The organism is Paenibacillus sp. JNU01, assembly GCF_059130585.1.
In genome coordinates, this window is record NZ_CP169723.1 from 4,498,373 (window position 1) to 4,729,058 (window position 230,686).

The 230,686-nt window shown below is 47.9% G+C and carries 202 protein-coding genes, 3 rRNA genes, 1 pseudogene and 5 riboswitches (1 of these 211 only partly in view); of the genes and pseudogenes, 158 read left to right on the plus strand and 48 right to left on the minus strand.

Annotation, left to right across the window (positions count from 1 at the left end; genetic code table 11):
- The 3 genes from NLBNIHML_RS19675 to nfsA all read left to right on the plus strand — a co-directional run.
- On the plus strand, positions 1-30 hold the final stretch of the coding sequence (locus NLBNIHML_RS19675) for a YhgE/Pip domain-containing protein (RefSeq protein WP_494352570.1). It extends 1,131 nt beyond the left edge of the window; the window shows 30 of its 1,161 coding nt (coding positions 1,132-1,161); its start codon lies beyond the left edge, outside the window; its stop codon occupies positions 28-30.
- A 168-nt stretch (positions 31-198) separates the two neighbouring features.
- Positions 199-798 carry a TetR family transcriptional regulator gene (locus NLBNIHML_RS19680; RefSeq protein WP_091018425.1) on the plus strand — a complete coding sequence of 200 codons (600 nt, stop codon included), beginning with the start codon at positions 199-201 and terminating at the stop codon, positions 796-798.
- The gene (gene nfsA, locus NLBNIHML_RS19685; protein ID WP_339258513.1) at positions 791-1,534 is read left to right on the plus strand and encodes an oxygen-insensitive NADPH nitroreductase; all 744 of its coding nucleotides are present in this window, start codon (positions 791-793) and stop codon (positions 1,532-1,534) included. Before NLBNIHML_RS19680 ends, nfsA begins: the two co-directional genes overlap by 8 nt.
- Positions 1,535-1,666: 132 nt before the next feature.
- Here nfsA and NLBNIHML_RS19690 read toward each other — a convergent pair whose 3' ends face one another.
- The 5 genes from NLBNIHML_RS19690 to NLBNIHML_RS19710 form a co-directional block, all read right to left on the minus strand.
- Positions 1,667-2,473 (minus strand): TatD family hydrolase, encoded by an 807-nt coding sequence (locus NLBNIHML_RS19690; protein WP_494352571.1) that lies wholly within the window; start codon positions 2,471-2,473, stop codon positions 1,667-1,669.
- A 105-nt stretch (positions 2,474-2,578) separates the two neighbouring features.
- Positions 2,579-3,487: an ABC transporter ATP-binding protein gene (locus tag NLBNIHML_RS19695; protein ID WP_494352572.1), complete on the minus strand. Its 909-nt coding sequence runs from the start codon at positions 3,485-3,487 to the stop codon at positions 2,579-2,581.
- Positions 3,488-3,526: 39 nt separating this feature from the next.
- Positions 3,527-4,285, minus strand: a complete 759-nt coding sequence (locus NLBNIHML_RS19700) for an ABC transporter permease (protein WP_472474944.1) — start codon at positions 4,283-4,285, stop codon at positions 3,527-3,529.
- Positions 4,285-4,575, minus strand: a complete 291-nt coding sequence (locus NLBNIHML_RS19705) for a thiamine-binding protein (protein ID WP_017690996.1) — start codon at positions 4,573-4,575, stop codon at positions 4,285-4,287. The genes NLBNIHML_RS19700 and NLBNIHML_RS19705 overlap by 1 nt, the downstream gene beginning before the upstream one ends.
- A 224-nt stretch (positions 4,576-4,799) precedes the next feature.
- Positions 4,800-5,840, minus strand: a complete 1,041-nt coding sequence (locus NLBNIHML_RS19710; RefSeq protein ID WP_494352573.1) for an ABC transporter substrate-binding protein — start codon at positions 5,838-5,840, stop codon at positions 4,800-4,802.
- A 219-nt stretch (positions 5,841-6,059) separates the two neighbouring features.
- A riboswitch (TPP riboswitch) is annotated at positions 6,060-6,172 on the minus strand.
- A gap of 244 nt (positions 6,173-6,416) precedes the next feature.
- Between NLBNIHML_RS19710 and NLBNIHML_RS19715 the strand changes: the two genes are divergently transcribed.
- Positions 6,417-7,817, plus strand: coding sequence for a phospholipase D-like domain-containing protein (locus NLBNIHML_RS19715; RefSeq protein ID WP_494352574.1), 1,401 nt, complete (start codon positions 6,417-6,419; stop codon positions 7,815-7,817).
- 140 nt (positions 7,818-7,957) lie between these two features.
- Complete coding sequence (locus NLBNIHML_RS19720) at positions 7,958-8,458, plus strand: DUF2798 domain-containing protein (protein WP_494352575.1); 501 nt, start codon at positions 7,958-7,960, stop codon at positions 8,456-8,458.
- Between the two features lie 360 nt (positions 8,459-8,818).
- On the opposite strand, the gene NLBNIHML_RS19725 is transcribed toward NLBNIHML_RS19720, so the two are convergent.
- Entirely contained in the window at positions 8,819-10,054 is a 1,236-nt protein-coding gene (locus NLBNIHML_RS19725) for an MFS transporter (RefSeq protein ID WP_494352576.1), read from the minus strand.
- Between the two features lie 388 nt (positions 10,055-10,442).
- Between NLBNIHML_RS19725 and serS the strand changes: the two genes are divergently transcribed.
- Entirely contained in the window at positions 10,443-11,741 is a 1,299-nt protein-coding gene (serS, locus tag NLBNIHML_RS19730; protein ID WP_494352577.1) for a serine--tRNA ligase, read from the plus strand.
- Between the two features lie 230 nt (positions 11,742-11,971).
- Here serS and NLBNIHML_RS19735 read toward each other — a convergent pair whose 3' ends face one another.
- Positions 11,972-12,175: a hypothetical protein gene (locus NLBNIHML_RS19735; protein ID WP_494352578.1), complete on the minus strand. Its 204-nt coding sequence runs from the start codon at positions 12,173-12,175 to the stop codon at positions 11,972-11,974.
- 180 nt (positions 12,176-12,355) lie between these two features.
- Between NLBNIHML_RS19735 and NLBNIHML_RS19740 the strand changes: the two genes are divergently transcribed.
- The 24 genes from NLBNIHML_RS19740 (at position 12,356) to sdaAA (ending at position 37,961) form a co-directional block, all read left to right on the plus strand.
- On the plus strand, positions 12,356-13,462 hold the full coding sequence (locus tag NLBNIHML_RS19740) for an Ig-like domain-containing protein (RefSeq protein WP_494352579.1): 1,107 nt from the start codon (positions 12,356-12,358) through the stop codon (positions 13,460-13,462).
- A gap of 386 nt (positions 13,463-13,848) precedes the next feature.
- Positions 13,849-14,400, plus strand: coding sequence for a GrpB family protein (locus NLBNIHML_RS19745; protein ID WP_494352580.1), 552 nt, complete (start codon positions 13,849-13,851; stop codon positions 14,398-14,400).
- Between the two features lie 4 nt (positions 14,401-14,404).
- Positions 14,405-14,812, plus strand: a complete 408-nt coding sequence (locus NLBNIHML_RS19750) for a ribosomal maturation YjgA family protein (protein ID WP_494352581.1) — start codon at positions 14,405-14,407, stop codon at positions 14,810-14,812.
- 28 nt (positions 14,813-14,840) lie between these two features.
- Complete coding sequence (locus NLBNIHML_RS19755; RefSeq protein ID WP_339258532.1) at positions 14,841-15,398, plus strand: GNAT family N-acetyltransferase; 558 nt, start codon at positions 14,841-14,843, stop codon at positions 15,396-15,398.
- A 51-nt stretch (positions 15,399-15,449) separates the two neighbouring features.
- On the plus strand, positions 15,450-15,779 hold the full coding sequence (locus tag NLBNIHML_RS19760; protein WP_339258533.1) for a DUF952 domain-containing protein: 330 nt from the start codon (positions 15,450-15,452) through the stop codon (positions 15,777-15,779).
- Positions 15,780-15,846: 67 nt separating this feature from the next.
- The gene (locus NLBNIHML_RS19765; protein ID WP_339258535.1) at positions 15,847-16,437 is read left to right on the plus strand and encodes a DUF1572 family protein; all 591 of its coding nucleotides are present in this window, start codon (positions 15,847-15,849) and stop codon (positions 16,435-16,437) included.
- Positions 16,434-17,027 carry a histidine phosphatase family protein gene (locus tag NLBNIHML_RS19770; RefSeq protein WP_339239256.1) on the plus strand — a complete coding sequence of 198 codons (594 nt, stop codon included), beginning with the start codon at positions 16,434-16,436 and terminating at the stop codon, positions 17,025-17,027. Before NLBNIHML_RS19765 ends, NLBNIHML_RS19770 begins: the two co-directional genes overlap by 4 nt.
- On the plus strand, positions 17,028-17,861 hold the full coding sequence (locus NLBNIHML_RS19775) for a DUF2785 domain-containing protein (RefSeq protein ID WP_494352582.1): 834 nt from the start codon (positions 17,028-17,030) through the stop codon (positions 17,859-17,861).
- Positions 17,862-17,898: 37 nt separating this feature from the next.
- Entirely contained in the window at positions 17,899-18,615 is a 717-nt protein-coding gene (gene pxpB / locus NLBNIHML_RS19780; RefSeq protein WP_339258538.1) for a 5-oxoprolinase subunit PxpB, read from the plus strand.
- Entirely contained in the window at positions 18,612-19,646 is a 1,035-nt protein-coding gene (locus NLBNIHML_RS19785; protein ID WP_342571689.1) for a 5-oxoprolinase subunit C family protein, read from the plus strand. The genes pxpB and NLBNIHML_RS19785 overlap by 4 nt, the downstream gene beginning before the upstream one ends.
- Positions 19,643-20,440, plus strand: coding sequence for a LamB/YcsF family protein (locus NLBNIHML_RS19790; RefSeq protein WP_494352583.1), 798 nt, complete (start codon positions 19,643-19,645; stop codon positions 20,438-20,440). Before NLBNIHML_RS19785 ends, NLBNIHML_RS19790 begins: the two co-directional genes overlap by 4 nt.
- Positions 20,437-20,895 (plus strand): NUDIX domain-containing protein, encoded by a 459-nt coding sequence (locus NLBNIHML_RS19795; RefSeq protein WP_494352584.1) that lies wholly within the window; start codon positions 20,437-20,439, stop codon positions 20,893-20,895. The genes NLBNIHML_RS19790 and NLBNIHML_RS19795 overlap by 4 nt, the downstream gene beginning before the upstream one ends.
- 642 nt (positions 20,896-21,537) lie before the next feature.
- Positions 21,538-21,954, plus strand: coding sequence for a pyridoxamine 5'-phosphate oxidase family protein (locus NLBNIHML_RS19800; RefSeq protein WP_494352585.1), 417 nt, complete (start codon positions 21,538-21,540; stop codon positions 21,952-21,954).
- A gap of 475 nt (positions 21,955-22,429) precedes the next feature.
- Positions 22,430-24,679, plus strand: coding sequence for a bifunctional 2',3'-cyclic-nucleotide 2'-phosphodiesterase/3'-nucleotidase (locus NLBNIHML_RS19805; protein ID WP_494352586.1), 2,250 nt, complete (start codon positions 22,430-22,432; stop codon positions 24,677-24,679).
- A 216-nt stretch (positions 24,680-24,895) separates the two neighbouring features.
- Positions 24,896-25,954: an EAL domain-containing protein gene (locus NLBNIHML_RS19810; protein ID WP_472474915.1), complete on the plus strand. Its 1,059-nt coding sequence runs from the start codon at positions 24,896-24,898 to the stop codon at positions 25,952-25,954.
- Between the two features lie 173 nt (positions 25,955-26,127).
- Entirely contained in the window at positions 26,128-28,224 is a 2,097-nt protein-coding gene (locus NLBNIHML_RS19815) for a methyl-accepting chemotaxis protein (RefSeq protein WP_494352587.1), read from the plus strand.
- Between the two features lie 181 nt (positions 28,225-28,405).
- Positions 28,406-29,698: an arsenic transporter gene (locus NLBNIHML_RS19820; RefSeq protein ID WP_494352588.1), complete on the plus strand. Its 1,293-nt coding sequence runs from the start codon at positions 28,406-28,408 to the stop codon at positions 29,696-29,698.
- A gap of 1,026 nt (positions 29,699-30,724) precedes the next feature.
- Positions 30,725-31,651, plus strand: coding sequence for a phosphate ABC transporter substrate-binding protein PstS family protein (locus NLBNIHML_RS19825; RefSeq protein WP_339258548.1), 927 nt, complete (start codon positions 30,725-30,727; stop codon positions 31,649-31,651).
- Positions 31,652-31,766: 115 nt separating this feature from the next.
- On the plus strand, positions 31,767-32,702 hold the full coding sequence (gene pstC, locus NLBNIHML_RS19830) for a phosphate ABC transporter permease subunit PstC (protein ID WP_017690972.1): 936 nt from the start codon (positions 31,767-31,769) through the stop codon (positions 32,700-32,702).
- A 2-nt stretch (positions 32,703-32,704) separates the two neighbouring features.
- On the plus strand, positions 32,705-33,592 hold the full coding sequence (gene pstA, locus NLBNIHML_RS19835) for a phosphate ABC transporter permease PstA (RefSeq protein ID WP_339242887.1): 888 nt from the start codon (positions 32,705-32,707) through the stop codon (positions 33,590-33,592).
- A 12-nt stretch (positions 33,593-33,604) separates the two neighbouring features.
- A complete protein-coding gene (gene pstB, locus NLBNIHML_RS19840; protein ID WP_339239266.1) occupies positions 33,605-34,360 on the plus strand; it encodes a phosphate ABC transporter ATP-binding protein PstB in 756 nt (251 codons plus the stop codon).
- Positions 34,361-34,599: 239 nt separating this feature from the next.
- Positions 34,600-35,577: a phosphotransferase enzyme family protein gene (locus NLBNIHML_RS19845; RefSeq protein WP_494352589.1), complete on the plus strand. Its 978-nt coding sequence runs from the start codon at positions 34,600-34,602 to the stop codon at positions 35,575-35,577.
- A 353-nt stretch (positions 35,578-35,930) separates the two neighbouring features.
- Positions 35,931-36,053, plus strand: a riboswitch (glycine riboswitch).
- A 4-nt stretch (positions 36,054-36,057) separates the two neighbouring features.
- Positions 36,058-36,192: riboswitch (glycine riboswitch) on the plus strand.
- 112 nt (positions 36,193-36,304) lie between these two features.
- Complete coding sequence (gene sdaAB, locus NLBNIHML_RS19850) at positions 36,305-36,994, plus strand: L-serine ammonia-lyase, iron-sulfur-dependent subunit beta (RefSeq protein ID WP_253429474.1); 690 nt, start codon at positions 36,305-36,307, stop codon at positions 36,992-36,994.
- Positions 36,984-37,961, plus strand: a complete 978-nt coding sequence (gene sdaAA / locus NLBNIHML_RS19855) for an L-serine ammonia-lyase, iron-sulfur-dependent, subunit alpha (RefSeq protein ID WP_494352590.1) — start codon at positions 36,984-36,986, stop codon at positions 37,959-37,961. The genes sdaAB and sdaAA overlap by 11 nt, the downstream gene beginning before the upstream one ends.
- A gap of 173 nt (positions 37,962-38,134) precedes the next feature.
- Here sdaAA and NLBNIHML_RS19860 read toward each other — a convergent pair whose 3' ends face one another.
- A complete protein-coding gene (locus NLBNIHML_RS19860) occupies positions 38,135-39,895 on the minus strand; it encodes an alpha-glycosidase (RefSeq protein WP_494352591.1) in 1,761 nt (586 codons plus the stop codon).
- Between the two features lie 235 nt (positions 39,896-40,130).
- Between NLBNIHML_RS19860 and NLBNIHML_RS19865 the strand changes: the two genes are divergently transcribed.
- The 5 genes from NLBNIHML_RS19865 to NLBNIHML_RS19885 all read left to right on the plus strand — a co-directional run bounded on the left by NLBNIHML_RS19865 (position 40,131) and on the right by NLBNIHML_RS19885 (position 44,831).
- Positions 40,131-40,814 carry a response regulator transcription factor gene (locus tag NLBNIHML_RS19865; RefSeq protein WP_494352592.1) on the plus strand — a complete coding sequence of 228 codons (684 nt, stop codon included), beginning with the start codon at positions 40,131-40,133 and terminating at the stop codon, positions 40,812-40,814.
- A 56-nt stretch (positions 40,815-40,870) separates the two neighbouring features.
- A complete protein-coding gene (locus tag NLBNIHML_RS19870) occupies positions 40,871-42,382 on the plus strand; it encodes a HAMP domain-containing sensor histidine kinase (RefSeq protein WP_494352593.1) in 1,512 nt (503 codons plus the stop codon).
- A gap of 85 nt (positions 42,383-42,467) precedes the next feature.
- A complete protein-coding gene (locus tag NLBNIHML_RS19875; protein WP_339239272.1) occupies positions 42,468-43,382 on the plus strand; it encodes an ABC transporter ATP-binding protein in 915 nt (304 codons plus the stop codon).
- Positions 43,379-44,095, plus strand: a complete 717-nt coding sequence (locus tag NLBNIHML_RS19880; protein WP_339239273.1) for an ABC transporter permease — start codon at positions 43,379-43,381, stop codon at positions 44,093-44,095. The genes NLBNIHML_RS19875 and NLBNIHML_RS19880 overlap by 4 nt, the downstream gene beginning before the upstream one ends.
- A gap of 1 nt (position 44,096) precedes the next feature.
- Entirely contained in the window at positions 44,097-44,831 is a 735-nt protein-coding gene (locus NLBNIHML_RS19885; protein ID WP_494352594.1) for an ABC transporter permease, read from the plus strand.
- A 95-nt stretch (positions 44,832-44,926) separates the two neighbouring features.
- Here the strand turns inward: NLBNIHML_RS19885 and NLBNIHML_RS19890 are convergent, their stop codons facing one another.
- Complete coding sequence (locus tag NLBNIHML_RS19890) at positions 44,927-45,487, minus strand: acyltransferase (protein ID WP_339239275.1); 561 nt, start codon at positions 45,485-45,487, stop codon at positions 44,927-44,929.
- A gap of 339 nt (positions 45,488-45,826) precedes the next feature.
- Here NLBNIHML_RS19890 and NLBNIHML_RS19895 point away from each other — a divergent pair, with 339 nt between their 5' ends.
- Positions 45,827-48,535, plus strand: coding sequence for a PAS domain-containing hybrid sensor histidine kinase/response regulator (locus NLBNIHML_RS19895; protein ID WP_339239276.1), 2,709 nt, complete (start codon positions 45,827-45,829; stop codon positions 48,533-48,535).
- A 155-nt stretch (positions 48,536-48,690) separates the two neighbouring features.
- Here NLBNIHML_RS19895 and NLBNIHML_RS19900 read toward each other — a convergent pair whose 3' ends face one another.
- Entirely contained in the window at positions 48,691-49,644 is a 954-nt protein-coding gene (locus NLBNIHML_RS19900; protein WP_339239277.1) for an L-lactate dehydrogenase, read from the minus strand.
- A gap of 542 nt (positions 49,645-50,186) precedes the next feature.
- Between NLBNIHML_RS19900 and NLBNIHML_RS19905 the strand changes: the two genes are divergently transcribed.
- The 3 genes from NLBNIHML_RS19905 to NLBNIHML_RS19915 all read left to right on the plus strand — a co-directional run bounded on the left by NLBNIHML_RS19905 (position 50,187) and on the right by NLBNIHML_RS19915 (position 52,242).
- Positions 50,187-50,873: a hypothetical protein gene (locus tag NLBNIHML_RS19905; RefSeq protein ID WP_339258568.1), complete on the plus strand. Its 687-nt coding sequence runs from the start codon at positions 50,187-50,189 to the stop codon at positions 50,871-50,873.
- 137 nt (positions 50,874-51,010) lie between these two features.
- Positions 51,011-51,832, plus strand: a complete 822-nt coding sequence (locus NLBNIHML_RS19910) for a serine/threonine protein kinase (RefSeq protein WP_339258570.1) — start codon at positions 51,011-51,013, stop codon at positions 51,830-51,832.
- Between the two features lie 161 nt (positions 51,833-51,993).
- The gene (locus NLBNIHML_RS19915; protein ID WP_339258572.1) at positions 51,994-52,242 is read left to right on the plus strand and encodes a hypothetical protein; all 249 of its coding nucleotides are present in this window, start codon (positions 51,994-51,996) and stop codon (positions 52,240-52,242) included.
- A 317-nt stretch (positions 52,243-52,559) separates the two neighbouring features.
- Here the strand turns inward: NLBNIHML_RS19915 and NLBNIHML_RS19920 are convergent, their stop codons facing one another.
- Complete coding sequence (locus NLBNIHML_RS19920; protein WP_017690946.1) at positions 52,560-52,769, minus strand: hypothetical protein; 210 nt, start codon at positions 52,767-52,769, stop codon at positions 52,560-52,562.
- 206 nt (positions 52,770-52,975) lie between these two features.
- Between NLBNIHML_RS19920 and map (NLBNIHML_RS19925) the strand changes: the two genes are divergently transcribed.
- Together map (NLBNIHML_RS19925) and NLBNIHML_RS19930 are read left to right on the plus strand one after the other, a co-directional pair.
- A complete protein-coding gene (gene map / locus NLBNIHML_RS19925; protein ID WP_339239281.1) occupies positions 52,976-53,722 on the plus strand; it encodes a type I methionyl aminopeptidase in 747 nt (248 codons plus the stop codon).
- 174 nt (positions 53,723-53,896) lie between these two features.
- Complete coding sequence (locus tag NLBNIHML_RS19930) at positions 53,897-54,910, plus strand: NADP-dependent oxidoreductase (RefSeq protein WP_339239282.1); 1,014 nt, start codon at positions 53,897-53,899, stop codon at positions 54,908-54,910.
- 120 nt (positions 54,911-55,030) lie between these two features.
- On the opposite strand, the gene NLBNIHML_RS19935 is transcribed toward NLBNIHML_RS19930, so the two are convergent.
- A complete protein-coding gene (locus NLBNIHML_RS19935; RefSeq protein WP_338590424.1) occupies positions 55,031-55,516 on the minus strand; it encodes a CcdC family protein in 486 nt (161 codons plus the stop codon).
- Between the two features lie 217 nt (positions 55,517-55,733).
- On the opposite strand from NLBNIHML_RS19935, the gene NLBNIHML_RS19940 reads away from it, so the two are divergent.
- The 3 genes from NLBNIHML_RS19940 to NLBNIHML_RS19950 are packed head-to-tail and all read left to right on the plus strand — an operon-like array spanning position 55,734 to position 59,495.
- Entirely contained in the window at positions 55,734-56,888 is a 1,155-nt protein-coding gene (locus NLBNIHML_RS19940) for a HEAT repeat domain-containing protein (RefSeq protein WP_339258574.1), read from the plus strand.
- Positions 56,869-58,311, plus strand: a complete 1,443-nt coding sequence (locus NLBNIHML_RS19945; RefSeq protein ID WP_339258576.1) for a glycosyltransferase family 2 protein — start codon at positions 56,869-56,871, stop codon at positions 58,309-58,311. The genes NLBNIHML_RS19940 and NLBNIHML_RS19945 overlap by 20 nt, the downstream gene beginning before the upstream one ends.
- 53 nt (positions 58,312-58,364) lie before the next feature.
- Entirely contained in the window at positions 58,365-59,495 is a 1,131-nt protein-coding gene (locus NLBNIHML_RS19950) for a hypothetical protein (RefSeq protein ID WP_339258578.1), read from the plus strand.
- An 816-nt stretch (positions 59,496-60,311) separates the two neighbouring features.
- Here NLBNIHML_RS19950 and NLBNIHML_RS19955 read toward each other — a convergent pair.
- The 3 genes and pseudogenes from NLBNIHML_RS19955 to NLBNIHML_RS19965 form a co-directional block, all read right to left on the minus strand.
- Positions 60,312-60,704, minus strand: a complete 393-nt coding sequence (locus tag NLBNIHML_RS19955; protein ID WP_339242889.1) for a TetR-like C-terminal domain-containing protein — start codon at positions 60,702-60,704, stop codon at positions 60,312-60,314.
- Positions 60,705-60,794: 90 nt separating this feature from the next.
- Positions 60,795-60,884: pseudogene (locus NLBNIHML_RS19960) on the minus strand (TetR family transcriptional regulator); the annotation flags it as partial.
- The gene (locus NLBNIHML_RS19965) at positions 60,881-61,612 is read right to left on the minus strand and encodes an MBL fold metallo-hydrolase (protein WP_339239287.1); all 732 of its coding nucleotides are present in this window, start codon (positions 61,610-61,612) and stop codon (positions 60,881-60,883) included. The gene NLBNIHML_RS19965 and the pseudogene NLBNIHML_RS19960, both read right to left, overlap by 4 nt.
- Before the next feature lie 431 nt (positions 61,613-62,043).
- On the opposite strand from NLBNIHML_RS19965, the gene NLBNIHML_RS19970 reads away from it, so the two are divergent.
- Both NLBNIHML_RS19970 and NLBNIHML_RS19975 read left to right on the plus strand, forming a co-directional pair.
- Positions 62,044-62,508 carry an Rrf2 family transcriptional regulator gene (locus NLBNIHML_RS19970; protein ID WP_339258579.1) on the plus strand — a complete coding sequence of 155 codons (465 nt, stop codon included), beginning with the start codon at positions 62,044-62,046 and terminating at the stop codon, positions 62,506-62,508.
- Positions 62,509-62,786: 278 nt separating this feature from the next.
- On the plus strand, positions 62,787-63,413 hold the full coding sequence (locus NLBNIHML_RS19975; RefSeq protein WP_339258580.1) for a nitroreductase family protein: 627 nt from the start codon (positions 62,787-62,789) through the stop codon (positions 63,411-63,413).
- 200 nt (positions 63,414-63,613) lie between these two features.
- Here the strand turns inward: NLBNIHML_RS19975 and NLBNIHML_RS19980 are convergent, their stop codons facing one another.
- Positions 63,614-64,297, minus strand: a complete 684-nt coding sequence (locus tag NLBNIHML_RS19980; protein WP_339258582.1) for an S-layer homology domain-containing protein — start codon at positions 64,295-64,297, stop codon at positions 63,614-63,616.
- Between the two features lie 158 nt (positions 64,298-64,455).
- The gene (locus tag NLBNIHML_RS19985) at positions 64,456-65,316 is read right to left on the minus strand and encodes an AraC family transcriptional regulator (RefSeq protein WP_339239291.1); all 861 of its coding nucleotides are present in this window, start codon (positions 65,314-65,316) and stop codon (positions 64,456-64,458) included.
- Between the two features lie 235 nt (positions 65,317-65,551).
- Between NLBNIHML_RS19985 and NLBNIHML_RS19990 the strand changes: the two genes are divergently transcribed.
- The 6 genes from NLBNIHML_RS19990 to NLBNIHML_RS20015 all read left to right on the plus strand — a co-directional run bounded on the left by NLBNIHML_RS19990 (position 65,552) and on the right by NLBNIHML_RS20015 (position 72,469).
- On the plus strand, positions 65,552-66,607 hold the full coding sequence (locus NLBNIHML_RS19990; protein ID WP_339239293.1) for a lactonase family protein: 1,056 nt from the start codon (positions 65,552-65,554) through the stop codon (positions 66,605-66,607).
- 186 nt (positions 66,608-66,793) lie between these two features.
- Positions 66,794-68,671 (plus strand): rhamnogalacturonan lyase, encoded by a 1,878-nt coding sequence (locus NLBNIHML_RS19995; protein ID WP_339258584.1) that lies wholly within the window; start codon positions 66,794-66,796, stop codon positions 68,669-68,671.
- Between the two features lie 433 nt (positions 68,672-69,104).
- The gene (locus NLBNIHML_RS20000) at positions 69,105-70,184 is read left to right on the plus strand and encodes a sulfate ABC transporter substrate-binding protein (RefSeq protein ID WP_339258586.1); all 1,080 of its coding nucleotides are present in this window, start codon (positions 69,105-69,107) and stop codon (positions 70,182-70,184) included.
- An 87-nt stretch (positions 70,185-70,271) separates the two neighbouring features.
- Entirely contained in the window at positions 70,272-71,108 is an 837-nt protein-coding gene (gene cysT / locus NLBNIHML_RS20005) for a sulfate ABC transporter permease subunit CysT (RefSeq protein WP_339258588.1), read from the plus strand.
- A 67-nt stretch (positions 71,109-71,175) separates the two neighbouring features.
- The gene (gene cysW / locus NLBNIHML_RS20010) at positions 71,176-72,051 is read left to right on the plus strand and encodes a sulfate ABC transporter permease subunit CysW (RefSeq protein WP_339239297.1); all 876 of its coding nucleotides are present in this window, start codon (positions 71,176-71,178) and stop codon (positions 72,049-72,051) included.
- A gap of 178 nt (positions 72,052-72,229) precedes the next feature.
- A complete protein-coding gene (locus NLBNIHML_RS20015) occupies positions 72,230-72,469 on the plus strand; it encodes a YezD family protein (RefSeq protein WP_339258590.1) in 240 nt (79 codons plus the stop codon).
- Between the two features lie 75 nt (positions 72,470-72,544).
- On the opposite strand, the gene NLBNIHML_RS20020 is transcribed toward NLBNIHML_RS20015, so the two are convergent.
- The gene (locus tag NLBNIHML_RS20020; protein WP_339258591.1) at positions 72,545-74,080 is read right to left on the minus strand and encodes an extracellular solute-binding protein; all 1,536 of its coding nucleotides are present in this window, start codon (positions 74,078-74,080) and stop codon (positions 72,545-72,547) included.
- A 325-nt stretch (positions 74,081-74,405) separates the two neighbouring features.
- A complete protein-coding gene (locus NLBNIHML_RS20025) occupies positions 74,406-76,718 on the minus strand; it encodes a helix-turn-helix domain-containing protein (RefSeq protein WP_339258593.1) in 2,313 nt (770 codons plus the stop codon).
- A 363-nt stretch (positions 76,719-77,081) separates the two neighbouring features.
- Here NLBNIHML_RS20025 and NLBNIHML_RS20030 point away from each other — a divergent pair, with 363 nt between their 5' ends.
- Complete coding sequence (locus tag NLBNIHML_RS20030) at positions 77,082-79,793, plus strand: S-layer homology domain-containing protein (RefSeq protein ID WP_494352595.1); 2,712 nt, start codon at positions 77,082-77,084, stop codon at positions 79,791-79,793.
- A gap of 289 nt (positions 79,794-80,082) precedes the next feature.
- Here NLBNIHML_RS20030 and NLBNIHML_RS20035 read toward each other — a convergent pair whose 3' ends face one another.
- Positions 80,083-80,970 carry a hypothetical protein gene (locus NLBNIHML_RS20035; protein WP_494352596.1) on the minus strand — a complete coding sequence of 296 codons (888 nt, stop codon included), beginning with the start codon at positions 80,968-80,970 and terminating at the stop codon, positions 80,083-80,085.
- 111 nt (positions 80,971-81,081) lie between these two features.
- On the opposite strand from NLBNIHML_RS20035, the gene NLBNIHML_RS20040 reads away from it, so the two are divergent.
- The 10 genes from NLBNIHML_RS20040 (at position 81,082) to NLBNIHML_RS20085 (ending at position 93,226) form a co-directional block, all read left to right on the plus strand.
- Positions 81,082-81,495, plus strand: a complete 414-nt coding sequence (locus NLBNIHML_RS20040; protein WP_339239304.1) for a GNAT family N-acetyltransferase — start codon at positions 81,082-81,084, stop codon at positions 81,493-81,495.
- Between the two features lie 155 nt (positions 81,496-81,650).
- Entirely contained in the window at positions 81,651-82,028 is a 378-nt protein-coding gene (locus NLBNIHML_RS20045) for a ribbon-helix-helix domain-containing protein (RefSeq protein WP_339239305.1), read from the plus strand.
- Positions 82,018-83,289: an MFS transporter gene (locus tag NLBNIHML_RS20050; RefSeq protein WP_339261290.1), complete on the plus strand. Its 1,272-nt coding sequence runs from the start codon at positions 82,018-82,020 to the stop codon at positions 83,287-83,289. Before NLBNIHML_RS20045 ends, NLBNIHML_RS20050 begins: the two co-directional genes overlap by 11 nt.
- A gap of 185 nt (positions 83,290-83,474) precedes the next feature.
- Positions 83,475-83,612, plus strand: coding sequence for a hypothetical protein (locus NLBNIHML_RS20055; RefSeq protein WP_161799395.1), 138 nt, complete (start codon positions 83,475-83,477; stop codon positions 83,610-83,612).
- 118 nt (positions 83,613-83,730) lie between these two features.
- Entirely contained in the window at positions 83,731-86,475 is a 2,745-nt protein-coding gene (locus NLBNIHML_RS20060; protein ID WP_339258597.1) for a lanthionine synthetase LanC family protein, read from the plus strand.
- Complete coding sequence (locus NLBNIHML_RS20065) at positions 86,453-87,253, plus strand: hypothetical protein (protein WP_339258599.1); 801 nt, start codon at positions 86,453-86,455, stop codon at positions 87,251-87,253. The genes NLBNIHML_RS20060 and NLBNIHML_RS20065 overlap by 23 nt, the downstream gene beginning before the upstream one ends.
- A complete protein-coding gene (locus NLBNIHML_RS20070) occupies positions 87,250-88,716 on the plus strand; it encodes a tetratricopeptide repeat protein (protein WP_339258601.1) in 1,467 nt (488 codons plus the stop codon). Before NLBNIHML_RS20065 ends, NLBNIHML_RS20070 begins: the two co-directional genes overlap by 4 nt.
- The gene (locus NLBNIHML_RS20075) at positions 88,698-90,455 is read left to right on the plus strand and encodes an alpha/beta hydrolase family protein (protein ID WP_339258603.1); all 1,758 of its coding nucleotides are present in this window, start codon (positions 88,698-88,700) and stop codon (positions 90,453-90,455) included. The genes NLBNIHML_RS20070 and NLBNIHML_RS20075 overlap by 19 nt, the downstream gene beginning before the upstream one ends.
- Positions 90,456-90,717: 262 nt before the next feature.
- Entirely contained in the window at positions 90,718-91,350 is a 633-nt protein-coding gene (locus tag NLBNIHML_RS20080; RefSeq protein WP_339258604.1) for an NAD(P)-dependent oxidoreductase, read from the plus strand.
- Positions 91,351-91,546: 196 nt separating this feature from the next.
- Complete coding sequence (locus NLBNIHML_RS20085) at positions 91,547-93,226, plus strand: NAD(P)H-hydrate dehydratase (protein WP_494352597.1); 1,680 nt, start codon at positions 91,547-91,549, stop codon at positions 93,224-93,226.
- Between the two features lie 1,261 nt (positions 93,227-94,487).
- Here the strand turns inward: NLBNIHML_RS20085 and NLBNIHML_RS20090 are convergent.
- Genes NLBNIHML_RS20090 through NLBNIHML_RS20100 form a run of 3 tightly spaced genes read right to left on the minus strand, consistent with a single transcriptional unit; the run spans position 94,488 to position 97,229 of the window.
- Positions 94,488-96,098, minus strand: a complete 1,611-nt coding sequence (locus NLBNIHML_RS20090) for a gamma-glutamyltransferase family protein (RefSeq protein WP_494352598.1) — start codon at positions 96,096-96,098, stop codon at positions 94,488-94,490.
- A 43-nt stretch (positions 96,099-96,141) separates the two neighbouring features.
- Entirely contained in the window at positions 96,142-96,318 is a 177-nt protein-coding gene (locus NLBNIHML_RS20095) for a hypothetical protein (RefSeq protein ID WP_339258615.1), read from the minus strand.
- A gap of 11 nt (positions 96,319-96,329) precedes the next feature.
- On the minus strand, positions 96,330-97,229 hold the full coding sequence (locus NLBNIHML_RS20100; RefSeq protein WP_339239316.1) for an SDR family oxidoreductase: 900 nt from the start codon (positions 97,227-97,229) through the stop codon (positions 96,330-96,332).
- 155 nt (positions 97,230-97,384) lie between these two features.
- On the opposite strand from NLBNIHML_RS20100, the gene fosB reads away from it, so the two are divergent.
- Together fosB and NLBNIHML_RS20110 are read left to right on the plus strand one after the other, a co-directional pair.
- Entirely contained in the window at positions 97,385-97,804 is a 420-nt protein-coding gene (gene fosB / locus NLBNIHML_RS20105) for a metallothiol transferase FosB (protein ID WP_124117873.1), read from the plus strand.
- A gap of 141 nt (positions 97,805-97,945) precedes the next feature.
- Positions 97,946-99,757 (plus strand): S9 family peptidase, encoded by a 1,812-nt coding sequence (locus tag NLBNIHML_RS20110; protein WP_339258617.1) that lies wholly within the window; start codon positions 97,946-97,948, stop codon positions 99,755-99,757.
- Between the two features lie 162 nt (positions 99,758-99,919).
- On the opposite strand, the gene NLBNIHML_RS20115 is transcribed toward NLBNIHML_RS20110, so the two are convergent.
- The 4 genes from NLBNIHML_RS20115 to NLBNIHML_RS20130 all read right to left on the minus strand — a co-directional run bounded on the left by NLBNIHML_RS20115 (position 99,920) and on the right by NLBNIHML_RS20130 (position 105,818).
- The gene (locus NLBNIHML_RS20115) at positions 99,920-100,954 is read right to left on the minus strand and encodes a phosphotransferase family protein (protein WP_339258619.1); all 1,035 of its coding nucleotides are present in this window, start codon (positions 100,952-100,954) and stop codon (positions 99,920-99,922) included.
- A 21-nt stretch (positions 100,955-100,975) separates the two neighbouring features.
- A complete protein-coding gene (locus tag NLBNIHML_RS20120) occupies positions 100,976-101,950 on the minus strand; it encodes an SMI1/KNR4 family protein (RefSeq protein ID WP_339258621.1) in 975 nt (324 codons plus the stop codon).
- Positions 101,951-102,115: 165 nt separating this feature from the next.
- Positions 102,116-103,147: a ribonucleotide-diphosphate reductase subunit beta gene (locus tag NLBNIHML_RS20125; RefSeq protein WP_105601435.1), complete on the minus strand. Its 1,032-nt coding sequence runs from the start codon at positions 103,145-103,147 to the stop codon at positions 102,116-102,118.
- Positions 103,148-103,484: 337 nt separating this feature from the next.
- A complete protein-coding gene (locus NLBNIHML_RS20130; protein WP_339258623.1) occupies positions 103,485-105,818 on the minus strand; it encodes a ribonucleoside-diphosphate reductase subunit alpha in 2,334 nt (777 codons plus the stop codon).
- A 773-nt stretch (positions 105,819-106,591) separates the two neighbouring features.
- Here NLBNIHML_RS20130 and NLBNIHML_RS20135 point away from each other — a divergent pair.
- The 7 genes from NLBNIHML_RS20135 to NLBNIHML_RS20165 all read left to right on the plus strand — a co-directional run bounded on the left by NLBNIHML_RS20135 (position 106,592) and on the right by NLBNIHML_RS20165 (position 112,492).
- A complete protein-coding gene (locus tag NLBNIHML_RS20135) occupies positions 106,592-106,918 on the plus strand; it encodes an MTH1187 family thiamine-binding protein (protein WP_017690882.1) in 327 nt (108 codons plus the stop codon).
- 430 nt (positions 106,919-107,348) lie between these two features.
- Entirely contained in the window at positions 107,349-107,453 is a 105-nt protein-coding gene (locus NLBNIHML_RS20140; RefSeq protein ID WP_017690880.1) for a hypothetical protein, read from the plus strand.
- A gap of 43 nt (positions 107,454-107,496) precedes the next feature.
- Complete coding sequence (locus NLBNIHML_RS20145) at positions 107,497-107,604, plus strand: hypothetical protein (protein ID WP_017690879.1); 108 nt, start codon at positions 107,497-107,499, stop codon at positions 107,602-107,604.
- Between the two features lie 264 nt (positions 107,605-107,868).
- Positions 107,869-108,180: a hypothetical protein gene (locus NLBNIHML_RS20150; RefSeq protein WP_017690878.1), complete on the plus strand. Its 312-nt coding sequence runs from the start codon at positions 107,869-107,871 to the stop codon at positions 108,178-108,180.
- A gap of 974 nt (positions 108,181-109,154) precedes the next feature.
- A complete protein-coding gene (locus tag NLBNIHML_RS20155) occupies positions 109,155-109,751 on the plus strand; it encodes an RNA polymerase sigma factor (RefSeq protein WP_339239322.1) in 597 nt (198 codons plus the stop codon).
- 449 nt (positions 109,752-110,200) lie between these two features.
- A complete protein-coding gene (locus tag NLBNIHML_RS20160) occupies positions 110,201-110,731 on the plus strand; it encodes an anti-sigma factor (RefSeq protein WP_445252805.1) in 531 nt (176 codons plus the stop codon).
- A gap of 249 nt (positions 110,732-110,980) precedes the next feature.
- A complete protein-coding gene (locus tag NLBNIHML_RS20165; protein ID WP_339239323.1) occupies positions 110,981-112,492 on the plus strand; it encodes an HD domain-containing phosphohydrolase in 1,512 nt (503 codons plus the stop codon).
- 4 nt (positions 112,493-112,496) lie between these two features.
- Here the strand turns inward: NLBNIHML_RS20165 and NLBNIHML_RS20170 are convergent, their stop codons facing one another.
- Positions 112,497-113,150 (minus strand): phosphatase PAP2 family protein, encoded by a 654-nt coding sequence (locus tag NLBNIHML_RS20170; protein WP_339258625.1) that lies wholly within the window; start codon positions 113,148-113,150, stop codon positions 112,497-112,499.
- A 264-nt stretch (positions 113,151-113,414) separates the two neighbouring features.
- Between NLBNIHML_RS20170 and NLBNIHML_RS20175 the strand changes: the two genes are divergently transcribed.
- The 4 genes from NLBNIHML_RS20175 to NLBNIHML_RS20190 all read left to right on the plus strand — a co-directional run bounded on the left by NLBNIHML_RS20175 (position 113,415) and on the right by NLBNIHML_RS20190 (position 117,457).
- Positions 113,415-114,830, plus strand: coding sequence for an ATP-binding protein (locus NLBNIHML_RS20175; protein ID WP_339258626.1), 1,416 nt, complete (start codon positions 113,415-113,417; stop codon positions 114,828-114,830).
- A 208-nt stretch (positions 114,831-115,038) separates the two neighbouring features.
- The gene (locus NLBNIHML_RS20180) at positions 115,039-116,196 is read left to right on the plus strand and encodes an MFS transporter (protein WP_339239326.1); all 1,158 of its coding nucleotides are present in this window, start codon (positions 115,039-115,041) and stop codon (positions 116,194-116,196) included.
- A gap of 82 nt (positions 116,197-116,278) precedes the next feature.
- Positions 116,279-116,944: an oxidoreductase gene (locus NLBNIHML_RS20185; protein WP_339242893.1), complete on the plus strand. Its 666-nt coding sequence runs from the start codon at positions 116,279-116,281 to the stop codon at positions 116,942-116,944.
- 138 nt (positions 116,945-117,082) lie between these two features.
- Entirely contained in the window at positions 117,083-117,457 is a 375-nt protein-coding gene (locus NLBNIHML_RS20190) for a RidA family protein (protein ID WP_017690870.1), read from the plus strand.
- Between the two features lie 107 nt (positions 117,458-117,564).
- Here the strand turns inward: NLBNIHML_RS20190 and NLBNIHML_RS20195 are convergent, their stop codons facing one another.
- Entirely contained in the window at positions 117,565-118,323 is a 759-nt protein-coding gene (locus NLBNIHML_RS20195) for a TspO-related membrane protein (protein ID WP_339239327.1), read from the minus strand.
- 226 nt (positions 118,324-118,549) lie between these two features.
- Between NLBNIHML_RS20195 and NLBNIHML_RS20200 the strand changes: the two genes are divergently transcribed.
- Positions 118,550-119,515 carry an arsenic resistance protein gene (locus NLBNIHML_RS20200; protein ID WP_494352599.1) on the plus strand — a complete coding sequence of 322 codons (966 nt, stop codon included), beginning with the start codon at positions 118,550-118,552 and terminating at the stop codon, positions 119,513-119,515.
- A gap of 128 nt (positions 119,516-119,643) precedes the next feature.
- Here the strand turns inward: NLBNIHML_RS20200 and NLBNIHML_RS20205 are convergent, their stop codons facing one another.
- Positions 119,644-121,272 (minus strand): response regulator, encoded by a 1,629-nt coding sequence (locus tag NLBNIHML_RS20205; RefSeq protein WP_472474828.1) that lies wholly within the window; start codon positions 121,270-121,272, stop codon positions 119,644-119,646.
- A 5-nt stretch (positions 121,273-121,277) separates the two neighbouring features.
- Complete coding sequence (locus tag NLBNIHML_RS20210; RefSeq protein WP_472474826.1) at positions 121,278-123,107, minus strand: cache domain-containing sensor histidine kinase; 1,830 nt, start codon at positions 123,105-123,107, stop codon at positions 121,278-121,280.
- 144 nt (positions 123,108-123,251) lie between these two features.
- On the opposite strand from NLBNIHML_RS20210, the gene NLBNIHML_RS20215 reads away from it, so the two are divergent.
- From NLBNIHML_RS20215 to NLBNIHML_RS20285, 15 genes are all read left to right on the plus strand, one after another.
- On the plus strand, positions 123,252-124,133 hold the full coding sequence (locus NLBNIHML_RS20215; protein WP_036607341.1) for a carbohydrate ABC transporter permease: 882 nt from the start codon (positions 123,252-123,254) through the stop codon (positions 124,131-124,133).
- Positions 124,133-124,969, plus strand: coding sequence for a carbohydrate ABC transporter permease (locus NLBNIHML_RS20220; protein ID WP_253429649.1), 837 nt, complete (start codon positions 124,133-124,135; stop codon positions 124,967-124,969). The genes NLBNIHML_RS20215 and NLBNIHML_RS20220 overlap by 1 nt, the downstream gene beginning before the upstream one ends.
- 894 nt (positions 124,970-125,863) lie before the next feature.
- A complete protein-coding gene (locus tag NLBNIHML_RS20225; RefSeq protein WP_339239333.1) occupies positions 125,864-127,162 on the plus strand; it encodes an ABC transporter substrate-binding protein in 1,299 nt (432 codons plus the stop codon).
- A 316-nt stretch (positions 127,163-127,478) separates the two neighbouring features.
- Positions 127,479-128,702, plus strand: coding sequence for an ATP-grasp domain-containing protein (locus NLBNIHML_RS20230; RefSeq protein WP_494352600.1), 1,224 nt, complete (start codon positions 127,479-127,481; stop codon positions 128,700-128,702).
- 23 nt (positions 128,703-128,725) lie between these two features.
- Complete coding sequence (locus NLBNIHML_RS20235; protein WP_339239337.1) at positions 128,726-129,778, plus strand: YqcI/YcgG family protein; 1,053 nt, start codon at positions 128,726-128,728, stop codon at positions 129,776-129,778.
- Positions 129,775-131,043, plus strand: a complete 1,269-nt coding sequence (locus NLBNIHML_RS20240; RefSeq protein ID WP_339258634.1) for an ATP-grasp domain-containing protein — start codon at positions 129,775-129,777, stop codon at positions 131,041-131,043. The genes NLBNIHML_RS20235 and NLBNIHML_RS20240 overlap by 4 nt, the downstream gene beginning before the upstream one ends.
- Entirely contained in the window at positions 131,040-132,272 is a 1,233-nt protein-coding gene (locus NLBNIHML_RS20245) for an MFS transporter (protein WP_479491788.1), read from the plus strand. Before NLBNIHML_RS20240 ends, NLBNIHML_RS20245 begins: the two co-directional genes overlap by 4 nt.
- Before the next feature lie 336 nt (positions 132,273-132,608).
- Positions 132,609-133,175, plus strand: coding sequence for a TetR/AcrR family transcriptional regulator (locus NLBNIHML_RS20250; RefSeq protein ID WP_062837307.1), 567 nt, complete (start codon positions 132,609-132,611; stop codon positions 133,173-133,175).
- A gap of 59 nt (positions 133,176-133,234) precedes the next feature.
- Positions 133,235-135,226, plus strand: coding sequence for an alpha/beta fold hydrolase (locus NLBNIHML_RS20255; RefSeq protein WP_494352601.1), 1,992 nt, complete (start codon positions 133,235-133,237; stop codon positions 135,224-135,226).
- A gap of 95 nt (positions 135,227-135,321) precedes the next feature.
- Positions 135,322-136,269, plus strand: coding sequence for an aminopeptidase (locus NLBNIHML_RS20260; protein WP_342571738.1), 948 nt, complete (start codon positions 135,322-135,324; stop codon positions 136,267-136,269).
- A gap of 613 nt (positions 136,270-136,882) precedes the next feature.
- Positions 136,883-137,305 carry a chemotaxis protein CheW gene (locus NLBNIHML_RS20265; RefSeq protein ID WP_339239346.1) on the plus strand — a complete coding sequence of 141 codons (423 nt, stop codon included), beginning with the start codon at positions 136,883-136,885 and terminating at the stop codon, positions 137,303-137,305.
- 202 nt (positions 137,306-137,507) lie between these two features.
- Positions 137,508-140,711 carry a DEAD/DEAH box helicase gene (locus tag NLBNIHML_RS20270; protein ID WP_494352602.1) on the plus strand — a complete coding sequence of 1,068 codons (3,204 nt, stop codon included), beginning with the start codon at positions 137,508-137,510 and terminating at the stop codon, positions 140,709-140,711.
- Between the two features lie 46 nt (positions 140,712-140,757).
- Positions 140,758-141,570: a hypothetical protein gene (locus NLBNIHML_RS20275; RefSeq protein ID WP_494352603.1), complete on the plus strand. Its 813-nt coding sequence runs from the start codon at positions 140,758-140,760 to the stop codon at positions 141,568-141,570.
- Positions 141,571-141,853: 283 nt separating this feature from the next.
- Positions 141,854-142,828: a M15 family metallopeptidase gene (locus tag NLBNIHML_RS20280; protein WP_339258647.1), complete on the plus strand. Its 975-nt coding sequence runs from the start codon at positions 141,854-141,856 to the stop codon at positions 142,826-142,828.
- Between the two features lie 265 nt (positions 142,829-143,093).
- Positions 143,094-143,495, plus strand: coding sequence for a RidA family protein (locus tag NLBNIHML_RS20285; protein WP_339239350.1), 402 nt, complete (start codon positions 143,094-143,096; stop codon positions 143,493-143,495).
- Positions 143,496-144,066: 571 nt separating this feature from the next.
- Here NLBNIHML_RS20285 and NLBNIHML_RS20290 read toward each other — a convergent pair.
- On the minus strand, positions 144,067-145,137 hold the full coding sequence (locus NLBNIHML_RS20290; RefSeq protein ID WP_494352604.1) for a copper amine oxidase N-terminal domain-containing protein: 1,071 nt from the start codon (positions 145,135-145,137) through the stop codon (positions 144,067-144,069).
- Between the two features lie 249 nt (positions 145,138-145,386).
- On the opposite strand from NLBNIHML_RS20290, the gene NLBNIHML_RS20295 reads away from it, so the two are divergent.
- Positions 145,387-145,863 carry a GNAT family N-acetyltransferase gene (locus NLBNIHML_RS20295; RefSeq protein ID WP_339258650.1) on the plus strand — a complete coding sequence of 159 codons (477 nt, stop codon included), beginning with the start codon at positions 145,387-145,389 and terminating at the stop codon, positions 145,861-145,863.
- Positions 145,864-145,910: 47 nt separating this feature from the next.
- Complete coding sequence (locus NLBNIHML_RS20300) at positions 145,911-146,981, plus strand: Gfo/Idh/MocA family protein (protein WP_339261295.1); 1,071 nt, start codon at positions 145,911-145,913, stop codon at positions 146,979-146,981.
- A 90-nt stretch (positions 146,982-147,071) separates the two neighbouring features.
- Here NLBNIHML_RS20300 and NLBNIHML_RS20305 read toward each other — a convergent pair whose 3' ends face one another.
- Positions 147,072-147,440 carry a hypothetical protein gene (locus tag NLBNIHML_RS20305; RefSeq protein ID WP_124117824.1) on the minus strand — a complete coding sequence of 123 codons (369 nt, stop codon included), beginning with the start codon at positions 147,438-147,440 and terminating at the stop codon, positions 147,072-147,074.
- A 97-nt stretch (positions 147,441-147,537) separates the two neighbouring features.
- Positions 147,538-150,126, minus strand: a complete 2,589-nt coding sequence (locus tag NLBNIHML_RS20310; RefSeq protein WP_339239353.1) for a UvrD-helicase domain-containing protein — start codon at positions 150,124-150,126, stop codon at positions 147,538-147,540.
- 568 nt (positions 150,127-150,694) lie between these two features.
- Here NLBNIHML_RS20310 and NLBNIHML_RS20315 point away from each other — a divergent pair.
- Together NLBNIHML_RS20315 and NLBNIHML_RS20320 are read left to right on the plus strand one after the other, a co-directional pair.
- Complete coding sequence (locus tag NLBNIHML_RS20315) at positions 150,695-151,510, plus strand: zinc ribbon domain-containing protein (RefSeq protein ID WP_494352605.1); 816 nt, start codon at positions 150,695-150,697, stop codon at positions 151,508-151,510.
- Between the two features lie 68 nt (positions 151,511-151,578).
- A complete protein-coding gene (locus tag NLBNIHML_RS20320; RefSeq protein ID WP_339258654.1) occupies positions 151,579-152,385 on the plus strand; it encodes a TrmB family transcriptional regulator in 807 nt (268 codons plus the stop codon).
- 274 nt (positions 152,386-152,659) lie between these two features.
- On the opposite strand, the gene NLBNIHML_RS20325 is transcribed toward NLBNIHML_RS20320, so the two are convergent.
- Positions 152,660-153,313, minus strand: a complete 654-nt coding sequence (locus NLBNIHML_RS20325) for an NUDIX hydrolase (RefSeq protein ID WP_339239357.1) — start codon at positions 153,311-153,313, stop codon at positions 152,660-152,662.
- Positions 153,314-153,392: 79 nt separating this feature from the next.
- Between NLBNIHML_RS20325 and NLBNIHML_RS20330 the strand changes: the two genes are divergently transcribed.
- Positions 153,393-153,695 carry a hypothetical protein gene (locus tag NLBNIHML_RS20330; RefSeq protein ID WP_017690846.1) on the plus strand — a complete coding sequence of 101 codons (303 nt, stop codon included), beginning with the start codon at positions 153,393-153,395 and terminating at the stop codon, positions 153,693-153,695.
- 234 nt (positions 153,696-153,929) lie between these two features.
- Here the strand turns inward: NLBNIHML_RS20330 and mscL are convergent, their stop codons facing one another.
- Complete coding sequence (gene mscL / locus NLBNIHML_RS20335) at positions 153,930-154,424, minus strand: large conductance mechanosensitive channel protein MscL (protein ID WP_339239358.1); 495 nt, start codon at positions 154,422-154,424, stop codon at positions 153,930-153,932.
- A gap of 272 nt (positions 154,425-154,696) precedes the next feature.
- Positions 154,697-154,796: riboswitch (purine riboswitch) on the plus strand.
- Positions 154,797-155,096: 300 nt separating this feature from the next.
- Between mscL and NLBNIHML_RS20340 the strand changes: the two genes are divergently transcribed.
- Positions 155,097-155,684 carry a xanthine phosphoribosyltransferase gene (locus tag NLBNIHML_RS20340; protein WP_036613196.1) on the plus strand — a complete coding sequence of 196 codons (588 nt, stop codon included), beginning with the start codon at positions 155,097-155,099 and terminating at the stop codon, positions 155,682-155,684.
- Position 155,685: 1 nt separating this feature from the next.
- Complete coding sequence (locus NLBNIHML_RS20345) at positions 155,686-157,047, plus strand: nucleobase:cation symporter-2 family protein (RefSeq protein ID WP_494352606.1); 1,362 nt, start codon at positions 155,686-155,688, stop codon at positions 157,045-157,047.
- Positions 157,048-157,328: 281 nt separating this feature from the next.
- Here NLBNIHML_RS20345 and NLBNIHML_RS20350 read toward each other — a convergent pair whose 3' ends face one another.
- A complete protein-coding gene (locus tag NLBNIHML_RS20350) occupies positions 157,329-157,667 on the minus strand; it encodes a DUF4870 domain-containing protein (protein WP_076332729.1) in 339 nt (112 codons plus the stop codon).
- Positions 157,668-157,762: 95 nt separating this feature from the next.
- Positions 157,763-158,041 carry a transposase gene (locus NLBNIHML_RS20355; protein ID WP_091018633.1) on the minus strand — a complete coding sequence of 93 codons (279 nt, stop codon included), beginning with the start codon at positions 158,039-158,041 and terminating at the stop codon, positions 157,763-157,765.
- A 400-nt stretch (positions 158,042-158,441) separates the two neighbouring features.
- Here NLBNIHML_RS20355 and NLBNIHML_RS20360 point away from each other — a divergent pair, with 400 nt between their 5' ends.
- The 9 genes from NLBNIHML_RS20360 (at position 158,442) to NLBNIHML_RS20400 (ending at position 166,066) form a co-directional block, all read left to right on the plus strand.
- On the plus strand, positions 158,442-158,630 hold the full coding sequence (locus tag NLBNIHML_RS20360) for a hypothetical protein (protein ID WP_017690840.1): 189 nt from the start codon (positions 158,442-158,444) through the stop codon (positions 158,628-158,630).
- 133 nt (positions 158,631-158,763) lie between these two features.
- Positions 158,764-159,525: a type I methionyl aminopeptidase gene (map, locus tag NLBNIHML_RS20365; RefSeq protein ID WP_339239360.1), complete on the plus strand. Its 762-nt coding sequence runs from the start codon at positions 158,764-158,766 to the stop codon at positions 159,523-159,525.
- A gap of 573 nt (positions 159,526-160,098) precedes the next feature.
- Entirely contained in the window at positions 160,099-161,151 is a 1,053-nt protein-coding gene (gene coxB, locus NLBNIHML_RS20370; RefSeq protein WP_494352607.1) for a cytochrome c oxidase subunit II, read from the plus strand.
- 71 nt (positions 161,152-161,222) lie between these two features.
- Positions 161,223-163,073: a cytochrome c oxidase subunit I gene (ctaD, locus tag NLBNIHML_RS20375; RefSeq protein ID WP_442033705.1), complete on the plus strand. Its 1,851-nt coding sequence runs from the start codon at positions 161,223-161,225 to the stop codon at positions 163,071-163,073.
- Positions 163,070-163,696 (plus strand): cytochrome c oxidase subunit 3, encoded by a 627-nt coding sequence (locus tag NLBNIHML_RS20380; protein WP_047840264.1) that lies wholly within the window; start codon positions 163,070-163,072, stop codon positions 163,694-163,696. The genes ctaD and NLBNIHML_RS20380 overlap by 4 nt, the downstream gene beginning before the upstream one ends.
- Before the next feature lie 3 nt (positions 163,697-163,699).
- Positions 163,700-164,020, plus strand: coding sequence for a cytochrome C oxidase subunit IV family protein (locus tag NLBNIHML_RS20385; protein ID WP_278297054.1), 321 nt, complete (start codon positions 163,700-163,702; stop codon positions 164,018-164,020).
- A gap of 108 nt (positions 164,021-164,128) precedes the next feature.
- Complete coding sequence (gene ctaG, locus NLBNIHML_RS20390; RefSeq protein ID WP_339258660.1) at positions 164,129-165,052, plus strand: cytochrome c oxidase assembly factor CtaG; 924 nt, start codon at positions 164,129-164,131, stop codon at positions 165,050-165,052.
- A gap of 35 nt (positions 165,053-165,087) precedes the next feature.
- Positions 165,088-165,552 (plus strand): DUF420 domain-containing protein, encoded by a 465-nt coding sequence (locus tag NLBNIHML_RS20395; RefSeq protein WP_339258662.1) that lies wholly within the window; start codon positions 165,088-165,090, stop codon positions 165,550-165,552.
- Positions 165,553-165,694: 142 nt separating this feature from the next.
- Positions 165,695-166,066, plus strand: a complete 372-nt coding sequence (locus tag NLBNIHML_RS20400; RefSeq protein ID WP_105601396.1) for a hypothetical protein — start codon at positions 165,695-165,697, stop codon at positions 166,064-166,066.
- A gap of 113 nt (positions 166,067-166,179) precedes the next feature.
- On the opposite strand, the gene NLBNIHML_RS20405 is transcribed toward NLBNIHML_RS20400, so the two are convergent.
- Positions 166,180-166,506, minus strand: a complete 327-nt coding sequence (locus tag NLBNIHML_RS20405) for a hypothetical protein (protein ID WP_494352608.1) — start codon at positions 166,504-166,506, stop codon at positions 166,180-166,182.
- Between the two features lie 209 nt (positions 166,507-166,715).
- Between NLBNIHML_RS20405 and NLBNIHML_RS20410 the strand changes: the two genes are divergently transcribed.
- From NLBNIHML_RS20410 to NLBNIHML_RS20455, 10 genes are all read left to right on the plus strand, one after another.
- Positions 166,716-167,429, plus strand: a complete 714-nt coding sequence (locus tag NLBNIHML_RS20410) for a hypothetical protein (RefSeq protein WP_339258665.1) — start codon at positions 166,716-166,718, stop codon at positions 167,427-167,429.
- A gap of 81 nt (positions 167,430-167,510) precedes the next feature.
- A complete protein-coding gene (locus NLBNIHML_RS20415; protein ID WP_494354731.1) occupies positions 167,511-167,900 on the plus strand; it encodes a GntR family transcriptional regulator in 390 nt (129 codons plus the stop codon).
- Positions 167,901-167,915: 15 nt separating this feature from the next.
- A complete protein-coding gene (locus tag NLBNIHML_RS20420; protein ID WP_494352609.1) occupies positions 167,916-168,812 on the plus strand; it encodes an ATP-binding cassette domain-containing protein in 897 nt (298 codons plus the stop codon).
- A 20-nt stretch (positions 168,813-168,832) separates the two neighbouring features.
- A complete protein-coding gene (locus NLBNIHML_RS20425) occupies positions 168,833-169,735 on the plus strand; it encodes an ABC transporter ATP-binding protein (protein ID WP_339308766.1) in 903 nt (300 codons plus the stop codon).
- Positions 169,728-171,023: an ABC transporter permease gene (locus NLBNIHML_RS20430; protein ID WP_494352610.1), complete on the plus strand. Its 1,296-nt coding sequence runs from the start codon at positions 169,728-169,730 to the stop codon at positions 171,021-171,023. Before NLBNIHML_RS20425 ends, NLBNIHML_RS20430 begins: the two co-directional genes overlap by 8 nt.
- Before the next feature lie 492 nt (positions 171,024-171,515).
- Positions 171,516-172,736, plus strand: coding sequence for a TraB/GumN family protein (locus tag NLBNIHML_RS20435; protein ID WP_494352611.1), 1,221 nt, complete (start codon positions 171,516-171,518; stop codon positions 172,734-172,736).
- Between the two features lie 539 nt (positions 172,737-173,275).
- A 16S ribosomal RNA gene (locus tag NLBNIHML_RS20440) occupies positions 173,276-174,827 on the plus strand.
- A gap of 342 nt (positions 174,828-175,169) precedes the next feature.
- Positions 175,170-178,095 (plus strand): 23S ribosomal RNA (locus tag NLBNIHML_RS20445).
- A 76-nt stretch (positions 178,096-178,171) separates the two neighbouring features.
- Positions 178,172-178,288: ribosomal RNA gene (rrf, locus tag NLBNIHML_RS20450) — 5S ribosomal RNA — on the plus strand.
- The 16S, 23S and 5S rRNA genes sit together here, the layout of an rRNA operon.
- Positions 178,289-178,548: 260 nt before the next feature.
- Entirely contained in the window at positions 178,549-178,902 is a 354-nt protein-coding gene (locus NLBNIHML_RS20455; protein ID WP_339239370.1) for a FlxA-like family protein, read from the plus strand.
- A 164-nt stretch (positions 178,903-179,066) separates the two neighbouring features.
- On the opposite strand, the gene NLBNIHML_RS20460 is transcribed toward NLBNIHML_RS20455, so the two are convergent.
- Entirely contained in the window at positions 179,067-180,422 is a 1,356-nt protein-coding gene (locus NLBNIHML_RS20460) for an MATE family efflux transporter (protein ID WP_494352612.1), read from the minus strand.
- A 163-nt stretch (positions 180,423-180,585) separates the two neighbouring features.
- On the opposite strand from NLBNIHML_RS20460, the gene NLBNIHML_RS20465 reads away from it, so the two are divergent.
- The 10 genes from NLBNIHML_RS20465 (at position 180,586) to NLBNIHML_RS20510 (ending at position 189,280) form a co-directional block, all read left to right on the plus strand.
- Positions 180,586-181,320, plus strand: a complete 735-nt coding sequence (locus NLBNIHML_RS20465; RefSeq protein ID WP_494352613.1) for a class I SAM-dependent methyltransferase — start codon at positions 180,586-180,588, stop codon at positions 181,318-181,320.
- A 201-nt stretch (positions 181,321-181,521) separates the two neighbouring features.
- Complete coding sequence (locus tag NLBNIHML_RS20470; RefSeq protein WP_339304316.1) at positions 181,522-182,100, plus strand: RNA polymerase sigma factor; 579 nt, start codon at positions 181,522-181,524, stop codon at positions 182,098-182,100.
- Positions 182,097-183,377, plus strand: coding sequence for a hypothetical protein (locus NLBNIHML_RS20475; RefSeq protein WP_494352614.1), 1,281 nt, complete (start codon positions 182,097-182,099; stop codon positions 183,375-183,377). Before NLBNIHML_RS20470 ends, NLBNIHML_RS20475 begins: the two co-directional genes overlap by 4 nt.
- A 70-nt stretch (positions 183,378-183,447) precedes the next feature.
- Positions 183,448-183,906: a 2-thiouracil desulfurase family protein gene (locus NLBNIHML_RS20480; protein ID WP_494354732.1), complete on the plus strand. Its 459-nt coding sequence runs from the start codon at positions 183,448-183,450 to the stop codon at positions 183,904-183,906.
- 217 nt (positions 183,907-184,123) lie between these two features.
- Positions 184,124-184,801 (plus strand): NAD(P)H-dependent oxidoreductase, encoded by a 678-nt coding sequence (locus NLBNIHML_RS20485; protein WP_494352615.1) that lies wholly within the window; start codon positions 184,124-184,126, stop codon positions 184,799-184,801.
- Between the two features lie 213 nt (positions 184,802-185,014).
- The gene (locus NLBNIHML_RS20490; RefSeq protein ID WP_494352616.1) at positions 185,015-185,437 is read left to right on the plus strand and encodes a MarR family winged helix-turn-helix transcriptional regulator; all 423 of its coding nucleotides are present in this window, start codon (positions 185,015-185,017) and stop codon (positions 185,435-185,437) included.
- 165 nt (positions 185,438-185,602) lie between these two features.
- Positions 185,603-186,184 carry an NAD(P)H-dependent oxidoreductase gene (locus tag NLBNIHML_RS20495; RefSeq protein WP_494352617.1) on the plus strand — a complete coding sequence of 194 codons (582 nt, stop codon included), beginning with the start codon at positions 185,603-185,605 and terminating at the stop codon, positions 186,182-186,184.
- A gap of 115 nt (positions 186,185-186,299) precedes the next feature.
- Positions 186,300-186,611, plus strand: a complete 312-nt coding sequence (locus NLBNIHML_RS20500; RefSeq protein ID WP_339239380.1) for an ArsR/SmtB family transcription factor — start codon at positions 186,300-186,302, stop codon at positions 186,609-186,611.
- Between the two features lie 159 nt (positions 186,612-186,770).
- Positions 186,771-187,805, plus strand: a complete 1,035-nt coding sequence (locus NLBNIHML_RS20505; RefSeq protein ID WP_339239381.1) for an LLM class flavin-dependent oxidoreductase — start codon at positions 186,771-186,773, stop codon at positions 187,803-187,805.
- Positions 187,806-188,119: 314 nt separating this feature from the next.
- Complete coding sequence (locus NLBNIHML_RS20510) at positions 188,120-189,280, plus strand: AI-2E family transporter (RefSeq protein ID WP_494352618.1); 1,161 nt, start codon at positions 188,120-188,122, stop codon at positions 189,278-189,280.
- A gap of 153 nt (positions 189,281-189,433) precedes the next feature.
- Here NLBNIHML_RS20510 and NLBNIHML_RS20515 read toward each other — a convergent pair whose 3' ends face one another.
- Positions 189,434-189,805, minus strand: coding sequence for an ArsR/SmtB family transcription factor (locus tag NLBNIHML_RS20515; RefSeq protein ID WP_339239382.1), 372 nt, complete (start codon positions 189,803-189,805; stop codon positions 189,434-189,436).
- Between the two features lie 227 nt (positions 189,806-190,032).
- Here NLBNIHML_RS20515 and NLBNIHML_RS20520 point away from each other — a divergent pair, with 227 nt between their 5' ends.
- The 7 genes from NLBNIHML_RS20520 (at position 190,033) to NLBNIHML_RS20550 (ending at position 198,119) form a co-directional block, all read left to right on the plus strand.
- Positions 190,033-192,378, plus strand: coding sequence for a heavy metal translocating P-type ATPase (locus tag NLBNIHML_RS20520; protein WP_494352619.1), 2,346 nt, complete (start codon positions 190,033-190,035; stop codon positions 192,376-192,378).
- Between the two features lie 188 nt (positions 192,379-192,566).
- Positions 192,567-192,929, plus strand: coding sequence for an SdpI family protein (locus NLBNIHML_RS20525; protein WP_494352620.1), 363 nt, complete (start codon positions 192,567-192,569; stop codon positions 192,927-192,929).
- Positions 192,930-193,121: 192 nt separating this feature from the next.
- Complete coding sequence (locus tag NLBNIHML_RS20530; protein ID WP_342571759.1) at positions 193,122-193,574, plus strand: MerR family transcriptional regulator; 453 nt, start codon at positions 193,122-193,124, stop codon at positions 193,572-193,574.
- Between the two features lie 228 nt (positions 193,575-193,802).
- Positions 193,803-195,023 (plus strand): MFS transporter, encoded by a 1,221-nt coding sequence (locus NLBNIHML_RS20535; RefSeq protein ID WP_339239386.1) that lies wholly within the window; start codon positions 193,803-193,805, stop codon positions 195,021-195,023.
- Between the two features lie 18 nt (positions 195,024-195,041).
- Positions 195,042-195,464: a universal stress protein gene (locus tag NLBNIHML_RS20540; RefSeq protein WP_494352621.1), complete on the plus strand. Its 423-nt coding sequence runs from the start codon at positions 195,042-195,044 to the stop codon at positions 195,462-195,464.
- A gap of 86 nt (positions 195,465-195,550) precedes the next feature.
- A complete protein-coding gene (locus NLBNIHML_RS20545) occupies positions 195,551-196,975 on the plus strand; it encodes an aldehyde dehydrogenase family protein (RefSeq protein ID WP_342571760.1) in 1,425 nt (474 codons plus the stop codon).
- A 370-nt stretch (positions 196,976-197,345) separates the two neighbouring features.
- Positions 197,346-198,119 (plus strand): MerR family transcriptional regulator, encoded by a 774-nt coding sequence (locus NLBNIHML_RS20550; protein ID WP_494352622.1) that lies wholly within the window; start codon positions 197,346-197,348, stop codon positions 198,117-198,119.
- A 152-nt stretch (positions 198,120-198,271) separates the two neighbouring features.
- On the opposite strand, the gene NLBNIHML_RS20555 is transcribed toward NLBNIHML_RS20550, so the two are convergent.
- Positions 198,272-198,769 carry a GAF domain-containing protein gene (locus NLBNIHML_RS20555; protein WP_339239392.1) on the minus strand — a complete coding sequence of 166 codons (498 nt, stop codon included), beginning with the start codon at positions 198,767-198,769 and terminating at the stop codon, positions 198,272-198,274.
- Between the two features lie 184 nt (positions 198,770-198,953).
- On the opposite strand from NLBNIHML_RS20555, the gene NLBNIHML_RS20560 reads away from it, so the two are divergent.
- The 3 genes from NLBNIHML_RS20560 to NLBNIHML_RS20570 all read left to right on the plus strand — a co-directional run bounded on the left by NLBNIHML_RS20560 (position 198,954) and on the right by NLBNIHML_RS20570 (position 201,645).
- The gene (locus tag NLBNIHML_RS20560) at positions 198,954-199,250 is read left to right on the plus strand and encodes a hypothetical protein (protein WP_339239393.1); all 297 of its coding nucleotides are present in this window, start codon (positions 198,954-198,956) and stop codon (positions 199,248-199,250) included.
- 197 nt (positions 199,251-199,447) lie between these two features.
- The gene (locus tag NLBNIHML_RS20565; RefSeq protein WP_339239394.1) at positions 199,448-200,020 is read left to right on the plus strand and encodes a GNAT family N-acetyltransferase; all 573 of its coding nucleotides are present in this window, start codon (positions 199,448-199,450) and stop codon (positions 200,018-200,020) included.
- A gap of 119 nt (positions 200,021-200,139) precedes the next feature.
- Positions 200,140-201,645, plus strand: coding sequence for an MDR family MFS transporter (locus tag NLBNIHML_RS20570; protein WP_494354733.1), 1,506 nt, complete (start codon positions 200,140-200,142; stop codon positions 201,643-201,645).
- A gap of 449 nt (positions 201,646-202,094) precedes the next feature.
- On the opposite strand, the gene NLBNIHML_RS20575 is transcribed toward NLBNIHML_RS20570, so the two are convergent.
- Positions 202,095-202,556: a MarR family winged helix-turn-helix transcriptional regulator gene (locus NLBNIHML_RS20575; protein WP_339258681.1), complete on the minus strand. Its 462-nt coding sequence runs from the start codon at positions 202,554-202,556 to the stop codon at positions 202,095-202,097.
- Between the two features lie 399 nt (positions 202,557-202,955).
- On the opposite strand from NLBNIHML_RS20575, the gene NLBNIHML_RS20580 reads away from it, so the two are divergent.
- From NLBNIHML_RS20580 to NLBNIHML_RS20605, 6 genes are all read left to right on the plus strand, one after another.
- Positions 202,956-204,287: an MFS transporter gene (locus NLBNIHML_RS20580; RefSeq protein WP_339239397.1), complete on the plus strand. Its 1,332-nt coding sequence runs from the start codon at positions 202,956-202,958 to the stop codon at positions 204,285-204,287.
- Between the two features lie 211 nt (positions 204,288-204,498).
- Positions 204,499-205,848: a hypothetical protein gene (locus NLBNIHML_RS20585; protein WP_494352623.1), complete on the plus strand. Its 1,350-nt coding sequence runs from the start codon at positions 204,499-204,501 to the stop codon at positions 205,846-205,848.
- A gap of 49 nt (positions 205,849-205,897) precedes the next feature.
- Entirely contained in the window at positions 205,898-207,586 is a 1,689-nt protein-coding gene (locus NLBNIHML_RS20590; protein ID WP_494352624.1) for a hypothetical protein, read from the plus strand.
- A 164-nt stretch (positions 207,587-207,750) separates the two neighbouring features.
- A complete protein-coding gene (locus tag NLBNIHML_RS20595) occupies positions 207,751-208,482 on the plus strand; it encodes an ABC transporter ATP-binding protein (RefSeq protein WP_494352625.1) in 732 nt (243 codons plus the stop codon).
- Between the two features lie 20 nt (positions 208,483-208,502).
- The gene (locus NLBNIHML_RS20600) at positions 208,503-209,750 is read left to right on the plus strand and encodes an ABC transporter permease (RefSeq protein ID WP_494352626.1); all 1,248 of its coding nucleotides are present in this window, start codon (positions 208,503-208,505) and stop codon (positions 209,748-209,750) included.
- 112 nt (positions 209,751-209,862) lie between these two features.
- The gene (locus tag NLBNIHML_RS20605) at positions 209,863-210,249 is read left to right on the plus strand and encodes a hypothetical protein (RefSeq protein WP_339258688.1); all 387 of its coding nucleotides are present in this window, start codon (positions 209,863-209,865) and stop codon (positions 210,247-210,249) included.
- Positions 210,250-210,431: 182 nt separating this feature from the next.
- Here the strand turns inward: NLBNIHML_RS20605 and NLBNIHML_RS20610 are convergent, their stop codons facing one another.
- Positions 210,432-211,700 carry a BaiN/RdsA family NAD(P)/FAD-dependent oxidoreductase gene (locus tag NLBNIHML_RS20610; protein ID WP_472474743.1) on the minus strand — a complete coding sequence of 423 codons (1,269 nt, stop codon included), beginning with the start codon at positions 211,698-211,700 and terminating at the stop codon, positions 210,432-210,434.
- 194 nt (positions 211,701-211,894) lie between these two features.
- Between NLBNIHML_RS20610 and NLBNIHML_RS20615 the strand changes: the two genes are divergently transcribed.
- The 3 genes from NLBNIHML_RS20615 to nadE all read left to right on the plus strand — a co-directional run bounded on the left by NLBNIHML_RS20615 (position 211,895) and on the right by nadE (position 215,193).
- Positions 211,895-213,589 (plus strand): two-component system sensor histidine kinase NtrB, encoded by a 1,695-nt coding sequence (locus tag NLBNIHML_RS20615; protein ID WP_494352627.1) that lies wholly within the window; start codon positions 211,895-211,897, stop codon positions 213,587-213,589.
- A 221-nt stretch (positions 213,590-213,810) separates the two neighbouring features.
- Positions 213,811-214,245, plus strand: coding sequence for a BrxA/BrxB family bacilliredoxin (locus NLBNIHML_RS20620; RefSeq protein WP_278297014.1), 435 nt, complete (start codon positions 213,811-213,813; stop codon positions 214,243-214,245).
- A gap of 138 nt (positions 214,246-214,383) precedes the next feature.
- The gene (nadE, locus tag NLBNIHML_RS20625) at positions 214,384-215,193 is read left to right on the plus strand and encodes an NAD(+) synthase (RefSeq protein WP_494352628.1); all 810 of its coding nucleotides are present in this window, start codon (positions 214,384-214,386) and stop codon (positions 215,191-215,193) included.
- A gap of 159 nt (positions 215,194-215,352) precedes the next feature.
- Here nadE and NLBNIHML_RS20630 read toward each other — a convergent pair whose 3' ends face one another.
- Positions 215,353-216,168 (minus strand): alpha/beta fold hydrolase, encoded by an 816-nt coding sequence (locus NLBNIHML_RS20630; protein ID WP_494352629.1) that lies wholly within the window; start codon positions 216,166-216,168, stop codon positions 215,353-215,355.
- 249 nt (positions 216,169-216,417) lie between these two features.
- Here NLBNIHML_RS20630 and acpS point away from each other — a divergent pair, with 249 nt between their 5' ends.
- Entirely contained in the window at positions 216,418-216,816 is a 399-nt protein-coding gene (acpS, locus tag NLBNIHML_RS20635) for a holo-ACP synthase (RefSeq protein WP_339258692.1), read from the plus strand.
- A 29-nt stretch (positions 216,817-216,845) separates the two neighbouring features.
- The gene (mutY, locus tag NLBNIHML_RS20640; protein ID WP_494352630.1) at positions 216,846-218,216 is read left to right on the plus strand and encodes an A/G-specific adenine glycosylase; all 1,371 of its coding nucleotides are present in this window, start codon (positions 216,846-216,848) and stop codon (positions 218,214-218,216) included.
- Positions 218,217-218,486: 270 nt separating this feature from the next.
- On the opposite strand, the gene NLBNIHML_RS20645 is transcribed toward mutY, so the two are convergent.
- Positions 218,487-219,098 (minus strand): superoxide dismutase, encoded by a 612-nt coding sequence (locus NLBNIHML_RS20645; protein ID WP_150364015.1) that lies wholly within the window; start codon positions 219,096-219,098, stop codon positions 218,487-218,489.
- Between the two features lie 419 nt (positions 219,099-219,517).
- On the opposite strand from NLBNIHML_RS20645, the gene NLBNIHML_RS20650 reads away from it, so the two are divergent.
- From NLBNIHML_RS20650 to NLBNIHML_RS20685, 8 genes are all read left to right on the plus strand, one after another.
- Complete coding sequence (locus NLBNIHML_RS20650) at positions 219,518-219,943, plus strand: GNAT family N-acetyltransferase (protein WP_278297013.1); 426 nt, start codon at positions 219,518-219,520, stop codon at positions 219,941-219,943.
- A gap of 343 nt (positions 219,944-220,286) precedes the next feature.
- Complete coding sequence (lepB, locus tag NLBNIHML_RS20655; protein ID WP_445252807.1) at positions 220,287-220,871, plus strand: signal peptidase I; 585 nt, start codon at positions 220,287-220,289, stop codon at positions 220,869-220,871.
- 172 nt (positions 220,872-221,043) lie between these two features.
- Positions 221,044-222,921, plus strand: coding sequence for a tRNA epoxyqueuosine(34) reductase QueG (queG, locus tag NLBNIHML_RS20660; RefSeq protein WP_494352631.1), 1,878 nt, complete (start codon positions 221,044-221,046; stop codon positions 222,919-222,921).
- Between the two features lie 15 nt (positions 222,922-222,936).
- Entirely contained in the window at positions 222,937-223,968 is a 1,032-nt protein-coding gene (locus tag NLBNIHML_RS20665) for an HD-GYP domain-containing protein (RefSeq protein WP_339239414.1), read from the plus strand.
- 165 nt (positions 223,969-224,133) lie between these two features.
- On the plus strand, positions 224,134-224,397 hold the full coding sequence (locus NLBNIHML_RS20670; RefSeq protein ID WP_017690778.1) for a YneF family protein: 264 nt from the start codon (positions 224,134-224,136) through the stop codon (positions 224,395-224,397).
- 113 nt (positions 224,398-224,510) lie between these two features.
- Complete coding sequence (folE, locus tag NLBNIHML_RS20675; protein WP_339239415.1) at positions 224,511-225,104, plus strand: GTP cyclohydrolase I FolE; 594 nt, start codon at positions 224,511-224,513, stop codon at positions 225,102-225,104.
- A 194-nt stretch (positions 225,105-225,298) separates the two neighbouring features.
- Positions 225,299-226,153 (plus strand): lipoate--protein ligase family protein, encoded by an 855-nt coding sequence (locus NLBNIHML_RS20680; RefSeq protein WP_494352632.1) that lies wholly within the window; start codon positions 225,299-225,301, stop codon positions 226,151-226,153.
- Between the two features lie 71 nt (positions 226,154-226,224).
- Complete coding sequence (locus tag NLBNIHML_RS20685; RefSeq protein WP_091039003.1) at positions 226,225-226,449, plus strand: hypothetical protein; 225 nt, start codon at positions 226,225-226,227, stop codon at positions 226,447-226,449.
- A 152-nt stretch (positions 226,450-226,601) separates the two neighbouring features.
- Here NLBNIHML_RS20685 and NLBNIHML_RS20690 read toward each other — a convergent pair whose 3' ends face one another.
- Positions 226,602-227,882: a Fe-Mn family superoxide dismutase gene (locus tag NLBNIHML_RS20690; protein WP_494352633.1), complete on the minus strand. Its 1,281-nt coding sequence runs from the start codon at positions 227,880-227,882 to the stop codon at positions 226,602-226,604.
- Between the two features lie 154 nt (positions 227,883-228,036).
- Positions 228,037-229,062 (minus strand): alpha/beta hydrolase, encoded by a 1,026-nt coding sequence (locus NLBNIHML_RS20695; RefSeq protein ID WP_339258701.1) that lies wholly within the window; start codon positions 229,060-229,062, stop codon positions 228,037-228,039.
- 359 nt (positions 229,063-229,421) lie between these two features.
- Here NLBNIHML_RS20695 and NLBNIHML_RS20700 point away from each other — a divergent pair, with 359 nt between their 5' ends.
- The gene (locus tag NLBNIHML_RS20700; RefSeq protein ID WP_076216717.1) at positions 229,422-230,165 is read left to right on the plus strand and encodes an IclR family transcriptional regulator; all 744 of its coding nucleotides are present in this window, start codon (positions 229,422-229,424) and stop codon (positions 230,163-230,165) included.
- Positions 230,166-230,312: 147 nt separating this feature from the next.
- Positions 230,313-230,426, plus strand: a riboswitch (TPP riboswitch).
- Positions 230,427-230,686: the final 260 nt, after the last annotated feature.

Here is a 230,686-nt window from a genome sequence, read left to right on the forward strand (position 1 = left end):
GCACCACGCCCGGTTCAAGCACACAACTAATACAACAGATACATGTAACGGCTTCATAAGATAGGACAATAGGATAGGACAAGCACCCCGATGATTTTCATCGGGGTGCTTGGTGTAATATAATAGACAGATGATTCGCTGGCTGCTGTCCTTGAGCTAGAGCGAATGAGATGAACGGACAAGAGGGAGCGGGACGGAATGACGGAACCGGAGTTGGATATCAAAACGAGGATACTGCTTGCAGCCAAGAAGCTTTTTGCACAGCAGGGGTATGACGGGACGAGTGTTCGTCAAATCTGTGATGAGGCGGGTGCGAATGTGTCGCTGGTGTCATACCATTTTGGCGGCAAAGAAAAGGTGTTCGAGGCATTATTTGAACATTTCTTCCCCGATCATATGATGAACTCGTTGGCGGAAGAGTCCATGTCCTCGCCTGTGGAAGGTATCCGACGAATTATTGGTGAAGTTGTGAAGTTCACGATGACAGATCGAGAGATGAGCGATATTGTGCAGCTTGAAATTACACTGCGTACACATCGCACAGCTACCGTATTTCGTTTTCTGGACCCCGTCTGGACACGCGTGAGGGAACTGCTGCAAGAAGGAAAGGACCAGGGATTGTTCCAAATCGAGTCCGTATCTTATGCAATGCTTCAGGTTATGGGTGTGGCTTTGGCACACAAACGGGCCAAGAATTCACGATTTGGCTTTGATTATCAACATATGAATACAGACGAGCTCGCGGAGCAGACCATTGAGTTCGTACTTCGAGGATTGGGAGTGAATCGCCATGAATGAAACCATTGAGTTGATGATGAAACACCGCTCTGTACGAAAATTTAAGCCAGACCCGGTAAGTGATGAGCAGCTTGCAGCCATTGTATCGGCAGGGCAGATGGCTTCTTCTTCAAGCAGTGTACAAGCTTACACCGTGATTGCCGTGACTGAATCGGAGCAAAAAGCCAAGCTGGCTGAATTGGCAGGCAATCAGGCCTACGTCAATGAATGTCCCGTGTTTCTCGTGTGGTGTGCTGACCTATATCGGCTGAGTGATGCTGCGAAACGTCATCTTCCTGAGAAGGAATCGTATGCCGATTCGACCGAGAATTTCATGGTAGCCACGATTGATGCTGCTCTGGCTTCCCAGAATGCCGCTCTTGCAGCCGAATCTCTTGGCTTCGGAATTGTATATATCGGCGGGCTTCGTACTCGGATTGAAGAAGTCGCTGAGCTGTTGGGATTGCCGGAAGGGGTATATCCGGTGTACGGCATGTGTATTGGTGTTGCAGATCAGGAAACAGGAATTCGGCCACGCCTGCCATTGGAAGCCGTTCTGCATCATAATCGCTATAATGCCGAGCAGAGCCTCAAAGGTGTTGAGCAGTATGATGAGACTACAACTGCGTACATGAAAGAACGGACCAATGGAGAACGAACGACCCCATGGTCCGAACTGATGGCGAAGCGCCTGACTGAGCCGGCACGGTTGCAGGTGAGACCGTTCCTGGAAGGCAAAGGATTCCTGAAGCGTTAAGTTGAACGGAAGGTAAAAATTTTGTTCCACTTATATATATGTAAATTAGAAGTCAGTCGGGGAAAAGTCGACTGGCTTCTTTGTGTTGTGCTGGCAGGGCAAGCGAGTGCGCTTGCTTCTACCAGATTGTAATCAAGTTAAGCCATAGAAACGCTTTGTATTCTGATAAAAGAGACGGGCGGCCCGGTCGGTTCCCATGCCGGTGATCTCACTCCATGCTTGAATGACTTGTCTGGTCATTGCAGGGTGTGTCATTCGTCCCTGAAACGGCCCTTCGAAGGGCCAAGGGCCGTCGGTCTCGGCCATGACTTGTTCTGCTGGATATTGCCGGGCGAGTTCACGAATCTCATCTTCATAACGAATATCCGGCGTGAAAGAGATGAAATAACCGTTGTCTGCCATGCGTTTTACCGTTTCGCGGGACCCTTTGAACCAGTGGAAATGAGCACGTCGGAAATGATTTTGCTCCAGCAGATCACAGACGATATCCGCATCTTCGTATACAGCATGAAGGACAAGCGGTTTGTTGTGCTTTTTCGCGAGTTGGATGAAACGTTCAAGCAGCTCGATATACCCGCTCTGATCGAAGCGCTTTCCTGCTTGCTCAGCCTCCAGTCGATTGTAATAGGGAAGGCCGACTTCTCCGATAGCTGTGGCTTGTCCCATATGCTGCTCAATCCATTGGAAGAACAGGTCCATCTCTGCGGTGGATGGCAGTTCCTGTTCCGGATGGAAACCGAAGGCCGGATATATAGTGCGTGGATATTGATTAGCAAGCTCCAGATTGGCCTGGGCAGAAGCCAGATTCATGGATACCGCAATGACCGCTTCGACCTGCTGAGACGAAAATGATAGCAACATCTCACGTTGTTCGTCAGGGGTATACTGATCCAAATGAATATGAGCATCAATCAATGGTGCAAAAGCTTGAGAATGCACGAGGGAATTCCTCCTTGTGTTCCTATATATTTTATCTATGGTACGCAGAATTTCTTGTGTTGGATCACCCATTAAAGGAAAATAATAACTTTAAAACCCGCGCTATCAAGATAGGCGGGCTTTCTGCTGTTCTTCTCTCATCCACTGTGCAATTTGCCGTTTACGTTCAAGAAATGCCGATTCTTCCGTAATTTCTTCTCGTCTAGGGCGATCAAAAGGAACATGTACCTCATGCAACACCGTTGCAGGCCGGTTGGATAATACATAGACCCGATCCGCAAGCAGCAATGCCTCTTCGATATTATGAGTGATGAACAGCACCGAACGACGGTTCTGTTCCCAGATATCGAGCAGCCAGCGCTGCATGTCGCTACGTGTCAGTGCATCCAGTGCGCTGAAGGGTTCGTCCAGCAGCATCAACTCCTGCGGACTAAGCAGGGCGCGCAGGAATGCAGCGCGTTGCTGCATACCGCCCGACAGCATATGCGGGTATGCTTGCTCGAATCCGGCAAGACCCACGCTGCTTAACCATTTTCGAGCCTCTGCAAGTGCTTCGGCCCGGGGAGGAGTATCCATAGCTACTTCACCAGCAAGCAGTACATTTTCTTCAATGGTACGCCAAGGGAAAAGGGCAGGCTGTTGTGGCATATAACTGATTTTGCCACGTTGGCCCGTAACATTATGACCGTTCATGAGCACTTGCCCTTCCTGTGGCTTCAGCAGACCACCGATGATATGGAATAGGGTGCTTTTGCCACAGCCGGATGGCCCAACGATAGCGACAAACTCACCTTGCTTCACAGTCAGGGACAGGCCGTTCAACACCGGTAGCCTGCTCCGTCGTTCACGAAATGATGCATGAACATCCACGACGTCCAGTGCAGGTGGAACCGAAGCAGCAGTCGTATATGTCGGTAGCCCGGAATTAGTCGAGTAAATTTTTTCACCGTGCTTTGGTTCCAATGTGCGTGCTCCCCGTTCAGGCTGGACGTGTTCGTCCTGTTGCTGATTCATATGCTGATCACTTCCTAATATATAGACTTACATGCTTTGTTATCGCTTCTGTGGCCGCCAGCGCACGAGCAGCTTCTCCAGCAACGCGATGAGCAGGAAGAGCAGTAAGCTGAGCGCGACAATAATCATGATTGCCACGAATAAGCGATCTGTGCGATAAGCTGATTTTTGCAGCATCATATAATAACCAATGCCCTTGTCTGCACCAATCCATTCGGCAATGATGGCGCCCATCACGCTATAGGTAGCGGCGATTTTGATACCGGAGAATACTGATGGTAGTGCATGGGGAAGCTCCAGCTTCCAGAAGATATGACGACGTTTGGCACCAGCCATGCGCATATAGTTCATCATCGCTGCATCTGTACGGGTCAAGCCGTCCATGGCCGCCACCGCAACGGGGAAAAAGCAGACTAATATGATGGTAATTAGCTTGGGCAACAGCCCGAATCCGAACCAGATTAACAGGAGCGGTGCGAGCGCGATGGTCGGGATATTTTGACTAAGAATAAGTAAAGGATACAGGGCTGACTTGAGAAAAGGCACCAAATGCAGCACCATTGCAATCAGTAATCCAACCGCTGTGCCGGCCGCGAATCCGATCAGGGTTAACTGAATGGTTGCGGAGGCATGCATGCCCAGTCGCTCCGCTTGGGATGCCGCTTCGCGGGCGATATCGGACGGTGCGGGAAGCATCCATTTCTCGATGTGGAACAGGGATACAGCTCCCTGCCATAACGCTATAAAGAGAATAACCGCCACGAAGGGCGGCCATACACTTTTGAAATAGGCATTCATTAGCGGTACTTCTCCGTCAGGGTATCCATGCTGAAGCCAGTAGGGCTATGGGCGATTTTGATCTGGGAGATGATGCTTGGGCTGCCAGCCTCGACGAGTACTTCGTGCATTTTGCGGACAACCTCCAGCAGTTCCTCCAGTTCCCCTTCCATCGTGGTGTCGAGCGCGTTCACCTGATATTTCAGGCCAGATTGCTGAATAACTTCAATGGCGCGATCTACATAAGGATAAGAGTTCTCGCCATTTGGCGTTTTTGGAATAACCTGAATGCTAAGTAATGTGCTTGCCATGAGAGATCACGGCTCCTTTCGTGATATATAAAATGAACTAATGACGGTTACACTTGCCACTTCGATGACAGAATAACCTTCCAATCGCTGTTATCCCCAGATTTTTTTGATTTCCTTTCTCTAAAGGGAAAATCCGGTGATAAAGGCGACCGCTTCGCTTTTTCACGTTATTTCTGTCCTCTCCGTCCTCGTGTAAATATTAAGTTCGTTTTATATGAGATATTTTATTGGGGTAAAAACTCGTTTGTGTATGCCTTGCTCACGTCGACCTGTTCATCCAGCAGTTTTTTGCTAAACATCCAGTCGGTGTAGTTCTGCCACACTTCCTGTTTCTGTTCTCCCCAGCGCGGGGCGTCATCCGTGTACTTCGGACTCAGCCATTTCTGGCTTGCCAGTACTAATTCCTTGTCCAGATCCGGGACGGCCTTGATCAGAATATTCGCTGCGTCTTCGGGATGATCAATTGCGTATTGATATCCTTCTGAAGTGGCTTTCAGGAATGCTTTCACCAACTCAGGGTCGTTCTGAATGGTCTGCTCGTTCGTTACGAGAACAGGCGTGTAGTAATCCAGTGCATCTGAATAATCCTTCACATATAACATGTCGATCGGTTCTCCGCGTAGTTCAGCTTCAATCCCCGTCCAGGCGTAGAAGATCCATGCAAAATCAATATCCCGTTTCACTGCGGTGAAAAAGTCGGCGTCACCCATGTTAATGTTTTTCACTTTGGATACATCGGCGCCTTCGCCCTCCATAATGGATTGCATCACGGCTTCTTCCACTGGGGAACCCCAGCCGCCATAGGTTTTGCCTTCAAAATCTTTCGGTGACTTGATATTCCGATCCGCCGGAGCAGCGAACCCGGATGTATTATGCTGAATAACTGCTGCAATGGAGACAAGTGGAACACCCTGTGTGCGGGCTTGAGTTACACTCTCCTGATAACTTACGCCAAAAGGCACTTCATTCGATGCAACCATCGTATCTGCGCCACCGGCACCTGGTTGTACAATCTCCACGTTCAAGCCTTCGGCCTTGTAAAAACCTTGATCTACGGCCGCATACAGGCCGGTATGATTCGTATTCGGTGTCCAGTCGAGCACCACTTTAATATCCTTCAGGGCGGCAGTGTCACCTTCATTGCTGCTCTCCGTATTCGTGCTGCTGTTCTGTTCAGCCGGGGCAGCTTCTTTACCGCCACATGCGGCCACAGTCACCAGTAGTACACATAAGAGCAACAGTCCCATTGTTTTACGCCATTTCATCTGTGATTCTCTCCTTCGGTATGTCCGGCCAGTGGCACGGGTACTCCTTGGCTTCATATCCAAGCTTCTTGCATAAATCGACAGATTTATACCAGCTATGATCCGGATAACGTCACTTTTTTTAGCTCTCTGGCTATATAAAAGAACATTAAAAAAGCGCCCCGTAATCCGGGACGCGTGCAGGCGTTAGAGAGGTGGCGTTCAGCCATAGGGCTGTGCCATTTCGATATACTCCGATTCCTACGCTGGCATGATCCAGATCAGGTCTAAGGGTTAGTATCTTGGTGGGATACACTCTCAGCCGGCCAATTCCGACTCCCCTGGGAAACTATGAAGTTACGGGCATTACTAGGTGTAATTATAGGCCAGAGGCCCAGTCGTGTCCAGTCAGGAACTGGATGGGAACGGATTTAGGGTCATCGTCTACTTGCTTCTAAGCCGCTTCGGTGATTAGTTTTTGATCGTTTGGCCTTGAGCCGAGCAGCTTGATTCATTTAAACAACATAATTTAGAGACAAAAGGAGATAGTACTGCTATACCATTAAATACTTTTACATAAAAATGGGGGAGTACTGAATGATCCTTAAAACCATAATCGCAATGATTCTGTGTTATAGTGCCTACGTTTTTTTCACAGCCTACCTTTTATTTTTGGTTCCGTCTCCATCTGCTATCGAAAATACGGATATGCAAAAATCGTTAACAGAAGGAAGTACAACAGATCGCGTAATGCTCCTGGAGGACGGCTTTCAATCGGGACAGGTGAGAATCCAGACCATTCGAGAGGCAAAAACAAGCATCGACCTAGCCTATTACTCCATTCAAAAAGGAAAAACATCTCAGCTTTTTTTTGCTGCTTTATTCGATGCGGCTGATCGGGGGGTTCAAGTTCGAATCATTTTAGACGGGATTTTTCACAGCATGCGCGGAGAATTGCGTGATATTCCAGATGCCATTGCAGCTCATCCCAATGTCGAATTAAGATATTATGAACCACTCCACCTATTTATGCCATGGACATGGCATAATCGTCTGCATGACAAGATCCTTCTTGTCGACAACACATATGGAATCATTGGCGGCCAAAATATTGGTGATAAATATATGGCATTGCACCCCCCAAAAGACTATGTTTTTGATCGGGATGTCCTTGTTTACAATGCAAACGATAATACGAACAGCACGGTTGTTGAAATGAAACAATATCTAGATCAGTTATGGAACCATCCATTCACCAAACCAGAAAAACATGCAAAACGTCAGCATCATGCAAAAGGGTTAAAAGAGCTGGCTCAGCTGGCTGAGTTATATCAAAAAGCCCAGGCTCAGAGTGATCCTTTTGTGAAAGTGTTGCCAAAGGAATGGGTTCGAGGAGCTCTTCATTCCGACCACGTTGCTTTCATTCACAATCCAATTAAAAGGCTGTATAAAGACCCCATCATGTGGAGGACATTTGTTCATTTCGCCAATCAAGCAAAGTCGAAAGTGTACCTTCAGACGCCATATGCCATTCCTACCAAGAAAATGGAGAAAGCCGTACATCTGTCGATGAATCCAAAAGCAGAATGGGTCATGCTAACCAATTCAATCCAGCAGACCCCTAACCCTTTGGCTTTCGCGGGATACTTAAGCTCTAAGGAACGGTTGCTTGATACCAGTCTGGCCATATATGAATACGAAGGCCCTTATTCCATACACGGCAAATCATTTGTCATGGATGATTACCTCAGCATGGTTGGTTCGTATAATCTTGATCCCAGATCTGCCTTCCTCAATACCGAATCCGCTGTGGTCATTTCCGGTTCTGCATTCGCCGACCAACTAACAGAGGCTATGGATATCAAACGTGCACATAGTACACTTGCGGTTAAAGGTGAACATCCAGCAGAATCTACGAATCAGAAAGGCTCTGTGTTCAAACGAATAGCAATCACAGCGTTATCCAAATTGTCTTTTCTCTGGAAATTTATGTTGTAGAAAAAAACGTATTCTCTTGAGCTTAACTTTTTCTCCGGTTTATCAAAACTTGAAAATCAGATTTGTTCACGGAATGTTCACTTATGTGGTGGGGGTCATCATCTCTATAATTACGAAGGTAAACAGAGAGGATGAGAGAATTGCCAACGAGCAAGAAGGAACAAATTATTTTCGGCTTAATGATGTGTACAGGAATGGTCCTGGTGATGATGACTTTCAATCTGTGGCACACTGGGATACTGGGCAAGTTGTCCCCGCTTGAGATTCTGTTTCAATTCATATTGTGTTTTGTCATCGCTTTTCTGGTGGAGTCCTTCATTGTTGGCCCTGTAGCGAGAAAAATTGCATTTTCCTTACCTTTTGACAAGTCCAACAAGATCCTTGGCGTGCTGGTCATGTCATTTTTCATGGTGATTGGTATGGTTCTGATCATGTCCTTGTACGGAATGATTTCAGCGTATCTTGCGGACCAATTAAATGGGGTATCCGTACTTGGTACGTACCTGCATACAATCGCTCGTAATTTCAGTCTGGCACTTCCATATCAGTTGATCATACTAGGGCCGCTCGTACGATATGTATTCGGTAAATTCATCAAGAGCAACGGGCATATAATGCCTACTGTTAGCAAAAGTGTGTAATTCCGATGGCCTTAAAGTATTTCCTGGGCAATCTTGTGCAAATGAATAGATCGTAACGAATCGAGAACACTTTATTAAGTCGGTTCTTGGGGAATGAAAAATCTAACGAATCTTAGCGGCGTTAATATGCCAAAAAAATGCAACAAGACCTTGATTTGAAGCTAATTATCTACAATAACTTCTCTAAGGTTCGTTAGATTTCGAACATACAGAAATGGAGCGGAATAGCGTGTGCTGGGTTCGTAAAAAACAGAGTAACGCTACCAAAAATGTCTACCATCAAGTCATGACAGTAGACATTTCGATTTCTTTAATAGGTAATTCTGATTCTATCGCTCTGGACTGTATCACCCATAGCTGTTAAGTTGCTGGATCGACCACATGTTTGTTCTGCCACTGATACGTGATCACACTAATGACAAGCAGGCCAACTGCAAAGATGGCAAGCATCCATGCAGACTGATTAACCGCCAGATGATCAAGACTCCATCCCGTGGTCAAAGGCAAAATGGCACCGCCAACCCCACCTGAGGCAATCAAAATGCTGGGTGTGGATTCTTCGGTTCCAGGCAGCAGTTTACTGGCGAAGACTAGGGCAATCGAGAAAATGCCCGACATCGCAAGTCCGAGTAGTAAGATGATGAGAAACGCAGACCAGATTTGGTCTGTAAATGGAAACACCATTAACAAAAGAACAGATGCGAGACAACTGTACAGCACATAGACGCGGTATTGGAATTTCTCTGCGATATATCCCGCGAAGAGTCGTCCTACAGACATGGCAATCCAGAAGCAGGTGACACTAAGCGCTGCTCCGGCTTCCTTCATATTCATTTTCTCAATCAGGATCGCTGGCATGAAGTTTGCAAGGCTCATCTCGGTGCCAACATAAAGGAAGAAGAACAGGACGAACAGAACCAGAAGAGTCAGGTTGCGTCCACGATAGGTTGGGCCGGGTATACGGGTATCTGCGGAATGCGGTTCACCTGATGCACCGGCAGTGTGAGTGTGTCTCGAAGCATCGGCTGGCTTTCGTCGCTCCAGAACCTTGTCCAGCTCACCGAATGATCCTTTCGCCCAGAAAGCAAAGGTCAGCGCTGCGCAGATCGCAACAACGAGAAAGGATAAACGCCAGTATCCGGCAGCAATCAGACCGCTGGCCATGAGCGGCATGATCATCGCTCCGATCCCGAATAACACTTCCAGTCGGCTCATGGCAACAGCAGTATTGTCTTTGATTGCAGCGATGATAATGGTGCCAATGACAGCTTCAACCATTCCGAATCCGAAACCGGCAGCGGGTGCGATGACGTACATCCAGCCCCATGGCGGCAACAGCATGTAGGATAATTCTGCGATACAGAGCAATGCTGTCGCGATTAACAGGCCTCCCCTTTTACCAAAGCGTCGGTTCAGCCACGGAGATAACAATACACCGCCCAGGAATCCGGCAAATTGAGCGAAGATCAATGTCCCGCCCTGGCTATAATCTTTGCCGTAATGTTCCAGTGCAACGGGCAGAATGGAACCAAGCACAACGTGGGCAAGTCCAATGAGGAAATAGGAGAGACACCCGATCCAAAGTAATTTTTTCATAAAGAACTCCTTCTACATATATACATAAGTTGAGGATCACAATAAAGCGCAACCATGAAGACAAAGTCTATCATAACAGGACAGGTTACGTTGTGCCATGAATTCCTGATCTATACAAAAGGTTGCAATCTGGTCTATCGTTCGTATATACTGAGACACAACAATTACAGATCGGACCATGCCGTTGATGAGCATCCAACTCGGAGGCGTTTTCGCCAGGGGAGCGATATTTCCCCAAGTTAACCGGAACCGCCCGTTATCGCGGACCAAGAGGCTGGAAGCAGGATATCCTGATTCAGCAAGTTGGGTGGCACCGCGAGCAGAGCGCTCCTCGTCCCAAGGGATGAGGGCGCTCTTTGTATTTTTACAGCCAAAGGAGACGGTGACCATGTTGGAAATGAAGTGGATTCGGGCACACGCAGAAGAGGTTCAGGCGGCAGCAGACGGGAAAAAAATCAAGATTAACATTCGCACATTGCTGGAGCGGGATGAGGAACGCAGAGCACTTTTGCAGGAATCGGAAGAAGGGCGCAGATTACGCAATACGTTATCCGCAGACATCGGCAGACTCATGCAAGCCGGGAATCGGGAAGAGGCCGATGGTTTGCGGGCGCAGGTGAAACAGATCAATGAACAGTTGGAACAGGTGGAAGCGAAGCTCGCCCCTGTGCAGGAGGAAGTAACCAGGCTGCAATGGCTGGTACCTAATATCGTATCCCCGGATACCCCGAAAGGCACGTCGGATGAGGATAATGTGGAATTGCGACGTGTGGGAGAGGTTCCAACGTTCGAGTATACCACCAAAGATCACGTGGAACTTGGGGAGTTGCATGATCTGATCGATATTCCCCGTGGCGTTAAGATTGGTGGTACAAGAAGCTATGTATTGAAAGGCGCTGGCCTGTTATTACATCGGGCAGTACAACAACTGGCGCTGGATCTGTTGCTGAAGCACGGCTTTACACCAATGGAGGTTCCGCTGATGGTCCGGGAGGATGCACTGGTGAACACCGGATTCTTCCCAACGGGTCGAGATCAGGTCTACGAACTCGAAGGGGAGAACAAGTGGCTGGTGGGGACTTCTGAAGTGCCGCTTGTCTCGTATTATGCGGATGAGATTGTCGATGTGAAGGAGCCGGTGAAGCTGGCCGCGGTATCGACGTGTTTCCGTAGTGAGGTTGGCTCCGGCGGACGTGATGTACGCGGATTGTACCGTGTGCATCAGTTTGCCAAAGTCGAGCAGGTCATTCTCTGTGCCCCTGATGCGGAAGAATCGGAGCGCATGCTGCAAGAGATTACGGGACACGCTGAGGAATTGCTGCAATTACTTGAACTGCCGTATCGTGTTGTCGCCGTGTGCACCGGAGATATGTCGCAGAAAACGTACAAACAGTATGACATCGAGACCTGGATGCCGAGCCGTGGTGCATATGGGGAAACCCATTCGTCGTCGAATCTGCATGATTTTCAGGCTCGCCGTTCGAATATTCGTTGCCTGGATGCCGAGGGTAAGTTGGCCTATTGTCACACGCTGAATAATACGGCGGTGGCATCGCCGCGTATCCTGATTCCGTTGCTTGAGAATCATCAGCAAGAGGATGGAAGTATTCGCATTCCGGTAGCCCTGCGGCCCTATATGGGAGGCGTGGAGAGCTTGATTTTGCCAGAGCAGGATGAAGTGAAGTAGAGAGGTTATGTGACGCTTTAGGCAGTAGAAAAGGGGATGTTCCACACGTCAAGTTACATGTGACGAGGGACATCCCCTTTTAAACGGTAACGCTATTGAATCAACCAATCCCCTAAATATTTGTGCCAAATTTAACAGATTTGGTTAGTGCTCGGACCTAAGGTATAGCTTACTTTCTTGATCACAAATTTCTTCGTTATATGTAAGTAAATAAAATTATTTCTTAAATGTTAACGCAGCTTCCATTCACGCTCGTTAATGATTTCAATTTGTCCAGATTCAAGGGCCTTTTTGAAACGATTGCGGGCTGTTTTCATCAATAGAACCATTTCGTCTTCAGGACGAATCATGGTGGATGTCGAAGTGACGATAGATTTCATACGTTTACGATTATTTTTAGGTGAAACCATATCAAGCAAATTCTTTTCGATCATACATATCCCACCCCCATCTTTTAGGTTTATTGAAACAGTATTACGCGACCTTCCCATATTATACAATGAAAATCATGAATTGTTCCATGACTCCCACTTACGTTATTCAACTTTATGCTAATCGTATCCGATATAATATAATAGAAGTAAAATATTGGATTATGGGAGATGGAGATAGAAATGAGTAGAATCAAACTGGCGCTTCGAGGCACGCTTGCTCTAATTATGACATTAACAATACTTGTCCCTTCGTTGGCCTTGGCGGCTACAGGTGATGTGACATCGATTGAAATAACCAATAACAGTCCGCAGAAGATGAGTGTATCCGAAACAGCTACACTTCAGGTGATGGCCACGGTAGAAGGTTTTGATAATAAGCAGGATGTTACCGAAGGCGTGACTTGGTCCACCAGTAATGCAGCAGTTGCAACGATGGTGAAAGGCAAAGTCAAGGCTGTGGCCGCAGGCGAAGCAACCATTTTTGCAGAAGTAGACGGGGTTAAGGCCCAGTTGGTTGTGCAAGTTCAGGAGAAGATTAAAAGCATCAAAGCTTCACCAAACTCCTATAATTTTGTTAAAGGCAGTGAAAACACCCTCCCGAAAGTAAGCATTACACGTGCGAACGGAAAGGTAGAGGATGTGACGTCTGAGATTGTATGGTCGGTATCAAGTAGCACGGCTGTGCTGGAAAACGGTAAAATCAAAGGCGTTACGCCAGGCAGAGTATTGCTTCAAGGCAAATACGGAACGACGATTGTGAAAGTGCCCGTTGCTGTGACGGACGTAATTACCAAAGTTGAGGTTACACCTGCATCCATGCAGCTGAACATCAAGAAGTCAAAAGCATTGAAGGTGATTGGCACCTATGCAAACGGCAAAACGATCAACCTTTCGAAACAAGTGATATGGACCTCTTCCAATACAAATGTGGCTATCGTGAAAAATGGAGCAGTCAAAACGCTGACAGAAGGAAAAGCCACCTTGACAGGAACTTATCAAAATCAGACAATAAAGGCAGAGGTTACCGTTGTACCTTTGCTCAAAAAGCTAATTACAGGTCAGAAAAAACTGGTTTTATCCCCACAGGGAAGTACAACGCTAAGTGTGATGGCCCAGTATGATACGGGTAAAACCACTGTTGTGACTGACAGTGCGGTGTGGAGTAGCACAAAGCCGAGCGTAGCGACAGTAACGAATGGCAAGATTGTAGCTGTAGGCAAAGGTAAAACATCCATAACGGCCAAGTGGGGCAACAAAAAAGTGACCATCCCTGTTACGGTAAAATAAATATATATATATAATGAAGCACTTTGCATAAATCCAAACATAAATTCAGTACATCATCACATTAACAGCATTATATGATCAAGGGTATCAGACAATTAGGGGCGTAGACATACGCTCCTTTTTGGATATATAGAAATAGGGATCTGGAATGCCTTCTGTTTTAACAACAATATAACGGGAATGGGTGGGATGAATATGAAAGCTTCGATTATCAGCTCGGACCCTAACTCTAGTGATCTGGCTTACCTGAAATATCTTCTTCTATCCCTAAGTTCCATACTTACAGCTCAACGGAGTACTACGATTGAATGCATGAAGCAACGCACCTATGAAAAATACAGAGAAGGTTACCATTTAAGATGTCATGTGGAAGAGGAGATACCTGAATGACAGATCCAATGCAACCGGAAAACTGGCCGGCCTGGGCGACAGAGTCGGTAGAGATCGCTCCGCCCAATACGAATTGGGACTTGCAGGCTCAGGAAGAAATTCGGCAACTTCAACACCTTTTAGAGCAATTTAATATCCATCAATTCGAACATATTGGAAGTACATCCATACCAGGGTTACCCGCCAAACCCATTATTGATCTGATGGCAGAGGTTCAGTCATGGGATGACATGGATCGGATTGCCGATCAGTTGAATCCGTTGGGCTGGAACTACGTTCCACCTGAACTGGATGGACGGGAGTACAGACGATTCTGGGTCAGGGTTAAGGATGGAAAGAGAGCTGTACACCTTCATCTGATGCGCCCGGGAGAAGAACGCTGGGATCGTCAAATTCGTTTTCGGGATGTGCTGAGAAAACGCCCAGATCTGGTGGAAGCTTACGCCGTCCTGAAGACGAAGCTTGCTGATGAGAACAAGGAAGATAGGGAATCGTATACCGCGGCCAAAACGCAATTTATTTTACAAGTGCTTGATGAAGGCGTGTGATTGATTGAAAATCGTACTTATCAGAGACAGGCTGATCTATTTCTTCGCAGTCATGATGACCATGGCGGCAGGACTCGCATCCAGACACTATGGTGAACGATTGCCGGGTTGGGTGTACGAACATTTCGGGGATGCATGTTGGGCGGGTATGATTTATTTCGGAGTACGCATGGTGTGGCCTCGTCGCAGTTTGGTATGGGCGATGTGTTTGAGCTGTGCATTCAGCTGGATGATTGAGTTCGCACAGTTGATTCAGACGCCTTGGCTGATTGAAATACGTTCAACCGTATGGGGTGCACTTATTTTGGGACATGGTTTTCTGGTGATCGATCTGATTCGATATATGGTCGGTATTCTATGCATGGTTATGATCGATCGTTATTTCCTGAGAAATAAGATGGGTGGAACCTGAACTCAAGTGAATCATGGAGGTATGCTGAATGAATGTAGAAAAACTTTTTGCCGAATCACCCGAATTCGAAACACAGCGCTTAAGACTGAGACGTCTTACGATGGATGATCTCGACGAATATTATGCGTTTGCCTCTGATCCAAGGGTGAGTCAGCAAAGCTTGTGGAATTGCCATGAGACGGTTGAAGATTCAATGCAATATATTCAGCGGGTACTGGATAATTATGAACGGAAAACGGTCCATATCTGGGCTTTTGTCCTGAAGGAAACAGGGACGTTAATCGGGAGAGGTGGCATTTTTCATCTCAACGAAGACATGCAAAGTGCTGAATTGGGATACGCGATAGCCAGCAGTCAATGGGGCAAGGGGCTCGCTGTAGAAGCGATGCAACCCATCGTGGATTATTGTTTTCAGGAACTGGACTGCAACCGGCTGGAAGGGAAATGTAATGCAGGCAACATAGGCTCAGCACGTGTCATGGAGAAACTGGGCATGTCGTATGAAGGTTTGCTGCGTAAACAGTTGAAGATCAAAGGTATCTTTACAGATCAAAAAATGTACTCCCGTATCCGGGATGATCTATAATATTTCCAACGACACATAGGGTACATCGCAGAAAATGAAGGAGGCGGAACCATGATCTACAGTATTATTTCCCGTTCATTGTGGGAGGAAGTGTCCAAGGGCAGTGAGTATGCACCAGACAGCCTGGAGACAGACGGATTCATTCATTGTTCCACCAAGGAACAGATTCCATGGGTAGCCGGGCAATATTATGCAGGTCGCACGGATCTGTTATTGCTTAGTATTGATGAGAAGGCGTTAAAGCCGGAACTGGTGTATGAAGATCTATACGAATTGAATGAACTATTTCCACATATTTATGGAGAACTTAATTTGGATGCAGTACGTAAAGTCATTCCATTTGAACCGAATGCTGATGGTACATTCTCATTTCCTGAATAAAGGCAAGTGACGTATCGGGATGAACGTGATCAGGGCGATATTACTTTTTTCGAAGGGTGGTTAACGGGTGGATATGAATCAGGTTTTTCTGGAAACGGCGGAGAAGCAATTTCTGTATTACAAGCAGCTCGGGGAAAAAGCTATGGCGCAACTGGAGTCCGAGCAGTTGTTTCAATCCTGGAATGAAGACGCGAACAGCATCGCGGTGATTGTAAAACATCTCTGGGGCAATATGCTGTCCCGTTGGACAGAGGTACTGACAACAGATGGAGAGAAACCTTGGCGTGAACGGGATGCCGAATTCGTGAATGATATTGCTTCCCGGGAAGAGTTGATCGCCAAATGGGAGGAAGGCTGGACATGCCTGCTCGAAGCCATTCGTTCATTTACCCCGGAACAATTGTCTCATATCATATATATTCGCAATGAAGGACATACCGTCATGGAGGCCATTATTCGGCAATTGGCGCACTATCCATATCATGTCGGACAGATTGTATTTGCCGCGAAAATGCTTAAAGAAACAGCGTGGGACAGTCTCTCGATCCCGAGAAACGGATCTGCTCAATATAATGGCGGCAAATTTGCCAAGCCAAAGGCACGCAAACATTTTACAGAAGATGAACTTCATATCGAAAAAGGTGAGGAACAACAATGACTGAAATTGCACTGATTCGCCATGGAAGCACAGCGTGGAATAAGGAAAAACGTTCTCAGGGCCAGACGGACAATCCGCTGGATCAGGAGGGAAGGGAACAAGCGGTTTTACTTGCAACGAGACTGGCAGAGGAATCATGGGATGCCATCTATGCAAGTGACTTGGAACGTGCAAGTGAGACGGCTCGCATCATTGGTGATCGCTTGGGCATTCAGGAGATCCATCTGGACTCCAGACTTCGCGAGATGGGCGGAGGACAGGTCGAAGGAACGACGGAAGAGGAACGGTTAGCCAAGTGGGGAGCGGACTGGAGTACCCTGGATCTGGGACGGGAGCTTGCAGATGCAGGGACTGTTCGAGGCAGTGCAGTGCTTGAAGAGATTGTACAGCAGCATCCTGATGGCAAAGTAATCGTGGTCAGTCACGGAGCCGTCCTGCGGAATACATTACGAGGTCTGGTGCCTGAGCTTGATATTAGTGTGAAGCTGTCCAATACATCCATTACGCGGATTGCCAAGAAAGATGATACATGGCAATGCGAACTGTACAATTGCAGCGTGCATTTGAATTCGTCCAAGGATGCACAATAGATGGATGCTCTGACGTTAAAGCAAAAATTGCAGCATATCCAGTCAGCTAATCGGTCCATAGACCATGTGGAACAACCTTACGAATTGGCGCTGCATATGATGAAACATATTGGCAGTCCTGACCCTGTCCTGCGGGATGAATTGATCTATATTACGTTTGCAACCTGGATTGGAAAGGGTGTATTTACGGAAGACGAGCTGAGGCATCTGTTGCAGTTGGCTCTGGATGATCAGCACCTCTTCCATGGCATCGGAGAGCAGGGAACGGACAGTGTGTTTACACGGACGTTCTCCATATTGTTACTGCCTCCAATCCTGAATCTGGATCGTGAGAAACCTTTCCTGAACAAGGTGGATATCGCAGGGATTCATCATCGGTTGATTACATATCTGGCATGTGAAAAAGATCTTCGCGGCTATGTCGATGATAAGGGCTGGGCGCATGCCCCCGCACATGCGGCGGATGCGGTTGAAGACCTGGCTCAGTCACCATATCTGGAGCGAATGGAACTGCTGGAACTTCTGCATACAATCAGTCGGAAAATAACCGAATCAAGTGACGTTTACATCCATGATGAAGATCAGCGAATAGCGCATGCTGTAGTGACCATTCTTCGTCGCAATCTGCTGGAGCAAAAAGATATTACGTTGTGGATCGATTCCCTTCATCAAGAAACTAAGGCAGTAAACAGATCATTTCTGGATACCAGTCATAGGGACCTGAATGTGCGTCTGTTTTTGCAGACACTGTATCTTGCGATACGTACAGAAGAAGACGAGCCGTTTCCGGCGGTTCGTTCACTAGTATTGCTGACATTGGAGAGAGATAAATAACGATACGCTAAACGTGTGGACAGAGGGGAGATCGCGCATGAGCGAATTACCGTATGCTTGGACAAAGGAGATTTTGTTTCCGCTGGGTGAGACAGCCGTTATCATCGATTGCGGGGATCACTTGTCTGTCGCGGTACAGCGCAGAGTGGCGTCTGTATGTGCTTTGCTGGAAAAAAGAACTCTGCCTGCCATGATCGAATGGGTGCCTTCATACACATCCGTTACACTATTTTATAATCCGTTCATCTCCCCGTACCCCGAGTTGTGCCGCGCTCTGCTTCAACAGTTGAACCAAATGAAGGAATCCGTACAAGACAAGCCCAGAACGGTCACGATTCCCGTATGTTACGGTGGCGAATGGGGGCCTGATCTGGACTATGTTGCCAGTGAGCATGGACTGACCTCAGAGGACGTTATTGCAATTCATACATCCGGGGATTATCTGGTCCATATGATTGGATTTGCCCCAGGTTTTCCGTATCTCGGTGGGTTATCTGAACGGATTGCTACGCCCAGACGGGCAACGCCAAGGCTTCGGGTAGAGGCCGGTACAGTAGGGATTGGGGGCAAACAGACGGGAATCTATCCGGTAGATACACCCGGAGGATGGCAATGTATTGGACGAACGCCCCTCCGGTTGTTTCGGCCGGATGAGAAGGTACCAAGTTTGCTGGCAGCAGGTGATCGGGTTCGATTTGAACAGATTACGAAGCAGGACTATCTGGCGTTGAAGCGGATGGAGGATGAACGATGAGTGTTGAAGTGATTCGTCCTGGGCTGTTATCTACCATTCAGGATGAAGGCAGAACCGGCTATCGCCGGTATGGTATTCATCCTGGCGGGGTCATGGACACCTTTGCAGCCAGAGCCGCCAATATGCTTGTGGGCAATCCCCGAAATGCAGCACTGCTGGAGATGACGATGACGGGGCCGGAGCTTCGATTTCAGGAGAGCCAGCTAGTCTCATTATGTGGGGGGGATCTGACAGCAACGGTCGATCATCTGCCTGTACCTTTGTGGCGTCCTGTGCTGGTGCGGGCTGGAAGTGTAATGAAATTTGGCCCGTGTCGTCATGGCTTGCGTTGTTATCTGGCGTTAGCGGGTGGAATAGCTGCACCGGAAGTGATGGGCAGTCGAAGTACAGATCTTAAGACAGGTATTGGCGGTGTGGAAGGAAGAGCCCTGCGTGCGGCAGACCTGTTATCTACAGGTGAACCTTCTGGTGAAGCACAAGTATGGATGAAACGTATGGAGCAGCAGGTAGAAGAAAGTGAGCGGGGCCGCCGAATATTGGCACCTGCGTGGTTCTTATCTGAACGTGAAAGACCTGACTATTATGGGAGAGCTGTTATTCGTGTGATGGAGAGCAAGGACAGCTCGCTGTTCAGCGAGGCAAGTCTGGGACATTTCTATGCCGAAAAATACGTAATCTCTCCGCAATCCGATCGGATGGGCTATCGCCTGCAAGGCTCCAGACTGGAGCTGAATCAGCCGCTGGATCGGCTGTCAGAAGCCGTTACCTATGGCACGGTGCAGGTGCCACCCGATGGTCAGCCGATCATCTTGATGGCAGACCATCAGACGATTGGAGGTTATCCTGTCATAGCACAGGTAGCTCAGGTGGATATGCCAATCCTGGCTCAGGCTAGGCCGGGAACCCGAATTTCTTTTGCACAGATTACGCATGATCAAGCCCGGCAGTTGTACATGGAACAGGAGATCAATATGCAGCTCATGGATAAGCTGATACGCAGAAGAATGGCAAGAATGGAGGGCGCTCAATGAATACCTCAAAAACCTTGGATATCAATTGTGATCTGGGCGAAAGTTATGGTATATATCGCACGTTATCGGACGAAGCCATTCTGCCCTTAATTACGTCAGCCAATATAGCCTGCGGGTTTCATGCAGGGGACCCGGCTACGATGCGGATCACGGTGGAGAAGGCATTGGAGCATCAGGTGGCAATTGGCGCTCACCCCGGATTGCCGGATCTGCAAGGGTTTGGCAGAAGACGTATGGACATTACGCCACGGGAAGCATATGACATGGTGGTGTATCAGATCGGTGCGCTGGATGCCTTTGTCCGTGCAAGTGGGGGGCGAATGCATCACGTGAAACCGCACGGCGCCTTATACAATATGGCTGCAGAAGATACGAAGCTTGCTGAAGCCATCGTGGAGGCGATCTATCAAGTACAACCCGAGCTGTATTTGTATGGTCTGGCGGGCAGTAAGCTGATTCACGCTGCGGATCGCATCGGTCTGCGCAGTGTGAGCGAGGTGTTTGCGGATCGAACCTATGGGGCGGATGGTAAGCTAACCCCTCGAAGCCAAGCGGGGGCTGTCATTGAAGAGTCGGGACAAGCGATTGCTCAAGTGCTCCAGATGGTGAAAGACGGCGTGGTTGTATCCACGGATGGCACGCGGGTTTCCATGAAGGCAGAGACGGTATGTATCCACGGTGACGGAGCGAATGCTCTAGCATTTGCTCAAGAGATTCGTCGTGTGCTGGAATCGGAAGGCATTCAGTTATCCGCGCACAATTCTGGAATGACAAGGAGTGAAAGAACAGAATGAAACCCATACGTAACTCGGCGAAGGCCGTTATTGTGCAGGATGGACGACTGCTGGTCATTCGGCTGGAAGACCAATATGGTACCGCTTATGTGTTCCCGGGTGGAGGACAGGAGAAAGGTGAAGAACTCAAGGATGCAGTCGCACGTGAATGTCTGGAGGAGATTGGCCAGGTTGTGAACGTGGGAGAGTTGTTGCATATTCGAGAGTATATCGGAAAAAATCATGAATTCGCCGAGTGGGATGCAGATATCCACCAGGTTGAATTTTATTTTGCGTGCAGCCTGATCGATCCGGAGGCAACTATTTTTGAAGGCTCCAATCCTGACGACCATCAAGTCGCCGTGGAATGGATTGCTCTGGAAGAGCTGTCTCAGGTTCGTTTATATCCAAAAACCATTGGTGAGTTACTGCTTCAATCGGGTTCTTCATCAATCTATCTTGGAGATTTGAATTAAATCAGATATGAAGAAAATGACGCGCTAATCCCTGTATGTAAACATTTTCATAAAGGACTTTTCCAATTTTGTCACGTTTGCAAACAGGTTCATGGGATTCACCATAGGTGAGGTGGGTACACTATAAGTACAGGCTTATTACAGAGCAGCATTAAGCTGGCGCTAGTGATAAGCGATTAATGAACTGTCATTAAACAAAAGAGAGAGTAATAACTACAATTCTCTTTGTACTTTTATTATTCACCCTTAATTGGGAGAACAGTAGACGTAGTGGAGGGGACGGAATCGATTCTGAGGAAGCGAAGCGTTCGCATGTATCTTGAATTTTTATTCATATATCCTTTGGAATTAAGCATTCACACGATAACGGAGAGGACAGAAGAAACCTGAAAAAGCGAAGCGCTCGCCTTTATCACCGGATTTTTCCCTTTGAGAGAAGGAAATCAGAAAATCTGGGGGTAACAGCGATTGGAAGGTTGTTCTGTCATCGTAGTACCAGTGTGAATCGGTTTTAATCCAATGTATATGAGGAAGAGATCAGGATCATCGTGAGATAACAGCGATCCAAAGAACGATCCGTACCCGGAACGGCCGCCTACATAGTCCTCCCAATATTCCCCCAAACCGAAAGGAGCACTTCCCATGAACCAGACTGAATTGGAACAAAACATTGTAAAAGCATTGGAAAACAACCCTTTTTGCAGCTTCTCGACTGTAGAGAATAGTAAACCGAAATCCCGCTATATGGCGCTTTTCAACGATGGACTGAACATTCATCTGGCAACGAACCGCCGTACACACAAAGTAGAGGAACTGGAGAATAATCCGAATGTTAGCCTGCTGCTTGGTTATGAGGCTGGTGGTTCCAAGGAAGTCGTTGAGATTGAAGGAACCTGTGAAGTGACCAAGAACGAAGGTTTGCGTGAGCAAGTATGGAATGACGAACTGAAGGCGTGGTTCGATGGACCTAATGATCCGAACTATGTCATTCTGGACATCACTCCGACTCGTATTGAATATACAGGGAAAGATCATGAACATCATGTGTGGGAACAATAATCCAACGATGAAAATAACCTCTGCAAATTAGCGTCCTTATGCGGAATGCGCGCAGAATTCACTCCAACCGTGAAAGCCTTTAAGGTTTCACGGTTTTTGATATGAGTGAATAATGATGAATGGATATACATGTAAGAAACATGTAATATACGTATTTTAAAGCTAGTGAGCACTAAATACCTACTAAAATGTTGAAAAAAATGTCGAAATCACGCATGATAATGTAAACCGGCCTAGATATGTGCGGGTAATGTAAAAAATAATGCTTTTCAATGGCTGAACATTGCGTTATGATTTGGAATGTAAACGACAAGCACAGACATAAATAGATGTTCATGTGAGATAAACTTACCTGAAATTCGGATGCATGTCATCAGAGCGTCAGTACGCACAACCCATGAAATCTATCTTTTTTCTGCGCTCTTCGTTTGCCCAATAATGCATGATTCAATGTACATAACCGGGAGGGGTTATTTTGAAAACGAGTAAAAAAGTATTATCAAGCCTGACTGCCGCTTTGGTTGCATTAAACGTGCTTGCGGTGTTTCCGGTACCTGTATCGGCTGCGGATGCTGCCAAAGTTAAACTGCGGATCATGGAGACAACAGACATTCATGACAATCTGATTAACTACGACTATTATTCCGACAAAGAGACAGATCAGTATGGACTTGCCAAAACAGCTACACTCATCAAGAAAGCGCGTGATGAAGCCAAGAACAGCTTGCTGTTCGACAATGGTGATCTGATTCAGGGTAACCCGCTGGGAGACTATGTGGCGAAGATTGATCCACTGAAAAAGGGTGAAACTCACCCTGTATATAAAGCGATGAATCTGCTCGATTATGATGCAGGTAACATCGGTAACCATGAGTTCAACTATGGTCTGGACTTCCTGGACATGACGCTGGAGGGAGCGAACTTCCCTTACATTAATGCCAATGTCTATGTAGACGATGGTGATGATGATGAGACGAATGACAAAAATTACTTCACACCGTATGAGATTTTGGATAAAAAAGTAACGGACGAGACTGGCAAGGAACATACGATCAAAGTGGGTGTGATCGGATTTGTACCGCCACAAGTCATGCAGTGGGACAGCGCTAACCTTGAAGGCAAGGTCATCGCCAAGGATATTATTGCTACCGCTAAAAAATTCATTCCAAAAATGAAAGCCGAAGGTGCGGATATTATTGTAGCCATTCCTCACTCCGGATTTGAGGATATCCCTCAAACGGACCTGATGGAGAACTCCGTACTGTACCTGAGTCAGGTAGAAGGCATTAATGCCATTCTGTTTGGACATGCTCACAAAGTATTCCCAAGTGCTGATTTTGCCGGCAAAAAAGGGGTAGACCTTGAGAAAGGCACAATCAATGGCGTTCCTGCTGTTGAGCCAGGTTTCTGGGGTGATCATCTGGGTATTATCGATCTGGACCTGGAGCTGGTAGATGGCAAATGGAAAGTGGTGGATTCCAAAACGGAAGCACGTCCGATCTATGACACTGAGAACAAAAAGCCACTGGTAGATGCGGATAAAGACATCATTGATGCGGTTCATGAAGAGCATGAAGGTACATTGGAGTATGTTCGTGGTCCAGTAGGCGAAACGACAGCACCGATCAACAGCTTCTTCGCTCTGGTTCAGGATGATCCATCCATTCAGATCGTAACGAATGCACAGAAATGGTATGTCGAAAAACATATGCAAGGTACGGAATATGAGAAAATCCCTGTATTGTCGGCAGGTGCACCATTCAAAGCGGGTGGACGTTCAGGCGCTTCGTATTACACGAATATTCCTAAAGGCACCATTGCGATCAAAAACGTTGCTGACCTGTACGTGTATCCAAATACGGTACATGCTGTAATGGTTAACGGCGCAGAACTGAAAGAATGGCTGGAATGGTCTGCAGGCCAGTTCAACCAGATCGACCCGGCTAAAGGTGGACAACAGCAACTGATCAATAATGACTTCCCAACGTACAACTTCGATGTTATCGATGGGGTAACGTATCAGATTGATGTGACCCAACCAGCCAAATACGATGGCAAAGCTGCGATCGTTAATGCATCTGCAAGCCGGATTAAGGACCTGAGCTTTAACGGCAAACCGGTTGACCCAGCGCAAAAATTCATTGTAGCGACAAATAACTACCGTGCTTCTTCATCCAAACTGGCTAACCCGGACGGCAAACGGATCGTTCTGGCTGCACCGGATGAGAACCGTCAAGTGATCATCGACTACATCCGTGAAAATAAAACGATTAATCCGGCAGCGGACGGTAACTGGTCCCTGGCACCAATCAAACCATCTGCGGGTGTAACTGCAGCGGCGTTGAACGATCTTGAAGTTGTGTTTGCTTCTTCCCCGGATGCGAAAGGTCTGGTTGAAGCGAATCCGGCGATGTCGTTCATCGGTACGAACAAAGAAGGTTTTGCAGAGTATGGCTTGAAACTGACAGGTGAAGCACCGACAACACCTGAAACAGGTACGGAGCCAGCACCGACGCCTAAACCAACTCCAACACCAACGCCTAAGCCACAACCTGAGAAACCGGCAACTAGCAACAAGGTTGTATACGTGGTGAAAAAAGGGGATAACCTGTACCGCATCGGTTTGAAATATGGTGTGGACTGGCGCAAGCTGGCAACAGCTAACAAAATCTCAAATGTGCATAACCTGAAAGTTGGACAGAAAATCGTGATTCCCGCTTCATAACGTTTAATAAGCGGAGAGGAGGAGACCGACAGTCATCAGACTGTCGGTCTTTTTTCTGCAATTTTTGAATATATTTGTTTCAACAACCGTCATATACGAAGTCATCAAAACAGTAGAGATTAATTTTAAGACCCATGATATAATATTTACAAACTTTGGGTATATACCAGTAATCATTAATGGACATGGAATCATAAATTGGCAAGGGGGTCCTACATGAATTGCAGTGGCTGCAGTCCAATCTATCCTATAGAGGGCCAAGGTACCTTGTACCTGCGTCCCATTTCCCCCGCTTTGCTGGAAGCGCTGCAAACGCCGGGAAGACTTATCGAGACGTCGGATGATATGATGTGGATGCATTTTTCGAATCTTGAGGCGGTTCAGAGCTTAATAGAAAAGATCGGCGAAATGGATTCGACATTACGTGATTCCCTAACCGTTCAGATTATGCCTTTATACGAACAGGCGAATGAAGAAAGCTGGATTAGTCTAAGCATGCAGGAGTCACGTTTCAGGCATGCGGAGCTTGTTTCCATTATTCTGGAGCATGAATTCAGCAGTCATATGCAGCCCATCGTTGATGCATCGGAGCAGATTATCGGATACGAGTTTTTGCTTCGTCCTGCTGAGAATGGCAAATCCTTCAGTTCCTATGAATTATTTGAAGTCGCACGCGAGACTGGACTACATTCTTTTCTGGATCGAATGGCGCGAATTACTGCCATTGAGACCAGTGCTGTTTTTTTGCCGCATGGTGTGAAACGCTTCGTAAATTTCCTGCCTTCCTCCATATATAATCCCGAATATTGTCTGACACATACGTTTGAAGCGATTGAACGTCTTTCGCTGGACCCTAAAGATTTTGTGTTTGAAGTCGTGGAAACAGAGCAGATCCAACATATGCCCATCTTGCAGCAGATATTTGAGGTGTATCGTTCCCGTGGAATGTCGGTTGCACTGGATGATGTGGGTGCTGGATATTCAACAATAGAGTTGATGAATCGGTTAGAACCGGATTTTGTCAAAATAGATCGAAGTCTTATTGATCGTTGTGATCAGGATTCGACCAAACAACAGCAAATTCTTCATATTGTTGAGATGTCGAGTCGATTTGGAGGTCAAGTCCTTGCCGAGGGGATCGAACGGATGGAAGAGTTTGAATTCTGTCGCTCCATAGGTATTGAACTTGCACAGGGCTACTATTTTGGTAAACCCTCGGCACAACCTCCAGGCGATCCGTACTCTAATACTTCATCTAATACATGGAATAATTAGTAATCCGTACCTTGTACAAGTCACTTCTGATCAGAGGTGGCTTGTTTGGCGTGCCTGCACATTTTTCTCTCAAATAAATCCCCTCATTTAGCCGATATATAAGATAAGCCTTTTAGATTGATTCATACATACAAAGAAAGAGGGCATTTTTACATTTAGAGGGGGATAAAGACATGAGTGAAACTCAGGATAATACACCAATGAAAGCAGCGAAACCTGCTAAACCAAAACATAATCAAAATAAAAAGAAGAAGAAAAAGAAAGGTTTCGTCTGGAATATAAGGAACAAACTATTGGTCTCCTTCCTGGCCGTTCTGCTCCTGCCAAGCTTGGCGATCGGCTTGATCACACTAACGATGGCTGAAGATGGCGTACAAGGACAATTAGTGGATAGTGCCAAGCAAAGTGTGAGTACGGCCAATACCATTGTAGAAAGCCAAGTGAACTACAAGATCCATGACATTAACTATTTTGCGGATGCCCTTGATCCGAGCTTGGTCAAAGGGGAGAACGATAGTCCAGAGCTTCAGTTGAAGCTGGAGCAATATCTGGGCTTGCATCCCGATGCCATGAACATTTTTGTGGGAACAACGGAAGGAGTCATGGTTCGGGGTAAAGCAACAGCAAGCAGTACGCGGGGAGATGCATATGATCCTAGGGAGCGGGAGTGGTACAAACTAGCGATGGAAAAGCCGGGTACAGCCGTTGTATCCGCTGTGTCTGTTAATACCGATGGCGTTGCCGTTGTATTTATCTCCAAAACATTAAAGGACCAATCCGGTGTTGTCGGTTTGTCTCTGGATCTAACAGACCTGCAAGAGCAAGCATCCATTAAGGTGGGTAAAGAGGGCTACGTCATTATTTTGGATGCAAACAAAAATTATGTCGTATCGCCTGTAGCAGATGCAGGTACACAGGAAGCTAGTGGTTTGCTGGATGAAATGTATGAGGGTAAAGAAGGTCAATTCGATTATGTATTCAATGAGCAACCGAAAACGATGATCTTTGCTACCAATGAAGCAACGGGCTGGAAAATTGCCGGAACGATGTCTAAAAGTGAAATAACCAATGCGAGCAAGGACATTCGCATGATTACATTTATAGTGATCCTGGCGGCCACGTTCCTTACGCTCATCTTCATTATCTGGTTTACACGCTCCATGCTGCGTCCAATCAAACGACTTCAGGAATCGGCCAGAGCGGTAAGTAAAGGTGACTTGACCGTGAAAATGGAAACTGGACGTAAAGATGAAGTCGGGGAACTGGCAAAATATTTTGAACGTATGGTCGATAACCTGCGAATGATGATTCTTGGTGTACAGGAAACGACAGAGCAAGTATCTGCTTCTTCTCAAGAATTGTCTGCCAGTGCTGAACAAACCACCAAAGCGATTGAACATTCAACACAGGCCATTCAGGAACTGGCCGAAGGTGCTGAGCAGCAGGTAAACAGTGTGAAAGATGGATCGGGACAGATGAGCCGAATGGCAGAAGATGTTCGGATGATGTCGGAGCGTGTGCAATCCATTACGGCGAATATGCGGAATACGTCCGGAGCGGCTTCTTCTGGTAATGAGGCAGCAGGACAAGCTGTAGAGCAGATGAACAGCATTCAGGAAACCGTAGAGCAGCTAGGGACTGTGGTTCAATCTCTGAATGCCCGTTCCGTTGAGATTGGTAGCATGGTGGATGTCATTGCATCCATCTCCAAACAAACGAACTTGCTCGCATTGAATGCTTCCATTGAAGCGGCCAGAGCGGGTGATTCGGGGCGTGGGTTTGCTGTTGTAGCCGGAGAAGTTCGCAAATTGGCAGAAGAATCCGGAAGTTCGGCAGCGCAGATCGGTGAGGTCGTTCATAATATCCGTCAGGACATGGATGCCGCTCTAATCGCCATGAATGCGGCTCAGACGCGTGTGGGAGAAGGGATTCAGGCCGTGAATACGTCTGGACAATCCTTTGCCCAGATTCGGGAGGCGGTGGAAGAGGCGGTTCATACCTTGGATGACTTGTCTGAAACAACGAAACAACTGGAGAGTGGGGCATCCCACGTTGCCAAGGCGATGAGCGATATCTCGAATGTGACCCAGGAATCGGCTGCGAATACAGAATCCGTATCTGCATCTTCGCAAGAACAACTGGCATCGGTAGAAGAGATTGCATCCTCATCGGCACATCTGAACAGTATGGCGGAACAACTGCAGGGATTGCTTGGCATGTTCAAGATGGTAGAGGATACGCCGAAGGATAAGGGTAGCGACAAATCCTAGGAAGTAGACCACCATTACTTACCATACTTTTTGAATAGAAGAAAATAAAGATAGACATTACTTCTGCGGCCCTGTATAAATATATCGTCTGGTTCTTCCGCGCATCATGCGGTGTAATCTTACAATATAATGATTAAATGAACGATAGAATATATCGAGACAGGGTACAGCAGGAGGCACTATGATATACGTAGCAATATTAATTTTTGTAGTAACGATCACCTTGGTGATCTGGCAACCTCGTGGGTTGGGCATCGGTTGGACTGCCTCGGGTGGTGCATTGCTCGCCCTATTGTGTGGAGTCGTAAGCTTGAACGATGCCTCGGATGTAGCGTCCATTGTATGGAATGCAACGTTGGCCTTTGTCGGTATTATTATGATTTCTCTCATTCTCGACGAGACGGGTTTCTTCGAATGGGCCGCTCTTCACATGGCTAGACTCGCTGGAGGGAACGGTCGCAGATTGTTCTTCTACTCCATTTTACTCGGTGCCGCAGTGTCGGCCCTGTTCGCAAATGATGGTGCAGCGCTCATCCTGACACCAATTGTGCTGGCGATGGTGCGTGCATTAAAGTTTGATGAGCGGATGGTACTGGCTTTTGTAATGGCGAGTGGATTTATCGCAGATACCACATCGTTGCCGCTGGTCGTCAGCAATTTGGTTAACATTGTGTCTGCCGATTTCTTCGGTATTACCTTTGTGGAGTATGCGGTACGCATGGCCGTGCCGAATCTGATCTCGATCGTAGCGAGTACGGGAATGTTATTTTTGTTCTATCGCAAAAGCATCCCCCTTCGCTATGACATCTCTGCGGCTCGCGACCCGAAAGAGGCAATACGTGATCCACGGATGTTTCGCATTGCCTGGTTCATGCTAGGGCTGCTATTGGTGGCTTACGCATCCAGTGAGTTCCTGCCGATTCCCGTGTCGGTGATTGTGGGCTCGGTTGCACTGCTGTTCGCTTTACTGGCACGCAAGAGCGAGGCAGTTGATCTGAAACGGGTCATCAAGGAAGCACCGTGGTCGATTGTGGTGTTCTCCGTGGGTATGTACATCGTCGTATATGGACTGCGTAATGCAGGATTAACGGCTCATCTGAGCCGCTGGCTAGATGTCATAGCAGAGCATGGCCTGCTGGCCGCTTCGCTCGGAATGGGCATTATAGCGGCCGTATTGTCATCGCTGATGAACAACTTGCCTACCGTATTGATTAACCTGCTAGCCATCCAGGGTGCGCACACCGAAGGGATCATCCAAGAGGCATTCATCTATGCCAATGTCATTGGTTCCGATCTAGGTCCCAAAATGACGCCGATTGGTTCACTTGCCACATTGCTATGGCTGCATGTGTTATCCCGTAAAGGTGTGAAGATCACATGGGGGTATTATTTCAAAGCAGGCATCATCCTGACCATTCCAACCTTGTTCATTACCCTAGCAGGTCTGGCATTGTGGTTATGGATTCTGGGTTAGTAAAATTAGTTTTTACAATAGGAACATCTAATAATCATTCAATGTATTGTAAAAGGCTGCTCTCCAGCTGGTGCTACGCACTGGCAGCGAGGCAGTTTTTTTTGTTCCTCTTCTGTTTCTTCTATAGAAGGAATGAAAATTCTCTATTTCTATTATGCACCTAACCAATTACATAAAGGGCTGTCTCAAAAGGAATTCTGCTTCGCTCCAAGCGCTAATGAACCTACCGCACCTTAAAAGGCGGATCATCAACGGTTGCGAGATTTTACGAACTTCAGTAACGCTATTTCGTCATAAAAGGACTTCAAATCCTAAAAAATCAACTAAATCGACGAAATAACGTGTCTGAGATTCGTTAGTTTTTAGATCTGGGCAAATGGGAGCGAATAGCGTGTGTCAGGTTCATTACAATAACACGAAATGAGGATGTCCCCCCGTCATATTCATGACGTATGGGACATCCTCTTTTTTGCATACTAGCCAGGCAGATCATTGATATGCCTGAGATACAACGAGCGCTGACACAGCGCAGGGAACGGAACGATTGTATTGCGTTTTTGCCTGTAAGAAAAGAATGATATGTTCCTTGAATCTTAATGTGCAGATAAAACCACGAGCGTAGTGGAGGGGACGGAATCGATTCTGAAGAAGCGAAGCGTTCGCCTTTGTCTCCAAATTTCAACAATCAAATTGTTGATCAGAGAAATTTGGAGACAACAGCGATCAGAAGAACGATCCGTAACCGGAACGGCCACTCATGGTATCAGCTACTTTATATATCTATAAGTAAATTTCTTTCTTGTGAATCTGGACACAATACGGATTGAAACAACGTCCGTTACCGTAGCGCTCACTTCAGCGCAATTTGTCTCAGATAAATTTCAATATGCAGCCGATATTTTTAACATTGCGTTTACAAAACACTGATTTTAAGATGACATACCGAAACTACAATGATTAAAGAGTTGATGGTGAACAAACAAATTCACAAAACGCCATCACTACATTGGGGGAGGAAAACAAAACATGTTTAAAAAGTTGCCGTTTATTTTGATGACCTTAACGTTCGTACTGGTGCTCGCTGCATGCGGATCGAAAAATGACGCGGGTACAGAGGGTGCTGCAAGCAATGGTTCAGGGGAAGCTACTGCTGAGCTTAGCGGTAACATTCTGGCAGTCGGATCGACAGCATTGTTACCTCTGGTAGAACAAGCTGGACAGAAATTTATGGCAGTTGATGAATATAAGAACGTAACGGTTCAAGTTCAAGGTGGCGGTAGTGGTACTGGTTTGACACAAGTATCTGACGGACAAGCTACAATCGGTAACTCTGATGTATTCGCAGAAGAGAAGCTGGAGGACGAAGCCAAAGTAAAAGAACTGGTTGACCATCAAGTAGCCGTAGTAGCTATGGCTCCAGTTAGCAACAAAGATGCAGGTGTAGAAGATTTGACGAAGCAGCAACTGGTCGACATTTTCTCCGGTAAAGTGACGAACTGGAAAGACGTTGGTGGCGCGGATAAAGCAATTGTTATTGTAAATCGTCCAAGTAGTTCCGGTACGCGTGCAACGTTCGAGAAGTATGCATTGGGTGCAAAAATGGATGATATCCAAGGTTCGATTCAAGAAGATTCTTCTGGTAACGTAAAAAAATTGGTAGCTGAAACACCAGGTGCTATTGGTTACCTTGCCCTGTCTTACTTGGATGACAGCTTGCAAGTGTTGAAATACGAAGGTGTAGAAGCAACAGTTGAGAACGTGGAAGCAGGAACTTATCCAGTGTGGGCTTACGAGCACATGTACACCAAAGGTGAGCCGGATGCGGCAACAAAAGCGTTCCTGGACTATATCCTGAGTGACGAAATTCAACAAAACGACGTGACAGAACTTGGATACATTCCAATGTCAGGCATGAAAGTAAAACGCGATGCAGCAGGTAATGTGGTTCAATAATCTTTGAACTTGCGCATACAGCGAAAGAGGCGGACTTAGGTCCCGCCTCTTTACGCGGTTTGCTCTGAAATAATCCCATATTTTGCATTAATTCTACTATAGAAGGATGGTTGTTATGGAACAGACCGAAGGGGGAACGGTAATGAATAACAAGTTGAAACCGCGCCGGCCCTTAAAAGAAAAACATTATTGGGAAGAGTGGACGGGACGGATCTATACGTCGATTTGTGTCGTTTTCCTGATCGTTGTCATGTTTTCCATTGTTTATTTTGTAGCGTCCAAGGGACTGTCCACATTTTTCCAAAATGGAATAAGCATAAGCGAATTCCTTGGTGGAAAGACGTGGAATCCAACTGGAGAACCTGCGTTCTACGGGGCATTGCCGTTCATTACAGGTTCTTTCATTACAACCTTGCTTGCAGCATTGATCGCTAGTCCACTTGGTCTGTGTGCAGCACTCTTCATGACAGAGATTGTACCAGGTAAAGGGAAAAAGATATTGCAACCTGCGATTGAGCTCTTGTCCGGAATTCCGTCCGTTGTGTATGGATTTATTGGTCTGAGTGTCATCGTACCTTTGCTGCGCAGTATCTTTGGTGGAACAGGCGTCGGGATTGCAGCCGGATGTCTTGTTCTCGCGGTAATGATTCTTCCTACGGTAACAAGTATTATGGCAGACGCTTTGTCCGCATTGCCAAAAGGATTGCGTGAATCCTCGTACGCACTGGGTGCCACTCGCTGGCAAACCATCTACCGTGTCATCATTCCAACGACATTGCCAGCTTTGTTGACAGGTGTCGTATTGGGTATGGCCCGTGCTTTTGGTGAGGCTCTTGCTGTGCAGATGGTTATCGGTAATGCACCGCATGTTCCAACATCCTTGCTCGAATCGGCTTCAACATTAACAAGTGTAATTACACTCAGCATGGGTAACACCACGATGGGTTCTGTTCATAACAATGCACTGTGGAGTATGGCGCTTGTCCTGCTGGTGATGACATTTGTCTTCGTCATTCTGGTTCGCCTGCTTGAAAGGAGGAACCGGGTATGAAAATGAAGGCAAAGACGGTAGATAAAATTGCAACATCCGTTATCGTTGTATTGGCCCTGTTCATTGTTATTATATTGCTCGGTCTGCTTGGCTTCATCATGTATAGAGGCATTGGACATATTAGCTGGAACTTCCTGACGAGCGCACCCCAGTTGCTTAAAGGTGGCGGGGGGATTGGTCCACAGCTCTTTAACTCCGTATTCCTGTTGATTCTGACGTTGATTGTGACCATTCCACTCGGATGGGGTGGTGGGATTTACATGGCGGAATACGCCAAGCCAGGCAAGATCACCAGCTTCATTCGTCTGGTCGTTGAAGTGTTGTCATCATTCCCTTCCATCGTTATCGGTTTGTTTGGTCTCTTGTTGCTAGTCAATCAATTTGGTCTTGGTTTCTCCCTGATCTCGGGTGCCCTGGCTCTGGCGATCTTTAACTTGCCACTGATGGTGCGGACAACGGAGCAGGCCTTCCGGGCCGTTCCGAAGGAACAGAAGGAAGCAGGTCTGGCACTTGGACTGTCCAAGTGGAAGATTATCACTTCCATTCTGCTGCCTGTGGCATTGCCGAGCTTGATTACGGGTACGATTCTGGCATCGGGCCGGATCTTCGGTGAGGCGGCAGCATTGATGTTTACCGCAGGTATGAGTAGTCCGCCATTGGACTTTACAGATTGGAATCCGACGAGTCCGAGATCACCGCTTAATCCGTTCCGTCCGGCAGAGACACTTGCTGTCCATATCTGGAAAGTGAACAGTGAAGGCATTGGACCAGATTCCAAAGAGGTGGCAGCAGGGGCATCCGCCGTGCTTGTCATTCTCGTGCTGGCGTTCAATCTAAGTGCGCGCTGGATCGGTCGGGTTGTATTCCGCCGCATGACAGCTTCGAAATAAGGAGGAACCAACATGGCCATACCTTTTGGTACGGAACAGTTAAGCATATATTATGGACATTTTCAGGCGGTCAAGCAGATCAGCCTGACGTTTCCCGAATCGAGTGTAACGGCACTTATCGGGCCGTCTGGGTGTGGTAAATCTACGTTCCTACGGTCGCTTAACCGAATGAACGACGAGATCGCCGGTTCCCGCACAGAGGGACATATCTGGATGGATGGTAACGATCTGAATGAGCCTGGAACCGATGTAATCAAGCTTCGCCAGAAGATTGGCATGGTGTGGCAGAAGCCGAATCCTTTTCATAAGTCCATCTACAACAATATCGCGTTTGGCCCCCGCTACCGTGGTACGAAGAGTAAGAAGGCACTGGATGAGATTGTGGAAAAAAGCTTGCGTCGTGCTGCGCTTTGGGACGAAGTGAAAGACAGACTGAATGAATCAGCCTTGTCTCTCTCAGGTGGACAACAGCAGCGGTTATGTATCGCCCGCGCCTTGTCTGTTGATCCGCAGATTCTGCTGCTCGATGAGCCTGCATCTGCACTAGACCCGGTATCCACGGGTAAAGTTGAAGAATTGATTACCGAGCTCAAGAAGGAGCTGCGGATTGTTATTGTTACCCATAACATGCAGCAGGCAGCACGTATTTCGGATTATACAGCTTACTTCTATCTGGGCAGCATGATTGAGCACGGGGATACAGAGCATATTTTCACGAACCCGGACAATCGTCTGACGCAAGAATACATTATGGGGCGTTTCGGATAATTGGATCATGGAGTGGAGTGTCACATAGAGCAACAGACAGAGAGATGAAGAAATAAATAGAGACAGAAGCACAATGCCTGGACGTTTGTTCGGGGGTTGTGCTTTTTATTTTATAATTACAGTGGGATTTTCTGTATGCAGGATCAACATTATGCTACGATATTTAGTACGAAGATAGCGTTTACATAAATTTAAAGGAGATGTTGATAATCACTACGGATCAGAGGTCTTACGACCATGTGGCAGCACAGGTCATACAGAATTATGCGATTGAAAAACCTGTCGTTTCCTATATTCGTCATAACGAGAATCTGACGTATCATGTCGTTGATGAAGCAAGCGGGCAGAAGTATCTGCTCCGTATCCATCAAGCAGCATATGCAAGTATGTCAGGCATTCAGCACACGCCTTCTGCATTGGAGGCAGAGATGGACCTGCTTCATGAGTTAAATGCAACAACAGCATTACGCGTCCAACATCCGGTACGCAATGTATCGGGAGATTGGGTCACGTTATGGACAATTGAAGAAGGTAAAGAAATCTGCTGTACAGTACTGGAGTGGATTGAGGGCAGGGACATCCAACAGGGAGAACGCCTGACAACAGAGCAGATATATGATCTTGGTGCTCAGCTGCAGATGCTTCATCAATATGGACGTGTGGAGAATCAGACAGATCGAACTAAGGTACGCCCGGCATATGGTAATGTCCATGAGAATTTGGTCATGCTAGGGCAGCTGGAAGAGGGGGTCCGATTGGGAATTTTTACAACGGAAGACTTCGATCTGCTTCGGGAGACGTTTGAGAACATTAACGAGCAGTTAGGAGCGTACCCTCTCGATGAAAAGACCTGGGGCGTTATTCATGGAGATATTACTCGCAATAATCTGCTGATCACGAATCAGGGGATGTCCATGATTGATTTTTGTCTACACGGTTATGGTTATTATCTTTTTGATGCCGGAGGGGCAGCGCTTATGTTCAATCGGGAGGAACGTGACGTATTCTTATCTGGATACACAAAACAGATCGCACCACTGACGGATCGAGATATCCGTTTAATGGAAGGGTTCATGCTGATCTTTACACTTGGTTATTATGCTTTTCAGATGGCGAACGAGTCTAGGCACGAATGGATGAAAGATCGCATGCCGAAGTTATGCAGCAAGTATTGCAGACCTTATGTACAGAACGAGAGTATCTTCTACGAACTGTGAATTATAATTCAGATGTGCAGATCCGGAAGGGCTATGAACAGGTAGTTCAAAAATTATGGTTGCCTGAATACCCGAACAGTTTCGTGGATAATATCATAAATAGTAGTAAGCGCTTTATGAATTGAAGGGAAATGAAATAATCTGTTTAAAAAGTTTATTTTACCGAATTAATGTGATGAAAGCTGACAAAATATTCTGGTTTTCATCGAATCAATCGAAAATGAAGGAAATACATCCAAAGAAATCGTTAAGTTTGTTGACACTGATCTTCCGGTCGATTAATCTTAATGAAGAAGAATGAACGATTTCCATTACTGTTCTGACATACGCTCAGAATGGTTCCATACAGCGGATGATAACGAGCGGGAGAGACCTGAGTTAGCCGAGCAATGGCTAGTGTTCAGGCACCGAAGGAGCAAGCTGCTGCGCACCCGGCCCAGTGGTTAATCTCTCAGGTAAATGTACCATCGTTGGACGCAACTCTGGAGAGTGCGCGAACTGCGCCACCCAAGGGGTATATGATCAGTCAGTCTGGTGACTTGTCTGCAATTGCAGGGCATGCACCCTGTCGTGAGACACTGCTGATCGTGAAACTCTCAGGTATCGAGGACAGAGAGAGGGCCTGTGGCCTTCTTCTGTCCTTTTTTGATGTCATCATTCAGTAATAAAGGAACATTATGGCATGGGATCTGGATGGAAATGACGAATACAATTGGAGGGTTATAAGGTGCGATTTAAAGATGTTTTCTCAATTATTGGTCCGTCGATGACGGGGCCTTCAAGTTCACATACAGCTGGAGCAGCAAGACTGGGAAGAATTGCGCGTCAGTGGCTAGGTTGTACGCCTGAACGTGCCCGGCTGACGCTCTACGGTTCATTCGCTGATACGTATCAGGGCCACGGAACTGATCTGGCGCTGATCGGCGGTCTGCTGGATTATGTTACAGACGATCCGCGTATCCCGGATGCGGAGCAATACGCAGAGGAAGCGGGTATGGAGGTTGAGTTTTATACAAGCGGTCTGCCTGCTCCTCATCCCAATACGGTCAAAATTGAGTTGTGGCATGAAGGGCGTACATGTTCCTTAATCGGTGCTTCTATTGGTGGTGGTAGTGTGTCGGTGCATGCGATGAATGATTTTCGTGTCCAGATTAGTGGTGAGTTTCCGACACTCGTGCTGCGACATGCAGACAAGGCAGGGGTGCTTGCCTCGGTAACGTCCACGATCAGTTCATCTGGGGTTAACATCGGGTATATGCAGGTGGATCGGAAAGCCCGTGATGGCGAAGCACTTACTGCGATGGAGATGGACGGCGTGCCGAATCCTGATATGCTCAAGCGTCTAAAAGAGCTGGATCATGTACTGGACATTCGTGTCATCGATTTGAAGAGAGGAGTTGATTCGGATGCGATTTAAACATTTACATGAACTGAATACGATCTGTACAGCGGAATCCAAAACGATTGCTCAATTGATGATCGAGGAGCAGGTTCAGGAGACCAATACACCGGAAGCGGATGTTGTGAAACAGATGTCTGAATATTATCAGGTGATGAAGGAAGCAGTGCGTAAAGGGTTAACGGAAGATACCACATCACGTAGTGGATTAACGGGTGGAGACGGTAAAAAAATGGCCGAGTACATTCGCAAAGGTGAGACTTGCTCAGGAGATGCTTCCGCACTTGCCATGGCGTATGCCCTGTGTGTATCTGAAGTGAATGCCTCTATGGGCCGGATTGTGGCAACACCTACAGCCGGTTCCTGCGGCATCATCCCTGGTGTTTTTATCAGCTCACAGGAGCGATTTGGCTGGACGGACGAACATTTGGTGAATGGGTTGTTCTGCGCGGGAGCGATTGGTTATGTTATTGCCAACAATTCATTTATCTCTGGTGCAGAAGGTGGCTGTCAGGCAGAAGTGGGTTCCGCGATCGGCATGGCTGCGGGTGCCATGGTTGAACTGCGTGGAGGTACACCGGAACAGGTCGTTCATGCCGTTGGTCTAGCGTTAAAAAATACACTGGGCCTGATCTGCGATCCGGTCGCAGGTCTCGTTGAAATTCCATGCATCGTACGTAACGGACTGGGTGCCGTTACGGCGCTGGCTGCGGCCGACATGGCATTGGCCGGAGTGCGTAGTGCTATTCCGTCAGATGAAGTCATCGACGTGATGCTGGAAGTAGGCAGTGCGATGCCGAGCCGCCACCGGGAGACAGCCCAAGGCGGGTTGGCTCAGACACCAACGGGTCGCAAAATGATGCAGAAGCTGGCTAAACCGAAGGCCAAGCGTGCAGAGCCTGAGACGGAGTCGAAGCCAGCGGATGCTGACACAACTACAAGTGGGGCGGATACTGTTCAAGCGGAAACGGACCCTCAGGTTTAATCTGAACGGGGGTCACCGAGGAATAACCAGTGACATGATGATGTATAACGGCGATATAAAAACAAGCGTCCGCGAACCCGAATTCGGGTTCTGCAGGACGCTTGTTTAATGCCGCCAAATGATGTGAAGCTAGGCTACTTATAAGTGACTTCAGATATATTTGTATTATGAATCTAGTCCTGGCTTACAGCCGTACTCAGTACGGCATATCCATACGCGGGCAATTCAATGGCAAACACGCCATCATCCTTGGCGGTACGATGGTTTCCACCGAATAGCTCGGTCCATTCCTCGTCACCCGCCTCCAGCTCGACAATAGCCGTCTCTTCCGAGCGATTGAACAGAACCAGAATGCGTTCCTCTTCATTCTGCCGTTCGAATACCAATTGGCTGCCATCCGAGCGAGCCTGCAGGAAACGAACGGTGCCTTCTGCACGCAGGGCAGGATGAGCATGACGCAGGGAGATCAGTTTCTGATAAAAGTCTAGCAGCTCACGGTCCTGCTTCGCTTCATCCCATTCCATGCATTTACGGCAGCCCGGATCATGGTCACCGTCCATGCCAATCTCGTCTCCGTAATAGATGCACGGCGCGCCCATGTAACTGAACTGGAATAACGCAGCTAGCTTCATCTTGCGCTGGTCGCCTTCACATAGCGTGAGCAGCCGCGGGGTATCGTGACTGTCCAGCAGGTTGAATGCAACTTCGCTGGCTTGAAGCGGATAACGGGATAATTGCCGACCGATGGAGTTCGCGAACTGTTCGGCATGCATTGTATTTTTTACAAAGAAAGCATTCACGGCATCGGTAAACGGATAGTTCATGGACGCATCGAACTGGTCGCCTTGCAGCCAGGAAGAAGACTCGTTCCATACTTCGCCCAGAATGTAGGCATCTGGATTAGCGGCTTTGACCACACGGCGGAAATCACGCCAGAAGGCATCATCCACTTCGTCGGCAACATCCAGTCGCCATCCGTCTGCACCCACTTCCTTAATCCAGTACTCGGCAACCTCCAGCAGATAGGCCTTAACCTCGGGATTCTCCGTATTCAACTTAGGCATGTGCGCTTCGAATCCGAAAGTCTCATACGTAGGAATGCCGTCTTTCACGTCCAGCGGGAATTCATGTACATGGAACCAGTCCTTGTATTTGGATTGTTCTCCGTTCTTCTGCACATCCACAAACGGGGCAAACGTCTTCCCGGAATGGTTGAACACAGCATCCAGCAAGACGCGAATTCCACGTGCGTGGCACAGCTCGACCAGTCGCTTCACGGTATCTGCGTCACCAAAATGCCGGTCTACCCGCAGGTAGTCCTCGGTATCGTATTTGTGATTGGTGGTAGCTTCAAAGATGGGTGTGAAGTAGATCGCATTAATGCCCAGATCACTGATGTAATCCAGATGGTCGATCACACCCTGAAGGTCACCGCCGAAGAAATTGAAGGGTGTCGGCTCGCCACCCCACGGTTCCACCTTTTCCGGACTAATATCCGGGTTGCCGTTCGCGAATCGTTCAGGGAAAATCTGATAGAACACGGCATCCTTAACCCATGCAGGGGGTGTGAATACAGCTCCTGTATGAATATAAGGGAACTGGAACATACGACCCGGATCGTCCGGTTCTTCTTCCTGGAAGTCCGTCTCGGTCATCCAGATCTGTTCATCTCCACTTTTGAGAAGAAAAGAGTATTTTAGTCGGTGGTAGGGAGGTTTCACCTCGCCCTCGAAGTAATCGAACATCGAGTCAGAGGTGAACTTTGTTAAAGGAACCAGCGCTTTGGTTGCATCCCATGCATATTTGTCTCCAGTCAGGGCATGTACCTCAGTCAGATCATTCTTTTTGGCGCGCAGGCGCAGATGAATTGTGTCTTGGTCATAGGCATAGGCCCAATTGCGTTTCGGTTGATGATAGATGGCTTCCAACAGCATAATGAAATTCCTCCCGTCAGGTGTAGGTATAATATGTACTTGGTCGATTTAATTGATATAACATTCCCCACGTTAATGGATAAGCTATAATTAGAATGTGTGGTAACGTAAAGGAATTCAACTTGGCTTCAACAAGATAACAAGATTTGAATCCATCTGTTATAGATAGCTTTTTTATGATGATGCTCAGATATATCATTAACCCAATGGGGGCGGAAAGGAAACGAATATTCGAATGAAAACCAAACTGTTATACATTGAAGATGATACGGAAATTGCAACTTGGGTCAGAGCCGATCTGGAGGAGCGCGGTTATGAGGTGGTATGGCTCGGCAGTGGTGAAGGTGCAGCGGAGGCTGCTGTGGGTTGCTCACTCATTATTCTGGATGTCATGCTGCCCGGGCTGGATGGATTTACGGTGGGCCAGCGACTGAAAAAAGAACATCCAGCCGTGCCCATTGTCATGCTCTCGGCCAGAACGTCCATTGACGACAAGTTGCACGGTCTCGATTTTGCCGATGACTATGTAACGAAACCATTTCACCCCGATGAACTGGCTGCCCGGATTGAGGTCCAACTGCGTAAGGCGGGAACTGCGGTCTCATCGGATACAGCTCTGAAGCTGGATCATCTCTCCATCTATGAGAAGGACAACCGCATCGTCAATGAGGAGACGGGGGATGAGATTGTTTTATCGGGGAAACAGTTCCACATCTTCGCTTACCTGCTACGACATATGGGCATGATTCGAACCAAAGAGCAGATCTATGAAGCCGTCTGGAACGAGCCTTATCTGGATGGGGACAAGACTTTAATGGTACATATTCGACATCTTCGCGAGAAGCTGGAGCTTGACCCGGCCAATCCAGCCGTTATTCAGACGGTCCGCGGTGTGGGATATCGTGTGAAGAAGCCATGATCCGACGGTTCAGAGCACGGAAGACGATGAATGGAGAATGGAAAGGAGAACCGCGCATGGTTCCTAAGCATAAGCAAACCAGGCAGGGCAAGCTACGCTTTGGGCGGTCCTTGATGTCCAGATATATCATCCTGATTCTGGCGGCCGTATTATTCGTGCCCGTCGTTCTGCCGATCATATCCATCATATATGTTGTCGTAGTGAACAACACAAATACGAATCAAGCGGCACCGTACGGTGATGTTACCCGGATCAGTAACCTATGGTCGCGTGAAGCGGTGAACCTGAATGGTGCTTCAGATGAGGAGATTAAGGCCCGTTTGGAGCAATTACATGCATCGTACCCCAAGTCTTCCATGTATCGTGTGAATGCGAGCGGTGAGACCCTCTTTATTCTCGGTGGTGAAGATGTAACGCTTCTGAATTCCACATCGCCGGATGGCGGGACAGACACGACATTGAGATGGTCACTGGATTCCGGGAAAACGGCAGAGACTCGAATTCCGGCCATATGGAATGTGAGCAACACGGTGCAATTCATGAAAGAAGCTTCCTATCGAGATCCGCTAACCGTAGTTACATACATCGGTGGAGGTGAAAAGGACAAGGGACAGGGCTTCATGATCATAGAAGTGCCGCGATCACTTCTGCAAACGACACAGAGTAACTGGCCGATGGAGCTCCTGTATCTTGGCATTGTGATGACGATCATCTTCATGATTTTCATCATCATGTCGATTCTCTTCTTCGCGCGCATTCGCAAACGACTTATTCGCTTACAGACGGCGATGATGACCCCGGGCAAGGAGGGCATTCCGCTTCCGGTTGATATCCGCCGGTCAGATGAGATCGGTCAACTGGAGGAATCATTTAACCAGATGGTGCATCAACTGTCCGACAGCCGCCAGCGTGAGCGTGAGGAAGAACAATTGCGCAAACGTCTGATTGCGGGGCTTTCCCACGATCTACGCACCCCGCTAACGGTGATTCGTGGACATATGCATGCTTTGCATAAGGAAGCGCTAAGCGAGCAAGGTGACCGTTCATTACATCGCATGGAAGCGAAGATGGAGGATCTCGGCGGGCTCATTGACAACATGTTATCCTATAATTTGCTCACGAGCGGTAAATATACGCTGAAGCTGGAAGAGAAAGATATGCTGCGGATTGTCAGAGAAACGGCAGCGGCCTGGTATCCGGTCTGGGAGAAAGAGCGATTCGAAATTGATATTGATCTGCCGGATGAACCGTTGATCTGGCATATGGATGAACAAGGCATGCGCCGTATTCTGGATAATCTGTTCCAAAATGTGATCCGCCATGCCGCCAGCGGGAAATATATTGGCATCTCAACCCGGGAGATTCAGGGGGAGACGGCTATCGTTATTCAGGATCTCGGTCCGGGAATGCAGCAGGATTCCGACACCAAAGGCACAGGTCTGGGTTTATCCATTGTAGACCTGTTGATTCGTGAAATGGGTCTGCGCAAGCGGGTGGACAGTTCCGATACAGGTGTCCGGACATACATCTACAGTGGTAAGGGAAGTAAGGAAACAACCAACCGCTAAGATCTCTTTTTTAAACTAAACTTAAACTGGAGACCACCTTGGCTTTAACCTTGAAAGGTTACGATAGTTCCGAGGTGATCACACAGTGAGTGAAAATATTATTCAAACAGCGAATCTATGGAAAACATACCGGGACCGTGCAGCGGTCCGTGAACTTGATCTGCATATTAAAAAGGGAGATATCTACGGCTTCCTCGGTCCCAACGGTGCCGGCAAAACAACAACGATTCGCATGCTTCTCGGCTTGATTAAACCAACCAAAGGCGTGATCCGTGTCTTTGACAAGGATATCCGCAAGGAGCGCATGGACATTCTGCGCCGTGTGGGTTCCCTAGTGGAATACCCTTCTTATTACGGACATCTGAATGCGGTAGAGAATCTGGAAACTTTGCGCCGCATCCTCAATGTCCCGAAATCAAGAATTGCTGAAGTGCTGTCCATTGTAGATCTGACCAAGGATGCCAAACGTTCAGTGAAAGGGTATTCCCTTGGCATGAAGCAGCGTCTGGGTATTGCCAGCGCTTTGCTGGGTGAACCGGAGCTGCTGATTCTGGACGAACCAACGAATGGGCTTGATCCGGCCGGTATTCAGGAGATTCGTGAACTGATCAAACGCATGCCTCTGGAACATGGCATTACCGTTCTCGTTTCCAGCCACTTGTTGAGTGAAGTCGAACAGATGGCAAGTCGTGTCGGCATTATCCGTGAAGGCAAGATGGTGCTCCAGGATACCATTGCGAGTCTGCATAGTCAGACGGGTAGTTCTATCCGCTTAACGGTTTCCGAGCCGGAAGAGGCCATGAAACTGGCGAGAGAGCAGGGGCAATTTGGTCAGCGACAAGGTTCTGCGTTAACGTTCCCTTATATGGATAACCCTTCGGTTGCACTGCTTGTGCGCCGATTAATTGAACAGGATCATGATGTGTATCGTGTTGAGGAACAGCGTCAGTCGCTGGAAGATCTGTTTATGCGGGTCATTGGCGAGGGGGCTTCCATATGACCGGACGTGCATTATCCTCGGACTGGCTCAAGATTCGGGGCAAGGGAATTTGGTTTCTCGTTTTTCTGGCCCCGTTTGGATTGACAGCGATGCAGGCGCTTAATTTTGGCTTACGGTTGGACTATCTGAAAGAACAGTATGCGGATAACCTGTGGGGCGGATTGCTCGGCAATGTAGTTGTCTTTGTACCGTTGTCCCTGATGCTGGGAGCAACCATTCTCAGCTCCATGATCGCGAGTGTCGAGCATGAACAAGGATCGTGGAAACAGTTGCTAGCGATGCCAATTTCAAGACCGGCCGTGTATCTGGCCAAGTTCTTGCTGGCTTGTCTGCTGCTGGTAATCTCCTGCCTGCTACTAACCGCAGGAATTATAGGTCTGGGTCTGATCCTCGGATTCCATGCCAGTGAGATCCCTTGGACGCATGCCATCAAGCTGGGGCTGTTGCCATTAGCTGGTGCGCTTCCCGTGTTGTCGTTGGAGTTATGGCTCACAATGGTCAATAAAAATCAGGCGCTTCCCGTCACTCTGGGAATTGTTCTCGCGATAACAGGCATGTTCGCGCTCAGTATCTCACCGTATTTTCCACTTGCTTGGGCACAGATGGCTTGGAATGGACCTAATCCATATCTGTATGCAGGCATGGGGGCAGGTCTGGGTCTCTTGATCCTGTTGTTGGGTATGGTGCATTTTAGCCGGAAGGATGTGGCCTGATATGAGCTTTGCGACAACGTATTTTCGCATTCTATCGGCTGAGCGCTTGAAGATGGGCAAGTCACCCATATGGCTCCTGATTCTGTTAAGTCCACTTATTGCACTGCTCATCGGACTGTTGTCCACTCCATCAGGGAGTTGGCAGGTTTTGATGGGCACCATGGTCTTCTTGCACGGATTACTCCTGTTGCCGATGCTGACTGGCGTGTTTACGTCCTTTGTATGTCGTTTCGAACATGCAGGAGGAGGGTGGAAGCAGATGCTGGTTCTGCCGCTCACACGTTCAGGTGTATACGCAGGCAAACTGACGATTGTACTTATGCTTCTGGCGGGTACACAAGTGTTGTTGCTGCTATCCATTCTGCTGGCAGGCACGATTCATGGCATTACGATGCCAATACCTTGGGGATTCCTGGTAGGCAAAATGCTGCTTGGGTTATTGGCTTGTGTACCTCTTGCCGCCTTGCAGATGTTCGTTTCTCTCGTGTGGAGCAGCTTTGCTGCACCGCTCGCATTGAATTTTGCACTGACTGTGCCCAATATCCTTATCGTCAACTCAGCGGCATATGGACCGTATTATCCTTGGGCGCAACCGATGATTCTGATGACACCCGTAGACGGCGGAGGTTTCGGAGCCTATAACGTGCCGCTGCTGACGCTGCTGTCAGTCGTTGGGGGCAGTGCTGTCATTTTCATAGGAATTGGCATGCTGTATTTTGCGAAGAAAGAAATCTGAATAATTGAATATATCCCTAGTTATCCTATGACCAAGATCCTCTTTTAAGCAAAACATGCAATGTTCTATTGTATGTGAGCTTGAGGGGATTTTTTCTAATGTCTGACCCAACCGTCATGAATGGTCAGTTCCCGAATGATTTTGGCCGGCGCTCCGGCTACAAGTGTATTATCGGGTACATCTTTGGTCACCGTGCTTCCAGCTGCCACGACGGCATTCCTGCCAATTGTCACGCCGGGCAGAATGAGCGCGCCTGTACCAATCCAGGCATTATCCTGAATGACAATTCGCTTGGCAGTCTGGCTCCCATCATCCAGTGAATCAATTCGGTGATAAGCACTGTCAAATATGCTTGTTCGAGGCCCGATCATGACGTTATTACCGATGGTCACCTCTACGTTGGCGGCGATCCCCACACCGGCATTAATCATGACGTCATCGCCAATCGTTAATCGCGCCCCTTTGACCACAGTTAGTTGGGTTCCCCAAGGTTTACCTATGATGTTAAGCCGCTTTCCCACCTGCAAATCACCATGTTTATTGAGATATACTTTTCCCCTGATCCGTGGCAGTAGGCCCATTGAGGGCTGAATTTTACCAAAAATGGTCAAGCCTCTTAATTTGCCATAGGCAATTTTAACTCTGTTGGGCAGCATGATTCATTCATCCTCACCTTCGTCAAAAACGTTTTTTAACGATTATAGCCTGTTTGATACAAAATGTATCGTTAATTTTATGTCGTCGCTTTCTACCTTGTATAACTTACATGCGTTTGGAAACGCCTTCTAAGAAAAATTAAAATTCCAAGTATTACATCACACAACATGTGAATTAAATCATAGATTGTAAGCAAAATGAGACGAGAATCTGGTAAAATAAAAAAAGCTGTTTCTAGGCAGGCTTACATGGTTATTCGAGGGTAGGCCCATTTCGGCAAGGGATAATATATCCCTGTTGTTAGATGAAGATATTGGCTGAGAAAAGAGGGGTAAGCCTTGGATATTAATAAAACGGAAACCCTGAAGCGCATTATTTCTGAGGGAAGTTCTTACCAATCACTGTTTTTTAACCACCCGGATGCCATTTATGTGATGGACATCCATGGAAATTATATTGATGCTAATCCCTCGGTAGAGCGGATGTCGGGGTATACACTGGATGGCTTGATTCGTATGAATCAGAATCAGCTCTGTCCTCCGGACAGTGCAAATTTACGCAATGAATATATTAAAGAGGTACTGGCTGGACGTTCAGTCAGTAATTCCATTACCTTTTATCATAAAGATGGTTCCCTGAAACAAGCAGAGATCACGTATGTGCCTATAACGGATGGAAATGAAGTTGTAGGAATCTATGGTATTGCCAAAGATGTTACCGATATCCTGAGAGTGCAACGTGAGCTTAAGGAGGCACAGGAGAAATATCAGGTGCTGGCTGACCATGCACAAGATCTGATTACGACTTGTGCTGCAGATGGTGAGTTGTTATATGTCTCACCTTCTGTGCATACCTTGCTGGGTTATAAGCCGGAGGAAGTCACAGGAAAGTCCTTCAAGGATTATTGTTACCCGGGAGATTACCCGGACCCTATGGATCTTTCCAAGATCAGCAATGGCTGCAAGATGCGTGTGTTGCACAAGAAGGGACACTATATCTGGATGGAGACCTTGGCGAAGCCTGTGGCCGAAGAGCGTGGCAAGAGTGTCCAGATTGTAAGCATCAGCAGGGATATTACCCAGCACAAGGATGCGGACAGACGTCTTCGGGAAAGTCGTCAGCGATACAGATCGCTGTTCGAACATAATCCGGCAGCTGTGTATTCATTGAATCTGGAAGGCAAGTATAGTGCTGTGAACAGCAAACTTGTGCAAATGCTGGATATTCCGCGTAGTAAGCTGATTGGCAAATCTTTTCTATCCAATCTGGATAAATGTGAAGTGCAGTACGGCGAACACTATTTTGAAATGGTGAAGCAAGGCGAACCACAGTATTATGAGACCCGAATTGTCAATTCCAGAGGTCGGAAGATCGAAGTATCCGTTACGAATGTGCCCATTATTGTGGATAAAGAAATGGTAGGCGTCTATGGAATCGTGTCCGATATTACCGAGCGTAAGGAATACACGGAACGGATTCAGGAGCTAAGCAAGCAACATGAGCTGATCCTCAACACGGTGACAGAAGGAATATATGGTTTGGATGCGGATGGAATTACCATGTTTATGAACCCTGCAGCAGCCTCCATGTTCGGTTATGAGGCGCAAGAGTTCATTGGCAAGAACCCACATCCGATTATCCATCACACCCGTGCGGACGGTAGTCACTTCCCAATAGAAGAGTGCCCGATCCACATGACCGTGTTGGATGGTCAGAGCCGTTCTGTCAAGGAAGATGTATTCTGGCGTAAAGATGGCAGCAGCTTTCTGGTGCAGTACCAGGTGACGCCGATTATTGAACAGGGACAGATTCAGGGCGCGGTGGTTGTGTTCAATGATGTGACCGGGGAACGTGAAATTGTGCGGGCCAAAGAGACAGCCGAGCTGGCAGCTCAGGCCAAGTCAGAATTTCTGTCAATGGTTAGCCATGAGATCCGCACACCGATGAACGGGATCGTGGGGATGACCGAATTATTGATTGGTACCGATCTGTCGGAAGAACAGCGTGAATATGCCGAGATTATTCAGGATAGTGGTGATGCACTGCTGAACATCCTTAATGATATTTTGGACTTTAGTAAGCTGGAATCCGGGAAAATGGCCTTGGCTTATGAGCCGTTTGCATTACGTAAGATGCTGGAACAGGTTGCCGAACTGTTTAAACCCCGCGCAGATGAGAAACATCTGGAAATCAGATATCGTCTCAATCCAAGCATCCCTGAATTCATGGTTGGTGACGCCATACGTATCCGGCAGATTCTGGTGAACTTGGTTGGCAATGCGCTTAAGTTCACGGACCAGGGAAGCATTGATGTTACCGTGGATATTATCAAAGGCAGAAAGCCTGAAGATAGCGTGCTTGATTTCGCTGTGCAAGATACGGGAATTGGCATCCCGGCTGACAAGCTAGATCAGTTGTTCCAGTCCTTCTCTCAACTGCATCCGGTGATTAACCGTAAATATGGTGGTACGGGGCTGGGACTGGTCATCTCCAAGCGACTCGTGGAGATCATGGGAGGTAGTATCAGTGTCGAGAGTACAGAAGGAGAAGGCTCAACCTTCCGATTTGCTGTTCCTGCGGCAAGTGTAGATGCTTCAGCCGAACAGACAGCAAGTCAGTTCCATCATGATCGTACACGTCAGAGTGACAAGGTCGCCATGCGTATTCTGGTGGCAGAGGATCATCCAGTGAACCGCAAGATTTTGCGAGAATATCTGGAGAAGCTGGGGTACCAGGCAGATGTGTGTACCAACGGCGTAGAAGCAATTGATGCCATCTCTCAGAATGCTTATGATATTGTTCTGATGGATATTCATATGCCGGTGATGGATGGACTTAAGGCGACAGACCTGTTACACCGCCTGATTCCAAGGGATCGTATACCTCCAATCATTGCAGTTACAGGCAATGCCAAACGTGAGGATAAGGAAGCTTGTCTGGAGATTGGTATGCGTGATTTTATTAGCAAACCGGTCATGCTAAGTGAGTTGAAACGGGTGTTACAGCAATGGGGGCCAAGGGACGAACCCCAGCTTGCACCGAACTGAATAACGATCTGTTAACGATAACGATGTAGCTGTGAAAATAACAAACGCAAACACGCCAATCATACTCCTCAGATGGAGTGTGATTGGCGTGTTTGCGTTGACAGGCTACTGAAGATGAGCCGAAGCATATCGAAGTAGAGCGGTACACGAATGAGTTATGCTAATGTGAGACGATTGATATTGCCGGATAGTATCTCACAGGAATTATTGAATTTTTGGCGTTCCGCCGCATCCAGATTCAATTCAATCACCTCTTGAATGCCATCTCCTCCGATGATTGCAGGAACACCGACGCAGACATTATGTTGATTGTACTCACCATCCAGAATAGCGGATACGGCGATGATCTTGTGTTCATCATTGAGGATTGAACGGGTAATGTGCGCGAGGGCATTGCCGATTCCGAATTGAGTAGAGCCTTTACGGGTAAAGATCTCCCAACCGGCATCCTTTGTTTTGCGGGCAATATCGTCCAGATCCAGATTTTTGAAGCGCTCCTTGTGCTGATCCAAAATGTGCATAATCGGTTTGCCACCAATGGTCACATGTGACCAGGCCACGAACTGGGATTCTCCATGCTCCCCGAGCGCATAACCATGCACACTGCGTGGATCGATGGAGAAGACTTCAGACAGCAGCGTTTTGAGTCGTGAAGAGTCAATGGACGTCCCTGTGCCGATAACATGCTCACGGGGAAGACCTGATAACTTCCATACCATATAAGTTACTATGTCAACCGGATTAGCAGCGACGACAAAAATCCCGTTAAATCCACTGTTCATGATGGGAACCACGATATCTTTGGCGATGGACTCTGCTTCCTCCAAAATATCCAGCCGTGTCTGTCCTGGCTTCGGATTCGCCCCTGCGGTTAAGATAATCACATCCATATTGCCACAATCCGCGTACGTGCCCGCATATACTTTGGTTCGGTTATGTGTAAAGTCCATACAATGGGAGAAATCCAGTGCCTGTGCTACGGCACGGTCATACGTCCGGTCAACCATCATAATTTCTCTGCATATGGATTGATTGATCATGGAATACGCACAACTTGAACCGACAAGGCCCGCCCCGATCACCGCTACTTTACCTGATTTGCCTAACACTTCCGTTCAGCCCCCAATTAGATTGATATTTTCCGTTACTAACGCGTTCTATGTTAAGTATAGTCCTTTATTTTATGCCGGAATGCACTTCTACGTTACATAAGATAACACACGAAAAAGCAGTACAGCAATGATATCCGCTATCGCGGGAGCGTATTGGAGTAAGTGAGTTAACAAAATTGACATGAATAATTCATAATCATATGATTTGACGGCATTTGCACCTGTGTCATTCGACATGACAGCATTCATGCTCCTTGTCGGATTCGGGGTTATTTGTGCGGAATATATACCTGACAAAACTTCTTAGGAATCCGCAGAAACAGAACAAAACCGTCAAAGGGATCTGCCGAGAAGCCGACGAATACATACGGACAAGCAAAAGATTAACATACTTGATCCATGAGACAGGTTGCCCCGATCCGATGACGGTTCCAAAAAGGAACGCTGAAGCCGTAATGTTTTATCCAAGAGTCCATTCATAACTCACTAAAGGTATTATGAAATGGATTCCCAAAAGACTTCATTCCGGGAGGGAATTAATGATGATTGAAGAAGCAGGAGCAACGACGGAAACGGCCAAGAGCCTGGGCATAGGTGCCAGTACTCTTCGTAAATATGCGGCGGCACTGGAAGAGCAGGGATACCGGTTCGAACGTTCCGCCAACAAATCCAGACTATTCAAGTCCGACGACATCGAGTGCATTGAACGCCTGATGACCGAACTCAGAGAGCATAATCTGCCCTTGGCTGATGCTGTGGTGACTGTATTGGCCCCAGAGGCACCTGTAGCTGTAGCGGAAATAGATGTACCTGTGGTGGGGATTGAAGGTCTTTCAGAGTCCGAATGTGCAGCGACAGTCATGCCATCAATATCTCCTGAGGGCCCGGAATCCATCGGCAATCTGAGATCCTATGAGGGTCTGGGACAACTGGTAAGTGAGGTAACATACGGTGCTGTAGAACAGCAGCAGGACGATCGGGTACAGCTGCTGCAACAGCGGGTTGATGAATTGGAGTTGACCCTTCAGCATCTGGCTGATACACATATGGCTCTTCAGGAACAGATGGAGAAACAACGCCTATGGATGAACGAAAAGCTGGAGGAAGAGCGAGATCGCGAACTCGTGACCAATCTGCGCAGTTTCCAGGGAAGAAAACGCAAACCCAAAGGAGTATCCCTGCGTATGTTGTTTGGATTCCTGCCCAAGAAGCATAAGGAAGCTTAAGCAACGGACTATGGCTCATCGTGATTTTGCATGATCGGCCTGATATAATAAGCTCCATACAACATGAAGACTGGCCATGGATCGCTCGGTATAGAAACAGACCGGGATGAGTTCGGATAGCTGGTGTGGGAGGATCTGTGGAGCTGCGACGAATTTGGCAAAGATTGCTCGGACTGTGGACAGACCGTCCTCGTCGGAAAGGGACGGCCCTTGCTGAGCGATATACAATACAGGAATTGCTGGGTATGGGGAGCTATGGGCTGACATACCTGTGTACAGATGAGCAGAACGGCAGGGAAGTGGCGTTGAAGGAGTCCAAGCCCAGCAAGGGAAGACTCGCTGCACATCTGCTGGAGCGGGAGGCGGACGTGATGAAACTTCTGCATCATCCGGCGATTCCCGATCTATTGGATGTGTTCACATTCGGGAGACGAAGTTATATCGTTACCGAGTATATTCGTGGCCAGACGCTGGAAGATTGCATATTTGAGCAAGGTCTTCGATATACGGAGCGGGAATGTCTGGAATTAGCTGGTCAACTACTGGCGCCAGTGGCTCATGTGCATGAGCAGGGATATATTCATGGAGATGTGCGGATTCCCAATGTTATTTTACGTGAAGGGAAGGTGCATCTAATTGACTTTGGCCTGGCGAGACGCTTGGGGGAGCCGTTGTTGCCTGAGCTAAAGCGACGTATGCGTGAAGTCCCTGAGCCTGAAGATGAACTCGCTACACCGGATCATGACTTGCAGGATATCGGCCACTTTCTTCTCTTTATGCTGTATTCGGCTTACGAGCCAGAGAAGGGTCGTGAACCTGCCAGCTGGCAGGAGGAACTTAAGCTTACGCCGGAATTGCACCAGATGCTGGAGCGGCTCCTGGGACTTCGCCCGGGTTATGAAGGCGGAGCAATGGAGTTACGGGCAGAGATGGAACGTGTGTTGATGAAGGTAAGATGAATAAGTTCTATAGGCGGACCTATATTGGTTATTCGTGACCTCTTCGTATGATATCTGTAGGGGTCTTTTTCCTTTTTACTGATACATGCATAACGTATCAAAACAGTGGGTTGAATGATATAATGAATAACAATTATACGTTGAAGGAGGCGATTCATCATATGCTTAAAAAACTGGAAGGCGATCATGCCGAATTATTTAAAACGTGGTTTCATAGCAAAAAAGACACCATAGTGGATATCGAAGGGAAGCATTATTTAATCAAGCCGCTGGAAAACGTCGTTCAGGAAGAAATAGAAAGTGATCACGAACTCAAAACTTTAATTTTACATGCCAAGAAGGATATCTCTTCGGGTAGGGTCTACTCCACAGATGATATAATTGACGCAATTGAAAAAGGGAATTTATAGATGTTGATCCAGTGGACACCTTCAGCAAGACAGGCTCTCGCTCAAATCGGCAGTGTTCGTTTCACTCAGGAAGAAACAAAGCTCTATTTAAAGTGTATTACTCGTTCTCGGTGGATAAGCGAATTTGCTTCATTGAGGCATTAAGACATCAAAATCAGCAAAATTGATACATACATATAAAGAAACAATAAAGGGGTGTTCTGTTAGCCGTGTGTATGGCTAGCGAACACCCCTTTATTTTTGTTACATCATTGATATATGGACCTGTCCACTGAGCAGGCTGATGATTACTTTTTAGTAGCAGGAGTAAAGGCCGCTTAGCTGGAGCTGTATTTTCTGCTTTTGTAATACCCGGAGCCACTGCGGCTGTCCCTATATTTCACATCCGAAGAAGAATAGCGCTTGTAGGAACGCTTGCCGGAGGAACTGCTGTGACGTTTATATGAGCGTCTGTCCGAAGAACTGTAACGTTTGCGGTGAGATGAAGATTTGGAATCGATAAGTTTACCGATGATTTTTTTGAACATGAGCTTTCACCCTTTCGACTTCAACTGTTTTAACCATATACGTGGCCAGATCCGAAGGGGTTTCGAGTTTTTCATGGATAATTGTATTCATTGGACAGGAGCTTGGCGTATAATAGGATGTTGCTGTTGCACGACATTTTTTATTTTGCGCGTTTAGCGTTACAATAGAGGACAGGATAAGATTTTAACGGACAGGAGTAGTTGTTATGATTACGTTGAAGACCAAAGAGCAGATTGAATATATGAAAAAAGCCGGAGAAATTCTCGCCGCGTGCCATAGAGAAATTGCAAAGATGATTCGTCCGGGCATTACGACACAGGAGATCGACCAGTTTGCAGAGGCTTTTATGAAGAAAAATGGCGCTACGCCGGAACAAAAGGGATATAACGGATACCAATATGCGACATGTGCGTCGGTTAATGATGTGATCTGTCACGGGTTTCCGGGAAAATATGCACTGAAAGACGGCGATATCGTTACAATCGACATGGTGGTTAATCTGAATGGCTGGCTCGCCGATTCGGCTTGGTCATATGCTGTAGGTGAAGTAACCCCAGAAGCGCAACATCTGCTGGATGTAACCAAAAAGTCACTGTACAAAGGTATTGAATTGGCCGTGGTGGGTAACCGGATCGGCGATATCTCCCATGCCATTCAAGTCTATGCAGAGGGTGAAGGTCTGTCGGTTGTACGCGAGTTTATTGGACACGGCATTGGTGAGAAGATGCATGAGGAACCACAAGTCCCTCACTATGGTCCGCCACATCGGGGTCCGCGCCTGAAGGAAGGTATGGTTATTACGATTGAACCGATGTTGAACATTGGTACGTATCGCAGCAAGCTGGATTCGGATGGATGGACTGCACGTACTATGGATGGAAGTCTGTCTGCCCAGTATGAACATACGATTGCAATCACAGCAGACGGTCCTGTGATTTTGACAGCACAATAATAGCTAAAAGCAGCTACAATGTGACGATATTTGCATATTTCAAGGCGGCCCACGTTTGTGATCCGCCTGTTTCGGTTTAAACTAATAAGAAGTGATAACACAGAGCCAGTGGTGAGGGATCTCAGCTGACAAGGGTTAACCTTGCGTCCACTTGGCAACAAGGAGGTAATTTTGGTGTCTGTAAATAAACAGATCGTACTTGCGTCTCGTCCCGAAGGTGCCCCATCCAGAGAAAATTTCAAATTTATTGATGCACCTCTTCCTGAACCGGAAGCTGGGCAAGTCCTGGTACGTACATTATATTTGTCGGTCGATCCGTACATGCGGGGCCGCATGAAAGATACAAAATCCTATGCTGCACCGTACGCGTTGAATGAAGTGATTAAGGGTGGAGCCATTGGGCAGGTTGTGGAATCTTCGGAACCTAATCTGCGCAAAGGAGATCTCGTATCCGGCATGTGGGGCTGGCAACAATACGCCGCAGTGAATACAACGGATCTGTCGCTGATTGATACCGAAGAGGCACCAATCACGGCATACCTGGGCGCACTGGGCCTGACGGGTCTGACAGCTTATTTTGGCATGGAAGACATCGGCAAGCCGAAGGACGGCGAAACGGTTGTTGTATCGGGAGCAGCCGGAGCGGTAGGCATGATCGCAGGTCAGATTGGTAAAATCGTAGGAGCACGCGTAGTCGGTATTGCAGGCTCTGATGAGAAATGCGTCTATTTGAAAGAAAAACTGGGCTTCGACGTGGTATTGAACTACAAGAAAGAGCCGGATATGTCAGCGGCCATTGAACGGGCTTGCCCGGATGGCGTGGACGTCTACTTCGACAATGTGGGCGGCGACATCTCGGATGCAGTCTTGCGCCACATTAATCGGAATGCACGTATTCCGTTATGCGGTCAGATCTCGTCTTATAATCTGGAGAAACCGGATATCGGGATGCGTCCACAGACGTTGCTCTTAACCAATACAGCATTAATGAAAGGGTTCCTGTTGGGTGACTACACCAAATCCTTCAAGGAAGGCCGCGCCAAGTTGGCGAAATGGATCAAGGAAGGTCATCTCCAGTATGAAGAAAACATTGTGGACGGGTTTGAACAGACGCCGGAAGCATTCATGGGCCTATTCTCTGGAGATAATCTGGGCAAGCAGCTGGTTAAGGTTGCAGATCCAGAATAGATATCGCATGGTTTTACAATTTAATAAGTAGATGAAAACGAAAAGACACGTTCTGCACACCGATGGTGTATCAGAACGTGTCTTTTTTCTGTAGATCTGTGTGTGGGCTGCTTATGATGACTAGTGTTCGGCAACCAGCACTTCTTTGTAGTGTTTGTACATATATACACGCCAGCGTACAATCATGCCGAAGGCCAATAGGAAGAATAGTCCGCCTGTTTGCGGAATGCTTACATATCGCTGAATGACTTCATGCAGAATTAAGCGTACGGCCAGCAATCCAAGCAGAATGAAAGCAAAGCTGCGGGAGCGCGTGGCGAAAATCTCTTCACCTACTCGTTCAAACCGTGTACTGCGAATGAGGGGATAGGAGAAAAGGAACCAGCCCACCAGAAATGCAATGAATGCCCAGAGTAAAGGAATATGTGTCTCCGGTACAACAAACATAAGAAATCCTGTGCTCATGCCGAGCGGGGGAATAAGGATTTTGCGAATGGTCACCGGTCTGTGACTGGCTTTCATGCGGATGAAGATGGCAAGCAGTGCCATGACGAGCATGCCCACGGTTGCTCCAATTTGCAGGTAGTACGGACTGATTTGAGCCACGTAGAACTCCCTCTTTCTGGAATGATATATTATCCGTAGATCCGGAACCCAGTACGAATTGCCGGAATTTTCAGTTCCTATTATATCACAAACGCATATAGCCGATAGAAAGCTTAGTGTATCATATACCCGATATGTATTCACAGGGTTTATTTGAAAATTTTGTATTATTGTGCCCGTTGTAAGGCCGTTTATTCGATTAAGGGGAAATCATACAATGATTGGACAACAATGGATGTATACTAAGCTCATCGGTTCACATCATACGGGATGGCTTGCAGGTAATACAGATTGGCTGGTACATGTGGTTAGCCTCATATGTGCAAGTGTACTGATTCTTTTGCTGGTTATCTATAGTTATATTTTATGGTTGAAGTATAACAGCAAACGCAGGGAAAAAGTTAAGACAACACTGAGGCAGGAATTACTTGCAGAAGGTTCATATCTACAGCAATATCTGAACAACGGAGAAATCGGTGTAGATGTATTGAATATGACTGGAGATCAACAGATCGTTTTGCAGCAGTTGTTATTGGAAAGGCTCGCTCAAGGTCCGGTAGAGCAGGAGATTCTGCGAATTCGTCTATTATCCTGGCACGTCTTCGGAAGTTCATACCGGTCCGTTCTGAAGACGGGAAAGTGGAGTGAACGGGTCAACACGTTGTTATATATTGAACAGTTTCATATGGTGGAGCTTCTGCCGAGGTTAGAGGATATGCTCCGTGTTACCTCCTGCACACCGCTTGAACGCTTCATCATTTTGCGCATATATGCCAGAACCGGTTATTTCCGAATTGTGAAGGAATTGATGCGTGAGCAATGTGTATGGTCCAATTCGCAGGTTCTGCAGATTCTGCTGCTGCTTACCGATTCGTCCTGGACTCGTCTGAAGGATCATTTCAAGAATGTACCTTATCAGGTCCAGTCCAATATCGTCCATGCCATTCGTATTCGGGATGACCAGACGGAGAGTGCTTTTATTTTGCTGGAGAAGCTCATTCTTGAAGAGGATGCACTGCTGCGTACCCTTGCTTATCAGGCATTGGCTCAAGTGGGCAGATGCCGTGAAGATATGCTGAAGGGTCTATTGCTGGTATGGAACGAAGCTGGCGAGGAAAGACAACGTTCTGAAAGACTAACAGTGACCCGGCTTATGGGCGATATTCATGCGGATGCTTTTATTCCTCGCCTGAAGGTGATGATGGGTGATCCTTCTTTTCAGATCAGACAGGAGGCGGCGAATTCCCTCGCCCGTTACGACCAGGGACTTGAAGAACTCCGGGATACAGCTGTAAACCATCCGGATAGGTATGCAAGGCAGATAGCGGAAGAAACGCTGGAAAGGATGCAGTATGGACGAAAGATGGATTGAGATGCTGCGGAGTTTTGTTTTGGCATGTTACGAGGGGATATTTGTCTATCTGGTGCTAGCGATTGTGATGTGCGGTGTTCTGGTAGTTGCTGCCGCTCGCACAATGATCCTGAGAAGGGATCTGGACCCGCTGCAATATCATGAGATGTTGGACGAAGAATTGGCTCCGGCGGTATCTCTGCTTGTTCCGACGCGGAATAGCGAGGATACGATCGTGCAGCGAATTAACGGTCTATTGGAGATTCAATATGCACGCTATGAAGTTATTATCATTAATGACGGATCAGAGGATGGAATAATGCCGCGGTTAATGGAAACCTATGATCTGATGCCCATTCGGAGTAAAGTTCATTACTCGGGACTCGGTCAGGAGACGGCTCAGATTAAAGGTGTCTACCAATCCAGGCTGCATCATCGTTTGATTGTGATCGACAAGGCGTATGGAGGACGAATGGACTCCTTGAATGCAGGTCTGAATATCTCGCAATATCCTTATATCGCCTCTGTTGGACCCCGGACATTTCTGGAACGGGATGCACTGGTGAAGATTATGAAACCCGTTATGGATGCTCTACCAGGAGAAGAGGTCGTTGCTTGTAGTGGACGAGTAGATCTTATGGTTCCTAGAAATACGGCTCATGCGGAATTGACGGATAATAGCACAACACCGACGGGCAGTACGTTGTATGTGATGCAAAGCATTGAATACGTGCGTGCTTTTTTAATTGGCGGTGTGGGACTCGTTCGTTACAATATTAATGTGCTTTTATTTACGGCTCAAGTATTCGGTGTATTCAAAAAGAACCGGGTGATGGAAGTCGGTGGTTATAGGCGCGGTGATCAGGCCGGTCACATGGAACTTGTGATGCGGTTGCAAAAACATATGAAGCGAATTCGGGAACGGGGTCGTATTATATACATTCCCGATCCGATCTGCAGGGTAGAAGTACCGGGTACATGGCGTCAGCTGCGCAGACAGCGAACCCGCTGGTATATGCAGCTTGCGAGCAGTCTATGGGCCCAGCGGAGCATGATTTTTAATCCAGCCTTCGGCTGGATGGGGATGGTATCCATCCCGTATTTTATTCTGATCGAATTGCTGGGACCTGTGATGGAACTGGGAGCGTTATTGCTGTTCATCTCAGGCATAGGACTTCAGTTGGTAGATATCAACCTGTGCATCATTATTGCTCTACTGCTGATGCTCTACGGTTCACTGTTTTCCGCAGGTATGGTCATGTTCGAAATATGGTGTTCACGCAAAGCGTACACGTCCAGAGAGGTGACGCGTCTGCTAGTATACGCTTGTTCGGAGACGTTCTGGTTCAGACCGCTGAACAATATATTTCGTATGATTGGCATCTTGCATGCTATGGGATTGAGGAAGGCAGAGGAGAAGGAGATCAGGAATGGATTGGGGTAATCTAACGGTAACTTGGGCCATACCTTGGAACAAAGCAAGGAGGAAGATGCTTCATGAAAAAAAGTTACAGGCCAGCCACGATGTGGACGCTGGCTTGTTTTACAGTGGTATCGGTGGTGCTGGTTGTCCCCTGGATTATGTGGCAATCTCAGGCCCCTGTCCCGCTGAACATCATGATTATTGACAAAAGCAGACCAGACTCGTCCTATCAGGGGCATAAGGGATTAGTCTGGCTTCTGAATCAGCAGAAGATTGTACAGCACACAGGGGAATACTACTCATACGAAGAGGATTATTACGGCTATGATATTCAGAACGGGCTTCCCCGGATGAAGCAACTGCTGCCAGATGAGGTCACTGATACGGATCTGATCTATCTGACGGCGAACCGGAGTAGTCTGTCTGCACAGAAGAAGGGACGAAAACAAGACGGAATCTATGAAGGACTAACGATATATGATACGCAGAAGATTCGCGAGGCTGCGTATAAAGGGGTAACGATTGTTGCCGAATACAGTGCAATGGCGAATACGGCTTCGAAGATGACGAGAGAGCAGCTGTATCCCATCTTGGGGGTGAACAGCAGTGGATGGCAAGGGAAATCGGTATCTAATCTGCAAAGCATGGAAGAAGTCCCTCAGTGGGTTCAGGCGAGTTATGAGCAGCGAGAGAAGAAAAAATGGCCTTATTCCGGAGCCGGTATTCTGCTAGTTGGTGCAGATGGGCAGGTCATCGTGCTGGAGAAAGGCACGGACGTAAAGACAGGAGATGTACAGGTTGCATTTACACAGGAAGGCAGAGATTGGAGTGGCATAAGCCAGGACATTCAATACAGTGGCTGGTTTGATATCATTTTGCCGCAACAACAGGATTCCATATTGGCTTGGTATAAGACTGATCTGACGGAGACAGGCGAGCAGAAGCTGGCGAGTGCAGGAATACCTGCGGAATTTGCTGCACTTGTGCGCTACGACGACTATAATCGATCGTATTACATGGCAGGGTCATTCGGAGAGATGAAGCATTATTCCTTCTGGCGCCGAATACGGGGATGGGAGGTCGTCCGGTCCAAGCTTACGCCAGATCAGAAAGATATTCCTGACATGTTCTACTGGAAGGTGTATGTGCCCGTGATGAAGCATATTTTAGAGGAAGTGCAGGATGGACGGCAGCAATGGCCATAGGATGGTTGTAAAGAAAAACGTTCGGATGGGGAACAGACGGCGAAAGGCCGTTCTACCCGACTGAGGAACGGGAGATGTACATATTAGAGAAGGTGCGTAGATGTAAGGCGTAAAAGTGTAGTTGAGTGCCAAGGCGGATTAAGCAAGGGTCAGTTTGCGAAGTGAAATGGGACTGGGAAACTTACATTTATTTCAGCCGCTCATTGCCATGACTCAGTAATGAAACTTGTTGCGGGCTTGGTAAAAAGAATCATCCCACTGCGAGCGGCGTGAGCTATAGCAGGAATGGTATTAAAACAGTGGTACTACTGTGTGCATTATGATCAGAAGTACCCGTACGTAGCACGACCTAACGAACTCAGCACATCTTACTTCGGCCCAATGGGGTACATTGGCAGATGTAACGAATTACAGACACGTTAAATGACTGGATATGCTCATTTTTTACTGTTCAACTGCCCGTTTCCTGCGAAATAAGACGTGTGGAGTTCGTTAGTTTTTGTTAATTACTCTAATCGTCGTTATAGAGTGTGCTCGGTTCGTTAGATTTCAGTTACAGGGCTAGTCAGAGGAACCAATCAAGGTATCTCGCAACCAAAACGCTCTTTTTCTTTGGTATCAACAGAAATGGTAAATAACGCAATGCGATGAAAGTCGAGTTCAAAGTGGGTGTTCCTGTGTTGAAAGTACTTAGCGTAATTGGCGTAACTATAACATTATGATTGTCGAATTCATGGGGGTACCCGTAGTACACAGCAATGCAAAAAGGACTGCAGCGGATCTGCAGTCCTTTTTCATGATGATATGCTTGCCTTGTTAGTCCTGATGAAGATGCCGGAGTCCATGTAGGAAGGCAGATACGGTCAGACGCAGACTTTCGTCTGGATCAAAATTCATGCCGAAGCCGCCTTGTGCCTCAATGGAGGCAAATCCATGGCAGAGGCTCCGCAAACCACGAACAGCGTGCAAGGCTTCTGCTTCGGTTAGCGGGTAGGGCTGCAAGCTGTGCAGCAGCAGCTCCAGTGTGGCTGTGCTGGCCGCGGCGAGCTGTGGCTCCTCGCGGTCCGGAGCATGAAATGAGGCTTCGTAGAGCCCAGGGTGCTCGCGAACGAAGCCAATGTATGCCGCAGCGATGGCCTGGATGGCATCGTCGCCTGTGCGGTCAGCCGTAGCCGTGGTTAATGCTCGGCTGAGCTGTTGTACGGACATCAGCGCCATTTCCTGGCGAAGCCCGGGAAGTCCGCTGATGTGGTTGTAGAGCGATGGCGAGCGCACATCCAGACGCTGGGCGAGTGCGGCCAGTGTCAGCGCCTGAAAGCCGTCGCTGTCAGCAAGCTGGGCGGCGGCGCTGAGCAGAGCGCCGCGATCCAGCCCTTGCCGGGGGCTCATAATTGCCCCCCGGCAAGACCGAACCGCTGCTGAGCATCAGCGGTTGCCGCGCGCATGGCGGCCGCGGGCTGGCGCAGCATCCGTCCGTGGCCTACAGCCAGTACGGACGGTTCCAGCTCCGCCAGGCGCTTCGCGCTGGCCAGAGCCGCTTCGCGGTTCCACGTCGCCAGCGCGGGGAACGGGAAGAGCGGGCGCATGCGGCCGGATACAGCAAGGCCGCCTTGCAGCTGGTACGCGTCGCCAGCAATAAGCACACGGCTGCGCGTATCCATGAAGGACATATGCCCTGGCGTATGTCCTGGTGAGGCAATGGCCGCCAGCGAACCAATCTGGTCACCATCATCCAGCAAGTGGTCTGGCTGGGTGCGTACTGCTTTGGGCTTGGGCACGCCGCCGCGTACCGGGGTTTGAGACTCACCGGGAAGAAGGGAAGTATCTCCCTCCAATAGCCGAACATCCCGTCTGGAGATGTAGACCTCGGCTTGGGGTAGTGCTTCTTTGAGAAGATCCAATGCACCAATATGATCGCTATGAGCATGGGTCAGAATGATCCTGGTAATGGGCTTACCAAGGGACTGGGCAGTTGCCAAAATGCCCTTAAGACTGAATGGTATTCCGGCATCAATCAGGGTTAATCCATCTTCTTCTTCAACCAGGTATACGTTCACAGGGAAGAGTCTTGGAAAAAACGTAATTTGAACGACATCAAATTCTCGGGTAATGCGCATCGAGGAATCCTCCTTAAAACTAATGATATTAGTATAATAACTAATGACATTAGTTTTGGCAATAGCCGGAGTTTACTTTGTTCCATAAAATATTTTTTTAAATAATGAGCCACTTTACAAAAAAAGCGTTTTCAAAATGAAGATTACCGATTATAATAATCACGTAAGCCCTTTCATATGTCTATCTTATTGGAGCCCTTCGCCTAGCGAAAGGCTCACTTTTTTTGTTCTTTTTGGATTAAAACGCAGATGAGAACTTGATCCTAGCTTAATGGTGTGGATGAGCTGTAAGTATTGGTATAACAGGAAAAATCATATGTGATCCCCATCCTGGGTGAAAGTTGACAAACATAACTGTTATTCATATAATGACAGTTATACTTACCTTGGGTGAAGTTCATCGGTGTTGTAAGCCGGGAAGGGAGTAAGTAATGAACAGCGAATTTACCATAGCGGTGCATTGTCTTGTTTTTCTGTCGATGAGAGATGAGTGTATGGCCAATAGTGAAGATTTGTCCCAAAGTGTGGGTACACACCCGGCCAGAGTCCGCAAGGTACTTAGTGTTCTGCGTAAGCATGGTTACCTGACGACTAAGGAAGGTGCTCATGGTGGGTACTTGCTAAGCCGTGCAAGTGAAGAGATCAAGCTTGGCGAATTGTACAGACTGGTAGCTGGCGGTTCACTCGGTCCAAGCTGGTGTTCAGGGGAGTCCGGTTCATCGTGCGTCGTATCTTCCAATATGCAGGATGTGATGGGGAACATTTATAACGGAGGCGAAGAGGCGCTCTGCGCTTATTTTGACCGTATTTCCATCCAGGATGTGAAAGAACGTATAGGTCGTGGCGATGCATGCGAGTTAACGCTAGATGGATTGTCTGCAAAAGAGAAGTCCTGACAGATTCCATAATCAAAGGTCTTTCGAGATATGGCTTTGGTTTAGTCAGGCATGGTGGTAAGGTTCATATGGTCGACTGGTTATGGTATGGGCTTATGCTCCGGTGAAAGATCCATCGATGGTTTTAAAGCGATTCCGGGCATAACGTGAACACAGATGAGGAGAGAGCGTCTGCGCTGATGTTATTTTCGGAAGGCAATACTCGGTAGAGTAGACTTCAAGATCCTTTGCGAAAGTAGAAGAAAAACACAAAAAATAGATTCTGGGGAGTGGAACACATGTCAGGCATTGAAAAAAATGAAACACTTCGCGTCATTAGCGAACGCCATGCTGTCAAAAAGTACGAAAAAGGGTTTGTATTGCCTGAAGCTGATCTCAATGCGATTTTGACAGCAGCTGCGGAAGCACCATCTTCATGGAACCTGCAACACTGGAGATTCCTCGTCATTGAATCCGAAGCAGACAAAGCGAAATTGCTGCCAGTTGCTTACGGTCAAAGTCAGATCGTGGAAAGCTCAGTTACCATTGCTGTTCTCGGAGATTTGGAAGCGAACCGTAACACTGTAATCTACGATCATGCTGTTGAAGCAGGCGCACTGACTGCTGAGGTTCGTGACGCATTGGTTGGACAGATCAACGGTGCTTACCAAAGCCCGCAAATCGCTCGCGATGAAGCGATCCGTAATGCATCCTTTGCTTCCCAAAATATCATGCTTGCTGCACGCTCCCTGGGTTACGATACTTGTCCAATCGGTGGATATAATCCACAAAAACTGATTGAAACCTTCAACATTCCTGCACGGTTTGTGCCAACGTTGCTGATCACTGTAGGTAAAGCAGCGCAGCCAGCTCGCCCGTCAGGACGTTTACCGTTGTCTGAGGTTGTTGTTAAAGGTTCTTTCTAGGTTAGAACTTTCTAAGTTATAAAGCTACAATCTGATGATTGCATCAGTGATATACGTATAATACAAACAGCCGCGCTTTCCTGCTGAGGGAAGGTGCGGCTGTTTGGCATATGGGGGCTGTATGGAAAAGTCCACTCACGGTGACTCCACTTGAGCGGATTCACCACTCAAGTGAATTCGTGGTTTCCACCATGAAATGATTACTTTTCAGGTATTTCCGGGATTTGCGGTGCATGGAACGATTCCATGTATTCAATTGCGTTATACATCATCACTGCTGCTTCGGCACGAGTAATCGTTTGTTTCGGTTTGAAGTTGCCGTCGGCATCCAGTTCATTAATTTTGAGAACGATTGAACGCTGAATGGCGCCTTGATACGCAGGGGTAAGTTCCTTTTCATCGGTAATGTCCACAGGTTTGATATTAATCATCGGCAGACCGCCTTTGGCCTCGATGCCTTGCATCAGGAACAGGGTGAATTGTTCACGAGTGAGTGGTTTGGACGGATCGATATCCTGTGACATCTGAATGCCATTATATTGGGCGCGGATAAATGCATCACTATACCACACGCCATCTTTTACAGCAGAGAAGTAGTCACTGGGTACCGGCATTTTGATAAACCGAATCGTATCCAGATTCAGATTCAGTCCGTCCGCAATCAGTTGAATGCCCTGGGCGTTATTTAACTCCAGTTCAGGTTTGAACAAGCTGTCGCTCACACCTTTGATGAATCCATCCTGATGGAGAGATTCGATTTTGTCTGCTCCTGTGATACCTTGAATATCCGTGAATTGGGCCTGCGCAGCGTTGATCGGGCCTGCACTTAGAGACAGCGTGAGCAGAGCTCCCGCAGTTAATGTAGCTAGTATATTTTTTTTCATAATAGGTTCGCCTCACTTTTCCAGGGATGATCCCTTTATATAAAAGTTATTTGCCCCTATAGACGACCCTACTGTTCAAAAGGTTGCTGAAATTTTCCAATGGAGTAGATAACCATTCCAAAAGATTTTAGTTGAAGAACTTGTGAAGCATACGGCATCTATCCTTTGGATTTATTTCGATAATCCGTGGGTGAACGTCCCATCATTTTGCTGAACAGACGGGAGAAGTAGTAAGGGTCCTTGAATCCAAGCTCGGAACTGATCTGCTTCACAGTCCAATCGGTAAAATCCAGATAGCGGCAGGAATGCTGGATCTTGAGCCGCAGGAAATAATCGATGGGTGAATGCCCGGTCGCTTGCTTGAACAACTGTGAGTAATGAGGGACAGACAGCCGGGCATGTGCCGCCAGTTCCTTGAGGGTGATTCCGTTCTCCAGGTGCTCCAGCATGTATTGAACGGATTGTTCTGCCGCACGTTTGCTGCTCACAATCCCACCATCTGTTCCTGTCGTCTCCGGTCCATAAGCGAGCATACCAAGCATATAACCGATAATCTGGGAGGCATATGTCATCGTCTGCATGGAGTAACCCGTCTCTAGCGCGCCGTAACATTCATGGAACAGCTCGAGCCATTTTTGGGCCTTGGTCGGTGGCATCGTAGTAATATGATGGGTTAGCAATGGTTCTATGTAGGTTAAAGCGTGTTCCCCGCGCAGATGAATCCAGAAGATACTCCATGGTTCAGCTACGTTGGCACCATACACATGAGGAATATGTGCAGGCAATACGACAAGGTTTCCCGGGCGGACATCATATGTCTTGCTGCCCTCCATCGTATACCAACCTGTGCCTTGGGCACAGTACATCAGAATGTGTGATTCACAACCATCGGGACGGTCACGGTAATGATGTTCCGCTTCGTGAAAGTAACCGATATCGGTAACGTATAATCCGGACGTGGCCGGATAAGCTGCGGTTTCTTGCAGCAGTGAGTCTGGAAGCACCATGAGTTTTTGCATACGAAATCCGTCAGATTTACGCTGTAGGGGTGGTCTGTTGTTAGGTCTCATACTTTGTATTATGGTGAGCGGGGGTAAGGGAGTCAATGACAGATATGAGAGCGCTGAGCGGAGTTATTCTGAATATAGAAAGCCACGTTACAGGAAGTGAAGCAGTTGCCCGTGAATTGGGTAAGTACATCATAGTGGGAAGAATAAGACCAGAGAATATATAGGATAAGGGAGAGATTGAGATATGGAACCAGTCACAACTCAGGAAACACTTTTCTATACAGGTACGTATGCGTCAGCGGAAGAACCAGGAATATTTCTATGTGCGTTGAATGCGGATACAGGAGAGATGCGAATCGTCAATCACATGGATGGTGTGAATAATCCGTCTTATCTGGCGCTATGCCCGGATGGCAACTGTCTGTATGTGGCGAGTGAGACGGACGAGGGAGAGGTGTTGGTGTATCGCAGAGATGCGGCAACGAGTGAACTGCACCTGATGGATCGAAAGCAGACCCGTGGAGCTTCTCCATGTTATGTGTCTGTCTCGAAGGATGGTCAGTGGGTGTTCTCATCCAACTATAGCAGCGGCAGTGTCAATGTATTTCCGGTAGGCGATCAGGGGACGCTTGGTGAGATGAGTGCATGGGTGGAGCACACGGGAAGTGGAATCAACGAAGATCGCCAGGAAGGGCCGCATGCACACTCCATTCAGCCAGATCCGTCCGGACAGTATGCTGTCGTATGTGACCTCGGTCTGGATCAGATCATTGTGTATCGGTTGGAAGAAGGACGTCTGGTAACCCATCGTGAGATGGATCAGCCACCAGGCGCAGGGCCAAGGCATCTTGTGTTCCATCCCAACTCGAAGTGGGCATATGTCATCAATGAATTAAACAACACGGTTACGGCATTCCTATACGATGAGCGCAGAGGGGAATTCACTACGGTGCAGCACATATCCACACTTCCAGAAGGGCATAAAGGCGAGGGTACCGCTGCGGACATCCGTGTATCTCCATGTGGACGTTTCCTGTATGCATCCAATCGGGGAGATGACAGCATCGTACTCTACCATATTGACCAAGAGAGCGGTGAGCTGGAAGCCGTAGAGTGGACGTCCACGATTGGGCAGACACCGCGTAACTTCAATATTTTGCCGGGTGGGATTCTGGTCGTGGCGAATCAGGATAGCAATAATCTCGTAGGTTTCCAGATCAGCGAAGAAGACGGACGTTTGACACATAACGGGTTCAAGCTGGAACTGCCTCGTCCGGTATGTGTTGCGCCTGTGGTATAAGTTGTAATTATATAAGTCGAAGGAGAAATCCTTCGGCTTTTTTATATGCCATCCATTGAATTACTAAATTAGACCTATAGATGGAATTATATGTTTAATTTAAAATAAATATATTAAAGCGCTTACACAGAAAATGGCGCTACAAGGGCAGCGGGCTTACCACTACAATTGGGGAGGCAATTGTTTATGGGAAAAGGATCATCGTTGTGGAAGCGCACATTACGTACAGCCGGAGTATCCCTGCTGAGTTCCGCGTTACTGGTCACTTCGCTAGGCCTTGGCAACACGCCAGTAACACATGCAGCGGGTGCAAGACAGATGGAATATCTCGATCGCGGTGTGGTGGCTGTGAAGACGGGGACAGGTGTTTTTGTCAGTTGGCGGCTTCTGGGTACGGAAGGTTCGAATGTATCGTTTAACGTCTATCGGGACGGAACCAAGGTGAACGCTACACCCATAACGAACAGCACGAACCTTCAGGATGCAAGCGGGACAAGCAGTTCCAAATACACAGTTCGCGCAGTAGTCAGTGGAACGGAGCAGGCTACTTCAGCGGCAGCAAGCGTATGGGGCAACAACTATCTATCTGTACCGCTGAGTGTACCCGCTGGTGGGACAACACCTGATGGAGTAGCCTACACTTACAGTGCTAACGATGCTAGTGCAGGTGACCTGGATGGTGATGGTGAGTATGAATTGATCGTGAAGTGGGACCCCTCCAACTCCAAGGATAACTCTCAGAGCGGTTATACCGGAGAAGTGTTTATCGATGCCTACAAATTAAACGGAACACGCCTCTGGCGAATTGGTTTGGGCAAAAATATCCGTGCCGGCGCTCATTACACCCAGTTCATGGTGTACGATCTCGACGGTGATGGCAAAGCCGAAGTTGCGATGAAAACAGCCGATGGCACCAGGGATGGCACTGGCGTGGTCATCGGGGATGCCAGCAAGGATTACCGCAATTCCAGCGGTTATGTATTATCTGGCCCCGAATTCCTGACGGTTTTCAATGGGCAGACTGGCAAAGCGCTCTCCACGGTGAATTACGAACCGGCGCGTGGCAATGTATCCGACTGGGGAGACAACTATGGCAACCGGGTGGACCGGTTCCTTGCTGCCATTGCTTATCTGGATGGGGAGCGCCCAAGCCTGGTCATGGCCCGTGGATACTACACCCGCACAGTACTGGTCGCGTATAACTGGCGGAATGGACAGCTGACCAAACAGTGGACATTTGATTCCAATACCTCGGGCAATTCGGGTTATGCCGGACAGGGCAATCACAATCTGAGTGTGGCGGACGTAGATGGAGATGGGAAAGACGAGATTGTCTATGGCGCCATGGCGGTGGATGATAACGGCAAAGGCTTATATACGACAGGGCTTCATCATGGCGATGCCATGCATCTGAGTGACTTGGACCCTGACCGCCCTGGACTTGAGGTGTTTCAGGTCCATGAGACACCGTCCAATGCCGGAGTGGAATTCCGTGATGCGGGTACAGGCCAATTAATCTGGGGAGTCAAAACAACGAAGGATATTGGACGCGGCATGGCAGCAGATATTGATCCAAGATATAAAGGTGCCGAAGTGTGGGCAGACGGCAGCCTGTACACAGCCAAAGGGCAGAAACTCGGGACAACCCTGCCTTCCTCCACGAATTTTGGGATCTGGTGGGATGGCGACCTGCTCCGTGAACTGTTGGACAGCAACCGAATCGACAAGTGGAATTATACCAACAGCACAACGATGAACCTGCTCACCGCATCCGGCGTTTCTTCCAACAACGGAACCAAGTCTACACCGAATCTGCAGGCCGATCTCTTCGGGGACTGGAGAGAGGAAGTCGTGTGGCGGACCAATGACAGCTCAGCACTGCGGATCTATACCACAACAGCAGTTACCGACAAACGCATCTACACGCTGATGCATGATCCGGTGTACCGTCTTGGCGTCGCTTGGCAAAATGTAGCCTATAATCAGCCGCCGCACACCGGCTTTTATCTGGGCGAAGGCATGAACCCACCACCGGTACCGAATATCCGGTATGCGGGCAGATGAGGAATGGACAAGGTGTGGCTGACCAACTCCGCACATGTTTATCGTAAACAGCGAAGCATGGGATTCGCTGAAGGGAACAACGGCCGATGGTTCGTTGTTCCTCTTTTTTTTGCCAATGGTGCAGAAATCCGGTAAAAATCGGAAAAAACGTTTGACAGGTATATAGACTGCCTTTATTATACGTATATAACTTACTAAACAGGTAGGAATAATAAAACATGCAACCTGAACAGAATAACGTTCTCACCGTATAGACGGAGGAACACCGCAGCGCATCCTTTCCGGATGAAAGCATACACGGCCCAGGGCCGGCATGACTTTATGGGGAGAAGTGCGCGGGGGTTCCTCCGTCTTCTTGTTTTTTACGGGGCGTTCGATCCTGTTCAGCCGGCCTGAGGTAGTCATGCAGATTGATATCGGGGGAGTGTTTTTGATGAAAAAGAGAATTCACAAGGGTATTCTGGTTGGTCTGGCACTGGTGTTAACAGGGGTACTGGCAGCATGTGGGTCGGATAGCGGCGGGTCCAGTGCAGCAGGAACATCGGGGGGAGCGGAAGGTGGCAAGGAAGGGACTAAGCCTATCGAACTGCTGAATGTTTCCTACGATCCAACACGGGAACTCTATGAGCAATATAACAAAGCGTTTGCGGCGCATTGGTTGAAAGAGAAGGGCCAGGAAGTGACGATCAAGCAATCCCACGGGGGATCGGGCAAACAGAGTCGTTCGGTTATCGACGGACTGGATGCAGACGTGGTGACACTGGCATTGGGATACGATATTGATGCGATTGAAGATAAAGGTCTGATTAACGAAGGCTGGCAGGACAAATACGAGCATAACAGCTCTCCGTATACCTCTACGATTGTATTCCTTGTACGTAAAGGCAATCCCAAAGGCATCAAGGACTGGGATGATCTGATCAAAGGGGATACCCAAGTCATCACCCCGAATCCCAAAACGTCCGGCGGGGCACGCTGGAATTATCTGGCGGCATGGGGGTATGCCCTTAAGCACAATAACAATGATGAAGAGAAAGCGAAGGAATTCGTTGGTGAATTGTTCAAACATGCGCCTGTGCTGGATTCGGGTGCTCGCGGATCTACGACAACGTTTGTTGAACGTGGCATTGGGGATGTGCTACTTGCCTGGGAGAATGAAGCTTTCCTATCGGTAAAAGAGCTGGGTCCGGACAAATTCGATATTGTCGTGCCTTCGGTTAGTATCTTAGCAGAACCCCCGGTTGCGATTGTGGACAAAAATGCAGACAAAAAAGGAAGCCGCGACGTGGCGGATGCCTACCTGAAATATTTGTACAGTGAAGAAGGACAGACGATTGCCGCTGAAAATTATTACCGCCCAACGCTGGACAGCGTGGAGGAAAAATTCAAAGATCAGTTCCCGGCGCTTGAACTGTTCACATTGAAAGATGTATTCGGTACATGGCGGGATACTCAGGCCAAACATTTCAATGATGGTGGTATCTTCGACCAGATCTATGTTCCAGGCAGCTAAGATTGCTCTGTTCATAGAAGACCCGATCAATCGCGCTGTAAGCGGCCAACCAGCCTTACCGGCTGAAGGCAGAGAGGATGAACGTACATGAGCAAGGTGATGTTGGCGAGGAGACGCACATTGCCGGGATTCGGATTAACGATGGGTTACAGTGTGCTCTACCTGAGCCTGGTTGTACTTATTCCATTGGCGGCGCTGTTGTTTAACTCAACAGGGCTGACATGGGCAACCATGATTGAGGTTGCGACCAATCCCAGGGTGCTGGCTTCCTTCCAGGTCAGCTTCCTAACCGCAGGTACAGCGGCCCTGATCGATCTCGTGCTGGGGCTGCTCCTGGCATGGGTGCTTGTTCGGTATGAATTCCCGGGCAAAAGGCTATTCGATGCGGTTATTGATCTGCCTTTTGCCTTGCCAACGGCGGTAGCGGGGGTAGCCCTCACGGCGATCTATGCCGGCAATGGCTGGATTGGACAATTTGTAGAGCCTTTGGGTATTAAGCTCGCATACTCCCAGGCTGGGATTACGCTGGCGCTGATGTTTATCGGCATTCCGTTCGTGGTTCGTACGGTGCAACCGGTATTGGAGGAGCTGGAGGCGGAGGTGGAAGAAGCGGCTGCCACACTGGGCGCAGGAAGATGGCGGATATTCCGTACGATTCTGCTGCCGGATCTGATTCCGCCACTATTGACCGGGTTCGCTCTGGCATTTGCCCGGGGCATTGGTGAATACGGCTCCGTTGTATTTATCTCAGGTAATATGCCGATGAAAACAGAGATTGCGCCCTTGCTGATCATGGCCAAGCTGGAGCAGTTCGATTATGCAGGCGCTACAGCGGTAGCTTTGCTGCTGCTTCTGGTTTCTTTCATCCTGCTGCTGATCATTAATTCTTTGCAACGTTGGAGTCGGAAGGCGGGCAAGGCATGACGATGGAGCATGATGGAATAAGGATATTTAAAGACGTCACTTACCCATACCAAAGGAGGTGCAGCATATGGCGGGTTCCGTTCCACTGAGTCCTGTTCCACCCGTTAAGACTGGCCGTGGAACGAACCGTGCAACAACGGAAGCTCCATGGGTCAAATGGTTATTGATCGGACTTGCAAGTCTGGTGTTATTGTGGCTGCTTATTCTGCCGCTGGTGATCGTGCTCATGGAGGCCCTGAAACAGGGTTGGGGTGTATACATTGCCGCTCTTACCGAGCCGGATGCCATGTCTGCACTGAAACTCACGTTACTGGTTGCGGCGATTACGGTGCCGCTGAATACGATATTTGGTGTGGCTGCTGCCTGGGTCATTACCAAGTTCCAGTTCAAAGGCAAGGGACTCATGATCACCCTGATTGATCTTCCCTTTTCGATCTCACCTGTGGTGGGCGGCTTGATCTTTGTATTGGTCTTTGGTTCGAATGGGTGGTTTGGGCCATGGCTGTCCGAACATGATATCAAAATCATTTTTGCGCTGCCAGGCATTGTCATTGCAACACTGTTTATTACCTTCCCCTTTGTAGCCAGGGAGTTAATTCCACTAATGGAGGACCAAGGAACCCGGGAAGAGGAAGCAGCGGTTACGCTGGGTGCTTCCGGGTGGCGAATCTTCTGGAGTGTAACCTTGCCCAACATCAAATGGGGGCTGCTGTACGGTATTATTCTGTGTAATGCCCGTGCCATGGGTGAGTTCGGAGCGGTATCTGTGGTGTCCGGACATATCCGCGGAGAGACCAATACGCTGCCGCTACATGTGGAGATTTTGTATAACGAATATCAATTCTCAGCTTCGTTTGCCGTAGCGTCACTGCTCCTGATTCTGGCTCTCGCCACGTTGTTGCTCAAGAGCTGGCTTGGTCACAAAGCGGTTTCGGAAAAGTGATACAAAGCGGATCAATTTCATATTATGGGAAGAAGAAAATACAGATTGACAGCTACTGGAAGCCCTGCTAATGTATAAACCAAGTATATAGGTTGGATAAGAATGATTTATAAATCAGTTGCATGACAACGGACTAAGGAATATGGCGGGCAGTAGCCCGAGAAGAGGAGGCGGCTCTATGGCTAAGCCGTTAAAAGTGGATGAGGTATGGTTGGACCGAATTGCCGGACAGCTGAATGACATGGAGTTTGGTTCTTTACACATCGTGGTGCACGAAGGTCAGATTGTGCAGATGGAGCGAACCGAACGCAAGCGTTTTGAGAACACATCCTCAGGCAGCACCTCCAAATCCGGAAGCACGGCACGAAGCAGTTCAGCCCGTTCACTGCGCGGATCGAATGCGAGTGCGAAGGGATAGAGAGTGACGTTGCGTCAGGGAAGCAAGGATGGTAGTGTAGTGGATTTTTGATGTGACGCTTCCAATACGTCCTACCTATTGCGTGCGACTTGTTCCCTTATGCTCCTTATACCAATGATTCGCTTCAAGCAGTACCTGTTGCCCACCTGCATCCTTAAATTCTTCCACAAAAGTATCGAAATACCCCACAGGCTGATCGCCGGTGATGATAGAGATATACGCTCTGTCTCTCATGCGAATCAACTCCGATGAATATTGAATCAGGGCAGGGGTTGCAACCTCCAGGCGATTATAGATACCATTCTCTGTCAACCCTGCAGATGCAGCCCACTGTTCACGTTTGTCCGAGGGGGCACCTGGAACCATCATGCCAATACTTGAGCCGATCATATTCGTATAATTCTCCATTCGGTTGTATGGGCGAAGCAAATGGAACGATTTTGAATCTTCAGCGCTCCAATCCCAGTGCTTTCCTGGAAGGCCATACTCCATTTTGATCTGCTCGACCGGATCGGGGTTGGCACTTACATAATCGAGTATCTCCAAGATTTTCTCCAGTTTTCCCGGCTCGTTTGCAGCCTCAGCGCCTATAGCAATAAAATTCATCAGCAGATTATTCCCTTTGGAACCGCTATGTCCATCAGGACCTATAACCGGAGAACCGAATACAATCTTGGCGGCTGCATTCTTCTGTAGTAGTTCACTGACATTGAAGGAGGGTTTCACCGGAGTTTCCTCGCCATTTTCATTGAGGACACTGTAATCTCCCTCTTGATTCCAATGATAGTAATTTCCCATCGAGGTCATCCCGATTTTACCATTAATAAAAGCATGGGACAGATGTTTATAGCCGCCTTTATTCTCTCCCGTGATAAACTCAGGATCAATAATTCCATCCCGATACCATTTCTGTATATACTCCAAGGCTTGTTTCATCTCAGGCTCCAAAGCGCCGATCACGAGTTGGTTGTTTTTTTCATTAAAATAAAGCTGCTCGGTAAAAACAGATTGTCCAAAGGCGCCAAACACGACATTTAAGCCCTCTCTGGATAGCCCATACGTATCCTGTTTGCCATTACCGTCCGGATCATCTTTAGCAAAAGCATACATGACCGCTTCGAATTCATCTAATGTTTTCGGAACGTCCAGACCCAGCCTTTTAAGCCAGTCCTCCCGGTATACGACAGGAGTCCGATAGATGTTGGTCTGATTGATGACCGGAATTCCATAGATGCTGCCATTTATTTTTCCGTACTCCAAATAACGTGAGTCATAATCACGAATTCGCTGTACAATATTTGGCGCATATTGTTCAAGTGCTTCAGGAGGAATCTCCGCTAACACGCCTTGCATTTGATACTTAAGCAGATCATGTGGTTGCCTGATTCGGAACAGATCCGGTATTTTTCCCTGAGCCAGCTCCAGGTCCAGCAGTTCCTCGTACCGCTTGTTCTCAAGGTTCCACACCTCCAGATCGATATCAAACCGATCCTCAATATAGGCAATCATCTCCGCGTCCTCAGGAACAGGGATATTCTGATGCATGGTCCAGGATATCGTATACTGTGGTACTGTATTCTTCTCAGCGCTTGCTAGATTTTCCTGCTGCACTTGTGCTGTTTCTCTCCCTAGAAAGGTACACCCACTCATCAATCCTATAAGAATAGATGTAGCAATCAATAGACATAACTTTCTTAAAAGGTTTATGTTCATAGCAGCTCCTTTCCTAATTTTAAATTCTATATAGGTTCAATCAAATAATATTTACACGGACACTCCGATGACAGAACAACCTTCCGATCGCTGTTATTCCCAGATTTCTTTTGATCCCTCTTCTAAAGGGGTGAAATCCGGGAATAAAGGCGAACGCTTCGCTTCTTCAGGTTCTTTCTGTCCTCTCCGTTTTTGTGTAAATGTTAAATTCAACCTATATAGATTACTGCTCCATTAGACTGCGCATGAAGTTTTTTGGCGTACAGCCGTGAATTTCTTTGAACTTCTTAATGAAATAGGCAGGAGTGCGGTAACCGACCGTACTTGCGACCTGCTCAACCGTAATTTCACGCTGTGTCATGAGTTCCCGGGCGCGTTCCATTCGCTGATTCGTAACATATTCGGAATAGACAATCCCGGTTTCTTCTTTGAAGAGTTTACTGAGATATTTAGGGCTGATGAATACTTGCTCTGAGACATGATCCAGCGTGAGATCGCCCGACAAGTGCTCGTGAATATAGGCTTTGACCGCCGATATGGTATCCACACTCCGTACCTCGCTTCGTTTCTCCATGTGCATCACAAATTCAGTCACGAGATGGATCATCCATTCCGAATAGCGATTGATATTGTAGAACAATGAAAATTGCTTGTACAAATTCAATGAACTCGCCTCGGCAGGTTGCAGGCGCATCTGTTGAATACATTCAGCGTATATAGATACCGTTTTTAATAAGATGATACGACTGTATTCGGCTGAATAGGAGCCTTCCTTTATTGCCACTACCAATTCCTGAATGGCCTGGACCGAACCTTGCATATCCCGAGTCTGCAATTTTTTCTCGAAATTAATGAGATATGATTCCGGAATCTCCAGACCGCTGGCTTCCCTGTTCAGCAGATCAAGATCCTGAATGGCAGACTGATCGGGAAAGAAGTAGGCGTATCGAATCAAGGCATTCGCCTGATGATAGCTTGTGTGAATCTTCGTGAAGTGCTCTACCCAGCCGCCTAACGAAAGTACAAATTCAAGACCAAATCTGCTTCTTGCCTCCGTGTGAATAAAGTTAATAATGTGATCAGAGAGAGGTTCCTCGGATTGATTGGTACAGATGATTACACCGATTTTGTGATCCTGCAATTCCTCTGCGAGCAGCTTTGTTTCTTCCATGTCTGCCATCTCAAGTTGCTGAATCATCGTGTACAACGTATGCTGCAACTGTCGTGGCTGTAGATCTTTCCACTTCTCATTGACGGGGTCAATGACGATGCAGCGGAAGCGGGAGTAATCCATTGAAATATGCACAGATTGCAGTTGCTCTGTCAGCTCTTCCGGTGTAAATCGGTTATTCAACATGTTCAGCATGATACTATGCTTAATCATCTTATGATTGGCCTGCAAGGTTTCTTCAAGACTATCAACTTTATTGGACAGACTGTTAAACGTTGTATCGATGAACCGGTATTCGTCCTGCTTGAGGCTGGTTGGGCTATCCATCCGGCTCCTGATGTTATTCAGGATTTGTTTTAGTGGACTATAGTTGGCCCTGGTGAAAATGGACGACATCGCGATCCCAACCGCTACAGCCAATAAGCCTAGAAGAACTGAAATTTCCTTCAAGCTATCCAGCTTATAGTAGAAGCTCTCATTAGGCGTGGTCGTATAGATTCGCCATGCATTTCCTTTAAATTGATCTTGCGTAACGACAGAAGAGTCATGGTTAAATACAGGCGCGAAGTTCTCATCTGAAGAATGAAGAGAGAGCAGTGACTGAGTCAGATTCTCTTCCGTAGCACTGCCTATTAACGTTTTGTCTGCGGCAGAGATGACAGTTCCATCCTGATCGATGATTAATGTATTCGCATAATCAGCAGGGAGCATATTTTTAATGATCTGACTGATTGCTGACTCTTTGATATCAATCGCAATCATGACCTTGCTGTCTTTTCCAGAAGATTGAAACGGGTAACTGTGGACATAGGAAATGATAGGGCTCATGTTGCTCTGTCCCCGCGATTCGATATATGCATCCTGAGGAACCATGCGAGTCTGCATCCATAAGGAGCTTTCTTCGGTTTCTTTCATCGCAGCAATCCATTCCGTCGTATGATCCGCACTTGAAGGCGTGTCCTCATAGAGCATCAGCCCATATATAGATGAGACAACGAAGTGGTTCTTAGCATCGTACACATGAATAGCTTCAATGAGATCGGAATAATTTTGCACCATATTTATGAGGGACTGTTCGATGTCCAAAATTTTGCTGTGGTTTCCTTTTAAGCTATCCAAATTAATATTTGCAGCGTTACCGAGTACCAGGGACAGGTAGACCTGATTCACCTTCTGGATTACTGAGCTCTCAATAGTATTAACCGTGCTTTTCAGCGACAATTGATTATTGATTCGGATCTCTTTGCTGTATTGATGGGAGAAGAAGAGATAGAAAATGGAGCCGAAAAGAAGCGCAATGACAAGAACGACAGTGAGGTAGGAAAGAACCATCTTGGATCTCACAGACTGAAATGGCTTACGCACCCTTTTTCCCCCTTCAATTCCTCATATCTGAACAACTTCATCATTATATAGCAGGCCGAGGACAAGAAATCATGTTGACCGAAATTTAACAAACGTCTTGCTCATATTTTACACCAATTTAATAAAGCGTTTACATAAAAAGATATCTTAATTAACGAAACTAGTATTTCCTCTGTTTTTTGGGGGTGGAAATCATCGGAACGTACGATTTTGATATAAAACGGAATATGTTCTATAGATGCGAAATGCTCCCTAATGCTACATTAACGGCAGATCAGACATCTGGATAGAGACTTTCGTCCTCATATGCTGACGCAGAAGTGAAAATGAATTTACGATTAGGGGAGCGTGTATTAGTAAGCCATGAGAAAACCACTTAAAAAGTCACTGGCACTACTTCTAATGTTGTCTATGGTAGGTCCGACGTTTGCAGAGAAGAGTTTTGCAGCCGATCAGAAGATTCAGTTCTCCGATATTAAGGGACACTGGGCGGAAGCAAATATTCAAGCATGGGGCGATGAAGGATTAATTCGGGGCTACCTGGATCGTTCATTCAAACCGAACACGTATATTACCAGAGCAGAATTTATGAATTTGGTAAATGGAGCGTTTGGATATTCCGGACAAGCTGAAGTTACCTTTAACGATGTGTCGGAGAGTGCGTGGTATTACGAAGCAGTTTCGATCGCAAATGCGAATGGATATATAGATGGATATGCGGATGGCACCATGAAGCCGCAAGATCCGATTACACGTCAGGAAGCAGCTAAAGTCATTGCTGGTATTCTAAATTTGGAGTCGAATGAAACAGCAGCAAATGTATTTAGCGATTCATCTTCTATTGCGGCGTGGAGTAAGGGGGCTGTAGGTGGAACTGCTGCAGCGAAAATTATTGCCGGATATGCAGATGGAAGCTTCAAGCCGCTTGATTCCATTACTCGTGCCGAAGCCGTGTCAGCACTCGTTAAGGCGGTAGAAGCAGATGCGACTACGGCTGCCAAACCAGCTAAGCCAAAAGGAACGGCAGCCGTACTGAATGTTAATCCTCCAGCAGATGAAGCCCGGTTGTCCGCCGTGAAGGACGGAGCCAATGCTGGAGACGACACCTTGAAAAATATTGCGGAAACCAATCCGTTTATTGATATTTTGGACGGTTTTGATCAAGTATGGTCCATGAATCAAGCAGATTGGAGAGACGGAACAGCGGCAACCAAAATTGGGGCTGACGGGAAGAATGCAAAGTATGGAGATGGACCGTCCCCCTATTATGACGGCTTTAAGAATGATCCAACCGTACCCGTCGCTGATCAGAAAACATATGCAAATGAAGAGATCCGAAACAAAGCGACTTGGGAAGCCAATATCAGATATGTAGAGAAGGTCACACAAAACCGCACGGATGAGGAGGCTTTGGCAGCCTATTATGATGATCAAAGGGATAAGATCTATAGTGTGATGGAGGGCTTTGGTCCGTTGGCTAACACGTATGTAGATATCATCAAGCCAAAGACAAACGTTGAACGAACGGTGGACGATATGAATAAGGTGTTGACCGAAGAAACGGTGGAAGATGAAAGCCAAGGTATTGGAGATTGGGATGCAAAAACGGAGCTTTCAGACCTGGTTAATTTGGTTGATCTGGTTCGATTCAAAATTCCTGCCTCATCTAATCCCTCTAAATATTTCTACTCTTCCCCAAGACCGTGGAGAATGAATTCCAATGGAGAAGTGAAAGAAGTTGTCGATAGCAAAGGGCTGCCTGTATGGGAAACCATGGGCGAAGGTGAGAAAAAAGAAGTACCTCTGGCTTCAGGCGGCACCAAATCAACCGGAGAAAAACATTACCAGCAATACGAAACTAACGTTAAGCTTATTCCTGCCTTAACTTATGTCAAACGAATTGCTGAGGATGGAAGAGGAAAAGATGGCGGATTCCCGAGCGGACATACCAGTGCAGCTTACTTATCCGTATTTCCTTTGGCATACGCTACGCCAGAACGATTCGCTGAATTGTTAACGAGAGCAGCTCAGTTGGGCGAGAATCGAGTCATAACGGGCATGCACTCACCGCTTGATGTTATAGGCGGAAGAATACAATCCACAGCCATGGCGGCATATGCACTTAATAAGGCTGAGAACAAAGATGTGTTAGCGAAAGGCTATGAGAATGCAGGAGAAGTATTTGGAGCTGCAGCCAAGGAAAAAAATATGAGTCTGTATGAGTATGCACACACCGTAACCGAAGATTACACGTTCAAGAGTGCTTACGATGAACACAAATGGGAAGATCATGATGCCAATAAAGCCTTCTATAGAGAGAAGATGACATATGGTCTACCACAAACAGGAACCAAAGGTTTGGCTCCCGTTGTACCGCAAGGAGCAGAAGCGCTGTTGGAAACACGTCAACCGTATTTAACAGATGAGCAGCGCAGACAAGTATTGTATACAACATCCATTGACTCTGGATATCCTGTACTGGATGAATCCAAGGGCTGGGGTAGAATTGATCTGGTCACGGCTGCGGATGGATACGGTGCATTCTTAAACAATGTAACTGTGGATATGGATGCTTCCAAAGGACGGTTTAATGCAGAAGACTGGTGGAGAAATGATATCACCGGCAGTGGAATGCTCACGAAAAAGGGAACAGGAACACTTACACTAACAGGAAAAAACAGCTACACAGGCGGAACCTTACTGCAAGCAGGAACACTGGTAGCTGAATCTGCAACGGCTTTTGGTACAGGTGATCTGTATGTAGAGAATGGAACAGTTGTTGTGAATGTGGATGGAGCATTAAACTTGAATAGAAACTTCACCATGGATAAGGGCACGCTGGAATTGGTTGTCGCTGATGGCAACAGTCAGCTGAATGTCGGCAGAAAACTCTATATTGATGGAGGAAGCCTGAATCTGGACTTGTCCAACTATAAGATTGAAGGCTCCAAAGATATTACGTTAATCACCGCGAATGGAATTACAGGTGAATTCGACAGTGTAACGGCAGATGGTTATAACGTTACGGTCACCTATGAAAAAGGTCGTATCATTGCACATGTTGCAGCCAAATAAGCAAAGTAATTAGTGCTAGCGTTCAATTCTTCGCAAGACAAAATTAGTAATATAGAAAAGGGCTGAAACTACAATGTAGTTTCGGCCCTTTTTGCGTACAGACTTGCAGAATGAAGATCGTGTCTTCAAACCTACTGAAAGCCAAGGCGGACATGATCGGCTTGTTATATCGTTTTTGTCGATCGATTTTGGGAAATAACGTGTCTGATGTTCCTTACAATGTTGAAAGAGGACGCAGAGGTCAACTAAGACTTCCTGAGTTCCTTAGAAAATCGGCTGAATGCGTTAGTTATTCGTCGGTATTGGGAACTGATTTACGACGTGTATTCACTTCCATCTCCGTAGAGGTTTGCTTCGTTGGTTCCATCTCCGTATGCCCTGCATAAGGGCGATCACTGCGAGAGCGTGTCCCATTCAACGCGAAACCCGATGTGAATATAATCAACTGTAATCCCAGGGCATAGGGCGCAGCAACAATTCCAATCAGGTGGAGTAAGGAGCATAGCGCGATCACCAAGGAGAGTAATTTGAATACTGTACGTGGCTTATCCCGACGTGGGCTGGCCCAGAGCAGGTAACCATATATGATGGTGATCATTAGGGAAACTGCGCGAATCCATGGCAATATGCTCTCCCATGAGTCTACAGGCACATCCAACATCCGTTGACCTAATACCAGATCTGTAACCAGAAACCCTGTAGCCGCTAATGCGGCTGGTTCGGCTACCGGCCGAAGGATGGTCCAGACCGCTGTGCCCCAATGATCTGCATGTGTATCCCGGCTGAGTTCATCTGATAATACGGTGCATTCTCGTTCCAGTGCTCTGTGCATAAGGCCGAGTTTGGCAGGGTCATGTTCCTTGATACAGTCACGAATCTGATCCTGTAGTTGAGGGGATAGGTAAGATGCGGCTTTGCAGGCTAACATTGCTGTGATCAGATCGTTATGTTCGGGTTCCGATGGTTCATAATTCCGATTTTCCTGGATGGTAAGTTGTCCCAAGAGGGCTGTACTTATGTATAATGTATCTCGTATCCTTCGCATTCGCCTTTCGTGGCTGCGGCGAACTTCAGTGGCAGACCATATGTATATCCCCAGAAGCACAGCCATGACGCCAAGCAGCACAGCCACAGTGCCTGGGCGCGATGTTAGATCTTCAATCCAACGTTGAAACACACTTGTTCCTCCTTTGCAGCAACTTCACGTATCATGAAACACGCTTCACGTAAGCTTTCTCTCACTATTACACAGGAAGTAGATGAATTCAAGCAGAAAGGGGCACAATTCATGGATCATGTGAATATTGAACACACACCACCCGCAGCTGGGGAGTATCTTTCCCTGCGACAGATTGCCGGCCTTAGTCCGATGAGCAGGGAAGGGGCGGAGATTGGACTACCGAATAGCCTGTTTGCCGTATGTCTGCGTGAAGAGGATATGCTGGTAGGTATGGGGCGAGTGATTGGAGATGGAGGTTGCTTTTTTCAGGTCGTCGATATTGCTGTACACCCGGATCTTCAGGGAATGGGTTATGGAAAACTGATCATGAGCGAGATCATGAATTATCTGCGTGACGTTGTGCCTGCTCGAGGTTTGGTCAGTTTGCTGGCGGATGTTCCTGCGGATCGCCTGTATGCTCAGTTTGGATTTGAGTATACTAGTCCGAAATCGGAGGGTATGTGGTGGAGACAGGGAGAGTAGCGAACTAATTAAATAACCTATTCAGCGAACCTTTGGATATCCAAAGGTTTTTTGCTTTACAACCATTTATTTACAAGTATAATGTAAATTATAACCAATTTACGATTTACAAATTACAATATACAGATTCCTTATTAAGAATGGAGGAAATGAATATGTACAATGATCAGAAAGCTCAGTTTAACCAGATGGTGGAACGATCTGTGGAGCAGGCGAACAAAAACCTTTCGGGAACCAAGGGGGTAGTTTCCGTTCGATTAAGTCAGGAAGAGATTGATATTATTGATCAGCTTGTATTTCTTGAGTTAGCCAAAAACCGTTCTGACGCAACTGCGATGCTGATTAGGGAAGGCATACGAACACATCAGACCTTATTAAACGAGATACGCGAGTATACGGCCGAACTGGAACGGGTAAAAGCCAAGATACAACAAACCATTCGAGATTCCGGTTTAGTAGCGCGTCTGCATCGTAATAGTGATGATGAATCTGTTACGTACGATGGAGAGGTGCGTGAAAAAGATGAAAAGTGAGATTCGCGGCGACAGCTATCGAGCGGTTTTACGCCTTCCTTCTTTTGTAGTGCTTCTTGTCGGCAGATTGATTTCCGGGGCAGGACAGATTTTATTTTCTATGGCGACGATGTGGTATATCCTGCAATTAACGGAGTCGGCACTCGCTGCTGCACTGATTCCGATGCTGCCTTATCTGATCTATGCATTTCTAGGCATCCCCCTGGCTACGATCAGCGATCGCCTGCCGAAGAAACAACTTTTGATCTGGACAGATATACTGCGCGCAGGTATAGCCTGTCTTTTGGCTCTTTTGTTCATGACAGGTTCCATGCTTCCTTGGCATATTTACGCAGCCAATCTGCTCATTGCCATCCTTGGATTTTTGTTTAATCCCGCTACCCAGACAGTCATCCCCGCAATTTTGCCAGAACCTACAAAACAATTAGCTCCAGCCAATGCATTACTGAACTCTTCCTCCAAAACGATTGAATTGCTTGGATACGCCATGGGGGGGATATTGATTGCGCTCATCTCCGTTCAGTCCATCTTGTTTATCTATGCAGTTACGTTTCTGTTATCCGCCATATCCATTTTCTTTATCCGCATCCCTGTAACCAAAGTCGTGAAACAAAAAGGAGTCTCAGGTTTTGTCAAAGATAGCATGCAGGGAATTACCTTCCTGTTTTCCCGTAAAATTTTGGCCTGCTGCATTATCTTTGGAGCCATTATCAATTTTGCGGGTGCACCACTGCACATTTTCACGCCGATTTTTGCCAATATGGTGCTGCAAGCCGGACCACAAGGCTACGGTCTTCTTCAGTCAGCCTTTGCCGCTGGAAGTATTGCAGGCTCTCTGCTCAGTGGCAAATATGCCAAAAGACTCTCGCTCGCTCACTGGTTTTTGATTAGTTATCTTATCTCAGGTACAAGTTTGCTGCTCATGCCGATGTTTCCTAACCTGTATATCGCTATTGCGTGTTCATTTTTGTTGATGCTGGGACTTGCTCTTGTGAACGTACCTTTGGTTACATCGATTCTTTTATCCACACCGGAAGAAAAAAGAGGACGTGTCATGAACAGCATGGGTGTTTTGATGAGTGGTGTTAGTAATCCGCTTGGTTTGTTACTGGGAGGATGGTTCATTGAAACGTACAACCCTTCATGGGTGTATATGGGGATTGGTACATTTGTTATTTGTATGGGCATGGCGAGCCTGTTTGTTCGACCATTCCGTGAAGAACGGAGCAAGCGTACGAGGCAACAAACGACCTCTATGTAGTACGGAATCTGATGTCATACTGCACCTCTTTTTAGTCCGAGGAAACAAGTAATTTGACATAGTCAGGCGAATAAATGGATTCAATGAATAATTTATGTAAAATAATTCAATTAAAAAGAAGGAAATTCAAAATTTATGTAGAATTTGGTTTATAAGAGGGGGAGACAAATGGGAGGTAATTTATCATGGAAAACAAGGAAATTTTATCTGTACAGGATTTGATGGCACTAGAGGTTGAAGAGGATAACAACATGTTTGAGGAAACAAGCTTGTGTACAGTGTGCAGCTGGACTAGCTCACAAACAATCGTTGTCGAGAGCTAGGAACTTCTTTACACGCTCTATTCACTGAATCATTTGAAAGATAAGTCTTTGGTTTTCGCGCATTACTAAAATAATTGTACCTCCCCCTCTTACTTTATCCAAAAAGGAGTGATTCTCATTGAAATTCGCAAGCGTAACCCCCAAGAAGGACGCCTTTGAGAACGCTTTGGAACATATAATCCGGGAACTTCCCCAATCCATCCAATGGTCGAATGACGGCCATTGGATTTGTTTTAGACCGAAGGAATTAAGGCTTCCCGCGCAGGGATGGAAAATCCATATATCGGTTATTCCTGTGGAAGGAGCTGAATTGCTGCGCCGTATTGCACCTGTTCTCACAGAAAATGAAGTGCAATGGAAAGTAGTGAGCAGTGGGCTAAAACTGATTGAAACATCTAACGGTTCCATACCTCTCCCTCAGACTGGGAAATGTGTCACCATCTACGCACGAGACGAAGAACAGTTCTTGAAGTTACTTGAATTAATGCATTCATGTACAGGTGATCTGGAAGGACCAGCTATTCCGACAGATCGGGCATACCTTGGTAGCCAGTGTGTATTTTACCGTTATGGTGCATTCACGGATCGTTTCTACTATGACCGTTACTCGGGTGCAAAAGTATATGCTATCCAGAATCCAGAAGGTGAGCTGGAGGAGGATCGAAGAACGCCTGGCAGATATAAGCCGGATTGGGTGAATGAACCCGAGGAATTGCTGCGGATTCAGGACATGGAGACAAATCAGGTGACTTCTCGTCATGCCGATTCCAATAACAATGAGTTTGGTATACGAAACATTCGTGTAAGGCGTGTACTCAAGAAATCCGGCAAGGGCGGAGTATTTCTTATCTCTGGCACATCGTATGAACAGGCTGTCATGAAAGAAGCAGTCTACCGTATGCGTGTAGACGGTGGTGGGCGGTCTGCGCATGACTATCTGGATAATGAATATCGGGTGCTTGATCTGATGAAGGATACGGGGGTTACCCCACGACCGTTTGATCTGTTTAGTACTGAAAATAACCGCTTCCTGATCCTGGAGTATTTTGAAAGTATCAGCTTGCGTGAATATATCCATCGCAGACATGTAGCTGTAGATTACAACCGGGCGGATATGCATCGGATGGGTATACATATTCTGGATATGGTACAGCAATGTCACGATAAAGGGATTGTGATCAATGATCTGACGCCCAACAATATTGTTGTGCTGACGGACGGAAGTGTACGCCTGATTGATCTTGAACTGGCTTATGTTAGAAGTGATGAGACCCATGCCGATCCATTGACTGGTCATACTCCGGGTTATGTGCCACGTGGGCGTGAGCACAGCAGGCGCTCCAGTTATGCGGATGATCTGTATGCACTGGGAGCCGTCTTTTATTACATGGCTTCATCCATCGACCCCTATCTGAAATATCGGCAATCTCATCTGGAAGCTGCACAAGCTTATCTGGATCATCAAAGTAATACACAACTTCGTGGCTTGGGAAGTCTGGGTATTGAGATCATGTCTGGCGGATATGTGAAGTTATCAGACATTCGTGAAACGTTGGTTGCATTACTGGAGCAGCAAGAGGTCCGTTCAGGAGGAAGCAGGGATGTAATAGAGAAGGATGAATGCAATATGGAGCCAGAAGAAGTGCTCCGTCAGGCGGAGCGTATGGTAAACACATTGTATACTTCTCTTGATTTCAATAGTCCCCATCAACTGTTCCCGGAAAACAGCATGAGCAAGATGTTTCACCCGGCGAATTTTAACTTTGGCTGGACAGGGATGATTTTTGGTTTTAATCAGCTTGGTCAGATTACAGAGAACAGACAATACCATCAATATGCGTATGAAGTGTTGGAATGGATTTTGACGAATCACCCTTACGTTCCAGATGAGACACCTGTAGCATTATACTTTGGATATGGCGCCGTACCCTGGGCAATGGCAGAGACGGCTGAACGAATAAATGATCCATCGCTGCTTCAACGTGCAGAGGATTTGGCATTGGAAATCACCCTACATGATCCGGTGCAGACCAATATTAGTCATGGAGCTGCGGGTTTGGGACTGATGCTGCTTGAAATATACCGTATTGGAGGCCGCCCTGAACTTCTGACAAGAGCAGAGGAACTGGGTGTCTATATTTTGGAACAAGAAGAGCAGACAGACGAATCATTGAGTTTGTGGAAAGTAAAAGATAAATCGGACAAAAAAGGTCATCATTCCCTTGGATTCTCTCATGGCATTGCAGGCATCGGGTATTATCTACTCGCCTTGGCAGAGCGTACAGGGAAGGAAGCGTACTATTCTGCTGTGAAGCGAATTGTACATACACTTGATCGTACAAGTCATGGAGGGCAGAATGGCGTGAGTCTGTGGCCCGCATCGCCGGAAAAACCGGATACACTCTGGGTGCACTGGTGTAATGGATCGGCGGGCATTGGTCGATTCCTAATGGCAGCGGCTGATATTTTGCAAGATCCCCTCTGTACCAGACTGGGACTTCAAGCAGCAGATGCAGTGGCACAGTCAACGGTATTTGCTTCTTTTGGGCAGTGTCACGGAATTGCAGGTAACGGAGATTTTCTGCTCTTGGCCAATCGCAGGTTCCCAGGCAGGTATGAAACCAAACTAGCGGAATACACACAGAGCTTACATGTATTGCGCAGTGAGCAACGGGAGGACATATGGATGTGGCCTTTGGAGGACATGGAGTCCTTCTCCCCGGATTATATGACAGGTTATATGGGGATCTATACATTCCTGCTACGCCGGTTTTATCCGTCTGTTGCATCCGAACCACTGGTTTATTCAGGTTTTGATTATGACAGGGAGGGAAAAGTGTATGATGCTAACATCCATGTCTGAACTTCTGCCGCAATGTCAGCATGAATCGCGAAAGACGGGTGATCGCTATTATGCCGTTGAACCTGATAATGAGGATATCCTGTCTTCGCTCATGGTAATTGATCAGGGAGAAGGGCAGTATACACTGGATTTATGGAGTGAAACGCATTCCAATTCTTATTGGGAAGTTCGAATGTCATCCGTTTTGGAAAAAATGACATGGTCCTCTCTCTATGCAACCACGCCTGCTTCATTTCCGTGGGAGAAGCTTGGATACCGGGCAGATGTTCTGGCCCATCGATACCGGTTTTTCGGCAAGCTGAAGGACGTTCCTGTGCCGGCTATGCCTAATGAAGACGCGGTTTGGATGTCTGCGGAGGGGCAGGCGGAATCTCTGGCACACTTGCTCCAGGACAGTGATCCTACCTGTCCAAGTTGGGAAGCTGCTCACCAAGCTATCCGAGATATTGATGAGGGGGTGTACGGCAAGTTGCTGAAGGGTTCCGGCCTTGTGGAACTGGAGGGAAGGAAGATCGGGGGCTGCCTGTTAAGCGATGAGTTCGGCAGTATACTCCTTGCTCATATCTTCACGATACCTGAAGCGAAACGTCAAGGTTGGGCCCGTTGGCTTGCTGCCTATGGCTTCCATCGGTGCAGTTCAGATCCGGATCAGCGGATTAAAGCCTCACTGGATGCAAACAACCGGGGCAGTTATCAATTGATGAAGGCACTGAATTTACAACATGTGCCTGGACTTATACATGTATGCCGGATCACGAAAGTGAGTGAGCTTTCATGATGCCTGTCCCCCTGGAAAGTACGGATTATCACGATCTGAGAAGTAAATGGTTTCGTGTGAGTCATGAACTCGGGTTGTTTGTCGTTGAGGGAACAGCGGATGCAGTGAAGCAGGAAATTCACAAATTGACAACGCATTGGCAAGATGAAGCTATCCGAATCGCGGTTGATGATCCGTATGCTACTCTCCCGCTGATCTATCAATTAAATCCGGTTAAACCCATAGATGACCTTGTAGCATGTAAAAATGCGTTATTGAGATTCCAAAGATCAGGGTGGACACCTGGCAATAGGAAATGGGTTCTGGTTGAAGTATCTTCCTACCTCCACCCTGCGGATCTGGGAGCCATCCACTATATCCTGTATCGACAGAAATTAAGGGGAGTAAGTGTCGTACTTTTTTTTCATCGATATCCAACCATAGCGAGCAATCCTGAGGACATAGCCAAACTTCCGGTATCCCTTGTCAGGGATACACCTGATCAGACCCGACGTTTGTTAGAGGAACATTTACAGACGGTAAGCAAAGATAAAGGGAAGAAGAAAGAGGCCGCATTGGCGCTCTATAACAGGCTGGCCTGGATTTTGTTGTCCAAATCGGATAATCCGGCCCGTTACATGTCCTGTTTTCAATTCTTTGAACATAATTCGTTATTTCAACGGTTATCAGTGACACAGCAGGCAGTGCTCTGGTTTGAGCTGGGGCAGCTGTTGACCAAAAACGGGAAGCATTATGCCGAAGCACGACACTGTTATTCGAAAGCTCGGGAGATCCTTGCCCATGAAGAACTAACGGAAACGTATCGTACCGGGAAATGGGCTGCGCTTGATAATGGTGAAGCATTAATTGAGATGCAGGAGGGCAATGTAGAACTTGCAATTATGTTGGAGCGTCAGGCGGGACAGCGTATACGACAGCTTCCTGAGGGACCTGATCAGCGAGTTTTTCAGATTCAGACACTACTCAATATTGCGGGGTTGCAGCTCCGGGCGGGGCACTATGCAGAGGCAGGTAAGACGTTGCTGGCTGCGGAGAAGCGATGTGTTGATACGTACGCAGATTGGCTGGGGCATGTGCTGCAATTAAAAATGGTATTACATCAACAGCTTGGTGAGCAGGAGCAGGAATATGAACTGTTGATTCAAGTGTTACGTATGAAGACAAACACGGTTCATTCCAAACTGCTTGGTCGTGCGGTGGAAATCGCCGGGGCGCTCATTACTCAAGGGTTAGAGGAACAGGCATCCCGGGTGTACCGTCTGTTGATGAAGGGGCTACCGGTTGCCAGTCTGCCACAGATCAGGTTGATTCGGGAAACGTTAGGCAGATTGGGGACAGTTACACCTATAGATGCATACACGCAAGATCAGTATATCAATCAACTGGAATTACAGTTGGAGGGATGGGGGCAGTTAAAGCACTGGAATGAGAGGAGGAAATCGGGTTGGGCGATCCATTCCTGACACGGATGAGTGTGAATAAGGAACGCACTAGTATGCTTTTGGGCTATGATGACAATACATGCGAATGGTGCAGTATTGATGATACAGGCCGCATTGATGGCAGGCAGAGCCTTTCTGAACACGGGACAGCATCAGAGCAGCACACGCAGCATATGCAGTTCATTGGCAAGAATCAGGTTCTGGTGATTACACAGGACAAGGCGGGGAAATGGCTACATATATACGAGAATGAGGAGCATGCAATTCTGGTTCAGAGCCGATATGTGAAGTTTCCATTTCCTGTGATGCAAGCTGCTCGGCAAGAGGACCAATTACTGCTGCTGTTTTCCATTAGACATCGGTCAGGCTCTGTTCGTATAGGTCTTTATGATCCGGACAAGGATGAAGCGAGATGGGTTACTCCTGATCTGCATCAGCCGCAATTTGTATTCTGGTCGGCAACCACACGAGAGGTTGGCGTAAACGTTGGTGGATTCGGAAGAGTGTATTCGTATTCCGAAGACATCCTTCCATCATCCGAAATACCCTATACGGAGTATGCCTACCCTGTGATGGATAAGCAGGGTGACCTCGTAGCAGTATCCATTCCTGTGGAACATGGTTTTCAGCCCGGGTGGATCAGGCAAGGAGAGGGTACGGTACACGTATGTTCTAGGGATAACGAACCCTTCTCTGAACTGATCAGAATGCAACTCGATCCAGATCAACCGCTCGTGCTCTGTGAAGGGATAACCTCTGGCAGATGGCAATATGTTCAATATACATTGGACAGAGAGAAGAGATTTGAGCTACATGATTATCCGGGAATCCTGACACAGGCTGTGCTCAGCAGGGACAGGCAGGGATTGATCGGAAAATATGAATCTATCGTCCGCCCTCCAGCGCCGGGATTATACCGATTTTCAGAGCAAATCAGTACGATTACCCCTTTTCCGGTTGAGAGAGATGAGAGAATTGACAGCCATCCTGATGAGGAAGCAGATGTAATCTATGGAAGGATTCGTTATGGACAGGACGTGATTCCGTATATGGACATGCACCCGGAGGGTGCTGAACAGGTGGTTATCTATCTTCATGGGGGGCCTCATAATTGCCTGTTTGACAGTTTTAGTCCGGTCATCAGAGGATTATATCAGGCAGGAGTGAGGGTCATCGGGTTGAACTATCCCGGCAGCTCAGGGTTTGGCACGGATTACAAGATGCTCATTCAGAACGACTGGGGCGGCGTGGATGCAGATGTCATCCAGTTCATGCGGGAGCAGATGTTATCTTCCTATTCAAACGTCTCTCTCTATGGCGTGAGCTATGGGGCTTATCTGGCATTGCTGGTAGCAGGTAAAAGTCCGGCGCTATGGAGTAATGTGGTTGCCTGTGCACCTTTCACGGATCTGGAAGGACTATACAACGGTGGCGGAGCGAAGCTGAGATCATTCTTGCAAACGGAAATTGGTGAGCTGTTGCATGATCCATCTGCTCTGCGGGATCGAAGTCCAATAGCTTATATATCCGGGCTCAGTAAGGTGGATATTCAATTTATTCATGGGCAGGAGGATCAATTGTGCCCTGTAGAGCAGACGGAAAGATTGTATCGGGACATTATGGAAAACAAGCGGTTGTCTGGAGCTGAAGGCAGGATTGAGCTTCATATTGTACAGGATATGGCACATGAGGCTTATTCGGAGCGAATCTGGGCGCAGAAGGCTGTTGATTTTCTAACCTACAGTAGAGTCTCTACGTAAGATAAATACGTGATGTTGAAGCCGCAAATGCGGCTTTTTTGGCGATGGTTAAGGTAATGATAGGGAACGGAAAAGTGGTGGGTGAAGTGTTATCCGTGGCCTGGTGCATAGTATCAGAGGTTAAATGAATAACATTAACGTTTACAAGATGTCACATCCGGTTTAAGATGGCGTGAGCCGTTTAAGGTATATAACAATGGGATTAAGTATTAAAATAACGGTAAGTTGTTGAGATAATATCTATAGAAAAGAGGGAATTGATATGAAAGTAGCCATTTTTGGAGCAACCGGCGCGATTGGCAAGACGATACTGTGGGAGCTAATGGATCGTGGACATGAAGTGACAGCAGTGGTGCGTGATCCATCCAAAATTGAGATGAAGCATGAGCGTTTGCGTGTAGAACAGGGAGATCTGCTTAACCCGGATCAGGTGGCTGATTTTGCAGCGGGTCAGGAAGCGGTTGTGAGTGCATATGGGCCGAAATTCGGTGGAGAAGAAGAGATGCTGGAAGTGACACGTTCGTTGATCGAGGGTGTGCGCCGGGCAAAAGCAGGACGTTTGGTAGTGGTTGGTGGAGCGGGAAGTTTGCTCACGGATTCCGGTGATATGCTGATGGATACGCCGGGATTCCCGGAAGAAGTCAAACCGCTTGCGAAAGCACATGCAGATGCATATGAACTGATTGAAGCATCGGGTATTCATTGGACCTACATGAGCCCTGCTGCGACAATCACAACAGGACGTCGGACAGGTCAGTTCCGAGTAGGGATGAACCGTGTGATCACGGATGATATCGGGGAAAGCTCGATTTCCGTTGGTGATTTTGCAGCAGCTTTGGTAGACGAACTGGACGATCCGCAGTTTATTCAGGCGCGGTTTACGGTGGGGTATTAAGCGTAGACAAATAGTCTGGGGCTGAATCTTAAGATTTCGTAAACGGGATCGTTAAAGCTTCCGATGAGGCGTGGAGTGCATCACGGTAACTGGATGAGGGAAAGGGCAAGATATCCGGACACATACAGGATGCAGGTTTCAGGTGCGATATTGTTGCTTTTAGGTATGAGATAAGCTTGCACGGGAGGGATGAGCGTTGTTTATCGTGACTGCTGAACAGATGAGAGCTGTGGACGAGCATACGATTCATCAGCTTGGTATTCCAGCAGCCAGTCTGATGGAGAATGCGGGCCGCGCTATAGCCGAGGAAGTAATCAAGCTGTGCCGGGAAGGGCAGGAAGCAGGCTGGCTTGCGAATTCAGGGCAGCTTGGTTATAGCAGTAAAGGTGATGCGAGGCGGGCACACACAGGGCCCGGCGATCGGCAAGGTTATGGTGGCGACATCATCGCCGATCCGGCGCTGGTGATGGAGCGCCCGGGAGATCAGCAGTGGTACATGCTGATCGGCAAGGGCAATAATGGCGGCGATGGCCTGGTGGCCGCGCGCCATTTGGTTGAAGCAGGGCTTGGCGTGACATTGGTCTACGCCGATGCCCCTGAGGCACTGCGGGGCGAAGCCGCAGTGCAACGGGATGCCGCCGCGAAGCTTGGCATCCCTGCTCTTGTCCACGGGCGCGAAGCCGTGGACTTCAGCCGGTGCACAGGCATCGTGGATGCGCTGCTGGGCACCGGCTCGCGGGGAGCGCCGCGGGGAGCTTACGCGGCGCTGGTTAAGGCGGCGAACGACAGCGGCAAGCCGATCGTGTCCGCCGATGTGCCAAGCGGGCTGGACGCCGATACCGGAGAGGTGTACGAGCCCTGCATTCAAGCCCGGGTGACCGTATGCCTCGCGCTGCTCAAGCGCGGGCTGGTGCAGTACCCGGGCGCTTCTGCCGCGGGGCGCATTGTGGTGCGCGCCATCGGCATTCCCGCGCGGCTTGCGCCAGAGCATGGCCCCTCGGTCCGTCTGCTGACGGACGAGGTGCTGCGCGGTGCGCTGCGCGTGGACACAGGCCGCCTCCGGGCACCGGACGGCCATAAGGGCACCTACGGCCACGTATTGCTGGCCGCAGGAAGTCTGCCGATGAGTGGCGCAGGCCTGCTCTCGGCCAAGGCCGCGCTGCGCGCAGGCTGCGGGCTCGCCACATGGGCGCTGCCCGCGGCACTGCTGCCGCATGTCATCGGCACCGTGCCCGAGCTTATGCTTGCTGCCGCCGCCGATGGCGACAGCGGCGAATGGAACGCGTCTTCTGCCTCCGCTGTGCTGCGTCTCGCGGAGAGCCGCGACGTGCTTGCGACCGGCCCGGGCCTTGGCCGCTTCAAGGGCGACACAGACTGGCTTCGCCGTCTGTGGCAACATACGGACCGTCCGCTGGTCATTGACGCGGACGCCCTCAACATGCTGGCAGACGCGGGCCCACATGGGCCTCGCGACTGGGGCAAGCGAAGTGCGGCGACAATCCTGACGCCGCACCCTGGCGAGATGGGTCGACTGTTGGGTATGTCGACCCAAGAGGTGCAGCGTGACCGCATTGGACACGCTGCCCAGTACGCCCGCGAGCAGGGCGTGACCCTTGTGCTCAAGGGAGCACGAACGGTCATCGCAACGCCATCTGGCGAGGCGTACATCAACACCACCGGACACGCCGGCATGGCGACTGGCGGTGCCGGGGACGTATTGACCGGCATCATCGCCGGTCTGCTTGCCCAAGGGCTCGGCGCGGAGCAAGCTGCCGCGTTCGGCGTATATCTCCACGGACAGGCCGCCGAACGAGCAGCACTGCTGCGCGGTGATCCATCGTCCCTGCTGGCGGGAGACATCATCGACGCACTCTGAGGATGGGGCAGGTGCGGGGCAAGATCGCGATTGGATAACTAACTGTCTATGACGCGTCATTTCCAAACCACAAGTGACCCGACGAGCCAGTGTTCCAGCATACTAAAAGTAGACGAGTGCATATTGCTCACTGTCCATTGTTGAGTACCAAGTACTCAGTATTCAATGCTCACTCTTGATGGTCACTTCTCAATGCCCAATGCTCATGCATCAATTCTCAAATGCTCAACGCGCAATGCTCAACACCCTACACCCAACATAAATGATCAATGCCCAGGGTCATAACGAACCTGAGACACCTTATACCACGGTTTACATGGAGGAGCAAAAGCTAACGAACCCTATCCACGTTATTTCTGTGTATTTCAGAGAAAACACTCGAAAAACCGGGCTAAATCAGGAAATAGAGTGCCTGAGATTCGTTAGATTTTATAATCCCCAATTAATCGCTCAATAAGGCTTGCTCGGTTCGTTACACTTTTGGATCTGAAACGTTGATGTCTTGTTATCTATATAAGTTGTTGAACTAACAGATCATGTACACTGGACATTCCGAGGACAGAACAACTTTCCGATCGCTGTTAACCCCATTAACCCCAGAATTTTAGGATTCCTTTTATAAAGGGGGAAATCCGGGATAGCATATGCATCTGAAGTTGCTTTCTTTCAGAGGTTCTAGGCGTAGCATACGTTTCCGAGCTAGTTTTCTTACAGAAAACTTGTAGTTACGCTTATTATCTTTCTGTCCTCTCGGTTTCGTGGAAATGTTTAGTACAATTCATATATTTTCCTATCGCTAGAACGAAAAAATCTCAGATGAAACAACGATTAGCTACTGAAAAGGGGAGCCCTGTCATAATTCATGACGGAGGCTCCTCTTTATTGGAATGTAAGAACTAGACCTGCGCGTTTGTTCTTGTTTGTTTTCATGTGTGGTACCCTCATTTCTATAGTCACTTTTTGCTGATTTCCCTCTATCTATATCGGACAGAGAGGCATTGTGATTTATGGTATGTAGTGAAAATTTACGTAAATATAAAAATATTTCATGAATTATACATTAGTTTTACATTTCTTTGGTTAAAAGGGGGCTTGAATAACTACAGCCTGTTGTTTACTGATGTTAAAAACTCTAAAAAGACAAAAAAGACACAACAGAGATCACATGAATCATCTCTATTGTGTCTTTGAAATGAACTAGCGGATATGAGAAGCGGGTCGTGATATCCACATTTGTCTTTATAAATGAAATGACATGAGCTTACCAAGCCGCAATGGAGCCATCCGCTCGCGTTTCCGTACCGCCGCATAATACGCCATTGTCCGGGTTGCGCCAGATAATCTGACCGCGTCCAAATTGGGATGGATCAAGTGCCACTTGGATATCATGTCCCTTGCGGACGAGTGCCTGTGCAATGTGCTGCGGGAAACCTGGTTCCACGAGAATCGTTTTGCCCTTCGTCCACTGCCAGCGTGGAGAATCCAGGGCAGCTTGTGGGTTCAGATGATAATCGATTGTATTCATGACCACCTGTACATGACCCTGTGGCTGCATGAAACCACCCATGACACCGAATGGCCCGACCGCTTCGTTGCCACGGGTGAGGAACCCCGGAATGATTGTATGATATGTGCGTTTGCCAGGCTCCAGAGCGTTTGCATGATTCGGGTCCAGTGAGAAGTTGTGTCCACGATTTTGCAGGGCAATGCCTGTCCCCGGCACAACAAGTCCAGACCCGAAGCCCATATAGTTACTCTGGATAAAGGAAACCATGTTGCCTTCACCGTCCGCTGTAGCCAGATAGACCGTTCCACTTGCTCGTGGATCACCTGCCTCGGGTGCACGTGCAGTATCACCAATGAGTTTGCGCCGTTCTTCCGCATATGCCTCAGATAGCAGTTCCTCGACCGATACGCCCATTTTGCGTTCTTCCGTAATGTATTTCTCCCCATCGGCAAATGCCAGTTTCATGGCTTCGAGCTGCTGATGATATGCCAGAACAGATTCTTTCTCGTCGAATTCGTAACCTTTCAGCAGATTAAGTGCCGCCAGAGCGATCAAGCCTTGTCCATTCGGCGGAATCTCCCATACATCATATCCACGATAGGAGACGGAGATCGGATCAACCCACTCCGGCTGAAAAGCTTTCAGATCCTCACGAGTCAGATAACCCCCGTGCTCCGCCATAAAGGAATGAATGCGTTCGGCCAGTTCTCCTTCGTAAAAGTCTCGCGCTTCGCTCTCGCCAATCTGGCGCAAAGTCGCCGCATGATCCGGCGAGCGCCACATCTCTCCAGCTGCGGGAACACGCCCGCCTGGAGCAAATGTCTCAAACCACGCCCGCCCTGCCTTCGCATCACCCTGGCGTGCATAGATCTCGGCTGCCCTTGCCCAGTGGCGGGCCAGCCCAGGCGCAAGCGGATAACCTTCCTCCGCGTAGCGGATGGCTGGTTCCAGCGCTTCCGCCAGCGTGAGCCGCCCGAAACGGCGGCTCAGCTCAGCCCAACCCGCCGGTGCGCCAGGCACCGTCACCGGCACAACCCCAAGCTTCGGCATCTCCGTATGGCCTGCCGCTTGAAGCGCCTCAATGGATATGCCCTGAGGCGCAGGGCCGCTGGCATTCAGGCCATGCAGTTTGCCCTCGGTCCAGACGAGGGCAAAAGCGTCGCCTCCAATGCCATTGGAGGTGGGCTCCAGCACGGTGAGTGCTGCCGCAGTTGCAATGGCGGCATCGATGGCGTTGCCGCCTTTTTTCAATACATCCAGACCGGCTTGTGCAGCCAGTGGCTGTGACGTAGCGACCATGCCTTGCTTCGCATACACGGGCACGCGGTACGAGGGGTACGGTTGGTAGAGTGGATCAAAGTTCATCAGGTTGTTCAGCTCCTTGTCACAAGATGTCAGGTTCCGGTCTTCACCGGATCATACTCCTAACCCTCTTCGCAACCGGACAACCGATATCCTGCCACACCTGCCAAATCCAACCTGACATCAGCAGCACATGTTCAAAAATACGGTCCATCCCGATCTGGCTAATCATCTGTACGTTTCTACCAAGTGGAGTGACATCGGTTAACGATATCACCCACATTCCACACTAGCCTATGTCGTCACCATATCGCCGCCATTGACATGAATGCATTCACCTGTGACGTAGGATGAATCACGGGAGGCGAGATAGACGTAAGCTGCCGCCAGTTCATATGGCTGACCAGCCCGACCCATAGGTGTCTCCGTTCCAAATACCTGCACATCCTCCGCGGAGAAGCTGGCAGGAATAAGAGGTGTCCAGATGGGACCAGGTGCAACAGAATTTACGCGGATTCCCTGTGCTGCAAGGGATTGGGAAAGTACACGAGTGAGCGACACAACAGCTCCTTTGGTGGATGAATAATCGATCAACTGGACGTTACCTTTGTATGCTGTAATGGAAGCCGTATTAATGATGGAGGCACCTCTGCACAGATGGGGTAGAGCGGCCTGGATCAGAAAGAAATAAGCGAACACGTTCGTCTGAAAGGTATGGTATAGCTGCTCTTCCGTAATATCGACAATGCTTGGTTGCACATATTGCACGCCATGGTTGTTGACCAGAATATCGATCTTTCCATAGGTCTCCATCGTTGTGCGAATGACAGCCTCACAGTTTTTCTTTAGGCGGAGATCGATCTCGATTAATAGGCAGCGCTGTCCCAGCTCTTCGATCCGTTCACGCGTCCTTTCCGCATCTGTCCGTTCATATAGATAAGCGATGACGATATCCGCACCTTCCTTGGCAAAAGCGATGGCTGCTGCCCGGCCAATTCCGCTATCACCACCCGTAATAATGGCAACCTTGCCTTCGAGTTTGCAGCTGCCGATATAAGCGGGATCTTCACTAATCGGTTCAGGTACCATCAGGGTTTCCAGACCGGGTTGCTGGTCCTGATGCTGGGGTGGAAATGCCAGCTTTTGCTCCTTGCAAACCGTTTTCTCACCATAAAAAGGATAGACAGGATTCATTCGCTTTACATCCTCCTCGAACGTTCATTGATACGGATAACCTATGCATTCGCCCAGAAGGATGTGCGAGAGGAGCAGGCACAGCGGTTGTTTTTTGCGCAAAATATACCATAATAAGGATAGATCCTTAAATCGATGGAGGTGTCAGGAGCCACATGAATATTCAAGGAATTAATCATTTGTGCTTTTCCGTATCCAATCTGGAACGGTCCATTACCTTTTATGAGCAGGCTCTCGGTGCCCGAATTCAAGTGAAAGGACGCAAACTGGCTTATTTCGAGTTGGCCGGTCTGTGGATCGCCCTGAATCAGGAGGATGTTATTCGCAATTATACGGAACGAACCTATACTCATATTGCTTTTACTGTCAAAGAAGAAGAGTTCGACGAATCTGTGCAGCAACTTCGAGCAGCCGGGGCGGACATTCTACCTGGAAGGCCAAGAGATCCGCGGGATGCTGCTTCTGTATATTTTACCGATCCGGATGGACATCTGTTCGAATTGCATACAGGCACGATGAAGCAAAGGTTGGATTATTACCGTGAAGATAAGGCTCATATGACCTTTTATCCATGATTTTCATGTGAAAATAAAGAAAATTCGAGATTTTAACTCACATATCTATTGTCTAAACATTGGCATTACCTATAATATGGACAAATGGTACCTTAATTTACCAATGTTAAATTCATTGGTTCAATTCCAAGGAGGTTTGTCATGATTCAGTTCCCTAAACCGGATGTTGAGCAATATTTTCAGACGTACCGCATTTCGCATTTTGCCGTATCGGCAGACGAGAAACGTTTGTTCATGGACAGCAATCTGAACGGTCAGCCGAATATTTGGGCAATGGATTTGCCTGGAGGGTATCCGTATCCTTTAACGTACTTGAATCAGAGCAGTCAATTTATCAAAGCAGACCCGCAAGGACGGCATCTTCTTACCGCGTTTGATCGGGATGGAGATGAGAACTATCATCTGTATGCACTTCCACCCGAGGGTGGGGTTCCATTGCCTGTGGTTCCGGCGGAACCGAATGATCGCTGTTATTTCTCAGAGTTGTCCGAGGATGGACAACGTCTCTATTATGTCACCAGCGCGGGTAATCCGAACTATCTGAATTCACGGCGCATCGATCTGGAGACAGGTGAAGACGAACTGTTATACAGTGGAGAAGAGGTTACGAGCAGCCTGGTTGCCGTAAGTCCTGACGAGAAGAGTTATGTCATTCTTAAAATGTACTCAAATACGTATCAGACGGCGCATCTGTATCGTAACGATGAAGAAATGGTAATTTTGCCATCCTCAGAACGTCATAGTCAGGTATCCGATCTGATTTTTGCAGATGACAGTCGCCTTCTGTTCATTACCAATGATGACTCGGCATATTCCTATGTGGCTGAATATCGCATCGATACCCGTGAATTCCGTCTAGTGTGCAAAATCGAAGGGGAAGATGTGGAGTTTATCCGCTGGCATCAGGCTTCCGAGACCTTATATTTCTGGACACTTACAGGGCCGGAGAATCGTATGTACGTATTAGGCAAAAATGCCGATGAGCCTCGGCGCGTAGATATGCCGCTGGATACGATAGAGCAGGTGAACGTGACGAAGGCTGGCAATGTGTATATCCTCGGACGTGGAGCAATCCAGCCGCATAATATTTATCGCAAAATGGCAGGTGCTGATTCATGGGAGTCGCTGACGGCCAATCGGGTAACGGGACTTGACCCAAGTGATCTCGTGTACCCTGACGTTATTCGTTATAACTCCTATGACGGACTGGAGATTGAAGCTCTCTTGTTCAAAGCAAAGCCAGAGCAGGCCAATGGATACACTGTATTTTGGCCTCATGGTGGGCCGCAAGCCTCCGAAGCGAAGTTTTTTCGGCCGATGTTCCAGATGATGCTCGCGCAGGGCTATCATATCTTTGCACCGAATTTCCGGGGCAGTACCGGATATGGTGCGGAGTTCGTCAAATTGGTTGAACGAGATTGGGGCGAAGGGCCAAGACTGGACTGTGTTGCCGGGATCAACTGGCTGTTTGATCAGGGAATTACCTCGCCAGAGCGGTTGTTTGTGGTAGGTGGAAGTTATGGGGGATACATGACCCTGTTATTGGCAGGACGCCATCCGGAGCTGTTCCGGGCTGCGGTTGATATTTTTGGGCCAAGTAACCTGTTCACATTCCTGGAATCCGTACCGGAAGACTGGAAGCCGATGATGGATAACTGGCTGGGTGATCCTGTCCGTGACCGCGAACGTTTAACGAAGGATTCACCGATTACGTATCTCGATCAGATGGTTAACCCAATGCTGGTCATTCAGGGGGCCAATGATCCAAGGGTCGTGAAGGCCGAGTCCGATCAGATCGTGGCTGCGCTCCAGTCGAAGGGACTTGATGTGGAATACATCGTTCTGGACGATGAGGGCCATGGTTTCTCCAGAAAGGCAAACGAGATTCTCGTGTATCGCCGGATGCTGGAGTTTTTGCAGAAACATCAGGAGTCACCCGTCGCACAGGCTTAAGTTGAAGATTCCATCATTGACTGAGATATAGTGAGATGACCAAAACCGCCAGAGATCATTCTTGATCTTTGGCGGTTCTATCCGTGCGTCCAGATGTTGGTCGACATATATGATACATACGTTAGTTTGGAAGGCCGCTATCCTTGAGCGACCTGTCCAAATCTACTCATCCAGCAATGCAAGAATTGAATCGATGGACTGCTCCGCCCACTTTGCAAAAGGCAGGTCGGCTGCCCACGTCACTTGTCCTGTCGCTTTGGCTTCCCCCCACCACAAGATACGTTGATAGAGCAGATGCATGCTGAGACGTGTGCGGAAGTGTTCGCATTTCTCCTCATCTGCTGCACAGACCAGGTCCCGGTAGCAGCGAAGGAATTGTGCGGCCAGCTCTGGTTGCCCCTCACGAACATACCTGGTGGATATTTTGGTTAGGTCAGCTGTGCCGTCTCCGAAATAGGCCGTTGTAAAATCAAACAGACCACTAATCTGCCAACCTGAACGGTCGTCCACATGCTGAATCAGAATATTCTCGACCTTGAAGTCTCCCATGACAAAACTCGGAACAGCTTTGGAACGAAATGCCGGTTCAGCATTCTTGAATTGCTCGTCCACCCACTGAACATCGTCATCCGTAATCACCGAGTATTGCTCCGCATCATGTAACCAGTGGCGAATGGTTCCGTACAACCAGTCCAGATAATCGCCTGCAAAGGAAACAATCTGCTGCGCTACAGGATCATATTCCCCGGCGTCAGGCACCTTCCAGCGGTGCAGCTCAGCCAAAGTATGGGCAAGCATACAGGCGATCTCTTCCTGATCCTGCTGTGACAGTGAAGCCTGGAATGCTGGATCATACAGGTGATTTCCGGGCAGGCGCGGCATGATGGCATAACTCCAGCCTAGAAGTTCGGTATCTTCCTGTAATAAATAGGGGTCAGGGACAGGAATGGACGTATGTTTCGCCAGTTGTTCTACAAAGAACTTTTCTTCCTGTAACTGTCCTGCATATAGAGGATTGCCTTTCAGAATATACTCTCCACGGGAAGTTCGAATGAGCAAGGTCTGCCCCATAACCCCTTTATCCGTTCGTTGATAGTCTTCAAGGGTTCCCAGTTCAAGTTCATTCAGCGCGTCCTGCAATGAAATGGCAGCCACTTCGCTAAGTTGATTGGAACCAAAATAGATACGGGTTGTCATATGGCCGGACCCTCCTGAAGTTTAGTCCTCATTCTCTTCGTCAGACAGGTCATACCAATCCTCATCGACCAATCCACGGATGAAAGCTTCAAAATTCGGCGCAAGATATGTAATCTCATAATCATGTTCCTGATCCACATGAACGACACAGGGTTCGCCCTCAGGACCACAGAAGCGATAATCCAACATAACGACATCATGGCCAGCGGATGGACAATCACAGATCACAATCCCCAGGTCAGGGTATCCCCAATCCTCGATCATGAACCGACTCCCAAACTCTCCTCCAAGGGAATACATCTTGTCCCGGCCGATCCCCAAAATACTTGAAATCTCAATATGATCCACAGCCCAGGAGGTTGCTTCTTCGGTTGGGAACACCGTTCGTGTAGGGATTCCACCATTTTGGGTATGCATAAGCTGAATATAGGAGGCAGGGAGCTTGTAACCAAATTCGTGTTCAAGCGATACAATCATGTCTTCGTCAAAGGGGGCCGACACATGGTTATCCCGTGCATAATCACTCTGCTTCCAGAATGTCACTGGGTCGTACGTTCCTGAAGCAGCACGAAGATGGTTCAACGTGCCACGCTGCTCCCATGCTGTCACTTGCTCTTCATGGCGTTGTCGATCCCGTCGCATCTTCTCGGTAAAAGGTCGAATCTGACTTAGAAATTCAAGGGTTGATTCATCATGTGGCTGAAGTTCGTTAGCTCTCTCAAACGCCAATAGTGCTTGTTCATAGTCGGCGATATAACAGTACGCGTACCCTAAGCGATATTGCCAGAGCGGATCGTTTACCCCTTGTTCCTCGACAGACATTAGTTGTTGAATGGCTTCGCAGTAACGTGCGTCATTGTTATAGGCTCTGGCGAGTTGACCAATCAGATCATAATCCCGTTCTGAGACGGGGATACGCTCGATACGTTCAATAATGAGACTGAATTGGTCCTGCTCATGCCACAAGTTGATTTGTTCCAGCAGTTCTCTTTCCATGAATAGGCCTCATTTCGTTGGGAGGGATGTGAGTCTTTTACAAACTATCTTACAGGGTTAAGAGGCAAAAAAACACTCCCGCATGCAGATAGCCATGAAGGCATTCTATCAAAGGGAGTGCTTTAATGTGTGCTTATTTATATCGGGATACTTGATCAGAAGATTTTACAAATCGTCAAATCCGTTATCGTCACCAACTTTACCGTAGTTACGGGATTTGGCTTCGAAGAAGTCGGTTTTGGTTGCATTCAGTGCTTCATCGGAGAATGGTTTGATCCAAGGCATGCAGTTTACATCCACACCTTCATATGCTTTTTCCATACCCATCAGACGCAGACGTTTGTTGGCGATGTACTTGATGTAATCTTCCAGCTCGTTCAGGTCAATGCCGCGTACGTTGCTGAGCGTGTAATGTGCCCAGTTGGTTTCGAGCTCAACCGCACGATTAATGGTTGTGTATACATATTCCATGTTTTCAGGTGTGTTCAGTTCAGGGAAGTCCACCAGCAACTGTTTGTACACTTCAGCAAAGAAGTAACAGTGTTGATTTTCATCTCGCTGGATATAGGAAATCATCTGGCTGGTTGCCATCATTTTCTGGTCACGGGCCAGGTTGTAGAAGAAGGCAAATGTACTATAGAAGAAGATTCCTTCGAGTACCAGATCGGCCACCATGGCTTGGAAGAACGTCTGTGGAGACGGCTCGTCCCGGAAGTTCTGATAGATATCAGCGATGAAACGGTTGCGGTCGAGCAGCACCGGATCATGTTTCCAGTATTCAAAAATTTCCTTTTGCTCCCGATCAGATACGATGGAAGAGAGGACGTAGGAATACGATTGGTTATGAACAACTTCCTGCTGTCCAATAATGGCCGAGATCGCTTCGAGTGAAGAATCGGTAAAGTAACGTTTTACGTCACCCACAAACATCGTCTGCATGGAATCAAGTACCGCGAGCAGGGAGATGTTGATTTTGAATGTACGTTGTTCTTCCTCATCCAGTTGAGCAAACTGGGAAGCATCTTTGGACATGGGAATCTCGTCTGCAATCCAGTGGTTGAGCAGCAGTACTTTGTACAATTTGTACATATGTGGCATGCGAATGTCGTTCCAGTTCAGGATACCGGAGCATTCACCTTCAATAATACGGGTGGATTGGTTAGGGGCTTCGGTGTTAAAAATTTTCTGTACTTGCATCGTCCGTTCACTCCTTGAATGAATTTACACTGCATAACTACGATGACAGAACAACCTTCCGATCACTGTTATCCCCTGATTTTATTGATTCCCTCTTTTAAAGGGAAAATCCGGTGATAAAGGCGAACGCTCCGCTTCTTCAGCTTTGTTCTGTCCTCTTCGTTATCGTGTAATCATTAATTCTTTTATATATAATGTGGCATCTATATCAACATCTTGCGATGCTGTGATCGTGTTTTAGGCAAAAAAGAACCAGGGCAACGCCATTTTGCAATCAAAACAGGATGCCCTGGTGGTCATCGTGAATCTAGTCAATCTGCTCTATCAAGGATAAAACTTAGCTTGCGCAAGAATCGCATTCTTCAATGGTTAATGCCCGGCTACGAACGTAATACGTCGATTTCATGCCGGCTCTCCAGGCGTGCAAGTGCAGTTCCAGGAATTCCGTTGCTTTGATATCCGGACGAACATACAGGTTGAAGCTCTGTCCCTGATCGACGTGGCGTTGACGAGCAGCAGCCATATTAATGGAAGCATGTTGATCGACCATGAATGCTGTTTTGTAGTACCAGATCGTTTTTTCGGACAGATCAGGTGCCGGATTGGCAATCTTGTATGTCGTTTTCTCTTCATAGGACAACAGTTCGTAAAGTGGATCAATGCTGGCTGTTGAACCTGCAATGATGGACGTTGAACCATTTGGTGCAATGGCGAACATCCAAGCGTTACGGACACCGTTTTGCTGAACCTCTGCTTGCAGTTCTTTCCATTGTTCTGTTGTAACGAATTCGCCCACGCGCTCACCAGTTGTGTATTCCCGTTGGTCGAAGTATTTGCCTGTTTGCCAATCGGAACCTTGGAATTTCGGATAATGTCCTTTTTCCTTTGAAAGTTCCATGCTGGCTTTCACAAGCAGATAGTTAATTTTTTCATAGAGATTATCGTTATATGTGACGGCTTCTTCCGATTCCCAACGAATGCCTTCAAGAGCAAGCAGATGATGAAGTCCGAAGGTTCCCAGACCAACCGCACGGTATTGACTGTTGGTGTATTGGGCTTGCAGCACTTCAATGTTGTTGATATCGATAACGTTGTCCAGCATACGAACCTGAATCGGTACCAGACGTTCCAATACATCATGAGGTACAGCACGTGCCAAGTGAATCGAGTTCAGGTTGCAGACTACGAAATCGCCAGGTACTTTGGAAATCACGATGCGGGTTTGTCCATCCTTGGTTACGAGCTCTTCCTTTTCAACTACAGTCGCAGATTGGTTCTGCATGATTTCGGTACAAAGGTTGGAAGAGTATACCATGCCGTGTGCACTGTTCGGGTTCGAACGGTTAACGGTATCCCGGTAGAACATGTACGGCGTACCTGTTTCCAGTTGGGATTTCATCACACGTTTCATGATATCAATCGCCTGAACCGTGATACGGGACAACAGCGGGTGGTTGACCGCTTCCTCATATTTCTCGCGGAACGCGCCTGCGCCTACAGTTTCATCATAGAAATCTTCCAGTCCGAGTGCACGACCGTTCTCATCTTTCCAGCCCATCACTTTTTTCGTTTCGTGCGGGCAGAACAGACTCCACTCACCGCGGCTGGCTACTCGCTCCATGAACAGGTCAGGCAGACAGATGCCGTGGAATACGTCATGTGCACGCATCCGTTCGTCACCGTTGTTCAGCTTCAGATCAAGGAAGGCCAGAATGTCTTTGTGGAAGACGTCCAGATATACGGCAATGGCACCTTTACGTGTACCAAGCTGGTCTACGCTGACCGCTGTATTATTCAGTTGGCGAATCCAAGGGATTACACCGGAACTTGTGTTTTTGTGTCCACGGATATCCGATCCACGAGCTCTGACTTTACCAAGGTAAACGCCGATGCCGCCACCCATTTTGCTCAGACGGGCTACATCTGTATTGGAATCGAAGATACCTTCAAGTGAGTCGTCCACAGTATCAATGAAGCAGCTAGAGAGCTGTCCAGCCACTTTTTTGCCCGCATTGGACATCGTAGGTGTAGCTGCTGTCATATACATGTTGCTCATCGCCCAGTAAGCTTCCTTGACGAGTTCCATACGTTTCTCAGCAGGCTCCTGATGCATCAGGTACATCGCAATAACCATATAACGCTCTTGAGGCAACTCCATTACTTTTCCGTCAAAATCGTGAGCAAGGTAACGTTCTGCCAGTGTGAGCAAGCCGATATAATCGAAGAGCAGATCGTTGCGATAGTCAATGCACTCCGCAAGTTCATCAATCTGTTCTTTGGTGTAACATTCCAGCAATTCTTCACGGTAGATGCCTTTTTTCACGAGATCTACAAGAAGAGGATGGAATGCCCCATAAGGCTCGTCCGGGTAAGACTTGTATCTGCGGTTGGTAGCCGCTTTTTTGTACAGGGAAGTGAGCAGGGAGCGTGCCGCTGCAAATTTCCAGTTAGGCTCCTCTTTGGTTACCAGTTCCAGTGCGCTCATCATAAAAGCGTTGCTGATCTCGTCTCCGGTAACTTCATCACGGCGGAGTTTGCTGTTTACCCCGCGTACCAGACGTTCCTTGTCGAGCATGTCCAGTCCTTCCAGGATACGGTCGGCATACACCGAGATACGCATATCATCAAAGGCAAGCTGGCGGTTGTTCGGCTTGGTCACAACTTGTGGCATGAATATTCCTCGCTTTCGCATGTTTAAGAGATAAATTGGAGAAATTCTTTATATAAAGAATTGAGTGTCTTTCTTACGGTGAGAAAAAGAAATAGGGTTACGTTTTGCGGACTGAAACGGCGGCGACAAATCATCTCTTAGATCGCTCAACTTGAGCGCACAAAGCAGCACAATGCAGAACATGCTCATATAAAAAGCATTCTCCCGCCTCGCGGCTGAAAATGCCCATGGATGCTCTGGCTTCCTTGCTGTCTTGAAGGTTCAAGTATCGACAGAGAAGGGTGCTTATGTAAGCTTTTGTCTATATGCAGATGTGCCTGTAGTTTGAGGATACCGGATGCAGTCCAAACAGCCCCGTTAACCTCCATGTCAACTCTGTTTCGAGAAAGCGATTTACACCTACAGGGACGTGCCTTTGGAGGTGATTTCATCCTGTTTTTCGCGAGAATGCAGAAGGTGACTATTAGAAGCGGAGAAATCTAGCGTTACTACATTTTGTAGCTGTCAACATACTGTAACCCAACATATTGTGTTTGTAAAGTGGGCAGAACCAGTAAAACGTAATTCCGAGTATACCATTTAAGCGAGGAATCCGCAAAGGAAAAGGACTGGAAGATTTGAAGATTTATCAAAAAAAATTTTTGAACATTTTGAATGACGTGTTCACGTCAGTTTGAATTGTAACGCATTCAACTGGTAGAATAAAAGGAGTCAAATTTCGACTGAAATAAGCGGCAGCGGTTGTTCACGGGGCCCAGAGGAGGCGGAGCAAAATGGCAATAGCAGAAGTGACTGTCATTCCAATCGGAACGGGTACAACGAGTCTAAGCAGTTATGTGGCGGACATGCAAAAGGTATTGGAACATCAGCGGGGCATTACATATCAGTTGACTTCCATGAGCACCATTATCGAGGGACCGCTTAATGAGATCTTTACAGCAATTGCGGCTCTGCATGAAGCACCGTTTCTGTCAGGTGCCCAGCGTGTGTCCACATCCGTCAAAATTGACGACCGTCGTGACAAACCGGATGCCTCAAGTATACAGAAGTTACAATCGGTACAGGATAAACTGACGTCACTTCAGGCAAGACCCAATTAATTCCTAATATATATGGTTGGTTGTTAGTTATGTAAATACGCCACATCCTTTAATCGAATGTCCAAAAGACCAGTCTCTTCAAGAGCTGGCCTTTTTGTATGCTCATTTAACAGTTTAATCGGCAACTACCAATGAAGCTCCAATCAAAGTGGCGTTGGTGTATCCACCGCTAATTCGTATGAAATCTTCATCGTAATTCGTAACATTTTTATTCAAATGTTTGGTGTACATACATACGGTTGATATACCCGTGAGATTTATTTATGACTTAAACGTGTTTGAACATAACTGACAGACCTTGAGAACTAATCCTGTATGTATGTTCAGAGAATAATCTGTGAAAAGAACAGCCCATTTTCGACCTGAGCCCGGTCCCATGTGTGATTGGTGCATATAGTGAACTGTACCTCAAATCAAAGGAGGGGTTTACATGAGTGGAGTAGTAGGTGGATACGGCGGCGCATGGACATCGACTGGCGCGATCTTGGTTCTCTTTATCTTGTTGGTCATTATTTCTAAAGCATTCCTGATCTAATAACCGGCTTGGACCCTAATATATTCGTAAAGGAGGGTTCTGCATGAGCAATGTAGTTGAAGGCGTAGGCTATGGCGGCTGGACATCAACCGGAGCAATCCTGGTTCTGTTCATTCTTCTCGTAATCATTACTAAATCATTCTGGGTATAATATGGCGAGCTCTGCCGGGCAACCGGTGGGGTTTTTTTCTAGAGGACAAGCATGGTGGAGAGCCAGGGAGAGGAGATAGCTTATGGTGAACGGAAGAATTGAATGCGATTACGAGTGTGCAAGGACGGATTATTCTTTCTAAAAAAGAGATGGTTACTTAACGGCTAAACGCCCATTTTGTCGGAAGTAGGGCGATAGCCCGGTCCAGAGGTAGGCTGAATACATAGCTTAGGGGTGTAGGCAAATGTTAAGGAGGAATGAACAATGAGCGAAGTAAAACCGAATTCACCGAACGGACAGGGGCATGTATACGGACATATGGGAGGTTATGAGCATATGCAAGGATACCAATACACAGGTCATGAAATGCATGGGTATGGATATGGTTGTGGAACAATGCCAATGGGATATGGCTATGGATACGGACACCATGCCAATCAGGCTCCAATGATGCACGGTTATCAACAGGGTTGCGGCGTATCCTATGGGCATGGCGGCGGAAGCTGGGGTTCCATGGGCACGATCCTTGTACTGTTCATCCTGCTGGTTATTATCTCCAAAACGATGTTCATCTAATTGGTTGTGAATGCAAAGAGGCTTTCGCTGATCGTGGATCATTACGATAGGGGCTGACTCATCAACTCTAAATAAACACTGTGTTCCATGTTGGGGCATAACGTACCCATGTTTCAGAGCGGGACAGCGTAGGATCTCATCCTGCGGTGTCCCTTTTTTACTTTGTGAATCGTTCTTTAACGAACTCCACAGGCTCTATTCCATGAATTTCTGACGTTTCAAGAGTTTAACGAATCGTAGACGTCTAATGAGCTGAATTTGGGCACATTTGGAGCTTATACTCATGAAGTGACATGGATTAACGTTGCTGGGATTTGTTAGATTTTACATACCGTAGAAATCCTCAATATAAGGTGTGCAGGATTCGTTAGCGTCTGGTGAGCCCAATAGGCGGAAGGAGAGACTGTTCTCCTGAGGGAACGGGGTCTGACAGTGTGTAGACGGTGCTTGAAACGTGTATGTAGACATGGATAAACACCCGGAACCCAATTCCGGGTGCTTTGTGTATGTTTTCAATCTTCTCAAGAATAAGTGATATCCAAAACAACAAAAGCCCTACCTCTCTTTTGTCCTTGCGGCTCCGATGACCGCGCCAGTGTGAATGGGAACATCTTGTGAAACTCTGTACTACCGGGTTATTGTGATGCAGGTTCTTCAATCTTCATAGGTTGATTGTGCTTAATTCGCTGCGGTCGCAGCATGAAGAAAATATTCCGGGGTTTAAAGAAGACAGAAATCATATGAGGTTGTTTAATACAACTCTTATACTATACCACAGGTTGTAATTTATTGCAATAAAAAGGAAAGTACGAACAGAAAAACATGTTTTTCGGGTAGTCCTTCAAGACAATAGCTGAAATATTCGTTTGAAAATAAACAGAATTTTTTCAAACTATTTCTCAATTGAGGTAATCCTCTTCAAAAGATTCTGCGTAGGTTATAATAAGAGGGAAGAAACAGAAAGGGGCCCTCGCATGACTGAATCGATGGAGGACAGCAGGTTAATGCGACAGATTGCGGAACGTGATTCCTCCGCACTGGAGCTTTTATATGACCGTTATGAGCGAGCGGTGTATTCTTTTGCCTATCGGATCGTTGGCGATCCCATGACGGCCGAAGAGACCGTTCAGGAACTTTTTATGCGGGTCTGGAATAATGCTGAACGATACGATGCCTCACAGGGGAAGCTGACCACATGGATGTTTGCGATTACGCGCAACATAGCAGTGGACATGCTGAGGCGGAGATCGAAAGGGGCAGCGGCTACTTCAGTTGAACACGAGACACTGGCGGCCTATGCCGATGAGCATACGAATACGGAAGAAGAAGTGCAGCGTAAATGGGAAGGCACTCGGATTAAAGAAGCGTTGTCCCAACTGAATGGTGATCAGCAGCAAGTTATAGAATCGATTTATTATGCGGGACTAACCCAGCAGGAAGTATCCAGCCGATTCGGGATTCCGCTGGGTACAGTAAAGAGCCGTGTCAGGCTTGCCATGCGACAGCTCCAAAAGTTGCTGGCCGATGCTGAATTGCATCCGGACGCGGGAAGGGAGGGCATACATCCATGATAGAGCGACATGAGGAGTGGTCTGATCTGGCACCGATGTATGTGCTGGGCGGACTGGAAGCAGAGGAAGTGGCAGCGTTTGAAGCCCATATGGCAACTTGCGAAACTTGTCGCCAGGAGGTGAGGGAATTGCAGGAAGTGACTGGCTTCCTGCCACTTGCGGCGGAACCTGTAGCACCGCCGCCAGGCATGCGAGCACGCGTGCTGGGCAACGTGCTCGGACATGTGCAGGAGAGCGCCGAGGCGAAGCCGGCGGCTGCTCCTGCAGAACCTGAAGCACCCGTGGTGCTTCAGGAGGATCTTGCGCCGCAGCACGAACGTGCGGCGCAGCCCGGGCCAGGCCTGCCGCCGGTAACGGCGGTGCCTGCGGCCCGGGGAGAAGAGGCTGCCCAGGCACAGCCATGGCAGCCTCAAGGGCGCGCGCGTGCGCGCAGCAGCCGCGCCTGGCGCGTGGCCAGCGCCGGCCTTGCGGCAGCGGCGCTGGTGCTTGGCGTGTACGCGGCGCAGCTGCAGAGCCAGATCGACTCGCTGACGCAGCAAGCGGCGGGCTCGTCGGCTACACAAGAGCAATTGGTGCAGGTACAGGCGCAGAATGCGCAGCTGCAAGAGCAGCTGGCATCAGCGCTGGAACCTGCACAGGGCATGCAGACTGGCGAGGCAGTGAAGCTGAATCCTGCAACGCAGGATATTGTAGCTCAGGGTCTCGCAACCATCGTAATTGACAGCAAAGGCACTCACTTGGTTGTGCAGGCTGAGAACCTGCCGAATCTGGAAGGCAATGAGGCATTTCAGGTGTGGTTGATCAAGGGAGATACGCCTCAGAATGCGGGGACGTTCCTTAGTCGTGATGGGACGGGTGCGGTATACTACACACTGGATTCGGCCAACGACTATGACACGGTCGCGATCACGCTAGAACCGGATGCCATGGGGGAGGAACCAAGGGGTACGATGATTCTGGCTGCCAAGATCAAAGGATAAATATAGGATATATCACCAAAGGCTGCTCCGGTTGTGGAGCAGCCTTTTCGTGTTTTACAGATTACCACCAGAAGACGGGACAGGGCCAAATTTTTTGAAACGATTCGACAGTGGAGATCTTGGTACCCATCCATTGAATTTTATTAATTTTTTTTGGCGGTGCAACCGATAAACAAATAGAAGGAAATACCCTAATTTTCCCGCATATCAAGGGAGAACGGGTTTGCACATAGAGAGTGAGGGGTTCAGTTGGAAGCATACCGTTCATTTATCTTTCGCCTGATACGCAATTATCTGATCGGTTCACTGGCAGCTGTTTTTGTTGTTGGTACAGTGGTTATGGTATCTACATTACAAATACCCGATATTCAATTTGTTCGACTCATCGGCATTGTACTGATTTCAATTTTGTTCATGCTGGTTGCAGAGTTAATTACGCTGTGGGTGCAGCTTGGACCCATAAGACAATTTTTCACTTCCGAGCATCACGAGCGAGACGAATTGAACCATATGTACGAGAAAATTCATCGTTTCCCGGGACAGACCATATATCGAATTATGGGTCCTCACATGCTTGGTTTTTCGATTCCGGCAGCGGGGTTAACCATATGGATGATATCCACGGGGTGGCTTGAGTTCCCGTACGTGTACATAGTAGTGGCTGCCGCATGTGCATTTTTGATTGCCATCATGCATGCGCTCATTGAGTATTACCTGACGGTGAGGGCGATAAGACCCTTGTTACTTGAGGTCCGTCATCGAGGCAAAATCCAATACGGGATGGAGCCTTCACTGGGAGGACGTATCCTGGTATCGATCCAGCGTAAATTTCAGCTAAGTACATCACTCATCGGATTGTTCCCGTTATTTTTATTTTTCCTCGCTACCTCAATCCGGCTTCAGTATATGGACAGAGAATTTGCGAGAGAGTACATTCTGTGGGGGATTGTCATCGTTGTGCTTGGTGCTGGATTTGCACTGGTGGGAAGCTGGCTGTTGATTCGGGATGTTCGTGATCCGGTTGCTGAATTGACACAGGAGATGAATCGAATTCAGGAGGGAGACCTCGGTAGAAGAGCTCCTGATCTGTATGCGGATGAATTTTCTGCACTGATCTCCGGCTTTAATATGATGATTAATCGGCTTGAGATGAGGCAGGAACGTAATCGACAGTTGTTGCAAAGTTATTTTTCGATGCTGGCGGCGGCTTTGGACGCTCGAGATAAGTACACCGCAGGGCATTCCATGCGGGTGGCCGAGTATTCACTGATGATTGGCAAGCTGAGCGGAATGAATGAGGAACAGGCGGATTTATTGTACAAATCAGCTCTACTCCATGATATCGGGAAAATCGGCATACCGGATGAGGTACTGCTGAAGGATGGAAAACTGAGCGATGAAGAATTCGCGATTATTCGCACACATCCCGTGCAGGGAGAGAGCATTCTGTTACAGATAGAGCCTATTGATGCCATGGCGGACTTTCTGCCGGGTGTACGTTCTCACCATGAGAGATATGATGGCAAAGGATACCCGGATGGGATGGCTGGTGAAGATATTCCCCTTTTTGGCCGCATCATAGCAGTAGCGGATGCTTTTGATGCCATGACGTCGGATCGACCTTATCGGAATGGGATGAGTCACGAGAAAGCGCTAACGATTTTGGAAGAAGGAAAAGGGACCCAATGGGACCCCTATTTTGCAGGTTTGTTTATTGATGAATGGAGACGACAACAGCATCTTCAGAAACCATCGAAGTGAGGGATCAGTTGATCCCCTCTGTCCACTTCGATTCTTTTCTGCGTCTCCGGTGTAGAGCGAGGCCGGTTATGATGGTGAGAACACATTCGCCGAGTATGATGGCACCCAAGGCGTCATAGATCACATGTTGTTTGATCATAAGCGTGGATACGATAATGGTCGCTGCTCCTGCAGCCACCAACAGCTTAATGGGTTTGCGAATGCTTGGAACCGAGAGAACGGCACGCATAACCAGATAAGAGTGCAGCGAATGAATACTTGGAAAACAATTAAACGGGCGGTCCTGGCTGTAGAGCCATCCGAGAACAGATACGCCCAGGCCTGTACCCGTCAGTTCCGGGCGCGGTACCATGGTCTGAAAGTTGAAGTAGATGAGATAACAGATCCAGACACAGATATTCATGGATAACAAGACGCGATAATACGTCAGACGATCCTTGGCACACAGGTAGGCGAGCACACCGAATACAAATGGGTACCAGCCCAAATATGGAATGGACATGGCGGGTACATAGGGAATGATCTGGTCAAGCGAGGAATTAAGAATTACGAACCCGCGTTCCGGACTATTAAGAATATCATAGAATAGCCCCATGACAGCCAATGACAACATCAAACTTAATGACAGCCAATAGGATTTACTTTTTAACAATTGCACAACAGCGTTCTCCTTTCATTCATGTTCCGATGAACATGCCCCTAGCAAATATCTATTTCTTTAGTTCAATCTATATAGTAGTTCAAATTTGAACAACAATATATTTTACTACGTTCCGCACACAAATTGAATCCTGATTTGTGTATTTTTGTGTACTTTTTTGACGAAGAAGGAATGCAGTAATTTCAATGGACATGATATGATAGAAACACATACGGACGATGGTAACAAGGCCAGTAAAGTCGGGACAACAGGAGTGAGTAAATGCAATTTTTGAAAATGTTCGTATTGAATATGGGGATGCTTATAACGATTGCCTATCTTGCCAGTGTGTTCTATAAATATATCGTCATACGTGCTTCTTCCCGAATGAAACAGATCGGTTCAGTGCTTGTCCTTGTTTTTGCAGGCTGGATCAGTACGGTTTTTGGATTTCAACTCACGGATGAAGTGGTATTTGACCTTCGTTATGTTCCTATAATTGTTGCCGTTCTAACGTACAGACAACCCTATAGTGTAATTATTGTGGGTGTAGGGATAGGTTTATCCAGGTTAACGTTTGGTATCACGGATGCTACGGTGGCAGCGGTAATTAATATGACTTTACTCGGTGTAATATGTGCGGGTTTAAATATATGGATGAGACGCAGCGACTTCAGACTGATCACAAAAGGCATCCTTGTTGTAATTATCGTCAATGTGGTCAATAGTGTGGGCATCGCTATCTTTGGCGTCATCCCGGCTACATATTTTTTCTCTCATATTATGCCTTACACGCTTCCGGCAGGTATTTTATTAAGCCTTATGTTTGCGTTTATATTACGTGATTTTCAGAATGAACAGAACCGGATTTTGCTTATCCAAAGTACGAACCGGCTATTATCTGTGCAAAAGGAAGAGCTACAGAAAGCCCAGATTGTACTGGAGGATCGAGCGAAACAATTGATGATCGCCTCACAGTACAAATCCGAATTTCTCGCCAATATGTCACATGAGTTGCGTACACCATTGAACAGTGTTATTAACTTTGCCCAGATGATCAGCGAGAACGCGGACACGATGGACCCCGAGGATATTGTACGTTTCGCCACCATGATCGACCAATCCGGACAGGAACTGCTCACACTCATTAACGATATTTTGGATCTGTCCAAAGTGGAAGCGGGGCGACTGGATATAGTACTGGAGGATATCAGTGTGGCACAACTTACCGAAGATGCCATGAGCCACTTCCAACTGGTTGCCGAGAAAAAGGGTATTCAGTTGCAGATGGATAAGAAACCGGGACTGCCCGACACACTCTGGTCTGATCCCCAGCGGGTTCAACAGATTTTGCGGAATCTGATGTCGAATGCCATCAAGTTCACTCACAGAGGGAAGGTCACGTTGACTGTAAGTACCAAGCAGATGAAGAATGCAGGTATTCAGAATGGGTGGCTCGTTTTCTCCGTTCAGGACACCGGCATTGGTATTTCTGAGGACAAGCATCATTCCATATTTGAAGCATTTCAGCAGGCTGACGGGTCGATTAGTCGGAAATTTGGCGGTACCGGACTTGGTCTCTCGATCAGTCGGGATTTGGCGAGATTACTGGGAGGTTCGATTGAACTTGAGAGCGTTGAAGGCAAGGGAAGCACCTTCCATCTCTATCTTCCGTTGAACCGTGAAAAAATGAGTTGACAACCTCCGCGCCGTGAGTAGAATTTGGGATGACAACTAGCATCGACCGGCTTTTGAGACCCGGTCTAAGGAGTGTATCCCCATACAGAAGACGGTCAACGTTAACCCTCCCCCGTCAGCAAGCAAACCACGGCGCAAGGGTTCGACACAACGCACAAATTTATCAATTGCAACATGGGAGGGTGTACCGGCAATAATTTTACAGACATTGCTGGGAGGCCCGTTCTTAACCGGGTTTCTGCTGTACCTTGGGGCCGGGTCGAGACATATCGGCTTTGTGCTCGCCATTACGACCTTCGTAAACATTGCCCAGATCGGAGCAGCTTACTGGATGCAGCGTATTCGCAGTCGCAAACGTATGCTGCTTTTATTTGTGGGCACACATCGTATCTTATGGAGTGCGACGGGACTGATCCCGTTTATCTTCCCCAAAGAGTGGTGGGTAAGCGTATATATTGGTGTGTATACGGTTGCTTTTATATCGAATACGATCGGCGGCATGATCTGGACTTCACTGATTGGCGACATCGTACCTGCCAAGGTGAGAGGGCGTTACTTCGGAATTCGAAATACGATTCTGAATGCTCTTGGAAGCGTATGCTTATTCGCAGGTGGTATTGTATTGGACCGTTACCCCGGAGAAATAGGCTTTCTGATCCTGTTTATTCCGGTTTGGATCTGCGCTATTGCCAATACAGTCATTTATTTCTTTTATCCGGATGTACCATTCGAGCGTTCTACCGAAAAGGTTTTCTGGCGGATGTTTATCAAGCCGTTCCAGGATCGTTCATTCCTGAAAGCAACGCTGTTTCTGGCTGTCTGGTTATTGATCCAGACCTTGATTGTTCCGCTTTATTCCTATGTTATGCTTGATCTATTAAACATTAATTATCAGACTGTATCCCTGATCACAGTGGTCCAGACGCTGGTTATGATGGCAGGTTTCTATGTCTGGGGCAATCTGAATGCCAGGTTTAGCAACAAAACCCTCCTATTTTGGACATTACCGGTCATTGCACTCTCCTGTCTGTCGTGGGGATTAATGTCGTTTATGCCCGTATTGATTGCACTATTTCTATCTCATATCTTTCTTGGGATCGGGGTGGGTGGATTCAATCAGTTGGCATTTAACTTTACGATCGGAGACACCCCCAAAAGTGAAAGACCGATGTTTGTCGCCGTGTATTCGGCTCTGACGGGAGTGACTTCATTTCTTGGGCCGCTGCTCGGTGGCTGGTTGTATGAAAAGATGGAGAACTGGTCCGACGCGCTGGCCTGGATCTCAGCCTATGGATTTCAGGTGGGGGTTGGTGTAGTCATGCTCATTCTTACGTTTACCCTTGGACGTCGCGTACTGTTAAAATAGTAATGAACTATATACACTGGTATGAATTCAAAAAAGATGGCGAAGTGGAGGGATGTATTTGAATCGTCTCGAACGGAAAGCCATGGTGATTGGAGCCACGGGACTTGTAGGCGAATTGCTGGTTCATCATCTGCTGGAGCACTCGGCATACAGTCAGGTTCGCGTTCTGGTTAGACGTCCGCTTGAGCTGCAACATCCCAAATTGGAACAGCATGTGGTGAATTGGGAACAGCTGGAGAGCCAAGGCGAATTATTCGATGGAATCAATGATCTGTACTGCTGTTTGGGTACAACGATCAAAAAAGCAGGCAGTCAGGAAAATTTCCGTCAGGTGGATTATCATTACCCTGTTCGTGCGGCTATGCTTGCGAAGCAACATGGGGTACCCCAGATGCTGGTGATCTCCTCCATGGGCGCGAGTGCAGGTTCCCGGGTCTTTTACAGTCGGACCAAAGGGGAGATGGAGGATGCATTGTCTGTTATCGGTTTTCAATCTTTGCATATCTTCCGTCCTTCCTTAATTCTGGGAGATCGAAATGAGAAGCGGTTAGGTGAACAGATGGCCGCTCATGCCATGAAGTTGCTGGATCGCTGGATGAAAGGCAGAGCAGACAAATACCGGGCAGTCCACGCCGCAACCATTGCACAGGCCATGACGAATATTGCACTGGTGCAAGCGATTGGAAATCATGTATACCCGAATGATGTCATTCATGTTCTTGGCGTGGACGGGGATAAGAACCTTTGAATGAATTGTTTACTTCATAGTGGCCAGTGAGGAGCGTTTCTCGCTGGAGGTAGATCGTGGTATAATAGGCAACAAAAATGAGTTCGAACCCTGACTCCTTGCGGTAGCAGGATAACGAACATGAAGGAGAACTCGTCCATGAAAAAACCAATCTCTACCGATCAGGCGCCAGGCGCCATTGGTCCATACAGTCAAGCCGTTGATGCAGGCGATTTCATCTACACGTCCGGACAGCTTGGCCTGAATCCCCAAACGGGAGAATTCGGTGCAGATGTACAGGAGCAGACACGTCTGTCCCTGAGCAATGTGAAGGCTATTCTTGAAGCAGCAGGTACAAGCATGGATAAAATCGTGAAAACGACGGTGTTCCTGAAGGACATGAATGACTTTGTTCCTGTGAATGAAGTGTACAGCACGTTCTTTGAACAGCCATATCCTGCACGCAGTGCAGTGGAAGTGGCACGTTTGCCAAAAGACGCACTGGTGGAGATTGAAGTTATTGCCCTGAAATAGGACAGTCCTCATTCACGCCGGTATATATAAAAAGCCGATTTCAGGTCGAATGAAAATGACCAGAATCGGCTTTTTGCTTTATGTTTTTGCGTTAGAATGGCAGTCGCTCAATCGCGATCCTGATTACGGGCGAAGAACAGCCATATCGCGTAAATTGCCAGTACGATCGCAATGATGATTGCCGTATAATATACGGAAGTGACATCCTTTTGTTTAAGGGCTATGGCGATGTACGCCCACGTGAATACCAGTGGATATACACTATCCCGATAACGGAAGCTAACGAGTACAGCCAGCACCATTCCCACAATGAGCATAATGATCGTCCAGGTCGGTTCGCTGAGACCAAAACCATCCCAGCCGATTTTATATAACAGCACAGCAGTATTGATAATCGTAGCCACGCTAACCCATCCCAGATAGATGCTGAATGGCAGCTTCACAAGCCAGATCTCAGCAGTGGTCGGAACAGTAATGGTACGTGTTTTTACATACAACACGATCAGAGACAACAGAAGCAGTACAATAATCAGTAAAGCGAGACCGATCTGCAAGTTTTGAAAAGCGAAAATCCAGGCTACGTTAAAGGCACAGCTTGCCAGGAACCAATACCCGAGACGAGTGATGGAGTTCCTTTTCCACGAAGCAGGCACGAACTGATAGATCACAAAGCCTGCAAGCAGCAAGTAGATCAAACCCCATATAGCAAAGGCATAGCCAGAAGGTGTGAGTAGCACAGGGTACATATCCGATACTTCCTTGTTGGTTCTGCCCCCGATCGGCAGAGCGTTGGAAAGATAGTTCACGATAATTACAGCGATAAAACCAATCGCGTTTAACCACTTGTACGGATTGTTACGTGACATGGTGTTTCCTCCTTGGTTTGACGAATGAATGAACCACGGGTCAGTCTACAATGAATATACCCAGTTCTTGCACATTCTAATAACAGCCGCAAAAAATTCACAAGTTGATCATACGGATCCTTGTGCTCTGACGTTATGCTGGAACGGCACTCTGTCCCAATGTACGCGAAACGGAGCAGAAATATGTCCATGCTCAGGATGTCCCATTTAGAAGTGGAGGAAGAGAATGCTTACACGAGAAACGATGGAGAGACAGCAAACCTGGTTCTATGTCATTGCACTATTATTAGGAGCAGTGATAGGGCTGAGTTTACCGGCATGGGGGAATGTTTTACACTACACTGTGTCCCCTATACTTGCTGTTCTGTTATATAGCATGTTTGTACAGATTCCTTTTTTACAGTTAAAAGAGTCCTGGTCGAATCTTCGATTCATGGGGGCGTTACTGGCAGCTAATTTTATCGTTGTACCTGTAGTCGTATGGTTGCTTACACTGGTCTTTCCGCAATCACCTGGCGTTCTGATCGGAGTGTATCTGGTACTGTTAACCCCCTGTATTGATTACGTCATTGTGTTCACACAGCTCGGCAGGGGCAATGAGAAACTGATGCTGGCCGCAACCCCCCTTTTATTTGTTATACAAATGATCCTGTTGCCGTTTTACTTATGGGTTTTGATGGGTGCTGAGGTGGCGCAGGTCATGCAGATAGGGCCGTTCGTGGAGGCTTTTCTGTTCCTGATCGTTATTCCGCTGTTGCTCGCTGTCGTTACACAGGTTCTCTCCAGAGGTAAAGCGAGTGGTGAGCGGGTCATGAATGCGACGGCGTGGCTGCCGGTTCCGATGATGGCACTCGCGCTGATCGTGGTTGTCGCTTCCCAGATCGGTAAAGTCTACAATGATATGGCGATCATCGTGAATGTGATCCCGATCTATGTTGCTTTTCTAATCATTATGCCTTGGATATCTCGGCTTATTGCTACTTGGTTTGGATTGAATCCAGGCGCAGGACGAGCGTTGATATTCAGTTCAGCTACACGGAATTCGCTGGTCGTTCTGCCACTGGCCCTGGCACTCCCGCCGGAATGGGCAACCATGGCTGCTGCTGTTATTGTTACACAGACGATGGTGGAGCTTGCAGGGGAGTTAATCTACATTCGTCTTGTCCCCGCGGTGATCTTACGGGATCGGTGAGCAGAAAGAGCGAAACCGTCGTTATGAAATAAGTGATTCTCTGTTAAAAGTAAAATACAAAAGAGTACTCCCGACTGGTCATAGGGGAGTACTCTTTTTAACTCAAATAAATTTTGAACCGGTACCCGTTAAGTACCGGCCTCCAATAATGTTTTACGATATTCCGCTGGCGTGATGCCCTCCATTTTTTTGAACACTTTGCTGAAATACTTTTCATCCTGGAATCCAACCATCTCCGCAATTTTGGCGACTCGCAGGGAAGGGTTTTGCAGTAGCAGCTTCGCGTTATTGATTCGCAATTTGCCGAGATATTCCGACCAGTTCAGGCCAAATTGCTGTTTGAATTTTCGGGAAATATACTCCCGGCTCAGATAGAAACGCGCGGCAATCTGCTGCAAGGACAGGTCCTCCTGATAATGGGCGTCCATATATCGTGCAATCTCACTCATGGGATCAGGATTGGCGTGGTGATGTGCGGTGAGCGCTTTTCCTGCGGCAAGCAGTCGTTGCTCCAACAAGGAACGAAGCAGGGGATAGGATAACAACCCTTCAGCGTCAAATGGTAACTCGGCAAAGGGAATAGACTGTTCCTCCGTCACTTCTTCCTCTTTGAATGACGAACCTGCCGTATCATCAAGCCAGCGGCTCAGCATCCATTCCAGCTCATCGATCCATTGCTGGATCTGCTCGGCACTGACAACCTCAAGATCAGTAATTGGGTCAAGCCATTCGGCAACCGCAGCAGATACACTGGAAGCCCGCAAGCTCATGGCTGCCATCCGCATAGGTTCTTCATAGGCGGTCAAGCGCCTGATTTTATTCCCATTGGATGATTCCAGGGAAGCATGAATTCGCTGTTTGGTATGCACAGCATTGCGTCGCCACAGCCTTGAACTTGCCTCCATATAGGCTGCTGAGATGCCGCCAGGATATGAGTCACAGGTGGAGATGCCGAAATGAAGCTGGCGCTGAATCGTCTGCTCCAATCCATGATTGACCTTGTCCAGAATAGGCTGCAATGAAGTGGGGGGACCCCAATGCAGCAGAACGATCTCATCGGGCTGATCCAACTGGCGAAACATGACGCCTTCGTCTGGGGTGGATAACATCTCAGCGCAGATATTGAGCACCGAGAACACAAGCAAGTCGGGTTGACTGCGATACTTTGCCAGACAACCTGCATCCAGATGGGACAGGCTGGTGACAGCGACGCTACAGACAGGGATTATACCCGGGAGATACAACTCATCCTGCAATCGCTGCAGATGAGAGGGGCTATTGCCTCTTCCGACGGCAAGTTCGGTTAACAGACGATCCTGATAGTGGGGGCGCATTCGATTAACGACAATGGATTGTTTGGTGGATTGTAACCGAACAGCATCCTCCTCTTCCCAAGCTGTAACGGCCTTCAATAGAGATGCATTCAGCTCATCTGCTTCCACAGGTTTTAGCAGGTAGTCCATACCACCGTGCCTGATGGCATGCCTCACGAGTTCAAAATCATCATATCCGCTAATAACCAGCACCTTGCTGTGTGGGGTATGAACGGATATCCATTCGAGCAACGCCATACCGTCCTTGCCTGGCATACGCATGTCACTGAGAATGATTTGAGGTTGATGTGCCGTGATGGAGGCAATGGCTTCATCCCCGTCTGCCGCTTCAATTATTGTATCAATACCAAAGTCTTTCCAATGACCAAGCAACCTTATGGCATCGCGGACATGTTTTTCATCATCTACAAGCAGTGCCTTCATGTTGTTCACTCTCCCGCGTATAGTATAACCCTGATCTTCACACCATTGGGTTCCCGATTGCTGACCTCAAGTCTGGCTGAGTGACCGGGATGTGAGTTCAATTGAAGTCTGCGCATCACATTTCGTAGACCAATGGACTCGGACTCATCGGATTCTTGCGTGGCTAACCCGGTTGATATGTGATTTGGATGGAGCCATCCCCGAATCTCCAGTAATTTATCTTCTGGTATGGAGGGTCCGTTATTATTCAGTTCGATTTCAATCCAATGATCATTGATCCGACGGCTGGATAGAGAGATGTGACCTTTACCTGGCTGAATATCTGCCCCATGTTTAAAATAGTTCTCAATTAAAGGTTGTAACGTCATTCTCGGCATTTCGACAGACAGGGTATCTTCGGCAAAATCCAAATCCACCTCAAGGCGGTCACCGAACCGCTCCTGCTGAAGTTCCAGATATAACCGGGCATGCTCTGCTTCCTCGCGTAAGGTCACGCCGGTCTGATCCCGCATGCTGTAGCGCAGCATTTTGGATAGGGAAGAAAGTAGTGTATACGCCCGTTGTCCTTGCTGTTGAAGGGCAAGTGTACCGATGGATTGCAATGTATTATACAGAAAATGCGGATGAATTTGCGCTTGCAACGCTTTGAGTTGATTCGTCTTATTGGCAATTTCAAGCCGATATTCCCGCAAAATAAGATTATTTACCGTATCCATCATATCCCGGAAATGACGAGCGAGCACCCCGAATTCATCTCGGCTGGATAGATGGATATCCACATGCAGACGTCCGGCTTGGATCTGGTTCATATACCGCATGAGCTGCTTGAGCGGACCGGTGATTCGGATGGAGATGAACAAGGTTGCGACAATGACCAATACAAGTGCAGCGATGGCAATCATTGCGTTATTCCACGTGAGTGTGGTCGCTCTGGCGTATAACGTCTCATTCGGAATCTGTTTGACGATGGTCCAGTCCGCGTAAGTGCTGCCAAGCTGCTGGTACACATACATGGAACGATCCTGTTCAAAATGTCCTGCGACATTCTGGGCTGTACCCGCGTTATTTCGTGCGATATTCAGCTCACTAGCTGTTTCCTCTCGCAGTGCATCGGTATAATTGACCTCGGAACGTCCTTGGTAGATGATCTGATTCTGACCATCTACAACATAGATCTGTTCCTTAGCCGGATCATACAGTCTGCCGCAGATGGCTGCAATGGTATTCATATTCAGATCAATGGCGAGAACACCCAGACGCTCGGTGGACGGAATATCCTTGATTACCCGATGCAAGGTAATGACTGTTCTTGCAGGATCATCAGGGGAGGCAGCCTTGAATCCGTACGTGTGACTCATATGTGCCGATTCCACCCAAATGTCCGGGCTGTCACCGCCTGTTTTTCCATGGAGCGAGCCGGAATAGGCCTGTTTGCGTTCCTCCCGCTTCGGAAAGGGATTCGTAATTAAGGTGGATTGATTGGCGGCAAAAGAGTGCAAATACAGCTGAAAAACATCCGGCACAGCCGCACGGATGGTCTGCAAAGTAGTGTACACTTCAGCCACTGCACGATAATCACCAGGAATCTTCGCCAAGTTACGCAGGAAGTTTGGGTCGTTATACACAGCAAGCGACGCTCTGGCCACGTTATCCACATAGTTATTGAGATTCGTGGACGCTTGGTAGATCAGGCGTTTGTTCTCTTCAACAGCCTGTTCCCGCAGGGCAGTTTTGGTCTGGATAAATGTCATGCTGATCGACGCAAGCAGCGGAAGCGTGGTAGCGATGAGCATAAAGGCAATCAATTTGGTGCGTATACTGTAGTATTTGGACATCGGTCCACCCCTTCTGGTTGCAGGTTAAAGATAGGACAATATTTTACCCCCAACTGTTCACGAGGGTCGGTGTTTCCCTCAGCGATATTGGAGTTTAATAGAGAAAGAGACCAATTTCATCCATCTATAGAAGGGGAGAACGATATGAAGCATCGCAAATCTTCACAGCTGTTACAGCAGCTCGTGTTCGTGGGTCCCTCCATCGTGTTTTTTATTCTCATCATCGTGGTCCCTTTCCTGCTTGGCATGGTGTACTCCTTCACGGATTGGAACGGGGTATCCGAGAACATTAATTGGGTAGGGTTCGATAACTTCGTACATGTTTTTGCGAATGATCCCAAGTTCCAAACGGCGTTTTGGTTTACGGTGCGCTTCACCGTGGTTGGTGTGGTACTAACCAATGTAATTGGCTTTTTCCTGGCCTATTTCCTGACCAAACCGCTCAAGACGAGAAACATTCTGCGTACGATCTTTTTCATGCCTAACGTGATCGGTGGGTTGTTGCTCGGCTTTATCTGGCAGTTCATATTTGTGAAAGGGTTTTCAGCAGTAGGCGATGTAACAGGCTGGTCCTTCTTCAACCTTCCTTGGCTGGGAGACGAACCAACCGCCTTCTGGGGAATCGTGATTGTGTTTGTATGGCAGACCGCAGGATATCTGATGGTTATCTACATCTCATCTCTGACGAATGTATCCCCTGATCTGCTGGAAGCTGCCGAGATTGATGGCGCAAGTCGCTGGCAGGTACTGCGGAGCATCATTCTTCCGCTCATTATGCCAGGTGTAACAATCTGTCTGTTCCTGGCGATCTCCTGGTCGTTCAAAATGTTCGATCTCAATCTGTCGCTGACCAAAGGTGGACCATTCGGATCAACAGAGTCGGTTGCACTCAATATTTACAATGAAGCCTTTGTGAACAACAGATATGGCATCGGAACGGCCAAAGCACTCGTGTTCTTCGTAATCGTTGCCATCATCACCATGATTCAGGTACGTCTGACGAAGAGCAAGGAGGTAGAAGCCTAATGGAGACGACGAAAAATTACCGCTTCAGTACCATTCTAACCGAGATTATCATGGTACTCATTGGACTTTTATTCCTGGTTCCGTTTTACTTCCTGTTTGTGAACTCGGTTAAAACCTTCGGTGACCTGCTCACTAATTCGGCTGCATGGCCGGAGGTATTCCAATGGGGCAACTATGCGAACGCCTGGGAGAAAATTAACTTCCCGTCTGCGCTGATGAACTCGCTCATCGTTACCGTAGTCAGCAATCTGTTGCTAGTGCTGATCAGTTCCATGGCCGCGTACCGAATGGTTCGCAGCGATACCCGGTTCAACCGGATTTTGTTCGGCATGTTCATTGCCGCCATGGTGATTCCGTTCCAGTCTATCATGATTCCACTTGTTACGGTAACCAGTAATCTCGGGCTAATCGATAGCCTTGGGGGACTTATCATCTGTTATCTCGGTTTCGGGGCACCGATGTCTGTCTTCCTGTTCCACGGATTCGTGAAATCCGTCCCACTGGAGATTGAGGAAGCGGCTCGGGTGGATGGAAGTTCTGCCTACGGGGTGTTCTTCCGAATCGTATTTCCACTAATGAAACCGATGTATGTAACCGTCATCATTCTGAACACACTCTGGATCTGGAATGATTATCTACTCCCGTCCCTGATCCTGCAAAGCTCCAACCTGCGTACGATCCCGATCGCGACTTTTGCGCTCTTCGGACAATATACGAAGCAATGGGATCTGGCCTTGCCGGCCCTTGTGCTGGGCATCATGCCGATTATCATCTTCTTCCTGCTGATGCAGAAGTATATCATTCAGGGGATTACTGCTGGATCAGTTAAAGGATGAGTGCGAGGGCAGGGTCGCCGGCGGGCTCAAGTTGCGCTTTCGGTCGCTGTTGCTCCTCGGTGGCCAGAATGTATTAGGGCAAGGAAGCCACCGAGGTTCAAAGGCGAACGCTCCGCTCCTGCAACGCATTCTTGATCCCTTCGCTCCCACCTCGCATGGAGGTGTGCAAAGGGAAGTCATGCCCGCTTAGCTTGGGCATGACTTCTGGGGAAGAGAGTAATAAAGAAAAGAGCTCCTTCAAGAGATGACCAAGAAAGAAAAGATTTAAAGACCATATTGGTAAGACAGAGAAGGAGCGAGGGCAGGGTCGCCGGCGGGCTCAAGTTGCGCTTTCGGTCGCTGTTGCTCCTCGGTGGCCAGAATGTATTAGGGCAAGGAAGCCACCGAGGTTCAAAGGCGAACGCTCCGCTCCTGCAACGCATTCTTGATCCCTTTGCTCCCACCTCGCATGGAGGTGTGCAAAGGGAAGTCATGCCCGCATAGCTTGGGCATGATTTCTGGGGAAGAGAGCAATAAAGAGAAATGACCAAGAAAGAAGCGTGTATAGCCAGGAACTTTTTGTACAGAGTGATGGTATGCTCCTTTTTCAAAGCGCTAACGAATCCACCGCATCTTAATAGGTGGATAATCAAGGAATACAAACTTTAACGAATCTCAGGAACGTTATTCAGGTGAAAAACGGCGTCAGAGCCTTAAAATTCGACCAAATCGACGAAATAACGTCGCTGTGATTCGTTAGAATGTGAGCCTGTGCAAATAGGTGCGAATAACGTGCGCTCGGTTCGTTAGAATGAAAACACGCTTCAGGGGAAGGTTATTCTGTCATCGGAGTGCCAGTGTAAATATGCATTAGTGGAACTGTTATACTGAAACTACTATAGGGAGAGTGTATGTATGAAAAGAATGACGAAGTTGACGTTGCTTATGCTGATTGCTTTTTCGGTAATGCTCGCGGGATGTGGCAATGGGGACAAGAGTGGCAGTCCGGTCAACACGGATGCTCAAGGTGGTAGCGAAGCTGCTGCCGGGGACAAAACTATTAAAATCTTCCAATTCAAAGTTGAGATTGCGGAAGCGCTTAATCGTCTCAAAGCGGAGTACGAATCCTCACATCCAGGCGTTAAACTGGACATTCAAACCGTAGGTGGTGGTAGTGATTACGGTGCTGCATTGAAAGCCAAGTTTGCCGCAGGCGAACAACCGGACATTTTCAACGTAGGTGGATATCGTGAACTGGATACATGGCTTGAATATCTGGAAGATCTGTCTGGAGAATCATGGGCCAAAGATGCGCTCGAAGTAGCTAAAGAGCCAATGACCAAAGACGGCAAGCTCTATGGACAGCCGCTCGCGCTGGAAGGTTATGGTTTCATTTATAACAAAGACCTCTTCCAAAAAGCGGGTATTACCGAAATTCCAACGACACTGGAACAGTTGGATCAAGCTGCACAGAAACTTCAAGCCGCAGGCATTACCCCGTTCTCGAACGGATATCAGGAGTGGTGGGTGCTGGGCAATCATAACGTAAACGTGGCATTTGCCAATCAGGCAGATCCGGTGAAATTCATCCAGGGATTGAACGAAAGCACGGAGAAAATCCCTGGCAATCAGGTGTTCAACGACTGGATTAACTTGCTCGACTTAACGCTGAAATATAGCAATAAAAACCCGCTGACAACCGACTACAATACGCAAGTTACGTTGTTTGCGAGTGGAGAAGCCGCGATGATGCAGCAAGGGAACTGGACTCAAGTACAGATCGATGGAATTGATCCCGATCTGAATCTGGGTATCCTGCCAATGCCAATTAACAATGAACCCAATGACAAATTGTTTGTCGGCGTACCGAACTACTGGGTGGTAAATAAGAATTCCCAAGTGAAACCGGAAGCAAAAGAATTCCTGGAGTGGCTCGTAACTTCGGACATCGGGAAACAATACATGACGAAAGAATTCAAGTTCATTCCGGCGTTCAGTTCCATCACGGCATCCGAGGAAGATCTGGGTGACCTCGCCACAGAGATCATGAAGTATAGCCAGGAAAATAAAACCCTCAGCTGGAACTTCAACCGTTTCCCTGAAGGCGTTCCACAAGAGTATGGCAGCACGATTCAGGCTTACGTTGCAGGCAAATCGGATAAAGCCGGATTGCTTGATGCATTACAACAGAACTGGGATAGTCTGAAAAAATAACAGGTCCCATCCACTCGATTAATAAATGTGGGAATAAGAAAAAACATAAAAAAGGTGACTCCGGATGAATTGGAGTCACCTTTTTTGATGTGAAAATTCCCAGTTAAAAAGTGCAAATATGAAGTAACAGATTGACTAATACAGATGGTGGAGGTGTTTGTATGATGTCTACAACCTGTTGTTAGTACACGGCGTGGCAACAAATAGCCGAATTTTAAATATTTGTAATTTTTAGATTGACAGTTCCATGTTATATCCATATTATAGAAAAATATAACAGATAGTTAAGAATTTTGAATTGGAGGTGAAGTTCTTTATGAGAGATATTGTATTTCTGTGTGACAAGCGAATGAACACCAAAACGGGGTTTCTCGAAGCGTTGTCCAACATATCGGATACAACCAACATTTTGTTAGTAGAGAAGGGATATGAACAATTTTATTCTTTACCAGAAGGGTTGTTCAGTGCTGTGTTCGAAGTGGAGGATATTACTCGGATTGATCAGGTGGAAGAGGTTTTTGAGCGCATTTTGGATGAATATGATGTGGAGCGCGTCATTGCCCCGACCGAAAATGTGGTAGAGACCGGTGGGTATCTCAGATCACGTTTTGGCATACCTGGTATTCAAAAGAATCAGGCCGAGACGGTTCGGAACAAATGGATCATGAAGGAAACATTGCGGCAGGCGGGAATCCACACGTCACAGACGCGTATTGCGTCCAATGCAGTACAGATCAGAAAGATTGTCGCAGGCATTGGTTTTCCCATCATTATCAAACCGATTAGCGGCTGGGCGACGATCATGACGTACAAGCTCAATAATCAAGAGGAGCTTGAGAAGTATATCAGCCAATCCTGGAATCGGGAATCAGTGCTCATTGAGGAATTCATTACGGGTAGGGAGTTCCATATTGATTCGATCGTTTCAGAAGGTGAGCTTGTATTTTCCTCCGTCTCTGAATATTTGTTTAATTGTCTTGAGATTGTCCAGAATGATCGCCCTTCCGGCACGATCTGTTATCCCGCTAACACACATTATGAATATGTGGAACGGATGCAGTCGTTCAATGAAGAGATCATACGGACACTCGGAATACGTAACAGTGTGTTCCATGCAGAGGTATTCCTTCTGCCGAATGGGGAGATCTGCTTTGGAGAGATTGGAGCACGCATTGGAGGCATTGTCATCATTCCGCCTATGGTGTTGAATTCCCATCAGGTGAACTTGTTTGATGCAGCCATTCAAACAGAACTTGGAATATATGAAGCTCCAGCCTTGGTTAATACAGGCAAGTACACAGGTGCGGTTAACTTCCCATCTGCTGTAGGCAAGATCGAAAGTATCTCATCCGCAGAAGATTTCAAATCGATGGAAGGACTCATTGATATTCGAATTAACTATACATCGGGTCAGTCCATTTCAGGTGGTCGAGATACGATGTCCCGATCCGGATATGCCATTGTGGAAGGTCCAGATATCGAATTCGTTAGAAAACAACTTCTAGAACTACATGACAAGTTTGTCCTGGTTCACCAATAAAACCATTCTAGGAGGGCTTTGGGTTGTTGCTAGATAACGCTGATGTGAAGAGACTGGGTAGTCATGATTGGAGAAAGCAGGAATTTGAGCATTTTGAGAAGGACATGACTGGTGATAATCCACGGTTTCCCTGCATATTTGGTTCCATGGGACTTAACCGTAATGAGCTACGTTTCTCCTTTTTTGATGATGTGAATGACCATTCCATAGAAGAACTGGGAAAGGCATTGAGAGAATACGTGGAACAGGCAAGGAGCTTTGGAAACTACACCTCCATGGTCACGTTCTTTAATATTGATAAGGATCTATCCATCGATGAATATCAGCATACATTTTGGTCCATCCTGACCCGGCTGCACACCATTGACTTGAAAGAATGGCCAGAGTTCATACCGAATGAAGAGAAGGATCCCTTGTGGGAATTTTGCTTTCATGGGGAACCCATTTTTGTCGTTTGTAACACACCAGCACATGAGGTCAGAAGGAGCAGACGTGCCAATACATACATGATTACCTTTCAACCCCGATGGGTCTTTGATTCGATTGGCTTGGGAACACCAAAAGGAGATAAATCCAAGGATTTGGTGCGAAGCTTGCTTCGGCAATACGATGCAATTGATCCATTCCCTCATCTAGGGATCTATGGGGATCCGAATAATCGAGAGTGGCTGCAATATTTTATTCCAGATACCAACGAAGTTTCCGCTACAGCGCAATGCCCATTTCATCATATGAGGAGGAATACTATGAGTTCAGTTCAATATATCAAAGGGTCTGACGTAACACTTGAAGAAGCTGTAATGCAATTGCTGCCTGTAACCGGTTCGGTAGAGGTACAAAGAGATACACCATTCAGGGAGCACAAATCCCATACCCATCCTACAGACGAAACACTTTTGATTATAAATGGAGATATTACCTTCTTCACTGAAGAAGGAGAACTGCATTGCACGCCTGGTGACCGCATTCTGCTTCCGGCTAATACGGTGCATTCCTCCAAAGCCGGGGAGAATGGAACGTTGTACATTATCGCTTTGGAGTTTGTGGAGCAGCCGAAAGAAGAGGTTCTGGCATGACTCGTTCCTCCGTTGGTTTGCTTATGAGAAAAGGTTTTTCCCTGCACGGGGATCATATTGAAGCCCTGGGGAGAATTTTCGAAGAGGTCCATTTATGGACCTCTGTTTCTGGATATGAACAAGATCCGCGCTTTCGGTCTGTTCAGCATATTCCCAAGTACGAGAATGTGGAAGAAATGATCTTGCAGGCTAGACAATTAGGCGTTCCGTTTTTCATTACCTGGCAGGAAACGGATATTGTACTGAATGCGAGACTGAATGAAGGGCTGGGAAGACAGGATATTCCTGTCCAAGCGGCCGAAATTGCCAGAGACAAGTCCAGACAGCGTCAGTTCTTGAAACAGGAGGACGTGGCCTGTCCTGAATTTTATGCTGTAAATACGTTGGATGAGGCTGTTTCAGCGGCGGCAAGTGTAGGCTATCCGGTTATTATTAAACCCACATTGGCCGCATCCAGCAGCCATGTTGCGCTCGTTCATTCGTATCCCGAATTGAAGGAGGCCTTCGATAGTATCTCGCAACTTGCCATTTCGCAATCGGGGCTATATTTTGACGAGGAATGTCCTGCAATAGCGCTGATTGAAGAGTTCCTGCCCGGGGAAGAGATTACGCTGGATGGCGTAGTTGTGAATGGACGGTTTTATCTGGGGGGAGTCCATAACAAGCTCAGAATGCCAGGTCCTTACTTTGAAGAGGACGAATATACGCTACCTTTTCAGGGAGAATCCAATGTGGAACAAGAACTTTGTGAGATGGCTCAGCAAATATGCACAGGTCTGAAACTTGTAAATGGGCTGTTTAACGTTGAAGCCAGGCAGAACGCCAACGATGAGTATAAAGTGGTGGAGTTCAGCTGCCGTATCAGTGGTGGGCATGTCTATCGTAATATTCGCGATGTGTACGGCACAGATCTGGTGACCGCCCATGCTTGTGGTCTTCAGGGGGAGGAGAAGTTGGCTGCCCATTTTGCGAAAAGAACGGCTCCCAAGTGCGCAACCTGTATCAAGTTTGTGTACCGTGATGGCAAGGTGTTGAATAATGCCAGCGGTGAGGCAGCAGACGATGTGAGGTACCGGGCGTATTATCCGGTTGCTGCCAAAGGTAGAGTGGTCCATTCTGCTCCGAAGGGATTCGATATTACAGGTCTGCTGTCTGTACGTACCAAATATCAGGGTCCTGAGGACATCGAATCGGTAAAACAAGCCGCAAGATTGCTGGAACAAAAGCTGGATTTGCAAGTTGCTGAGGTGAGACAGCTTCAATGATACAGACTATTTTATTCATCCTCTTCCTGTCCATTACCTTATGTGGAGATACCATTCTAAACATTACCCTGATCTGGTCGGTACTGGAGCAGGGTGGGTCGATTACTCATCTGAGTATTATTATTACGATCATGAGTTTGGTACCTATTTTATTGCAGAAGTATAGCTTTTTTCTTAAAACTGCACTTAAAGAACGACCCTTGCTAATTTTCAGCTTAGCGCGCATCCTGGGTATTGTATTTCTGCTTGTGTTTTTAATTCAATTTGCCGGCAATACCAATGTGTATGGTTTATATCTGATTGGTGGCGTATTCTCCGTAATTCTGTTTTTGACCAATCAGAGCCTGGAAATCTACATGTCCCAGATGGTGTTGGATGGAAAAATCAAATCACACAAGGCCTCGCATGACTTGCAGACGGCAATTCAAATTGGTGCATTTGGAGGAAGTGCGGTAACTGGAGTTTTGCTCAGTATAGGCGGACTGCCAATGATCTCAACGGTACTGATGGTGACGCTGGCTGTGGGGATGATGGCTCCATGGCTCATTCCAATTCTGTCCCGATCCGGTCAGGCTGAGCAGAACGTACAGAAAGAAAAAACGGAGGCTCCGCAGATTACCTACTCCGATGCTGTGCGAAAAAAAGTACTGAACATGACCATATTGGCGGTGGTTGTATTAACCGTGCAATTGGGAGCAATCAATTTTATCGTACCGATTTTGTTCCATGACATCTACAATTGGGATTCATCCCGTTACGGGGCTATCGGAGCTGCGATGGGGCTTGGGGCCTTTCTTGCAACGCTGATTCGTAAGTGGGAACACCGAATTCCAATGTATCTATTTATACTGATCGGTGTTATTGATATCATCATTGGCACGGTACAGGTGTTTGCGGTGTCGTTAATCTGTGGATTTATGCTTGGGTTTGTGTTTAATCGGACTCGTATTATGCAAAGATCAGTCATGTTTGATAACTTGCGCAGCCGCGAAGAGACCATGAAGTGGTCGGGAAGATCAACGTTTGCCACTCAATTTACAAGATCGGTTGTCCCGCTGGTACTGGCACTACCGCTGTCCCTTATGGGGCAGGAGAACACAGGCGTACTGTTAGGAACAATCGGTGTTACGGTGACGATCATCCTGTTTGTCGCCATAAGGCTGGAGAACAGATTGCCACTTCAAGGCACCGATCCGATGATTGCCGGAGACAGTAAACCTTCGATTTGAAGCAGGTAACAGTTGTTAAAGGTTGGGAAATGAATTGTACGAAAGGTCAGCCAGATACGTTCTGGTTGGCCTTTTTTGGTGGTTCAACCGGAGGAGGTGTGGATAACCCAAAAGCAGTTAACGATCTCATGATGGATTTAACACATAGTTAATACCATATGTGGATATCCTCTGTGTATAACACGCTACATGTGGACAAGTATGGATGAGTTTGTGCGGAAGCAGTTCTATTGTTAACAGAAATACTTGTTTTCAATCAACTAGTACTGTATAGTTCTAAATATGACAAATCAAAAAATGAACTCGCGACCTGCCAAATCCAAGAGTTCCAATCCGGTGAACCGGACCAAGGCAGTTGAAGTGGCTGCACAATTGTTTCTGCGTCAGGGGTACAGCTATGTCAGCATGGATGAGGTCGTAAGAGTAAGTGGGGTATCCAAGTCCAATATCTATTATCACTTTAAAAACAAGGAGGAATTGCTTCAGGCCGTGGTACAATACTGGATTGCCCAGTATGAGTCGGAGCTGTATCTGCTGCTCAGTCAGCGTGAGCGAGGAGTGGAGGAGCGTATCTATTCATTTATGGCAATGCTGTCGGCAGGTATTGAGGGCCGGAATTACGAAGGGAGCTGTCCTTTTGTCACGTTATATATGCAGACACCTGACAGTGCACCCCAAGTGAAGGAGAGCATATCCAGATTCTTTCGTGAGCTTAGACCTATGGTTGAGAAGCTGTTTCAGCAAGGTTTGGATCGTGGTGAATTTCGCAAAGAAATCGAGCCGGGACCGGCTGCGTTGTTGTTTATTGCAGCATTGGAAGGTTCACTAATCCTTGCGGGAACTGCGCGTGATGTAGGCATTATTGAACAATCAGCACGTACGTTTTGTCAGATGCTTCGGTAAACGAAGCTTTTTTTTGAATAAAACTAGTACTATATAGTACTAAAAGGAGCGATAACGGAATGGACGTACATAAGATCCAAGTATCCACTAAAGATAACTTAGCTTCAAATTCAACAAAAATTCATCAGGTATTGAGCGCGTCTGATATGGAACCAACAATTATTTTCATGACAGGCAGCACCGGTTTTATCGGCAAAGAAACGGTCAAACAACTCGCGCAGGGAGACGCACAATTGCTCTTGCTGGTTCGATCAGAACAGCGTGCCAGAACGGTGTTGAAGGCTTATGGAGTGAAGGATTTCACCAGAATCATCTTTATTACTGGTGATTTATCCATCTCGGGTCTTGGACTTGCCGCAGTGGACCGGGAACGTGTTGTTGAAGCGAATGTAATCATTCATGCCGGGGGAACGATGGACGTTACCCTAGAACGAAAGGTAGCTGAGCAGATATTCATGAACGGGGCGAGAGAAGTGGCCCAGCTTGCACAAGAAATTCACGGTACCCGAGGACTGAGACACTTTATCCACGTGGTTGGTTTCATGAGTCCCTATGGACAGCGGAACGAACAGGGAGGTTATCTTCAGGTCGACCATGTGGGTGATCAGGAAAGTGCATATGAAGAGATGAAATTTCATGCCGATCTTCTTATTCGTGAACATGCGGAAGAGCATAACTATCCCTTATCCGTTGTGAATCCGAGTACTGTGGTTGGACCGCGCCCGACTGGGGAAACGGAGCAAACGGGTGGGATTGGGCTGCTCATTCAGGCGATTCAAAAGCGACTTATGCCCGTAGTGCCGGGAGGTTCATCCTATTGGTTACCCCTGGTGGAGAATGATATTGTTGCACGAACGCTTGTTTTTCTATCCAAGGAAGCAGACCCGGCAGGTGGAACCTATCCACTATTGGCACGCAAGGAGGACAGTCCCAATATGAAGGAACTACTACATCTTCTGGCACATGAATTGGATGTACCCAAACCCAAAGGAGCTGTACCACTGCCTTGGATTCAATGGGCAATGAAATCAGGGGGCACTCGCCTCACTGGTGTTCCAGCGGAGTCGGTTGCTTTTATTACCAACAGGTCATTCCCGGTCGAGGAGACGGAGGCGCTGTTCACACGTATGGGGCAATCCTGGCCGGACATCAGGGAACAGCTTCCGTTGGTTACAGCAGATCTGGACTACCGTCTTCGGTATACCCCGTTACCTGAGGATGTTCCGGCAGATTATATCCGGTCACGGAGTGGGAATATGGCTATGATCGGTTGGGAGGGTGAAGGAGAGCCGTGGATTATTGTGCATGGTCTGCTTCAATCTGCCGATGAGATGTTGCCTTTGGGAGAACAGCTTTGGAAAGAGACAGGTAACCCGGTTTGGTTAATGGATCTGGCAGGATTCGGACGATCCCCTGTACATCAGGTAGATGAAGCGTTTGAAGGTCAGGTGGGTACACTACTCAAGGCGCTTGATGAGTTCGAGGGTCCTGTGAAGCTGGTGGGTCATTCGATAGGCGCAGCTATCGTGGCTGCCGCACAGTTGCGTAGTGGGCGGACAGACATTCGACTGGGATTGCTTCAGCCAGTTGCCAATAATTCGAATCCGAATGTGCTAAGATGGATTTCCCGTTTGCCAAGAGGTGTGATGCGGTCTTTGCTTCGTCTTCGATCGGAGAAGAGTTGGGAGCGAATGTTCAGTGTATATATCAGTGGGGAAGACAAAAAGGGTATGGACCATATGATGGCCAAAAGGATACGCTCCAGTCTCCAATCCCCCCGAATTGCGGGGGCAAATGCAGATTTGTTGCGGTGGATCCACTCCGGCAAGCGGGGAAGAGTCAGTTCATTTTCCTGGATGAAAGAGTGGGCTGATGATCACACCAACCATACTTTAGTCGTATGGGGCAAGGAAGATCGGGAATATCACTATCCACAGGATATGAACTCACAGGTCAAACGCATAGATGTGCCCTACGGACATTACTTTCCGACATTTCAGTATAAGGAGACAGCTGCAATCCTCGCCGAATGGGCCGATACCTTGAAGTGAGTTCAGATTTGGCCATGCAGGAATCTCTGGTCGATTGTCGAAAGGGGTCAAGTCGAGTTGTGAAGAGCTGAAACCTAGACAGGAGAGATGAATATATGAGCAAGCAACGTGTAGAAATCAGTAAAAAGGTGCTAACGGAGTGTCTGGGATTACGCAGTGGAGAAAATCTGGTGGTTGTCGCAGACGATATGAAACGGGATTTGGCCGAATCCATCTATGAGGCAGGAAAAGCACTTGGCGCGGAGTCGGTCCTGCTAATTATGGAGGAACGCAGCAGATCAGGAGAAGAGCCGCCTGCACCGATTGCAGAGGCCATGATTCGGGCAGATGTAGCGGTGTGTGTAACTCGATATTCATTAACGCATACCCAGGCACGCAAACAAGCCGCTGCTTCAGGGACCCGAGTGGCAACGATGCCCGGCATGACAGAGGATATGTTCATGAATGGAGCCATTACAGCTGAGTATTCGCAAGTGAAGGCGTTGACCGAGAAGGTGACGGCTCTGTTAACCGCAGGTCGCCATGTGCGAATAGAGAAGCAGGGTCATAGTCTTTCCTTTTCTATAGAGAATCGTAACGGTGTACCAAGTACAGGCATGTATTTGAACCCCGGTGAATCGGGTAACTTGCCTTCAGGAGAAGCTTATATTGCTCCCGTTGAGGGTAAGGGCGAGGGTAGTATTGTTGTAGATGGTTCCGTTGCTGGAATTGGGGCACTCCGCGAACCGATGTTATTAACCGTCAAGGAAGGGCGATTGGTGTCAGCTGAAGGACCAGACGGGGCTCAATTACTGGACACCCTTGGAGATGGCGATGGTCGCTTTCTCGGCGAATTCGGCATTGGGACCAATAACAAGGCACGAATCACGGGTGTAGTGCTGGAAGATGAGAAGGTGTATGGCACGATCCATGTCGCCTTTGGCAGCAATAACACATTCGGGGGAACGATTGCGGCGGGTGTACATATTGATGCTGTTGTGCAAAAGCCGGACGTGTACATCGATGACAAGCTGATCATGCGGCAGGGTGAATTGGTGGAATAACTGAATAACTGCGTATCTGTACTGAAGGGATTTGAGCATGTCCACAACGTGTCCACAGTAATGGATAAACTGGAGTGGAAATTCAGATTTTACGTCAGATTTACAAACAAATACACAACATGTCCACATTAAAATAATGAATATCCACATGAAACGCTAAACATATCCACAGCATGTGTGCAATATGTGCACAACTTATCCACAAAACAGGTATAACTCCTGTTTTCATTCGATAAAACAGTCGTTTTGAAGTGAAAAAACAAGTTATCCACAGGAATATCGTGTTTTTGTTCCAAGTATTTGAAAACATAGAAACAGATCCATAATATATGGGGATAAAAAAGGCCAAAGATCAGCTTAATGCCGACTCTTTGGTTTTTTTTGAATATAAAATAATAAATCGAATGTCAGGTTACTTACGCTCAATTTTGAAACGACGGATTTCCACCCTCTCATCAAAACTGTAATACAACGCCTGTTGAAGTTGGCAAAATTGATCTGAAGCCTAAACATTTGATCAAAAATAACCGATACACCAAAGTAACATCTAATGAGACGAAAGTAGTCTGATTATACGGAATGAGAGGGTATGGGGATAACTATGGATGAGGGAATGCAATATATTAATTTTTCGGTAGGAGACCAGATCTTTGCCCTACGCATTGATGAAGTTCATGAGATCATCAGAATGGTGCAGGTGACTACGGTCCCGTTTGGAAGTCCGGAGATCAGAGGTTTTGCTTCGCTGTACGGTAAGGTAGTTTCAGTAGTGAGTCTTCGTGTATTGTTAGGCATGCCGGACCAGGAGGATACCTCTTCTACACGTATTATTGTGGTGCCTTACAAAGGAGGATTCGTACCTCTGATCGTCGATATGGTTGATTCTGTTGTAAGTTACGATCGTTTCGAAGAACCTGCTGAGGAGCACCGCCGTTTCATGCTTGGCGTTTTTGACAAAATCGGGTTCTGTGCAGATCATCGTGCAGGCATTTTGAACCTGGATGTATTGCTGGGCAGCTTGATCAGATCATCGTAAGATAATGATCCGTAATTCTTTCAATACTCAGTATTATCCTTGGATTGACCCAAATGTTCCTCATCCGCTTTTCGGGAGAAGGGACATTTTTTTATGCCGATAACGATTGAAATAACCACTTTTTGTGGGCAAAGGTTTTTAAATCCGGTCATTTTCGTATATGATGGAGAGTAACAATGCGAAGGGATGACGGGAGACTTTAATGATGCAATCGCTGTATGGAGTATGGCTTGGTGACGTATTTTTTTGTTTTTCCGGTGAAACATCGGAACCGCGTGTGGATGCATGGAGCCACGTGGTAAGACGGTTGAATTTTGGCGACGGGGGTCGTCTGTTTCAGCCTGCCGCTCTGCGTCTCGCGGAGCTGCGCTGGCCGAATCCGCTGAGGAACACGGCTGAAGCCAAGAACACGAAGCGCCGTCAACTGTTGGGGCGCACATTGGAAGGGTTGGCCGTCTCGCCTAAGGATGCTTTTAGATTGCTGCTGCAATGGGATGACCGTTTGTTTAATGCAGCCGGAATTCAGGTTGGAGAAGAGATGCGTTACTGGATCAAAGCGGCGCAGTTCACACAGGAGCTGCTGTTGCGGGGAGCCATTGCTCCATCAGCTGAATTCGCAGCAAAGACCGGAGCACGGCGACGGACCGGGCAAGAGACATTGACAGGTGTATGGCGGCCGCGCTTGCAGTCTGAGGATGATATTGAACGCTTCCGTGATCTGGCTGAAGCGATGCCTCCAATTGGGCTTTCTGCTCCTGGAGCTTATGCTTCATTGGAACCGGAAACGCGTGAAGAAGCAGGAGCTGCGGTATTATTTTCATTCATGAGTGGCATGATTCATGCTGTAGTAACAAGTGAACTGGAGGGCATGGACAGTGAACTGTCCCGTTACCGCACGCCATATCGACGCGGCTCTTCGCCAGTAGCCGAACTTTGGTGGAACAGTCTGATCTCGATGTTCCGTCCAGTGACGGTGCAAGGGCCAACGGATGATATGACAGCATTTATTCACACGCTGCAAGAAGTTGGTGGAACGTCGATGCCGATCGTCGGCGCAGAAGAGATGGCGCCTGCTGAAGGCCAATTGAAGCTGGCGCTCCGTCTGGAGCCTCCACTTGGCGAACATGAAACCATATGGGGAGTCAGCTTTTGGGTGGACAGTGAGCAGGAACCAAGCCTGAGGCTGCCTGCGCGGACCATCTGGGCCCATCCGGAGCGAGATCTGGACCGGGGGAAAGTGTTATATACCTCGGCGGCAGAGCAGTTATTGATGGCGCTCGGTCAAGCAGCAGAATTGGCACCTGAACTGGAGACGGCGCTGCTTACTGCTCGTCCGGAGGGAATTAAGCTGGAACAGCAGGGTTTCTTTGAATTTCTAACGCATGCGGTTCCGCGTTTGCAGAAGGCTGGCATAACCGTTCTCATGCCTTCAAAGTGGAGTCGTGCCGGAAAACGCCGTGCAGGACTTCGTTTGCAGATGTTGAATCGGGGAACAGAGCGGTTGCCTGGAGCCACATCGGCACTGGGCATGGAACAATTGGTTGCATTCAAAGCAGAGCCCATGCTGGATGGCAAGCCCGTAACCGCAGAGGAGCTGGCAGCTTTGGCTGAATCCACAGTTCCCTACGTCATGTTCCGCGGTGAGTGGATTGAAGTGGATACAAAAGAGATTCGCCAAGTCCTGCGTTATATGAAAAAAGAAGAAGAACAATATATGCCTCTCTCCGAATGGCTGCATCTGGCTGCGGATGAAGGGGAGGATTCCGCGTGGAAGGGTCTTTCTGTCTTTGGCGCCGAATCCGATGGGATGCTTGCTTTTCTGCTCGATGGGCAGGTGCTTCGCAGCATTGAACCTCGTCAGGTTCCGGCAGAGTTGCATGGTGAACTAAGACCTTACCAGGAAAGAGGTTTCCAATGGTTATCCGCGATGCGTGATCTGGGCTTTGGCGTATGCCTTGCGGATGATATGGGACTTGGGAAGACCATTCAGGTCATTACCTGTCTGCTGGATCGCAAACACGAAGAACGCCAGGCGGCTGCAGAGGAAGCACGTGAGTATGAAATGCTGGATGGATCCGATGATTCTTTCCCGGCGGATCAGCTTGCGAATGAGCAGCCTGATCATTTGCCTGCACTTATTGTGTGTCCTACCTCGTTGCTTGGAAACTGGCAGCGTGAACTGAAGCGGTTTGCCCCGGATCTGTCGCTATATATTCATCATGGGGGACAACGGTTGCACGGGAATGAGTTTCAGGCTGAAGCACAGACGCATGACATTGTACTGACGACCTATCATCTGGCAGGCAGAGATGGCCCGGATCTGGCTTCATTGCACTGGTCCACCATTGTGCTGGATGAGGCACAATATATTAAGAACTACCGTACCAAACAAGCGCAAAGCGTGATGCGCCTGTCTACACTTCATCGTATTGCGATGACGGGAACGCCTGTAGAGAACCGATTGAGCGAACTTTGGTCGATTTTCCAGTTTCTCAATCCGGGATATCTGGGCACAGCTTCATCGTTCCGCCAGCGGTATACGGGACTGGGGCCATCCGAAGAAAATGCAGCCTCCTTGCGTGAACTCCATCGACTGGTATCTCCATTCATGCTGCGCAGGCTGAAAAGTGATCCGGATATTCGCAAGGATCTGCCAGAGAAGCTTGAACTGAAATCCTACTGTTCTCTGACGCCGGAGCAGACAGTGCTGTACCAGCGTGTGGTGGATGATCTGATGGGTGGTCTGGACGGCAGAAATGGCATTGCACGGAAGGGGATTGTACTGTCCTCCCTGACCAAGCTCAAGCAGATCTGTGATCATCCGGTGCTGGCGGACAGCAATCGGAAAGATCATGGCAAGGCAGAGGCATCCGGTAAGATGGAACGATTGCTTGAACTGCTGGACGCCATCCGTGATAACGGGGAATCGGCCCTGATATTCACTCAGTATGTTGCTATGGGAGATCTGTTGGTGTCGAGGTTGAAACAGCGATATGAGGAAGAACCGTATTTCCTGCATGGTGGGGTGTCGAAGGCGCAAAGGGATGAGATGGTGGAGACCTTCCAAAAAGGAGAGGGTCCGTCCATGTTTGTCCTGTCTCTTCGTGCCGGAGGTGTAGGTCTGAATCTGACACGGGCGAGTCATGTCGTTCACTATGACCGGTGGTGGAATCCTGCGGTTGAAAATCAGGCGACGGACCGTGTATTCCGAATCGGGCAGAATCGCAACGTGCAAGTGCATAAGCTGATCTGTCAGGGAACACTGGAGGAACGGATTGATGAGCTGATTGAGAGCAAGAAGGCACTTTCCGAACAGGTTGTTGGTTCAGGTGAGAATTGGCTGACCGAGATGTCGGATGATGAGCTGCGTGGCCTGATATCTCTTCAGGGTGAGACGTGGCTGTGACCTTGATCATTCAGGGGAATATAGATGTTGAGAAAGGGGGATTGTTGTGAGCGAAAAATGGAAGATCGAGCTGCATATGTCCCCCGGTGGATGGACAGCAGAAGTAAATACAGCAGCGGACGCGGCGGGGCAGGAAGCGCACGGTTCCGCTGAGGCAGGGGAGACTGGAACAGCCGTTGCCGGCGTGTTCGCGATCACGGGAACGCCGACGCGACTGAGCGAAGCCGAGCGCGAGGCTGTGCTGGTTCAGCTGCGCAAGCGCCCGCTGACGCTGTATGCCCTGCTGCGCGGCGGCCCGGCGCCCGAGGAGCTTGCCGGGCTGCTGCCGGCTGCGCAAGCGCCCGAGGGCTCGCCAGGCGCAGCCACGGCCAGCGCGTCCGTGGCGTGCACCTGCGGCCGCCCGAGCTGCGCGCATGCCGCGGCCGCTGAGCGCGCCGTAGCCGCGCGCCTCGCGGCCGAGCCGCTGCTGCAGCTGGCGCACGCCGGCTTGCCGCGCGAAGCGCTGCTCGCCGGCGTGCTGGGGGCATGGGCGGAGGAACTCGCCCATGATCCCGGCGCCACCGGCCGCGCAGCGGAAACGGCTGGCCGCCCGCAAGTGCGGGGCGGCGAAGGCGGCGCGGCCGTCGGCGAGTGGATCGCCGAGGCTGCCGCGGACGGCGCCATGCACCAGCCGGGGCCAGGCTTTGGTGCCGTTGAGGTGCGCCTTACGCAGCCGGGCAAGCCGCCGGCCTTGCCGGAGCTAACGGCGCTGCTGCAAGGCTTGCCGGCCACCGCAGGGCTGGATTTGATCCGCGAGCGTGTAGCTGCGCGGATGTGGCAGGCTGTCCAGAAGAAGACGGACAGCCCGGCAACCAAATGATACACCCATCAGAGCGGGGGAGATCTCAGATCACCTCTGCTTGTTTGTATTGCAGCATGTTGCATGATCCATGATCCAATTCATTTCATTTTCGCGGGAATGTTTCTCTAAAAGTCCAAAAAACGATCATACAGGCTGTACAACCCGTATATGTTCATGAAGATCTCTTCTAAAGGAGGTCTTTACCGGTGGAGCTTCGCTGTCAATTAAGGTATACTTTCGCAGGGAACACTGCACGCAGACAACTAGACAACATTTATATTATTGCGATAGGAGTTTTTACATGAAATCACATACAGGAAGACAGCGCCGCATGGTGGTTATGCTGTCCTCATTGATGATATGCGGAGCATTGCTTGCGGCGTGCCAGAACGGTTCAGGCACAGAGGAGAGCCAGAATCCGAATGGAACAGGTAACACACAACAGGAGTCTGACGGCACAACCGTTCATTTTACGGAGGATAAGGGATCTGATGGTGACAACGCTGGCGGGGATGATACATCATCTGCTGGCAACAGCGGTGAAGGCACGGATGGCGAGTCCGGGAATGCATCGACTGGCGAAGAGCAGGGTTCTTCAGACGATGGTAACGGCGCGACAGCGGAAGATCCATTGATGGAGAAACGTAGCATCAGCGCACTGCAAACAACAATTGACGCAGAAGCTGTGGTGACCAATGCCACATCTATGACGGTCATTGTGAACAAACAACGCAGTCTGCCTGAAGGGTACGAGCCGGACGATCTGGTGGAACCCAATGTCCCGTTCTCCTTCGACGAACCTCACGAGAAGCGGCATATGCGCAAGGAAGCGGCGGAGGCACTGGAGAAGTTGTTTGCAGGTGCAAAAGCGGATGGCATTGAGCTTCGTGCGGTGTCTGGTTATCGTTCATATCAACGTCAAGTGTCCATCTACAACAACAATGTCAAAACCAAAGGTCAGGAATACACGGATCGTGTAAGCTCTGTTCCAGGCCGAAGCGAGCATCAGACGGGTCTTGCCATTGATGTATCCAGTCCGAGTGTGGGCAATGTGCTGGAAGAGGTATTCGGCACATCGAAGGAAGGCCAGTGGCTCGCTGAACACGCTGCAGAATATGGATACGTCATCCGTTATTTGCAAGGTGAAGAAGATATAACCGGTTACGTCTATGAGCCTTGGCATATCCGGTACATCGGTACCGATTTGGCACCAGATGTGGCGAAAAGTGGGTTAACCCTGGAAGAATACTTTGATGAGGCGAATATCAAGTTGTAATCTGGATTGCATAAACGCTAATTTTCCTGAAATCCCCTGAATGACTGCTCTTGATCTAAACAATGAGCAGTCATTTAGGGGATTTTTTCCGTGTAAAAAATGATGTTGACTGACCAACCTGTCATGAGGCAGGGCACCGCGTGCTGAAGCTGCACTAAGATAGAATTAAAATCTATTCTATTGTCTGAGATGATGGCGGACTGATATAATTCATGTTTAATCAGATGAGATACATACAACCAAAGCAAAGCGAGGGACGAGAAAAATGAGTAGACAGCAGGTATTTACCGGTTCCCCATGGGAACCGTTGGTGGGATATTGCCGTGCCATCCGTGTAGGGAACCGAATCGAAGTGGCGGGTACAACTGCGATGCAAGATGGTGTAGTCGTTGGAGCAGGTGATCCGTATGCACAGACGAGGTTCGTTTTGCAGACGATTGAGAATGCACTGAAAGAGTTGGGGGCTGACATGTCGCATGTCGTTAGAACGCGAATGTTTGTGACCGATATCTCCAGGTGGGAGGAAGTTGGCAAGGCCCACGGTGAATATTTTGGACAGATTCAGCCTGTAGCCACCATGGTTGAAGTTAGCGCACTCATTGATCCCTTGTTGATGGTTGAGATTGAAGTGGAAGCGATTGTTGAAGATGAAGTCCAAGGTGGTTGATCTGGCGATCTCGCTTATCGTGAAGATTTTCTAAGGAACTCAGCAAGTCTTATTTGGCCCCCAGGTCTTCTTCTGAAAATGTAAGGAACATCAGGCACGTTATTTTCCGAATTAGCCTGACAAAAACGCTGTAAACAACTGTTTATTCACACATAGCGTGGCTGAGATTCCTTAGGTTTTTACAGGTACTTCAATTCCTTGAATAAGACGTCTCAGATTCGTCAGCGCTAATTCTGCTTGCTCTTACATTCCTATGCAGAGCATGTCTTTTTCAGGCGCATGTCGTATACAGCGTACGTTGCAAGTGCCTGCTCCGGACAAGTTCAGGTGTGCTTCGCTTTGAAGCGAGTTTGAAAATACGCTCCAAAAACCCAAAAACCTAAACCCAAAAACCCAAAAAAATAACCTTACCCATGCCTGTCGGAAGACAAGCGGATAAGGTTATTTTTATTGACTTCGCAGCTGCTGGACATTATGATGCGACGCCCTCCTGACACCAAGCCAAGATATGCATGCCGTTAGCAACATAGAACATATGCCTCAACTCAACCAGTCTCGTTTATTAATCGATTTATTTCGCTTCCAGTTGTGCTGCTGGTGTTTCAACAACCACTTTCCATGCCGTTCCGATTGGAGGCAGACTGCGTGTTAGCATAGGGCTGTAGTACCCAATCACTTTAGTTCCTTTAGTCAGTTCTTCAGCTTTCACCGTCTCACCTTCGTGGTTCACGAGCAGCGTATCTTTAGCGATATTCAGCACGACATGGTCAGGAGCCGTCTCGGTTAAACGTGAACCTGTGATCTCAATCTGTGAGATAAGGCCTTCTGCATTTCTTACATCTTCAATTGTACCCGCTGTACCCAGTACCTCTTTAGGTTGTGCCTCAGATGCTGTAGCCGCATCCAGTACAGTGACTTTATAGGTCGGGGTTTGTGGTGGCAGACTGCGGGTAGTGATCATGGAATGCTCAGCTTCCACGTTCATGCCGATGGCCAGATCAGTCAGTGCAATCTCTTTTCCCTCAACGGAGATGAATTTCGTCTCATCGCTCAGATTGAGCACGATGCCATCCAACCCTGCACCGCCAATCTGGATGGACTTATATTTATCCTGGTTCGAGATTCTGGTAATCACACCACGCTCAGTGATCGTCTTCACGTCCTCTTCACTAGAGATCGTCACCTGATTTCCTGTTGTGTTCACTTGTCCATGCAGTACCTTTTCGGCAAAAGAAGCCGGTACATACAACGTGCCGCCTGTGATTTCGGGTGCTGTATCCAGTGTGAGCAGCATTTTATTTACGGAATATTGATCTTTGCCTGTGATTACCTGTGTCCAGAGAACACCTCGCGTCAGCTCCGCGGTTTTATTTTCTTTATGCCATTTCAGTTCAATACCCAGTGCTTCGGTAAGATCACGCAGTGGAATCATGGCTACTTTGCCATCCTTGTTCCAGTAACCATCGGAAATGGATGCACCATTCACGGATACGTTTACTGCACCAGCTGTGTTACTATCTGCTGAAATGGATGTTTGATGGACTGGTTGTGTGTTGTCCAGTGTTGCTGCATAAGCGGCTCCACCACCCAATGCCATGGATAGGGCCATCAGCGCACTTACTTTTTTCATGTTGTTATTCATCAATATTCATCCCTTCTAATCTTTGTAATGTCGCGGTAAAATCTTCCTTAGAGCCACGCTTCAAGTTAATAGACGGGACAGATCGTCTCAGTGTTGCAGTTGGCATGCAATGAATCTAAGCGGTATGTTAGTTTGAATTTGAAATATCGCTTGTATTGCAGGTTATCGGCAGCAGGATCAGGTTAATTTCAGGTAGGTGGCCAAACCGTTGTCCTATTTCACATTCAAGTACGAGGAGGAACCGATTAGATGAGTGATATGTTAGTAGCGCTCTATCGTTTACCGGAGCAAGAGAGTGGACTGAGAAAGCTGCAGGAATCCTCCATTGTGATTCGAAGAGCCATTGCCCCAGAGAAACAGCTTGTACTGGATTGGGTGAGGTCACATTTTAGCCAAGCTTGGGTGGATGAATGTGAGGTCGCTTTTGCACGTCAGCCCGTGTCCTGTTACATCGCCGTTGAGCATGGGAAAATGATCGGATTTGCCTGTTACGAAGCGACATGTCGCAACTTCTTTGGACCTACAGGCGTGAGCCAGGATGCACGGGGCAAAGGTGTAGGCACAGCCCTGTTACTGGCCTGTATGCATGCGATGAAGGCGGACGGTTATGGTTATGCCATTATCGGATCAGCGGGACCTGTAGATTTCTATGCCCGGACGCTGGGTGCTGTGAAGATCGAAAATTCAACCCCGGGTATTTACGAAGGCATGCTGCGGGCAGACTAGACGATAGTGATGTTGTGGAAGTTGTGGAAAAGGAAGGGAGGACGATGATGAGCACGAAACAAATGCTGCACATTGGGATGATCGGTACAGGATCCATCTCGGATCTTCATATGAGGTGTTACGCCAAAAATGAGGATGCTGTCATCTATGCCATCTGTGATCTGAACGAAGAGCGGGCTAAAGCCGCGGCACAGAAGTATGATGCTCAATCCGTGTACACCGATTATCGGGAGATGCTGGAGGACCCGCATGTCGATGCCGTCAGTATCTGTACCTGGAATAATACACATGCAGAATTCGCCATTGCTGCACTGGAGGCAGGCAAGCACGTACTGTTGGAGAAACCGGTCGCAACCAATGTGGAAGATGCACTGCGGATTGAAGAAGCGGTGAAGAAGAGCGGACGTACGTTTATCGTTGGATTTGTGCGGCGGTATGACAACAATATGCAGATGATGCGCAGATTCATAGATGCCGGAGAGTTTGGTGAATTGTATTATGCCAAAGCTTCCATTCTGCGTCGTCACGGTAATCCAGGCGGTTGGTTCGCTGACAAAAGCCGTTCCGGTGGAGGCCCACTGATTGATCTGGGCGTACATATCATTGATCAGTGTTGGTATTTGATGGGCAAGCCCAAGCCTGTTTCCGTCAGTGGTAATACGTATCGGAAGCTGGGCAATCGTGCCCATATCGAACATCTTTCTTTTTACAAAGCAGCCGACTACAGCGCAGCTGTGAATGACGTGGAAGATATGGCGAATGCACTCATTCGGTTTGAAAATGGGGCTTCGCTGGCGGTGGATGTAAGCTTCACCCTGCATGCACGCGGAGATGAATCTTCCGTGAAATTATACGGTGAGCGTGGTGGGTTTGAATTGGAGCCGGAGACAATCATCGTCACGGAGAAAAATAATACCATCCTGAATATTGAACCCCAGACGGACAATACGGGTCTCCATATTCATAGCGCTTTTCAGAACCAGATCGACCACTTTGTGGATTGTTGCCTGAACGGTACAGAGCCGATCAGTCCAATTGCGGATGGGGTGGCTTCCACACGTATGTTGTGCGGAATCTACGAATCTGCTGAGAAAGGCCAAGAGATTCGTCTGGATTGAGTCCAGTGTAAGGGACGGTTATTCTTCGTAATATTAAAAAGCATGCGTCTTCCGCGTGATCTGCGGTTGCGCATGCTTTTTCGCATCAGGTCATTTATTCAGTGGTGAATTCTCGTATCCAGGGTCATCATAATCCGTATCCTGCAGCCTTGGAAGCACGTTCATGCTCTCAATCGCCTGCCGGGTATCCGGCGTGCCATGGTCATACAGAAACGTATACAGCAGAGTCATGCCATCCGAAAATTGCTCTGTTGCCTCATCGTGGTCTGCCGATTTGTAGGGTACGGGAGCCCGTTGCAATGTGTAGGCATCGTCATCCTCCAGCACCTTCATCAGATCTTTCAATCGGCCCAACTGTTCATCATCCACCAACACCTCAAAGGGTGTAGATTCGTTCTTTGTTTGTTCAATCAAGTTATGAGTTACCGATACATACAGATGTTGTTTGCCGTCCTGCATAATCCAACCCCCATTCTGAAATGGAAAAAAGACGCTTCTACTGTTAATAAACAGCAAAAAGCGCCCTGAAACGAGCTATAACTGTATCCCGTATCGTTTATTTCCCAAATCTCCCCGTTACGGGAACCTGGCGGGTACCGGCCTCCATTGATCCTGAACACAGGGGACAGGCGGGTGGACCGGATGATGCCTTCTTGTTTGTTTTGGCAGAAGGCACAGCCGGTTTCTGTCTTAGCCACGCTTTACAGGTGGACGAACTGCATTTCCAGACCGCAACGGTCTCCGTGCGCTCAGCATTACCCGAGGCTGAACCTGAACTGTGGGACTGTATACGGGAGGAACTCGCAGCTGTTGGACTGATACCTGTGGTACTGAACGCCTTATGATTGCGAATTTCCCCACTACCACGCCGTTCTCCAAGGCGATCCTCATCCCGTTCATTGTGGACCTCGAAGTCACGACGGTCGCTGTGGTTGATGGCACGGCGTTGTGCTACATCCCGACCTTCGGAACGGCCACCCGATCCCGAGCGGGCATATGATCCATTGCCTTTGCCATATGAAGTCGGGCTGCTGGTCCGACTCTCCTCACGAGGTTTGCGTTTATCCGGAACTTCCATGCCGAAGGCTTCAAGCAGGAAGCGGGACACATCTGCTGGCTTTCCGTGATGAGATGCGGGTGAAGTGACATACAAGTACTGCTTGGCCCTTGTGATGGCAACATAGGCAAGCCTGCGTTCTTCCTCCAACGCCATGTCCAGCTCGGCGTCTGTCTGCTGCACAGCAAGCGCAGCCTTTTGATCTTCGGGGATATCCTGTCGCAGTGCTGTACTGTGAGGCACAATTCCCTCACTGGCTCCGATCCAGTACACACAAGGGAACTCCAGTCCTTTGGCCCGGTGAATGGTCATCAACTGTACTGCGTCACTGTCCTGTGCGCGGCGTAGAGATTCCATCTCCCGGTGTCTGCGGGATAACTCATCCGCGAACTGGATGAACTCTTCCACCGTTTCGAATTTTTTAACGGCAGCTTCGAATTCATCCAGAGTTTCCAGCATCGTTTCCTTATAATGGGTGAAGATGCTGGGATCACCACTTTCCATATACTTGTCGTAGAACTGCCTGCGCATTTCCTGAATGGCGATGATTGGCTTTAGTTTGTGCAGTGATTTGATCAGCTTGATGCGCTCTTTGACCTGTTCCTGCTGGAATGGTTTCAGCTTGTCCCATTTCACCAGATGGATGAGTGGATATTTCTTCGCCTGTTGTTGTTCGCAGCGCTGTATCCATTCCAGGCCAGCATCCCTTGAAACGTAGAGCGGTCCCAGCGCACTGGGAAGAGCATCCATGGCTCGTGGATCAAGAGACAGACGTAGATGATCCATCAGGGGCCTGATGAGAGACTGGTCGTAGAACACCGGGGAGGCACCATGCTGTACAAAAGGCACATCTTTCAACACAAGCTGCTCGAATACAGCCCGGCTGCTGCTTGCAGTCCGGTGAAGAATCGCAATATCACGATAGGTGTGCTGCCCTTCTTCAACCTGTTGGCAGAGCTGATTCACGACCCACGCCGCTTCTTCCTCCGCATTGGATGGTGTGGCAAAACGCGGCGCATCTCCGCGGTTTCCGGCGGCACGCAGCCGTTTGTCACGTCTGCGTTTATTACGGGCGACCAATTCGCTTCCGAGTCCAAGAATGCGTGCATCACTGCGATAATTGATATCCAGCGTCACAATGCGTGCACCGGGGTATACTTTATCGAATTCCAAAATCGATTCCTGGCGTGCGCCATTAAAGGTATAGATCGTCTGGTCATCATCTCCTACAACCATCAGGTTGCGGTGGGCGGAAGCCAGTTTTTGCACAATCTCATATTGCAGATGGTTGGTATCCTGGAACTCATCCACCATAATGTACTGAAAACGTTTCTGAAGCGGCCCCAGGACAGCCGGGTCACGAAGCAGAGCGGCAGCGCGCAGTAAAATATCGTCAAAGTCCATTTTGCCCCGCTCCTGCTTCCAGGCTTCGTAACCAAGCAGAACACGCTTGGCATCGCGTTCCTCCTGCGATTTTTCAGGCAGGTCAGTTGTTTCCGATCCTTGCATCTTCCACGCGGACAGCATCGCCAGCAAACTTTCAGGCTGGAAGGCTTCACTCATGCCATTTTGGCGTAAAAGCATCTTGAGCACCGTATGTTGGGCCCGTGACTCGCCAAAAATCTCTTCCTGCACGCCATAATGACGCAGTAATGTCAGCGCAAAAGAGTGGAAGGTGCGAGCCTGCACGGCTCTCGCAGCTGCCGGACGTATACCTGGCAATGCGGCGATCCGGTCTTTCATCTCGGTGGCGGCTTTGTTGGTGAACGTCACCAGCAGGATACTGCCCGCATGTACACCGCTGACCTCTATGAGGTAGCCGGCTCTTGCAGCGAGTACAGTCGTTTTGCCACAACCGGCTCCGGCAAGCGTCAGAATAGGTCCTCTGCCGTGACGGACTGCCGAGATTTGTGGTGCATTTAGCTTAATGCCAGCCTCTTCCAGAGAACGAAAGTAAAAGGCATCTTGTTGATCATTGCCCACGAGTTGCCGACTGGTCTCCAGCGGAGCAGACGGGGACTGGGGCAGGGATGCCGCCGGGGTAACCCCGAGCGGACGGGGGTAGAACGTTGAGTTCGGACTTAACATGTTTCATCCACCTCTGTATGCATTCAGGGATAGGACTATCCCAGCTAAAAGTAAACCATTTGCCCTTTTCACAATCGCATTGTAAATTGGTATGATAGAGTTAGTTGCCTAATCAGGCGGTTAAGTAGGGCCAAAGCTTCATTATACCCGAACGTATGGTCTTGACGAAAGCCCCCGATTTCATCCAGTATCGGTATTAAACGGGCACCTGCACAAGATTACGCAACTTTTTGGCATGATATCGTATAAGTTATATGCCTGAGCATTTTGCATGAAAGATGTAATATGCTAATTTACCACAAGTATGTGTTCAAAAAGTCTGGTTTTCAGTACCGAGAAGATGGAATGAAGCTAGAAATGGAGTAGCGGAGCGTAGGGAAAACTACGTGAGCAACTACAATGTTTCCGAAGGAAACATACTTCGTAAGCATATTCTTATTCGGCTGAATGCCATATTCGATGCTGATGATGCCGCTGGCATCCTTCGTAATCAAAAGCGGACTTTTTGAATAACCTCTAAAAATTTAAATGATAATATGGGTTTTGACGGGACAGAGGAGGAATGGTCATGAAACTGCTTCAACGCATCAAAGACGGAGCGAACAAAGCAACAGAGCGTGCCCAGCACGCCGTTGAGATTGGGAAATTGAACAACCAGATTGTGGGCTTGCAACAGGAACAGGAAGTCCATTTTACAGATATGGGTCGCATCTTCTATGAAGGTTATCGGGCACAGGATATGACGCGTGCAGAAAAAGAGATGGTGGAACTGTCGCGACTCTGCGACGAATTGCAGGACGAGATTGATGGCCTGCGCAACAAGATTGCAGAGCTGAAGAATGAACGGTTGTGCGAATGTGGACATGTCGCTTCCCTGGACGCCAACTTCTGCCCTAAATGTGGACGCAAGTTGGGTGAACTCAAGACAGCAGCACCTACAGCAGGAACTGCAGGCGTTGCAGGAGCAACCACAGCTGCGAGACAAGAGGCAGCTGTGGCACAGAACCAAACTCCGGAGCCGGACTTCTACGATGCGCCAGCCGAATTGGAACTGGAGGAAGACGAGCCGTATCACACGGTCATTCCGTCCATAGCCGATCTGGAGACGGAATCCGAATATAACAGTACGGAATTTACGCAGGAAGAAAAGGAAGCGTTCGATGCAGAGTGGGAACGTCGCAGAGATGAAGAGATGCAACGGGAACGTGAGCGTCAGCAAGAACTGGACGAACGCATCCGCTACTGGAAGGAAAATAACCCAATCGTGAACAAGGTGGACGTACAGACCGAGGTTTCACGCGAAATGGTGAACTGTCAGATTTGTGCAGCCGAGCTGCCCAAAGGTTCGAAATGGTGCCCGCGTTGCGGAGCCGAACAGATCTGATGCAGTAGAAGCACTGCCGCATCAATGTGAGGCAGTGCGGGTTGCTGACAGCATGGGGGGACGGGAATATGGACCAACTGCTGCATCATTTGCGTCATCTCGGATTTACCGAGATGGAATCTAAAATTATGGTGGAACTCGCCCGCCAGGGATCAGCTTCAGGATATGAGGTTGCGAAGCGGCTGGGCGTGTCCCGTTCCAATGTATATGCGACCCTGCAACGGCTGGAACAACGTGGTTTCCTGCGGTGCAGTCCGGGGGAGCCTGCGAAGTATAGTGTGCTGAAGCCTGAGGAGATGACACGTATGATCTCCGATCAGATGCGTACCTCTCTGGATTATGTCCAGAGCAGCATGCCCAAGAGTGAACCGGAGAAGCCTGTCTTCTATAACATTGAGGGTGACAAAAATGTGTTTGAGAATCTGAGCCGTGAATTGGCTGAGGCTCAGCATGAGATTGTTGTCGACGTCTGGCGTGAAGAGGCAGAGCTGTTACGTAATGATTTACAGCAAGCTGAAGCTCGCGGTGTACGGCTGTTATGGTCGTGTGATGGTGGTGAAGGCATGCTGGATCAGCCTGTCCCTTGGCCGGGGTTGCCTTTGTATGGAGCGGGTAACGGTCGGAAATTCTCTCTGGTTATAGACCGCCGCTGGTGCATGCTGGGCATGCGCGGGGAATCATGCGCTACGCAGGCAGTGGTGACGGAGCATCCGGTAATGACCGGGTTGCTGCTGAATCATTTTGCTCAAGAACTGGTATTGTACGAGCTGGAACAGGATATGGGTGAGGAACTGGAGTCCCGCTATGGACACCGGTACGAAGAACTCTCAGCACGGTACTGGTCTTCGCCTTCAGGAGAGGGCGGGAAGAGCTAGGCAGATCATTAATGAATTCACTCCCGATGGAGTGAACATCTAGCACAAAGGTACCTTTCCTGATCTTGATGAAACAATACTTGCGTACATAAAGCAGGCGCTGCCCGAGAGGCAGACGCCTGTTTATGCTGGTTTGAGGTATGACAGTGATGTTCGTCACAGCATCTGTTTCCAGTCAGGTCAATAGTAAAGGTATGAAGTGATGCTATTTTTGAGAAAATGAAGCTATGAACATTTGATTGAACTGGATTGGGTTGAACCGGATTGTACATGATCAATCTTTGGGCACGTGATACAGTGCCTCCAGCACGTCCGTATAATAAGCAGTGCCATGAGGTACAAATTCCGTTGCCCGAATCTCACGAACGATACGCTCCGGTTGATAAGCTGCATGATCGCTTGACGGCTGAGTCTGAACTCCGGTAGCTTGAATGACGTCGATTTCACAGCGGAACAGAGCGAGTAGATCATCCAGCGGCACCTCATACAGGCTATCCACCTCGCTGGGCTGCAGAACGTAGGCTTCAAGCGGCTGGTTCAGACATAATCCATAGACCGCACTGAATTCCCGATCTACGAATGGAACACCACGGACTTCTCCTTGGAGCTGCTGTGTAGCCGTGAATAGATAGGTCAGTGCATTGAAAGATACATCTACACCCAATTCTTCCTCCAGCTCACGACTGGCGTCTTGCAGTTGTTCACCTGCGGTGAGATGGCCTGCTGCTGTAATGTCGTAACATCCAGGGAAGGTATCCTTAACATCACGCCGCCGCTGAAAAAGAACCTGACGTTGTTCGCCTTCGTCACGCACAATCCAGCAGTGGAATGAACGGTGCCAATATCCTTTGGCATGGACCTCGCTACGTGGCGCTGTACCGATCCAATGTTGCTGATCATCATAAATGTCGAAACGTTCTGGGCTCATGAAACGTATCTCCTTATATAGCAGTTTTTAAAGTTCAAAATTTCACAAAGTATGTTTTAAACGAAAGGGGAACGATCGTATGGAATGCATTGTACACTTTCAGGTGATTTATCCGCAACCTCAGGAGCGTAAAAGCCTTCGAGGACTTATATTTGTAGGGCAAGGTCAGGAACCGGCTAATAGTCAGTTAAGCAGCATGTTTAAGGATATGGGATTCAATGTACGTTTGGAAGATGAGGCTCAATTGTTGTTCAAGCCAGTGGATGCTTCGGCAAACTTTGAATATATTCGCGTGACAGAACTGGACACCGGAGAAGAAGTTTACAAGGAAGATAAGGATCTGAAGTCGATTCTGGAGCATTTGCTGCCACGCCGTTTCTAGTTCATAAAGATGGGGCGAATGAAATTCAACGGGGCAGTAAATGTAATACATGTATGTAAGGCATAAAAGAAGGCCCCACCTTTACGGTGGAACCTTCAAGCTACGCCATATCGTATTAAGTCTTTGTGCTTAGCTTTTCATACATATACCCTAACAAGTCGGGAAGTTGTTCTCGGCATTCGCATCAGGATTTATCAGGAAGCCACATCGGTGTACGATTTAACCCAATTGTAATTACGCTGTTGCGCCGCTTCCTTCTGGTTCCAGCTCTGAAGTACAGTGTGAGCAGCGGGTAGCCGCGGCTGGGATTTCAGATAGGCAATACTTGCAAGCCTTGGTCGTTTTTTGCGGCTCGGGCTTTTTGTGTTCCTTGCTTTTGAGGTAGTTGATACCCTTCACAAGCATGAAGATACAGAACGCAACGATAAGAAAATCAATCATGACGTTGATGAACTGACCATAAGCAATTACGGTAGCCCCAGCTTCGTTAGCTTGAGCAAGTGTGGTGATGTCCTGTCCATTTGCTGTTTTCATATCCCGATCCAGATTAATGATTTTCTGACTGAAGTCGATTCCACCCAGCAGTTTTCCAACCGGTGGCATGATGATATCATTCACAAGCGATGTGACGATTTTACCAAAAGCAGCCCCAATAATCACACCGACCGCCAGATCGATGACGTTGCCGCGGACGGCAAACTCCTTGAATTCTTTAAGTACGCCTTTCATGTCTGCATATCTCCTTTGATCATTTCAATTCATAATGTAGGCCGCGGTTCCATCCATTCTCCGTTCGGATCCGCGCTTCCGTTCTCATATTGTACATAAAAAATGGATTCCTATCACCCCCTGTTTGCAAATTAAGACAAGTTTCCGCAACTTCCATGAAAATACTTCTTTATTTCATGCCGCCGATTCGGTATACTTCTAACATTGTCAGTTATGTATAGCCTTTTACATTCAGGTTCGCGATCATACATTGTAACGAATCATGGAGCCAAAAAATTAAATATGCCGTTACTCGTATATGTGCAGGAATAGGCCTGCATGTCTCTACCCGATCACCGGAATGATCGGACTACGGGAAAGATGCTGCAACATGTTGTATGGTTGGAATGAGATTATTCTCAGACAGTTTCACTGAAGAGCAGGTTCAAGTAGCTTTTATCTGTTTCTGGATAGACTGTATGGAGTTTGACGTCTCAGGAGTGAACTTCGGCTCTAATGTCCTTCCAGTACATTTGCAGCATCCATACGGCTTGTCCATATACGTACAAGTCCGTCTTTTCCCGTCTCCGGTTATTCCGTAGCGTGTGACAAGGCGGGCTTTTTGCTTTTTACCATGAGATCGAAGAGGCATGTGGGTTTCTGTGCGGAGGGCATTCAGGGGGAAGAATTGCAATGCAATTGTTAAAAGACAAGGTAAGACAGGAAGGTATTGTCCTGTCCGAGCAAGTACTCAAAGTGGATTCATTTCTGAACCACCAGATGGACCCGGTTCTGATGAAGGAAGTGGGCAAGGAATTCATTCGTCGTTTTGAAGGCGAAAATATCACACGTGTGCTAACGATTGAATCGTCAGGGATTGCGCCAGGCATCATGACCGCGTTGGAGCTGAACGTACCGCTTATTTTTGCACGGAAGCAGAAGTCGCTCACACTGACGGAAGACATCCTGGTGGAGAAGGTCTACTCCTTCACGAAGCAGGAAACGAATGAAATTACCGTTGCCAAGAAATTCATGAAGCCTGGGGATCGCGTATTGATCATTGACGATTTTCTGGCAAACGGTGAAGCAGCATTTGGGCTGGCTCGCATTGTGGAGCAGGTTGGAGCAGAAGTGGTTGGCATCGGTATTGTTATTGAAAAAGCATTCCAACCGGGAGGTCGCTTGCTGAAAGAAGCAGGATACCGTGTGGAATCACTGGTTCGCATCGGGGCTTTGTCAGATGGACAGGTTACATTTGCGGACGAGGAGGGCACGAACTAATATGGCACGCGAACGTATTTTTCAGCGGCATCGGCATCCAATCAAAACGTTCTCACTCGGACTTCAACATGTGCTTGCCATGTATGCAGGAGCCGTTGTCGTTCCACTGATCGTTAGTAACGCACTGGGCTTTACACAGGAACAATTAACCTATCTCATTGCCATTGATTTGCTCGCATGTGGTGTGGCTACACTGCTTCAGGTATGGGGAAATAAATATTTCGGTGTAGGACTGCCTGTCATGCTCGGTTGTGCATTCCAAGCCGTGTCTCCAATGATTCTCATTGGAATGAACAGTGGGGTATCTGCCATTTACGGAGCTATTATCGCTTCAGGGCTGTTTGTATTGATCTTCTCTGGTCTTTTTGGGAAGCTGATTAGGCTTTTCCCTCCTGTCGTGACAGGTTCCGTTGTGACCATAATTGGTCTGACGCTGATCCCGGTTGCTTTCCACGATCTGGGTGGCGGTCAGGGCCAACCGGACTTTGGTAGTGGAACGAATCTGTTGCTTGGATTCGGTGTACTGTTATTTATCATCCTGATGACACGTTTCACAACTGGATTCATCCGTTCCATCTCGGTACTGATTGGTCTGCTCGTTGGTACGCTGGCGGCAGGATTTATGGGCGAGGTTAATTTTGCTCCTATTCGCGATGCAGGTTGGTTCCATGTTGTTCAGCCGTTTTACTTCGGTACACCGACCTTTGAGATTGTGCCTATCTTGACAATGATTCTGGTGGCGATTGTCAGTGTGGCCGAGTCCACAGGTGTATTTATGGCTCTGGGCAAAATTTTGGAAAAGGACCTGTCCTCCAAGGATCTGGCCCGTGGTTATCGTGCTGAAGGTCTGGCTATTGTGTTGGGCGGTATTTTCAACTCGTTCCCATATACAACGTATTCGCAGAATGTAGGTCTGGTACAGATGACACGTGTGAAGACACGTGATGTCATTGTTGTGGCTGGTGGACTCCTGGTGGTCATCGGATTTGTGCCGAAGATTGCTGCGCTTGCACAGCTCGTTCCGGGGGCAGTTCTTGGTGGAGCCATGGTAGCCTTGTTCGGCATGGTGGTATCATCCGGTATTCGGATTATCGGTAGTCAGGTCGATCTAAACCGTCATGAGAATTTGTTTGTCATTGCTTGTTCTGTAGGTATGGGGTTGGGAGTTACCGTTGTGCCTGAGTTGTTTGCTGGTGCACCGGACTGGGCTCAGATTATGCTCGGTAACGGTATCATAGCAGGCAGCTTCACGGCGATCTTCATGAACCTGCTGTTCAATGGTCTGGGCACCAAGGAAACAGCTGCCAAGATGGCTGAACAACAGGCAGATGCCATTCTTGGAGAGACGGGCAAGTCGGCTTAATAGCCGACCTAGACCTATAATCCAGCATGATAGTTATGTTAACTGTTCCTGAATACACCCTTCATAAGATGAACATTTAAGCAGGTTGATACTTCGTGATTTACAGCATGAATGGTTTATGACATTTATCATTTATGTTGTGAATGTTCAATCACATGAATAAGTCACCTTTACATGCTAAACAACGAATGTATATAGAAGCCGATATATAATTAAAAGACGATCCACACCCTGTTTGAAAGGGGGGATCGTCTTTTCTTTTGCATCATGTCTTCCTAAAGTTACAGATGGCGCATCTGTTTCTCTGCAAAATCGCCAACCCACGGCAGCTTTAGCCATTTCCCCTGCAAGCTGGTGACCACCATGATGAGCCAGACCACCACACCGAGCAGGGATAACAAGGATGCCACCAGTGGTCCAAATAAGGGAAGAAAAGTCGATAATACATGCCCAACCATAATGATGCCAAAGACGGTTACGGATTGCAGCGCATGAAATAGCACGAACCGACTCCGCTTCTCTACCGCGAGAAAAACAATCCCGCCTACAAAGGTAAACAGATAACAGAGCATACCGGCAATATTTTCATCCAGACCGCTAGACGATTTCATGGGGGACATCCGGTCCAGCCTCCTTTAACCTTTTTTTATTAGGCTATGAAGGAGATGGACAGAACTGAACCTGTGAATTTATCCGACTAACAAATCAAACAATATTATCTTCCGCCCTCGATCTGTCTGCGAGGGTTTGTGATCTTGCCCATTTTATCTGTATCGTTTTCCTTGGGAACCAATCTTTCATCGGTACGTCCTTCATGATGATTATCAAAAGCATACTCCGTCAGCTTCCATTCTGACTTGCCGAGAACGGGATCTGCCGGGAAGTGTTGCCCACGATGCAGATGTTCCTCACGTCCAGCTTCGTTGATATATACTCCGTCGACTTCCACCTTTTCATGTGAAAGGGGCAGCATATCCTGTTCTTTGCGTTCCATGAAACGGCGCCTCCTTTTAGATACCATTAATTTAACTGTATAGGTTGTCCGTGATAATATCCCCCGAATAGTTCAGTGTTATGCTGGATATATTAATTCCGTATAGAATGGTGGCATTCATAACACATGATTCGGAATTAAACTTTTTGGGCATGAAAACCGTTATATTTATTAGAGGAAATCGTCAAGTCGTAAGATACTTCCGAATATGATACAATAAGATTATGATTCATTCCGAATCATATCGGGTATTTATAGTGTCAGGTACTTGCTTTCTAGCGAGGTTCCCGACCTAAAGCTTGCTTTAAGCCGCGCACACAACTTCATGGATGGCATTTAAGACTTATTCGGCATTCTCTAAACGGAGCATTCACTTTCAACGTTTTGGGAGGGAATTACAATGGCAACGAAAGGTCACAATGAGGTCAAAGAAAGTTTGAGGGAAATGACTCGGATTTTCCGTCCTAAAGATCCAAAAAAATTCGTGAAGGAGTACGTGAGAAAATACCGGATTACGGGTGGATACGAGGAAGAATTGACTTCTGTGGTTGAGCATGAGCTTGTCAAGATGGATTCTTCCGTGTCCTGAAACAACACACAACTCTGATTATACTGTTCCGATAATGAATAGAACCGTCTTCCGGGCGATAAGCTCCGGCAGACGGTTTTTTTTGCGTTCCTGCTGCATATATATGGGAGTACACCTACAGCGGGAAGGATGAATGCATGTGGACCCTATTTTAAAAACCAAAGAAGAGATTGGCTACATGCGGGAAGCTGGACGAATTTTGCGAAGTTGTCACCAACATATTGAGCAGTGGATGATACCTGGGATCACGACAGCGGAGATCAATGAGCGGGTGGAAGGGTTTCTGGCAGCACATGGGGCCACACCGGAGCAGAAAGGATATAAAGGATATCCGTACGCCACATGTGCCTCTGTCAATGAAGTAGTCTGCCACGGATTTCCGGGAGAAGAAGAACTGGCGAGTGGGGATGTAGTGACCATCGATATGGTGGTGAACAAAGACGGCTGGCTTGCTGACTCGGCCTGGACATATGGCATTGGTGAACCAAGCAGATCCATTCGCAAGCTGATGAGACGCACGGAGAAGGCCCTTGAGCGGGCGATTGCCCAGGCAGTTCCAGGGAATACGCTCGGAGATATTGGAAGTGCCATTGAACGAACAGCCAGATTGTATCGTTACGGAATTGTAAAGCCCCTCATTGGTCATGGAATTGGTCAATATATTCATGAGCCGCCAAATGTGTTGCCGTATGGCAAACGCAGAACGGGCACGATGCTCACCGAGGGCATGGTCATTACCATTGAACCCATATTTACGAAAGGCAGTTCCGGGGCCGTTGTATGGGATGAAGATGGATGGACAGTAAGGACGGTAGATGGCAGCTGGGGAGTGCAGTATGAGCATACAGTTGCGATTACTGGGGATGGCCCCTTGATTCTGACCAATGGTACATGAGAAGAATTAAGGTGAAGGTGAAGATGAGGAAATGAATTGAACCTTTCGGAGGAATGCTCCATGCTGTTTTGAGCTTGAATGTAGCGGTATGGAGCGATAGGTATGTTTTCTGAATGGACATGGAAGAGGTCTTCCATAAAATTGGACCTTTCTTTTGCATAATATCGCATGTTTTGAATGTGAGAAAAATCACCAATAAATCGAGTTTTATCACCGAAATTTGGCAAAAATTTTCAAATGTAGAGTGTAATACTTTTAACTGAAATCGTTTGCAAATCAAGTTGTAGAGCGGTTTTTTACATAAAGTGAACAATTTGTGAACATGTGTCCAAAGATTGACAAAATCATACCCTCAACTTATATTTAATAAGTGATTGAAGCATATAGAATGAATTGGAAGAATGCGCAGACATGCCCTGAGCAGGAAATCACGGGAGTACTGGAAGCGTTATTTTTGTAAGCGTTCTGTATGATGAAGAGGATTATGCGTATCGTGCCGAAACGTACCTTTTGTTGCCTTTCTACTGAACGACAACGGTAATCTACGAAAACGTAAAAAAGTGGGGTAGATCAATGATGAAACAGTGGCAGGTTGCAAAGCGAATTCTCCCCTTGCTGGCGGTGTTCTCTTTGCTGCTATGCGCATGCGGGCGGGAAGACTTGTCGGTAATGAAACCTCAGGGTCCTGTGGCGCAAGGCCAATATGATCTGATGAAGTTATCCATCACGATTATGATCGTGGTGCTCATCATTGTATTTGCTATAGCGGCCTATGTTCTGATCCGGTTTCGTAGAAGATCCGGGCAGACCGACATGCCTGAACAGGTTGAAGGTAATTTCAAGCTGGAAGTAATATGGACAGCCATTCCGTTATTGCTGGTTATTGTGCTGGCAGTACCGACAGTCCAAACGATTTTTGCCCAAGGCGAAGATCTGTCCAATGACAAAAATGCACTTAAGGTCCAAGTCACCTCGCATCAGTACTGGTGGGAATTCACTTATCCTCAATATGACGTAACCACCGCTCAAGATCTCATCATCCCGACCGGAACAAAAATCGCATTTGAACTTAAAACCGCTGACGTGCTTCACTCCTTCTGGGTGCCGTCACTTGCGGGCAAAATGGACACAAACCCGGATGGAACACTTAACAAGTTCAGTTTCTCTGCACCGAATGAAGGCGTTTACCGCGGTAAATGTGCCGAGTTATGTGGCAGATCGCATGCCTTCATGGAATTCAAGGTAAAAGCAGTGAGTCAGGAATCCTTTGACAGATGGGTGAATCAGATGAAAGCACCTGCAGTCCTTCCTGAAGATACTCAATTAGCCGAGAAATTCAAAACAAACTGCCTTTCTTGCCACGCTGTTGGCGATCAAGGTGGACCAGTAGCACCTAACTTGACGGGAATCGGCGGCAAGGAATCTGTCGCAGGCATTTTGCTGAATTCTCGTGAGGGACAGGAAGAAGGTAGTCCGGTACTGGATAACATGAAAGAATGGCTCCATGATCCACAATCCGTGAAGCCGGGCAATACCATGCCGAATCCCAAGGATCTTGGGTTGACGGATGAAGAAATCGACGGAATTGCCGAATATCTGGCCAACTACAAATTGGACTATGAATAGAACAGCAAGGACGAAGAAGGGGGTACACAACCTTGGCTCATGCGCATAGCGTCAAGAGGTACAGGGGCTTGATGGATTGGATCACCACCGTCGATCACAAAAAAATCGCCATTCTCTATTTGGTTGCGGGTGGATTTTTCTTTGGAATCGGCGGCATTGAAGCCATTTTAATTCGGATTCAACTGATGAAGCCTATGAATGATTTTGTATCGGCACAGGTCTTCAACGAATTGATTACCATGCATGGAACAACGATGATTTTCCTTGGTGTCATGCCACTTATTTTTGCCATTATGAATGCAGTCGTGCCTTTGCAGATCGGGGCACGGGACGTTGCCTTTCCTTTTCTTAACGCACTTGGTTTCTGGACGTTCCTTTTTGGGGGACTGCTGTTGAACCTGAGCTGGGTTATGGGAGGAGCACCGGATGCGGGCTGGACCTCATATACGCCGCTTTCGGGCAGTGAGTACAGTGGAACGCATGGTGTGGATTTCTATACCATCGGTCTTCAGATCGCGGGTCTGGGAACACTCATCGGGGGCATTAACTTTCTCGCAACGATTATTACAATGCGTGCTCCAGGCATGTCCTACATGCGGATGCCGATGTTTACATGGACGACATTTATTACATCTGCCATTATTCTTTTTGCTTTTCCTGCCATCACGGTAGGGCTTGTACTTTTGACGTTTGATCGTATACTTGGAGCGAATTTCTTCGATGTAGCAGGGGGCGGTAACCCCGTACTCTGGCAGCACATCTTCTGGATTTTCGGGCACCCGGAAGTATACATTTTGATTTTGCCGGCATTTGGTATCATCTCGGAGGTTATTCCGACCTTCTCGCGTAAACGGCTGTTCGGTTACAGCTCCATGGTATTTGCCACCATCCTGATTGCCTTCCTGGGCTTCATGGTATGGGCGCATCACATGTTTACAACAGGTCTCGGAAATGTAGCCAACGCGCTATTCTCTATCTCGACAATGTTGATTGCCGTACCGACCGGGATCAAAATCTTTAACTGGCTCTTTACGATGTGGGGTGGACAGATCCGCTTTACAGCGGCGAACCTGTTTGCTGTTGGATTCGTTCCAACCTTCGTTATGGGTGGTGTTACCGGTGTCATGCTGGCATCTGCTCCGGCGGATTTCCAGTTCCATGATACGTACTTTGTTGTAGCCCACTTTCACTACGTTATTGTAGGGGGACTTGTACTCGGCTTGTTCTCGGGACTGCATTACTGGTGGCCGAAGATGTTCGGACGTATTCTGAGTGAAACACTTGGAAAATGGACATTCTGGACATTTATGATTGGTTTCCAATTAACGTTCTTTGTACAGCATTTCCTCGGTCTGATGGGAATGCAGCGCCGGATCGTTACATATTTGCCGAATCAGGATTTTGATCTGCTCAATCTGGTCAGCTCCGTCGGGGCTTTTCTGATGGGTGTGGGAGTTATCTTATTCCTCGCGAACATCGTAATCACCATGAGAAAACCGGCTGGTGCGCCAAACGATCCGTGGGAAGACGGTCGTACTTTGGAATGGTCCATTCCTTCACCGCCGCCGGAATACAATTTCAAGCAGACTCCGCTGGTACGTGGAATTGATGCGTACTGGAAGGAAAAGATGGCAGGACATACGGAGATGACACCAGCAGAACCCGTGGGTTCGATTCATATGCCATCAGCAACGCCGTTGCCGTTTGTAATGTCTGTGGGGATCTTTATTGCCGGACTTGGTCTGATGTTCAGCAAGGATGAATTCGGTAATGCGTTTATGAATGTATTGTTTAACAATTATATTGTAGTTGTTATTGGTCTTCTGATTACATTTGGATCAATGGCACTGCGTTCACTTTATGATGATCATGGCTGGCATATTGAACCGGAGGATCAGGATGAGAAGGGGGCTAGGACATGACAACCTCACATGCCGAACCGGTGAACGACAAATTGCCGCATGAACCGGAGAAAGCAACGCTGGAGGGACGTAACAAGCTAATTGCCTTCTGGTTGTTCCTTGGCGGAGAGACGGTACTGTTCGGTACGCTCTTTGCTACCTTCCTGGCTCTTCGTGGCCAAACCAATGATGGACCTACGGCGAATGAACTGTTTCACCTGCCACTCGTGGCCGCTGCAACGTTCATTCTCTTGGTCAGTAGTTTGACGAGTGTATTTGCAATTCAGGCCATGCATAAGGGCAAGCGAGATGCACTGGCATTGTGGCTTGGCATCACGGTGGTACTGGGTATGGGATTCCTCGCGCTGGAGATATACGAGTTCTATGAGTATGTGAAACATAAAGAGTTTGGCATGACTACCAGTGCCTTTAGTTCAGCATTCTATACACTGGTCGGGTTCCACGGAGCGCACGTTGCTTTCGGTATTGTGTGGATCGGAATCATTATTGGGCAGCTGTTCAAAAAAGGATTGACGGTCGTAACTGCACCTAAAGTATACGTCTCCGCAATGTACTGGCACTTTATTGACGTGGTCTGGGTGTTCATCTTTACGGTCGTGTACCTGCTCGGAAAGGTGGGGTAACACATGTCAGCACAGGATAAGACAGATCAACAGCCTGTGAAGCACCGTCACCGGACGGAAGGGCCACAGAAACACGTCGTGGTGTTTGTTTTCTCCATTATTCTCACGCTGATTGCGTTTGCGGCTGCTTCTGCCGGAGGGGTCAACACAACCTTTACGATAATTATTTTGCTCGTGATGGCTATTCTTCAGGTATTCGTTCAGTTGGGTTACTGGATGCACATGAAGGATAAAGGGCATTTGATGCCAATCCTGTTCATGGCCTTTGGTTTCTTCGTAGCCTTTACGTGCATCATTATGGCACTTTATTGGGTCTGGTGGTAAAAGAGATGGCGGCGGCGCAATGCCGCCGTCTTTTCCCCTTTTTGGCGAATGAATCTTCACAAAGAAATAAAGGCAACAACCAAATCAGGTCACGGGGAGGTTTCCCGTATGCTCGGGTTGCAATATTTTAGCTTCAACGACTTATGGAGTCCACTTATATTGGCTTTATTTCTGATCATTGCTGCGGCGTATTTAGTGCTCGTGGGACCGTTAAGCGAGCAAATAAAAGATGCAGAGCCTGCGACTGCCGGTCAGAAAATCATGTTTATTACAGGGCTGTTTGTCCTCTATCTGGCTCAAGCTGGACCATTTAATCTGCTTGGTCACGTGATGTTTAGTTTTCACATGGTAAGCATGGCGTTCTCTTATCTGGTAGCGCCGCCGCTGATGATGAAAGGTTTGCCGATCTGGGTATGGCGCAGAATCGTACGCTGGCTACCAACACGCCAGCTATCGTTCCTGGCTCATCCGATCGTTGCGGCAGTGATCTTTAACGGGCTGTTTTCGCTGTATCACTTACCGATTGTACATGATTACGTTATGCTGAATTTTACCGTTCACCGGTTGTATTATATTGCACTGTTTATCACCTCTATGCTCATGTGGTGGACATTGCTGAATCCGTTACCAGAGGGCAGACAAGCTTCGGGTCTATCCAAGATCGGTTTTATTTTTCTGAATATGGTGCTGCTCACACCTGCGTGTGGATTGATTATCTTTGCGTCCGAGCCGTTGTATCAGACGTACAGCAACCCGGCAGTATGGGCTGAAGCCATGCGGTATTGTGTGTCTGGGGATTCTACGGCTTTACTTCGCTCATTCGGTGGACCGGCCTTCTTCAACTTCCTGTCCTCGGCGAAGGAAGATCAGCAGGTCGGTGGCATTGTAATGAAGTTTATTCAGGAAGGGATCTTCGCCTCTATGCTGGCCTATGTCTTTTTCCAATGGTATCGGAAAGAGAAGCAGGAAGATGATGATGATTCGTATCCTGCTGGAGGCGCTGGGGGGCCACTCAATCCGGCTGCCAAATAATTAAGTCAATGTTCTGACAAGAGGGGGAACACACGATGGATATGTATTTTTGGCTACCTACGATCAGTACTTCTTTCATTGTGATAAGTGCAGTACTGGTGGGGATTGGATGGGTACTGATTATTCGGGGCAAACGCGAGGCTCATCAGTCCGCCATGGTAGCAGGTGCGATTGCAGCTCTAATCTTCTTTGTGATCTATATGTCTCGCACAATATTCGTAGGTAATACGGCTTGGGGTGGAGACCCGGATCTGGAGATCTTTTATCGGATATTTCTAATTTTTCATATTATCCTGGCTACCGTGGCAGCGATATTCGGTATTTCAACACTGGTGTTGGGGTTCAAAAAGAAGTTCGGAACACATCGCCGCTGGGGCAGGTTCACGTCCATGATCTGGTTCGGGTCAGCATTAACAGGTGTTGTTGTGTATGTTCTTCTATATCTCTTATATCCTGGTGGTCATACACGTCCGGTGTGGGAAGCTATTCTCGGCGTGTAAAAGTGGGGGCACAACCTCGGGCTAATCGTGCGTGCGTCACTATGATCTTCTGAAAATATGAAAATGGACGAATCTAGCAGAAGATTCGTCCACGCTACCTCTCTCATTCATTCATAGAATGAGTTCGAGAGGGGGAAACAAAATGAAAAAAACAGTCAATGTCAGTCAAACGTATCCACGCCTTACCGTGTATTCAGAAGAGAACTACAGAGGAAGAAGCCGCATCTATCGTGGCAACACGGGTCTTCGTAACCTGGACAATATTTTGGATGGGGTAGAGAGCCTGCGTTTTTTCTCAACAAGTTCCAATGCAACACTCGTTGTGTTCACGCGGCCTAACTTTCAGGGGGGATTCCGTGTCTTCCGCGGCAACACCAACTTGAGAGATTTGGATGATCTGATCCGTGGCAATGACGTGGAATCCCTGATCTCCACGAATGAACGGCTGACTCTGGCCGAGATTCGTGCGATCCGCGCCAACCGCAGTCTGCCTAGTGGTTATAACCTCGTTTAATCGCAAGGCCTCTTCTTCTAACAGGTGCTAGAGAACGGCAAAGGGCTGTACCCGAATTGTGTTTACACAATAACGGGTACAGCCCTTCTTTTGTGATCGGGAATGATGTTTGTTTAATCCCCGCCACCCCCACTGTCGCCACCGCCACTATCTCCTCCAGAATCGCTGCTACCACTATCGCTGCTGTGATGAGAATGTATGCCTGATGAAAAATCTGAATCATGATGTTTGTGATCCGGTATGTGTCTGACATGTCGATCGTAGGATTCATCTCCTGTAATGACCGGATATCCCGAAGCAGAGTCGGCATAACCGTTGTTACGATGTCTGCGGTGTCTGCCTTTTTTGGCAGAATGACGATGAGGTTCATCCCGGAGGATCAACCAGATAACGACGATAAGGAAAAGGAGCACAAACCCGATCTCGACCAGCCAATCCATAGTTGTAATCTTCCTTTCTTTGATCCGTGACTATAATTTATTTTAACGTAAATTTGAACTGTGTCCTATCCCATCTTCCTGATTCAGGAAAATTAGGGGTTGACGGGATCAGAATTCGGTCTGTATACTGTGTATATTGATATATACAGTAAACACAGTGATTACAGTGCGCAAGATGAGTGAATGACAACTGAAAGGCAGGCATGCATATGAACGAATGGAAGCAGGCGTGGTGGTTGACTCGCAACCAGACGAGTAAGGATAAGCTCCAATGGCTATGGTCTGCAATATTCATGATATACACTGGCGGCATGAGCGGTGTGATGTTATTGGGACAACAACAGACAGATTTCATTAATCCTGTAGTGGATTCCTTCTTTTTAATCATGTTGCCATTTCAAGGGTTCATGTTCTGCAGGCGCTCCTTCCGTTACATACAGGAGGATTCCTATACGCAGATGTTGGCCTACTATCGCAGAATCCCGATCCCTGAACAAGCGGTGATGTGGTCCAGGTTACAGCAAGCTCTAATGGCGTTTGCTTACAATGGTATTTTTTTCTACGGATCGTTATACGTGGTTAGCCTTCATGCCGAAGGATTCCGATGGGATCAATATCTGGCTTTTAGCCTGACCTGTACAGGTTATGGACTTTTGGTAACAGGATTATATATTTACGGAGAGTTTCTGAACAGTGGCAAGAAATACTTGGTTCTCAGTACGCTTTTTGTCCCCCTTGCGATTGGCATATCCTTATTGATTCGAATGTCAGGCAGTTACGGCTTTCGAATGGTGATGGATGCGAGTAAATCATGGGGGTTGCTTTCCCCGATCATGTGGATTGCTCTGGTGGCTGGTATCGCAGGATTATGGTTGTTTAGCCGCTTGACGCTGAAGAAGCTGGTTCTTCGGGATTTAAATTAAAATGACTTATGTACGAATACAGGATGAGACCGGCACGGTCAGGCAACAGACTGGAGTGTACCGGAGGGCGAGGTGCAAGATGTGAAAATACCCATTCAAATTAATGAAAATAGCGCTGAACCTTTATACCACCAAATTGAAAATCAATTAAGATCTTTAATTATAACGGGTCAATTGGAGGAGGGAACACATTTGCCGTCCATTCGTGAGTTCGCCGGAGCGCTGAATTGCAGTGTGATTACGGTTAGACGGGTCTATCAGGATCTGGAGAATGAAGGCCTGCTTCGTACGAAGCAGGGGACAGGTACATTTGTGGCCCAGGTAGAAGCCGGCGATAGAGAAAATTATAGATTGAAGGCCGCACAGGAAGCAATGCAGGCTGCGGTGCAGTCTGGAAAATCGGTAGGTTGTACGGAAGAAGAGATGGAGAGCCTGTTCCGGGAAGTCCTGAAGGCTATTTACGTGAAGTAAGGGAGTGATTCATACATGGAACCCATAGCAGTTCAGTTGAACGGTGTATCCAAGATGCGAAAACGCAGAGTAATTGGCCCGATTGATCTGACCATCCCGGAAGGGTATGTAGTTGCTATTCTCGGTCATAACGGTTCTGGCAAAAGCACACTTCTTAACATGCTGCAACAAGTGGTGCTGCCAGATGCCGGGCAGATTATATGGTTTGGGAAGGAACATGAGGGACCACTTCCCCTTGAACTGAGACAACAGATCGGTTTTGTGGCTGACAATGCCGGGCTTGAAGAGAATCGGATAACAGCACAGGAAGCAGCTGAATTTCGAGCCTACTGGTACCCGCGATGGGATATGAAGCTGTTCAATCAACTGATTCACGATATGGAAGTACCCGTTGATGTGAAGCTGAACAAAATGTCCAAGGGAGAGCGGCGGAAATTCGAGATTGCTGCTGCGATTGCAGCTCGCCCCAGATTATTGCTTTTGGATGAGCCTTCATCAGGACTGGACCCCTTTGCCTGGAAAGTGATGGTTGAGCAGTTCCGTACCTTCATGGCTGAGGGGGACACCACGATTCTGATCGCCACACATATAGCAGACGAAGTCAAAAGACTTGCGGATTACATCGTCTTGATGCACCGTGGTCAGTCACTGGGTATGGCCGAGAAAGACATGGTGCTCGATCAGTGGAAAGAAGTCTGGTATGAAGGAGACTTAAGGCCAGAGAGTATCCCGGGTGTTGTGGAATCTTCTTTGGAAGAAAGAGGGCTGGTTCGTGTCATTACAACCCGGGTCAGCGAAGCGCAGGAGAGACTGGAGCTATCGAATAACCGAGTATTGAAAATCCGTAACTTGGAATTGGATGAAGTGCTGGCGTTCTGGATTGCCGGGTATGCACCCGTACAGTGGAAATAACCGAAGGGAGACAATAAATGATGAACCGATTGGAATTGAAGCAAGTCGTCAAGCAATATGCAGACAAAACAGCCGTTAATGGAGTTACGCTCAATGTAAAAGAAGGGGAGATTTACGGACTGCTCGGAGCCAATGGTGCAGGCAAAACAACAACGATGCGCATGGTGCTTGGACTGATTCACCCGGACGGGGGGAATATCCTGTACAACGGCAAGCCTTACAACACAGAGTTGCAGCAGATTATGGGTTATCTTCCGGAAGAGCGTGGATTGTACCCGAAGGTGAAAGTCAGCGAACAGATTAATTATCTGGCACGGCTTCGTGGCATGAATGGTAAGGATGCAGATCAAAGTCTCAAATACTGGTTGGATCGGTTCGAAGTTCCGGAATATTACGATAAGAAGATTGAGGAGTTATCCAAAGGTAATCAGCAGAAGATGGGCTTTATTGCAGCTGTAGTGCATAGACCGCAGATTCTCATTCTGGATGAAGCGTTCAGCGGACTGGATCCGGTGAATGTGGAATTACTCAAATCCACTGTCAAGGAATTGCGTGATGAAGGTACAGCTATTCTGTTCTCGACACACCGCATGGAACACGTTGAAGAGTTGTGTCGCCAGATCACCATTCTGCATCGTTCCAACACGGTGGTACAAGGCGAGATCAAGGAGATTAAGAGCCGTTATCCACGTGAGCAGGTATTCCTGGGTACAGTTGGAAGTGTGGATGGGCTTGAACAGTTGCCTGGTGTGAAGAAAGTCGAGCGGAATGAGCGTGGTTACCTGATACATATTAGTCAGGTGGAAGCAGCTCAAGAGATTTTGAGAACAGCCATGACTCAGACGACAGTGGAACACTTTGAACTGAAGGAACCAACGCTTAACCAAATCTTTATTCGTGAGGTAGGTGAGTCGAATGAATAAAATGGGAACGATTACGGGCTTTACATTTAAAAACAAGGTTAAAACGAAATCATTCATGGTGACGACCATTGTACTTGCACTTTTAATCTCAATCGGACTCAATGTTCCATATTTCATTACCTTATTTAATGGAGGTTCCATTGGCGGAGCTTCAAGTAGCAATCCTGTAAATATTGGTCTTCTGAGCGCAGGGCAGCCTGAAGTTTCCGAGAAACTGGAGAGTTTCTCGTCGGCGCAAGGGGATCAGGCCTATCGATTCATTGCCAGTGGAGACAAGGATGAAGCGGCTCTTGCAGCGGATGCGGAAGCAGGGCTTACCGATGGCTATCTGAAGTTTGAACCGGTTGCTGGACAGGAGTTCCCACAGCCCATTCTATATTCAGCAGAAGATGTATCACCTCAGATCATTGCATCCATTGAAGCTGCATTGCAGAGTGTGAAGCTGGATGTGGTTGTGAAGGATGTACTCACAGCGGAGCAGAAGGAACTGATTACAACACCTGTGAAGCTCACCGAGCAAAGCTTGAGTACGGATGGAAGTGGGGCCGGTGCTGAGTCAGAAGGTGCGATGAGCCCGATTAACTATATTGTGGTGTACTTGCTGATCATCCTGCTGTTCACCTCGACCATGATGACAGGCAACATGATTGCTTCAGAGATCACAGCGGAGAAGAGTTCGCGTATTATGGAGATTCTGATTACGAGTGTATCCCCGCTCAGTCAGATGTTTGGTAAAATCATCGGTATTTTCATGGTGGGCATGCTGCAAATCGGGATCTTCGGAGCAGTGGTTGCCGGAAATATCCTGCTACCGCATAACCGTGCAGTGTTAGGTGACTTCAATATGAGTCTGAGTGATGTGAATATTGCGGTTATTGTGTATGGACTCATATTCTACATTCTGGGCTACTTCCTGTATGCCGTGTTGTTCGCTGCCATTGGCTCAATGGTAAGCCGTACGGAAGAACTGGGTCAGGCTGTTCTGCCGATTACGATGTTGTCGCTTGTATCCTTCTATATTGCGATCTTCAGTATTTCTACGCCGAACATTCTGTTGTTGAAAATCGCAAGCTTCATTCCATTCACGTCGCCGACCGCGATTCTGGTACGGATCGGTGCGGGAGTTGCACCGACTTGGGAGATTCTAACTTCATTAGCGATTCTCATTGTATCCATTATCATCTTCGGATGGCTTGCAGCCAAAATCTATCGCACAGGTGTGCTGATGTACGGTAAACGTCCAACCTTTAAAGAGTTATTTAAGGCCATGAAGGCTTATAAGATCTAAGTAGAGTTCAGGAGAGGGCGGCGGCTGATGATCATGCAGCAGTTAAAAGGGTTCTTTATACAGTTCTTGAGGGACCCGCTATGGTTTAAAGCACTAATTCTCTCTACACTGCTACTTTCAATTGTGTTTAGCAGTTCGGCCTTTTCAGAGCAGGGCTACTACCAAAGCATCTCTAAACTAGCTATCGCTATTTTCTTCGTCTCATATGGAGTGAAGCTACGGGGGAATCGGAAGGTTTCTATAGCATTCTTTTTCCTGGCTCTAATCAGTATCTATTTATCATGGAATAGCTTGGACTTTGCGAATATCTAGCATCGAAACTATGTGACGGATTCGTTTCTGTTATTTCTTATCTATTGAGAGTAATGAAGGGAAAGAGTGCTGCTCTGTTTGTGGAGTGGCACCAATTCCCGCCTTTATCCGTAATATCTAGGTATGTCCATTCTATTAAAATGGGTCGGCAAATATATTCACTAAAGGAGAATACATAATATGAAGAATTGGAAACGCATGCTCTTATCTCTCACCATCTCGGTAGGCTTGCTCACATCTGCAGTATCGGCTATGGCTGCTCCACAAGAAACTTCTGTCAAGGTCAATGACCAGGCAGTGAAATATGCTACAGGAGCACCAATCCTAGATAAAGGTACAACCTTGGTTCCATTGCGGACTACGCTGGATGCGATGGATGTGAAGCTAACAACTGCGACAGATGATACGATCACGGCTGTGGTAGATGGCAAAACGATTACACTGAAAAGCAAACTTACACGTATCAACGGTGTGACGTATGCTCCAATCCGCATCGTTGGAGATGCAGCGGGTTATGAAGTGCGCTGGGATGCTGCAACGCGCACCGTGCTGCTGGTATCCAAAGCTGGAGCAACGGAAACTGCTCAAACGGGTGGACGTGGCTTCATGTGGGAAGTGGAAAGCAATGGCAACATGGTCTATCTGGTAGGGTCCATGCATATTGCGGATGAGAGCTTCTATCCATTGCGTCCGGAGTTTGAGGAAGCATTTGCGGAAGCCGACTATCTTGGGGTAGAGATTGATATTAGCAAAGCGGCTGACGAAGAGCAGCAAAAGCTGGTTCTAAGCCTGGGTTCATATCAGGATGGAACAACACTGAAAGATCACATTTCCAGTGAAACCTATACGAAGCTGGGCGATGTACTGAAGAAAAATGGTTTAGAGCCTAACGCTTTGGATGCATTTAAGCCATGGGTAGTAGAGAGCACACTCGCAAGTTTGAAGTCCGCAACGGCTGGATACGAAGCGTCAGCAGGAGTGGATCTGTATTTCATCCAGAAAGCAATCGAGCGCAAACTCCCAGTTATTGAGTTGGAAAGTTATCAATTTCAACTTGGCATGTTTAACGACTTTTCCAAAGAAACACAAGAAGAAACTTTGAAAGCGACAATCGAGAACTTCGACGTGCTGGATAACAGTGTGAATCAGATGGCTGAGATGTGGAAAACGGGTAATGACGAGCAATTACTAGAACTGACTAACAGCTTCTCCACGAACGAGGAGTACAACAAAGCAATGCTGGTTGATCGTAACATTGGTATGGCGGACAAAATCGATGGTTACTTGAAAAACGGCAAAGGCGAGGAGTATTTCATTGTTGTTGGCGCGGCACACTACCTGGGCGATCACGGTATCGTGAAATTGCTTGAAGATAAAGGATATAAAGTAGAACGTAAGTAAATATAGATCACTATAGAAGGTAACCCTTTCGTCTCGAATAAGAGAGTTGAGAGGGTTACCTTCTTATATATAGAAGAAAGACAGATTAGATAGTGAAGCTCAAGTGTGCATGATAACACAATTAAACATATGATAACATTGTAGATTCAAGGTCCTTAATAGGGTTAGATTGTAAAATTAATATTTTTAGAAATTAACTCTTTACAAGTGCGTATGCTGCATGGTATATTCTATTTCCGGCCAAAAAAACACGAGAAACACGGTGCGGCAAGCGAATGAAATAAGCTTCGAAAGAAACTTAAAAAAAAGAGCTTGCAAAGTTGGTTCGGACATGATATTATATAAGAGTTGCTGAAGAGAACGGCATTCGGTAACGAAACAAGTTTGATCTTTGAAAACTGAACAACGAGTGAGTAAACATTCTGCTTGCAGAATGAACGCGAAAGTTGGAAACAAGCCTTGGCTTGGATCGACTGGAGCACAAATGAGATTTATAATCTCGTCAGATTCAAAATGAGCTTATCGCTCTTTTCAATACTTTATTGGAGAGTTTGATCCTGGCTCAGGACGAACGCTGGCGGCATGCCTAATACATGCAAGTCGAGCGGAGTTGATAAGAAGCTTGCTTCTTTGAGACTTAGCGGCGGACGGGTGAGTAACACGTAGGCAACCTGCCCTCAAGTTTGGGACAACTACCGGAAACGGTAGCTAATACCGAATAATTGTTTTCTTCGCCTGAAGGAAACTGGAAAGACGGAGCAATCTGTCACTTGGGGATGGGCCTGCGGCGCATTAGCTAGTTGGTGGGGTAACGGCTCACCAAGGCGACGATGCGTAGCCGACCTGAGAGGGTGATCGGCCACACTGGGACTGAGACACGGCCCAGACTCCTACGGGAGGCAGCAGTAGGGAATCTTCCGCAATGGGCGAAAGCCTGACGGAGCAATGCCGCGTGAGTGATGAAGGTTTTCGGATCGTAAAGCTCTGTTGCCAGGGAAGAACGCTTGGGAGAGTAACTGCTCTCAAGGTGACGGTACCTGAGAAGAAAGCCCCGGCTAACTACGTGCCAGCAGCCGCGGTAATACGTAGGGGGCAAGCGTTGTCCGGAATTATTGGGCGTAAAGCGCGCGCAGGCGGTCATTTAAGTCTGGTGTTTAATCCCGGGGCTCAACCCCGGATCGCACTGGAAACTGGGTGACTTGAGTGCAGAAGAGGAGAGTGGAATTCCACGTGTAGCGGTGAAATGCGTAGATATGTGGAGGAACACCAGTGGCGAAGGCGACTCTCTGGGCTGTAACTGACGCTGAGGCGCGAAAGCGTGGGGAGCAAACAGGATTAGATACCCTGGTAGTCCACGCCGTAAACGATGAGTGCTAGGTGTTAGGGGTTTCGATACCCTTGGTGCCGAAGTTAACACATTAAGCACTCCGCCTGGGGAGTACGGTCGCAAGACTGAAACTCAAAGGAATTGACGGGGACCCGCACAAGCAGTGGAGTATGTGGTTTAATTCGAAGCAACGCGAAGAACCTTACCAGGTCTTGACATCCCTCTGATCGATGCAGAGATGTATCTTTCCTTCGGGACAGAGGAGACAGGTGGTGCATGGTTGTCGTCAGCTCGTGTCGTGAGATGTTGGGTTAAGTCCCGCAACGAGCGCAACCCTTGATCTTAGTTGCCAGCACTTTGGGTGGGCACTCTAAGGTGACTGCCGGTGACAAACCGGAGGAAGGTGGGGATGACGTCAAATCATCATGCCCCTTATGACCTGGGCTACACACGTACTACAATGGCCGGTACAACGGGCTGTGAAGCCGCGAGGTGGAACGAATCCTAAAAAGCCGGTCTCAGTTCGGATTGCAGGCTGCAACTCGCCTGCATGAAGTCGGAATTGCTAGTAATCGCGGATCAGCATGCCGCGGTGAATACGTTCCCGGGTCTTGTACACACCGCCCGTCACACCACGAGAGTTTATAACACCCGAAGTCGGTGGGGTAACCGCAAGGAGCCAGCCGCCGAAGGTGGGATAGATGATTGGGGTGAAGTCGTAACAAGGTAGCCGTATCGGAAGGTGCGGCTGGATCACCTCCTTTCTATGGAGAATCGTTTCCCGCGTGGAAACATTCAAATACAAGTCTTCAGGAAGCATGCTTCCGAAGCGAGCTTTACTTCGTAAAGCTTTTAACTCACTCGTTGCTCAGTTTTGAGAGCTCAAACTCTCAAACAGCTTGCTTTTGCATGGAGCTTGTTCTTTGAAAACTAGATATCGAAACGAAAGTAAATGCGAATTAGAACATTCCTTTTTAGCTGAACTTGTGTATAACAAGTTTCAATAAAAACGGTAGATTGCATGAGCGAGTGATCGAAATGGAACGACTTTTGGCTTTGGACGCAGTCCAAAACAAGCGGAGTGACAGCTCGAACACGAGCGATATGGTTAAGCTACTAAGAGCACACGGAGGATGCCTAGGCGCTAGGAGCCGATGAAGGACGTGGCGAACAACGAAACTGCCTCGGGGAGCTGTAAGCAAGCTTTGATCCGGGGGTGTCCGAATGGGGAAACCCAGCTGGGGTAATTTCCAGTTACTTACAACTGAATACATAGGTTGTGTAGAGGCATACCAGGGGAACTGAAACATCTAAGTACCCTGAGGAAGAGAAAACAATAGTGATTCCGTCAGTAGCGGCGAGCGAACGCGGAGAAGCCCAAACCAAGGAGCTTGCTCTTTGGGGTTGTGGGACGTCTCACATGGAGTTACAAAGGAACCGGTTAAGCGAAGAGGTCTGGAAAGGCCCGCCAAAGAAGGTAAAAGCCCTGTAATTGAAAGTCTGTTCCCTCCGAGACGGATCCCGAGTAGTGCGGGGCACGTGAAACCCCGTATGAATCCGGCAGGACCATCTGCCAAGGCTAAATACTTCCTAGCGACCGATAGTGAAGCAGTACCGTGAGGGAAAGGTGAAAAGCACCCCGGAAGGGGAGTGAAATAGAACCTGAAACCGTGTGCTTACAAAAAGTCAGAGCCCGTTTTAGGGGTGATGGCGTGCCTTTTGTAGAATGAACCGGCGAGTTACGTTCCCGTGCAAGGTTAAGGTGAAGAGCCGGAGCCGCAGCGAAAGCGAGTCTGAATAGGGCGATGTAGTACGTGGACGTAGACCCGAAACCGGGTGATCTACCCCTGTCCAGGGTGAAGGTGCGGTAACACGCACTGGAGGCCCGAACCCACGCACGTTGAAAAGTGCGGGGATGAGGTGGGGGTAGCGGAGAAATTCCAATCGAACTCGGAGATAGCTGGTTCTCCCCGAAATAGCTTTAGGGCTAGCCTCGGAAAACAGAGTCGTGGAGGTAGAGCACTGATTGGGTGCGGGGCCCGCAAGGGTTACCAAGCTCAGTCAAACTCCGAATGCCATAGACTTACTTCCGGGAGTCAGACAGTGAGTGCTAAGATCCATTGTCAAAAGGGAAACAGCCCAGACCATCAGCTAAGGTCCCCAAGTGTGTGTTAAGTGGGAAAGGATGTGGAGTTGCACAGACAACCAGGATGTTGGCTTAGAAGCAGCCACCATTGAAAGAGTGCGTAATAGCTCACTGGTCGAGTGACTCTGCGCCGAAAATGTAACGGGGCTAAACACACCACCGAAGCTATGGCTTGATGCTTTGCATCAGGGGTAGGGGAGCGTTGTATAAGGGTTGAAGGTGTACCGTAAGGAGCGCTGGACATTATACAAGTGAGAATGCCGGTATGAGTAACGAAAAGATCAGTGAGAATCTGATCCGCCGAAAGCCTAAGGGTTCCTGAGGAAGGCTCGTCCGCTCAGGGTAAGTCGGGACCTAAGGCGAGGCCGAAAGGCGTAGTCGAAGGACAACAGGTCGAAATTCCTGTACCACCGTAAGCCGTTATGAGCAATGGGGGGACGCAGTAGGGTAGTGACGCGGACTGATGGATGTCCGTCTAAGCAGTGAGGCTGATGTGTAGGCAAATCCGCACATCGTAAGGCTGAGCTGTGATGGGGAGCGAAAATTGTAGTAGCGAAGGTCATGATCTCACACTGCCAAGAAAAGCCTCTAGCCAGGTGAAGGTGCCCGTACCGCAAACCGACACAGGTAGGCGAGAAGAGTATTCTAAGGCGCGCGGAAGAACTCTCGTTAAGGAACTCGGCAAAATGACCCCGTAACTTCGGGAGAAGGGGTGCCCCGGTAGTGTGAATAGCACGAGGGGGCCGCAGTGAAAAGGCCCAAGCGACTGTTTAGCAAAAACACAGGTCTGTGCGAAGCCGTAAGGCGAAGTATACGGGCTGACGCCTGCCCGGTGCTGGAAGGTTAAGGGGAGTGGTTAGGAGCAATCCGAAGCTGTGAACCGAAGCCCCAGTAAACGGCGGCCGTAACTATAACGGTCCTAAGGTAGCGAAATTCCTTGTCAGGTAAATTCTGACCCGCACGAATGGCGTAACGACTTGGGCGCTGTCTCAACGAGAGATCCGGTGAAATTTTAATACCTGTGAAGATGCAGGTTACCCGCGACAAGACGGAAAGACCCCATGGAGCTTTACTGCAGCTTGATATTGAATTTGGGTACGATCTGTACAGGATAGGTGGGAGCCTTTGAAACGTGAGCGCCAGCTTGCGTGGAGGCAACGTTGGGATACCACCCTGATCGTATCTAGGTTCTAACCTGGTACCGTAATCCGGTGCGGGGACAGTGTCAGGTGGGCAGTTTGACTGGGGCGGTCGCCTCCTAAAGAGTAACGGAGGCGCCCAAAGGTTCCCTCAGAATGGTTGGAAATCATTCGAAGAGTGCAAAGGCATAAGGGAGCTTGACTGCGAGACCTACAAGTCGAGCAGGGACGAAAGTCGGGCTTAGTGATCCGGTGGTACCGCATGGAAGGGCCATCGCTCAACGGATAAAAGCTACCCTGGGGATAACAGGCTTATCTCCCCCAAGAGTCCACATCGACGGGGAGGTTTGGCACCTCGATGTCGGCTCATCGCATCCTGGGGCTGAAGTAGGTCCCAAGGGTTGGGCTGTTCGCCCATTAAAGCGGTACGCGAGCTGGGTTCAGAACGTCGTGAGACAGTTCGGTCCCTATCTGTCGTGGGCGTAGGAAATTTGAGAGGAGCTGTCCTTAGTACGAGAGGACCGGGATGGACGTACCGCTGGTGTACCAGTTGTTCCGCCAGGAGCACCGCTGGGTAGCTATGTACGGACGGGATAAACGCTGAAAGCATCTAAGCGTGAAGCCCCCCTCAAGATGAGATTTCCCAGTATGTAAGACCCCTTGAAGACGACGAGGTAGATAGGCTGGGGGTGGAAGTGCAGCAATGCATGGAGCTGACCAGTACTAATCGGTCGAGGGCTTATCCAAATATGCAAGTGATAATTCGCATGTTTCGTTTCGAATCTAGTTTTCAGAGAACGATCTCTGAACTGTAAGCTATGCGTTTGGTGGCGATGGCGGAGGGGTTCCACACGTACCCATCCCGAACACGACCGTTAAGCCCTCTAGCGCCGATGGTACTTGGACCGCAGGGTCCTGGGAGAGTAGGACGCCGCCAAGCAATCGAAGGACACACTTGATGATATCGAGTGTGTCTTTTTTGTTTTTATTTACACAGGGAAACAACTAACTTTACAGATCAGAGTGCACCAGGACCTACACTGTATGATTAGACTGACTATTGATTAAAGCTGCTATATGTATTTCATCTATTTGAATTCCGGACTCTCTAGCTTCGTTCAGCAACCTTTCAGTTGAATTTAACGTACGTTTCAGTGGGATGGAGTATAGTGAAGCCATGTAAAAACGAGGAGGACCATAATGAATATATCTTCTGCAGCCAGCTCCACAACATCATACATATCGGCATTTTCGAGTTCGGAAAATTCAAGTAGTTTAGAGAAACAAAAGACGAAGCTTGAGGCTCAACTGGAGAAAGTCCAGTCCAGCAAGGACGATGAGAAGACAAAGGAGACAAAGACCAAACAGCTTGAACAGCAGATCAAGCAGATTGAGGCGCAGATTGCACAGCAAAGCTCTCAAGGAGCAGGTACAACCGTTGCTAAGGAGGCGCCACCTGCCCAACCCTCAGCCAATGGAAAGGGCGTAGCTACCCCTAAGGAAATTGCAAACGCAACAACGGATAGCAATGGCCGATTCGATATACGTATCTAATTGCTTATATCTAATATAGGACAAAACATAACAAAGCCCTGACCGATCTTTATGGATCGTGCAGGGCTTGTTTAGATTTTTGTTTAATTATTTATGGGGTCTACCTACATGCTATCCGCGTTCCATTTATCTTTCATCTGATGCCGTTAACTCATCTGATAACGTTATTCAGCCTGCAACGCGTTTATTCGATCCGTAAGGGATCGTTTTCTATAGTATACGGCTATAGTTGCAAGAACGAGCATCTCAGATAACGGTACGGCAAGCCATACACCCGTTACACCAAAGAAGGAAGGGAGGACTGCAATCAGTGCAATCATGATGATCATCTCACGTGCAGCTGTAATCCAGATGGCCATTTTGGCATTACCTACAGATTGAAAATAGGTGCTCATGACAAAGTTAACACCCATAAACACATAAGCAAATGTAAATATACGTAATCCGTATACGGCATTATCCGTTACGCCGCTACTGAAGTTTCCAAAGATTTGCACGAAATAAGGTGCACCGATTTGAACAATAAGCAGTAACAGTAGACTGCATGCCAGAGCCGTTTTCGTGGCTAAACGTATCGTTTGTTGTACCCGTGTAACCTGACTGGCACCGTGATAATAGCTTATCAGAGGTTGGGCAGCGGATGCCAGACCCAGGAAAGCCAACAATACAACACCATGAATGTAGTTCAGCACGGTAAAGGAAGCTACACCATCCGTACCCGCAATGCGGCCCATGGAGATATTGTGAGAGACAGAGAAGACCGACATGCCAAGTTCAGCCAGAAAGCTGGGGAAACCAATAAGAAGTAGGGAAGCCAGCAGTTTATTGTTCCATTTGAACCGGGTGAACGTGAGATTATTTGTTTTTTTGAAAAAGTGAGTGAACAGGACAAGCAGCGCAAGAGAAGCGGATACAATTGTACCGATAGCCACACCGCGTACACCCCATTCGAGCACATACAATGTTACATAATTAATGACGATATTGGCCACAGCAAACGTTATCTGAGCGTACATGGATGTGTTGGGATTGCCGTCGTTCCGAACAAAAACAGAGAGTGCATTCTCAATGGTAAAGACAAATCCGAACAACAACATGATATTCATGTAGTCCGAAGCAAACGGGAAAGTCTCGGCATTAGCACCGAGGGAGTATACCAGCTTGTCTTTAAACGTAAATGCAGTATAACCAATAGCCATCGTAACGAGCATTATGAGCATAATGGATTTGGTAAAAATTTGTTTGGCTGATGTGATATCTTTTCTACCCATCGCGTTAGAGTACAACGTTGCCCCGCCCATACCAATCCACAGTGACATGGCAACAAAAAGCGTGTAAACAGGAGAGGCAATGCCGATCCCTGCCATCGCGGTAGAACCCAGTTTGTGTCCAACCATAATACCGTCGATAATAAAATTAAAAGCAACCACCAGCATCCCCAATACAGAAGGCACAAGGTAGCTAATAAAAGCTTTGCCTACCGATTGCCCTTCCAATGGATGCGTCCAATTCGTATTCATAATGACCTCCGTTAGTAAACTGAATGTTCATTCTGTATTAAATAATACTGAACGTTCGTTCTGTATGATAACACGGCTTGAATTCTCTTGGCAACTTTTGCGTTTGAATATCGTTTATGTGGTAGAGTAGGTTGATATTTTATAAGGCGGGAGGAATCTCTTGATGAAACAAAATAAATACGATGAATCGGAATTTTTTGATAACTACAGTAAGATGGCTCGTTCTGTTCAAGGGCTGGAGGCTGCTGGAGAGTGGCATGAACTGCAGACACTTCTGCCGGATTTGAAAGACAAGCGTGTTCTGGATTTGGGATGTGGTTTTGGTTGGCATTGTCGGTATGCACGCGAGCAACAAGCGAGTTCAGTAATTGGTTTAGATCTGTCTGAGAATATGCTCCAGCGGGCTCGTGAGATGACGGACGATCCACAGATCCAGTACGAGCAGCTGGCGATTGAAGATATTGATTTTGCACCGGGACAATTCGACGTTGTGATCAGTTCGCTGGCTTTGCATTATATTGAACAGTTAGACACGGTGTATGCCAAAATCAATGACTGTCTTGTTCAAGGTGGCACGTTTGTCCTTTCCTCTGAACATCCCATCTTCACCGCTCGCGCTGCGCAGGATTGGCATTACGGACCCACAGGTGAGATCCTGCACTGGCCCGTGGATGATTACCACGATGAAGGGAAGCGTGTGGCGAACTTTCTGAATCAGGATGTGGTTAAATATCATCGTACACTGGCAACACATATCAATGAACTTATTAAGGCCGGGTTTGCCATTCAAAAGGTGGCTGAGTCCAAACCATCACCGGAAATGATTGAACAGGTTCCTGGTATGCGAGACGAAAATCGAAGACCTATGTTTCTGATGATTGCTGCGGTTAAAGTATGAAGGATTAAGGAGAAATTTGAGAGTAACAGCGATCAGAAAGTTGATCGGTCTTTCAAATGACCGGAACTGCTTGAATAAATCGGTGTGTTCAGTGATATTGAACACGCTGTTTTTTATTTTGCTACAATAATAAGAAATAATGTCCAAAACAGGGAACCAAACCACAATAGATCCAGTCATATTAAGTGAGGTGAACAACAGTTGGATTATCAATTTCTGGCACAGGCTCAGACCATCGACAATTACACACTTAGCAGCATGATGGATGACTACGGAAACGACGTGTGGAATTACGCTTATTTTCTGACCAAAAGTGCCGAACAGGCAGATGAATTGTCACAGGAAGTTTTTATTCGGGCGTACTCGGGGGTTGCTCATTATCGCGGAGAGTGCTCACTAAAAACATGGCTGTTGACGATTACTAGAAACACGACTTTTACATATCGAAAATCCAAATTTTTTCGTAGCAGTCTGTGGGGAGAGACCTTACCCATGGAGACAGAGCGTGTGGGTTCGAGTCAAAGAGTCATGATTGCAGAGCAGCCTACACATCCTTCGGCGGAGATGGAAGTGATGCGTAAGGAGCATGTCCATGAAATCTGGGATATTGTTCTGGCTTTGCCGAAGAAGTTCAGGGAGATTCTTTTGCTGAATCTGAAGTATGAGCTTACGACAAGTGAGATTGCAGAGATGTTGAAAATCAGCTCAGGCACAGTAAAATCCAGACTTTCCCGAGGTAAGGATAAGGTACGGAAACAATGGGAGGAGCGAAGCGAATGAAACACAAGGATGAGCAATGGGAAAAGGAGATCCGAAAGGGACCGTTTGCATCGTCTCCTTTTACAGCGGATCACAAGCGAAATGTGCTTCAACAGGTGGAGTTGATGAAGAAGTCTGAAGAAGGTAGTCTGGGAAATGACTCGGAGCAAAGTTATAGGTCGCCTAGACCGTTTAGACCGCTAGTAGACAACGTGTCACACAAGCGTCGCCTTAGAAGAGGGCCCCTTGCTGCAGGCATGAGTGCTTTGGTTATTGCTGCTGGATTGTTCCTATGGATCTGGGATGATGGACAGCTGGTGAAACCTGTGATCGAGCGGGTCTATCCGACAGCAGCGTTACAGTTATCTGATCATCTAAGCATAGATCTGTTAACGGATAAAATGAGAAGGAATGTTGCGACTACGATGCGAGATGATCTGGGTAAGCAACTGAAGATTACGAAAGTGGAAGACTTGCCTGTGTCCGGCAGAATATATGTAGAGGCTGGAAATGAAAGTGAGAAGGAGTATGCGCAGATATGGCTAGATGCGACAACAGGCAATCTGCGTGAAGTAGAAATGAGACGAGAGATGCAGCCGAGCGAGTTGGAGCACCGTTACCTGCGTCAAGTTCCATCGCTTTTACAAAGTATAGGCAGCACGCCAACGCTTAAACCTGTATCCGTTCAACGTTATGTGAGTATGAAGCAAGGGGAGTCGGAGCCAGTATCGTATACTACATTAGCGTTAGAGAATGAGACTGGCTATGGAGAGATTGTATGGCAACAGGATCAGGCTATCTCGATTACAGGCGAGCTTAGTCCTGATCAGATATCTGAGTCGGCACTGGTGGATGCCAGAAAAGCGATTGAGGCATTGTCTGGTAAAGCCAATCTTGATCTGGTAAGAGCAAGTCGGAGCAAAGATGATGAGCTTGGAAAGGATACGGTTTTTTTTAGCTTTGAGAATAACTATTTTGTGCAGGTGACCGAAGGAAAAAAGGGTTTGGGTTATACCGTAGGGGATGCTAATTATTATGAGGAACAAGAAGTAGGTAACATAGAAGAGATGGAGGCTTATCATGAGAAATTATTTAATATCGATGAGTCTCTTCTTAGAGAAAAAGTGGGGCCAATAGTAAAAAAAATATTCAATATTGATTTTGATGCTTACAAACTTCACAGAAATGCTGAGCAATTGGGGGTCGTCACATTTGAACTGAAATCAAGCACGGATGTTTTTCAGGTTGAATACAGGGAAGATGGACGCATCAAGATGATCACCAGAGGCGAGTTATAAGGGAACTATAGAGCTTGATCTTACATGTTACAATTTAATTCATCAATAGAATGAACACAAGGAGATAATGATGAAATATTTGGTGAGTTCTTGTCTGGCGGGGGTAGCTTGCCGTTACAATGGAACAGCGAGCCTGGATGAGAAAATTCAGGAGCTTGTGGAGCAGGAGCAGGCGAAGATGGTGTGTCCGGAGCTGCTTGGCGGATTCTCCACTCCACGGGAACCGGCTGAAATTATCGGTGGAACAGGCAAGGACGTACTGGCAGGCATTGCAAAAGTGATCGAGAAAAGTGGCAAGGACGTCACGGACCTGTATATCAAGGGAGCCTATCAGACGCTCGATTGGGCGCGAAAATTGAATGTGTCATGTGTGGTATTGAAGGAGTTCAGTCCGTCCTGTGGTACACAGATGATCTATGATGGGAGTTTTGCCAACCACATGGTAGCTGGAGAAGGTGTCACCTCAGCATTGCGGAGACAAGAAGGATATACCGTCATTTCTGAAAATGAATTTATGGAGCAACTGTAAACTTCATGTGTGAAAAAATGCCGTCTGGGGAGAAGATATATGATCCAGCAACGGCTATTTTCCTTGTTAGGACACAATAGTTACTTTTGGAAACTTAGAAACAATAATGTGCGTACTTTTCATTTTAGGATATAGATTCTAAACTAATACTTAAGCAAATCCAAAATTAGAGACTAACGATTCAACATAAAAAATATAAAAAAGGACGTGGAGCTCCATGGAAGTTACAGCAAAGTCAAAGAAAAAGGAAGACATTTTAAAGGCTTATCATTTCCGACATGCAACAAAGATCTTTGATGATACCCGCAAAATTTCGGATGAGGATTTCCAATTTATATTGGAAACCGGCAGATTATCTCCAAGTTCCATTGGACTTGAACCGTGGAAATTTCTGATTGTACAAAATCCGAACCTGCGCAAGCGTCTGTCCGAAGTTTCTTCCGGCGCTCAAAAGCAATTGGCAACAGCAAGCCATTTTGTTGTTATTTTGGCCCGGTCCGATGCCAGTTATAATTCTCCCTATGCGGAATACATGTTGAAGGAAACAAAAGGAATGCCGGACGACGTATTTGAGCTAACAAGTCAGGCTTATGGAAAGTTCCAAAATAACCAGAGAATTCTGGATAATCCACGATCATTATTCGACTGGGCATCCAAACAGACGTATATTGCACTTGGCAACATGATGACGGCGGCAGCTCAAATCGAGATTGATTCTTGTCCGATCGAAGGTTTCAGCCGTGACGATGTCCATCGAATTATGGAAGAAGAGGGTTTGCTGGAGAATGGTGCATGGGACGTCTCGGTGATGGCAGCCTTCGGTTATCGGGTAGAGGAGCCCACGCGTGAAAAGTCCCGACAATCGGTTGAGAAAATCTCCCAATGGATTAACTGAATTCAGCAAAATTCAACATGAGTCAAGGAACGATGATCTAATATCAAGGTTTAAGATCAAGATCTAACATTATAGTATAGAGGATCAGAAAAACAAAACAGGATCGAAACAGCCCGATAGTTTCCACAGGTACAAGGATGGAAACTATCGGGCTTTTTGTTTTTAGATAAAAAAGAACTTGAACATACATAGATGTCTATGTATAATGAGGTCATGCCAAAATACAACGCAATTGCACTGATTGCAAGAATCAGAGATCATGTCAACAAACGGATTGTTCACGAATTGGAACAGCATGAAGTGACAGGCATTGTACCTTCTCATGGAGATGTATTGATGTTCTTGTACCGTGAAGAGACGCTGTCAATCAAGATGTTGGCAGAACGTGTTCAACGCACGCAACCAACGGTAACGGTACTGGTCAACAAGCTGGAGAAGCTCGGTTATGTTGAACGCAGTAAGAGTGCCGAAGATAGCCGGGTGACGATGATTCGCCTCACTGAGCAGGGGAAGCGGCTCGAACCGATCTTCCATCAGGTATCAGAGCAGATTAATGACATCATCTATAGTGGTCTGTCCGATGAACAGTCGGAGCAATTGGAGAGCTTGCTGTCCAGTATTGTCCGAAAGTTATAATGAATGAACTCTTCTGTCTGCAACCCTTCCAGATTTGACTGGGATGGAGGCAGAGGAGCCCAAATATTTTTGTCCATATACATAGATATCTATGTATATGGGGACGTATCAATGTAACCCCATTTTCGAAACCTAACTCAAACCAAACCTGGAGGGATTCACACTATGAAACATCTTATCGTATATGCTCACCCGCACACAGACAGCTTTAATAACACAATCCTCAATACTGCTGTAGAAGCTCTCGAAGCTCAAGGCCATGAAGTGGTTGTTCGTGACTTGTATAAGCTTGGATTCCAACCCGTACTGACTGAAGCCGATACAGCTTCCATGCGCGCAGGACAGACACCACAGGATATCGCCACAGAGCAACAGTATGTTACTGACGCAGAAGCCATTACATTCATCTATCCGATCTGGTGGACAGGACTTCCTGCCATTATGAAAGGATATGTTGACCGTGTATTCGCCTATGGTTTTGCATATGCAGCAGGTGAAGCGGGAATCGAGAAATTGCTGACAGGCAAAAAAGGACTCATCATCAACACACATGGTACACCAAGTGAAATTTATGATCAGATTGGCATGACTGCTGGATTGAAAATAACTTCGGACGTAGGTATCTTCGATTTTGTAGGCATTGAAGCCGTAGATCATCTGCTCTTCGGTAGCATTGGATACCTGGATGCACCCGCATATCAAGCCATGTTGGATCAGGTTAAACAGACGGTAACGACCAGATTCTAATATAGATTTTGGTTTCCTATAGGGATTCCATATGATACCAGACCGACTCGATCATGAGTCGGTTTGTTTGTTTCATGTGTTTGCAAAATGCCTGAAAGGGGGTATAATCGTACCCATGGAACCTATACTTATATTCAAAGCATTATCGAACGAGACACGTAGACAAATCCTGTTGTGGCTCAAAAGCCCGGAGCAACACTTTTCACCGTTGGAACTGTCCCAGCATCCGGATGGGGGCAAAAACGGAATCTGTGTCGGCACGATTCAACTGAAGGCTGGACTGGCTCAGTCGGTTATATCCAGTTATCTGCTGACCATGCTCAAGGCAGGGTTACTGCTCTCTGAGCGAAGAGGACAATGGACGTATTATCGGCGCAATGAAGAGACGATCCGTCAGTTTGCCGAGTACGTGCAGAACGAGTTATAAGCCGGATGCCGGAACGGAAGCTAGGATGCACATGCAGGCAGGGATTCCGTCCGGATGTAAACGGCTAGTTCAGTATCACATCACTACATCCAGTTGCGGTTTAATTAATCTATATATCTGGATATACAAAAATATAATCATCGAGGGGATTAAACGATAATGACTACAGAAAATACAGCTTCATCTCATAAAGAACATATTCAAGACGTTAAGCTTTCCATCCTTGATTTGGCTCCAGTTGTTGTAGGCGCAACACCAGCCGATGCCTTGCGCAACAGTCTGGATCTGGCACAGCATGCTGAGCGTTGGGGATATCACCGTTACTGGGTAGCAGAACATCACAACATGCAAGGTATTGCTTCTTCTGCAACCTCGGTCGTTATCGGATATCTTGCTGGTGGAACCAAAACGATTCGTCTGGGTTCAGGAGGCATCATGTTGCCAAACCATGCACCGCTTGTGATTGCTGAGCAGTTCGGTACACTGGAATCCTTGTATCCTGGCAGAATTGACTTGGGACTGGGTCGTGCACCAGGCAGTGATCGCCGGACATCGCTTGCGCTACGCAAAGATCTGAATAGCGGGGAAGATTTCCCGGAGCTGCTCGCAGAGCTCAGAGCATACTTTGATGCTTCGGCGACGTCTTATCATGCGCCTGTTCGCGCAGTTCCTGGAGAAGGATTGAATATTCCAATCTATCTGCTCGGGTCCAGTGATTTCAGCGCACGTCTGGCAGGTCAGCTGGGATTGCCGTTTGCTTTTGCCAGTCACTTCTCGCCCGATTACACCCGGATTGCACTGGAAACGTATCGAAACAATTTCCAACCATCTGATCACTTGAAGGAACCACATGTGATTGTTGGGGTCAACGCTGTTGTTGCGGATACAGATGAGGAAGCAGCATGGCTGGGTACAACGATGCAACAGCAGTTCCTGAACATTATTCGCGGCACAACGGGATTGGTACAGCCTCCGGCTGAGATGGAAGGCAAGTGGACGGACCGCGAGAAAGCTGGTGTGGAGCAGACGCTGAAGGCCGCTGTTAATGGTTCCCCAGAAACCGTTCGTGGACAGCTGGAATCCTTCATTCGGCAGACGCAGGCAGATGAGCTGATTATTACGTCGATGATCTATGATCATAAGGCGCGTCTGCATTCCTATGAGTTAATCGCACAATTGGCGGGAAAAGCCTAATCTTTAATTTTTACCATAAAAGCTGGCTTAACAGTAAGCTATAGATCTAAATTGACGGTTCGTCTCCCAGTGAGGCGGACCGTTTTTGAGTAGGGAAAATTTTCAAATAATTCATGTGGGGCAGAAGACTCATTATGGGGTAAAATGACTTTACCGGTTTAATTTGAAACGGTTAATCAGCGCCATACGTATAAATCCAGAGAGTTATACATATGTTGGCTTGTACAAGGGACTTTATTTTTTTCAGGCAAGGGACATTTATCAGATTTAAAGCTTGTTTTGATTAAGGATACATATGAGAGGACGACACGCCTATGGAGCAACCTGAGCAACCCCGCGTTTGGCCGGAGCGGTTCAAGCGATTTTTTCTTAACAACAAGTTTGTCCTATTTCTGCTGATTCTGCTGTTGGTGGGACTAAACGTCATGGTTCTGACCAAAGTATCCTTTGTTCTTCATCCGCTCGCAGTACTCATCAAAACCATTGTGTTACCTATCATTCTGTCAGGCATACTCTACTATCTGCTGAATCCGATTGTGGATGTGATGGAGAGATGGAAAATCAAGCGCGGCTGGTCCATTCTGATCCTGTATCTTGCAATAGGAGGCATTCTGACAGTCGTCGTGTTGGCGGTTATTCCGGTTGTGCGTAACCAGATTGTGGGGCTGATTGAGAATTTCCCAACGTACAGTGAGACGGTAAAACAGCAGTTTGAGGAGCTTACGGGCAGTAAACTGTTCAGTCAGTTCCAGGAGACGGTGAATTTGAATTCTCAGGATTGGTGGGGAACCATCTCCCAAAAGGCCACTGAAATTTTGAACTCGACCTGGACCAAGTTGGGCGGATTCCTCGGAGCTTTCACGGAGACCGTGCTGTCCATCGTAACTGTCCCGTTCATCCTGTTCTATCTGCTGAAAGACGGCAAGAAGCTGCCGGCGAAAATTCTGTCTTTCCTGCCAATCAAGAGTCGTACGGGTGCAATGCATGTGTTGGAAGACATCAATCACCAGATCAGTTCATTCATCCGTGGACAGATTATCGTCAGCTTCTGCATCGGTATTCTGCTCTACATCGGATATATGGTCATTGGTCTGGATTATGCACTGATTCTTGCAATAATCGCATCGTTTACAAGTGTTGTTCCGTACTTGGGACCTGCAATTGCAATTACACCTGCGTTGATCGTGGCACTCGTCACTTCGCCGGTGATGCTGTTGAAAATGGTTGCCGTATGGACGATCGTGCAGTTAATCGAAGGTAAATTCATCTCACCACAGATCATGGGTAAAACGTTGAAGATCCATCCTATCACGATTATCTTTGTCATCCTGACTTCAGGTAATCTGTTTGGAGTCGTAGGCATTTTGCTCGCTGTTCCAGGATACGCGGTGCTGAAAGTATGTGTATCGCATATCTTTAACTGGTTCAAGGACAGATCCGGCCTGTACGATCCAAACAAGAACAATCTTTTATAACCGAAGTGGCATGCTCTCCAACTGATCGGTAATCGGAAGGAATAGTCACTTTGTATTCTGTTCAAAACGGTACCCTTACCAAGAAGAACCCCCGTCCATCGGCATATAGCCGAGAGGCGGGGGTTCTTCTTCATGAACCAGCTTGGCGGCTGCCTAGCTGTGTTTAATATGCTGGAGCGTTTGCAGGAAAATCTGCTCAATATGAGTATCATCCAGAGAGTAGTACACGGTCTTGCCTTCCTTGCGCCGCTTGACGATCCGCATATTGCGGAGTGAACGCAACTGGTGTGAAATGGCCGACTGTCCCATGTCGAGCAGAACCGTCAGGTCATGCACACATAATTCCTTCTGTAACAGCGCATCAATAATACGTAGCCGTGTTGGGTCGCTGAATGCCTTGAACCAATCTGCCATCTCGGAAGAGGTATCCCGATCTATGAGTGAAGTGCGAATCGTCTGCACATCCGCTTCAGTACCCGAGCAGGTTGCATCACATTCGCTTGGTGCTTTAACCGGTTGTTCCATTTCATATCACCGCCTATGTTAACAACTATAGCTCTATTATATCCAAAAACGGCCTAAAGCGAAATGATTACTATTAGCATAATCTGTATGAAAAATCAACAACGGATGTTGACACTCATGTTTGGGCGTGCATATAATAGGGGTAATTAAACATATGAATGAATGCTCATATATTGAATGTAGTTGGATGATAACATTGTTTTTGTACTGCAAAGGGGAGAATTCACATGGGAACCGGACAGGAACAGGTGAAAAGGGAACTGCTGCTTGATGGACTGGACTGTGCGAACTGCGCATTAAAGATCGAGAACGGCGTTAAAAAAATTAAGGGCATTAATGAATGCTCCGTCAATTTTGTTACTAAAACATTATCGCTACACACCACCTCCGATATGGATGAACAAGTAGTTGAAGAAGCGAAGCGCAAAGTGCTTCGGCTGGAGCCTCATATTCGTATCTCGGAAAAAGGAAAACAAGTAAACGGACATGTACAGACTCATGCAGGGAGTGCGGCTGGTTCACACGAACACCGTCATGACCATGCCGGACATGATCATGGACATTCACATACACATGGCGATCACTCGCATACTCATGATCATGGAGATCCGCAGGGAAACACACACGATCACGGAAGTCATGCTGGACATAATCACGATCACAGCCATACCCATGATCACGATGCTCATGCAGGCCATTCACATGAACATGGTGCAGGTCAGACCAAAATATTGCTTGCTCGTCTTGCTGCCGGTTCTGTGTTGCTCGCAGCTGCGATCTGGTCGCCGCTGGAGGGCTGGGCACAGTTCACCCTATATGCGCTCGCGTATCTGATTGCCGGGGGAGATATCGTGCTCCAGGCGTCCAAAAACATCATCCGCGGTCAGGTGTTCGATGAATACTTCCTCATGTCCGTCGCTACCTTGGGTGCCTTTGCCATTGGAGAGTATCCGGAAGGGGTAGCGGTCATGCTCTTCTATCAGCTCGGAGAGCTGTTTCAGGGCATGGCGGTTAATCGGTCACGTAAGTCCATTCAGTCCCTGATGGACATTCGCCCGGACTACGCGAATATCCTGACGGGTTCGGGTGACGAGACACGGCGGGTATCTCCGGAAGACGTACGGATCGGTGATCGTATTGTCGTGAAGGCAGGAGAGCGAGTACCGCTGGATGGTATCGTTCAAGCTGGGCGTTCCATGGTGGATACTTCTGCCCTGACAGGTGAGTCAGTACCTCGTGAGCTGGAGCCCGGAAGTGATGCACTTAGTGGATTTGTAAACAAAAACGGGATGTTGACCATTGAAGTAACCAAAACGTTTGGTGAATCAACGGTATCCAAAATTTTGGATCTGGTGCAGAACGCGAGTAGCCGGAAGGCAAAAACAGAGCATTTTATTAGTAAATTCGCCCGTTATTACACCCCGGTTGTTGTGATCCTTGCAGCCCTGATTGCATTTGTTCCGCCGTTGATACTCAGTGGTGCAACATTTGCCGACTGGATCTATCGTGCATTGGTCTTCCTGGTCATCTCATGCCCTTGTGCGCTGGTGGTATCTATTCCACTTGGATTCTTCGGTGGTATCGGAGCGGCTTCACGTAACGGGATTCTTGTCAAAGGCAGTAACTATCTTGAAGCATTAAACGATGTGAAAGTTGTCGTTTTTGATAAAACGGGTACACTAACCAAAGGTGTATTCAAAGTAACAGCCATTCGCCCCGAAGGCGAACGCACGGAAGAAGAACTAATGAAACTGGCAGCCATTGCCGAAGCTAATTCCAATCATCCGATTGCCGAATCCATTCGCGCAGCTTGGGCCAAAGCGATTCCTACACAAGGTGTGGAAGGTTATGATGAAGTTGCCGGACACGGGATCAAGGTGAGCGTGGATGGTAGGGAAGTGCTGGCAGGCAACGCTAAATTAATGAAGCAGGCCGGTATATCCTATACCACACCTGAGACGGCCGGAACGATAGTGCATGTTGCTGAAGCTGGCACATATGTTGGTCATCTGATCATTGCTGATGAAGTGAAGGACGATGCAGCAGCTGCTATTCAGACGCTGAAGAAGCTTGGCATCCGCAAAACGGTTATGCTGACAGGAGATGCCAAAGCCGTGGGTGAAGCGGTAGGACGTGAGCTGGGTGTGGATGAGGTCTATGCTGAATTGTTGCCACAGGATAAAGTCGAACGACTGGAGCAATTGGAAGCGGCCAAATCTCCGAAGGAAAAAATGGTGTTTGTCGGTGATGGTATCAACGATACACCTGTGCTGGCACGAGCCGACGTGGGCGTAGCGATGGGTGGACTCGGTTCAGATGCTGCCATTGAAGCGGCAGACGTGGTCATCATGACCGATGAACCGTCCAAACTTGCGAGCGCAATCCGCATTGCAAAGCGTACACGCATGATTGTGTGGCAAAATATCGCGTTTGCTCTGGGGGTTAAGGCGATCTTCCTGCTACTGGGTGTGTTCGGCATTGCCACCATGTGGGAAGCGGTATTCTCGGATGTCGGTGTCACAGTACTGGCTGTCCTGAACGCCATGCGTGTACTTCGTGTGAAGAATATCTAAGTTTACGAAACGATCCAGGCGGCTCTTCGTATATACGTAGAGCCGTTTTTATATTTTTATGTAGATAAGTCTAACTGACTGCACAATTTACACGAGAACGGAGAAGACGAAATAACCTGAAAGGTTATTCTGTCATCGAAGTGCCAGTGTAAGCAGCGATGGAAGACAACAGAGAAGGGGAGAACGTTTTGACAGGAGCAGTAGTTGGGATCATCATTGGTGTGTGCTATTTCATTCTGGGGTTAATGGTGTTCAAAAAACCACCGAAAATGATTAACGGGATATATGGGTATCGAACCCCGCGTGCAATGAGTAATCCCGAGTTGTGGGACGAAGCGCAAAGTTATAGTGCCAATCTGATGATGCAATTTGGTGTGATTATCACGATATTTGGCATTATCGGTTTCTGGCTTACAGATGTACGAGCTTTGGTGCTGAGTCTGGTTGCTACAGGGTTCTATACGTTCAGACTGTTTACCAGAGTTGAAGGCCGTTTGAAGCAAATGCAGCGTGCACAACAGCAGCAACAACAGAATGAACAGAACGTCTGAGGTAAAATGAATGAATCGTCTAGAGGGGAGACTCGCTTGTGAAGCGGGTCTTTTTTTGTTGAAGATAGTGAGAAGCGAAGATGCTGTTAAACTTGTTAATACTTCTTGCATAAAATCTAACGTTGACGTTAACGTCAATATTATATATAATTATATACATAACATTACGGACATATAAGAGAGGTGAGGGAAATGAGTTTATATAAAATCGATGACGTAGCCAAGGAATGCGGTTTGACCAAGCGAACCATTCGGTATTATGAAGAGATTGGTGTCATGCCTTCACCTCAGCGGACAGATGGCGGAACGCGGTTGTACACTCGTGACGATATCAATTTTCTGAAGAAGGTGGTTCGTGCCAAAGAGGTACTTGGATTCTCTCTTCAGGAGCTACATACTTATGTGGCAACAGCAGATGCACTGAACGAACAACGTTTTGACTACCAGCAGACGACCGAAGTGAGAGAGCGTATTGAGAAGCTCAACACGATGGAAACAACACTAGATGGTCAGCTGCAACTGATTGAGCAGAAACTTCAGAGCATACATGCCGTACAGACTGAATTGGAAGAGCTGCGAGAACGCGTTCGGAGCGGTATTCAGAAATTACAGGCACACGATCCGCAGAGTGATGAAGACGGGTAACCCGAAGCCAATCAAAGTTATATACAAAACTGTATATACACATAATCGCTACATGGAGTGAGCACCATAGTGACTGTGGCAATCCTGTACAAACACCGGATGTTCCGGTGTCATTTGTGCCGTTTTGTCACCTCTAATTCTGAAAATGAACACGGGTTTTCATTGTCTTTCGCAACATTTTCAAATAAAAAAATTCACCACATAAATCATTCACAGGAGGAATTACGTATGAAAAGAGAGCCATCGTTACCGGACGAATTGCCGTCATCTCGTGGGGGCTTGCTGTCTCAACCGAGAGCGGTATGGGCGGTCGCCTTTGCATGTATCATATCCTTTATGGGTCTGGGTCTGGTTGACCCAATCTTGCCCGCAATTGCTGATCAGCTGCATGCTTCCAAAAGCCAAGTGTCGCTGCTATTTACCAGCTATAACGCTGTAACGGGGGTAGCGATGCTGATTACGGGTGTCGTATCCAGTCGGATCGGTGTGAAATGGACGCTGCTTAGCGGCATATTGTTGATTATTATCTTTTCCTTCCTTGGGGGTACCTCAGACACGGTAGGTGCATTGGTCGGATACCGGGGCGGTTGGGGACTTGGTAATGCCTTGTTCATCGCAACAGCGTTATCCGCTATTGTGGGACTGTCCACTTCAGGGACAGCCAAGGCTATTATTTTGTATGAAGCAGCACTCGGTCTCGGGATTGCAGTTGGTCCGCTGCTAGGTGGTGAGCTGGGTTCCATCTCTTGGCGTGGCCCGTTCTATGGCGTGGCTGTACTAATGGCAATTGCGTTTATCAGCATTACATTTATGTTGCCCAAAATGGCAAAACCAAAAACACGCAGTTCGTTGTCTGATCCGTTCAAAGCATTAAGTTATCCTTCACTGAAAACTTTGGCGATTACCGCCTTCCTATATAACTTTGGTTTCTTTACTTTGATGGCCTATTCACCTTATGTCATGAATCTGGATGAGCACGGCTTGGGTTATGTATTCTTTGGTTGGGGACTGATGCTGGCCATTACGTCGGTATTTGTTGCTCCAAGACTGCAACGCCGATTCGGTTCGGTGCCGTCCATGAGTGTCATGCTTACATTGTTCGCGATCGATCTGGTTGTTATGGCCATGGGTACGGTGATGGGGTCACCAACTACCGTTATAGTGGCGGTCATTGTGGCAGGGATCTTCCTTGGGATTAACAACACATTGATTACAACGGCTGTTATGGAAGCTGCACCTGTGGAGCGTTCGGTTGCTTCTGCTGCATACAGCTTCGTTCGTTTCCTTGGTGGTGCACTTGCTCCATGGCTTGCAGGTAAATTGTCCGAGTGGTTCCTGCCGGAAACACCGTTTTATTTTGGCGCATTAATGGTTCTCATTGGTGTCGTGGTACTGCTGGTACGCCGTCGTCATCTGCGGGATATCGATTCCGCCATTACATCTCATTAATTCACTGGAGGAATTGCAATGCTGAAACGTATATTGGTTGCTGTTGATGGTTCGGATCATGCGCATAAGGCTTTGGAGCAAGCGCTGATTCTGGCTGAGGATATGAAACAACCTGCAAGTCTGTTGATCGTGCATGTTAATCCAGCTATCTCTATTAATGAGCCTGCATTGGGTGTTGATTTGGAAGCTCGGATTGCTGAAGAAGGGAAACATATCATAGAACCTGTGACCAGACAGTTGTCTGGAAGAGACGTTGCATATGAGACCCTGCTGATTGCGGGTGATCCCGTCAATGAGATCTGTCGTGTGGCGCGCGAACGAGATTGTGAAATGATCGTAATAGGTACAGGCGGGAAAGGCATGCTCGCAGAGATGATTTTGGGTAGTGTCAGCCATGGCGTATTAAAACATGCAGAGTGCCCTGTCCTGACGGTTAAATAAGTGAGTGGGTTGAGGGGCCCAAAGTAGTGTATAAATAGATAAGGTAATATAACGCCATATTCTTGTAGTCATGGAGGATGCAGCATATGAAAAAACAACATCTGTTCATCGGTGGCAAACCGACCGAATCCGTAGATTATAAAACACTTCAAGCACCATACTCCGGGGAAACGCTGGCAGAAGTCTCGTCGGCTTCAGCCGAGGAAGCGGAGGCTGCTGTTGCAGCTGCGGTTCAGGCCGGGAAGGCAATGCGCCAGATGCCTGCACATCAGCGTGCAGATATTCTGTACAAGTTGTCCTCCATGCTTGAAGAACGCAAGGAAGAAGCAGCGCGAATCATTGCGCTTGAAGCGGCGAAGCCGATTACCGCAGCACTGGCCGAGGTTGACCGTACGGTGGAAACGTATCGTTTTGCCGCCGAAGAAGCCAAGCGGCTGACCGGTGAGACGGTTCCGATGGATGCAGCCAAAGGGGGAGAAGGGCGTATCGGCTATACGATGCGGCAACCTCTAGGTGTCATCGGTGCGATTACGCCTTTTAATTTTCCAATGAACCTGGTAGCACATAAGGTAGGCCCAGCGCTGGCAGCAGGCAATACCATTGTTCTCAAACCTGCGGAGCAGACACCCCTGTCCTCCTATTACATCGCTAATCTGCTTCAGGAAGCCGGATTGCCGGATGGTGCACTGAACGTGGTGAGTGGTGACGGCAAAACTATTGGGGATGTGCTTGTTGAACACCCTCGTGTTGCCCATATTACGTTTACAGGCAGTCCAGCAGTAGGTACGAGCATTCGCAGCAAAGCAGGACTCAAACGCGTCACATTGGAGCTTGGGTCGAATGCAGCGGTGATTGTGGATAAGGACGCAGATCTGGACAAAGTGGTTCCGCGTTGTGTGACGGGTGCTTTTACGTATCAGGGACAGGTATGTATTTCCCTACAGCGCATTTACGTACATCGTGATATCTCGGAAGAATTCATCCGGCGTTTCGCTGAAGCGGCTAAACAAGTGGTGATCGGAGACCCACTGAGCCCGGATACGGTGGTGTCTGCACTGATTACCTCCAAGGATGTACAGCGTACACTCGACTGGATTGAAGAAGCCAAACAGGCCGGGGCTAAAGTGGCAGCAGGCGGTCAAGCTGAAGGAGGCGTTCTGCGTCCAACGGTGCTGGTGAACGTTCCACGTGATGCCAAGGTATCCTGCCAGGAAGTGTTTGCACCCATCGTGGTGATCAATCCGGTAGATTCCGTTGAAGAGGGTATTGAACATGTCAACGATTCTATCTACGGACTTCAGGCAGGGGTATTTACAAACGATATTCATACCGCCCTCCATGCTGTCGATCAGATCGAAGCAGGCGGAGTTATGATTAATGATATTCCCACGTTCCGAGTGGATCATATGCCTTACGGCGGTGTGAAACAGAGCGGTATCGGTCGTGAAGGTGTAAAATATGCAGTAGAAGAAATGACAGAATTGAAGTTTGTCATGTTTAACAAAGGATAACTTTCTTCCATTATTCTATTCAATATACCGTATGTTAAGGAAATATAACTACACGCTCCTGTGCCAGAATAGTGGCACAGGATTTTTTAATTGAAGATCATGGAAAAAGTTTAAAAAATACATACGGATTCTTCACTGACTGCGGGTTCACATCTGATGAGACGGGTATAACATAGTTAACATACCGCAACTTAACTGACCAAACGCCGCTCATATTACCGAAGCATGATGTACCCAACCATAGCACGAGCGGAATGAAGCGGTACAGCACTGCCGAAAGTCTTATATTCTCTCATTATTCAAATAAAATGCAGTATGAAATAATAAGCCTGAACTCTGGAGTTGCAGGACAGGCAGGAGGTGTATTCAAATGGCATATTCCATGGTTGATGTATCAGGAATGTCAGGCGTAAGTCTGAACGAACTGAGCCAGTATGCGCAGACAGGTCTTCTGAATCCGGCCTTTGGGGATTCGGATGAAGCTATCTATTATGAAAAGCAGGAATTAATGAGACTCCAGCAAATCCTTTTCTGTAAGGAAGTAGGTATGGAGGAAAATGAGATTGGCCCTATGCTAAGGGATGATCCTCAGGATGTCATACGCATCATGAAACAGCATCGCATTGAGATTCTGGAGAAGGCACTCCGCTTGCATGGTTTGATTCAGACACTGGACAAAACGATTGCGCATTTGCTAGGAGAACAGGAAATGGACGAACATGAGCTGTATATCGGTTTTGTGGATAAGGGGCGTCATCAGTTATTAAATGAATCGGGTTCTAACCCTGTCAATAATGATGTGAAACGAGTGCAGAAAGAGGGCGTTCAGAAGTCTGACCAGGAGTTAAAATCGAAAGAAGATTATCTGGATTCCCAAGCGAAAATTGATCAGGTTCATCTTGACTTGCAACAGGCCATTGAGGATGGATTGGAACCCGGTAGTGCGAAAGTGCAACGGATTATTGACAGGCATCTTGAATGGATCAAAGGTTATTATACACCCACTGCTGAGATCTATCGGGATTTGGCCAATCTGTATGTAGAGCATAAAAATTTCCGCCAGATGTATGATGGTTACCACCCGAGGTTGGCTGAATTCCTGCGGGACGGGATGATGATTAAAGCGGAACACGATCTATCCTAGATGCATAAAGTAACATGGGCGAGCAAGAACATGGGTGTGAAACAACTTGGATAACAAAGAGCGCAGACCTCTAGGAGGACTGCGCTCTTTGTTATTACAGGTCATTCACCATCGTATGTGATGAAGTCTCCGATCACCTTGTTCATCATTTCCTAAATAGATACGGTTGCTTCCAACTGCTCAGTAAGCAGGCTTACGGCTTTCTCTAGGAAGATGCGGTCTTCGTCATCAAAACGGTTTTTGATCGGGCTGTCGATATCCAGCACCCCGTACAGTTCACCGTTTATGATAATAGGTACAACAATCTCACTGTTCGATGCTGCATCACAGGCAATATGGCCTGGGAAGGCATGAACATCGTCAACGACCAGGGTACGTTTTTCCGCAGCAGATGTGCCGCATACCCCACGTCCCAGTGGAATTCGGATACAGGCAGGCAGTCCTTGGAATGGTCCGAGGACCAGTTCTTTTCCATCATACAGATAGAAGCCGACCCAGTTGGTGTCGGTCATAAATACATTGAGCAGCGCAGCAGCGTTCGCCAGATTGGCAATCGCACTAGGTTCATCGCGGATCAGAGCACTTAACTGTCCCAGGACGGCGGTGTGCTGCTCACTTCGTGTTCCTTCATAGGAAACAGCTTGAAACATGTAAATCACCCTCCCGAGCAAAATGGTACTTATTTTCAAGATAGTGCAGAGTATGCGGTTAGTCAAGCGGAGGATTTCGGAAAGGCAAGAGAATACCAGAAGAATCCTCCTGTTTCTCAGCTTCTCGCGTGGGGTAATTACTTAGCAACCACGGAGGGCTACAACCCGGGAAGGAGCTTGGCTTATGCATGCAGAGGTACAGAATCTATTTGTACGGATTCATCTACTATATTTCGCCCAAAATCAGGATTTGAACGTTAGCGAGGCGCTGCCCCTATTGGAAGAACGGGGATATCGCGTTGGAGAGCGGGAGATCAAGCAGGAGCTTGAACACCTGACACAGGAGAACTTCCTGACCGCCCACGGGGACCAATGGAGCCTAACCGGGACTGGTATTGAAGAATTCAAGGAAATCACCACTGTACTTGGCCGGGTTAGCGACGAATTGCTGGCGAAGGACAAGAAAACGTCCAAAGCCTAGAATTTATTCGGACAAGCACGATGACGTGATTCATTCAAACTTGAATGGATCCATACGGACAACAAGACCGGGAGCGATATTGGCCCGGTTTTTTGACGTGTATCCGTGACTGAACAGTTGCCATTCGGCGCAGGTTATGATTAGATGACTAATGAATCTTATGGTCTGCGGAGATGGATCGGATCGGAGTGTCTTATATGTATAAATGCAAAGGAAGAATTCCCGAAATGGAGACTGCGCGGCTTCGTCTGCGTAAAATGCGTCGCAGGGATGCGGCCCAGATGTTCGCATGCTGGTCAGATCGCGAGGTGACCCGTTACATGAATCTTGCACCCATGATTGGGACAAGCGAAGCGGCGGACATGATTGGACTGCTCAACCAAATGGCAGGGGAAGAGGACGCGATCCGCTGGGGGATCGAACTCAAAGAAACAGGCAAGCTCATTGGCAGCTGTGGATTTAACACATGGCAGCTTGAAGGCGCATTCCGTGGGGAAATCGGTTATGAGCTGGGACGGGACTATTGGCGTCACGGTTATATGACAGAGGCTTTCTCGGCATTGCTGCCCTTCGGGTATGAGACCATGGGGCTTAATCGAATTGAAGCGCTGGTTGATCCGCGTAATGTGGCTTCCGGTGAGTTCCTGACGAACCGCGGCTTCACGCGAGAAGGGCTGCTGCGTCAGGTGCAACATACATCCACCGGATACAAGGATATGGTGATGTATTCGATGTTGTATGATGAGTTTCTTCGCAAGAAAGGTAAATAAAGAGACAGTATATATTTGTTTTTTATTTACACGTAAACGAAGAAACAGAACAAAGTTGGAGAAGCACCAATTATATAGAGAACAAAGAGAGAAGGGTTCGTGTGAATGCAACTGGAGGTTTGAAGCGCAGTTTCATCTTGACGGGGCTGTTGCTCGCAACATTTCTGTCAGCGATTGAAGGCACCGTAATTGGTCCGGCAGGGCCTACCATTGTCAGTGAGCTGGGGAGTGTACAGCTGCTGAGCTGGATTTTCACCGCATACCTGCTGACGATGGCTGTGAGTACGCCCATTTTCGGCAAAATTAGTGACTTGTATGGACGAAAGCCTGTATTTCTGATTGGTTGTGCCTTATTTTTACTGGGTTCACTCTTGTGCTGTCTGTCGCAGAATATGGAGCAATTGATCATTTTCCGTGCTATTCAGGGGATTGGTGCGGGGGCGGTGGTTCCTGTTACATTTACGATTATTGGGGATATCTACTCCATTGAAGAACGGGGTAAAATCCAGGGATGGATCAGCTCCGTTTGGGGGATTTCGTCTTTGGTAGGACCGCTGCTTGGCGGTTATTTTGTAGACAATCTTGGTTGGCAGTGGATCTTTGGTTTTAATGTGCCGTTTGGACTGCTCGCGATGTGGTTTGTATTTCGTTACCTGAAGGAAGATATCTCTCCACGGACAGCCAAAATTGACTATGTCGGTGCGCTGACCTTCACGGTGGGCATTACCGCATTGTTATTTGTCCTGTCGGCGGGTGGGCAGTATTATGCCTGGAGTTCTCCGTTGATTGTAGGACTGAGTGTGGTTGCCGCTCTGTTTATTATTTTATTTTTTGTGGTGGAAAAAAGAGCTCAGGCCCCAATGGTTCCACTACATCTCTTCCGAATTCGGGACATTCGTGTGGCGAATATCGCCGGATTGTTAACCAGTACCCTGATGATCGGTCTGACCAGTTATTTGCCGCTCTGGGTGCAGGGGGTTCGGGGAGGCAATGCGACTGAATCGGGGTTGCTACTCGCTCCGATGTCGGTAGGTTGGCTCATTGGTAGTGTGCTCGCAGGTCGTCTGCTGATGAAGATTGGATCACGGTTGACCGCATTGATTGGAGTAACCGGCATTGCGGTCGGATCGGGTGGACTCTTTCTGGTGGGAGGGACATCCCCGCAGGCTGTGCTATTTATTTTGACATTTATTTATGGTCTCGGCTTCGGATTTGCGTTTACGATCTTTACCATTATCTCGCAGTCTTCCGTAGGATATAAGGAACGTGGTTCTTCTACGGCATTGCATACGTTCATGCGTACCTTGGGACAGACGATTGGTGCAGCAGCTTTTGGCACTTGGTTGAATTATCGGATCTCCACGTTGTCGAGTGAGCAGAATCTGGCTGAGGCCGGAATATCGGAGAATGATCTGAACGAACTGCTAGCACCACATACGGATGCGGCGCTATCGGATGATAAGTGGGCGCTACTGCGGAGTGTGCTGGAAGGAAGCTTGCATTCCCTGTTTGTCATTATGTTTGTCATTGCACTGGTCTCCTGGGTAACGACGCTTGCTCTACGCAAACGTTTAATTGTACCCGAAGATGCAGATGCTCCACCGCAACCTCAAGGCTCGAAGTAAAAAGTGGATGTATACGAAAAACCGGATTCGCCGATGTCAGGCAAATCCGGTTTTTTTGTTGATTGGCACACATGCATTGGACTAGAGTGTACCTTCACTCAGGAGAGGGATACGCTGGAGGATGTCCGAGTCAAAAGCATTTTAAAGTACATGCTCATCCTGGTGAATCTTCCAGACGAAATTTCTAAGGAACGGAGGACATCTTATTTGGCCTTCTGCTGCTCTTTTTAAATTGTAAGAAACATGAGACACGTTATGTCCCGAAATCACCTGAAAAACACTTTGTATAAGGCTGTTTATTCAAGGATAGCGTGTGTCAGATTCCTTAAAATGCTGCGAGCGCTTCAAACCCCTAAATATGACGTCACAGGTTCGTTAGGACTCCCGCTCCATATCTGCTCCAGAACATTCAGTTACGCTCCAGCTTTCGGCTGGTTTGAAGATAAGCTCTAGCTGTTCGCTGATAAACGGTCTGCAGAATGTGCAAGCCTTCCCAAAAGTTCGGACAGCAATTCCTTGTCTTCCTCACTCAGTCCACTGACAGCACGATCGATCTTCATCGCATAGCCTGGATAGATGTCATCCATGGTGCGCTGGCCTTCTTCCGTTAGTTCCACAAAAATGATCCGTCTGTCTTGCGGACAATGTTTGCGGTGCAACAATCCTTTTTGCTCCAGCTTATCAATCACATAGGTCACATTCCCGCTTTGCAGCAGAAGCTGTGCACCAACCTGTTGAATCGGCTGAGCTCCTTTCATATATAACACTTCGAGCACCCCGTATGCGGTGGGGTTGAAGCCATGCACTTTGCTTCCGGATACAGCGTGTTCATTCACGCTCTTGAATGTCTGGGCCAAGGTGCGGTACAGATGAAGTGAACGTTCGGTTCCGATTTCTTGTAATTCCAGCATGCTGATCCCGCCTTTTCAGATTAGTTTTATAAGTTGAAATGATGAAGTTACAACCTTCCACGATGAGCATAGAACAACCTTCCAATCACTGTTATCCCCATCGTTATGCTGTTCATATTAAAAATAATTTCAACTTATATGCGTTGGTTAGTTGGTTAGTTATGTTTGAAGATTCAGGTTGTCACCATGGTTTAATTGTAAACTTCTATTTCTACGAAAAACATGCGATATGTCACAAGATTTGCATTTTTAGCATTTAAAATTTGATCATTCACCATACCGAAAAATCATCCTTGAGGTGCCGCTTCTTCTCCGCCTCTGGCAGGAGGTTGAGTCAAGCCCTGCTCTCTTATAATGAGTTCATATCATGAATTCGGAAGGTAATGGGGGAGAAGAAGCATGACAAGTGATTTAACGTTTGAAGGACATCGACCGCTGAAGAATAACCGATCTTTTGTAACATTGATGGTAGCTCAGGCCATTTCCAATCTGGGAGATTGGCTGCATCTGCTCGCAATCCTGACCCTCGTGGGTATCCGCTGGAATGCAACGCCATGGGAGATTACATTTGTCACACTATCTGCAGCACTACCTGTTCTGTTGACAGGGCCATTCGCGGGCACGCTTGCGGATCGTCTAAACCGAAAATGGCTGATGATTGTAGCTGATGGTGCACGGATCATCATCGTGGGTGCGTTGATTTTTGCTGATCAGATCTGGCATGTCTACCTACTGCTTGTCCTCAAATCCCTGTTCGATGTCATTTTTTCTCCTGCGAAGAACGGAAAACTGAAAGAAATTGTACCTCATGAGCAGCTTGCGCAAGCTGTATCCATTAGCTCAATCATTGAACAGATGTCCAAAATTATCGGTCCAGCGCTTGGAGGGCTGTTGGTAGCCGCTTTTGGCATCACCTGGTGTTTTGTTCTCGATTCAGCGTCTTTTCTGATTTCCGGCATCATTTTATTGTGGATTCCTGGAACGCGGGTGATCCAATCTGCAATTCATAACGTAACAGAAGTAGAGGAAGAGACAGCTGGGGGTGTTCGCAACCGCCCTAAAGACTCTTTTTGGAAGGATACACAGGAGGGCATCCGCATGCTCGCATCTCTCCCTCATGTAGGAACGTCTCTGATCTTGCTTGCTTCAGCCATACTTTTTCTGCAATTTGCCGATTCACAGACCGTGGTGTTATTCAGACAGCTTCCCGGAATTTCAAGTGATCTGCTGGGATGGTGTGTGGCGGCCAGTGGTGTAGGTACATTAATTGCAGCGATGAGTGTGCGCAAGTGGAAGCATGCAGGGCATGTTTTGAAAATGGGTCTGGGTACCATACTCATGGGTCTGGTTATCGGCGGAGCCGGTGTTATTGTTGGAATTTGGCCGCACGCCGGGCTGGGTGCCAATCTGCTGCTAGCATCCCTCTTTGCCTTGGCAGGTGTTGGAATTGGGTTTGCGATTGTACCCTTTCAAATCCTGTTGCAGGAACAGACACCCGAGCCAATGACAGGCAGGGTATTTGGAACGGTAGGCAGCATTATGACAGCCAGTAATATTATGGGCCCGGTGGTAGGTGGATTCATGGTCACCTCATTCGGTGTAGTGCCAGCTTTTGTCTGTTCAGGTATTTTGCTGACCCTGCTTGGTTTGATTTATTTGATGAGACGCAACAGGGAAAAAGCCGATCTGAATGGCTCCATTGCCGCCAAGACCATGATTGCAGGCGACTAAAAACATGCCGGATCTGTTCAGGTTAGAACAATTGAAATGAAGGTTTGAATTTACTTCAAATTTAAAGTTTTTGATTAAAATGCGTTTGAGTAAACGCCTTCACGTTTAATGAGGAACAGGCAGAAATCCCTGTATTCTAATTATTCCTAGGGGAAAACTCATATGCCTTGTCCCACCAACCAACGCAGTAGCGGAAAGGGGGTGAAGCAACTTGAATGTAAAGTTACCAAAATCCATAGTACGTCTTGGAAGCATACCACTGGCAATACTTGCCGGGACCTTGATGCTGGGGTTTGGATCTCCGCATGTGTATGCGGATGATGCTCAGATATCTTCTGAAAAACCGTCCAGCGGATTGTCGCTGAATCTGCTCTCACGCGATTCGGATGGCGGGTTGAACCTGACTCCGTCGGTATCGGTGTCCACACCATTATTGGATGTTGAAGTTCCGTCGATCAAAGCGAATGAATCCACAGGTAAGCTGAGTGTATCTGAGCTGAAAGTAGATACACCGCTTGGATCGGCCGGAACATCAGAGATAGGTATTGATGCGAAGGAGGGAACCGTTGAACTGCCGTCTGTACAGGCGGATACGCCGGTGATCAAAGCCGATGTATCAAGCAGTCAGGTGAATCTGAACGAAGGTACAGCTTCCTTGCCCGAGGTTACCGCAGAGGTACCCGAGGTAATCAAGGCAGAGACGTCTGCTGTGAAAACTAACCTTCGGCAGGGTAAGGTTGAATTACCTTCCGTGAAGGTGGATGTACCCGAGGTTACTTCGGTCAATATCTCTTCATCTCAAGTGGATCTGAGTAAGGGGAATGTCCAGCTACCTTCTGTGAAAGCAGAAGTTCCTGTTGTAGACGTATCCGCTGAACTCAATCCTGATCAGGAGAAGGTGGAGATTCCAAGTGTGAAGCCGGAACGGCCTGTAGTCACTCCGGAACAACAGCCGGTCGTCAAAACACCGAATGTTAAAACTTCCAATACGAGTGCACTCGCAGATCCTGTTTCATCACAGAACAACGTGGAAGGGCAGGACGCAGTTCAGGTTACGGGCAACGTGATTGAGGTCACCCCGGAACCAGGAGTACGTCCAGAACAACCTGTTGTCCCGCAGGCACTGCCTGTTGACGGAACCGATCTGACACAGGATTCCGATGTCAATGCAGATTTGCCTGATAACGAGTTATTCCTCGTGGATCAGAACACTGTTAAACCATCTGTCACTGAACAAGTGCGGAGCAACCTGGAAGCCAATTCGAAACAAGATGATGATAATGCAGCATCTCCATTGCAGCCTCGCACAGAACGACCAACAAGTTGGTCTGTTGCGGCAACTTCTCCCGGAGCAGCGAATGCTTCCGCCGGGACAAGCTCCGGTGCGTCAGGTGTAACTGGAGGTGGAGCAACCGCTCCAGCAGCTGCACTTCCGGGAGCAACAACAGGTCTGGTTACGCCGGATTATGATTTTGCTTTCCGAATGGAACGCCTGGATGGGTTCAGTCAATGGTCACAGGCACCACCGGGACGACCGCCGCAATATACCTCTTTCTCATAGACAACATTGGCGTTAATTCAACCAAAATTGAGAAGGAGTGTATATAATCATGAAAAAAGTGAATCGTTGGGTAAAATTGTCGGTATTGTCGGGTACGTTGGTGGCTGGATTGCTGGGAGCTTCGCAGGCAACTTACGCAGATAGCTATAGCAATAACAGTAATGGTAATCTGGATCTGAATGCAGGTTTGCGTCTGGAACTGGGATCTCTTCTGTCAGGACACCGGGACACAGGTTACGGTACCAATGGTAGCTATGGAGGTTCATCCAGTGCAAGCGGAGCATTGAATTTGGATCTTGGACTCAATGCCGGCTTATCCTCAGAGAGCACGAACCGATACAATGATCATTCTTCCGACCACACTGCTGAGCGTAGCAGTTCTGGCAAGCTAGGCCTTGGCTTGAATGCCAATGTGTCGGGAGAAGGTACAACGATGAGCGATTATTCACGAGGCGGCGATGGTCGGAACGTAAACAGCAGCTATACGAGCGAAAGCCGTGGAGCGCTGGGTCTCGGTCTGAACCTTAATGCGGAAGGTGAGAGTGCAACAATGACTCAAACTGAACGCAATAACAGCGTGAACGACCGTGAGCGTAACACGAGCAGTAATTTCATGAATGAAAGCCGTGGTGCGCTGGATCTGGGTCTGAACGCCAAAGCGGAAGGTGAGAGCGCAACAATGACTCAAACTGAACGCAACAACAGCGTGAACGACCGTGAGCGTAACACGAGCAGTAACTTCATGAATGAAAGCCGTGGAAGCTTGGATCTGGGCCTGAACGCCAAAGCGGAAGGTGAGAGCGCAACAATGACTCAAACTGAACGTAACAACAGCGTGAACGACCGTGAGCGTAACACGAGCAGTAACTTCATGAATGAAAGTCGTGGAAGCTTGGATCTGGGTCTGAACGCCAAAGCGGAAGGTGAGAGTGCAACAATGGCTCAAACTGAACGCAACAACAGCGTGAATGACCGTGATCGCAACACGAGCAGTAACTTCGCGAATGAAAGTCGTGGAAGCTTGGATCTGGGTCTGAACGCCAAAGCGGAAGGTGAGAGTGCAACAATGACTCAATCTGAACGTAACAACAGCGTGAACGACCGTGATCGCAACACGAGCAGTAACTTCATGAATGAAAGCCGCGGTGCGCTGGATTTGGGTCTGAACGCCAAAGCGGAAGGTGAGAGTGCAACAATGGCTCAAACTGAACGCAACAACAGCGTGAAAGACAGCGAGCGTAACGCAAGCAGTAACTTCACGAACGAAAGTCGTGGAGCACTGGATCTGGGTCTGAACGCGAAAGCCGAAGGTGAGAGTGCAACAACGGCTCAATCCGAACGCAACAACAGCGTGAAAGACAGCGAGCGTAACGCAAGCAGTAACTTCACGAACGAAAGTCGTGGAGCACTGGATCTGGGTCTGAACGCGAAAGCCGAAGGTGAGAGTGCAACAATGGCTCAATCCGAACGCAACAACAGCGTGAAAGACAGCGAGCGTAACGCAAGCAGTAACTTCACGAACGAAAGTCGTGGAGCACTGGATCTGGGTCTGAACGCCAAAGCGGAAGGTGAAAGTGCAACAATGACTCAAACTGAACGCACTAACAGCGTAAACGATCGTGATCGCAACACGAGCAGTAACTTTACGAATGAAAGTCGTGGAAGCTTGGATCTGGGTCTGAACGTAGATGCGGATGCAGAAAGTGAAACTACATCTGTGGTGGAGACAAATCGGTAATATGAGATTTTCACTGTAATATGAAGAAGCAGGGGCTCCGGAACCCCTGCTTCTTTTTTTGCCGAAATAAAAACGCTCAAAATGATCAAACAAACAGCTCACAACTCGTATACAATAAAATGAGTTGATCTAATAAGCCCCGAATCAGAACAGGAGTGTTCGATATGAAGATAGAGCATGGAGGTACAGTTACACAGGAGTCCATATTGGACGTACATATTACAGAGGCAGGATACGAGCCAGGACAATCGACCATTCGCAATATTCGAATGAATGTGGCACGAGGAGAGCTGGTAGGTATTATCGGTCCAAATGGTGCGGGCAAAAGTACCACGATCAAAACACTGCTTGGTCTGCTGGAACATGCACACTATGAAGTGACGATTGGGGGAGATGGTCGCTATGCCTATATCCCGGAGCAACCGGTTTTTTACGAATATATGACCCTATGGGAACATCTTGATCTGGCCGCAGCAGCGTATGAAATGGAAGAAGAGGTCTTTGTGTCCAGAGCGGAGGAGTTGTTGGTTCGCTTCGGCATGGACCACGTTCGGAATGATCTTCCAGCCAGCTTTTCGAAGGGCATGCGGCAGAAAATGATGCTGATGATCGGTTTTCTGTCTTCGCCGGATATCTATATCGTGGACGAGCCGTTCATCGGATTGGACCCCCGTGCAACCAAGGATTTTCTGAAATTACTTGATGATGAACGCCGCCGTGGTGCGGGTGTGCTCATGTCTACGCATGTGCTGGATACCGCTGAACGAATCTGCGACCGATTTATTCTGATTGCTTCTGGCAGATCTGCTGCCGAGGGTACATTGGATGAGATCCGTGAAGTGGCAGGACTACCGGGAGCCTCTTTGTTCGACTGTTTTGATATACTGACGACTTAGATAGAGAGGGGTGAGAGAGAATGGAAACTTCCCGGCGTTATACACCACTTCGTTTATACAAGCGAAGACGCAAAGAGCATTTCAGGGAGCAGATGAAAAACCTCAGACTCGTCGTGGATTGGACGGTGTGGGTATACCTGCTTGTTCCGGGTCTGCTCTATCTGATTGGGTGGTACATGAGTTTATGGACCAAAATGCTGCCTGCATGGGCAACAGGATTACCACTTCCCGTACTGACCGGGCTAATTGACTTGGTCATGCTTACCGGGGGTGTGCTGATATTTGTGGAGGAAGCGGATGTATTGTTTTTGAAATCAAGGTCGTTGTGGATGCGCACCCTAATGAGGCAAGGGCTCTACCGGTCCTGTCTGCAACATCTGGGCAAGATGATCTTGGTTACAGCACTAACTGCTCCTCTGTGGTCCCGTGTCTATGAGATGTCTAATCTCCAGATTGCACTTATGGCTGTCTGGTTCGGCGCAGTAGCTTCATTTCAAGCCATAACACTACATATCACGAAGGTTCGATATACGGGTTGGCGACGCTGGATTCGGATGGTCCCTCTCGTGATTGGCATAGGTTATATGACCATCCATGCGACATCATGGATGCATGGACAGACGTGGAAGATTATCTTTGGCATCGTGCTTATCATGCTTCTTCTGATTACCGTTGGACAGATAAGGCTGTTAATGAAGGGAACGTTTGAAGGGGATGTACGGGAGGATCTGCGGAGCAGGCTGAAGCTTACAGCTCTAATGTTAAGTCGGGCGGTGAGCAAGCCGAAAGCTCCACGAACACGGTCCATAATCTTCCGCAAACCACGTAAATTGTTACGCAATCGTTCCATCGCGAATCGGACAGCAGAGATTGCGTTCAAGGCGTTTTTTCGGAACTCGGCCACGATGAAATTGTATTTGCAGCTTGGCGGACTATCCATTGCAGCAGTTGCATTACCCCCTTTTCCGGTCAATGTCATCGTGTGTGCGTTATTAATCATCATGTTGACGGTGATGTTTTATCGTTCCTGGGATGTTTTTGCAACGTCGGACTATGTTCAGCTTATAACGTATGACTCGGAGGCCCTGCATCGTGCAGGTTCTATGATGGTTCGAATGTTGTTCGTTCCGATTGGTATTCTGATGGGATTCACGCTGGGATTGGCCTGGCTCGGCTGGATCGTGGGTATTCTGACAGCTGCAGGGGCGGTGGCCTTCGGACTTTGTGTATTATCTATTGCCGGATGGGTTCGGCTTACACGTGCCTAAAGGAATTCCTTACTAAGTTAGAGCATATCACGCGCTATAACTGACCATGCTATAGAAGAAGAATCTCATCTATGGGTGATGAGAGATTAGCTGTAGCAAGGAGGAAGAGATAATGATGATGGATAATAGCGAACTACAGGTGCATTTCTCAGACGGTTCAGCGTTGAATGCCGCCAAGGCAACCTTGGAGGAATTGGGATATAAGCCATATCAGTCCGGCCCGCTGGAATTGTATATCCCCACAGATCGCCAAGATCCTCAGTCTGCTGTAGAGATTGTACAATCTCATGGGGGAAGTGCCGTATTTGCCTCGCAGACGGAAGAACTGGATCAGTTTCAGAACATATCAATTCCGGCTCATCTCGTGAATGAGGACTGGAATGAGGGGTATGCGAGCGGAAACCAGAGAAGCCAGACGGAGCAGGGCAGACATAACTATAGCGAGGACCCGACATACGATGATTCGGCTGATGGATTCTCAGGCAGTGTCAAGGCATAGAAGGGAAAGATCACAAGCTAAGAGTGGTTCGTTCCGTCTTACTAAAATGAAATAATGCCCAAAAACCCCGATACTCCACAGACAGTGGATATCGGGGTTTTTGACATCTGAAGCAATTCATCGCTGATGATGCCAGTAGGCATGAGTTGTAATCAAAAGCGGACTTTTTTGAACAACCTCTACTATAATGTAGCGTGCTTATATTCAGCCGCATGCATGCCAGCCGTATATCCGGTGGAGAAAGCAGCAGTGATATTATATCCGCCGGTGTAGCCGTGAATATCCAGCACTTCACCGCAAAAGAATAGTCCAGGCAGCAGCTTGGATTCCATTGTTTTTGGGTATATTTCCTTTAAGTGAATTCCTCCCCCAGTGACGAAGGCTTCTTTGAGTGATCTCGTTCCGTCTGCACGGAAGGTAAAAGCTTTCATTAACCCACATAAGTTGCTTAACATGCCTTTGGGGAAATGGTGGAACGTAAGGTCATCACTGATCTCTGCCCGTTTCATCATTAATGGAATCATGCGCTCTGGAACCCATGTTTTCAGTATGTTTTTGACAGCCTTGCGGGACTCTTGTTCCAATACCTGTTGAACCTGTGCTTCCAATGCACCTGCGGATAGCTCTGGGAACAGATCAATGCTCATGATGACCTGCGGGTTTCCAGACTTCATCTGAACTTTGCGGATAAATTGGCTACAACGCAATGCAACCGGTCCAGACACTCCAAAATGCGTGAAGATCATATCCCCGCGATGGGAGATGACGGTTTTTCCTTTGGCGTCCAATACAGATAAGCCGATATCCCTCAATGACAAACCTTGCAGTTCTTTGGATTGAATCCAACTCTCCCCAGATACAATAGGCACTTCGGTTGGATACAACTCCGTAATCGTGTGACCCGCAGCCTCAGCCCAGGGGTAACCGTCTCCGGTTGATCCGGTTTGAGGTACGGATTTGCCACCAGTAGCGATAATGACAGAACGTCCAAGGATCGTTTTGCCGGACATCAATTTAACACCCTGTACTTGCTGACCGTTCTGAATGAGTTCCTTCACCGGTTCTTTGGTACGAATCTCAACGCCGAGGGAGACAATTTTGCCTACCAGCGCATCCACAACTGTTTTTGCTTTATCGGTTACTGGGAACATTCTGCCGTTGTCTTCTTCTTTCAGGGCGATTCCGAGATTCTCGAAGAAACGCATGATTCCCTGGTTGTCCAGATTCTGAAATGAACTATATAAAAAGCGTCCATTACCCGGAATGTGTCGGATGAGTTCATCCGTTTCCTTGGCATTGGTTACATTGCATCGACCTCCGCCAGAGATGCCGAGTTTACGACCCAGTTGATCTCCTTTATCCAGCAGAAGCACGGATGCTCCATGCTCGGCAGCTGCAACGCAAGCCATCAGGCCCGCGGATCCGCCACCAATTACAATGACATCATACATATGTTATTACCCTCTTTTTTCATTGATTTTGTCTGTTTTACGTAAACTGTGTCTACTCCTGGCTTTTTCTGAAATATAATGGAGTTGAGGCAGTTCTATTGTGCAGTCTTAAGGGATATATTGTAATATACTGTCGCCTATGTTTTAATCAGAAATACATGAGGGAATGTGCAGGCAGAGGAGGAGATGGCATTGTGGTTGCGTTAAAGGACATGCTTTTACAAGTACTGCTGGCAGGGACGGCGGTATTTCTGATTCCCTTATTCCGTCTGGTACTTTCCAAGCGGGCTATTGCCAAAATGGATCATGCCGGAACCGTTTATACCAGTTTTGCTGTGACAAGTGCCCTGAGCATGCTATTGTGTCAGCTATTTGCACTCTATGCAAGCCCGGTAGCTGTACCCATATCATTAAGTATTGTACCTGTGATACTTGTTATTTTGTATTGTAAAACCGCTATAGGCGTAACGCTGTCCATTCTACATATTCTCTTCTATTTTCTGTTTGCGCATCCCTATGATCTGTACGGATTTCTCCTTCATACGGGCATTCTTCTCTATCCTATTGTATGGTTGTCTGCCAAACGATTCAAGCATAATACACCTTCACGCAAAATGACGATCCTCATTATCCTAATTACAATGGAACTGGTTGTAACGAGTCTGTTATGGATCGCATCCCTCCAGAATGAATCCACGTACTCTGCAACCTACCTGATACTTACAGCTCTTGGATATACCGCAGGAGCCATTGTTGCGGGCATTCTGAGTCTGCTATGGCTGGAACGGATGAAGCACTATCGCGGACTGGAGCAGCATCTCTCGGAAGTACACAACCGATACATAGACGAATCGGAGAAACTTCATCAGATTCTGAACGCAGTGCCGCTCTCCATTGCCACCGTAGATAAACAAGGCACAGTGATGTTTGTCAATGAGATGATGAAGCAAATGGCAAGAGAACAGCTTCCCTGTACCTCCACCCCTGATCTCATTGGACAGCCTGCCACTCAATTTGTTGAACAAGGTCAGGCGGACAAGATGGATAAAAGCATTCGCAGAGCCGTCGTTCATGGTGAGATTAGTGGATTGACCGTTCGTTACGGTGCAAACGTCTTGCAATCCCGAACCGTTCCGATCTATGCCTTTTCAACAGAGTCTGCGAGAGAAGTAACAGGAGCCATGCTGATCATTCAGGATATCACGGAGCTTGAGATGCTGCGAAGTGAACTCGATAATGTGGATCGTCTCAGTCTGGTAGGGCAGATGGCTGCAAGCATTACGCATGAGGTGCGTAATCCCATGGCAGTTGTGCGGGGCTTTCTTCAACTGATGCAGGAAAAGAGTCCGGACTCCCTGGATCACTATTACCGGATCGTTCTGGAAGAGCTGGATCGGGCCAACAGTATCATTAATGATTTTTTGTCTCTGGCTCAGAATCGTATTGCCGAGAAAGAGGAATCCCAGCTGCACGATATCATCCATGAACTCAGTCCATTGTTATGGGCGGATGCGAACCTGCGTGGTCAGAGTATTGAACTCATGCTCGCCCATAATGTGCCGAAGTTGCATCTCAATTCAAAGGAAATCAAACAGGTGGTATTGAACCTGGCCCGTAACGGGATGGAAGCCATGAATGAGAAGGGTGTGCTTACGCTGGAAACGCGGATCGTGGATGATAAGGTGGAACTGTGTGTACGTGACACAGGACCGGGTATACCCCGGGTGAAGAAGGAAAAGCTGTTTGAACCTTTTTACACGACAAAAGCCAAGGGAACCGGACTTGGATTGTCGATGTGCCTGAGTATTGTGGAACGACATAATGGAACCATTACTGTGGAATCGGAGGAAGGTCAGGGTACCACGTTCAAAGTGGCATTTGAACGTTAGTCATTCAGCATATTTTGCCAGACAATGAGACATAATATTATAGAAGAAGCCTTTCCGCAGGCGGTTTCTGAATCTTGCTTTCATTGCTTATGGATGTATAATAGGAATAGCACCTCATTACATCCATAATGTTCGATATGAATGTAACGTTGTTTTGGAGAGTTATTCGCCTTTAATTCGATCGAGATCATAGAACAACCATTTATAAGGAGTGAAACCGAATGTCAATGTCATTTGATCAATACATGAAAGATATGGTTCAACCCATGCGGGATGAGTTAACTCGTCTAGGAATCCAGGAGTTGCGTACTCCTGAAGAAGTGGAAGCAAGTCTTCCAGATGCAAAAGGAACAGCACTGGTTGTCATTAACTCTGTCTGCGGATGTGCCGCAGGTCAATGCCGTCCAGGGGTGTCCCAAGCACTTCAACACGATATTACACCGGATCACCTGTACACTGTATTTGCTGGTCAGGACAAGGAAGCAACTGCAAAAGCACGTGAATTCTTTGCACCGTATCCTCCATCTTCACCGTCCATCGCTCTGATGAAAGACGGAGAACTCGTTCACTTTATCGAGCGTCATCAAGTGGAAGACCGTTCTGCAGAGGAAATTGCGGCTGATCTGACAAATGCATTTGAACGTTATTGCCGTTAATTCGCTCCATAGAACGCCCCGCCCTTCGGATCACCGATGCCGGGGCGTTTCATTTTGGATAGATAAGGTTATTGAACCATTCGGACCTTTCAAGATGGACATCAAATTTCATTAATTTAGAAACGGGGTGTGTGAACGATGAGTTTGCAACAACAGATCATCGCTGAATTGAAGGTTAAACCAAGCATTAATGAAGAAGAGGAAGTACGCAAGCGTGTTGATTTTCTGAAGACGTATGTTAAAAATGCGGGTGCCAAGGGTTTGCTGATTGCGATCAGCGGCGGTATTGACAGTGCAGTGGCAACGGCGCTTTGCAAAAATGCGACGGACGAGCTTACGGAAGAGAATAAACAAGAGTACAAAACGCTGGGTGTGTTCCAACCTTATGGTGAACAATCCGATATCGACCACAGCTACGCTGTAGCGAAAGCATACGATCTGAAGCATGTTGTGGAAACGAATATTGAAGATGCGGTGAACGAGATTGCACTGGAAGTGGAGCAAGGATTCAAATCCTTGGGCAGCCCACGCCATATGACTCACCAAGGCAAAGGTAACGTTAAGGCGAGAACTCGTATGGTGATGCAATATGCGCTTTCGTTTGAAGAAAACTTGCTCGTTGTAGGTACGGATCATGCGTCCGAAGCCATCACGGGCTTCTATACCAAATGGGGCGATGGTGCTGTCGATATCACACCACTGAGCACGCTGAACAAACGTCAGGTACGCCAGCTGGCAGCATATTTGAAAGTGCCACAGGCTATTTTGGACAAGGCACCATCTGCAGGGCTATGGGAAGGTCAGACGGACGAAGATGAGCTGGGAATTTCGTATGAAGCGAACAGTGATTATCTCGAAGGAAAACAGATCGATCCGGCTGCCCAAGAGCGCCTCGAAGCGTTCTATACGCGTACACATCACAAACGCAATGCCATTCCGGGTATCTAATACGGATGGATGAGCAAGCTTGTTATAAGCTGTTAACACCAATATTGAAATACATTCCCTCTTAGGGAATGCAAAAGAGTCACTGCTCACACAGTGACTCTTTTTTTATGTGGAACGAGAAACTGCAAAAATCCAGGTGACTACAATATTAAAGAAGAGTTAGCTACTCCAGTCTTTGATCTGTTGCAGGGTCTGGGTGATGACTTGTTCCAGTTGCGGAGTTGTTTCTTTAAATGGATGAACAGTATTGAAGGTATGGTTTCCCTCATTAATCTGGTGCCATGGGATATCAGGACGGGCTTGAACAAGTGCAGCAGAACCCTCCCGAAGACGCTGCGGATCTTCCGTTCCCTGAATGAGTGCGACTCGCAAAGGTGAAGAAGACAGGCGGTCAATAATAGCGTAACGTTCGCTGTGCTTGTCCAGGTCTTCCAGTATAGACACGTCCAGTGGCATCTGCTGACCTGTACGTCCGTTAACGACATGGCTGCGGCCCTGCGTACGCATTGCTTCTTTTTGCTCCGCTGTGAAGAGATCCAGATTGGTTACGCCATTCCAGGAGATGACACCTGCCACCTGTTCGGGATGATCCAGTGCATAGACGAGGCTTACGCCCGCACCGCGACTATGACCAACTAGGTACACAGGAAGTCCGGTGAATTCAGGTTGTGTAGCTACATGCTCCAGTACCAGGGCCAGATCGGCAAGCTCCCGGCTGTAGGTATTGACTGCGAACTTTTCCAGTTCTGAGAATTGCTCCGGATATTCACCGATACCGTTGTGAGAGAAATTAAAGGTCAATACATGATGCGTCTGGCTTAGCTGTGAAGCTGCGTAAGGGAACATGCCCCAGTCTTTGAAGCCTTTGTATCCGTGAGACAGAATGATGACGCCCTGAGCGGGGTGTTGTGCAGGGAAAAAGTCGCCGCGAATGATAGCATCTACGTCAGTGGGCAATTCAAAAGTGATGGGCATAATTCAGACCTCCTCAGAATTTCAGACGATTCCTGATTTATATTTTAGCATATATGGTAATGCCGATAGGTACTCGCTTCTGGACGCCCCTCCTGCTACAATAGAATACGTGTTCGGAGAGTTACGGATCATGTGATTGAATGGGGATATTTTACAATGCATGTTCAAAAAGAACGGTTTTCAGTACCGAGAAGGTGGGACTTTTGAACAACCTCTTACAGTATAAAAGATTAAGCGGGTGAAGCGTTGATGATATATGGCATTGGCAATGATGTGCTGGAGATTGGACGTATGCGGAAGCTGCTGTCCGGTCGCCATGCGGAAGCTTTTTTGAAACGAATATTAACGCCAGCAGAGCGGGAGATTGCGTTCCATCGGGGGAAGCGGATGACGGAGTTTGTATCCGGTCGATTTGCAGCGAAAGAAGCGGTGTCCAAGGCATTTGGGTGCGGTATTGGTGGCATTATGGGCTTTACTGACATCGAAGTGCTGCCTGATGGGACAGGACGTCCGGTGGCCTCGCTGTCCAGTCAGGCCTGGGAACGCCTGCAACTGCCATACGACAAACAATATGACATACATTTGAGCATTACGCATCAGACGGAATTGGCAGCGGCCTTTGCGATTGTAGAACAGATGGAAAAGTAGCTAGCTTGGCAATAGGAGAGGACGGAAATATGGGTTTACAGGAACAGAAACAACACTTCAGCGTGAATTTGCTGGACTGGTATATGATCAACCGACGGGATTTGCCGTGGCGTCGCCACAACAATCCGTATTTTACGTGGGTATCAGAGATTATGCTTCAGCAGACACGGGTCGATACGGTCATTCCGTATTTCAATCGTTTTATCGGGAATTTTCCAACCGTGCAGGCACTTGCGGAAGCACCCGAGGAGGATGTTCTGAAAAATTGGGAGGGACTCGGCTATTACTCCCGTGCACGTAATCTTCAGGCGGCTGCGAGACAAGTCATGGAGCTGCACGGAGGCGAGATGCCTCAGGACAAGCAGGCTGTCTTCGCATTAAAAGGGGTTGGCCCCTATACGGCCGGGGCCATTCTCAGCATTGCCTTCAACCAGCCGCAGCCTGCGGTAGATGGCAATGTTATGCGGGTCCTGTCCCGATACTTCCTCATCGATGAGGACATTATGAAGGGCAGCACTCGGGTGTTGATGGAAGAGCTCGCAGGAGAGCTCATTCCGGAAGGGCGAGCGCGTGATTTCAATCAGGCGCTGATGGAACTTGGCGCGCTGGTGTGCACGCCCAAAGCGCCGCACTGCCTGACTTGCCCGGTCATGGAGCAATGTTCCGGCCGCATTGCCGGAAGAGAGCTTACGCTGCCGGTCAAGACCAAGGCGAAGCCGCCGCGGCCTGAGCAGCGGCTGGTCGCGATTGTGGAGGGCCGCGGCGATCACCGCGGCCAAGTGCTTGTGCGCCAGCGCCCAGACACGGGCCTGCTGGCCCGGATGTGGGAGCTACCGCATGTGCTCGCGGCGCCCGCCGCAGCCAGCAAGAAGGCGGCGCCGCTGGCGGATGAGCCGGCCATGGCCTTGCTGGCCGGCAGTCTGTGGGCGGAAGGCTTCGCTGCCCGCCCGGAAGGGCTGGCTACCCATACGGAGCATGTGTTCAGCCACATTGTCTGGAGCCTGCAGGTGTACAAGTGCACCGAGCAGGACCAGAGCAGTGAGCTTCCGCTAATCGCAGCGGAAGCCAGAGCCGCCTACGACGCACAGGCGGCAACGAAGGAGGGCACAGCCTCATCTTCTGCTGTGTCACCTGAGTCAGCCACAACGCATTCATCGGAGCCAGGCACGCCTGATTCGCAGAACATTATCTCAACATCGCTTAACGATGGAGAGAAGTTAATGTCCCCATCTGATGTTAGTGAACTGGCGCTGAACACTCCGACACTGACAGGGAAAGGCGATGGCTTGACCTACCGCTGGATCGGACCGGAAGATATGGACAAGATGGCATTTCCGAATATATTTCTGAAGCTGATCAGCAGTTATTTTGCCGGTGCGTATGATCAAGTGAATGATTAAATGGGGGAGCTAACGAATCTGAGTGACGTTATCTTAGCTAAATTAACCTAAAAGTGCGAATCAACGCCCTTATTTTGGGGAATAGTTATGCTGAGATTCGTTAGGTTCACGATACGATGAAATATGGAGCAATAGCGTGTCTGTGGTTCGTTAGAAAAGATATCCATTAACTATAACTATACCGATTGCGATAACAAAAAGAGAGCCTGATCACGGTCACGATGACCGAATCAGGCTCTCTTTTATGTTAACTGTTGCATGCGAACAGTCTTATTTTGCAGAAGCGTAACGCTTGTTAACTTCATCCCAGTTGATTACATTCCAGAAAGCACCGATGTAATCAGGACGTTTGTTTTGATATTTCAGGTAGTAAGCGTGCTCCCATACATCCAGACCCAGAACCGGAGTCAGACCTTCGAAGAGAGGGCTGTCTTGGTTAGGTGTGCTAGTGATGGACAACTTGCCATCTTTGCCAACTACGAGCCAAGCCCAGCCGGAACCGAAGCGAGTTGTAGCTGCTTTAGCGAAATCTTCTTTGAATTTATCAAAGCCACCCAGTTCGCTATCAATTGCTGCAGCGATATCGCCTGTAGGAGCGCCGCCGCCGTTAGGTCCGATGATTTCCCAGAACAAGCTGTGGTTAGCATGTCCACCACCATTGTTGCGAACCGCTGTGCGGATGCCTTCAGGTACGCTGTCAAGGTTAGCAATCAGATCTTCCAAGCTTTTTTCTTGCAGTTCAGGAGCGCTTTCCAGAGCTGCGTTCAAGTTCGTTACATAAGTATTGTGATGGCGATCGTGGTGAATTTCCATCGTTTGTGCATCGATATGTGGTTCCAATGCGTCGTTAGCGTAAGGAAGTGCCGGTAATTGAAAAGCCATAATGAAATACCTCCTGAGATTTTAGGTTTTTTTTAAATCAGGTACATATGTAATAATACCCTTGCCACTAATATTAAACCGCATTCGGGCTAATTAAGCAACATTTTTGTTTATTAAGTCCCCCGAAGCGTTGATTTAATCATGGGCCAGAGATAACAAACATATTTTACCCTTTATGAATATATTTATGTGATTTTAATAGACAAAAAAGCAAAAACTTGAATAATCGTATTGTAAACGGTTACAATTAAGCGCTTTCAAAAGAAAATGCGTGTTTTATGGAGTAAAGTATGGTTTAATTGACGAAGAAGCGGTATTTTCTCGTTTTTTGTCATTATATGAACATTGGGTTTTTGGTAAAAGGGAACTCCTTTTTGTAAAAAACCTCATCTAAGCTAACGAAAAGGGAGATTTAAGACATGCACGTTCGTTCCTTTCAGTTGAGTGATGCAAGCCAGATGACGGAGCTTCTCCAGGTTGCGCTATCGGAAGAGTGTTATGAGAACACGATGGGCCCGTTTGCCCGTCAATTGTCATGGGATTCTGACCTGATCATGGTTGCGGAAGAAGAGGGAGACCTCGTCGGCGCTTTGATCGGTACGATTGATCAAAACCAGGGTTGCATCTACCGTATTGCGGTACATCCAGACTATCGTCGCCGTGGAGTCGGCAAAACACTTGTCGAGGCTATGGAACAAAGGTTCCAGCAGCGTAAAGTCAGCCAGGTATGGGTGGCGGGTGATGAGCACAACAAAGTAGCCATGCCTCTATATGAAGCTATGGGTTACGGTGCCAATCAGATTATGAGCGCTTTCCAGAATCTTAGTATTTTGTCTAAAGCTTAGTTTGCATGTTTAAAAAGAAATAAAAAAGATGTTCATTTCATATTAGGCATATCTCTTTAACGTGTAAGAACGTGAGAGATGTGCCTTTCTATTTGTATGAAGGACTTTTACGTAATATTCCTCTGATTTTCTCATTCTCTGAACACGCTTCGGTGTCTCCCATTCAATTAGACCACTGCGCCTAACCAGGCTATACACATGATATCCAAGGTATTGGTGCTCATAACCAATTGTTTCACTCTTCCAAATGAAGTAGACTGAAGGGGAGTATGATCATCATTGTGCAAGCTTAATTCAACTAATTAATAAATGAGGTGTCCCTTTGAATTCCAATCATCATTCAATGGAACATATGGCTTCCGAGGAACGTAATCAACCGCCAAAGCCTGAACAACCGGAGAAATCCTGGGTGGTCGAGCTGTGGGACTGGGTCAAAACGATTGTTGTTGCTTTTGTCATCATGATGCTGCTGAACCTGTTTGTGTTTAATCTGTCGATGGTCAAGGGACAGTCCATGCAGCCGACATTGGTTGAGCGAGATCGTCTTTTCGTCAACAAAATTGTATATCATCTGGATACACCTTCCCGATCCGATGTAATTGTACTTCGTGATCCAAGTGAAGGTGTGGAGAAGAAGGATTTTCTGGTAAAACGGATCGTAGGACTTCCGGGAGATACCATTGAAGTCAGGGATCACCATCTGTATGTGAACGGCGAGCGTCAAGCGGAAACATACACCGATATCGAGGTGCAAGATCCCGATTTTGGCCCAATCACACTGGAGCCGGATCATTTCTTCGTGATGGGAGATAATCGTCATGAAGGCAAAAGTAAGGATAGCCGAGTGTTTGGCAGTATTACATCTGACCAGATTGTGGGCAAGGCTGAATTTATTTTCTGGCCGTTTTCTGAATTGAAGAAATTGTAAAATTATGACAGGACAACAACTTCAGACTGCATATTGCGTTAAACCATATAGACTCGATCCGTTTTGAATGCAAGTAAGCAAGGCATATATAGAAATTAACGCCTGTCCTCTTACCGTGAGGCGGGCGTTCACTATTTACGGAATACGTGTCGGAAGAAGAGAGGGAAGAGAAATGACGAGCGTACAGACCGGGGCAGCACAGGAAGCCTCCGTATGGGAGAAGTTAAAACAGGAGATCAAGGCAGCTGGCCCCGGACTGGGCATTGATGATATCGGATTTGCCTCGGCGGATCCCTTTGTTTCCCTGAAGTCGCTGTTGGAGCAGTCGCGGGATAAGGGATATGCTTCAGGTTTTGAAGAACCAGATATTGAAAAAAGGGTACACCCTTCCTTAAAGGAGGGCGAACCGGCGTCTCTTATTGCGATAGCAGTAGCGTATCAGTCCAAGATGGTGAATCCACCGAAATCGGAGCCTGGTGCGTATCGCGGCATTTTTGCCCGTTCAGCTTGGGGTCAGGACTATCATCAGGTGCTGCGTACAGCGATGGACAAGTTGGTAAACTTTATACGTGAACGTGTACCTGAAGCCATGATCGAAAGCATGGTAGACACAGGAGCACTGGTGGATCGTGCGGTGTCCCAGCGTGCGGGGATTGGTTTTAGCGCCAAGAACTGTGCCATTATATCACCCAAATTCGGTTCATGGATTTTTCTCGGGGAACTGGTAACGAATATTCCCTTTCAACCGGACACTCCTGTGACCGAAGACTGTGGTGAATGTACGAAATGTATTGATGCTTGTCCGACAGGCGCATTGGTTGGGCCGGGGCAGTTGAATTCACAGCGTTGTATTTCTTTTGTAACCCAGACGAAAGGGTTCGTGGATGAAGAATTTATGCTGAAAATAGGCAACCGTCTGTACGGTTGTGACACATGTCAGATTGTCTGTCCGAAGAACCGGGGCAAGAACTGGGATCACCATCCCGAGTTTCACCCCGATCCGGAGATTGTGAAGCCACTCCTGCTGCCGTTACTGGATATCGGTAATCGGGAATTTAAGGAACGTTTCGGTCAGAGTTCTGCCGCTTGGCGGGGCAAGAAGCCAATTCAACGCAATGCCGTTATTGCCCTGGGCAATTTCAAAGACAAAAGTGCTGTACCCAAACTTACAGAAGTATTAAAACGTGATCCGCGCCCCGAGTTGCGGGGAACCGCAGCCTGGGCGTTAAGCAGAATTGGAGGAGAAGACGCCATGAGAGCAATTGGGGAAGCTGCCGCTAACGAACAAGATGGGAACGTACTAAGCATGCTGCAGAAGGCCGAGGAGCGACTGAGTTCGTCCGAGACCTTACCCAAACAGCCAGAGGCTGGACAAGTGAGTGAGAAGCAGCCAGAGCAACAGAAAGAGCGCAATGCATTACAGGCGTTACAACAGGATTTGAAAATGGAAGCGGGGAATGAACCGGGTAGTGAGCAGCCTGCACAGCCTGCCAAACCAGAAGCCGCAGCGTGGAGACCTTCTGCAGTTACGGGTCTTCATGGCAAGCCCGTATACTACGATGAGGTACTGACACCGATTGGTACACTTACGTTATGCGCGACGGATGAAGGACTGTGTCACATTGATTTTGGCGCATTTCACGTACGTGAGGCTCATCTGCAACAATGGGCCCGTACCTGGATTGGCGAGTATCGATATGAGAAGAATGAAGAGATGCTCAGCGAAGCTGCAAAGCAGGTACAGCAGTATTTTGCAGGGGAGAGAAAAACGTTCGACTTGCAGCTTGATCAGCTTGGAACACCATTCCAGCTACAAGTATGGCAAGTTCTGTCCGATATATCTTATGGAGAGGCCTCATCACACCAACAGGTTGCGGAAAAGATCGGCAGACCCAAGGCTGTTCGTGCAGTTCTGGACGCCATTAGCAAAAATCCGATTCCGATTATTATTCCCTGTCACCGCATCAGCGGTAAAGACGGAACCCTGGTGGGTTATGTAGGCGGTCTGCAAACCAAGGAGCAATTGCTCGCATTGGAGCAGCAATCGTAAGAGCGGGGGACGTTCATGAAGTATGTAAACGTGGAGAGCGTGGAAGCGGGGGAACTTCTGGGCAAGACGGTATATTCCAGTAACGGTACGGTACTGTTGTCCGCCGGAGTCCAGCTCACCGTATATATGGTCAATACGCTGAAGCGTATTGGCGTGACCATGCTATACATCCAGGATGAAGCGTACAAAGATGTGGATACAGAGGACATTCTGGATGAAACCACGAAACGGGCAATAATTAACGAAATGAGTGTCACACTCGAATCCATTCGCTCCGGCAAAGATTGGAGTCCTAGAAAGGTCGCCCTCAGTATAGAGAAGTTGCTAAACGATGTACTGAACGGACGTGAGCTGCTCGTGCAGCTTACTGATATTCGTACCAAAGACAATGCACAGTATGTTCATGCGATGAATGTATGTTTGTTATCTTCGGTCATCGGACTGAATATGGGACTCAATTATAATCAACTGAAGGACCTTGCTGTGGGGGCATTATTGCATGATATTGGCAAAGTGGGGGAACCTCCTGGCAGTGGCTCGGTTGCAAATTCTTCGCTGCACCATACATGGCGGGGATTCGAAGTGATTAAGAACAAGCGGGAGTTCAGTCTGTTGGTCGCCCATACAGCCCTGCAACATCATGAGCATGTTGATGGTACAGGTATGCCAAGAGGTATTAAAGGGAATGACATCCATCTGTTTGCGAGAATCGTCAGTGTGGCTAATATCTATGATAATCTTATTAATGGGTTATTGAAGGACAGTCTGTTGCCACACGAGGCATGTGAAGAGATGATGGCGTTGTCTGGTACCAAGCTGGATCGGGACATTCTGATTGAGTTCAACAAGAGTGTATCCGTGTATCCCAATGGTACTGCGGTACGACTGTCTACCAAAGAGACTGGCGTCATTGTGCGCCAACATCGGGGATTGCCCGGCAGACCTGTAATCCGGGTGGCGCGCGGAAGTACGCGTTATTCTCTGGATGTGGTTGAAATTGATCTGGCTCAGCATACAACCGTTTTCATTGAAGCCGTCATGACGTAGCTTATGTGCGGTTCAACTGGAAAATCCGTTTGCTCAAGGCGTGCGGAAATGCTATGATACTTTCAGGAAATCCGGTCTGTGTCAGGTTTGCAACATATGCGCTTAACATCATGAATTGACACGGATTATCAGGCTTTTTAGAATGCATACAGAGGTGTCTAAGAGATGGATATTGTTATACCGATTATCACATTGATTGTTGGTCTGGTCGGGGGATTTTTCATCGGGGTGTTCTACTTGCGTAAACAACTTGAGAAAATGCAAAGCAATCCGGACATGCTTCAGAAAATGGCGAAGCAAATGGGCTACAACCTGAATGGCAAGCAAATGCAGCGTGCCCAGCAGATGATGAAGAATCAGCAGCCAGGAGCGAAAATGCCTCAGCCGCAACAGCATCCTGCGCGTAAAAGTTCGGGCCGCCGAAAATAATAGCAGGGAATGGCTGCTTAAAGTGCGTGTTCAAAAAAGTTGGATTTTCAGTACCTGAAGCGGACTTTTTGAACAACCTCTTACAGTAGTGGTTCGAAAGGAGGCGTTCGGCAGTGGCTGGCGTTAAAGATTATGTGAATTCAAAAGTATCCGACAATCGGGAAAAGATCGAGTATCATGTAGAGCAGATCCTGAAATTGATCGGAGAAGATAGTACACGTGAAGGGCTGCTTGAAACGCCTGCACGTGTGACCCGAATGTATGAAGAAATTTTTGGTGGATATGAAGTAGATCCGCGCGATGTGCTCGGTGTCACGTTTGACGAGAATCATGAAGAGCTGGTTATAGTCAAGGATATCGTCTACTACAGCCAGTGTGAGCACCATATGGCGCCGTTTTTCGGCAAAGTGCACATTGGGTATGTACCCAGCGGCAAGATTGTTGGTTTGAGCAAAATGGCTCGTTTGGTTGAAGCAGTAACACGTCGCCTGCAAGTTCAGGAACGTATTACTTCACAGATCGCTGACATTCTGACAGAAGCTGTCGAGCCTCATGGCGTGATGGTCGTGGTGGAAGGTGAGCACTTGTGCATGTGTTCCCGCGGCGTGAAGAAACCGGGAAGCAAGACGGTAACATCTGCTGTACGTGGTTCTTTCCGTGAGAATCCGGCACAACGTGCAGAGTTCTTGTCTTTGGTAAAAGATTAAAATTCGGTACGTCCACTTCATGGACAAGCCGGATGAGTAGGTCCTTGTGGTTTTGGAAGCGGGAGCTTCTGAAGCCGCAGGACAGGATATAAATAAGCCGTGTTCCCAGGGGAACCGGCTTATTTATATATGGCGTTATCATTTCTATATATACTGAATACATACGAATTCGTTAAGCCGGAGGTAATGGAACGATGAGTGCATCTTCCCATTCAAGAGACCCGATACAGTCGGAAAAGAAACTACAAGCAGATAAACATGCTACATTGCGCCTGCAAATCTGGGAGACACCACTCAAGCGACAAGGCAGTAGTATACTCGACGCTTTTGCATGGGAAGAAGTCATGTGCAGACGGGTTGGGGCAGGGCATCTGCCAGTTGCACACATATGGCGACATCCAGATGCCTTTGTAGCCGGTCTGCGTGACCGCAGGTTGCCACGGGCTGTAGAAGCGATGGAACGGATAAGAAGCCAAGGGACAGCAGTCTGTGTTCGACCTTCCGGTGGAGCGGCCGTACCTCTGAATCCAGGGGTAGTTAACGTGTCATTGATTCTGCCTAATCCCGGACATGCGATCAATATCCATGATGATTTTCGGGAGATGGCGTCAATTATTGCTGAGTCGCTAACGCCATGGTCAAACCATGCGCAAACAGGTGAGGTCCAGGGTGCTTTTTGCCCGGGGGATTATGATGTCAGTGTAGGTGGGCTGAAATTCTGTGGTATTGCCCAGCGCAGACAGGCAAAGGCGTATATTATTACTGCTTTTATCATCGTGGAGGGGCAGGGAGATCAACTGGCAGCAGACGTGCGTCAATTCTATCAACATGCATCAGGCGGAGCCAGTGAAGGATATCCTGATGTTCAGCCGGGCACGATGGCCAGTCTGAAGGAGTTGGCAGGTGTCCCTTCTGCCGCAGCCTATACCGCCTCATTGGTACGAACTCTGCGTGATCGCTATCCACAGGCGGAAGCTAGCAAAGTGCTTAGCGTTGGCTATGAAGAAGTGCGTCTGACAGCTGAGCAGATGAAGCTGCGCTATGACTGAGTTCTTGATAATCGGACTTGGAATTGGGTAATAGAGATGATATGATGTGATTTCGGAAGGAGAGTGTTAGGATGGAGACGTTGAGATATACGTACTTATATGAGGTTGTATCTACAGGCGAAAAGTCTGAGTTCAGCCAAATGGCAACAAGCAAGGAAGAGGCTGCTGCACTGATCGTTGCTCGTATCGCCGATCTGGAGTTTACCGATGAGGCAGATATCAAGCTGGGCGACCTGATCGCTATTAGCAAACAGGTTGGCGACAACTATGTAGCGTGCGAGGGCTGTGCTTCTTAAGTGAGCATAAGCATTTTGAAATAGAAAGTCTCTCAAAATATAAGCAAGTCTCTATTACAAGAGGCTTGCTTTTTTGTCTACACCAAAAAGAGATATCTTGCAGTCATTCGGCTGGAGATATCTCTTTTCATTCCATCTAACTAAGCTCAAGCTTAATAAGGCGGCCACAACAACTTGCGTGCTGTTTCGTAACGCTCAGCAACAGCCGGCCAGTAGACGACATTCCACCAATCCTCGATATACTTTTTGCGTTCATTCTGGTGTTTCAGATAATAGGCATGTTCCCACACATCCAGCGGCAGGAGTGGAACGATATCGGACTGGGACAGGTTCTGGTGTTTTTCCGCCTGCAAAATCTCCAGACGATGTGCTCTCGGGCTCCAGACAAGCATCGCCCAGCCACTGCCTTCCACTTTGTTCGCAGCTTCCGTGAATTGATTCTTGAACGCTTCATAACTTCCGAAATCCCGCTTGATCTGCTCTGCGAGCATACCGGAAGGTTTACCGCCGCCAGCAGGATTCATAATTGTCCAGAAGATCGTATGCAGGTAGTGGCCTGCCCCGTTGAAGGCGAGTTCACGTTCCCAATGCTTGATGAGTTCAAAATTATTCTTTTTTCGCGATTCTGCCAGCTTCTTCTCTGCTACATTTAGTCCGTCCACATAAGATTGATGGTGTTTGTCGTGATGGATACGCATCGTTAGTTCATCAATATGTGGCTCCAGCGCATTGTACGCATAGGGAAGAGGGGGTAGTGTGTGCCCTCCAATGGGAACCGGCTTTTCTTTTACGGGAGGTGCAGTAGTGCTGGGCGTGGCTTGTGTTGTTTCGGTAGAAGGTGATTGAACGGTTGTGGATTGAATCTGCGCTGAAGTAGCAGGTGCGTTTACATTCCCCTCTTGAGAAATTGGAGCTTCTGAAGCTTGGCGATGGGTGGTTGCTGAGCCTGACGTATGCAGTGCATTTTCCAGAAAAAGTGACGGCTCCAAATTTGTTTCTCGCAAGATGCCAGGTTGGCCAAGCGTATCCAATACGCCCAGAAAATACTCTGATTCGCGGATCAAATGCAAAATAAGTACTTTGGCAAGCGGAACAGCTTGCACCGCAGCACTTTGCTCCAGAAGAACATACAGCTGTTTGATGAACTCTCTCGATTGCTGCCGAGCAGCCGACACAAGTTGATCGATACAACGAACGATGTAGGGAGCAGGCGGATGGGTTGCGGGCAATAGTTGTTTTAACAGCTGATTCGCTACTCGCTCAGTGTTCGCAAAGGTAGCCTCCCATTCCTCCAATAGCTTGACGTATGGGGGCTCCAGATCGGGCACCAGTGCACGAATGACGAGTGTATGTTCTTTCTCCTGCTCTTTCCAGAAACGGATTTCTTCCAAGGTCCGCAGAGGCAGCAGGTGACCATATCCATCCCAGTTCATATATGGTGGGCCTCCTTCAGTTGAATTTCATCGCATATGTAGACCGTTGCTTCATGCGTCCCAAGAGTATATTCCGCCGGGCTGTTGTCCTATGAGTGCAAAAAAAAGAGCCCCTGAGGGGCTCAAGAATCAACGGGAAATGATTGAAGTTTGATTATTCTCCACTATTCGTGTTTTGAACATCGTCACTGCTTGTTTTCGTTACATGACTCAGGAAAGTCGAGACACGGCGCAGATATTCCTTTGGATGCTCCCGGAAGATCAACTCATGGTGTGCATCCTGGACGATCCATACATCCGAGTACGGATTGGTCTGGTTGGCGGCGAGCTGTTCTGCAATCGGGTAAGGCGCCTTCTCATCTTCCGTACCATGAATGAAGAAAATCGGGAACGGATAATCTTCCTTTTTCACTTCCTGATACGGAATCTGCTGCAATCCGGTACCATTCAGAACAGGGAACAACAGTTTCATGATCTCCAGTGTAGGCTGACGCGGCAGATCGATCTGGTTATGAATGTTGTGGTACAGCGTATCCGGCTCAAGCAGGAACGTACTGTCCAGAATCATCGCATCCACTTCCTGTGTAATCAGTCCGGTTTGAAGCGCCGTACCGGCACCCATGGAGAAACCCCAGACTACCAGTTCCTGCGCACCGCGCTGCTTGGCGAACTGGATGGCACCCAGCAATTGCTGTGACTCAGCCTTGCCACCTGTGGCTACAGCTTTGTTCACCTGTGAGGCGAAGCCATAATCGAACATGACCACATTGAAGCCAAGTTGATGGGCATAGTGTGCCAGGTCATACATGGGTACCCATGTTTCTTCACGATTGGCACCATAGCCGTGACTGAAAATAATCGTTTTGCTTGCGGCATTGTCAGCAGGGATATACCATCCTTGCATTGTCCGGCTGCCATCTGCTGCCGGGAACGTGATGTCTTCGTACTTCATATTCTTGGCCTGCATCGGATTGGAGAAGACAGGCGCTACAGTCGGGTTGGATAATACCCATGCGATGTAACCATGCAGTGCAATAAAACAAAACAATAGAAAAAATACAACGGAGAGCAGCAGCGCTACGATAATATGTTTGAACCGAATCAGCCTCGGTGATAGGGAAGAGGGCAGATCGGACACTTTTGTTTGCAGCGGGGCTTCGCTCTGGGATGTTGGATACATGAATGCCCCTCCTTTGAAGTTCAGTTGAAGATAACAACGACATGAAAAGAGAATTGCGTTTATTTCAGAGCCTGCTTCAGAGCGATATCTTAATGTAATATATCTTTATCGTATGTTCCAATATAGTCAAAGTCAATTGATTGAGGGCATTTGTTACGCAATTGTTATATAGTTCTTAAGATATATGGGTAACATTACCTTAGTGTGTAAATTACAGGGGATTAAGTCTTATAAAAAGGAAAATTTTACACGTTGGTCTATTTCAATTTTGGCTCTTTTTGGTTTACAGATGAGACCGTTTCTCATATAATTTATGTAACCAAGTTTCATGTGATGAAACATGAGGAGGGCATTATGCCATGGAAGATCGCAAGTTAACCGTCCGGGCTGTGGAACGGGCGCTGGATATATTATTATGTTTTACCACACGCAGTGATCTGGGACTCACCGAGATTGCCAGCCAGATCGGCCTGCACAAAAGTACAGTGCACCGCTTGATGGCTACACTGGAGGATCGAGGATTCGTAATCCGCGATGCAGCAACAGAGAAGTATCGACTAGGCATCCGAATCTGGGAGCTGTCGGCTCATATGTCCCGCAGTGATGATCCCGCTATTCTGCTGCTGCCTGCGATGGAGCGACTGAGAGACCGATTGGGGGAGACCGTGAGTCTGTACCTGCGTGATGGCAGTGAACGGATTCGGATTCAGGCGGTGCAAAGTGATCAGGCGATTCGCCGAGTTGCTCCCGTTGGTGTTAGACTTCCGCTGTCTGTTGGCGCATCCAGCAAAGTCTTGATGGCGTTTGCCACGGATGAGGATCGTGAGGAACTGATGAACGGGCCGGAATGGCCGGTGTTTATTGACCCTGCGGTGTATTTGGCGCAAATGGGAGATATCCGGGATAACGGATATGCGACGAGTTATGAGGAGCGTGAGCCGGGAGCTGCAGCGGTATCTGTACCGATTATGGATCGCCGAGGCAATATTGCAGCTGCTCTCTCGGTCTCAGGGCCTGTCAGCCGACTTTCGCAGGAGACTTTGCACGAATACGCACCTGTGCTAAAGGAAGCTGCTACGCAGATGGGGCTCATGTTATCCTGATATTGATGAAAGGTTTTTCTCCAATTGGGTTGGTGTTCTGGAATATAAAGGTTGTTTTTATGTTCCGGTTGCGCTACTCTGTAATGGACGGCCCATCGGGGTCAGCTTCATTGAATATGAACAGCGGCTTATGTATGCCGCAACTTTTAACGTTACTGGGGGAGTCCGAATTGTCCGGACTGAGACGGAATCGCATGAGATTCCGGACCCTTTGCACCTGATCTGGATCATACCAGCGTAGGGAAGTAATCGGCGATATGACCACAACCACCACATGTGTGACTCTTGCAGGACTCCGTTATGGAGCTGCAACCAGGAGCATTATTGGTGATGGACATTAAAGTCGGTTCCTTCGGGGGCCGGCTTTTTTATATACAGTGGACGGGCGAGATAATACACATTCCATGGACTGTTTTTTCAATAACCTGCAAAAGTGGGCTTGGAGAGAGCAATCATTATAGATTTATGATCTGTGGTAACCTCCGTTCTGTCGTTAACTGTACATGAATAATGTCTCCCCC

Bases quoted from the DNA above. Each gene is read 5' to 3' on its own strand.
- NLBNIHML_RS20535 (WP_339239386.1), top strand. From the start codon at position 193,803: ATGAAAAGAGAGCCATCGTTACCGGACGAATTGCCGTCATCTCGTGGG.
- NLBNIHML_RS19755 (WP_339258532.1), top strand. From the start codon at position 14,841: ATGAATGTAGAAAAACTTTTTGCCGAATCACCCGAATTCGAAACACAG.
- NLBNIHML_RS20315 (WP_494352605.1), top strand. From the start codon at position 150,695: ATGAAACTGCTTCAACGCATCAAAGACGGAGCGAACAAAGCAACAGAG.
- NLBNIHML_RS20135 (WP_017690882.1), top strand. From the start codon at position 106,592: ATGGCAATAGCAGAAGTGACTGTCATTCCAATCGGAACGGGTACAACG.
- NLBNIHML_RS20455 (WP_339239370.1), top strand. From the start codon at position 178,549: ATGAATATATCTTCTGCAGCCAGCTCCACAACATCATACATATCGGCA.
- NLBNIHML_RS20190 (WP_017690870.1), top strand. From the start codon at position 117,083: ATGAAAAAACCAATCTCTACCGATCAGGCGCCAGGCGCCATTGGTCCA.
- ctaG (WP_339258660.1), top strand. From the start codon at position 164,129: ATGCTCGGGTTGCAATATTTTAGCTTCAACGACTTATGGAGTCCACTT.
- NLBNIHML_RS20115 (WP_339258619.1), bottom strand. From the start codon at position 100,954: ATGACAACCCGTATCTATTTTGGTTCCAATCAACTTAGCGAAGTGGCT.
- NLBNIHML_RS20650 (WP_278297013.1), top strand. From the start codon at position 219,518: ATGCACGTTCGTTCCTTTCAGTTGAGTGATGCAAGCCAGATGACGGAG.
- queG (WP_494352631.1), top strand. From the start codon at position 221,044: ATGACGAGCGTACAGACCGGGGCAGCACAGGAAGCCTCCGTATGGGAG.
- NLBNIHML_RS20290 (WP_494352604.1), bottom strand. From the start codon at position 145,137: ATGAATAACAACATGAAAAAAGTAAGTGCGCTGATGGCCCTATCCATG.
- NLBNIHML_RS20270 (WP_494352602.1), top strand. From the start codon at position 137,508: ATGATGCAATCGCTGTATGGAGTATGGCTTGGTGACGTATTTTTTTGT.
- NLBNIHML_RS19795 (WP_494352584.1), top strand. From the start codon at position 20,437: ATGAAACCCATACGTAACTCGGCGAAGGCCGTTATTGTGCAGGATGGA.
- NLBNIHML_RS20070 (WP_339258601.1), top strand. From the start codon at position 87,250: ATGATGCCTGTCCCCCTGGAAAGTACGGATTATCACGATCTGAGAAGT.
- NLBNIHML_RS20700 (WP_076216717.1), top strand. From the start codon at position 229,422: ATGGAAGATCGCAAGTTAACCGTCCGGGCTGTGGAACGGGCGCTGGAT.
- NLBNIHML_RS20695 (WP_339258701.1), bottom strand. From the start codon at position 229,062: ATGTATCCAACATCCCAGAGCGAAGCCCCGCTGCAAACAAAAGTGTCC.
- NLBNIHML_RS20045 (WP_339239305.1), top strand. From the start codon at position 81,651: ATGTACAATGATCAGAAAGCTCAGTTTAACCAGATGGTGGAACGATCT.
- NLBNIHML_RS20460 (WP_494352612.1), bottom strand. From the start codon at position 180,422: ATGAATACGAATTGGACGCATCCATTGGAAGGGCAATCGGTAGGCAAA.
- NLBNIHML_RS20465 (WP_494352613.1), top strand. From the start codon at position 180,586: ATGAAACAAAATAAATACGATGAATCGGAATTTTTTGATAACTACAGT.
- NLBNIHML_RS19710 (WP_494352573.1), bottom strand. From the start codon at position 5,840: ATGAAATGGCGTAAAACAATGGGACTGTTGCTCTTATGTGTACTACTG.
- NLBNIHML_RS20670 (WP_017690778.1), top strand. From the start codon at position 224,134: ATGGATATTGTTATACCGATTATCACATTGATTGTTGGTCTGGTCGGG.
- NLBNIHML_RS20120 (WP_339258621.1), bottom strand. From the start codon at position 101,950: ATGGAAAGAGAACTGCTGGAACAAATCAACTTGTGGCATGAGCAGGAC.
- NLBNIHML_RS19995 (WP_339258584.1), top strand. From the start codon at position 66,794: ATGGGAAAAGGATCATCGTTGTGGAAGCGCACATTACGTACAGCCGGA.
- fosB (WP_124117873.1), top strand. From the start codon at position 97,385: ATGAATATTCAAGGAATTAATCATTTGTGCTTTTCCGTATCCAATCTG.
- pxpB (WP_339258538.1), top strand. From the start codon at position 17,899: ATGAGCGAATTACCGTATGCTTGGACAAAGGAGATTTTGTTTCCGCTG.
- mutY (WP_494352630.1), top strand. From the start codon at position 216,846: ATGGGTTTACAGGAACAGAAACAACACTTCAGCGTGAATTTGCTGGAC.
- NLBNIHML_RS20040 (WP_339239304.1), top strand. From the start codon at position 81,082: ATGGATCATGTGAATATTGAACACACACCACCCGCAGCTGGGGAGTAT.
- map (WP_339239360.1), top strand. From the start codon at position 158,764: ATGCATGTGGACCCTATTTTAAAAACCAAAGAAGAGATTGGCTACATG.
- NLBNIHML_RS20205 (WP_472474828.1), bottom strand. From the start codon at position 121,272: ATGAAGGCACTGCTTGTAGATGATGAAAAACATGTCCGCGATGCCATA.
- NLBNIHML_RS20500 (WP_339239380.1), top strand. From the start codon at position 186,300: ATGGAACCTATACTTATATTCAAAGCATTATCGAACGAGACACGTAGA.
- NLBNIHML_RS19745 (WP_494352580.1), top strand. From the start codon at position 13,849: ATGACAGATCCAATGCAACCGGAAAACTGGCCGGCCTGGGCGACAGAG.
- NLBNIHML_RS19860 (WP_494352591.1), bottom strand. From the start codon at position 39,895: ATGCTGTTGGAAGCCATCTATCATCAACCGAAACGCAATTGGGCCTAT.
- pstC (WP_017690972.1), top strand. From the start codon at position 31,767: ATGGAACAGACCGAAGGGGGAACGGTAATGAATAACAAGTTGAAACCG.
- NLBNIHML_RS20405 (WP_494352608.1), bottom strand. From the start codon at position 166,506: ATGGATTGGCTGGTCGAGATCGGGTTTGTGCTCCTTTTCCTTATCGTC.
- NLBNIHML_RS19790 (WP_494352583.1), top strand. From the start codon at position 19,643: ATGAATACCTCAAAAACCTTGGATATCAATTGTGATCTGGGCGAAAGT.
- pstB (WP_339239266.1), top strand. From the start codon at position 33,605: ATGGCCATACCTTTTGGTACGGAACAGTTAAGCATATATTATGGACAT.
- NLBNIHML_RS20195 (WP_339239327.1), bottom strand. From the start codon at position 118,323: ATGTCACGTAACAATCCGTACAAGTGGTTAAACGCGATTGGTTTTATC.
- map (WP_339239281.1), top strand. From the start codon at position 52,976: ATGATTACGTTGAAGACCAAAGAGCAGATTGAATATATGAAAAAAGCC.
- NLBNIHML_RS19825 (WP_339258548.1), top strand. From the start codon at position 30,725: ATGTTTAAAAAGTTGCCGTTTATTTTGATGACCTTAACGTTCGTACTG.
- NLBNIHML_RS19785 (WP_342571689.1), top strand. From the start codon at position 18,612: ATGAGTGTTGAAGTGATTCGTCCTGGGCTGTTATCTACCATTCAGGAT.
- NLBNIHML_RS20240 (WP_339258634.1), top strand. From the start codon at position 129,775: ATGACTCGTTCCTCCGTTGGTTTGCTTATGAGAAAAGGTTTTTCCCTG.
- NLBNIHML_RS20255 (WP_494352601.1), top strand. From the start codon at position 133,235: ATGGACGTACATAAGATCCAAGTATCCACTAAAGATAACTTAGCTTCA.
- NLBNIHML_RS20215 (WP_036607341.1), top strand. From the start codon at position 123,252: ATGAAGCATCGCAAATCTTCACAGCTGTTACAGCAGCTCGTGTTCGTG.
- NLBNIHML_RS20140 (WP_017690880.1), top strand. From the start codon at position 107,349: ATGAGTGGAGTAGTAGGTGGATACGGCGGCGCATGGACATCGACTGGC.
- NLBNIHML_RS20540 (WP_494352621.1), top strand. From the start codon at position 195,042: ATGCTGAAACGTATATTGGTTGCTGTTGATGGTTCGGATCATGCGCAT.
- NLBNIHML_RS20145 (WP_017690879.1), top strand. From the start codon at position 107,497: ATGAGCAATGTAGTTGAAGGCGTAGGCTATGGCGGCTGGACATCAACC.
- serS (WP_494352577.1), top strand. From the start codon at position 10,443: ATGTTGGAAATGAAGTGGATTCGGGCACACGCAGAAGAGGTTCAGGCG.
- NLBNIHML_RS20545 (WP_342571760.1), top strand. From the start codon at position 195,551: ATGAAAAAACAACATCTGTTCATCGGTGGCAAACCGACCGAATCCGTA.
- NLBNIHML_RS19680 (WP_091018425.1), top strand. From the start codon at position 199: ATGACGGAACCGGAGTTGGATATCAAAACGAGGATACTGCTTGCAGCC.
- NLBNIHML_RS20200 (WP_494352599.1), top strand. From the start codon at position 118,550: ATGCTTACACGAGAAACGATGGAGAGACAGCAAACCTGGTTCTATGTC.
- NLBNIHML_RS20590 (WP_494352624.1), top strand. From the start codon at position 205,898: ATGAAAAAAGTGAATCGTTGGGTAAAATTGTCGGTATTGTCGGGTACG.
- NLBNIHML_RS20560 (WP_339239393.1), top strand. From the start codon at position 198,954: ATGCATGCAGAGGTACAGAATCTATTTGTACGGATTCATCTACTATAT.
- NLBNIHML_RS20000 (WP_339258586.1), top strand. From the start codon at position 69,105: ATGAAAAAGAGAATTCACAAGGGTATTCTGGTTGGTCTGGCACTGGTG.
- ctaD (WP_442033705.1), top strand. From the start codon at position 161,223: ATGGATTGGATCACCACCGTCGATCACAAAAAAATCGCCATTCTCTAT.
- NLBNIHML_RS20610 (WP_472474743.1), bottom strand. From the start codon at position 211,700: ATGTATGATGTCATTGTAATTGGTGGCGGATCCGCGGGCCTGATGGCT.
- NLBNIHML_RS19985 (WP_339239291.1), bottom strand. From the start codon at position 65,316: ATGCAAAAACTCATGGTGCTTCCAGACTCACTGCTGCAAGAAACCGCA.
- NLBNIHML_RS19980 (WP_339258582.1), bottom strand. From the start codon at position 64,297: ATGAAAAAAAATATACTAGCTACATTAACTGCGGGAGCTCTGCTCACG.
- NLBNIHML_RS19865 (WP_494352592.1), top strand. From the start codon at position 40,131: ATGAAAACCAAACTGTTATACATTGAAGATGATACGGAAATTGCAACT.
- lepB (WP_445252807.1), top strand. From the start codon at position 220,287: ATGGAACATATGGCTTCCGAGGAACGTAATCAACCGCCAAAGCCTGAA.
- NLBNIHML_RS20380 (WP_047840264.1), top strand. From the start codon at position 163,070: ATGACAACCTCACATGCCGAACCGGTGAACGACAAATTGCCGCATGAA.
- NLBNIHML_RS20480 (WP_494354732.1), top strand. From the start codon at position 183,448: ATGAAATATTTGGTGAGTTCTTGTCTGGCGGGGGTAGCTTGCCGTTAC.
- NLBNIHML_RS20690 (WP_494352633.1), bottom strand. From the start codon at position 227,882: ATGAACTGGGATGGATATGGTCACCTGCTGCCTCTGCGGACCTTGGAA.
- NLBNIHML_RS20295 (WP_339258650.1), top strand. From the start codon at position 145,387: ATGAGTGATATGTTAGTAGCGCTCTATCGTTTACCGGAGCAAGAGAGT.
- NLBNIHML_RS19695 (WP_494352572.1), bottom strand. From the start codon at position 3,487: ATGAATCAGCAACAGGACGAACACGTCCAGCCTGAACGGGGAGCACGC.
- NLBNIHML_RS20285 (WP_339239350.1), top strand. From the start codon at position 143,094: ATGAGTAGACAGCAGGTATTTACCGGTTCCCCATGGGAACCGTTGGTG.
- NLBNIHML_RS20155 (WP_339239322.1), top strand. From the start codon at position 109,155: ATGACTGAATCGATGGAGGACAGCAGGTTAATGCGACAGATTGCGGAA.
- NLBNIHML_RS20245 (WP_479491788.1), top strand. From the start codon at position 131,040: ATGATACAGACTATTTTATTCATCCTCTTCCTGTCCATTACCTTATGT.
- NLBNIHML_RS20495 (WP_494352617.1), top strand. From the start codon at position 185,603: ATGAAACATCTTATCGTATATGCTCACCCGCACACAGACAGCTTTAAT.
- NLBNIHML_RS20420 (WP_494352609.1), top strand. From the start codon at position 167,916: ATGGAACCCATAGCAGTTCAGTTGAACGGTGTATCCAAGATGCGAAAA.
- NLBNIHML_RS20475 (WP_494352614.1), top strand. From the start codon at position 182,097: ATGAAACACAAGGATGAGCAATGGGAAAAGGAGATCCGAAAGGGACCG.
- NLBNIHML_RS19945 (WP_339258576.1), top strand. From the start codon at position 56,869: ATGGACGAAAGATGGATTGAGATGCTGCGGAGTTTTGTTTTGGCATGT.
- NLBNIHML_RS20090 (WP_494352598.1), bottom strand. From the start codon at position 96,098: ATGAACTTTGATCCACTCTACCAACCGTACCCCTCGTACCGCGTGCCC.
- NLBNIHML_RS20185 (WP_339242893.1), top strand. From the start codon at position 116,279: ATGGTGATTGGAGCCACGGGACTTGTAGGCGAATTGCTGGTTCATCAT.
- NLBNIHML_RS20300 (WP_339261295.1), top strand. From the start codon at position 145,911: ATGAGCACGAAACAAATGCTGCACATTGGGATGATCGGTACAGGATCC.
- NLBNIHML_RS20425 (WP_339308766.1), top strand. From the start codon at position 168,833: ATGAACCGATTGGAATTGAAGCAAGTCGTCAAGCAATATGCAGACAAA.
- NLBNIHML_RS20320 (WP_339258654.1), top strand. From the start codon at position 151,579: ATGGACCAACTGCTGCATCATTTGCGTCATCTCGGATTTACCGAGATG.
- NLBNIHML_RS20530 (WP_342571759.1), top strand. From the start codon at position 193,122: ATGAGTTTATATAAAATCGATGACGTAGCCAAGGAATGCGGTTTGACC.
- NLBNIHML_RS20680 (WP_494352632.1), top strand. From the start codon at position 225,299: ATGAGTGCATCTTCCCATTCAAGAGACCCGATACAGTCGGAAAAGAAA.
- NLBNIHML_RS20330 (WP_017690846.1), top strand. From the start codon at position 153,393: ATGGAATGCATTGTACACTTTCAGGTGATTTATCCGCAACCTCAGGAG.
- NLBNIHML_RS20280 (WP_339258647.1), top strand. From the start codon at position 141,854: ATGAAATCACATACAGGAAGACAGCGCCGCATGGTGGTTATGCTGTCC.
- NLBNIHML_RS19705 (WP_017690996.1), bottom strand. From the start codon at position 4,575: ATGGCAAGCACATTACTTAGCATTCAGGTTATTCCAAAAACGCCAAAT.
- NLBNIHML_RS20110 (WP_339258617.1), top strand. From the start codon at position 97,946: ATGATTCAGTTCCCTAAACCGGATGTTGAGCAATATTTTCAGACGTAC.
- NLBNIHML_RS19740 (WP_494352579.1), top strand. From the start codon at position 12,356: ATGAGTAGAATCAAACTGGCGCTTCGAGGCACGCTTGCTCTAATTATG.
- NLBNIHML_RS19815 (WP_494352587.1), top strand. From the start codon at position 26,128: ATGAGTGAAACTCAGGATAATACACCAATGAAAGCAGCGAAACCTGCT.
- NLBNIHML_RS20550 (WP_494352622.1), top strand. From the start codon at position 197,346: ATGGCATATTCCATGGTTGATGTATCAGGAATGTCAGGCGTAAGTCTG.
- NLBNIHML_RS20055 (WP_161799395.1), top strand. From the start codon at position 83,475: ATGGAAAACAAGGAAATTTTATCTGTACAGGATTTGATGGCACTAGAG.
- nadE (WP_494352628.1), top strand. From the start codon at position 214,384: ATGAGTTTGCAACAACAGATCATCGCTGAATTGAAGGTTAAACCAAGC.
- NLBNIHML_RS19820 (WP_494352588.1), top strand. From the start codon at position 28,406: ATGATATACGTAGCAATATTAATTTTTGTAGTAACGATCACCTTGGTG.
- NLBNIHML_RS20340 (WP_036613196.1), top strand. From the start codon at position 155,097: ATGCAATTGTTAAAAGACAAGGTAAGACAGGAAGGTATTGTCCTGTCC.
- NLBNIHML_RS20595 (WP_494352625.1), top strand. From the start codon at position 207,751: ATGAAGATAGAGCATGGAGGTACAGTTACACAGGAGTCCATATTGGAC.
- NLBNIHML_RS19810 (WP_472474915.1), top strand. From the start codon at position 24,896: ATGAATTGCAGTGGCTGCAGTCCAATCTATCCTATAGAGGGCCAAGGT.
- NLBNIHML_RS20575 (WP_339258681.1), bottom strand. From the start codon at position 202,556: ATGCTGGAATTACAAGAAATCGGAACCGAACGTTCACTTCATCTGTAC.
- NLBNIHML_RS20620 (WP_278297014.1), top strand. From the start codon at position 213,811: ATGTCAATGTCATTTGATCAATACATGAAAGATATGGTTCAACCCATG.
- NLBNIHML_RS20485 (WP_494352615.1), top strand. From the start codon at position 184,124: ATGGAAGTTACAGCAAAGTCAAAGAAAAAGGAAGACATTTTAAAGGCT.
- NLBNIHML_RS20355 (WP_091018633.1), bottom strand. From the start codon at position 158,041: ATGGAACGCAAAGAACAGGATATGCTGCCCCTTTCACATGAAAAGGTG.
- NLBNIHML_RS20345 (WP_494352606.1), top strand. From the start codon at position 155,686: ATGGCACGCGAACGTATTTTTCAGCGGCATCGGCATCCAATCAAAACG.
- NLBNIHML_RS19975 (WP_339258580.1), top strand. From the start codon at position 62,787: ATGTCAGGCATTGAAAAAAATGAAACACTTCGCGTCATTAGCGAACGC.
- NLBNIHML_RS19905 (WP_339258568.1), top strand. From the start codon at position 50,187: ATGATGATTGAAGAAGCAGGAGCAACGACGGAAACGGCCAAGAGCCTG.
- NLBNIHML_RS19955 (WP_339242889.1), bottom strand. From the start codon at position 60,704: ATGTCCGTACAACAGCTCAGCCGAGCATTAACCACGGCTACGGCTGAC.
- NLBNIHML_RS19890 (WP_339239275.1), bottom strand. From the start codon at position 45,487: ATGCTGCCCAACAGAGTTAAAATTGCCTATGGCAAATTAAGAGGCTTG.
- NLBNIHML_RS19965 (WP_339239287.1), bottom strand. From the start codon at position 61,612: ATGCGCATTACCCGAGAATTTGATGTCGTTCAAATTACGTTTTTTCCA.
- NLBNIHML_RS19990 (WP_339239293.1), top strand. From the start codon at position 65,552: ATGGAACCAGTCACAACTCAGGAAACACTTTTCTATACAGGTACGTAT.
- NLBNIHML_RS20220 (WP_253429649.1), top strand. From the start codon at position 124,133: ATGGAGACGACGAAAAATTACCGCTTCAGTACCATTCTAACCGAGATT.
- NLBNIHML_RS20410 (WP_339258665.1), top strand. From the start codon at position 166,716: ATGAACGAATGGAAGCAGGCGTGGTGGTTGACTCGCAACCAGACGAGT.
- NLBNIHML_RS20430 (WP_494352610.1), top strand. From the start codon at position 169,728: ATGAATAAAATGGGAACGATTACGGGCTTTACATTTAAAAACAAGGTT.
- NLBNIHML_RS19940 (WP_339258574.1), top strand. From the start codon at position 55,734: ATGATTGGACAACAATGGATGTATACTAAGCTCATCGGTTCACATCAT.
- NLBNIHML_RS20230 (WP_494352600.1), top strand. From the start codon at position 127,479: ATGAGAGATATTGTATTTCTGTGTGACAAGCGAATGAACACCAAAACG.
- nfsA (WP_339258513.1), top strand. From the start codon at position 791: ATGAATGAAACCATTGAGTTGATGATGAAACACCGCTCTGTACGAAAA.
- NLBNIHML_RS20325 (WP_339239357.1), bottom strand. From the start codon at position 153,313: ATGAGCCCAGAACGTTTCGACATTTATGATGATCAGCAACATTGGATC.
- NLBNIHML_RS20225 (WP_339239333.1), top strand. From the start codon at position 125,864: ATGAAAAGAATGACGAAGTTGACGTTGCTTATGCTGATTGCTTTTTCG.
- NLBNIHML_RS20565 (WP_339239394.1), top strand. From the start codon at position 199,448: ATGTATAAATGCAAAGGAAGAATTCCCGAAATGGAGACTGCGCGGCTT.
- NLBNIHML_RS20150 (WP_017690878.1), top strand. From the start codon at position 107,869: ATGAGCGAAGTAAAACCGAATTCACCGAACGGACAGGGGCATGTATAC.
- NLBNIHML_RS20490 (WP_494352616.1), top strand. From the start codon at position 185,015: ATGCCAAAATACAACGCAATTGCACTGATTGCAAGAATCAGAGATCAT.
- NLBNIHML_RS20395 (WP_339258662.1), top strand. From the start codon at position 165,088: ATGGATATGTATTTTTGGCTACCTACGATCAGTACTTCTTTCATTGTG.
- NLBNIHML_RS20600 (WP_494352626.1), top strand. From the start codon at position 208,503: ATGGAAACTTCCCGGCGTTATACACCACTTCGTTTATACAAGCGAAGA.
- NLBNIHML_RS19775 (WP_494352582.1), top strand. From the start codon at position 17,028: ATGGATGCTCTGACGTTAAAGCAAAAATTGCAGCATATCCAGTCAGCT.
- NLBNIHML_RS20175 (WP_339258626.1), top strand. From the start codon at position 113,415: ATGCAATTTTTGAAAATGTTCGTATTGAATATGGGGATGCTTATAACG.
- coxB (WP_494352607.1), top strand. From the start codon at position 160,099: ATGATGAAACAGTGGCAGGTTGCAAAGCGAATTCTCCCCTTGCTGGCG.
- NLBNIHML_RS19915 (WP_339258572.1), top strand. From the start codon at position 51,994: ATGCTTAAAAAACTGGAAGGCGATCATGCCGAATTATTTAAAACGTGG.
- cysT (WP_339258588.1), top strand. From the start codon at position 70,272: ATGAGCAAGGTGATGTTGGCGAGGAGACGCACATTGCCGGGATTCGGA.
- NLBNIHML_RS20125 (WP_105601435.1), bottom strand. From the start codon at position 103,147: ATGCAAGTACAGAAAATTTTTAACACCGAAGCCCCTAACCAATCCACC.
- pstA (WP_339242887.1), top strand. From the start codon at position 32,705: ATGAAGGCAAAGACGGTAGATAAAATTGCAACATCCGTTATCGTTGTA.
- NLBNIHML_RS20100 (WP_339239316.1), bottom strand. From the start codon at position 97,229: ATGAATCCTGTCTATCCTTTTTATGGTGAGAAAACGGTTTGCAAGGAG.
- NLBNIHML_RS19760 (WP_339258533.1), top strand. From the start codon at position 15,450: ATGATCTACAGTATTATTTCCCGTTCATTGTGGGAGGAAGTGTCCAAG.
- NLBNIHML_RS19700 (WP_472474944.1), bottom strand. From the start codon at position 4,285: ATGAATGCCTATTTCAAAAGTGTATGGCCGCCCTTCGTGGCGGTTATT.
- NLBNIHML_RS20510 (WP_494352618.1), top strand. From the start codon at position 188,120: ATGGAGCAACCTGAGCAACCCCGCGTTTGGCCGGAGCGGTTCAAGCGA.
- NLBNIHML_RS19950 (WP_339258578.1), top strand. From the start codon at position 58,365: ATGAAAAAAAGTTACAGGCCAGCCACGATGTGGACGCTGGCTTGTTTT.
- NLBNIHML_RS19880 (WP_339239273.1), top strand. From the start codon at position 43,379: ATGACCGGACGTGCATTATCCTCGGACTGGCTCAAGATTCGGGGCAAG.
- NLBNIHML_RS20515 (WP_339239382.1), bottom strand. From the start codon at position 189,805: ATGGAACAACCGGTTAAAGCACCAAGCGAATGTGATGCAACCTGCTCG.
- NLBNIHML_RS19735 (WP_494352578.1), bottom strand. From the start codon at position 12,175: ATGATCGAAAAGAATTTGCTTGATATGGTTTCACCTAAAAATAATCGT.
- cysW (WP_339239297.1), top strand. From the start codon at position 71,176: ATGGCGGGTTCCGTTCCACTGAGTCCTGTTCCACCCGTTAAGACTGGC.
- NLBNIHML_RS20360 (WP_017690840.1), top strand. From the start codon at position 158,442: ATGGCAACGAAAGGTCACAATGAGGTCAAAGAAAGTTTGAGGGAAATG.
- NLBNIHML_RS20435 (WP_494352611.1), top strand. From the start codon at position 171,516: ATGAAGAATTGGAAACGCATGCTCTTATCTCTCACCATCTCGGTAGGC.
- NLBNIHML_RS20030 (WP_494352595.1), top strand. From the start codon at position 77,082: ATGAGAAAACCACTTAAAAAGTCACTGGCACTACTTCTAATGTTGTCT.
- NLBNIHML_RS20630 (WP_494352629.1), bottom strand. From the start codon at position 216,168: ATGCCCATCACTTTTGAATTGCCCACTGACGTAGATGCTATCATTCGC.
- NLBNIHML_RS20605 (WP_339258688.1), top strand. From the start codon at position 209,863: ATGATGATGGATAATAGCGAACTACAGGTGCATTTCTCAGACGGTTCA.
- NLBNIHML_RS19870 (WP_494352593.1), top strand. From the start codon at position 40,871: ATGGTTCCTAAGCATAAGCAAACCAGGCAGGGCAAGCTACGCTTTGGG.
- acpS (WP_339258692.1), top strand. From the start codon at position 216,418: ATGATATATGGCATTGGCAATGATGTGCTGGAGATTGGACGTATGCGG.
- NLBNIHML_RS19885 (WP_494352594.1), top strand. From the start codon at position 44,097: ATGAGCTTTGCGACAACGTATTTTCGCATTCTATCGGCTGAGCGCTTG.
- NLBNIHML_RS20210 (WP_472474826.1), bottom strand. From the start codon at position 123,107: ATGTCCAAATACTACAGTATACGCACCAAATTGATTGCCTTTATGCTC.
- NLBNIHML_RS20080 (WP_339258604.1), top strand. From the start codon at position 90,718: ATGAAAGTAGCCATTTTTGGAGCAACCGGCGCGATTGGCAAGACGATA.
- NLBNIHML_RS20350 (WP_076332729.1), bottom strand. From the start codon at position 157,667: ATGTCCCCCATGAAATCGTCTAGCGGTCTGGATGAAAATATTGCCGGT.
- NLBNIHML_RS20665 (WP_339239414.1), top strand. From the start codon at position 222,937: ATGAAGTATGTAAACGTGGAGAGCGTGGAAGCGGGGGAACTTCTGGGC.
- NLBNIHML_RS20015 (WP_339258590.1), top strand. From the start codon at position 72,230: ATGGCTAAGCCGTTAAAAGTGGATGAGGTATGGTTGGACCGAATTGCC.
- mscL (WP_339239358.1), bottom strand. From the start codon at position 154,424: ATGAAAGGCGTACTTAAAGAATTCAAGGAGTTTGCCGTCCGCGGCAAC.
- NLBNIHML_RS20265 (WP_339239346.1), top strand. From the start codon at position 136,883: ATGCAATATATTAATTTTTCGGTAGGAGACCAGATCTTTGCCCTACGC.
- NLBNIHML_RS20385 (WP_278297054.1), top strand. From the start codon at position 163,700: ATGTCAGCACAGGATAAGACAGATCAACAGCCTGTGAAGCACCGTCAC.
- NLBNIHML_RS20310 (WP_339239353.1), bottom strand. From the start codon at position 150,126: ATGTTAAGTCCGAACTCAACGTTCTACCCCCGTCCGCTCGGGGTTACC.
- NLBNIHML_RS20095 (WP_339258615.1), bottom strand. From the start codon at position 96,318: ATGTGGGTGATATCGTTAACCGATGTCACTCCACTTGGTAGAAACGTA.
- NLBNIHML_RS20400 (WP_105601396.1), top strand. From the start codon at position 165,695: ATGAAAAAAACAGTCAATGTCAGTCAAACGTATCCACGCCTTACCGTG.
- NLBNIHML_RS20305 (WP_124117824.1), bottom strand. From the start codon at position 147,440: ATGCAGGACGGCAAACAACATCTGTATGTATCGGTAACTCATAACTTG.
- NLBNIHML_RS20505 (WP_339239381.1), top strand. From the start codon at position 186,771: ATGACTACAGAAAATACAGCTTCATCTCATAAAGAACATATTCAAGAC.
- NLBNIHML_RS20580 (WP_339239397.1), top strand. From the start codon at position 202,956: ATGACAAGTGATTTAACGTTTGAAGGACATCGACCGCTGAAGAATAAC.
- NLBNIHML_RS20685 (WP_091039003.1), top strand. From the start codon at position 226,225: ATGGAGACGTTGAGATATACGTACTTATATGAGGTTGTATCTACAGGC.
- NLBNIHML_RS19970 (WP_339258579.1), top strand. From the start codon at position 62,044: ATGAACAGCGAATTTACCATAGCGGTGCATTGTCTTGTTTTTCTGTCG.
- NLBNIHML_RS20520 (WP_494352619.1), top strand. From the start codon at position 190,033: ATGGGAACCGGACAGGAACAGGTGAAAAGGGAACTGCTGCTTGATGGA.
- NLBNIHML_RS19770 (WP_339239256.1), top strand. From the start codon at position 16,434: ATGACTGAAATTGCACTGATTCGCCATGGAAGCACAGCGTGGAATAAG.
- NLBNIHML_RS20130 (WP_339258623.1), bottom strand. From the start codon at position 105,818: ATGCCACAAGTTGTGACCAAGCCGAACAACCGCCAGCTTGCCTTTGAT.
- NLBNIHML_RS20645 (WP_150364015.1), bottom strand. From the start codon at position 219,098: ATGGCTTTTCAATTACCGGCACTTCCTTACGCTAACGACGCATTGGAA.
- NLBNIHML_RS19725 (WP_494352576.1), bottom strand. From the start codon at position 10,054: ATGAAAAAATTACTTTGGATCGGGTGTCTCTCCTATTTCCTCATTGGA.
- NLBNIHML_RS20065 (WP_339258599.1), top strand. From the start codon at position 86,453: ATGATGCTAACATCCATGTCTGAACTTCTGCCGCAATGTCAGCATGAA.
- NLBNIHML_RS19920 (WP_017690946.1), bottom strand. From the start codon at position 52,769: ATGTTCAAAAAAATCATCGGTAAACTTATCGATTCCAAATCTTCATCT.
- NLBNIHML_RS20050 (WP_339261290.1), top strand. From the start codon at position 82,018: ATGAAAAGTGAGATTCGCGGCGACAGCTATCGAGCGGTTTTACGCCTT.
- sdaAA (WP_494352590.1), top strand. From the start codon at position 36,984: ATGCGATTTAAACATTTACATGAACTGAATACGATCTGTACAGCGGAA.
- NLBNIHML_RS19800 (WP_494352585.1), top strand. From the start codon at position 21,538: ATGAACCAGACTGAATTGGAACAAAACATTGTAAAAGCATTGGAAAAC.
- NLBNIHML_RS19715 (WP_494352574.1), top strand. From the start codon at position 6,417: ATGATCCTTAAAACCATAATCGCAATGATTCTGTGTTATAGTGCCTAC.
- NLBNIHML_RS20555 (WP_339239392.1), bottom strand. From the start codon at position 198,769: ATGTTTCAAGCTGTTTCCTATGAAGGAACACGAAGTGAGCAGCACACC.
- NLBNIHML_RS20260 (WP_342571738.1), top strand. From the start codon at position 135,322: ATGAGCAAGCAACGTGTAGAAATCAGTAAAAAGGTGCTAACGGAGTGT.